The 228,596-nt window shown below is 72.1% G+C and carries 186 protein-coding genes, 4 pseudogenes and 1 riboswitch; of the genes and pseudogenes, 69 read left to right on the top strand and 121 right to left on the bottom strand.

Annotated elements, in window-relative coordinates; all coding sequences use genetic code 11:
• Positions 1 to 36 precede the first annotated feature (36 nt).
• Entirely contained in the window at positions 37 to 435 is a 399-nt protein-coding gene (locus ACIPRD_RS16205; protein ID WP_401563482.1) for a RidA family protein, read from the bottom strand.
• 305 nt (positions 436 to 740) lie between these two features.
• Positions 741 to 1,871, bottom strand: a pseudogene (locus tag ACIPRD_RS16200) (acyl-CoA dehydrogenase family protein); the annotation flags it as partial.
• A 183-nt stretch (positions 1,872 to 2,054) separates the two neighbouring features.
• Here ACIPRD_RS16200 and ACIPRD_RS16195 point away from each other — a divergent pair.
• Together ACIPRD_RS16195 and ACIPRD_RS16190 are read left to right on the top strand one after the other, a co-directional pair.
• Positions 2,055 to 3,647 carry an AMP-binding protein gene (locus ACIPRD_RS16195; RefSeq protein WP_401563480.1) on the top strand — a complete coding sequence of 531 codons (1,593 nt, stop codon included), beginning with the start codon at positions 2,055 to 2,057 and terminating at the stop codon, positions 3,645 to 3,647.
• Between the two features lie 31 nt (positions 3,648 to 3,678).
• Positions 3,679 to 4,491 carry a PaaX family transcriptional regulator C-terminal domain-containing protein gene (locus tag ACIPRD_RS16190; protein ID WP_356405989.1) on the top strand — a complete coding sequence of 271 codons (813 nt, stop codon included), beginning with the start codon at positions 3,679 to 3,681 and terminating at the stop codon, positions 4,489 to 4,491.
• 74 nt (positions 4,492 to 4,565) lie between these two features.
• Here ACIPRD_RS16190 and ACIPRD_RS16185 read toward each other — a convergent pair whose 3' ends face one another.
• The 3 genes from ACIPRD_RS16185 to ACIPRD_RS16175 form a co-directional block, all read right to left on the bottom strand.
• Positions 4,566 to 5,069 (bottom strand): hypothetical protein, encoded by a 504-nt coding sequence (locus tag ACIPRD_RS16185; RefSeq protein ID WP_356405991.1) that lies wholly within the window; start codon positions 5,067 to 5,069, stop codon positions 4,566 to 4,568.
• A gap of 79 nt (positions 5,070 to 5,148) precedes the next feature.
• Positions 5,149 to 7,500 carry a bifunctional salicylyl-CoA 5-hydroxylase/oxidoreductase gene (locus ACIPRD_RS16180; RefSeq protein ID WP_401563478.1) on the bottom strand — a complete coding sequence of 784 codons (2,352 nt, stop codon included), beginning with the start codon at positions 7,498 to 7,500 and terminating at the stop codon, positions 5,149 to 5,151.
• A 194-nt stretch (positions 7,501 to 7,694) separates the two neighbouring features.
• Positions 7,695 to 8,522 (bottom strand): enoyl-CoA hydratase family protein, encoded by an 828-nt coding sequence (locus ACIPRD_RS16175; protein ID WP_356405993.1) that lies wholly within the window; start codon positions 8,520 to 8,522, stop codon positions 7,695 to 7,697.
• A gap of 305 nt (positions 8,523 to 8,827) precedes the next feature.
• On the opposite strand from ACIPRD_RS16175, the gene ACIPRD_RS16170 reads away from it, so the two are divergent.
• Positions 8,828 to 9,280: an ATP-binding protein gene (locus tag ACIPRD_RS16170; protein WP_356405996.1), complete on the top strand. Its 453-nt coding sequence runs from the start codon at positions 8,828 to 8,830 to the stop codon at positions 9,278 to 9,280.
• On the opposite strand, the gene ACIPRD_RS16165 is transcribed toward ACIPRD_RS16170, so the two are convergent.
• The 10 genes from ACIPRD_RS16165 to ACIPRD_RS16120 all read right to left on the bottom strand — a co-directional run bounded on the left by ACIPRD_RS16165 (position 9,240) and on the right by ACIPRD_RS16120 (position 21,987).
• Positions 9,240 to 10,694: an amino acid permease gene (locus ACIPRD_RS16165; RefSeq protein ID WP_401563475.1), complete on the bottom strand. Its 1,455-nt coding sequence runs from the start codon at positions 10,692 to 10,694 to the stop codon at positions 9,240 to 9,242. The genes ACIPRD_RS16170 and ACIPRD_RS16165 overlap by 41 nt on opposite strands.
• Before the next feature lie 134 nt (positions 10,695 to 10,828).
• Positions 10,829 to 11,851 carry an ornithine carbamoyltransferase gene (gene argF / locus ACIPRD_RS16160; RefSeq protein ID WP_356406000.1) on the bottom strand — a complete coding sequence of 341 codons (1,023 nt, stop codon included), beginning with the start codon at positions 11,849 to 11,851 and terminating at the stop codon, positions 10,829 to 10,831.
• A 100-nt stretch (positions 11,852 to 11,951) separates the two neighbouring features.
• The gene (locus ACIPRD_RS16155; protein WP_356406003.1) at positions 11,952 to 13,172 is read right to left on the bottom strand and encodes an arginine deiminase; all 1,221 of its coding nucleotides are present in this window, start codon (positions 13,170 to 13,172) and stop codon (positions 11,952 to 11,954) included.
• A gap of 222 nt (positions 13,173 to 13,394) precedes the next feature.
• Positions 13,395 to 16,043 carry a polynucleotide kinase-phosphatase gene (locus ACIPRD_RS16150; protein WP_401563473.1) on the bottom strand — a complete coding sequence of 883 codons (2,649 nt, stop codon included), beginning with the start codon at positions 16,041 to 16,043 and terminating at the stop codon, positions 13,395 to 13,397.
• Positions 16,040 to 17,764 (bottom strand): 3' terminal RNA ribose 2'-O-methyltransferase Hen1, encoded by a 1,725-nt coding sequence (locus ACIPRD_RS16145; protein ID WP_401563471.1) that lies wholly within the window; start codon positions 17,762 to 17,764, stop codon positions 16,040 to 16,042. The genes ACIPRD_RS16150 and ACIPRD_RS16145 overlap by 4 nt, the downstream gene beginning before the upstream one ends.
• A 96-nt stretch (positions 17,765 to 17,860) precedes the next feature.
• On the bottom strand, positions 17,861 to 18,784 hold the full coding sequence (locus ACIPRD_RS16140) for an LLM class F420-dependent oxidoreductase (protein ID WP_401563470.1): 924 nt from the start codon (positions 18,782 to 18,784) through the stop codon (positions 17,861 to 17,863).
• 262 nt (positions 18,785 to 19,046) lie between these two features.
• On the bottom strand, positions 19,047 to 19,520 hold the full coding sequence (locus ACIPRD_RS16135; protein WP_401563467.1) for a DUF6099 family protein: 474 nt from the start codon (positions 19,518 to 19,520) through the stop codon (positions 19,047 to 19,049).
• A 265-nt stretch (positions 19,521 to 19,785) separates the two neighbouring features.
• Positions 19,786 to 20,136 carry a nucleotide pyrophosphohydrolase gene (locus ACIPRD_RS16130; protein ID WP_356406012.1) on the bottom strand — a complete coding sequence of 117 codons (351 nt, stop codon included), beginning with the start codon at positions 20,134 to 20,136 and terminating at the stop codon, positions 19,786 to 19,788.
• Positions 20,133 to 21,242 (bottom strand): AAA family ATPase, encoded by a 1,110-nt coding sequence (locus ACIPRD_RS16125; protein WP_401564176.1) that lies wholly within the window; start codon positions 21,240 to 21,242, stop codon positions 20,133 to 20,135. Before ACIPRD_RS16125 ends, ACIPRD_RS16130 begins: the two co-directional genes overlap by 4 nt.
• Before the next feature lie 364 nt (positions 21,243 to 21,606).
• A complete protein-coding gene (locus tag ACIPRD_RS16120) occupies positions 21,607 to 21,987 on the bottom strand; it encodes a cell division protein SepF (protein ID WP_356406016.1) in 381 nt (126 codons plus the stop codon).
• A 249-nt stretch (positions 21,988 to 22,236) separates the two neighbouring features.
• On the opposite strand from ACIPRD_RS16120, the gene ACIPRD_RS16115 reads away from it, so the two are divergent.
• From ACIPRD_RS16115 to ACIPRD_RS16090, 6 genes are all read left to right on the top strand, one after another.
• Positions 22,237 to 23,976, top strand: coding sequence for a hypothetical protein (locus ACIPRD_RS16115; RefSeq protein ID WP_401564174.1), 1,740 nt, complete (start codon positions 22,237 to 22,239; stop codon positions 23,974 to 23,976).
• A 158-nt stretch (positions 23,977 to 24,134) separates the two neighbouring features.
• Positions 24,135 to 25,943 (top strand): methylmalonyl-CoA mutase family protein, encoded by a 1,809-nt coding sequence (locus tag ACIPRD_RS16110; RefSeq protein ID WP_356406018.1) that lies wholly within the window; start codon positions 24,135 to 24,137, stop codon positions 25,941 to 25,943.
• The gene (scpA, locus tag ACIPRD_RS16105; RefSeq protein ID WP_401563463.1) at positions 25,943 to 28,117 is read left to right on the top strand and encodes a methylmalonyl-CoA mutase; all 2,175 of its coding nucleotides are present in this window, start codon (positions 25,943 to 25,945) and stop codon (positions 28,115 to 28,117) included. The genes ACIPRD_RS16110 and scpA overlap by 1 nt, the downstream gene beginning before the upstream one ends.
• Positions 28,118 to 28,124: 7 nt before the next feature.
• Positions 28,125 to 29,129 (top strand): methylmalonyl Co-A mutase-associated GTPase MeaB, encoded by a 1,005-nt coding sequence (gene meaB, locus ACIPRD_RS16100; protein ID WP_356406022.1) that lies wholly within the window; start codon positions 28,125 to 28,127, stop codon positions 29,127 to 29,129.
• Between the two features lie 162 nt (positions 29,130 to 29,291).
• Entirely contained in the window at positions 29,292 to 29,792 is a 501-nt protein-coding gene (locus tag ACIPRD_RS16095; RefSeq protein ID WP_401563461.1) for an NUDIX domain-containing protein, read from the top strand.
• A gap of 40 nt (positions 29,793 to 29,832) precedes the next feature.
• On the top strand, positions 29,833 to 30,222 hold the full coding sequence (locus ACIPRD_RS16090; RefSeq protein ID WP_401563458.1) for an ester cyclase: 390 nt from the start codon (positions 29,833 to 29,835) through the stop codon (positions 30,220 to 30,222).
• 9 nt (positions 30,223 to 30,231) lie between these two features.
• Here ACIPRD_RS16090 and ACIPRD_RS16085 read toward each other — a convergent pair whose 3' ends face one another.
• Positions 30,232 to 31,074: a helix-turn-helix transcriptional regulator gene (locus ACIPRD_RS16085; protein ID WP_401563455.1), complete on the bottom strand. Its 843-nt coding sequence runs from the start codon at positions 31,072 to 31,074 to the stop codon at positions 30,232 to 30,234.
• 102 nt (positions 31,075 to 31,176) lie between these two features.
• On the opposite strand from ACIPRD_RS16085, the gene ACIPRD_RS16080 reads away from it, so the two are divergent.
• Both ACIPRD_RS16080 and ACIPRD_RS16075 read left to right on the top strand, forming a co-directional pair.
• Positions 31,177 to 31,884, top strand: a complete 708-nt coding sequence (locus ACIPRD_RS16080) for an SDR family NAD(P)-dependent oxidoreductase (protein ID WP_356406034.1) — start codon at positions 31,177 to 31,179, stop codon at positions 31,882 to 31,884.
• A 386-nt stretch (positions 31,885 to 32,270) separates the two neighbouring features.
• Positions 32,271 to 33,257 (top strand): alpha/beta hydrolase, encoded by a 987-nt coding sequence (locus ACIPRD_RS16075; RefSeq protein ID WP_401563451.1) that lies wholly within the window; start codon positions 32,271 to 32,273, stop codon positions 33,255 to 33,257.
• A 198-nt stretch (positions 33,258 to 33,455) separates the two neighbouring features.
• On the opposite strand, the gene ACIPRD_RS16070 is transcribed toward ACIPRD_RS16075, so the two are convergent.
• From ACIPRD_RS16070 to ACIPRD_RS16050, 5 genes are all read right to left on the bottom strand, one after another.
• Positions 33,456 to 34,124 (bottom strand): potassium-transporting ATPase subunit C, encoded by a 669-nt coding sequence (locus ACIPRD_RS16070; RefSeq protein WP_401563448.1) that lies wholly within the window; start codon positions 34,122 to 34,124, stop codon positions 33,456 to 33,458.
• Positions 34,125 to 34,128: 4 nt separating this feature from the next.
• Positions 34,129 to 36,267: a potassium-transporting ATPase subunit KdpB gene (kdpB, locus tag ACIPRD_RS16065; protein WP_401563446.1), complete on the bottom strand. Its 2,139-nt coding sequence runs from the start codon at positions 36,265 to 36,267 to the stop codon at positions 34,129 to 34,131.
• Positions 36,267 to 37,928 (bottom strand): potassium-transporting ATPase subunit KdpA, encoded by a 1,662-nt coding sequence (kdpA, locus tag ACIPRD_RS16060; protein WP_356411976.1) that lies wholly within the window; start codon positions 37,926 to 37,928, stop codon positions 36,267 to 36,269. Before kdpA ends, kdpB begins: the two co-directional genes overlap by 1 nt.
• A 7-nt stretch (positions 37,929 to 37,935) precedes the next feature.
• Positions 37,936 to 38,025 carry a K(+)-transporting ATPase subunit F gene (kdpF, locus tag ACIPRD_RS16055; protein WP_016434100.1) on the bottom strand — a complete coding sequence of 30 codons (90 nt, stop codon included), beginning with the start codon at positions 38,023 to 38,025 and terminating at the stop codon, positions 37,936 to 37,938.
• Between the two features lie 286 nt (positions 38,026 to 38,311).
• Entirely contained in the window at positions 38,312 to 40,153 is a 1,842-nt protein-coding gene (locus tag ACIPRD_RS16050) for an APC family permease (protein WP_401563444.1), read from the bottom strand.
• Between the two features lie 433 nt (positions 40,154 to 40,586).
• Between ACIPRD_RS16050 and ACIPRD_RS16045 the strand changes: the two genes are divergently transcribed.
• Both ACIPRD_RS16045 and ACIPRD_RS16040 read left to right on the top strand, forming a co-directional pair.
• Positions 40,587 to 42,545, top strand: a complete 1,959-nt coding sequence (locus ACIPRD_RS16045; protein ID WP_401563441.1) for an amino acid transporter — start codon at positions 40,587 to 40,589, stop codon at positions 42,543 to 42,545.
• Between the two features lie 155 nt (positions 42,546 to 42,700).
• The gene (locus ACIPRD_RS16040) at positions 42,701 to 43,645 is read left to right on the top strand and encodes a hypothetical protein (protein WP_401563440.1); all 945 of its coding nucleotides are present in this window, start codon (positions 42,701 to 42,703) and stop codon (positions 43,643 to 43,645) included.
• Positions 43,646 to 43,742: 97 nt separating this feature from the next.
• On the opposite strand, the gene ACIPRD_RS16035 is transcribed toward ACIPRD_RS16040, so the two are convergent.
• From ACIPRD_RS16035 to ACIPRD_RS16020, 4 genes are all read right to left on the bottom strand, one after another.
• Positions 43,743 to 44,099 (bottom strand): helix-turn-helix domain-containing protein, encoded by a 357-nt coding sequence (locus tag ACIPRD_RS16035; RefSeq protein WP_356406515.1) that lies wholly within the window; start codon positions 44,097 to 44,099, stop codon positions 43,743 to 43,745.
• Positions 44,100 to 44,213: 114 nt separating this feature from the next.
• The gene (locus ACIPRD_RS16030) at positions 44,214 to 45,443 is read right to left on the bottom strand and encodes a permease (RefSeq protein ID WP_401563438.1); all 1,230 of its coding nucleotides are present in this window, start codon (positions 45,441 to 45,443) and stop codon (positions 44,214 to 44,216) included.
• Between the two features lie 193 nt (positions 45,444 to 45,636).
• Entirely contained in the window at positions 45,637 to 46,593 is a 957-nt protein-coding gene (locus ACIPRD_RS16025; protein ID WP_401563435.1) for a hypothetical protein, read from the bottom strand.
• 137 nt (positions 46,594 to 46,730) lie between these two features.
• A complete protein-coding gene (locus ACIPRD_RS16020) occupies positions 46,731 to 47,363 on the bottom strand; it encodes a hypothetical protein (RefSeq protein WP_401563433.1) in 633 nt (210 codons plus the stop codon).
• A 324-nt stretch (positions 47,364 to 47,687) separates the two neighbouring features.
• Here ACIPRD_RS16020 and ACIPRD_RS16015 point away from each other — a divergent pair, with 324 nt between their 5' ends.
• The 4 genes from ACIPRD_RS16015 to ACIPRD_RS16000 all read left to right on the top strand — a co-directional run bounded on the left by ACIPRD_RS16015 (position 47,688) and on the right by ACIPRD_RS16000 (position 53,474).
• The gene (locus tag ACIPRD_RS16015) at positions 47,688 to 49,058 is read left to right on the top strand and encodes an NAD(P)-binding domain-containing protein (protein ID WP_401563431.1); all 1,371 of its coding nucleotides are present in this window, start codon (positions 47,688 to 47,690) and stop codon (positions 49,056 to 49,058) included.
• A 504-nt stretch (positions 49,059 to 49,562) separates the two neighbouring features.
• Entirely contained in the window at positions 49,563 to 50,459 is an 897-nt protein-coding gene (locus tag ACIPRD_RS16010; protein ID WP_401563428.1) for a glycoside hydrolase family 19 protein, read from the top strand.
• Positions 50,460 to 50,742: 283 nt separating this feature from the next.
• Positions 50,743 to 52,374: a serine/threonine-protein kinase gene (locus ACIPRD_RS16005; RefSeq protein ID WP_401563425.1), complete on the top strand. Its 1,632-nt coding sequence runs from the start codon at positions 50,743 to 50,745 to the stop codon at positions 52,372 to 52,374.
• 212 nt (positions 52,375 to 52,586) lie between these two features.
• The gene (locus tag ACIPRD_RS16000) at positions 52,587 to 53,474 is read left to right on the top strand and encodes a hypothetical protein (RefSeq protein WP_401563423.1); all 888 of its coding nucleotides are present in this window, start codon (positions 52,587 to 52,589) and stop codon (positions 53,472 to 53,474) included.
• Positions 53,475 to 53,564: 90 nt separating this feature from the next.
• On the opposite strand, the gene ACIPRD_RS15995 is transcribed toward ACIPRD_RS16000, so the two are convergent.
• A complete protein-coding gene (locus ACIPRD_RS15995; protein ID WP_401563420.1) occupies positions 53,565 to 53,957 on the bottom strand; it encodes a hypothetical protein in 393 nt (130 codons plus the stop codon).
• 146 nt (positions 53,958 to 54,103) lie between these two features.
• Positions 54,104 to 54,520: a DUF3592 domain-containing protein gene (locus tag ACIPRD_RS15990; protein ID WP_401563417.1), complete on the bottom strand. Its 417-nt coding sequence runs from the start codon at positions 54,518 to 54,520 to the stop codon at positions 54,104 to 54,106.
• 485 nt (positions 54,521 to 55,005) lie between these two features.
• On the opposite strand from ACIPRD_RS15990, the gene ACIPRD_RS15985 reads away from it, so the two are divergent.
• Positions 55,006 to 57,747 carry a phosphoenolpyruvate synthase gene (locus ACIPRD_RS15985; protein ID WP_401564171.1) on the top strand — a complete coding sequence of 914 codons (2,742 nt, stop codon included), beginning with the start codon at positions 55,006 to 55,008 and terminating at the stop codon, positions 57,745 to 57,747.
• 216 nt (positions 57,748 to 57,963) lie between these two features.
• On the opposite strand, the gene ACIPRD_RS15980 is transcribed toward ACIPRD_RS15985, so the two are convergent.
• Complete coding sequence (locus tag ACIPRD_RS15980) at positions 57,964 to 59,145, bottom strand: CopD family protein (protein ID WP_401563415.1); 1,182 nt, start codon at positions 59,143 to 59,145, stop codon at positions 57,964 to 57,966.
• Between the two features lie 473 nt (positions 59,146 to 59,618).
• Between ACIPRD_RS15980 and ACIPRD_RS15975 the strand changes: the two genes are divergently transcribed.
• Positions 59,619 to 60,365 (top strand): hypothetical protein, encoded by a 747-nt coding sequence (locus ACIPRD_RS15975; protein WP_401563413.1) that lies wholly within the window; start codon positions 59,619 to 59,621, stop codon positions 60,363 to 60,365.
• A gap of 148 nt (positions 60,366 to 60,513) precedes the next feature.
• On the opposite strand, the gene ACIPRD_RS15970 is transcribed toward ACIPRD_RS15975, so the two are convergent.
• The 6 genes from ACIPRD_RS15970 to ACIPRD_RS15945 form a co-directional block, all read right to left on the bottom strand.
• Positions 60,514 to 61,431: an NADP-dependent oxidoreductase gene (locus tag ACIPRD_RS15970; protein WP_401563410.1), complete on the bottom strand. Its 918-nt coding sequence runs from the start codon at positions 61,429 to 61,431 to the stop codon at positions 60,514 to 60,516.
• Between the two features lie 365 nt (positions 61,432 to 61,796).
• Positions 61,797 to 62,957, bottom strand: a complete 1,161-nt coding sequence (locus ACIPRD_RS15965; protein ID WP_401563407.1) for an NAD-dependent formate dehydrogenase — start codon at positions 62,955 to 62,957, stop codon at positions 61,797 to 61,799.
• Positions 62,958 to 63,046: 89 nt separating this feature from the next.
• Positions 63,047 to 64,027 carry an NAD(P)H-quinone oxidoreductase gene (locus ACIPRD_RS15960; protein ID WP_401563405.1) on the bottom strand — a complete coding sequence of 327 codons (981 nt, stop codon included), beginning with the start codon at positions 64,025 to 64,027 and terminating at the stop codon, positions 63,047 to 63,049.
• A gap of 187 nt (positions 64,028 to 64,214) precedes the next feature.
• Positions 64,215 to 64,592, bottom strand: coding sequence for a hypothetical protein (locus ACIPRD_RS15955; RefSeq protein WP_401563403.1), 378 nt, complete (start codon positions 64,590 to 64,592; stop codon positions 64,215 to 64,217).
• Positions 64,589 to 65,014: an alpha/beta hydrolase gene (locus ACIPRD_RS15950; protein WP_401564168.1), complete on the bottom strand. Its 426-nt coding sequence runs from the start codon at positions 65,012 to 65,014 to the stop codon at positions 64,589 to 64,591. Before ACIPRD_RS15950 ends, ACIPRD_RS15955 begins: the two co-directional genes overlap by 4 nt.
• A gap of 194 nt (positions 65,015 to 65,208) precedes the next feature.
• Positions 65,209 to 65,943 (bottom strand): hypothetical protein, encoded by a 735-nt coding sequence (locus ACIPRD_RS15945; protein WP_401563401.1) that lies wholly within the window; start codon positions 65,941 to 65,943, stop codon positions 65,209 to 65,211.
• Positions 65,944 to 66,191: 248 nt separating this feature from the next.
• Between ACIPRD_RS15945 and ACIPRD_RS15940 the strand changes: the two genes are divergently transcribed.
• The gene (locus ACIPRD_RS15940) at positions 66,192 to 66,809 is read left to right on the top strand and encodes a hypothetical protein (RefSeq protein WP_356406567.1); all 618 of its coding nucleotides are present in this window, start codon (positions 66,192 to 66,194) and stop codon (positions 66,807 to 66,809) included.
• An 820-nt stretch (positions 66,810 to 67,629) separates the two neighbouring features.
• Here ACIPRD_RS15940 and ACIPRD_RS15935 read toward each other — a convergent pair.
• Positions 67,630 to 67,992, bottom strand: a complete 363-nt coding sequence (locus ACIPRD_RS15935) for a nuclear transport factor 2 family protein (protein WP_356406573.1) — start codon at positions 67,990 to 67,992, stop codon at positions 67,630 to 67,632.
• A gap of 116 nt (positions 67,993 to 68,108) precedes the next feature.
• Here ACIPRD_RS15935 and ACIPRD_RS15930 point away from each other — a divergent pair, with 116 nt between their 5' ends.
• On the top strand, positions 68,109 to 68,930 hold the full coding sequence (locus ACIPRD_RS15930) for a helix-turn-helix domain-containing protein (protein WP_401563396.1): 822 nt from the start codon (positions 68,109 to 68,111) through the stop codon (positions 68,928 to 68,930).
• Between the two features lie 101 nt (positions 68,931 to 69,031).
• Here ACIPRD_RS15930 and ACIPRD_RS15925 read toward each other — a convergent pair whose 3' ends face one another.
• The 4 genes and pseudogenes from ACIPRD_RS15925 to ACIPRD_RS15910 form a co-directional block, all read right to left on the bottom strand.
• A complete protein-coding gene (locus ACIPRD_RS15925) occupies positions 69,032 to 69,568 on the bottom strand; it encodes an SMI1/KNR4 family protein (protein WP_401563393.1) in 537 nt (178 codons plus the stop codon).
• Between the two features lie 16 nt (positions 69,569 to 69,584).
• Positions 69,585 to 70,804: pseudogene (locus ACIPRD_RS15920) on the bottom strand (RHS repeat-associated core domain-containing protein); the annotation flags it as partial.
• A gap of 12 nt (positions 70,805 to 70,816) precedes the next feature.
• Complete coding sequence (locus ACIPRD_RS15915; RefSeq protein WP_401563392.1) at positions 70,817 to 72,049, bottom strand: low temperature requirement protein A; 1,233 nt, start codon at positions 72,047 to 72,049, stop codon at positions 70,817 to 70,819.
• A gap of 796 nt (positions 72,050 to 72,845) precedes the next feature.
• The gene (locus ACIPRD_RS15910) at positions 72,846 to 73,868 is read right to left on the bottom strand and encodes an alcohol dehydrogenase catalytic domain-containing protein (RefSeq protein WP_356406584.1); all 1,023 of its coding nucleotides are present in this window, start codon (positions 73,866 to 73,868) and stop codon (positions 72,846 to 72,848) included.
• A gap of 374 nt (positions 73,869 to 74,242) precedes the next feature.
• Here ACIPRD_RS15910 and ACIPRD_RS15905 point away from each other — a divergent pair, with 374 nt between their 5' ends.
• Positions 74,243 to 74,872 carry a TetR family transcriptional regulator gene (locus ACIPRD_RS15905; RefSeq protein WP_356406587.1) on the top strand — a complete coding sequence of 210 codons (630 nt, stop codon included), beginning with the start codon at positions 74,243 to 74,245 and terminating at the stop codon, positions 74,870 to 74,872.
• 716 nt (positions 74,873 to 75,588) lie between these two features.
• Here ACIPRD_RS15905 and ACIPRD_RS15900 read toward each other — a convergent pair.
• The 3 genes and pseudogenes from ACIPRD_RS15900 to ACIPRD_RS15890 all read right to left on the bottom strand — a co-directional run.
• Positions 75,589 to 76,106 (bottom strand): annotated as a pseudogene (locus ACIPRD_RS15900) (IS5 family transposase); the annotation flags it as partial.
• Between the two features lie 292 nt (positions 76,107 to 76,398).
• Positions 76,399 to 77,718, bottom strand: coding sequence for a class I SAM-dependent RNA methyltransferase (locus ACIPRD_RS15895; protein WP_401563389.1), 1,320 nt, complete (start codon positions 77,716 to 77,718; stop codon positions 76,399 to 76,401).
• A gap of 338 nt (positions 77,719 to 78,056) precedes the next feature.
• Positions 78,057 to 80,105, bottom strand: a complete 2,049-nt coding sequence (locus ACIPRD_RS15890) for an APC family permease (RefSeq protein WP_356406593.1) — start codon at positions 80,103 to 80,105, stop codon at positions 78,057 to 78,059.
• A 966-nt stretch (positions 80,106 to 81,071) separates the two neighbouring features.
• Here ACIPRD_RS15890 and ACIPRD_RS15885 point away from each other — a divergent pair.
• Together ACIPRD_RS15885 and ACIPRD_RS15880 are read left to right on the top strand one after the other, a co-directional pair.
• Positions 81,072 to 81,743 carry a TrkA family potassium uptake protein gene (locus tag ACIPRD_RS15885; protein WP_356406596.1) on the top strand — a complete coding sequence of 224 codons (672 nt, stop codon included), beginning with the start codon at positions 81,072 to 81,074 and terminating at the stop codon, positions 81,741 to 81,743.
• Complete coding sequence (locus tag ACIPRD_RS15880) at positions 81,743 to 82,414, top strand: TrkA family potassium uptake protein (RefSeq protein ID WP_356406599.1); 672 nt, start codon at positions 81,743 to 81,745, stop codon at positions 82,412 to 82,414. Before ACIPRD_RS15885 ends, ACIPRD_RS15880 begins: the two co-directional genes overlap by 1 nt.
• 159 nt (positions 82,415 to 82,573) lie before the next feature.
• Here ACIPRD_RS15880 and ACIPRD_RS15875 read toward each other — a convergent pair whose 3' ends face one another.
• The 9 genes from ACIPRD_RS15875 to ACIPRD_RS15835 form a co-directional block, all read right to left on the bottom strand.
• The gene (locus ACIPRD_RS15875) at positions 82,574 to 83,359 is read right to left on the bottom strand and encodes a DUF3159 domain-containing protein (RefSeq protein ID WP_356406602.1); all 786 of its coding nucleotides are present in this window, start codon (positions 83,357 to 83,359) and stop codon (positions 82,574 to 82,576) included.
• Between the two features lie 3 nt (positions 83,360 to 83,362).
• Positions 83,363 to 83,761, bottom strand: coding sequence for an OB-fold nucleic acid binding domain-containing protein (locus tag ACIPRD_RS15870; protein ID WP_356406605.1), 399 nt, complete (start codon positions 83,759 to 83,761; stop codon positions 83,363 to 83,365).
• Between the two features lie 98 nt (positions 83,762 to 83,859).
• Complete coding sequence (locus ACIPRD_RS15865) at positions 83,860 to 84,546, bottom strand: response regulator (RefSeq protein WP_401563386.1); 687 nt, start codon at positions 84,544 to 84,546, stop codon at positions 83,860 to 83,862.
• Positions 84,543 to 87,098, bottom strand: a complete 2,556-nt coding sequence (locus ACIPRD_RS15860) for an ATP-binding protein (RefSeq protein ID WP_401563384.1) — start codon at positions 87,096 to 87,098, stop codon at positions 84,543 to 84,545. Before ACIPRD_RS15860 ends, ACIPRD_RS15865 begins: the two co-directional genes overlap by 4 nt.
• A gap of 317 nt (positions 87,099 to 87,415) precedes the next feature.
• A complete protein-coding gene (locus ACIPRD_RS15855; protein WP_356406614.1) occupies positions 87,416 to 88,111 on the bottom strand; it encodes an ABC transporter ATP-binding protein in 696 nt (231 codons plus the stop codon).
• Between the two features lie 225 nt (positions 88,112 to 88,336).
• The gene (locus ACIPRD_RS15850) at positions 88,337 to 89,506 is read right to left on the bottom strand and encodes an alginate lyase family protein (RefSeq protein ID WP_356406617.1); all 1,170 of its coding nucleotides are present in this window, start codon (positions 89,504 to 89,506) and stop codon (positions 88,337 to 88,339) included.
• 210 nt (positions 89,507 to 89,716) lie between these two features.
• A complete protein-coding gene (locus tag ACIPRD_RS15845) occupies positions 89,717 to 90,481 on the bottom strand; it encodes a DUF3710 domain-containing protein (RefSeq protein WP_356406620.1) in 765 nt (254 codons plus the stop codon).
• Position 90,482: 1 nt separating this feature from the next.
• On the bottom strand, positions 90,483 to 91,061 hold the full coding sequence (gene dut / locus ACIPRD_RS15840) for a dUTP diphosphatase (RefSeq protein ID WP_356406623.1): 579 nt from the start codon (positions 91,059 to 91,061) through the stop codon (positions 90,483 to 90,485).
• Positions 91,058 to 91,642: a PaaI family thioesterase gene (locus ACIPRD_RS15835; protein ID WP_401563381.1), complete on the bottom strand. Its 585-nt coding sequence runs from the start codon at positions 91,640 to 91,642 to the stop codon at positions 91,058 to 91,060. The genes dut and ACIPRD_RS15835 overlap by 4 nt, the downstream gene beginning before the upstream one ends.
• 113 nt (positions 91,643 to 91,755) lie before the next feature.
• On the opposite strand from ACIPRD_RS15835, the gene ACIPRD_RS15830 reads away from it, so the two are divergent.
• Positions 91,756 to 92,223: a DUF3093 domain-containing protein gene (locus ACIPRD_RS15830; RefSeq protein ID WP_401563378.1), complete on the top strand. Its 468-nt coding sequence runs from the start codon at positions 91,756 to 91,758 to the stop codon at positions 92,221 to 92,223.
• A gap of 207 nt (positions 92,224 to 92,430) precedes the next feature.
• Here the strand turns inward: ACIPRD_RS15830 and ACIPRD_RS15825 are convergent, their stop codons facing one another.
• The 4 genes from ACIPRD_RS15825 to ACIPRD_RS15810 form a co-directional block, all read right to left on the bottom strand.
• On the bottom strand, positions 92,431 to 93,360 hold the full coding sequence (locus tag ACIPRD_RS15825; RefSeq protein WP_401563375.1) for a hypothetical protein: 930 nt from the start codon (positions 93,358 to 93,360) through the stop codon (positions 92,431 to 92,433).
• 13 nt (positions 93,361 to 93,373) lie between these two features.
• Positions 93,374 to 93,670: a DUF4193 domain-containing protein gene (locus ACIPRD_RS15820; RefSeq protein ID WP_003997302.1), complete on the bottom strand. Its 297-nt coding sequence runs from the start codon at positions 93,668 to 93,670 to the stop codon at positions 93,374 to 93,376.
• Between the two features lie 394 nt (positions 93,671 to 94,064).
• Positions 94,065 to 95,312 (bottom strand): HAMP domain-containing sensor histidine kinase, encoded by a 1,248-nt coding sequence (locus tag ACIPRD_RS15815; protein WP_356406634.1) that lies wholly within the window; start codon positions 95,310 to 95,312, stop codon positions 94,065 to 94,067.
• A gap of 6 nt (positions 95,313 to 95,318) precedes the next feature.
• Positions 95,319 to 95,972, bottom strand: coding sequence for a response regulator transcription factor (locus tag ACIPRD_RS15810; protein WP_356406637.1), 654 nt, complete (start codon positions 95,970 to 95,972; stop codon positions 95,319 to 95,321).
• 419 nt (positions 95,973 to 96,391) lie between these two features.
• On the opposite strand from ACIPRD_RS15810, the gene ACIPRD_RS15805 reads away from it, so the two are divergent.
• Positions 96,392 to 96,565 (top strand): hypothetical protein, encoded by a 174-nt coding sequence (locus ACIPRD_RS15805; RefSeq protein WP_356406640.1) that lies wholly within the window; start codon positions 96,392 to 96,394, stop codon positions 96,563 to 96,565.
• A 129-nt stretch (positions 96,566 to 96,694) separates the two neighbouring features.
• Here the strand turns inward: ACIPRD_RS15805 and ACIPRD_RS15800 are convergent, their stop codons facing one another.
• Complete coding sequence (locus ACIPRD_RS15800; protein WP_356406643.1) at positions 96,695 to 97,510, bottom strand: inositol monophosphatase family protein; 816 nt, start codon at positions 97,508 to 97,510, stop codon at positions 96,695 to 96,697.
• Between the two features lie 72 nt (positions 97,511 to 97,582).
• A complete protein-coding gene (locus tag ACIPRD_RS15795; protein ID WP_356406646.1) occupies positions 97,583 to 98,707 on the bottom strand; it encodes a ferrochelatase in 1,125 nt (374 codons plus the stop codon).
• Between the two features lie 171 nt (positions 98,708 to 98,878).
• Between ACIPRD_RS15795 and ACIPRD_RS15790 the strand changes: the two genes are divergently transcribed.
• The gene (locus ACIPRD_RS15790; RefSeq protein ID WP_356406649.1) at positions 98,879 to 100,123 is read left to right on the top strand and encodes an MFS transporter; all 1,245 of its coding nucleotides are present in this window, start codon (positions 98,879 to 98,881) and stop codon (positions 100,121 to 100,123) included.
• On the top strand, positions 100,083 to 101,402 hold the full coding sequence (locus tag ACIPRD_RS15785; RefSeq protein ID WP_356406652.1) for a D-arabinono-1,4-lactone oxidase: 1,320 nt from the start codon (positions 100,083 to 100,085) through the stop codon (positions 101,400 to 101,402). Before ACIPRD_RS15790 ends, ACIPRD_RS15785 begins: the two co-directional genes overlap by 41 nt.
• Here ACIPRD_RS15785 and ACIPRD_RS15780 read toward each other — a convergent pair.
• The gene (locus ACIPRD_RS15780) at positions 101,326 to 102,117 is read right to left on the bottom strand and encodes a hypothetical protein (protein ID WP_401563371.1); all 792 of its coding nucleotides are present in this window, start codon (positions 102,115 to 102,117) and stop codon (positions 101,326 to 101,328) included. The two genes, ACIPRD_RS15785 and ACIPRD_RS15780, sit on opposite strands and share 77 nt — an antisense overlap.
• 480 nt (positions 102,118 to 102,597) lie before the next feature.
• On the opposite strand from ACIPRD_RS15780, the gene sepH reads away from it, so the two are divergent.
• Complete coding sequence (gene sepH, locus ACIPRD_RS15775) at positions 102,598 to 103,638, top strand: septation protein SepH (protein WP_356406658.1); 1,041 nt, start codon at positions 102,598 to 102,600, stop codon at positions 103,636 to 103,638.
• Positions 103,639 to 103,870: 232 nt separating this feature from the next.
• On the opposite strand, the gene ACIPRD_RS15770 is transcribed toward sepH, so the two are convergent.
• On the bottom strand, positions 103,871 to 104,722 hold the full coding sequence (locus ACIPRD_RS15770) for a sulfurtransferase (protein WP_356406661.1): 852 nt from the start codon (positions 104,720 to 104,722) through the stop codon (positions 103,871 to 103,873).
• 313 nt (positions 104,723 to 105,035) lie between these two features.
• Here ACIPRD_RS15770 and ACIPRD_RS15765 point away from each other — a divergent pair, with 313 nt between their 5' ends.
• Complete coding sequence (locus ACIPRD_RS15765; RefSeq protein ID WP_356406664.1) at positions 105,036 to 105,827, top strand: VOC family protein; 792 nt, start codon at positions 105,036 to 105,038, stop codon at positions 105,825 to 105,827.
• 239 nt (positions 105,828 to 106,066) lie between these two features.
• Here the strand turns inward: ACIPRD_RS15765 and ACIPRD_RS15760 are convergent, their stop codons facing one another.
• The 4 genes from ACIPRD_RS15760 to ACIPRD_RS15745 form a co-directional block, all read right to left on the bottom strand.
• Complete coding sequence (locus ACIPRD_RS15760; protein ID WP_356406667.1) at positions 106,067 to 106,717, bottom strand: thymidine kinase; 651 nt, start codon at positions 106,715 to 106,717, stop codon at positions 106,067 to 106,069.
• A 40-nt stretch (positions 106,718 to 106,757) separates the two neighbouring features.
• A complete protein-coding gene (locus tag ACIPRD_RS15755; RefSeq protein ID WP_356406670.1) occupies positions 106,758 to 107,954 on the bottom strand; it encodes a nucleotide pyrophosphatase/phosphodiesterase family protein in 1,197 nt (398 codons plus the stop codon).
• Entirely contained in the window at positions 107,954 to 108,550 is a 597-nt protein-coding gene (locus ACIPRD_RS15750; RefSeq protein WP_356406673.1) for a DUF5998 family protein, read from the bottom strand. Before ACIPRD_RS15750 ends, ACIPRD_RS15755 begins: the two co-directional genes overlap by 1 nt.
• Positions 108,551 to 108,907: 357 nt before the next feature.
• Positions 108,908 to 112,147 carry a GNAT family N-acetyltransferase gene (locus ACIPRD_RS15745; RefSeq protein ID WP_401563366.1) on the bottom strand — a complete coding sequence of 1,080 codons (3,240 nt, stop codon included), beginning with the start codon at positions 112,145 to 112,147 and terminating at the stop codon, positions 108,908 to 108,910.
• A gap of 185 nt (positions 112,148 to 112,332) precedes the next feature.
• Between ACIPRD_RS15745 and ACIPRD_RS15740 the strand changes: the two genes are divergently transcribed.
• Positions 112,333 to 112,614, top strand: coding sequence for an HPr family phosphocarrier protein (locus ACIPRD_RS15740; protein ID WP_356406679.1), 282 nt, complete (start codon positions 112,333 to 112,335; stop codon positions 112,612 to 112,614).
• Positions 112,615 to 112,868: 254 nt separating this feature from the next.
• On the opposite strand, the gene ACIPRD_RS15735 is transcribed toward ACIPRD_RS15740, so the two are convergent.
• From ACIPRD_RS15735 to ACIPRD_RS15720, 4 genes are all read right to left on the bottom strand, one after another.
• The gene (locus tag ACIPRD_RS15735; protein WP_356406682.1) at positions 112,869 to 113,564 is read right to left on the bottom strand and encodes a GntR family transcriptional regulator; all 696 of its coding nucleotides are present in this window, start codon (positions 113,562 to 113,564) and stop codon (positions 112,869 to 112,871) included.
• A gap of 270 nt (positions 113,565 to 113,834) precedes the next feature.
• Positions 113,835 to 114,566: a M23 family metallopeptidase gene (locus ACIPRD_RS15730; protein ID WP_356406684.1), complete on the bottom strand. Its 732-nt coding sequence runs from the start codon at positions 114,564 to 114,566 to the stop codon at positions 113,835 to 113,837.
• 12 nt (positions 114,567 to 114,578) lie between these two features.
• Positions 114,579 to 114,742, bottom strand: a riboswitch (cyclic di-AMP (ydaO/yuaA leader).
• A 287-nt stretch (positions 114,743 to 115,029) separates the two neighbouring features.
• A complete protein-coding gene (locus tag ACIPRD_RS15725) occupies positions 115,030 to 116,430 on the bottom strand; it encodes a pitrilysin family protein (RefSeq protein ID WP_356406687.1) in 1,401 nt (466 codons plus the stop codon).
• Positions 116,427 to 117,821, bottom strand: coding sequence for a pitrilysin family protein (locus ACIPRD_RS15720; RefSeq protein ID WP_356406690.1), 1,395 nt, complete (start codon positions 117,819 to 117,821; stop codon positions 116,427 to 116,429). The genes ACIPRD_RS15725 and ACIPRD_RS15720 overlap by 4 nt, the downstream gene beginning before the upstream one ends.
• A 314-nt stretch (positions 117,822 to 118,135) precedes the next feature.
• Here ACIPRD_RS15720 and ACIPRD_RS15715 point away from each other — a divergent pair, with 314 nt between their 5' ends.
• Positions 118,136 to 120,595, top strand: a complete 2,460-nt coding sequence (locus ACIPRD_RS15715) for a DNA topoisomerase (ATP-hydrolyzing) subunit A (RefSeq protein ID WP_401563362.1) — start codon at positions 118,136 to 118,138, stop codon at positions 120,593 to 120,595.
• Between the two features lie 79 nt (positions 120,596 to 120,674).
• Here ACIPRD_RS15715 and ACIPRD_RS15710 read toward each other — a convergent pair whose 3' ends face one another.
• Together ACIPRD_RS15710 and ACIPRD_RS15705 are read right to left on the bottom strand one after the other, a co-directional pair.
• On the bottom strand, positions 120,675 to 121,748 hold the full coding sequence (locus tag ACIPRD_RS15710) for a CobW family GTP-binding protein (protein WP_401563359.1): 1,074 nt from the start codon (positions 121,746 to 121,748) through the stop codon (positions 120,675 to 120,677).
• A gap of 335 nt (positions 121,749 to 122,083) precedes the next feature.
• Positions 122,084 to 123,247, bottom strand: coding sequence for a citrate synthase/methylcitrate synthase (locus ACIPRD_RS15705; RefSeq protein ID WP_356406699.1), 1,164 nt, complete (start codon positions 123,245 to 123,247; stop codon positions 122,084 to 122,086).
• Positions 123,248 to 123,359: 112 nt separating this feature from the next.
• Here ACIPRD_RS15705 and ACIPRD_RS15700 point away from each other — a divergent pair, with 112 nt between their 5' ends.
• The 4 genes from ACIPRD_RS15700 to ACIPRD_RS15685 all read left to right on the top strand — a co-directional run bounded on the left by ACIPRD_RS15700 (position 123,360) and on the right by ACIPRD_RS15685 (position 128,127).
• Entirely contained in the window at positions 123,360 to 124,616 is a 1,257-nt protein-coding gene (locus tag ACIPRD_RS15700; protein ID WP_401563356.1) for a citrate synthase, read from the top strand.
• A gap of 134 nt (positions 124,617 to 124,750) precedes the next feature.
• Positions 124,751 to 125,692 carry a sucrase ferredoxin gene (locus ACIPRD_RS15695; protein WP_401563354.1) on the top strand — a complete coding sequence of 314 codons (942 nt, stop codon included), beginning with the start codon at positions 124,751 to 124,753 and terminating at the stop codon, positions 125,690 to 125,692.
• Positions 125,693 to 125,782: 90 nt separating this feature from the next.
• Entirely contained in the window at positions 125,783 to 127,450 is a 1,668-nt protein-coding gene (locus ACIPRD_RS15690; protein WP_401563352.1) for an ATP-binding protein, read from the top strand.
• Positions 127,447 to 128,127 (top strand): response regulator, encoded by a 681-nt coding sequence (locus ACIPRD_RS15685; protein WP_401563350.1) that lies wholly within the window; start codon positions 127,447 to 127,449, stop codon positions 128,125 to 128,127. The genes ACIPRD_RS15690 and ACIPRD_RS15685 overlap by 4 nt, the downstream gene beginning before the upstream one ends.
• A 30-nt stretch (positions 128,128 to 128,157) precedes the next feature.
• Here the strand turns inward: ACIPRD_RS15685 and ACIPRD_RS15680 are convergent, their stop codons facing one another.
• From ACIPRD_RS15680 to ACIPRD_RS15670, 3 genes are all read right to left on the bottom strand, one after another.
• Positions 128,158 to 129,219 carry an ABC transporter substrate-binding protein gene (locus ACIPRD_RS15680; protein WP_401563347.1) on the bottom strand — a complete coding sequence of 354 codons (1,062 nt, stop codon included), beginning with the start codon at positions 129,217 to 129,219 and terminating at the stop codon, positions 128,158 to 128,160.
• Between the two features lie 89 nt (positions 129,220 to 129,308).
• Positions 129,309 to 130,172 carry an ABC transporter permease gene (locus ACIPRD_RS15675; protein ID WP_401563344.1) on the bottom strand — a complete coding sequence of 288 codons (864 nt, stop codon included), beginning with the start codon at positions 130,170 to 130,172 and terminating at the stop codon, positions 129,309 to 129,311.
• Positions 130,162 to 130,977 carry an ABC transporter ATP-binding protein gene (locus ACIPRD_RS15670; RefSeq protein ID WP_356406721.1) on the bottom strand — a complete coding sequence of 272 codons (816 nt, stop codon included), beginning with the start codon at positions 130,975 to 130,977 and terminating at the stop codon, positions 130,162 to 130,164. Before ACIPRD_RS15670 ends, ACIPRD_RS15675 begins: the two co-directional genes overlap by 11 nt.
• Positions 130,978 to 131,136: 159 nt before the next feature.
• On the opposite strand from ACIPRD_RS15670, the gene ACIPRD_RS15665 reads away from it, so the two are divergent.
• Positions 131,137 to 131,829: a response regulator gene (locus ACIPRD_RS15665; RefSeq protein WP_401563341.1), complete on the top strand. Its 693-nt coding sequence runs from the start codon at positions 131,137 to 131,139 to the stop codon at positions 131,827 to 131,829.
• Positions 131,830 to 131,883: 54 nt separating this feature from the next.
• Here ACIPRD_RS15665 and ACIPRD_RS15660 read toward each other — a convergent pair whose 3' ends face one another.
• The 6 genes from ACIPRD_RS15660 to ACIPRD_RS15635 form a co-directional block, all read right to left on the bottom strand.
• Positions 131,884 to 133,476, bottom strand: a complete 1,593-nt coding sequence (locus tag ACIPRD_RS15660) for a cation acetate symporter (RefSeq protein WP_356406726.1) — start codon at positions 133,474 to 133,476, stop codon at positions 131,884 to 131,886.
• Complete coding sequence (locus ACIPRD_RS15655) at positions 133,473 to 134,021, bottom strand: DUF485 domain-containing protein (protein WP_356406728.1); 549 nt, start codon at positions 134,019 to 134,021, stop codon at positions 133,473 to 133,475. The genes ACIPRD_RS15660 and ACIPRD_RS15655 overlap by 4 nt, the downstream gene beginning before the upstream one ends.
• Positions 134,022 to 134,090: 69 nt before the next feature.
• The gene (locus tag ACIPRD_RS15650) at positions 134,091 to 134,777 is read right to left on the bottom strand and encodes a response regulator (RefSeq protein WP_401563338.1); all 687 of its coding nucleotides are present in this window, start codon (positions 134,775 to 134,777) and stop codon (positions 134,091 to 134,093) included.
• Positions 134,774 to 135,925, bottom strand: coding sequence for a sensor histidine kinase (locus ACIPRD_RS15645; RefSeq protein WP_401563335.1), 1,152 nt, complete (start codon positions 135,923 to 135,925; stop codon positions 134,774 to 134,776). Before ACIPRD_RS15645 ends, ACIPRD_RS15650 begins: the two co-directional genes overlap by 4 nt.
• Positions 135,922 to 136,443: a DUF1453 domain-containing protein gene (locus ACIPRD_RS15640; RefSeq protein WP_401563333.1), complete on the bottom strand. Its 522-nt coding sequence runs from the start codon at positions 136,441 to 136,443 to the stop codon at positions 135,922 to 135,924. The genes ACIPRD_RS15645 and ACIPRD_RS15640 overlap by 4 nt, the downstream gene beginning before the upstream one ends.
• Before the next feature lie 255 nt (positions 136,444 to 136,698).
• On the bottom strand, positions 136,699 to 138,822 hold the full coding sequence (locus ACIPRD_RS15635; protein WP_356406739.1) for a DNA topoisomerase IV subunit B: 2,124 nt from the start codon (positions 138,820 to 138,822) through the stop codon (positions 136,699 to 136,701).
• A 441-nt stretch (positions 138,823 to 139,263) separates the two neighbouring features.
• Here ACIPRD_RS15635 and ACIPRD_RS15630 point away from each other — a divergent pair, with 441 nt between their 5' ends.
• Positions 139,264 to 139,494, top strand: coding sequence for a hypothetical protein (locus ACIPRD_RS15630; protein ID WP_356406742.1), 231 nt, complete (start codon positions 139,264 to 139,266; stop codon positions 139,492 to 139,494).
• Positions 139,495 to 139,641: 147 nt separating this feature from the next.
• On the opposite strand, the gene ACIPRD_RS15625 is transcribed toward ACIPRD_RS15630, so the two are convergent.
• The 8 genes from ACIPRD_RS15625 to ACIPRD_RS15590 form a co-directional block, all read right to left on the bottom strand.
• On the bottom strand, positions 139,642 to 140,463 hold the full coding sequence (locus ACIPRD_RS15625; RefSeq protein WP_356406745.1) for a serine protease: 822 nt from the start codon (positions 140,461 to 140,463) through the stop codon (positions 139,642 to 139,644).
• A gap of 132 nt (positions 140,464 to 140,595) precedes the next feature.
• Positions 140,596 to 142,128, bottom strand: coding sequence for an RNA polymerase sigma factor (locus tag ACIPRD_RS15620; protein WP_356406748.1), 1,533 nt, complete (start codon positions 142,126 to 142,128; stop codon positions 140,596 to 140,598).
• A 425-nt stretch (positions 142,129 to 142,553) separates the two neighbouring features.
• Positions 142,554 to 143,441, bottom strand: a complete 888-nt coding sequence (locus tag ACIPRD_RS15615) for a FadR/GntR family transcriptional regulator (RefSeq protein WP_356406751.1) — start codon at positions 143,439 to 143,441, stop codon at positions 142,554 to 142,556.
• Positions 143,442 to 143,603: 162 nt separating this feature from the next.
• A complete protein-coding gene (locus tag ACIPRD_RS15610; protein ID WP_401563330.1) occupies positions 143,604 to 146,264 on the bottom strand; it encodes an ATP-binding cassette domain-containing protein in 2,661 nt (886 codons plus the stop codon).
• Positions 146,265 to 146,525: 261 nt separating this feature from the next.
• Positions 146,526 to 147,284 carry an NUDIX hydrolase gene (locus ACIPRD_RS15605; protein ID WP_356406757.1) on the bottom strand — a complete coding sequence of 253 codons (759 nt, stop codon included), beginning with the start codon at positions 147,282 to 147,284 and terminating at the stop codon, positions 146,526 to 146,528.
• A gap of 219 nt (positions 147,285 to 147,503) precedes the next feature.
• Positions 147,504 to 149,717: a glycogen debranching N-terminal domain-containing protein gene (locus tag ACIPRD_RS15600; RefSeq protein WP_401563328.1), complete on the bottom strand. Its 2,214-nt coding sequence runs from the start codon at positions 149,715 to 149,717 to the stop codon at positions 147,504 to 147,506.
• 414 nt (positions 149,718 to 150,131) lie between these two features.
• A complete protein-coding gene (locus ACIPRD_RS15595; protein ID WP_401563325.1) occupies positions 150,132 to 151,925 on the bottom strand; it encodes a DUF4192 family protein in 1,794 nt (597 codons plus the stop codon).
• A 268-nt stretch (positions 151,926 to 152,193) separates the two neighbouring features.
• Positions 152,194 to 154,353 carry a RecQ family ATP-dependent DNA helicase gene (locus tag ACIPRD_RS15590; protein WP_401563322.1) on the bottom strand — a complete coding sequence of 720 codons (2,160 nt, stop codon included), beginning with the start codon at positions 154,351 to 154,353 and terminating at the stop codon, positions 152,194 to 152,196.
• Positions 154,354 to 154,859: 506 nt separating this feature from the next.
• Between ACIPRD_RS15590 and ACIPRD_RS15585 the strand changes: the two genes are divergently transcribed.
• Positions 154,860 to 155,480, top strand: a complete 621-nt coding sequence (locus tag ACIPRD_RS15585; protein ID WP_356406766.1) for a hypothetical protein — start codon at positions 154,860 to 154,862, stop codon at positions 155,478 to 155,480.
• Positions 155,481 to 155,660: 180 nt separating this feature from the next.
• Here the strand turns inward: ACIPRD_RS15585 and ACIPRD_RS15580 are convergent, their stop codons facing one another.
• The 6 genes from ACIPRD_RS15580 to ACIPRD_RS15555 form a co-directional block, all read right to left on the bottom strand.
• Positions 155,661 to 156,293, bottom strand: a complete 633-nt coding sequence (locus ACIPRD_RS15580; RefSeq protein WP_401563319.1) for a hypothetical protein — start codon at positions 156,291 to 156,293, stop codon at positions 155,661 to 155,663.
• A gap of 70 nt (positions 156,294 to 156,363) precedes the next feature.
• Positions 156,364 to 157,065 carry a ribonuclease HII gene (locus tag ACIPRD_RS15575; protein WP_401563317.1) on the bottom strand — a complete coding sequence of 234 codons (702 nt, stop codon included), beginning with the start codon at positions 157,063 to 157,065 and terminating at the stop codon, positions 156,364 to 156,366.
• A 435-nt stretch (positions 157,066 to 157,500) separates the two neighbouring features.
• Entirely contained in the window at positions 157,501 to 158,091 is a 591-nt protein-coding gene (locus tag ACIPRD_RS15570; RefSeq protein ID WP_401563314.1) for a DUF402 domain-containing protein, read from the bottom strand.
• 119 nt (positions 158,092 to 158,210) lie between these two features.
• Positions 158,211 to 159,116 carry an ADP-ribosylglycohydrolase family protein gene (locus ACIPRD_RS15565; RefSeq protein WP_401563311.1) on the bottom strand — a complete coding sequence of 302 codons (906 nt, stop codon included), beginning with the start codon at positions 159,114 to 159,116 and terminating at the stop codon, positions 158,211 to 158,213.
• A gap of 42 nt (positions 159,117 to 159,158) precedes the next feature.
• Complete coding sequence (locus ACIPRD_RS15560; RefSeq protein ID WP_356406782.1) at positions 159,159 to 159,818, bottom strand: histidine phosphatase family protein; 660 nt, start codon at positions 159,816 to 159,818, stop codon at positions 159,159 to 159,161.
• A gap of 79 nt (positions 159,819 to 159,897) precedes the next feature.
• Positions 159,898 to 160,503 carry a YdbC family protein gene (locus tag ACIPRD_RS15555; protein ID WP_356406785.1) on the bottom strand — a complete coding sequence of 202 codons (606 nt, stop codon included), beginning with the start codon at positions 160,501 to 160,503 and terminating at the stop codon, positions 159,898 to 159,900.
• 83 nt (positions 160,504 to 160,586) lie between these two features.
• Here ACIPRD_RS15555 and ACIPRD_RS15550 point away from each other — a divergent pair, with 83 nt between their 5' ends.
• Complete coding sequence (locus ACIPRD_RS15550; RefSeq protein WP_401563307.1) at positions 160,587 to 161,183, top strand: TerD family protein; 597 nt, start codon at positions 160,587 to 160,589, stop codon at positions 161,181 to 161,183.
• Positions 161,184 to 161,424: 241 nt separating this feature from the next.
• Here ACIPRD_RS15550 and ACIPRD_RS15545 read toward each other — a convergent pair whose 3' ends face one another.
• The gene (locus ACIPRD_RS15545) at positions 161,425 to 164,322 is read right to left on the bottom strand and encodes a vitamin B12-dependent ribonucleotide reductase (protein WP_356406790.1); all 2,898 of its coding nucleotides are present in this window, start codon (positions 164,320 to 164,322) and stop codon (positions 161,425 to 161,427) included.
• A gap of 161 nt (positions 164,323 to 164,483) precedes the next feature.
• Positions 164,484 to 165,035 (bottom strand): transcriptional regulator NrdR, encoded by a 552-nt coding sequence (gene nrdR / locus ACIPRD_RS15540; protein ID WP_356406793.1) that lies wholly within the window; start codon positions 165,033 to 165,035, stop codon positions 164,484 to 164,486.
• A 650-nt stretch (positions 165,036 to 165,685) separates the two neighbouring features.
• Here nrdR and lexA point away from each other — a divergent pair.
• On the top strand, positions 165,686 to 166,465 hold the full coding sequence (gene lexA / locus ACIPRD_RS15535) for a transcriptional repressor LexA (protein WP_356406796.1): 780 nt from the start codon (positions 165,686 to 165,688) through the stop codon (positions 166,463 to 166,465).
• Positions 166,466 to 166,669: 204 nt separating this feature from the next.
• On the opposite strand, the gene ACIPRD_RS15530 is transcribed toward lexA, so the two are convergent.
• The 4 genes from ACIPRD_RS15530 to ACIPRD_RS15515 all read right to left on the bottom strand — a co-directional run bounded on the left by ACIPRD_RS15530 (position 166,670) and on the right by ACIPRD_RS15515 (position 173,785).
• Positions 166,670 to 168,655, bottom strand: a complete 1,986-nt coding sequence (locus tag ACIPRD_RS15530; protein WP_401563303.1) for an ATP-dependent DNA helicase — start codon at positions 168,653 to 168,655, stop codon at positions 166,670 to 166,672.
• A gap of 309 nt (positions 168,656 to 168,964) precedes the next feature.
• The gene (locus ACIPRD_RS15525) at positions 168,965 to 169,726 is read right to left on the bottom strand and encodes a GNAT family N-acetyltransferase (protein WP_401563300.1); all 762 of its coding nucleotides are present in this window, start codon (positions 169,724 to 169,726) and stop codon (positions 168,965 to 168,967) included.
• A 157-nt stretch (positions 169,727 to 169,883) separates the two neighbouring features.
• Entirely contained in the window at positions 169,884 to 171,857 is a 1,974-nt protein-coding gene (locus ACIPRD_RS15520) for an IucA/IucC family protein (RefSeq protein ID WP_401563297.1), read from the bottom strand.
• Between the two features lie 413 nt (positions 171,858 to 172,270).
• A complete protein-coding gene (locus ACIPRD_RS15515) occupies positions 172,271 to 173,785 on the bottom strand; it encodes a diaminobutyrate--2-oxoglutarate transaminase family protein (RefSeq protein ID WP_401563295.1) in 1,515 nt (504 codons plus the stop codon).
• A 354-nt stretch (positions 173,786 to 174,139) separates the two neighbouring features.
• On the opposite strand from ACIPRD_RS15515, the gene ACIPRD_RS15510 reads away from it, so the two are divergent.
• Entirely contained in the window at positions 174,140 to 175,372 is a 1,233-nt protein-coding gene (locus tag ACIPRD_RS15510; protein WP_401563292.1) for a trypsin-like serine peptidase, read from the top strand.
• 93 nt (positions 175,373 to 175,465) lie between these two features.
• On the opposite strand, the gene hflX is transcribed toward ACIPRD_RS15510, so the two are convergent.
• The 6 genes from hflX to miaA form a co-directional block, all read right to left on the bottom strand.
• Positions 175,466 to 176,959 carry a GTPase HflX gene (gene hflX, locus ACIPRD_RS15505; RefSeq protein WP_356406814.1) on the bottom strand — a complete coding sequence of 498 codons (1,494 nt, stop codon included), beginning with the start codon at positions 176,957 to 176,959 and terminating at the stop codon, positions 175,466 to 175,468.
• 378 nt (positions 176,960 to 177,337) lie between these two features.
• Positions 177,338 to 178,963, bottom strand: coding sequence for a M1 family metallopeptidase (locus tag ACIPRD_RS15500; protein ID WP_401563289.1), 1,626 nt, complete (start codon positions 178,961 to 178,963; stop codon positions 177,338 to 177,340).
• Positions 178,964 to 179,196: 233 nt separating this feature from the next.
• On the bottom strand, positions 179,197 to 181,584 hold the full coding sequence (locus ACIPRD_RS15495; protein ID WP_401563287.1) for a RelA/SpoT family protein: 2,388 nt from the start codon (positions 181,582 to 181,584) through the stop codon (positions 179,197 to 179,199).
• 295 nt (positions 181,585 to 181,879) lie between these two features.
• Positions 181,880 to 182,749, bottom strand: a complete 870-nt coding sequence (dapF, locus tag ACIPRD_RS15490; RefSeq protein WP_401563284.1) for a diaminopimelate epimerase — start codon at positions 182,747 to 182,749, stop codon at positions 181,880 to 181,882.
• A gap of 207 nt (positions 182,750 to 182,956) precedes the next feature.
• Positions 182,957 to 183,529: a hypothetical protein gene (locus tag ACIPRD_RS15485; RefSeq protein ID WP_356407007.1), complete on the bottom strand. Its 573-nt coding sequence runs from the start codon at positions 183,527 to 183,529 to the stop codon at positions 182,957 to 182,959.
• Positions 183,530 to 183,636: 107 nt separating this feature from the next.
• On the bottom strand, positions 183,637 to 184,575 hold the full coding sequence (gene miaA / locus ACIPRD_RS15480; protein ID WP_356406825.1) for a tRNA (adenosine(37)-N6)-dimethylallyltransferase MiaA: 939 nt from the start codon (positions 184,573 to 184,575) through the stop codon (positions 183,637 to 183,639).
• A 430-nt stretch (positions 184,576 to 185,005) separates the two neighbouring features.
• Between miaA and ACIPRD_RS15475 the strand changes: the two genes are divergently transcribed.
• Entirely contained in the window at positions 185,006 to 185,383 is a 378-nt protein-coding gene (locus ACIPRD_RS15475) for an antitoxin (protein WP_401563281.1), read from the top strand.
• Positions 185,384 to 185,568: 185 nt separating this feature from the next.
• Here ACIPRD_RS15475 and ACIPRD_RS15470 read toward each other — a convergent pair whose 3' ends face one another.
• The 3 genes from ACIPRD_RS15470 to ACIPRD_RS15460 all read right to left on the bottom strand — a co-directional run bounded on the left by ACIPRD_RS15470 (position 185,569) and on the right by ACIPRD_RS15460 (position 189,566).
• On the bottom strand, positions 185,569 to 186,282 hold the full coding sequence (locus ACIPRD_RS15470; protein WP_401563279.1) for a class III extradiol dioxygenase subunit B-like domain-containing protein: 714 nt from the start codon (positions 186,280 to 186,282) through the stop codon (positions 185,569 to 185,571).
• Positions 186,283 to 186,546: 264 nt separating this feature from the next.
• On the bottom strand, positions 186,547 to 188,079 hold the full coding sequence (miaB, locus tag ACIPRD_RS15465) for a tRNA (N6-isopentenyl adenosine(37)-C2)-methylthiotransferase MiaB (RefSeq protein WP_401563276.1): 1,533 nt from the start codon (positions 188,077 to 188,079) through the stop codon (positions 186,547 to 186,549).
• On the bottom strand, positions 188,076 to 189,566 hold the full coding sequence (locus tag ACIPRD_RS15460) for a PLP-dependent aminotransferase family protein (RefSeq protein WP_401563273.1): 1,491 nt from the start codon (positions 189,564 to 189,566) through the stop codon (positions 188,076 to 188,078). The genes miaB and ACIPRD_RS15460 overlap by 4 nt, the downstream gene beginning before the upstream one ends.
• Before the next feature lie 120 nt (positions 189,567 to 189,686).
• Between ACIPRD_RS15460 and ACIPRD_RS15455 the strand changes: the two genes are divergently transcribed.
• Positions 189,687 to 190,442 (top strand): metallophosphoesterase, encoded by a 756-nt coding sequence (locus tag ACIPRD_RS15455; RefSeq protein ID WP_401563271.1) that lies wholly within the window; start codon positions 189,687 to 189,689, stop codon positions 190,440 to 190,442.
• Positions 190,443 to 190,634: 192 nt separating this feature from the next.
• Complete coding sequence (locus ACIPRD_RS15450; protein WP_401563268.1) at positions 190,635 to 191,558, top strand: CDP-diacylglycerol diphosphatase; 924 nt, start codon at positions 190,635 to 190,637, stop codon at positions 191,556 to 191,558.
• A 164-nt stretch (positions 191,559 to 191,722) separates the two neighbouring features.
• Here the strand turns inward: ACIPRD_RS15450 and ACIPRD_RS15445 are convergent, their stop codons facing one another.
• Together ACIPRD_RS15445 and ACIPRD_RS15440 are read right to left on the bottom strand one after the other, a co-directional pair.
• On the bottom strand, positions 191,723 to 192,556 hold the full coding sequence (locus ACIPRD_RS15445) for an SAM-dependent methyltransferase (RefSeq protein ID WP_356406843.1): 834 nt from the start codon (positions 192,554 to 192,556) through the stop codon (positions 191,723 to 191,725).
• A gap of 264 nt (positions 192,557 to 192,820) precedes the next feature.
• The gene (locus ACIPRD_RS15440; RefSeq protein WP_356406846.1) at positions 192,821 to 193,252 is read right to left on the bottom strand and encodes a MarR family transcriptional regulator; all 432 of its coding nucleotides are present in this window, start codon (positions 193,250 to 193,252) and stop codon (positions 192,821 to 192,823) included.
• Positions 193,253 to 193,381: 129 nt separating this feature from the next.
• On the opposite strand from ACIPRD_RS15440, the gene ACIPRD_RS15435 reads away from it, so the two are divergent.
• On the top strand, positions 193,382 to 194,221 hold the full coding sequence (locus ACIPRD_RS15435; protein WP_401563264.1) for an SDR family oxidoreductase: 840 nt from the start codon (positions 193,382 to 193,384) through the stop codon (positions 194,219 to 194,221).
• Positions 194,222 to 194,448: 227 nt separating this feature from the next.
• Here ACIPRD_RS15435 and ACIPRD_RS15430 read toward each other — a convergent pair whose 3' ends face one another.
• Positions 194,449 to 195,408, bottom strand: coding sequence for a GlxA family transcriptional regulator (locus ACIPRD_RS15430; protein ID WP_401563261.1), 960 nt, complete (start codon positions 195,406 to 195,408; stop codon positions 194,449 to 194,451).
• A gap of 251 nt (positions 195,409 to 195,659) precedes the next feature.
• On the opposite strand from ACIPRD_RS15430, the gene ACIPRD_RS15425 reads away from it, so the two are divergent.
• From ACIPRD_RS15425 to ACIPRD_RS15405, 5 genes are all read left to right on the top strand, one after another.
• Positions 195,660 to 195,959, top strand: coding sequence for a putative quinol monooxygenase (locus ACIPRD_RS15425; protein WP_401563258.1), 300 nt, complete (start codon positions 195,660 to 195,662; stop codon positions 195,957 to 195,959).
• 210 nt (positions 195,960 to 196,169) lie between these two features.
• Entirely contained in the window at positions 196,170 to 196,772 is a 603-nt protein-coding gene (locus ACIPRD_RS15420) for a PaaI family thioesterase (RefSeq protein ID WP_401563255.1), read from the top strand.
• Positions 196,773 to 196,884: 112 nt separating this feature from the next.
• The gene (locus ACIPRD_RS15415; RefSeq protein WP_356406860.1) at positions 196,885 to 197,244 is read left to right on the top strand and encodes a DUF6204 family protein; all 360 of its coding nucleotides are present in this window, start codon (positions 196,885 to 196,887) and stop codon (positions 197,242 to 197,244) included.
• A gap of 24 nt (positions 197,245 to 197,268) precedes the next feature.
• Positions 197,269 to 197,736 (top strand): MarR family winged helix-turn-helix transcriptional regulator, encoded by a 468-nt coding sequence (locus tag ACIPRD_RS15410; RefSeq protein WP_401563252.1) that lies wholly within the window; start codon positions 197,269 to 197,271, stop codon positions 197,734 to 197,736.
• 221 nt (positions 197,737 to 197,957) lie between these two features.
• Positions 197,958 to 199,511, top strand: a complete 1,554-nt coding sequence (locus ACIPRD_RS15405) for a hypothetical protein (RefSeq protein ID WP_401563250.1) — start codon at positions 197,958 to 197,960, stop codon at positions 199,509 to 199,511.
• Between the two features lie 94 nt (positions 199,512 to 199,605).
• Here the strand turns inward: ACIPRD_RS15405 and ACIPRD_RS15400 are convergent, their stop codons facing one another.
• On the bottom strand, positions 199,606 to 200,010 hold the full coding sequence (locus ACIPRD_RS15400) for a MazG nucleotide pyrophosphohydrolase domain-containing protein (protein WP_356406869.1): 405 nt from the start codon (positions 200,008 to 200,010) through the stop codon (positions 199,606 to 199,608).
• A 109-nt stretch (positions 200,011 to 200,119) separates the two neighbouring features.
• On the opposite strand from ACIPRD_RS15400, the gene ACIPRD_RS15395 reads away from it, so the two are divergent.
• Positions 200,120 to 201,118 carry a TAXI family TRAP transporter solute-binding subunit gene (locus ACIPRD_RS15395; protein ID WP_356406872.1) on the top strand — a complete coding sequence of 333 codons (999 nt, stop codon included), beginning with the start codon at positions 200,120 to 200,122 and terminating at the stop codon, positions 201,116 to 201,118.
• A gap of 54 nt (positions 201,119 to 201,172) precedes the next feature.
• Here ACIPRD_RS15395 and ACIPRD_RS15390 read toward each other — a convergent pair whose 3' ends face one another.
• Positions 201,173 to 202,570, bottom strand: coding sequence for a HAMP domain-containing sensor histidine kinase (locus tag ACIPRD_RS15390; protein ID WP_356406875.1), 1,398 nt, complete (start codon positions 202,568 to 202,570; stop codon positions 201,173 to 201,175).
• A 9-nt stretch (positions 202,571 to 202,579) separates the two neighbouring features.
• Positions 202,580 to 203,266, bottom strand: coding sequence for a response regulator transcription factor (locus ACIPRD_RS15385; RefSeq protein ID WP_356406878.1), 687 nt, complete (start codon positions 203,264 to 203,266; stop codon positions 202,580 to 202,582).
• A gap of 295 nt (positions 203,267 to 203,561) precedes the next feature.
• Here ACIPRD_RS15385 and ACIPRD_RS15380 point away from each other — a divergent pair, with 295 nt between their 5' ends.
• From ACIPRD_RS15380 to ACIPRD_RS15345, 8 genes are all read left to right on the top strand, one after another.
• A complete protein-coding gene (locus tag ACIPRD_RS15380) occupies positions 203,562 to 204,338 on the top strand; it encodes an amino acid ABC transporter ATP-binding protein (protein ID WP_356406881.1) in 777 nt (258 codons plus the stop codon).
• A 74-nt stretch (positions 204,339 to 204,412) separates the two neighbouring features.
• Complete coding sequence (locus ACIPRD_RS15375; protein ID WP_356406884.1) at positions 204,413 to 205,246, top strand: glutamate ABC transporter substrate-binding protein; 834 nt, start codon at positions 204,413 to 204,415, stop codon at positions 205,244 to 205,246.
• 75 nt (positions 205,247 to 205,321) lie between these two features.
• On the top strand, positions 205,322 to 205,987 hold the full coding sequence (locus ACIPRD_RS15370; protein WP_356406887.1) for an amino acid ABC transporter permease: 666 nt from the start codon (positions 205,322 to 205,324) through the stop codon (positions 205,985 to 205,987).
• Positions 205,984 to 206,886: an amino acid ABC transporter permease gene (locus ACIPRD_RS15365; protein WP_356406890.1), complete on the top strand. Its 903-nt coding sequence runs from the start codon at positions 205,984 to 205,986 to the stop codon at positions 206,884 to 206,886. The genes ACIPRD_RS15370 and ACIPRD_RS15365 overlap by 4 nt, the downstream gene beginning before the upstream one ends.
• Before the next feature lie 174 nt (positions 206,887 to 207,060).
• Positions 207,061 to 208,662 (top strand): FAD-dependent monooxygenase, encoded by a 1,602-nt coding sequence (locus ACIPRD_RS15360; RefSeq protein WP_356406893.1) that lies wholly within the window; start codon positions 207,061 to 207,063, stop codon positions 208,660 to 208,662.
• Between the two features lie 76 nt (positions 208,663 to 208,738).
• The gene (locus ACIPRD_RS15355) at positions 208,739 to 208,825 is read left to right on the top strand and encodes a putative leader peptide (protein WP_401564166.1); all 87 of its coding nucleotides are present in this window, start codon (positions 208,739 to 208,741) and stop codon (positions 208,823 to 208,825) included.
• Positions 208,826 to 208,895: 70 nt separating this feature from the next.
• Positions 208,896 to 209,456, top strand: coding sequence for a cysteine dioxygenase (locus tag ACIPRD_RS15350; protein ID WP_401563244.1), 561 nt, complete (start codon positions 208,896 to 208,898; stop codon positions 209,454 to 209,456).
• The gene (locus tag ACIPRD_RS15345; protein WP_356406896.1) at positions 209,453 to 209,875 is read left to right on the top strand and encodes a rhodanese-like domain-containing protein; all 423 of its coding nucleotides are present in this window, start codon (positions 209,453 to 209,455) and stop codon (positions 209,873 to 209,875) included. Before ACIPRD_RS15350 ends, ACIPRD_RS15345 begins: the two co-directional genes overlap by 4 nt.
• Positions 209,876 to 210,014: 139 nt before the next feature.
• Here ACIPRD_RS15345 and recX read toward each other — a convergent pair whose 3' ends face one another.
• Together recX and recA are read right to left on the bottom strand one after the other, a co-directional pair.
• On the bottom strand, positions 210,015 to 210,887 hold the full coding sequence (gene recX / locus ACIPRD_RS15340) for a recombination regulator RecX (RefSeq protein WP_401563242.1): 873 nt from the start codon (positions 210,885 to 210,887) through the stop codon (positions 210,015 to 210,017).
• Between the two features lie 3 nt (positions 210,888 to 210,890).
• Positions 210,891 to 212,015: a recombinase RecA gene (recA, locus tag ACIPRD_RS15335; RefSeq protein WP_356406902.1), complete on the bottom strand. Its 1,125-nt coding sequence runs from the start codon at positions 212,013 to 212,015 to the stop codon at positions 210,891 to 210,893.
• 379 nt (positions 212,016 to 212,394) lie between these two features.
• Between recA and ACIPRD_RS15330 the strand changes: the two genes are divergently transcribed.
• From ACIPRD_RS15330 to ACIPRD_RS15315, 4 genes are all read left to right on the top strand, one after another.
• Positions 212,395 to 212,688, top strand: a complete 294-nt coding sequence (locus tag ACIPRD_RS15330) for a polyprenyl synthetase (protein WP_401563240.1) — start codon at positions 212,395 to 212,397, stop codon at positions 212,686 to 212,688.
• Entirely contained in the window at positions 212,678 to 213,733 is a 1,056-nt protein-coding gene (locus tag ACIPRD_RS15325) for a polyprenyl synthetase family protein (RefSeq protein ID WP_401563238.1), read from the top strand. The genes ACIPRD_RS15330 and ACIPRD_RS15325 overlap by 11 nt, the downstream gene beginning before the upstream one ends.
• Before the next feature lie 93 nt (positions 213,734 to 213,826).
• Positions 213,827 to 214,990 carry an oxygenase MpaB family protein gene (locus ACIPRD_RS15320; RefSeq protein WP_356406910.1) on the top strand — a complete coding sequence of 388 codons (1,164 nt, stop codon included), beginning with the start codon at positions 213,827 to 213,829 and terminating at the stop codon, positions 214,988 to 214,990.
• A 125-nt stretch (positions 214,991 to 215,115) separates the two neighbouring features.
• Positions 215,116 to 215,859 (top strand): hypothetical protein, encoded by a 744-nt coding sequence (locus tag ACIPRD_RS15315; RefSeq protein WP_401563236.1) that lies wholly within the window; start codon positions 215,116 to 215,118, stop codon positions 215,857 to 215,859.
• A 19-nt stretch (positions 215,860 to 215,878) separates the two neighbouring features.
• Here ACIPRD_RS15315 and ACIPRD_RS15310 read toward each other — a convergent pair whose 3' ends face one another.
• Both ACIPRD_RS15310 and ACIPRD_RS15305 read right to left on the bottom strand, forming a co-directional pair.
• Positions 215,879 to 217,120 (bottom strand): AI-2E family transporter, encoded by a 1,242-nt coding sequence (locus ACIPRD_RS15310; protein ID WP_356406915.1) that lies wholly within the window; start codon positions 217,118 to 217,120, stop codon positions 215,879 to 215,881.
• Positions 217,121 to 217,180: 60 nt separating this feature from the next.
• Positions 217,181 to 217,375 carry a DUF3046 domain-containing protein gene (locus tag ACIPRD_RS15305; protein ID WP_356406918.1) on the bottom strand — a complete coding sequence of 65 codons (195 nt, stop codon included), beginning with the start codon at positions 217,373 to 217,375 and terminating at the stop codon, positions 217,181 to 217,183.
• A gap of 275 nt (positions 217,376 to 217,650) precedes the next feature.
• On the opposite strand from ACIPRD_RS15305, the gene ACIPRD_RS15300 reads away from it, so the two are divergent.
• Positions 217,651 to 218,592 (top strand): LysR substrate-binding domain-containing protein, encoded by a 942-nt coding sequence (locus ACIPRD_RS15300; RefSeq protein WP_356406921.1) that lies wholly within the window; start codon positions 217,651 to 217,653, stop codon positions 218,590 to 218,592.
• A 153-nt stretch (positions 218,593 to 218,745) separates the two neighbouring features.
• Here ACIPRD_RS15300 and ACIPRD_RS15295 read toward each other — a convergent pair whose 3' ends face one another.
• Positions 218,746 to 220,176 (bottom strand): aldehyde dehydrogenase, encoded by a 1,431-nt coding sequence (locus ACIPRD_RS15295; RefSeq protein ID WP_356406924.1) that lies wholly within the window; start codon positions 220,174 to 220,176, stop codon positions 218,746 to 218,748.
• A gap of 225 nt (positions 220,177 to 220,401) precedes the next feature.
• On the opposite strand from ACIPRD_RS15295, the gene ACIPRD_RS15290 reads away from it, so the two are divergent.
• Both ACIPRD_RS15290 and ACIPRD_RS15285 read left to right on the top strand, forming a co-directional pair.
• The gene (locus tag ACIPRD_RS15290) at positions 220,402 to 221,421 is read left to right on the top strand and encodes a zinc-binding dehydrogenase (RefSeq protein ID WP_401563233.1); all 1,020 of its coding nucleotides are present in this window, start codon (positions 220,402 to 220,404) and stop codon (positions 221,419 to 221,421) included.
• Entirely contained in the window at positions 221,415 to 223,547 is a 2,133-nt protein-coding gene (locus ACIPRD_RS15285; RefSeq protein ID WP_401563231.1) for an FUSC family protein, read from the top strand. Before ACIPRD_RS15290 ends, ACIPRD_RS15285 begins: the two co-directional genes overlap by 7 nt.
• 95 nt (positions 223,548 to 223,642) lie before the next feature.
• Here ACIPRD_RS15285 and ACIPRD_RS15280 read toward each other — a convergent pair whose 3' ends face one another.
• The 3 genes from ACIPRD_RS15280 to ACIPRD_RS15270 all read right to left on the bottom strand — a co-directional run bounded on the left by ACIPRD_RS15280 (position 223,643) and on the right by ACIPRD_RS15270 (position 226,731).
• Entirely contained in the window at positions 223,643 to 224,503 is an 861-nt protein-coding gene (locus ACIPRD_RS15280) for a helix-turn-helix domain-containing protein (RefSeq protein ID WP_401563230.1), read from the bottom strand.
• 106 nt (positions 224,504 to 224,609) lie between these two features.
• Positions 224,610 to 225,509 carry an alpha/beta hydrolase gene (locus tag ACIPRD_RS15275; protein ID WP_356406934.1) on the bottom strand — a complete coding sequence of 300 codons (900 nt, stop codon included), beginning with the start codon at positions 225,507 to 225,509 and terminating at the stop codon, positions 224,610 to 224,612.
• 343 nt (positions 225,510 to 225,852) lie between these two features.
• A complete protein-coding gene (locus ACIPRD_RS15270; protein ID WP_356406937.1) occupies positions 225,853 to 226,731 on the bottom strand; it encodes a helix-turn-helix transcriptional regulator in 879 nt (292 codons plus the stop codon).
• Positions 226,732 to 226,947: 216 nt separating this feature from the next.
• Here ACIPRD_RS15270 and ACIPRD_RS15265 point away from each other — a divergent pair, with 216 nt between their 5' ends.
• On the top strand, positions 226,948 to 227,880 hold the full coding sequence (locus ACIPRD_RS15265) for an alpha/beta hydrolase (RefSeq protein WP_356406940.1): 933 nt from the start codon (positions 226,948 to 226,950) through the stop codon (positions 227,878 to 227,880).
• A 299-nt stretch (positions 227,881 to 228,179) separates the two neighbouring features.
• Positions 228,180 to 228,596: pseudogene (locus ACIPRD_RS15260) on the top strand (hypothetical protein); the annotation flags it as partial.

Genomic DNA, 228,596 nt, shown 5'->3' with positions numbered 1-228,596 from the left:
CGCCGGGCACCCCGGCAAGATCCGGAAAGACAGGCCCTAAGGCAGGACGGCGAAGCCGTCCAGTTCCACCAGTGCCTGTTCGTCCCAGAGGCGTACGACCTCCACGACCGCCATCGCCGGGTAGTCCCGGCCCGCCAGCTCGCGCCAGATGCCGCCCAGCCGGCGGGCGTGTGCGCGGTAGGCGGCGACGTCGGTGGCGTAGACGGTGACCCGGGCGAGGTCGGCCGGGGCCCCGCCGGCCGCGCGCAGGGCGGTGAGCAGGTTGGTGAGCGCCCTCCCGAACTGCTCGGGGAGCGTGGCACCGGTGATCTTGCCGTCGGTGTCGAGGGCGGTCTGCCCGGCCAGGAACACCAGGCGGGACCCGGACGCGACGACGGCGTGCGAGAAGCCGGTGGGCGGGGACAGCTCGGGCGGGTTGACGCGTTCGGCCGTCACCGGGCGCCTCCTTCACGGACGTCCGGTCCGGGGGCCCCTCCCACGCCGAGGACGTCCGCTTCTGGGCCCTCTCCCGCGCCGGAAGCGTCCGGTCCCGGGTTCCCTCCCGCGCCGAGGGCATCCGGCTCTGAGGCCTCTCCCGAGCCGAAAACGTCCGGTCCGGGAAGCCCTCCCGCGCCGAGGGCGTCTTGTTCTGAGGCCCCCGCGCCGGGAGCATCCGGGCCCGGGGCCCCTCCCGTGCCGGAGAACGCCCTCGCGCTCTCCCCTCCGGGCGTCGGCCTCGACGGGTCCGCGCCCTCGGCGTGCTCGGCGTGCTCGGCGTGCTCGGCGTACAACTCCTTCGCGATGATGCCCCGTTGGACCTCGCTCGCGCCCTCGTAGATGCGGGGTGCGCGCACCTCGCGGTAGAGGTGTTCGAGGAGGTGGCCGCGGCGCAGCGCGCGGGCGCCGTGCAACTGGACGGCGGTGTCGACGACGTACTGCGCGTTCTCGGTGGCGAGCAGTTTGGCCATCGCGGCGCGGCGGGGGACGCCGGGGTCGCCCCGGTCGTACGCCGCCGCGGCCGCGTAGACCATCAGCCGGGCCGCCTCGGTGCGCAACGCCATCTCGGCGACCTGATGGGACACCGCCTGGAGGTCGCGCAGGGTGCCGCCGAACGCCTCCCGGACGGCGGTGTGCGCGAGGGTCGCGTCGAGCGCGGCCTGGGCCATGCCGACGGCGAAGGCGCCGACGCTGGGCCGGAAGAGGTTGAGGGTGCTCATGGCGACGGCGAAGCCGCGGCCGGTCTCGCCGAGCACGTCCTCGCGGGTGACGGGCACCTCGTCGAAGGCGAGGGCGCCGATGGGGTGCGGCGAGATCATCTCCAGGGCCTTGCCGGTGAGTCCGGGCCGGTCGGCGGGGACCAGGAAGGCGGTGACCCCGCGGGCGCCGGCGCCGGGCGCGGTGCGGGCGAAGACGGTGTAGAAGTCCGCTTCGGGGGCGTTGGAGATCCAGCGCTTGGCGCCGGTGAGCCGCCAGCCGGAGGCGCCGTCGGGATCGGCGGCCAGGGCGAGGGCCGCCGCGTCCGAACCGGCTCCCGGCTCGCTGAGCGCGAAGGCGGCGACCGCGCTGCCGTCGGCGACCCGGGGCAGCCAGCGCTCGCGCTGGGCGGCGGTGCCGTGGGCGTGCACCGGGCGGGCGCCGAGGCCCTGGAGGGCGAGCGCGGTCTCCGCCTCGGTGCAGCCCTGCGCGAGCGACTCCCGCATCAGGCACAGGTCGAGCGCGCCGGAGGTGAACAGCCGGGCGAGCAGGCCGAGTCGGCCGAGTTCGGCGAGGAGTTCGCGGTTGACGCGGCCCGGTTCGCCCTTGCCGGCGAGCGGGCTCAGCCGGTCGACGGCGTGGGCGCGCAGCTCGGCACACCAGGCGGTCTGTTCCGGTTCGAGTGAGAATGCGGGCACTGCCGGTCCTCCCTCCGGGGCGGGGCACCGTCGTCGCGGCCGTCACCGCGCGGCGCCTCCCCCGACGTTATCGCGCACAGTTGACTGCCGTCACCGACACGATACGCTCGATGCGGGTCCGGGACGCCCGGTCCCACGAGGACGCCCGTCCCGACGCTTGTCACGGCAAGGGGGCGAACCGCCATGCACGACTCGGCCCACGTCGACACCTTCGCGCGCGACCATCTCCCGCCGCCCCGGGAACGGCCCGAACTGTGCTTCGACCTGCCGGAGCTGGCCTACCCCCGGCGGCTGAACTGCGCCGCCGAACTCCTCGGCCGCACCGACCCCGCGCGCCCGGTCTTCCGCACCCCGGAGGGACCGGTGTGGAGCTACGGCGACCTGCGCGCCCGCGTCGACCGCATCGCCCATGTCCTCACCGGCGAGCTGGGGGTGGTCCCGGGCAACCGGGTGCTGCTGCGCGGCCCCACCACACCCTGGCTGGCCGCCTGCTGGCTGGCGGTGCTGAAGGCGGGCGCGGTCGCGGTCACCGTGCTGGCCCAGCAGCGCCCGCACGAGCTGGCGGCCGTCTGCGGGATCGCCCGGGTCGGGCACGCGCTGTGCGACGCACGGTCCGTGGACGACCTGGCGAAGGCGGAGGTCCCGGGTCTGCGCATCACCACGTACGGCGGCGACGGCGCGGACGACCTGCTGCGCCGCCCGGCGCCCGACGCCCCGTTCGAGGCCGTCGACACCGCCGCCGACGACGTGGCCCTGATCGCGTTCACCTCCGGCACCACGGGTCGCCCGAAAGGGTGCATGCACGTCCACCGGGATGTGCTGGCCGTCGCCGACACCTTCTCCAGACATGTGCTGCGCCCCCATGCCGACGACGTCTTCGCCGGGAGTCCGCCGCTCGGGTTCACCTTCGGGCTGGGCGGTCTGGTGATCTTCCCGATGCGGGCCGGAGCGAGCTCCCTGCTGATGGAGCAGGCCGGGCCCCGGCAGCTGCTGCCGGCGATCGCCGGGCACCGGGTGTCGGTGCTGTTCACCGCGCCGACCGCGTACCGCGCGATGCTCGGCGCGCTGGACGGGCATGACGTGTCGTCGCTGCGCCGGTGCGTGTCGGCCGGCGAGAACCTGCCCGCGGCCACCTGGCACGCCTGGCACGAGCGGACCGGGGTGCGGATCATCAACGGCATCGGGGCCACCGAGCTGCTGCACATCTTCATCTCCGCGGCGGACGACCGGATCAGGCCCGGGACCACGGGCGTTCCGGTGCCGGGCTGGCAGGCGCGCGTCCAGGACGAGCACGGCGCGCCCGTGCCCGACGGCGAGCCGGGGCTGCTCGCCGTCCGCGGCCCGGTCGGCTGCCGCTATCTCGCCGACCCCCGTCAGCGGGAGTACGTCCGGGACGGCTGGAACGTCACCGGGGACACCTATGTCCGCGACGGCGACGGCTACTTCAGCTATGTGGCCCGCGCCGACGACATGATCATCTCGGCCGGGTACAACATCGCCGGACCGGAGGTGGAGGAGGCGCTGCTGCGCCATCCGGACGTGCTCGAGACGGCGGTGGTCGGGCGCCCCGACGAGGCGCGCGGCCAGGTGGTGGTGGCGTACGCCGTGCTGCGCGAGGGGGCCCGGCGCGACCCCGGCGCGCTGCGGGCGTTCCTCACCGCCGAACTGGCGCCGTACAAGTGCCCGCGCGAGTTCGTCCTGGTGGACGCGCTGCCGCGCACCGCCACGGGAAAACTCCAGCGTTTCCGTCTGCGCACCGACGGTGACCAGCGCTGATGGTGATCAGCAGTGATGCCGAAGACCTAAAATGATCAACGTGTCCGAGCAGCACGCACCCAGGTCCCTCATCGTCACGCTCTACGGGGCGTACGGCCGTTTCATGCCGGGCCCGGTGCCCGTCGCCGAGCTGATCCGGCTGCTGGCCGCGGTCGGCGTGGACGCCCCCAGCGTGCGTTCCTCGGTGTCCCGGCTCAAACGCCGCGGCCTGCTGCTGCCGGGCCGCAGCGCGCAGGGCACGGCGGGATACGAACTCTCCGCCGAGGCACGCCAGTTGCTGGACGACGGGGATCTGCGCATCTACGCCACCGCGCCTCCCGAGGACGAGGGCTGGGTGCTCGCGGTGTTCTCCGTGCCCGAGTCGGAGCGGCAGAAGCGGCACGTGCTGCGCTCCCGGCTGGCCGGCCTGGGCTTCGGCACGGCGGCGCCGGGGGTGTGGATCGCCCCGGCCCGCCTGTTCGAGGAGACCCGGCACACGCTCAGCCGCCTGGGTCTGGAGGCGTACGTCGACTTCTTCCGCGGCGGCCACCTCGGCTTCGCGCCGACCCCGGAGGCCGTCACCCGCTGGTGGGACCTCGCGGAGATCGCCAAGGAGCACGAGCGCTTCCTGGACGCGCACGCCCCGGTGCTGCTCGCCTGGGAGCGGCGCGAGGACACCCCGCCCGAGGAGGCCTACCGCGACTACCTCCTCGCGCTGGACTCCTGGCGCCACCTGCCCTACACCGACCCCGGTCTGCCCACCCGTCTGCTCCCCGCCGACTGGCCCGGTGTCCGCTCGGCCCGGGTCTTCAAGGGCCTGCACGAGCGGCTGCGGGACGCGGGGGCGGTGTTCGCCGGGGTGTGACCGGGCGCGGCGTCACGGCGGCGGACCACCCGGACCGGGTGCGGCCGCGCCGCCCGCGCGCACACGGACATCGCTCACACGACGCACCGGCAGTACAGACTGGCCCCGGCCGACCGGGCGCGGCGGGCCAGCCCGACGAAGGTGCGGACGCTGCTCTGCGCGTCCAGGAAGTCCGCGAACCTCAGCTCCTCGATGTCGTACCACTGGAGCGCGAGCATGGGCACCGCGTCCTCGACGACACCGGCGAGGGCGTCCCGCCACCCGTCGGGCAGCTGCTGGAGGACCAGCCCGGCGTCCCAGGGGGATCCGGTCCCGGACGGTGCCGGGCGGCCGTACGGCCATTCCTCGGGGTCGGGCCAGACCATCTCGGGCTCGGTGAGACTGCCGAAGGGGATTCCCTCGGCGAAGGCGACGAGCTGGCCCAGGACGACGTTCGGATCCATGCCCTTGGCGTCGAACCAGTCGGCTCCCGCCGCGTCCAGGGACCGTCCGCCCCTGCGGTCCCCGTCGGGGCCGATCGCCCAGTCCACCGCCGTGACCGGGTCGGCCGCGTGGAAGTAGTCGTACAGCACACCCATGAGATCTCCGTCCGCTTCCGCTGCGACCGAAGTACACCAGACGGACCCGTCCGTCCAGCGTGCGAACGGCGGGATGGTCTCAGCGGCCCAGCGACAGGCGGGGCTTGGGAGCGTCGGTGCGGCCGGTACGGGGGCGCCGGCTGCCCGCGCGGTAGGGGGCCGGCCAGACGGCGCCGGGGCCCTCGTAGCCCTGTTCGGCGGCCGCGTGCAGGGTCCAGTTCGGGTTGTGAAGATGGGGGCGGCCCAGCGCGCACAGATCCGTACGGCCCGCCAGGATCAGGGAGTTGAGGTCGTCCCAGGAGGAGATGGCGCCGACCGCGATCACGGGCACGCGCACCTCCTGGCGGATGCGGTCGGCGAACGGCGTCTGGTACGACCGCCCGTACTCGGGCCGCTCCCCGGCCACCACCTGTCCGGTGGACACGTCGATGGCGTCGGCGCCGTGCGCGGCGAAGGCGCGGGCGATCTCCACGGCGTCCTCGGCGGTGTTGCCCCCCTCCGCCCAGTCCGTCGCCGAGATGCGTACGGTCATGGGCCGTTCGGCGGGCCACACCGCGCGCACGGCGTCGAAGACCTCCAGCGGGAACCGCAGCCGCTTCTGCCGCGAGCCGCCGTAGGCGTCGGTGCGGATGTTGGTCAGCGGGGAGAGGAACCCCGACAGCAGGTAGCCGTGGGCGCAGTGCAGTTCGAGCAGATCGAACCCGGCACGGGCGGCCCGCCAGGCGGCGGCCGCGAACTGCTCCCGGATGTCGGTCAGCTGGGCACGGGTGAGCGAGCGCGGGATCTGGCTCGCCGGCCTGTACGGCAGCGAGGAGGCCGCGACGAGCGGCCAGTTGCCCTCGGGCAGCGGCTCGTCCATGCCCTCCCACATCAGCCGGGTCGAACCCTTGCGTCCCGCGTGCCCGAGCTGCACGCCGACGGCCGTGTGGGGCGCACGGGTGTGCACGAAGTCGGTGATCCGCCGCCACGCCTCGCCCTGGCGGCCGGTGTACAGGCCCGTGCATCCGGGGGTGATCCGGCCCTCCTCGCTCACGCACACCATCTCGGTCATCACCAGTCCGGCGCCGCCGAGGGCGCGGGCACCGAGGTGCACGAGGTGGAAGTCGCCGGGGACGCCGTCCTCGGCCGCGTACATGTCCATGGGCGAGACGACGACCCGGTTGCGCAGGGTCAGACCGCGCAGCCGGAACGGGGTGAACATCGGGGGTGTGCCGGGCGGGCAGCCGAACTCGCGCTCCACCGCCTCGGTGAAGTGGGCGTCCCGCAGCCGCAGGTTGTCATGGGTGACGCGGCGGCTGCGGGTGAGCAGGTCGAACGCGAACTGGCGGGAGGGGCGTCCGACCCGCAGGCGGAGGTCCTCGAACCACTCCAGGCTGGCCCGGGCGGCGCGCTGGGTGGAGGCGACGACGGGCCGCCGCTCCTCCTCGTAGGCGGCCAGCGCCCGGGGCACGTCGTCCTGTTCCTCCAGGCACGCGGCGAGCGCCAGCGCGTCCTCGACGGCGAGCTTGGTGCCGGAGCCGATGGAGAAGTGGGCGGTGTGGGCGGCGTCGCCGAGCAGGACGACGTTGCCGTGCGACCAGCGCTCGCAGACCACCGTGCGGAAGGTGGTCCAGGCGGAGGCGTTGCAGCGCAGCGGGCGGCCGCCGAGGGCGTCGGAGAAGATCTTGGCGCAGCGCCCGACCGACTCCTCGACGGGCAGTTCGCCGAACCCGGCGGCCTCCCAGACCTCCTCCCGCATCTCGACGATCACCGTCGAGGCATCGGCCGAGAAGGGGTAGCCGTGCAGCTGCATCACGCCGTGCTCGGTCTCGGCGATCTCGAAGCGGAAGGCGTCGAAGGGGAAGTCGGCGGCGAGCCACACATAGCGGCAGCGGTGTGCGGCCACATGGGGGCGGAACACATGGGCGTAGGTCTCGCGGGTGGTGCTGTGCACACCGTCGGCGGCGATGACGAGGTCGTGGTCCGCCGAGAGCCGGTCGATGCCGGGTGCCCCGGTGCGGAAGCGGAGCCGGACGCCGAGGGCGCGGCAGCGGTCGTGCAGGATCTCCAGGAGGCGGTGGCGGCCCAGCGCGGCGAACCCGTGGCCGCCCGAGCGGTGGGTGGTGCCCCGGTGGACGACGTCGATGTCGTCCCAGCGGACGAACTCCGCCCGGAGGGCCGCGTAGACCTCCGGGTCCGCGTGCTCGATGCCGCCCAGCGTCTCGTCGGAGAGGACCACGCCGAAGCCGAAGGTCTCATCCGGGGCGTTGCGCTCCCAGAGGGTGATCTCGCGGGTGGGGTCGAGGCGTTTGAGCAGCGCCGCGGCGTACAGGCCGCCGGGCCCTCCGCCGACGACCGCGATCCGCCGGGGCCGGCCCGCACCGGCCGCTCCGCGCGCTCCGGCCGCCTCCCCCGCTCCGCGCGCCCCGCGTGCCCCACCGGTCCCGTCCACCCTGCCCGCACCGCGTGCTCCGCGTGCTCCGCCGGTTCCGTCCGCCCTGCCCGCACCGCGTGCTCCGGCCGGCCCGACCGCTCCGCCGGCCTCGCGCCCTCCGGCTGACCCGTCCACCCCGTCGGCCCCGTCCGCACCGGCCGTTCCGTGCGCACCGGCCGTCCCGTCCGCCGGGCCGGGCCCAGCCGTCGCCGTCACCGCCCCCGCCACTTCGGCGGGCGCTTCTCCGTGAAGGCCGCGTGGAACTCGGCGTAGTCCTCGCCGTTCATCAGCAGGGCCTGGGTGGCGGCGTCGAGCTCGACCGCCGCGGCCAGGGGCATGTCCAGCTCGGCCGTGAGCAGGGCCTTGGTCTGGGCGTACGCCAGTGCCGGGCCGTCGGCCAGCCGGCGGGCCAGCGCCTGGGCGGCCGCGTCGGTGCCGCCCTCGTCGGCGAGTTCGCTGATCAGGCCGATGCGTTCGGCCTCCGTCGCCCGGACCGGTTCGCCGAGCATGAGCAGACGGGTGGCGTGGCCGAGGCCGACGATCCTGGGCAGGAGGTAGGCCGCGCCCATGTCGCCGCCGGACAGGCCGACCCGGGTGAAGAGGAAGGCGAACCGGGCGGAGGGGTCGGCGATCCGGAAGTCCGCGGCGAGGGCGAGGACCGCCCCGGCGCCCGCGGCAACCCCGTGCACGGCGGCGACCACGGGGAACGGGCATTCGCGCAGCCCCCGCACGACCTGCCCGGTCATCCGGTTGAAGTCGAGCAGCTGGGCGGTGTCCATGGACAGGGTGGCACCGATGATCTCGTCCACGTCCCCGCCGGAGCAGAACCCGCGCCCCTCGCCGGCCAGGACCAGGGCCCGGACCGAGCGCTCCCGGGACAGCTCGGCGAGCAGGTCGCGCAGGTCGGCGTAGGCGCCGAAGGTGAGGGCGTTGAGTTTGTCGGGACGGGCCAGGGTGACCGTGGCGACCCCGTCGGCGAGCTGGACCCGCAGGTGCTTCCAGTCGCCGGTACGGGCGGCCGAGCCGGTGAAGGGACTCATGACGTGCGGCCTCCTAGAGGGGGCGGTCCTCACGTTGCGCTACCCAAGAAGCTATCACCCGTTTGTGACCGTCGTCACGAGTGCGCGACAGGGCGTGTCGCGAGAGCTCCGGCGGCGTCGCTCGCGTCACGGGTCCGCCACGGCGGCGTAACAGTGGGCGCGGCCGGGGGAGGCGGGGTGTCCGGACGGGTAGGGCACCCCCTGCCGGAGACGGAGCGGTCCCCGGCGCCCCGACGGCGCCCGAAGACGATCTTCATGTCCGGACCCGTACCATTCCTGTAGTCGAAAGCGGGACAGCCTGCTTCATGAACGGACTCGCCTTGCACGAACGCCCCACCGAATCGGCCTCCTGGCGTATCGCGCTGCCGCACACCGCGGCCGCGGTGCCGGTCGCGCGTGCGCTGGTGCGCACGGCGCTCGCCGAGGTGGAGCACTCCCCCGACGGCGACACCGCGGAGCTGCTCACCGCGGAACTGGTGGCCAACGCGGTGGAGCACACCGCCGGGGGCGGCCCGATCGAGCTGGTGGTGGAGCTGCGGCCGACCGGCTGCCAGGTCGAGGTGCACGACCCGGACCCGGAGCCGCCCGGCCACCTCACCCGTCCGGTGCTCGAGGCGCCCGACCCGTGGCAGGAAGGAGGGCGCGGTCTCCTTCTGATCCGCGCCCTCAGCTCGTCCTGTGGTCACCGCCCGACCTCGTCGGGCAAGGCGGTGTGGTTCAGACTGCCTGTCGTTCCCGTTCAGCGCCGGCCGAGGTGACCTCGGCGGTGGCCTCGTCGGCACGGGCCAGCGTGGAGTGCCGGCGCCCGTAGCCGGCGTAGACCAGCAGGCCCACCGCGAGGAACACCGCGAACTGGATCCAGGTCTTCCAGCCCGTCTCGTACATCAGGTAGAGGCAGAAGACGATGCCGAGCACCGGCATGACCGGGTAGAGCGGCACCCGGAAGCTGCGCTTGAGGCCGGGCTCGCGGCGGCGCAGGGCGATCACCACGACGTTGACGACGGCCATGATGGCGAGCGTGCCGATGGTGCACAGGTTGACGACCGAGTCCAGCGGGCAGAAGGCGGCCGGGAGCGCGAAGACGGCCGCGGTGATCACGGTGCCCCGGACCGGCGTGGCGGTGCGCGGGGAGACCTTCTCGAAGGCGCGCGGGACGAGTCCGTCGCGGGCCATCGACATCAGGATGCGGGTCTGGCCGTACATCACGGCGAGGACGACCGAGGCGATGGCGACGACCGCGCCGAGCGCGATGATCCCGCCGCCGACGGCGGACCCGGTGACCTGGTTGACGACGTAGGACAGGGCGGCGGGGCGGCCGGCGACCTGCTTGCCGCCGATGGCGCCGATGGCGGCCACGGCGACGGCGCAGTACAGCAGCGTGACGATGCCCATGCAGACCAGGATCGCCACGGGGATGTCGCGGCGGGGGTTCTTGGCCTCCTCGCCGGCGGTGGTGATCGCGTCGAAGCCGATGTAGGAGAAGAAGGCGGCCGTGGTGCCGGCGCCGATGCCGCCGAGGCCGGCCGGGGAGAACGGCGTGAGGTTGCCGTGCTTGAAGGCGCTGTAGCCGATGGCGCAGAAGGCGATCAGGATGCCGATCTTGACGACGGCCATGGCGGCGGTGGCCCGGGCGCTCTCGCGGATGCCGCGCACCAGCAGGACGGCACCCATGGCGATGACGATCACCGCGGGCAGGTTGATGACCCCGCCGTCGGCGGGACCCGCGGAGATCGCGGCGGGCAGCTGCCAGCCGAAGAGGCTGTGCAGGAGTTCGTTGACGTACTGGCTCCAGCCGACGGCCACCGCCGAGATCGACACGCCGTACTCCAGCAGCAGGCACCAGCCGACCAGGAAGGCGGTGCGCTCGCCGAGACCGGCGTAGGCGAAGGAGTACGAGGAACCGGAGACCGGTATCGCGCCACCCAGCTCGGCGAAGGAGAAGGCGGTGAAGACACAGGTGATCGCGGCCAGGATGAAGGAGATCACCACGGCGGGACCGGCCTGGGCCACGGAGTCGGACAGGCCGACGAAGATGCCGGTGCCGACGATGGCGCCGACACCGAAGCAGATGAGCTGGAAGAGGCCCATCGTGCGCTTCAGACCGTGTCCCTCGCGGTCGGCGCCGGATTCGGCGACGAGCTGCTGGGGGGATTTGATACGGGGAGCGGGCATACGGGTGGTGCTCGTTTCTGGTGGTGCGGGCGCGACCTGTGGGGGCGCGACAGCGGCCCGGGCGGGGGTGGCACCGGGCCGTTTGTCAGGATAAGGGCCGATATGGCCGGTCAGGAAGGGGTTTGTGACGCAGATCAGGCGAGAGCGGGTCGGGCGAGCGTGGCCACCAGCACCGCCTTGATCGTGTGCATCCGGTTCTCCGCCTCGTCGAAGACGACGGAGTGCTCGGACTCGAACACCTCGTCCGTGACCTCCAGCTCGGTCAGCCCGTGCCGCTCGTGGATCTCTCGGCCGACAGTGGTGCCGAGGTCGTGGAAGGCCGGCAGGCAGTGCAGGAACTTCACGTCCGGGTTGCCGGTGGCGCGCAGCGTGTCCATGGTCACGGCGTACGGGCCGAGCAGCGCGATGCGCTCGTCCCAGACCTCCTTGGGCTCCCCCATCGACACCCAGACGTCGGTGGCGAGGAAGTCGCAGCCGCGCACGCCCTCGGCCACCTCGTCGGTGAGGGTGATCCGGGCCCCGGAGACGGCGGCGAGCCGGCGGGCCAGCGCGACGATCGTCCCGTCGGGCCACAGCACCCGGGGCGCGACGATCCGCACGTCCATGCCGAGCAGGGCGCCGGTGACCAGGTAGGAGTTGCCCATGTTGTAGCGGGCGTCGCCGAGGTAGGCGAAGGCGATCCGGTCCAGGGGCTTGTCGCTGTGCTCGGTCATGGTGAGCACGTCGGCGAGCATCTGGGTGGGGTGCCACTCGTCGGTGAGACCGTTGTAGACGGGCACCCCGGCGTGCGCGGCCAGTTCCTCGACCACGCCCTGCCCGTGCCCCCGGTACTCGATGGCGTCGTACATCCGGCCGAGGACGCGGGCGGTGTCCTTCACGGACTCCTTGTGCCCGATCTGCGAGCCGGCCGGGTCGAGGTAGGTGGTGTGGGCGCCCTGGTCGGCGGCGGCGACCTCGAACGCGCAGCGGGTGCGCGTCGAGGTCTTCTCGAAGATCAGGGCGATGTTCCGGCCCCGCAGGTACGGCGTCTCGGTCCCGGCCTTCTTGGCCGCCTTCAGCTCCGCGGCGAGCTCGACCAGGCCGCGGAACTCCTCACCGGTGAAATCCAGCTCCTTGAGGAAGTGGCGGCCGGCGAGGGCGGTCGGGACTGTCGCCATGGGGCGCTCCAGAGGTACGGGTGCAACAAGACTCTGGAATTCTATACGACATATAGCATGGATATTCAGCGTTTATGCAGTGGGTCGGCTCACACCGGGGTCACACCGCCTCACGCTCGACCGGACAGCTCATGCAGCGCGGACCGCCCCGGCCCCGGCCCAGCTCGCTGCCCGGGATCTCGATGACCTCGATGCCCTGCTTGCGCAGATGCGTGTTGGTGGTGGCGTTGCGCTCGTAGGCGACGACCACGCCGGGTTCGACGGCGAGCACGTTGCAGCCGTCGTCCCACTGCTCGCGCTCGGCCGCGTGCACGTCCTGGGTCGCGGTGAGCACCCGGATCTCGCCGAGCCCGAGGGCCGCGGCGATCGCCCGGTGCATGTGCTCCGGCGGATGGTCGGTGACCTTCAGCTCGTCCCCCGCCCCGGGCTCGATGGTGTACGACCGCAGCATGCCGAGCCCGGCGTACTGCGTGAAGGTGTCGCCGTCGACCATGGTCATCACGGTGTCGAGGTGCATGAAGGCGCGCCGCTTCGGCATGTCCAGCGCCACGATCGTGCGCGCCGAGCCGGCCGCGAACAGCTCGTGGGCGAGCATCTCCACGGCCTGCGGGGTGGTGCGCTCGCTCATCCCGATGAGGACCGCGCCGTTGCCGATCACCAGGACGTCGCCGCCCTCGATGGTGGACGGGAAGTCGGACTGCCCGCGGGACCACACGTGGAAGGTCTCGTCGCGGAACAGCGGGTGGTGCCGGTAGATCGCCTCGAAGTGCACGGTCTCCCGCTGCCGGGCCGGCAGGCGCATGGCGTTGATGGAGACCCCGTCGTAGATCCACGCCGAGGTGTCACGGGTGAAGAGGTGGTTGGGAAGCGGGCCGAGCAGGAAGTCGTCCAGCTCCATGACGTGGAAGCGGACGGAGGCGGGCTCGGCGTGGCCCTCCAGGAACTCCCGCTTGGTCATGCCCCCGACCAGCGCCTCGGCCAGTTCGTCCGGGGTCATCCGGTCGAAGGCGGCCCGCAGGTGGTCGGTGGCGAGGGGACCGTACTCCTTCTCGTCGAAGACGCGGTCCAGGACGAGGGACCGGGCGGCCGGGATCGCCAGGGTCTCGGTGAGCAGGTCGCCGAAGAGATGGACGGTGACCCCGCGGTCGCGCAGGACGTCGGCGAAACCGTCGTGCTCGGCGCGTGCCCGGCGCACCCAGAGCACGTCGTCGAAGAGCAGGGCGTCCTTGTTGCTCGGGGTGAGCCTCTTGAGCTCGAGGTCGGGCCGGTGCAGGATCACGCGGCGCAGGCGCCCGGCCTCGGAGTCGACGTGGAATGCCATGTCTCCATCCTGGCCATGGACACCCCGGTTCACGCTCTTCCCGGCGGTTTCCGTCGCCACGGGTTTCCGCGGTGCGTTTCCGCGGGGCGGGCTTTCGCGGGACGGGTTTCCGGCGGGGCGGGCTTTCGCGGGACGGGTTTCCGCGGGACGGGGAGGGGCGCGGAGGTGGCGGCCGGCCGTCGCCTCCCCGCCCCTCCCCGCGTCCCCTCCGTCACCGGCCGCTCACAGGCGCGGGTCGACCGGTTCCGACTCCAGGGCGAGGACGGCGAACACCGCCTCGTGCACCCGCCACAGCGGCTCCCCCTCCGCCAGCCGGTCCAGGGCCTCCAGACCCAGGGCGTACTCGCGGACCGCGAGCGACCGCTTGTGGTTCAGGAACCGCTGCCGCAGCTTGGCGAGGTTCTCCGGGCGGGTGTACTCGGGGCCGTAGACGATCCGCAGGTACTCGCGGCCCCGGCACTTGATCCCGGGCTGCACCAGCCGGCCCTGCCCGTCCCGGACGAGTGCGCCGACCGGCTTGACGACCATGCCCTCGCCGCCGCGTCCGGTCATCTCCAGCCACCAGTCGGTGCCGGCCCGTACCGACTCGGGGTCGGCGGTGTCGACGTACAGCCGCCGGGTGGTCCGCAGCAGTCCGCTGCCGTCGTGCTCCACCAGCCGGTCGAGCAGCGCCAGCTGCTCGTCGTGCGGCAGCGCGGCGAGGCTGCGGCCGCGGACGGCCAGGATCTGGAAGGGTGCGAGGCGCACCCCGTCCAGGCCGTCGGTGGCCCAGCAGTAACGGCGGTAGGCGTCGGTGAACGCGGCCGCGTCGGCGGCGCGCTCCCGCTGGCGGTCCAGCAGCGCTCCCACGTCCGTGCCCCGCGCGGCCGCGGCCTCCAGGGCGGCGAGCGCGCCCGGGAACACCGCGCCGGAGGCGGCGCCCACGGCCGCGTACTGGCTGCGCAGCAGGCCGGAGGCCTTCAGCGACCACGGCATCAGCTCGGCGTCCAGGAGCAGCCAGTCGGTGTCCAGCTCCTCCCACAGGCCGGCGTCCGTGACGGCCGAGCGGAGCCGGCCAAGGATCTCCTCGGTCACCTTCCCGTCGTCGAAGAACGGCCGTCCGGTGCGGGTGTAGAGCGCCCCGGTCGGGCCCGCTCCGGTCCCGCCGTCGCCCTCGCTCCCCCGCTCCGCGAAGGTGCCGCCGGCGCCGAAGCGCTCACGGGCCGCCTCGGCGTCCCGGCACACGAGGGCCACCGCGCGCGAGCCCATGTGCTTCTCCTCGCACACGACGCGCGCGACGCCGTCCCGCGCGTACTGCGCGAAGGCCTCCGCCGGATGTTCCAGGTACCCCTCGACCTGCGAGGTCGGCGTCGGCGCCATGGTCGGCGGCAGGTACGGCAGCAGGCGCGGGTCCACGGCGAAGCGGCTCATCACCTCCAGGGCGGCGGCCGCGTTCTCCTCGCGTACGGCCACCCGCCCGGCGTACCGGGTCTCGACCCCCCTGCGCCCGTGCACGTCCCCGAGGTCCAGCGGGCGCCCGTCGCGTCCGCCCGGTGCCTCGGACCGCAGCGGCCTGGCGGGCTCGTACCAGACCCGCTCCGCCGGTACGTCGACCAGTTCGCGCTCCGGCCAGCGCAGCGCGGTCAGCTTGCCGCCGAAGACGGCACCGGTGTCCAGGCAGATGGTGTTGTTCAGCCAGCTCGCCTCCGGGACCGGGGTGTGGCCGTAGACCACGGCGGCCCGGCCGCGGTAGTCCTCGGCCCACGGGTAGCGCACCGGGAGCCCGAACTCGTCGGTCTCCCCGGTGGTCTCGCCGTACAGGGCGTGCGAGCGCACCCGGCCCGAGGTGCGGCCGTGGTACTTCTCGGGCAGGCCGGCGTGGCAGACGACGAGGCGTCCGCCGTCCAGGACGTAGTGGCTGACCAGCCCGTCGATGAACTCCCTCACCTCCCGCCGGAACTCCTCGCTCTCGCCCTCCATCTGCTCGATGGTCTCGGCGAGTCCGTGCGTGTGCTGGACCTGGCGGCCCTTGAGGTGACGGCCGTACTTGTTCTCGTGGTTGCCGGGCACGCACAGCGCGTTGCCGGACCTCACCATGGCCATCACGCGGCGCAGCACGCCGGGGCTGTCCGGACCGCGGTCGACGAGGTCGCCGACGAACACGGCGGTACGGCCCTCGGGGTGCACCCCGTCCACATAGCCCAGCCTGGCCAGCAGCGCCTCCAGTTCGGCCGCGCAGCCGTGGATGTCGCCGACGATGTCGAAGGGGCCGGTGAGGTGGGTCAGGTCGTTGAAGCGCTTCTCGGTGACGACGGTGGCGCTGTCCACCTCCTGCACGCCACGCAGGACGTGCACCTTGCGGAAGCCCTCGCGCTCCAGGTGGCGCAGGGAGCGCCGGAGTTCGCGGATGTGCCGCTGGATGACGCGGCGCGGCATGCCGGCGCGGTCGACGCGGGCCGCGTTGCGCTCGGCGCACACCTCCTCGGGCACGTCGAGCACGATGGCGATGGGCAGCACGTCGTGCTCCCTGGCCAGCTCGATGAGCTGCCGCCTGCTGTCCTGCTGCACGCTGGTGGCGTCGACGACGGTACGGCGGCCGGCCGCGAGCCGCTTGCCCGCGATGTAGTGCAGGACGTCGAAGGCGTCGCCCGTCGCGCTCTGGTCGTTCTCGTCGTCGCTGACGAGACCGCGGCAGAAGTCCGAGGAGATGACCTCGGTGGGCTTGAAGTGCCTGCGGGCGAACGTCGACTTGCCGGAGCCGGATGCGCCGACGAGCACGACGAGGGAGAGGTCGGTGACGGGCAGGACCCTGCCGCCACCGGTGTCCGTGGTGCCGCTGATGCTGGTGTCGCCGCTGGTGCTGGTGTCGCCGCTGGGGGTGGTCCCGGTCATGCCGCCTTCGCCTCCTTCTCGTTCGCGTCTCTGTGGAACACGGCCATCTGCGTGGGGGGTCCCACCTCGGGGTCGTCCGGTCCGACCGGACGGAACCCGACCTCGTACCCGTGGAGTTCGGCGACGGCCGACGCCCAGGAGCGGAACTCCTCGCGGGTCCACTCGAAGCGGTGGTCGCCGTGCCGGACGTGCCCGGCGGGCAGGGTCTCCCAGCGGACGTTGTACTCGACGTTCGGGGTCGTCACGAGCACCGTGCGGGGGCGCGCCGCGCCGAACACGGCGTACTCCAGGGCGGGCAGCCGGGGCAGGTCCAGGTGTTCGATCACCTCGCTGAGGACGGCCGCGTCGTAGCCCGCCAGCCGCTTGTCCGTGTAGGCGAGCGAGCCCTGGAACAGCTTGACCCGGGCGGCCTGCCGCTCCCCCATGCGGTCCAGCCGGAGCCGGCGCGCGGCGATGCCCAGGGCGCGCATCGACACGTCGACGCCGACGACCTCGGTGAACCGCACGTCCTTCAGCAGCTCCTGCACCAACTGGCCCTGGCCGCAGCCGAGGTCCAGCACGCGGGCGGCCCCGGCCTCGCGCAGAGCGCCGGTGATCGCCTCCCGGCGCAGCACGGCGAGCGGGACCGGCCTGTCCTCGCCGGGAGCGGAGCCCGCACCCGAACCGGGAACACCGTGAGCGTCGCGTCCGGCGCCCGCGTCGGTGCCGGGGGTGCCGCTGATGGCGCCGGTGCCGTCGCCGTCGGCGGTGCCGGGGGCGCCACTGATGCCGTCGGTGCGAGTGCCGGTGACCTCCTCAGCGCCGGGGGCGCGGTCGGGGCCGGTGCCGGCCGGTGCCTGCGTGCCTGCCCCCGCCACCGCCTCCGCTTCGGCGGCCTCGGTCTCGGTGTCGGTGTCGGTGTCGGTGTCGTCCTCGACCGCGTTGTCGAGGGTCTCGACCTCGCTGTCGTCGGCCTCGGCCAGGCGGACCAGCTCCAGCCGCTCCATCGCGTCCCGGGTCAGGGACCAGCGGCGGGACAGGTACCGGCTGGTGATCAGCTTCTGCTCCGGGTGGTCCGGCAGCCAGCCCTCGCCGGCGCGCAGCAGCTTGTCGACCTCGTCGGCGGAGACCCAGTAGTGCTTGCCGTCGTCCAGGACGGGCAGCAGCACGTACAGGTGGCGCAGCGCCTCGGCGAGGGTGAGCCCCTCCGCCTCCAGGACGAGCCGGACGTACCGCGAGTCGCCCCACTGCGGGAACTCGGCGTCCAGAGCGACGGGTTCGGCGGTCACCTGCCAGCCGAGCGGCTCGAAGAGTCCTCGGACGAGTGACGCGCCGCCGCGTGCGGGCAGTGCGGGCACCTCGATGCGCAGCGGCAGCGGGGCGGCGGCCCGCTCGGGGCGCGCCTTGCACACGCCCCGCATGGCGCTGGAGAACACCGCGCTCAGCGCGACCGCGAGCAGCGAGGAGGCGGCGTAGGGACGGTCGTTGACGTACTGCGCGAGCGCCGCGTCGGGCGCTCCTCCGCGGCCCTTGCCCTTGCCCCGCCGGGCCAGCGCGACCGCGTCCACCTCGAGCAGCAGCGCGGCCGTGCAGCGATCCGCGTCCGCCTCGGGATAGAAGACGTGCGCGGTGCCGTGGGACGTGGAGAACGTCTGGGCGTTGTCGGGGTGCTTGTGCAGCAGGAACCCGAGGTCGGTGGCGGGGGCGGCGGCCGTGCCGCGCGTGGAGATCGTCAGGAACACACGTCCGAGTCTCGCGGCTGGGCGGCCGCCTGACCACCTGTTTTCGTCACGCGGCCGATCCGGCGGCCCTCGGCGGGGCCACCGGGCCGGGACGCGTCACGACAGCTGGGGCATGACCTCGGCGGAGATCAGCTCCAGCTGGTCCAGGTCGTGGAGGTCGAGGGCCTGGAGGTAGATCCGCTCGGAGCCGGCCTCCGCGTAGCGGCCGATCTTCTCGACGACCTCGGCCGGGGAGCCCGCCAGGCCGTTGGCCTTCAGTTCGTCGACGTCACGGCCGATCACGGCGGCACGGCGGGCGACTTCCTGCTCGTCGCGGCCGACGCACACCACCAGCGCGTTCGAGTAGGTCAGCGCGTCCGCGGGGCGGCCCGCCTCCTCGGCCGCGGCCCGCACCCGGCCGAACTGGCGCTCGCTGTCCTCGACCGAGGCGAACGGGATGTTGAACTCGTCCGCGTACCGCGCCGCGAGACGCGGGGTACGGGTGGCGCCGTGGCCGCCGATGATCACGGGGATCCGGCTCTGGGCGGGCTTGGGCAGCGCGGGCGAGCCGGCGAGGTCGTAGTACGTGCCGTGGAAGTCGAAGGTCTTGCCGGTCTCGGTCGCCCACAGGCCGGTGACGATCTCCAGCTGCTCCTCCAGGCGCGCGAACTTCTCCTTCGGGAACGGAATGCCGTACGCCGTGTGCTCCTCCTCGAACCATCCGGCGCCCAGACCCAGTTCGATGCGGCCGCCGGACATCTGGTCGACCTGCGCCACCTGGATGGCGAGCACGCCGGGCAGGCGGAAGGTGGCCGCGGTCATGAGCGTGCCGAGGCGGATGCGCGAGGTCTCGCGGGCCAGGCCGGCCAGCGTGATCCAGGCGTCGGTGGGGCCCGGAAGACCGCTCGCACCGCCCATGCGCAGATAGTGATCAGAACGGAAGAAGCCGTCGAATCCAAGGTCTTCGGCGGCCTTCGCCACGGTGAGCAGGGTGTCGTAGGTGGCCCCCTGCTGGGGCTCGGTGAAGATGCGCAGGTCCATGTCTCCATCCTGCACTCCGGCCGCCCCGACCGCGTCACCGGCACTTCGGGCACGGGCGTCCCCGCACTGTGGAATTCGCCACCGCACACGCCCGCGGTCACCGCCCCGCCCGGCGGACCGCCCCATCCGGGGACCGGCCCATCCGGGGACCGGCCCATCCGGCGGACCGCTCCCGCCCGGCTGATCGGTCCATCCCCCGCCAGCCGCCACCCGTCACCCGTCACCCGCCCGCCGTCACACGTCCCCGTCACCCCATCTCGCGTCACCCCATCTCGCGCTCGCGCAGCTCCGCCTCCTCCCGCGCCGCCAGCTTGCGCAGCATCTCCAGGACCCGGTCGCGGGATTCGTCCGCCGCGTCGATCGCCTCCATGCACTGCCAGTACGTCGTCTCGTCGGACGCGGCGCTCGCCATGCCGACCAGCGCGATGCCCACCTCGCCGAGCAGGCCGCCGAGACGGAGGAGAGTCTGGCGGGCGTCGGTCAGCTCGGTGAGCTGGGCGGCGCGCAGATCGCCGGGGTCCAGCTCCGGAGGGTCCAGGACGCCGCAGCCTCTGCCCGCGAGTTCGGTCAGGCCCAGCGCCTCGCCGCGCAGCTCCGGCGGCCCGGACACCGCGAGCCTGCTGCCGATCGCCTGGGCGAGCGCCTGCGCCTGCCACACCTCCGCCATGGTCTCGGCGGCGTCGGCGCCCCCGGTCAGAGCCCGCCTGCTCGCCTCGATGAGTCGGATCGCTTCCATCGGCTGCCCCCGTCCGGTCCGCCGTGCGCCGTCGCACGTGCGCGTGAACTCCCTTGTTCATTACCCAGAGTGAGGGTGCTTGAGGCGAAAAGCCAGAGGAAGACTGAAATCTGTGGACAACAATTCGGATTCGGCAGAGGAATCGACTCCGGAGAGTGATACCGGAACCAGAAAGTCCGACAGTTGGCCGGGACACCGGCCGCGCCCCGCGCGCCGGGGTGCCCTCCGGCGGACGCGCGGCGCTCCGGCGGGCCGGAGTCGCGGGCTAGCGCGCGCCGCCGTCCCCCTGCTCCGGCACCGGGAAGCGGCTCTCGTTGCGGTCGATCTTGGCCGACAGCGCGGCCAGCGGGTCGATGCCGAGGGTGCCGCAGAACTGGAGGAGATAGGCGAGGACGTCGGCGACCTCGTCGCGGACGCGGTGGGCGGTCTCCGGGTCGTCCATCACCCGGGCCGACTCCTCGGGTGTCAGCCACTGGAAGATCTCGGCCAGTTCGGAGGCCTCCACGCCCAGCGCCGACACGAGGTTCTTCGGGGTGTGGTACGGCTGCCAGTTGCGCACGGCGGCGAACTCGGCCAGCCTGCGCTGGAGTCCGGGCAGGTCGGGATGTTCGGTCATGGGGTCAGGTGTACCACCGTGGCGCCCCGTGTCCCCAGCGCCCATGAGGCGTCGTTCACCGCGCCCACGCAGCGGATGTGGCCGCGCTCGCCCATCCGGGCCGCCGCGCCCAGCAGTTCACGGCGCTGTCCGGGGTCGAGACACCGGTCGAGGCCGTCGGCCAGCACCGTGAGGGTACGCAGCGCGTCGGGCACCTCGCCGGGCGCGTCCACCTCCAGGACACCCGGCCCGGTGAGCAGCACGAGGGCCAGCGCGATGTAGCGCAGCTCGCCGTCGCCGAGCCGGGCGAGCTCGGTCCGGTGGCCGTCGCCCCGGTCGAGCAGCGCCCGTACCGTGCCGTCGGGCAGCCGGTCGGCGACCAGGTCGGCCACCGGTCCCGAGCAGCCGGCGCGCAGCACTTCGACCAGCGCGGCGTGCCTGCGCCCGCACTCCGAGCGGGTGCGGGCCAGCACGTCGGCCAGGTTGCCGCAGTCGGACCGCAGGCGCCCCGAGCCCGCCGGGACCGGCAGGCGCATCCGCTCGGGACGCGGATCGCAGACGAAGACCGAGCGCAGCGCGACCACCGTCTGCTCGGCGGCCGCCAGGACGCGCCGCTGCCCGTCCGTCTTGCCCGCCACGCGCAACGGCAGCAGGGCGGTGCCGAGCCGGTCGTCGGGCAGGGGCGCGCGGGTCACCGGTGAGGAGCCCGCGGTGTGCCAGGCGGCCTGCACGGTCCGCCGGGCGGGGTCGCGCAGCGCGGTCTCCAGCAGGACGACCCCGCCCGCGGTCAGCCGCTCGCCCACGATCCGCAGGCAGGGTTCGGCCTGTACGGCGAGGTCGAGCAGGACCGGGCCCGCGGCCCCGTCGGCGGTGCAGCCGATCCGGAAACCGCGTCTCCCCTGCGCGTCGGGCCGCGCGCGCTCCGGCACCCAGGCGAGCGGGTCCGGGAACACCTGCGCCAGTGACGCCCCGCTCCCGAGCCGGGCGAGCGCCTCCAGCGCGCCGAACGCGGTGGACTTCCCCGTCCCGCTCGGGCCCGCGAACACGGTGAGGGCCCCGAGCGGGAACGCGGCCCGCCGGTGCCCGGCGAACGCGGACAGCCGCAGCTCGGTGATCCGGGCGCGCACGTCGACGGCGTCCCCGGGGACGGGTTCGGCGACGCCCGCGTGCCGGGTGAACTGCGGGGGCACGACGGGGGCGGGGTCCGGCGGACCTGAAGCCACCGGGTGCTCGAACGGCTCCAGCCGCTCGAGCACCCCCGGGGGACCCGTGGCGTCCACGGAGGATCCTGGCGTCGCGGAAGCCCCTGGCGAGAACCCGGACGGGACGGGGGACCCGGCGGACGCGGAAGACACGGCCATATGCGGACCGTAGGACTCCGCCGGAGTGCCGAACCGTTCAGCCCTCGGACCTTCCCACGATCGGGGGACGGATCCCCCGGCGGGACGGTCGGGAAGTGGACGCCGGCCGGCCGCCGGGCACCCGCCGCGCTCAGCCCCCGGACGCCTCCATCAGACCGCTGACCTCGGTCCCCGGCGGTGTCAGCAGGAACACGTTCCGGTCCACCCGGTGCATCCCGCTGCCCAGTCCGAAGACGACGCCGGTGCTGAAGTCGAGGACGCGCTTGGCGACCTCCCCCTCGGCGCTGGACAGGTCCAGCAGCACCGGGATCCCGGCCATCAGCGTCTCCGCGACCTCCCTGGCGTCCGCGAACACATTGACCCGCAGGACGACGAAGCGGCGCCGCGCCTCGGTGTCGGAGTCGGGCAGCGTGCGGTGGTTCACCGCGGACGGCCACGCGTCCCGGCCCCGCAGCGGCACGACCTGGGCGAGCCCTTCCCACTGTTCATCGGTGACGTCGTAACGGCTCACCGGCTCCCCCCGACCTGCTTGGCGTTCGTTTCCTGCACCAGCCAATTCTTACGCCAAGTCACCCGTTCGGCCCAACAACGACACACTGTGACACCGTCCGCGCGTTCCCCTCGAGGCCAGATCCTGGGTCAGATGTACGAATAAGACCGTTTCTTACTGCCCTCACACCCGACTCTTCATGTCGCTCCACACACAACCCACCGGTCACCGCTAGCGTCGGGTGCCGTGCACTTGGCAGAAAAGCAGCGGATGACACCCGGCCGGCGGACGTGGCCCATCGTGACCACCTCCCCGGGCGCCCCCTCGGAAGCGCCCGGATCTCCCGCGCAGTGGCACCGCGTGCTGACGCTGCTCGCCGATGTGAGCCTGTTCATCGGCACACGCTCGGTGTGGACGCAGGCCGCCTCGCACAACCTCGTCCTCGCCGGGATCATCTCCGTCTGCTACGCGTCGATCCTGGTGAGCGGCGTCCTCGCCCTCACGGTCCGCCGCACGCGCTCCCTGGTCCGGCTGGACGCCGTGGTGCTGGTCACCGCGATCGTGCTCGCCGCGTGCAACTGGACGCTGAACCACGCCGGCGGCGACGAGGCGGCGCTCACCGCCCAGGCCGCCCGCGAACTGCTCGCCGGACACCAGGTGTACGACCAGCCGTGGCCCTGGCTGTTCCAGGGCAAGGGCGTCGCCGTGACGCCGACGATGGACGGCGGGTACGACTTCACGTACGGCTATCCCCCGCTCGCCCCGCTGCTGACCCTGCCGTTCCTCTGGCTGGGCCACGGCGGCGCACCGGCCACGGCGGCGGCGACGGTCGCCCTCGTCGCCGGCGCGGTGACACTGTGGCGGATGCTGCCCGTGCCGTGGCGCCCGGCGGCGACCATGGCCTGCCTGGGCTTCTCCTTCCTGCCGTCGTACGCCCGCCAGGGCTACCCGGCGATCATCGCCATGGTCCTGCTGATCCCGGTGGTGGTGCGCTGGCCGCACATCGGCGCCGGCGGCAGGCTCGGCAGGGCCGGGATCGCACGGGCCGTCTGCCTGGGCGCCGCCTGCGCGGCCCAGCAACTGCCCTGGTTCGTCATGCCGTTCCTGCTGACCGGGCTCTACGCCGTGCGCCGCGGCGAGCTGGGCGGCCGGGCCGCGGCCCACGTGCTGCTGCGCTTCCTGGGGACGGCCTTCGCGGCGTGGCTGGTGATCGACGCCTACCTTCTGGTGCGGGAGCCGGGACCCTGGCTCGCCGGCATCGCGCTGCCCCTGACCCAGGGCGCCGTGCTGCACGGCCAGGGCCTGGTGGACGTCTCGCTGTACTTCACGCACGGCAGCGACCGGCTCGACTGGTACGGCCACGCCAGCATGCTGCTGGCCGCCGCGCTGCTCGCGCTGTTCACGCTCTTCGTACGACGGCTGGGCCCCGCGGCGACCGTGCTGCCCTGGTGCGCCTTCTACCTGGCGACCCGGTCCCAGGACGGCTACTACCTGATGATGACCCCGCTGTGGCTCGCGGCCGCCGTCACCGCGCCCCTGCCGGAGTTCGCCCGTGCCTGGCAGCCCCGCCCCCGGTGGCTCACCGGCCCGAACCGCCGCCGGACCCTGGCGTGCGCAGCGGCCCTGCTGCTGCTCCCGCCCCTGGTGAGCGCCACCCTCGCGGCGACGGGCGGGCCGCCCCTGCGGATGGACGTGGCGGCGACGCGCGGACCGGCGCCGCGCTCGGTGTCCACCCTGACCCTCCGGGTGCGCAACACCGGCTCCGACCCGCTCACCCCGCACTACATGCTCACGCGGGGCCAGGGCATGAGCCGCTACTGGTCGCTCGCCCGCGGTCCGGCCACGCTCGCGCCGCACACCTCCGCGACCGTCACCCTGCGGGCCCCGGCGGGCACGTTCGCCGTACCGGCCGCGAAGAACACCCGGATCCGTCTGCGCGCGTTCACGGGCGACCCGCAGACGCTCTCCACCCGCGACGTCACCCCGGCCCAGCTGGCTCCCGAGCAGTGACCCCGGGCGTCACCCGTGCCGCCCGGAGAGGGAAAGCGGCGAAACGGGCGGGACGGAGGCTTCGCGGACGGGGAGAGGCGCAGCTCACAGGCGCAACGAGGGAAACGTCACAGGCCTCGTTCCGCTGACACTTGAGCACCCTGCCCTAGCATCCGAGCATGACGGTCCTGCCTGACGACGGGCTCCCCCTGGCCGCCGAGTTCCCTGACGCGACGCACGAGCAGTGGCAACGCCTGGTGGAGGGTGTGCTGCGCAAGTCGGGCAAGGAAGTCTCGGGCGCGGCAGCTGAGGACGCCCTGTCCACGACGCTGGAGGACGGGCTGCGCACCCGGCCCCTGTACACCGCGCGCGACGCCGCGCCCGAGCCCGGACTGCCGGGGTTCGCGCCCTTCGTGCGCGGCGGCCGCCCCGAGGGCGGCACCGCGGGCGGCTGGGACGTACGGCAGCGGCACGCGGCGCTCGACGACGGCGCGGTGCTGGCCGACCTGGAGAACGGCGTCACGTCGCTGTGGCTCGTGCTGGGCGAGGGCGGCATCCCCGTCGCCGACCTGGGCCGCGCCCTGGACGGAGTCCTCCTCGACCTGGCGCCCGTCGCCCTCGACGCCGGCCGGGAGACCCCGCAGGCCGCCCGCGAACTGCTCAGGCTGTGCGAGGAGAAGGGCGTCGACCCGAAGGCCGTACGCGGCACCCTGGGCGCCGACCCGCTCGGGTACGAGGCCCGTACCGGCACCCCGCTGGACTTCGCTCCCGCGGCCGCCCTGGCCGTGCGCTGCGCCGCGGACCACCCGGGCCTGCGGGCGCTGACCGTGGACGCGCTGCCGTACCACGAGGCGGGCGGCTCGGCCGCGCAGGAGCTGGGCGCCTCCCTGGCCACCGGCGTGGCCTACCTGCGGGAACTGACCGAGGCGGGCCTCGGGGCCGAAGAGGCCGCCGCCCAGCTGGAGTTCCGCTACGCGGCAACCGCCGACCAGTTCCTGACCGTCGCCAAGCTGCGCGCGGCACGCCGGCTGTGGGCGCGGGTCGCCGAGGTGTGCGGGGCGCCGGGCGCGGGCGCCCAGACGCAGCACGCGGTGACCTCGCCGGTGATGATGAGCCGCCGCGACCCGTGGGTGAACATGCTGCGCACGACGGTCGCGACGCTCGCGGCCGGGGTGGGCGGCGCCGACTCCGTGACGGTGCTGCCGTTCGACCACGCGATCGGGCTGCCCGACGCGTTCGCCCGCCGCATCGCACGCAACACCTCCACGATCCTGGTCGAGGAGTCGCACCTGGCCCGGGTCATCGACCCGGCGGGCGGCTCCTGGTACGTCGAGCGGCTGACGGACGAACTCGCCGAGGCCGCCTGGGAGTTCTTCCGGTCGGTCGAGCGCGACGGCGGCATGGCCGCCGTACTGCGCTCGGGACGGCTGCGCGAGGACCTGGCGCGGACCTGGGAGGAGCGCGGCGGACGGCTGGCCAGCCGGCGCGAACCCGTCACCGGTGTCAGCGAGTTCCCGCTGCTGGCGGAGAAGCCCGTGGAGCGCGAGCCCGCTCCCGAGGGGCCGTCCGGCGGTCTGCCGCGGGTGCGCCGCGACGAGGCGTTCGAGGCCCTGCGGGCCCGTTCCGACGCCCACCTCGCGGCGACCGGCGCCCGCCCGCGGATCCACCTCGTCGCGCTCGGCTCCGCCGCCGAGTCCACCGCGCGGGCGACGTTCGCCGCGAACCTCTTCCAGGCGGGCGGCATCGAGCCGGTGACCGGCGGCACCTTCGAGGACAGCGGCGCCACCGAGGCCGTCCTGTGCTCCAGCGACGCCGTGTACGAGGCCGAGGCCGCGTCCGCCGCCGAGTCGCTGCGCGCGTCCGGCGCCGGGCACGTGGTCCTCGCGGGCCGCCCCGCCGGGTACCCGGGCGTGGACTCCTACGTCTTCGCCGGCTGCGACGCCGTGGCCGTGCTGTCCGCGACTCTCGACCGTATGGGAGTGTCCTGATGGGAATCCCCGACTTCTCCGGCATCGAGCTGGGCAGCCCGGTCGCCGACGGCACCGCCGAGCAGTGGCGCACGGCCGTCGGACAGGCCGCCGGCGGCGAACCGCCGCTCTGGGAGACCCCGGAGGGCATCGGCGTCAAGCCGCTGTACACCGGCCGTGACCTGGAGGGCCTGGACTTCCTCGGCACCTACCCCGGCATGGCGCCGTACCTGCGCGGCCCGTACCCGACGATGTACGTCAACCAGCCCTGGACGATCCGCCAGTACGCGGGCTTCTCCACCGCCGAGGAGTCCAACGCGTTCTACCGGCGCAACCTGGCCGCCGGCCAGAAGGGCCTGTCGGTCGCCTTCGACCTGCCCACGCACCGGGGTTACGACAGCGACCACCCGCGGGTGACGGGTGACGTCGGCATGGCGGGCGTCGCCATCGACTCCATCTACGACATGCGTCAGCTGTTCGACGGCATCCCGCTGGACAGGATGTCGGTGTCGATGACGATGAACGGCGCCGTGCTGCCGGTGCTCGCGCTGTACATCGTGGCGGCGGAGGAGCAGGGCGTACCGCCGGAGAAGCTGGCCGGAACCATTCAGAACGACATTCTGAAGGAGTTCATGGTCCGCAACACCTACATCTATCCGCCGAAGCCGTCGATGCGGATCATCTCCGACATCTTCGCGTACACCTCGCAGCGGATGCCCCGCTACAACTCCATCTCCATCTCGGGCTACCACATCCAGGAGGCCGGGGCCACGGCCGACCTGGAGCTGGCGTACACGCTCGCGGACGGCGTGGAGTACCTGCGCGCGGGCCGTGAAGCGGGCCTGGACGTCGACGCGTTCGCGCCCCGGCTGTCCTTCTTCTGGGCGATCGGCATGAACTTCTTCATGGAGATCGCCAAGCTGCGTGCGGCCCGCCTGCTGTGGGCCAAGCTCGTCGGACAGTTCGAGCCCCAGAACCCCAAGTCGCTCTCGCTGCGCACCCATTCGCAGACCTCGGGCTGGTCGCTGACCGCGCAGGACGTGTTCAACAACGTCACGCGCACCTGCGTGGAGGCGATGGCCGCGACCCAGGGCCACACCCAGTCGCTGCACACCAACGCGCTCGACGAGGCCCTCGCGCTGCCCACGGACTTCTCGGCGCGCATCGCCCGCAACACCCAGCTGCTGATCCAGCAGGAGTCGGGCACCACCCGGGTCATCGACCCGTGGGGCGGCAGCGCGTACGTCGAGAGGCTGACGTACGACCTGGCGCGCAAGGCCTGGCAGCACATCCAGGAGGTCGAGCAGGCGGGCGGCATGGCGCAGGCCATCGACGCCGGCATCCCGAAGCTGCGCGTGGAGGAGGCGGCGGCCCGCACCCAGGCCCGCATCGACTCCGGACGCCAGCCGGTGATCGGCGTCAACAAGTACCGCGTCGACAGCGACGAGCAGATCGAGGTGCTCAAGGTCGACAACTCCTCCGTGCGCGCCCAGCAGATCGAGAAGCTGCGGCGGCTGCGCGCGGAGCGGGACGAGGGCGCGTGCCGGGCCGCGCTGGACGCGCTGACGCGGGCGGCCGACGGCGACGGCAACCTGCTGGAGCTGGCCGTGCGCGCGGCCCGCGCCAAGGCCACGGTCGGCGAGATCTCCGACGCCCTGGAGAAGGTGTACGGCCGGCACGCGAGCCAGATCCGTACCATCTCCGGTGTGTACCGCAACGAAGCAGGTGAGTCCCCGAACGTGGACCGCACCCGTGCTCTGGTGGACGCCTTCGAGGAGGCCGAGGGGCGCAGGCCGCGCATCCTGGTCGCCAAGATGGGCCAGGACGGACACGACCGCGGCCAGAAGGTGATCGCCACCGCGTTCGCCGACCTCGGCTTCGACGTCGACGTCGGCCCACTGTTCCAGACCCCGCAGGAGGTCGCCCGCCAGGCCGTCGAGGCGGACGTCCACGTGGTCGGCGTCTCCTCGCTGGCGGCCGGCCACCTCACCCTCGTGCCGGCGCTGCGCGAGCAGCTCGCCGAGGAGGGCCGGGAGGACATCATGATCGTGGTCGGCGGCGTCATCCCGCCGCAGGACGTGCCCACGCTGCTGGAGATGGGCGCCACGGCCGTGTTCCCGCCCGGGACGGTGATCCCGGACGCGGCGCACGACCTGGTGAAGCGGCTGTCGGCCGACCTCGGCCACGACCTGTAGCCGGCCGATGGCACCGATCGATCTCGGCACGTACGTGAAGGGCGTGCTCGACGGGAAGCGGGCGCTGGTGGCCCGCGCCATCACGCTCGTCGAGTCCACCCGCCCGCAGCACCGGGCGCTGGCGCAGGAGTTGCTCACCGAGCTGCTCCCGCACAGCGGCCGGGCGCGGCGGATCGGCGTCAGCGGGGTGCCGGGTGTCGGCAAGTCGACGTTCATCGACGCGTTCGGCACGCTGCTGACCTCGCTGGGCCACCGGGTGGCCGTCCTCGCGGTGGACCCGTCCTCGACGCGCACCGGCGGCTCCATCCTGGGCGACAAGACGCGGATGGAGCGGCTGGCGGTGGATCCGTCGGCGTTCGTCCGGCCCTCCCCCAGCGCGGGCACGCTGGGCGGCGTCGCGAAGGCCACCCGGGAGTCCATGGTGGTGATGGAGGCAGCCGGTTACGACGTGATCCTCGTGGAGACCGTGGGTGTCGGCCAGTCGGAGACCGCGGTCGCCGACATGGTCGACTCCTTCCTGCTGCTGACGCTGGCCCGCACCGGCGACCAGCTGCAGGGCATCAAGAAGGGGGTCCTGGAGCTCGCCGACGTCATCGCCGTCAACAAGGCGGACGGCCCGCACGAGCGGGACGCGCGGACCGCGGCCCGTGAACTCGCGGGCGCGCTGCGCCTGATGCACGGCAAGGACGCGCACTGGACACCGCCGGTGCTGCACTGCAGCGCCCGCGAGTCCCGGGGCCTGGACACGGTGTGGGAGCGGCTGGAGCAGCACCGCACCCTGCTCGACGCCACCGGACGCCTCGCCGCCAAGCGGCGGGACCAGCAGGTCGGCTGGACCTGGTCCATGGTCCGCGAGGAACTCCTGGGCCGCCTCCACGCCGACCCCGCCGTACGCGCGGCCGCCCCCCTCCTCGAACAGCAGGTCCGCGACGGCTCGTTGACGGCCACCCTGGCGGCGGAACGCATCCTGCGGGCGTTCGAGGGAGAGACGGACACGGCCCGGGAGGAATGAGGCGCCGCCCCGGAACCCGGCGGTCCCGGGACTCGGCGGTCTTAGGACTCGGCTCCCCAGGGACTGGGCGACCCAGGGCCGGTCCGGCCCCCGAGCGGAACGGCACCGGGGCGCGGCAGGATAAGTCCAGCGGCACCGAACGCGGATGGCTAGCCTGGGGAGATGAGCAGCCGCGCCACCATCGGCCCCACGCACACCGGCGACTCCGGCTCCGGTCACGGCTCCGGGGCGGTCCTCAATGTGATCGGCGTCCATCTGTATCTGGAGCGGGAGGGCAGGATCCTGCTCGGGCTGCGGCATCCCGACTCCCCGTTCGCCCCCGCGCACCATCACTTCCTGGCCGGGCACTGCGAGCAGGAGTCCGCCGTCACCTGCCTGATCCGTGAGGCGGAGGAGGAGGCGGGGCTGGTGATCGCCGCCGAGGACGTCGAGTTCGTCCACGCCGTCCACGTCATCGACCGGCCCGACACGCAACCGCGCCTGCAACTGGTCTTCCGGGCCCGGCGGTGGACCGGCGAGCCGGAGGTCCTGGAGCCGGACAAGTGCGTGAGCTGGGGCTGGTGGCCGCCCGAGGCCCTGCCGGAGCCGACGGTCCCCTACCTGAGAGCGGCCGTCTCCGGCATCCGCGCCGGGCGCCCCTACACGGAACTGGGCTGGGCGTGAGATGCCGGCCGTCCCCCGAACCCCCTTCCAGGAGCCTGAGTTGACGGACGAAGTGACGGACGACGTGAGAGCCGTGGCCGAGCGCATGTACGCGGCGTTCAACACGCGTGACCTCGCCGCGGCGGAGTCGGTCTTCTCCGCGGACTTCGTGAGTCACCCGCTGGGAACCGTGGGGGTCGACGCCGTGGTGAAGGCCTGGAGCGCACTGCACGGCCTGTTCCCCGGCATCCAGGTCGTGGTGGAGGACATGCTGGTGGACGCGGACAGAGCAGCGGTGCGCACCACCCTGCACGGTGTCCCCGCGGGCACTGAGGACCAGCCGCCGCCCTCGATGATGGAGATCTTCCACGTACGGGAAGGCCGCATCACCGAACTGTGGGGCATGTCCACCCTCGCCCGCCCGGCGCTGAAGAGTCCGGACGCGGACTGACCTGCCGCGTCACCGGACCGTCACGTCCTGCGTCCCCAGCACCGTCAGCAGGGCGAGCCGCTCCGCGTCCCGCGTGCCGGGCTCGGCGGTGTAGACCATGACGCGGAGGTCGCTGCCGGCGACGGAGAGGACGTCGCAGTCGAGGGTGAGGGGGCCCACGGCCGGGTGGGTGACGGTCTTGCGGGCCGCCTCGTGGACGCCGACCTCGCCGCTGTCCCAGAGCGCGGCGAACCGGCCGCTCCGCTCACGGAGTTCACCGACGAGAGCGCGCAGGCGCCGGTCGCCGGGGTAACGCTGGGCCGCCGTACGCAGATCTCCGACGAGGGCGGCCTCGAAGGCGGCGAGCGCCTCGGGGGTGTAGGCGACACGGTCCGAGGGCGCGACGAAGTGGCGCCACACACCGTTGAGTTCATGGCCGCGCAGCCCGGAGGAGTCGCCCATGAGGGCCATGTGCGGCGGGTTGGCGACGAGCAGGGTCCAGGTGGCGTCGTAGACGGCGACGGGGGTGCCGGCGAACCGGTCCAGGAGGCGTTGCACGCTGGGCGGGATGAAGACGGGCACGGTCTTCGGGCCGGGGGGCGCGAGACCGGCCAGCCGGTAGAGGTGGTCCCGTTCGGGTGCCGAGAGGCGCAGCGCCCGCGCCAGCGCCTCCACCACCTGCGACGACGGATTGGTGGCGCGGCCCTGTTCCAGCCGGGTCACGTAGTCGACGGAGATCCCGGCCAGGTGTGCCAGCTCTTCGCGGCGCAGCCCCGCGGCGCGTCTGCGCCCGCCCGTGGGAAGGCCGGCGTCACCGGGGGAGAGCCGGTCGCGCCAGCGGTGGATAGCCGCTCCGAGTTCCGCAGTCGCCATGGGCCCCAGTGTGCCCGCGGGCGCGCGGCCTTTCCTGGTACCGCTGGTCCCAGGAAAACGGGTCTGCTGGCCGGCGCCCCGAAGGCGGCGGACGCTGGAGCCATGACGAAGACATTGATCACCGGAGCCAACAAGGGTCTCGGATTCGAGACCGCCCGCCGTCTGCTCGCCGCGGGCCACACCGTCTACCTGGGGGCCCGCGATCCCGGACGGGGCATGCGCGCCGCCGAGCGGCTGGGCGCGCGGTTCGTGCCGCTCGACGTCACCGACGACGCCTCCGTCGCCGCGGCGGTCAAGGCGGTCGAGGCCGACGGCGGCCTGGACGTCCTGGTCAACAACGCGGGCGTCGAGCCGCGCCTGCCCGACGGAGGGTTCGTCCCGGCCGCGGCGACGACCGCCGACGACGTGCGTGCCGTGTTCGAGACGAACGTCTTCGGGATGGTCCGCGTCCTGCACGCCTTCCTGCCCCTGCTGCGCCGTTCGCCGAGCCCGGTCGTGGTCAACGTGAGCAGCGGCCTCGCCCACGCCCCCGCCCTGGCCGACCCGCGGGCGCCCGAGCACTTCTACCCCGGCCTCGCCTACCCCTCCTCCAAGGCGGCGGTGAACATGCTGACCGTGCAGTACGCCAAGGCGTTCGGGGACATCCGGATCAACGCCGCCGACCCCGGCTTCACCGCCACCGACCTCAACCACCACCAGGGCACCCAGACCGTCGAGGAGGGCGCCGAGGTCATCGTCCGCCTGGCGGGCATCGGCGCGGACGGCCCCACCGGCACCTTCCAGAACGCGGCGGGCGTACTGCCCTGGTGACCGTACGCGCTCCCGGAACCAGCCCGCGGCGGCGGGCGGGCCGCGTCCCTCCCCCCGGGGAGCGGGGCGTCACCGGGGCGGCGGGGCGTCACCGGGGCGGCCGGCCGTCACCGGCCCGCCGCAGCCGGTCCCGGCCCCCGCGGGCCCGCGAGGGCCGCGCCCGTGATGCCGGGCGTCCGCACCGGCGGGAGACTGGGAGACGGTGCCGTGTGCTCGGCCTCCGGCCGGGCACCACCCGGCACGCCCGTCGTGCCGCGGCCCCACCGCCCTCGCGGGCGGCGCCGGACGGGTTCCGGGCCGCGTCCGAGGAGGACGCCCCACGCCGCCCGGCGTACCGGCCTCCTGCGCACAGGGCGCGACCGACCGGTCACTTCTGGAGGTTCACCGTGAACGATCTGCCCGCGCATCTGCCCCCGCCTCCCACGCCGACGCTGGAGCCCGCGGCCAAGCAGCTCACCGAGGCCACGGCCCCGCACCCGCGGATCTACGAGCTCCCGCCCGACCGCGGCCGCGAGATCCTCGACGGCCTGCAGTCCGGGGAGGGCGTGCCCATGCCGGACGTCGACGAGGAGTGGGTGGACGTCGACGCCAGTGAGTGGGGCACCGTACGCACCCGGATCATCAGGCCCGCGGGCGCCACCGGGGACCTGCCGGTGATCTTCTTCATCCACGGGGCGGGCTGGGTGTTCGGCGACGAGAAGACCCACGACCGGCTCGTGCGCGAGCTGGCGGTCGGCTCCGGCGCGGCCGCCGTGTTCCCGGTCTACGACCGCGCGCCCGAGGCCCGGTACCCCACCCAGATCGAGCAGAACCACGCCGTCGCCCGCTGGGTCGTGGCCGAGGGCGCCGAGCACGGGCTGGACGCCTCGCGGATGGTCGTCTGCGGTGACTCCGTCGGCGGCAACATGTCCGCGGTGCTCGCGCAGATGGCCAAGGACCGCGGCGACGTCCGCCTGGCCGCGCAGATCCTGCTGTACCCGGTCACCGACGCGGACTTCGACACGCCGTCCTACGTGCAGTTCGCCGACGGCTACTACCTCACCCGGGACGGCATGGTCTGGTTCTGGGACCAGTACACGACCGACGAGGAGCAGCGCAAGGAACGGTACGCGGCCCCGCTGCGCGCCTCCCTGGACGACCTGAGGGGGCTGCCGCCGGCGCTGGTGATCACCGACGAGGCCGATGTGCTGCGCGACGAGGGCGAGGCATACGCGGCGCGGCTGCGCGAGGCGGGCGTCCCCGTCACGGCGGTGCGGGTGCTGGGCATGGTGCACGACTTCCTGATGCTGGACGCCCTGCGCCTGACCCATGGCGCCAACGTGGCCCGCGAGATCGCCATCGCCGTGATCAAGGGCGCCCTGTACGGAGGATGAGCCCCACGCACCGATCCGCGTACGGCAGAGCCACACCCACGGACCCGCATACGGCTGAGCCCCACGCACGGACCCGCATGCGGCTGAGCCTCACGCGCAGACCCGCGTACAGCTGAGCCCCACGCGCGGACCCGCGGGGGCCGGCGGCTCGGGTGCTCCCCCGGTCCGCCGGCCCCCGCGGGTGCGGGACCGGATCCGTCAGCGCTCGGCCACGAGATCCCTGAGCGCGACGTTGAGTTCGAGGACGTCGACGCGGGGCTCCCCGATGAAGCCGAGGGTGCGGCCCGTGGTGTGCTCCTCGACGAGCTTCTCCACCGCGGCGACGGACAGGCCGTTCCGCGCGGCGATCCGGTGGACCTGGAGAGCGGCGTAGGCCGGGGAGATGTCCGGGTCGAGACCGGAGCCGGAGGAGGTGACGGCGTCGGCGGGGACGTCGGACGGCTTCACCGTCCAGCCGGGCACCGAGTTGTCCTCGACGACGGCGGCCTTGGCGTCGTCGACCTGCCCGACCAGGTCCTTGCTGTCGGCCGCGAGGTTCGTCGCGCCCGAGAGCAGCAGCTTGTACCGGGTGTTGACGCTGTTGGCGCCGAGGCCGTTCGCGGGCCGGCCCTGGAACCACTTCAGGTCCGGCTCCGGGGTCTCCTGGCCCTTCTTCGGCGGCAGGTCGTACGACTGCCCGATGAGGGACGAGCCGACCACCCGTCCGCCCGCCCGGAGTTCGGAACCGTTCGCCCTGTCGCCGAACAGTCCCTGGGCGATGCCGGTGACGACGAGGGGGTAGACGACGCCGGTCACCAGGGTCAGCACGAGGAGGGCGCGCAGCCCCGCTCCCAGCAACCGGGCGGTGTTCGTTGCGGAGTTGTTCATGACGTCAGCCGATTCCGGGGATGAGGGAGACGAGCAGGTCGATGATCTTGATGCCGACGAAGGGGGCGATCAGGCCGCCGATGCCGTAGATCCCGAGGTTGCGGCGGAGCATCCGGTCGGCGCTCATCGGCCGGTAGCGCACGCCCTTCAGGGACAGCGGGACCAGCGCGACGATGATCAGCGCGTTGAAGACGACCGCGGACAGGATCGCGGAGTCGGGCGAGGACAGCCGCATGATGTTCAGCCTGTCCAGGCCCGGGTACACCGCCGCGAACAGCGCCGGGATGATGGCGAAGTACTTGGCGACGTCGTTGGCTATGGAGAACGTCGTCAACGCGCCCCGGGTGATGAGGAGTTGCTTGCCGATCTCGACGATCTCGATGAGCTTGGTCGGGTTGGAGTCGAGGTCGACCATGTTGCCGGCCTCCTTGGCGGCCGACGTGCCCGTGTTCATCGCGACGCCGACGTCGGCCTGGGCGAGCGCGGGCGCGTCGTTGGTGCCGTCACCGGTCATCGCGACGAGCTTGCCGCCGGCCTGCTCCCGCTTGATGAGGGCCATCTTGTCCTCGGGGGTGGCCTCGGCGAGGAAGTCGTCGACGCCCGCCTCCTCGGCGATCGCCTTGGCGGTCAGCGGGTTGTCGCCCGTGATCATGACGGTCCTGATGCCCATGCGGCGCAGCTCCTCGAAGCGCTCCCGCATGCCCTGCTTGACGACGTCCTTGAGGTGGACGACACCGAGGATCCGGGCGCCGTCGGTGTCCTCGACGGCGACGAGCAGCGGAGTGCCGCCCGCCTCGGAGATGCGGTCGACCGCGGAACCCGCGTCCCGGGCGACCGCGCCGCCCCGTTCCTCGACCCAGGCGACGACCGACCCCGCGGCACCCTTGCGGATCTTCCGCCCGTCGACGTCCACGCCCGACATGCGGGTCTGGGCGGTGAAGGCGATCCACTCGGCCCCGGCGAGCTCGCCCTGGTGGCGTGCGCGCAGGCCGTACCGCTCCTTGGCGAGGACGACGATGGAGCGGCCCTCGGGGGTCTCGTCGGCGAGCGAGGACAGCTGGGCGGCGTCGGCGACCTCGGCCTCGGTGGTACCGCTCACCGGCACGAACTCCGCGGCCCGGCGGTTGCCGAGGGTGATGGTGCCGGTCTTGTCGAGCAGCAGGGTGGAGACGTCTCCGGCGGCCTCGACGGCACGCCCGGACATCGCCAGCACGTTGCGCTGGACCAGGCGGTCCATGCCCGCGATGCCGATGGCGGAGAGCAGGGCGCCGATGGTGGTCGGGATGAGGCAGACCAGCAGCGCCACCAGCACGGTCATCGTCAGGTGGGTGCCCGCGTGGTCCGCGAAGGGCGGCAGGGTGGCGCAGGCGAGCAGGAAGACGACGGTGAGGGACGCCAGCAGGATGTTCAGGGCGATCTCGTTGGGCGTCTTCTGCCGGGCGGCCCCCTCGACGAGGTTGATCATGCGGTCGATGAAAGTCTCGCCCGGCCTCGTCGTGATCTGGACGACGATCCGGTCGGACAGCACCTTCGTCCCGCCGGTCACGGCGGAGCGGTCGCCGCCGGACTCGCGGATGACGGGCGCCGACTCACCGGTGATCGCGGACTCGTCGACCGAGGCGACGCCCTCGACGACGTCCCCGTCGCCGGGGATGACGTCGCCGGCCTCGCACACCACCCGGTCGCCGATGCGCAGCCCGGTGCCGGGCACCCGTTCCTCCGACGTGCCGTCGGCCAGGAGCCGGCGGGCGACCGTGTCGGTCTTGGCCTTGCGCAGGGTGTCAGCCTGGGCCTTGCCGCGGCCCTCGGCGACCGCCTCGGCGAGGTTGGCGAAGACGACGGTCAGCCACAGCCAGGCGCTGATGGTCCAGCCGAACCAGTCGCCGGGGTCCTTGAAGGAGAACGCCGTGGTCAAGGCGGAGCCGATCCACACCACGAACATGACGGGCGACTTGACCATCACCCGCGGATCGAGCTTGCGGAAGGCGTCCGGCAGCGATCTCACGAGCTGCGCGGGGTCGAACAGGCCCGCGCCGACGCGTCCTTCGCCGGGGCCGTGCCCGGTGGGGACGTCGCTGTGCGGCGCCCGGGTGGGAGTGGCAGTGGACATGGAGTCCTCGTGGTTCTCTGTGCGGGTGGACATCACGCCAGCCCCTCGGCGAGCGGGCCCAGCGCCAGGGCCGGGAAGTACGTCAGACCGGTGACGATCAGGATCGCGCCCACCAACAGACCGGTGAACAGCGGCTTTTCGGTGCGCAGGGTGCCGGCGGTGACCGGCACGGGCCGCTGCCCGGCGAGCGATCCGGCGAGCGCCAGCACGAACACCATGGGCAGGAAGCGGCCGAACAGCATCGCGAGGGCGGTCGTGGTGTTGAACCAGTCGGTGTTCGCGTTCAGACCGGCGAAGGCCGAACCGTTGTTGTTCGCCGCGGAGGTGAAGGCGTACAGGACCTCGGAGAAGCCGTGCGCGCCGGAGTTGAGCATCGAGTGCGGCGGGGTGGGCAGGGCCATGGAGGCCGCCGTGAACACGAGCACCAGCGCCGGGGTGACCAGGATGTAGCAGGCGGCGAGTTTCATCTCCCGCGCGCCGATCTTCTTGCCCAGGTACTCGGGGGTGCGGCCGACCATCAGGCCGGCGATGAACACCGCGATCACCGCCATGATCAGCATGCCGTAGAGCCCGGATCCGGTGCCGCCGGGCGCGATCTCGCCCAGCATCATCCCGAGCATGGTGACTCCGCCGCCGAGGCCGGTGAAGGACGAGTGGAAGGAGTCCACCGCGCCGGTCGAGGTGAGCGTCGTGGAGACCGCGAAGATCGACGAGCCGCCGACCCCGAAGCGGACCTCCTTGCCCTCCATCGCACCGCCCGCCGCCTGGAGCGCCGGACCGTGGTGGGTGAACTCGGTCCACATCATCAGGGCCACGAACCCGAGCCAGATGGCGCCCATCGTGGCGAGGATCGCGTACCCCTGCTTCACGTTCCCGACCATCACGCCGAAGGTGCGGGTCAGCGCGAACGGGATCACCAGGATCAGGAAGATCTCCAGCAGGTTGGTGAACGGCGTGGGGTTCTCGAACGGGTGGGCGCTGTTGGCGTTGAAGTAACCGCCGCCGTTGGTGCCCAGCTCCTTGATGGCCTCCTGGGAGGCGACCGCGCCGCCGTTCCACTGCTGCGAGCCGCCCATGAACTGACCGACCTCGTGGATGCCGGAGAAGTTCTGGATCGCGCCGCACGCGACCAGCACCACCGCGGCGACCGCCGCGCCCGGCACGAGGACACGGACGGTTCCGCGCACCAGGTCGGCCCAGAAGTTGCCCAGTTCACCGGTGCGGGAGCGGGCGAAGCCGCGGACCAGCGCGACGGCGACGGCGATGCCGACGGCCGCGGAGACGAAGTTCTGCACGGCCAGGCCGGCCGTCTGCACGACGTGCCCCATGGTCTGCTCGCCGTAGTACGACTGCCAGTTCGTGTTCGTCACGAAGGAGACGGCCGTGTTGAAGGACTGCGCGGGGTCGACCGACGAGAAGCCGAGCGAGCCGGGCAGGACGCCCTGGAGCCGCTGGAGGAGGTAGAGGAAGAGGACGCCGGCCACGGAGAAGGCCAGGACACCGCGCAGATAGGCGGGCCAGCGCATCTGTGTGTCGGGGTCGGCGCCGATGCCCTTGTAGATCCACCGCTCGACGCGCAGATGCCGGTCGGAGGAGTACACCCGGGCCATGTAGGTGCCCAGGGGGACGTAGGCCAGCGCGAGGGCGCCTATGAGGGCCGTCAGCTGGAGGACGGCGGCAGGTACGGGACCCATGGGTGTCTCAGAACCTCTCCGGGAAGATCAGGGCGAGGACGAGATAGCCCAGCAGGGCGACGGCCACGACCAGGCCGACGATGTTCTCGGCGGTCACAGCTTCGTCACCCCCTTGGCGACGAGAGCCACCAGCGCGAAGGCCGCGAGCACGGTGACGACGAAGGCCAGATCGGCCATCGCGAGCTCCTGGAGTGAGGTTCGGTCGATAGGGACAGTCCGAGGAAAGCGCGCTTCCGACCGGTTCCGGCCACCGTTGACGTCTCCCTTACGGCGCCCCGCGCGGCCTTGACGGGACTCATACGGCCCCTGCCCGGCACCGGGCGACGGCGGGCCGGTGCCCGGCGTGGTCCCCATGCCCGGCGCCCGTGCCCGCCGGAGCCGGTTCAGGACAGCCGGAGGCGCAGCCGGCAGATCACCGCGTCCGTCTCCCTCCGCACGGCGTACGCGACCACGGCACCCCGCTGGTTCTGCAGCAGCCGCTGCCAGAGCCGCTCCGGCTCGGCCTCCGGGATCAGCACGGTGACCCGGGTGCCCGGCTCGCGGGCGGCCGCCTCACGGACGTAGGCGGCGACGGGACGGCCGAGCGAACGCCGTTCGGACAGCAGCCGGACCAGCGGCACTCCGGGGTTCCAGGCGGCCCAGGAGCGCTCCAGGGCGCGCTGCCGGGCGCGGTCCTCGGTGTCCGGGTGGCAGACGGTCACCGCGCGGACCTCGTCGCCGAGGGACACGGCCGCCGTGAGGGCCTCGGAGGTCAGCCGCGACAGCACGGAGACGGGGACGATCACGAGCGAGCGCTCCCGGTGCGGCGGTTCGGGCACAAGGCCGAGTCCGAGCCGCTCCCCGATACGGCCGTAGGCGCGGTGCACGGTCTCGAAGGCGGCCACGAGCAGTGGCAGGGCGATCACGACCAGCCAGGCGCCCTGCGTGAACTTGCTCGCGGTGACGACGACGGCCGCCCCGCCGGTCAGGACCGCGCCGGCGCCGTTGAGCAGCACCTTGCCGCGGCGGCCGCGGTCCCGCCGCCCGGACCAGTGCCGGACCATGCCGACCTGGGCGAGGGTGAAGCCGACGAACACGCCGATCGCGAACATCGGCACCAGGGTGTCGGTGTCACCGCCGGAGAGGACCAGCAGCACGGCCGAGACCAGCGCGAGGGCCAGCACACCGTGCCGGTGCACCTGGCGGTCGGCCTTCAGCGCGAAGACATGCGGCAGGCAGTGGTCGCGGGCGAGCAGCTCCAGCAGGACGGGCAGCCCGCCGAAGGAGGTGTTCGCGGACAGGGCCAGCAGGATCGTCGTCGCGAACTGGACCAGGTAGAAGGCCCAGTTGTGGCCGAAGGAGGCGTCCGCGAGCTGGGCGAGGACCGTGACGCCCTCGACGGGCTGGAGGTGGAAGCGGCCGATCAGCACCGACAGCCCGACGAGCATCAGGCCGAGGACGGCTCCGAGGGCGGCCTCCGCACGCTGGGCACGCCGTACGCGCGGGACGCGGAAGGAGGGCACGGCGTTGGCGATGGCCTCCACACCGGTCAGGGCGGCGCAGCCGGAGGCGAACGCCTTCAGCAGGAGCAGCGCCCCGACGGCGGAGGCGTTGTCCGCGAGGGCCGAGGGGTGTCCGGCGGCGGCCGCCGTGCTCACGGGGTGGGAGCGGAACAGCCCCACGGCGATCAGCACGAGGACCGAACCGACGAAGACGGCGGTCGGCACGATGAACGCCTTCGCGGACTCCACGATCCCGCGCAGGTTGACGCCCGTGACGGCCGCGAGCACCGCCAGGCACAGCCACAGCCGGTCGTCGTACAGGGCCGGGAAGGCCGAGGTCAGCGCGGCCACACCCGCTGTGACGGCGACGGCCACGTTGAGCACGTAGTCCAGCACCAGGGACGCGGCGGCCACCAGGCCGGCGCGGGCCCCGAGGTGCGCCTTCGCCACGGCGTAGGAGCCGCCGCCGTCCGGGAAGGCGGCGATGACCTGCCGGTAGGAGGCCACCAGCACCGCGAGCAGCGCGGCGATGGCGAGCGTGACCGGCAGCGTGAACCCCAGTCCGCGCGCGCCCGCGGCGGCGAGGACGAGCACGATCGCCTCCGGGCCGTACGCGACCGACGCCATGGCGTCCAGCGAGAGCGCGGCCAGGCCGGTGACGGCGGTCAGCCGATGGCGTTCACCGGCGTCCGGCGGTTCCTCTCCGGCGGGTACGGCGTCCGGCTCGGTGGTCATGACGGACATGGGGTGTGCTCCTTCGGTCGGAGCGCCCCCACCAGGGCGAAGTGCGGGCGCGTGCACCCCATCTGTGTCCGTGGCCGGCCGCCGGCCGACCGGTCCTTGCGGCTTCTTCGCGCCCGACGGGCCGCCCTTGACGCGATCTTGTCGCCGGAACACGGCGAACCGCCCTGGGCCCCGCGGCCGAACAGCCACCGGGTCACGCCACCGCCCGGTCCCTGTCGCGCCAGGCCCCTGTCGCCGACCGGTCCGCGTCACCGCCAGGTCGCCGCCAGGTCGCCGGAAGGTCGCCGACCTGCCGTGCTGTGCAGTCTTAACGCAGCCTTGACGCCTGCCGGGCTCTCATCCACGGGCCTGTACATGACGCCTTGCATACGCTGGTGACCGCCGTCCGGGTGATGGCCGACCTCCCGCCGAGCCACGCACCAGGAGCACGCCGATGGCCACGACCGACCAACTGCCCACGCCCACGCGGCTGCGCGCCTGGATGCTGGAGGGGCTGTCCGACATGGGCAAGGGCGGTGGCCAGAACGGCCCGCAGGCCGAGGAGGAGCCCGGGCACAAGGGGCAGCGCTGGTGGCGGGTGATGTGCCTGACCGGTGTCGACTACTTCTCCACCCTCGGCTACCAGCCCGGAATCGCCGCCCTCGCGGCCGGACTTCTCTCCCCGATCGCCACCATCGTCCTGGTGATCGTCACCCTCGCCGGCGCGCTCCCGGTCTACCGGCGCGTGGCCGAGGAGAGCCCGCACGGCGAAGGCTCCATCGCCATGCTGGAGCGGCTGCTGTCCTTCTGGAAGGGCAAGCTGTTCGTCCTCACCCTGCTCGGCTTCGCCGCCACCGACTTCCTCATCACCATCACCCTGTCGGCCGCCGACGCCTCCACCCACCTCGTGGAGAACCCCCACCTCACCAGCACCCTCCACGGCTACCAGATGATCATCACCCTCTTCCTGGTGGCCCTGCTCGGCGCGGTGTTCCTCAAAGGCTTCCTCGAAGCCGTCGGCGTCGCCGTCGCCCTCGTCGGGGTGTATCTCGCCCTGAACGTCGTCGTGGTGGTGGTCGGTCTGTGGCATGTGGCCACCGCGGGGCACGTGGTGACGGACTGGACGGGCGCGCTCACCGCCGAGCACGGCAACGTCTTCGTGATGATCGGCGTCGCCCTGGTCGTCTTCCCGAAGCTCGCCCTGGGCCTGTCCGGCTTCGAGACCGGCGTCGCGGTGATGCCCCACGTCCGGGGCGACGACGGCGAGACGGAGGCGAACCCCCGGGGCCGGATCCGGGACACGAAGAAGCTGCTCACGGCCGCCGCGGTGGTCATGAGCGCCTTCCTGATCACGACCAGTTTCATCACCACGCTGCTGATCCCGGCCCAGGAGTTCAAGCCGGGCGGCCAGGCCAACGGCCGCGCGCTCGCCTTCCTCGCCCACGAGTACCTGGGCAGCACGTTCGGCACGGTGTACGACGTCTCGACGATCGCGATCCTGTGGTTCGCCGGCGCCTCCGCGATGGCCGGCCTGCTGAACCTGATGCCGCGCTACCTGCCGCGTTACGGCATGGCCCCGCACTGGGCGCGCGCCGTCCGCCCGATGGTCATCGTCTTCACCCTGATCGCCTTCCTCGTCACCTGGATCTTCGACGCCGACGTGAACGCCCAGGGCGGCGCGTACGCCACCGGTGTGCTGGTGCTGATCAGTTCCGCCGCGATCGCCGTGACCATCGCCGCCCGCAAGGCGGGGCAGCGCGCCTGGACCGTCGGCTTCGCGGTCATCGCCGCCGTGTTCCTCTACACGACGGTCGTCAACGTCATCGAACGCCCCGACGGCGTCAAGATCGGCGCCTGCTTCATCGTCGGCATCATCCTGGTCTCCCTGCTGTCCCGGCTGGCCCGCGCCTTCGAACTCCGGGTGACGAGCGTGACGCTGGACCCGTCGGCGGAACGGTTCATCCGGGACATGTCCACCCGCAAGATCCGGCTGATCGCCAACGAGCCCGACCGGCGCGACAAGGCGGAGTACCGGGACAAGATCGAGCAGATCCGCGCCGACAACGACATGCCCGAGCGGGACGACTTCGTCTTCGTCGAGGTCACCGTCACCGACCCCTCCGAGTTCGAGTCGGGCGTGGTCGTACGCGGTGAGGCGCTGCACGACCGCTACCGCGTCCTCACCCTGGAGTCCGCCTCCATCCCCAACGCGCTCGCGGCCCTCCTCCTGCACATCCGCGACACGACCGGCTGCATCCCGCACATCTACTTCGAGTGGACCGAGGGCAGCCCCTTCGCCAACTTCCTGCGGTTCTTCCTCTTCGGCCAGGGCGAGGTCGCCCCGGTCACCCGCGAGGTCCTCCGCGAGGCCGAACCCGACCGCGAGCGCCGCCCCCGCGTCCACACGGGCTGACGCGCGCGCCTCACCTCGCACCGGAGTGGAAGGAAGCCTGTTTGGACGTGTTCGTGTGTGCCGGGTGCGGCACGGAGCTCACGGCGCCGGTGTCGCGGGTCGCCCTCCCCGTCCACACCCACCACGGAGGGTGGGAGGAACTCCATCCTCCGCTGATGGAACCGGCGACGTACGCCGTCGAACCCCGGCCCACCGGACCGCCCTGGCGGCGGTGGCAGGAGGTCGGAGCGGACGCGGCCGCCCGGCAGGGCGTGTTCGCGCCGGTGTACTCCGTCTCCTTCGGATCGCGGAACAGGATCGTCATCGCTCCCGGCGACTCCCGGTCCCTGACGCTGATCCCGGACAGGTGCGAGGGCTACTGCCGGGGCGTGGACGGCCGGGCCGGCCCCAACCTGGCGTGCGAGGGGTGCGGACACGCCGTGGCGACCCGCGTGGACGACTGCGGGATGTGGCAGACGGTGTGGCTGGAACCGGACGCGGTCGTGCGCCGCCCCTCGGGGCTCCCGGCCGCTCCGCTCCCCTGCTGGGACGATCTGGAACGCCCGGAGCACCGCGTCCCGCCCGTCGAGCCCGACGGGTCGTGGAGCCGGCGCTGGGAGGCGGCGGTCGGAGCGGTGCTGGCGCACCTGGTGGCGGTCACCGAGGACCGCCCGGTGGACCTGCCCGCCGGTCCCGTCGCCGAGTGGCTGGGCCGCGCCGTGGGGCGCTGCCTCCCGCCCGGACCCGGGGCCCTGTCCGTCGGGCCGGCCGGCCCGGGGCTCCCGCCGCCTCTGCCCCGTCCCGACATCCTCCTGGTCCCCCGCCACCCTCTCACCGGGGCACCCTGGCGCCCGGCCGGCGACGAGGGGGCCGTCGTACCGCTGGACAGCGGGGTCTGGGCGTACCTCGCACACCCGGAGGAGACCTCTCCGCTACCCGCGACCGGAGTCCTTCCGGAGGGTGTCCTGCGCGACGACTACCCGCTGCCGCCGCGTCCCCGGGCCCTGCTGACGCCCCACAAGGAAGCCTTCGACTACACCCTCGTACGTCTGCCCGCCATACTCCTGCCCCGGCTGCAAAGACGCCTCGACGCGTACGGCCGTGCCGTCACGACCGCATGAACTGGCTGGACAGGCCGAACAGGGCGACGACGGGGGTCCGTTCGCAGGGGCACGACGATGCGTCGGCCCGACGACCTTACGATCCGGCCGCGACGGCCTAACCGGCGCTCCGCTCGCGCAGGACCAGGCCGAGCAGGCCGGGGAAGCGGGTGTCGAACTCGGCCCGGCGGAGGCGGTTGAGGCGTTTCGGGCCGGCGTCGCGCTGTTCCAGGATCCCGGCCTCGCGCAGGACCGCGAAGTGGCGGCTGAGGGTCGCTTTGGTGACCGGGACGTCGAAACTGCCGCACGCCCGCTCCCAGTCGGCGGACCCCGCCAGCTCGCGCACCAGTGTCCGGCGTACCGGATCGGCGAGGGCGAGCAGAGCGGTCTCCAGCGCCACGTCGGCCGGGTCGGCGTGGACCGGCGGGGTCCGGTGGCTCACGCCCTCCGGCTGCCGCCGGGTCTGTTCCGCCATCGCGGGTCTCCCTCCCGGCTCCACCTGTTCGTCCACTCACGAACAGCGTACCGGAGCCGGGCGAGGCCACTCCTTTCGCGGAGGGCGGCCCGGGCTCCGGCGTGCGGCGCGCGGTCAGCCGCGGTGACCGCCGGTCCGGACGCCCGCGCCGCCCCCGCGGCCTTCATGGCCTCCGTGATCGCCGCCGTCGTCGTGGCCGGTGTCGGGTGAGCCGCCCATCATGCGGAGCATCGGCAGCCCGCCCGTGCGGAAGAACCGTACGAGGAGCACCGCGGCCGACAGGAGGAACGCGATGTTGAGCCAGGTGGTGTAGTCCCAGGAGACCCCGCCCATCGGGATCCGGGCACGGCCGGGGTCGGGGATGATCCCGAGTGCGCCGAAGACGAACTCGACGACGTACCCGGCGAGGGCCATCGCGACGTAGAAGGTGCCGAGGAGGAAAAGGGCCATCCGCGGGCCGTAGTACTTACGGTAGATGTTGAGGATCGGCAGGATCAGCAGGTCGGCGAAGACGAACGACACGACGCCGCCGAAGCTGATGCCGCCCTTCCAGAGCACCACGGCCAGGGGCACGTTGCCGACGGAGCACACGAACGAGGCGATGGCCACCAGGGGTCCGACGGCGGGGCCCCACAGCTTGGCCGCGAGCGGATGGCCGTCGAAGAAGAAGGCCTGCCAGAAGGAGTCGGGCACCCAGGCGGCGACGGCTCCGGCGACGAGCAGTCCGAGGACGAGGTCGCGCAGGATCGCCGCCCACTCCATGACGAAGACGTGCGCGGTCGCGGTGAACCCCTCCCCCGACAGCAGCCGCCGCAGGAAGGAGCCTTCCGCACGGACCGACATGTCCATCGCCGCATGACCCTCCATCGACCCGGCGAGTCCCCGCTCCGCCTGGGCACGGGCCTGCCGCAGCAGGCCGTCCTTGAGGAAGAGGCGGAACAGGACGGCCAGCAGCACGATCATCACGGGTCCGCCGGCGAACTCGGCGGCGGTGAACTGCCACCCCATCAACAGCGCCAGGATCACGCCCAGTTCGACGACGAGGTTGGTCGAGGCGATCTCGAAGGCCATCGCGGCGGTGAAGTCCGCGCCCTTGCGGAACAGGGAGCGTGCCAGCGCGACCGCCGCGTACGAGCACGAGGAGGAGGCGATGCCGAGCCCGGCCGCGACGGCGAGCGTGCGGGGCCGGTCGTCGCCGAGCAGGGAGACGACCGTGGACCTGCGGACCACGGCCTGGACGACGGCGGACAGCCCGAAACCCAGGATCAGGGCCCAGGTGATCTCCCAGGTCATGGCCCCGGTGATCGACAGAGCGTGCAGTACGGCATGGAGTACGGCGTGCATCTGTGCAGCCTTCCCTCCCCGGCGCGGATCGCGGTCACGGACACGCGCGCCGACGGAGACGTGTCGCCGGACGGGGCATGTGGCGAGGCCGATGTCCGTCGGCGGGGCGGGGGCGTAGCCGGACGACGGGGCGAGGGCGCCGCGGGACGGCGGGGCGGGGGCGCCGCGGGACGACGGCACCCCCGCCCGTACGTCATCCGACGCGCAGGGTCACCGCGGCGGTGTGCAGCCTGCCCGCGGTGCGGAACTGGAGGAAGAGCCGCCAGTCGCCGGACGTGGGCAGTTCGGCGTGGAACGACAGGTCCGGGCCGCCGTGGTCGCCGGTGACCTCGGTGAGGGGGTGGAGGTGGGCGAAGGCGAGGTCGCCCTTGTGGAAGGCCGTCAGATGGGCGTAGGTGCCCAGGTACGGCTGGAGATCCCTGACCGGCTGACCGCCCTCGGACACCGACACGGTCAGCGGGCTCGCGGTGCCCGCCTTGAGCGCTCCCCGGACCCTGACGTCGTAACCGTCGACGCGGACCGAGGCCGCAGGGGCCGGCAGGGGCGCGGTCCCCCTGTCGTCACCGGAGACGAAGACGCCTCGGCTGAGGACGAGGTCCTTGCCCTTCCCGGCCCCGGACGCGGGGACGAAGGAGGCGAACACACGCCAGGAGCCCGGCGCCAGGGAGGCCGGTTCGGCCGTCCAGGTGCCGTCGGCGGCCATCACGGGGTGCAGGTGCTGGAAGCCGGTGAGGTCGGACCGGACGGCGTAGAAGTGCATCCGCCGGGTCTGGTCGAGCGCGAAGCCGGTGACCGGACGGCCGTCCGGACCGGTGACGGTGAACCGGTACGCGGTCCGCCGGCCGGACGGCAGCCGCCGGTCGGCGGAGACGAGACGGTAGCCGTCACGGGTGTCGGACGGGGCGCCGGCACCGGACGCCATGCGTCCCGTCCCCGGCATGTCCCCCATCGGGGTTCCGGACGAGGACGGCCCGGCGGACCCGTGGCCGTGCTCCATGCCAGGCATGGACGAGGTGCCTCCGGAGGAGCCCCCGGAGGAGCCGCAGGCGGCGAGGGTCAGCGCGAGCGCGGTGGCGGTGGCGGCCACCGCGAGAGTACGGCGGCGCGGGAGTCCGGAGCGCCGGAAGGAAGCGAACGAGGAGGTGAACATCGGGCAGAGGTCTTTCCGGGTGGGCGCACGCCACACCGGTGACGCGCGGGAAGGGCAGGACGCGAAGCCGGTCCCGCCGTACGGCGGCGGGACACGGGGCCGGACCGGGCCGTGGGACCGGACCGGCGGCGCGCCCGTCACGTCCGCGCGACGCACACCTGGAGCAGAAGATCCCGTCCGCCGGACGGCGGCCCGCGCCAACCGGCCCGGCCCATGGCCTCTCGCGGCGGGACGCACCCCCGGACGGCCGACGGTCCGCCGGAGGACACCGGGAGCGGGCGCGGGTCCGGGAGGGGGACACGGTCGTGCGCGCGCGTCGAGACGCACAACTCGCCGTGCCCGTGGGCCCCTTCCGTGACCGGGAGAGCGGCGCGCCGCCGAGCGGACGCGTCGGCGTCGTCGACCATGGCGGCGTGGGCGGTCGTGGCGTGAGTCGTGGCGCGGGCCGTCGTAGCGGCGTGAGCCATGGCGGCAGGCAGACCGTGACGCCCGTCGCCCGACGGGGAGACCCTCGCGGCCGTCGAAGGGGTCGCGGGCATCGAGGACGTAGTGGCGGTCGAGGGCGTCGAGGCGGTCGAGGGCGTCGAACGCATCGCGCCCATCGCCGGCATCGCGCTCATCGCCGGCATCGCGGCCGTGCCCCCGTGGCAGCCCTCGGCCGCGGTGGCCGGGGAGCCGTGCATGAGGAAGAGCCCGCACAGGACGGCGCACAGAGCGAGCAGCCGGGCGGAGCCGCCCCGCCCTTTCGCCCGCGCCGGTCCGTCCCGCAAGGTGCGCCCCTTCCTCCGCCACCCCCGCGCCCGGGAGCCGTTCGCCGTGCGGCACCCATCACCGGGCACCGGAGAGGCCGAGGATACCCCGGACGGGTATACGCGGCACGGCAGGGCCCGGCACGGGGAGGGGCGAAGGCCATCGCCGCCCTACGGTTCGGCCATGTTTTGACCAACGTAAGTCGATTTCACCTACCCGATCGCACCCGAGGCGTCACACTGAGCGTGGGAGGGGGACCGGTGTGTGACGACTCACTGTCGGCGCGCCATCCCCGGGTTCGCGCCGCCTCGGGGGGAGACGGCGTCGGGATCAGTGGGGGACGCATGACGCAGTCGCTTCCGGAGCGACACTGTGACATCGGACTGGACTTCACCGGCGGCGGAGCGCCTCCCGTCGCCGTCATCGGCGCGGGGCCGTACGGCCTGTCGGTGGCCGCGCATCTGCGGGCGGCGGGGGTGCGGGTCCGCGTCTTCGGTGATGTGCTGGGCAGTTGGCGTCACGCCATGGCCACCGGCATGTTCCTGAAGTCGACGCCGGACGCCACCGACCTGTCGGCGCCGGAGCCGGGCGGAAGGCTCGCCGACTTCCGCCGGACACACGGCGAACCGGAGTTGACCGAACTGACGCCGATCCCGTGCGACGTGTTCGTGCGCTACGGCATGTGGTTCCAGAAGCGGTACGTCGGCGAGGTGGAGCCGGCCCGCGTCACGGCCGTCGAACGGGCCCCGTCGGGGCGGGGGTTCACCGTGGCTCTCGACGACGGGCAGCGGTTCACGGCGGCGTCGGTCGTCGTGGCCACGGGCCTCAACGGCCTCGCGTACGTCCCGGCCGAACTGGAGGCCCTGGCCCCGCAGGGGCCGGGCGCCGACGCCCTGGTGTCCCACACCAGCCACCACACGGACCTCTCCCCCTACGCCGGCCGCCGCGTCGTCGTGATCGGGGGCGGACAGTCCGCGCTGGAGAGCGCGGCCCTGCTGCACGAGGCCGGGGCCACCGTGCGGGTCCTGGTGCGCGAGTCGCACGTGCTGTGGGGGCAGAAGCCCGTGCTGTCCCGTCCCTGGACGGAACGGCTGTCCAAGCCCGCCTCGCCGCTCGGCACCGGCTGGATACTCGCGGCGGTCTGCGCCGCCCCTGGCGGTGTGCGCCGACTGCCCGCCCGCGCCCGGATGCTGCTGTTCCGCAAGGCCCTCGGCCCGTCGGGGGGCTGGTGGCTGCGCGACCGCGTCGACGACATCGTCCCGATCCGCACGTCCTGCCACGTCACGGCGGCCACGGCGGACGACGCCGGGGTCCACCTCTCCGTCTCCGGCCCCCGGGGACCGGAGACCCTGACCGCCGATCACGTCCTGGCGGCGACCGGCTACCGGCTCGACCTGGACGCCCTGACGTTCCTCTCCCCCGCCCTGCGCGCGTCGCTGACCCGTGTACGGGGTTCACACGCGCCGCACCTGTCCAGGGCGTTCGAGTCCTCGACACCGGGCCTGTACTTCACCGGCTCCCTCGCGGCGCCGATGTTCGGCCCCATGATGCGTTTCGTGGCGGGCACGGAGTACGCCGCCACCCGCATCGCCCGCCACGCGTCCCGCTCCGGAGCCGCCGCAGGTGCCGTTGCCGCCGCCCCCGGCGCCGCCGGTGGAGCCGCTCCCACTGGTGCTGCTGGTGCCGTCGGCGGCGGTGCGGACGGTTCCGGCTGACGCCGTACGACCGGGAGGGCCGTCGGACGGCCCGTCGGGCCCGCCCGAGGAGTCCGGCACGCGCGTTGCCACGAGATCACCGCCGGGAAACCTCTTCCCGGCAACCACTTTCGGCCATCCGGAACACCGGCCGCGCCCCTCGTCCCACCACGGACGACCGGGTGCGGACGGCCGGCGGTGACGACCCTCCCGGGACGCCTCCCGCTCGCCACCGGCGAGGTCACCGGGCCGCACACCCGCACCCACCTCTCCCCCGCCCGCATCACCCCGGCCATCGGAAGATACGGACATCAACTGCCCTACGCCACAACGAGGTTGACCGATCTCCACCCCCGGCCACCCCATCGGCTTGACTGGTACAGACCAACGCAGTTGAGTGTGGCCCTCACACCCCCCACCACGGCCGCCCCCCACGCCACGTGCGGTGTCCACCGGCGCACGCGGGAAGCCGGTCCCCTTCCGCTCCGCCCCGGTAAGGCCGTGGACCGTAAAGGAGTTGATTCTGTGTCGAGACGACACGTCTCCGCCGCGCTGACCGCGCTCGCCCTCGCGACGGCCCCGCTGCTGCTGCCGGCCCCGGCCGCCTCGGCCTCGACGGCCGCCTCCTGTTCCAGCTACCCCGCATGGGTGGCCGGAAAGTCGTACGCCACCGGCGACATCGTCCGCTACACGGACGGCAGGACGTACATCGCCGAGCACGACAACCCGGGCTACGACCCCATCATCAGCACCTGGTACTGGGACCCGTACAGCTGTGACGGCGGTACGACCACCCCGGCCGGCAACTTCGTGGTCAGCGAAGCCCAGTTCAACCAGATGTTCCCGAGCCGGAACTCGTTCTACACGTACAACGGCCTCGTCGCCGCCCTCAGCGCCTTCCCCGGCTTCGCCAACTCCGGCAGCGACACGGTGAAGAAGCAGGAGGCCGCGGCCTTCCTCGCCAACGTCAACCACGAGACCGGCGGTCTGGTCTACGTGGTCGAGCAGAACACCGCCAACTACCCGACCTACTGCGACTGGAGCCAGTCGTACGGCTGCCCGGCCGGCCAGGCGGCGTACTACGGGCGCGGCCCGATCCAGCTCAGCTGGAACTTCAACTACAAGGCGGCCGGTGACGCCCTCGGCATCGACCTGCTGCACAACCCCAACCTGGTGCAGACCGACGCGGCGGTCGCCTGGAAGACCGGCCTCTGGTACTGGAACACCCAGTCCGGCCCCGGCTCCATGACCCCGCACAACGCCATGGTGAACCAGGCCGGGTTCGGCCAGACGATCCGCAGCATCAACGGCTCGCTCGAGTGCGACGGCCGCAACCCGGCCCAGGTGCAGAGCCGCGTCGACGCCTACCAGCGGTTCACGCAGATCCTCGGGGTCTCCCCCGGCGCGAACCTCTACTGCTGAGGCCCCTTCCGGGACAGGCTCAGATGCGCCTGAACTCCCCTGCTTCCAGGTTCCGTTCCTGACATCCGGGACCTGGACCGGGGGAACGCGCAGTGCATCGAGGGCGCCCGCGCCGCACCCCGCCACGACCGCGACACCGACCGTCGCGGTCGTGGCGTCCCCGTCCAGGCCCCTCCGTTCCCCGAGGTGCGACGCCACGCATAGTCTTCTGCCGCTGGTCACACGTCAGTCGGCCGGACGGATCGGCGCGAGGGAGCGCGGGGATGAAGGGGGACGGCAGCCGATGAACGACGCCACCGGGGTGTTCCAGCCGTTGCAGGCGGACGATCCGCCCCTCGTGGCCGGTTACCGTCTCGCCGCACGGCTCGGTGCGGGTGGCATGGGCCGCGTGTACCTCTCCCACACGCAGGGCGGCCGTCCGCTGGCCATCAAGGTGGTGCGGCCCGAACTCGCCGAGGACCCGTCGTTCCGCCGCAGATTCCGCCGCGAGATAGCGGCGGCCCGCCGCGTCCGGGGCGCGTACACCGCCGAGTTGATCGACGCCGACCCGGACGGTACACCGCCGTGGCTGGCCACGCTGTACGTCCCCGGACCCTCCCTGGCGGAGGTCGTCGCCCGGAACGGCCCGCTTCCGGTGCCGGCGGCGCTGTGGCTGATGGCGGGCGTGGCCGAGGCGCTCCAGGGCATCCACGACGCGGGAATCGTGCACCGGGACCTGAAGCCGTCGAACGTGCTGCTGGCCGCCGACGGGCCGCGGGTGATCGACTTCGGCGTCTCGCTGGCCTCCGACGCCACCTCGCGCACGACCACGGGCGCCACGGCCGGCACCCCTTCGTTCATGGCTCCCGAACAGGCGTCCCCGGGCGAGGTCACCGCGGCGGCCGACATCTTCGCGCTCGGCCAGACGGTGGCGTTCGCGGCGCTGGGCCGCTCGCTGTACGGGGACGGCCCCGCGGTCTACGTGCTGTACCAGATCGTGCACTCCGCACCCGACCTGTCGGAACTGCCCGCGCGCCTGCGTCCGTTGATCGCCCGGTGTCTGGCCGCCGAACCGGAGGACCGGGCCACCGCGGCGGAGATCGTCGAGTGGTGCCGGCGGGAGCTGGGCGAGGACGCTGGGGGCGGCGCGGGACCGGAGGTCTGGCAGGAGGTCACGGGACCCGGGGTGACGGTTCCGCCTCCCGTACCGGCGACACCGGCGGTGCCCGGCCCGACCCCCTTCCCCGGGCCCTACGCGCCCTATCCCTCACCGGGCCACGGTCACCCCGGTGTCCCGTTCCCCACGCCCGGGTTCCCGTTCCCCGCACGGTATTCGTCCGTCCCCCCGGGCCCGCGGCCTCCCCGCAAGGGCCGCATCGTGCTGATCGCGACCGCGCTGGGGCTGGCCGGGAGCCTGCTGGTGATGGGAGCGACATGGACCGCCAAGAGCGCGATCGACCGGCTCCGCCACGAGAGCCGGGCGGCGTCGTCCACGTCCGGCGGCGATGAGCCGGCATCGGGAGCGCCGCTGCGCTCCTCCGCCCGGCCGAAGCAACCGCTCCCCCTCCCCTACCCCAACCAGATGCTGATCGAGAAGAACTCGCTGTATCTCAAGGACGGCAGCGAACACAGCGACCGCAAGGGGGACATCCGTCTCTCCTGCGACAAGAACGCATGCGAACTGGAGAGCGAAACCGGCACGATCGAGCTGTCCTCCGCCGACCCGGGAGCCTCTCTCGGCTGGTGCCGCGCCCTTCTCACCGGCTCGCACAACCACCACCTCTCGATGTCCGACACCGCCTACGGCAGCGAGGTCTGCGTCAAGGACCGCGCCGGGGACATCGCCCTGTTCGTCATCCAGACGAAGATGACGGCCAATCCGGAGTACGGCAGCTGCTTCGTCACCGGGGACCTGACGGTGTGGCGGGCGCCCTGACGCGCGCTGCCGCCATGGGAGATCCCACGGAGCCCGCGACCCCGGGGCGTGCCCGTCCAGGGACCGTGCTCCGGCCCAGGGGTTCACTCTGCCCGGGAGGCGCGCGGGCCTAGGGGTCGACCCCGGGGGTGCGCCCTGCCCGACGTCTGCGCTTCATCCGGAGCACCCCTGCCGACCACCTGTAGATCACCGGGCGGCGCGACCTTCCTGACATGGCCATTACTTCTCCGGCGCCGGCGCCGGCACGCCGCCCGTTCGCCGCGTCCGCGCTCGCCCTCGCCGCGTCGCTCACCGTCTCCCTCGCCGTACTCGCGCCCGCGACCCCGGCGTTCGCCGACGCCGACGCCGTACCGACGTACGAGGTGAAGGTGAATCTCACGACGGCGGCGCTGGACTCCTCGCATCTCCCGACGGCCGCGGTGAAGTCGGCCTTCGGCATCACGGGTTCGGCGAAGTCGCGCTCCTACGAGTACTTCGACACCGACGCGCTGGCCCTGAACGCCCAGGGCTGGGACGTCCGGCTCCGCCACAAGTCGGGCTCGGACTTCGAGGAGAGCTACAAGAAGCGCTTCCCCGTGTCCAACGGCGACATCGACGCCGCCCTGGACGAGGCGAACGCGGAGGGCTTCGACAGCAGCGACACCAACTACGACGCCGAGGTGGACTGGGGCTACTCCAAGCAGACCCTGAGCTTCAGCAACGAGAAGAGCCACAGCGCGAGCGGCTACTCGGGCACCTCGATGCCGGCCGCGAGCACCGGCCGGGGCTGGCTGGTCAACGAGATCCCGGGCAAGCTCGACGACTGGTCCGCGAACAACTGGGGCTCAAACACCCTGTCGGCCTCGCGCGTCCACGGCCCGGTGACCTCGCAGACCTGGTCGGGCGCGTGGGAGTCGTCCGACGACGCCTCCATCGAGGTACTGCCCGTGAAGGCCGCGAGCGGGAGCGGCACCGAGTACGTCGTCGAGCTGTCGTTCAAGACCGACGACTACGCCGACGCCGCCCAGCTCCACGCCGACGCCATCGCCACGGCCGACGCGCACGGCTGGCTGTACCACGGGGACGTGCTCAAGACGCAGCTGGTGCTCGACCGCTACTGAGCGGGTGCCGGCCCCCGGCCCGCCGGGCCGGGGGCGTCCGCGAACGGAGGGCCGACCGGGCATCTCGGGCCGCCCCGGCGCCCGGTCCCGTCACGCTTCGCGGCGCCGCGACGAGGTGGCCAGGAAGGCGACGAGGCCGGTCGCGGCCAGGCTCCCCACCAGGACCAGCAGCGCACCGATCACGAAGAGTCCGTCGCCGTCGCCGGACCAGTCGACCAGGGCGGCGACGGTGAGGCCGGCCGGGACGCCGAGCACAGCGGCCGCCGTCCGGCGCCGGTACGCCGCCCAGCACACCGGCACCAGCAGCGTCAGCACCAGCCCGGCCACCTGCCACGCCCCGTAGGGGCCGGTCGTCGAACCGTCGGGGTGCACATCGCGATGCTGGTCCCAGCCCAGCCACGCGGCCCATGCGGCCATCGCGACGGCGGCGGCCACGACGATCGACAGCGGCCGCGCAACAGTCTTGCGTATCTCTTCTCCCATGGAAGAAGCATGTCCGTCCCGGCGGCCGCCGATCAGGCGCGCTCGTACTCACTTCCGCGTGAGTACACCCGGGGAGTGAAGAACCCGGCTCACCTCCGCGTGAGTACGTCCACGGGGCGAAGAGCCCGCGCTCGCGCCGGCGTTCGTCAGAAGAGGTCGACGCAGGCGACGGCGATCCCGCCGACCAGCGCGGCAGCGCCGAAGAAGCAGAAGATGCCGGCCAGGAAGTTGCCGTCGAAGCCGTCGATGAGCATGCGCCGCGGGTTGTCCGGGTCGTAGAAGACCGTCACCTCGCCGCCTCGCCGCAGATCGCCCACCGAGCTGCTCTCGGAGGAGGACGTCACCTCCACCGTCCGGCCGTCAGCGGTCACCCACTGGAGCACCGGGGTGTACATCATCCTGTTGGAATCGACCTGCCTCCGCGTCTGGAAGCCGACGACCGTGGCACGGGCGCTCGCTCCGTCCCTCCTCAGCCGTCGCGCTCCGCGCAGGAGGTTGATGCCGATGACCAGGAACAGCGCCCCGACCAACAGCGGGATGCCCGCACCCAACAATCCGGCCAAGAACCCTGTCCTCCCTCGTCAACGGCCTCCTATTGGATCATGCGCCGACGGGCCGGCCGGTGAGAGTCAGGAGTCCGCAATCGAGGGCCCGGAACGCCCCCGGACACAAAGAAAGCAAGGAGAAACCTCTCCCTGCCCTTCCTAACGTATAGCGCATGGGGGGTCTTGCCGCAAGGCCCCCTTCATGCCGCACAATCGGCGGCCGACGCCCCACGGCGCGGGGATGCCGGGGCGCGTGCCGTCCGTCGGTGCGTCCCGTCCGACAGTGCGTGCCGCCCGACGGTGCGTCCCGTCCGACGGTGCGTGCCGCCGGGCTGGGCGGGGCGGACGGCCGGAGGGACGGCCGGCCGGCTCGCCGAGGGCAGGAATGCAGGGATGGCAGGGATGGGGCTGTGCTCGACAAGAGGTTCGACGGAACGGGAGAACCGGGTGAGGCGATCCGCCGCCGCGGTACGACGGAGTCCGGCCACGACGGAGGTGTCGCGATGACCGAGCGGTACGTGCTGGATCTCGACGAGCTCGGAGAGGCGGACGAGACGCGGCTCGCGGTCGCCGGCGGCAAGGGCGCCCACCTGGGCGCGCTGTCGCGGATCGAGGGCATCCGTGTACCGGACGGCTTCTGCGTGACGACGGACGCCTTCCGCCGGATCACGGCGGAGGCCCCGGCGCTCGACGGCCTCCTGGACCGGCTGTTGCGCCTGGATCCGGACGACCGCGAGGCGATCCGTACGCTCAGCGCGCGGATCCGCCGTACCGTCGAGTCGGTCGCCGTGCCGGAGGACGTCACGGCGTCGGTCACCCGCTCGCTGGCCCGGCTCGGCGAGGGAACCGCCTGCGCCGTGCGGTCGAGCGCGACGGCGGAGGACCTGCCGACGGCCTCGTTCGCCGGCCAGCAGGACACGTATCTGAACGTCGTGGGGCCGGCAGCGGTCCTGGAGCACATCAGCCGCTGCTGGGCCTCGCTGTTCACCGAGCGGGCCGTGATCTACCGCCTGCGCAACGGCATCGACCACCGTACGGTCCGCATGGCCGTCGTCGTGCAGCGGATGGTCTTCCCGGACGCGTCCGGAATCCTGTTCACGGCCGATCCCGTCACGGGCAACCGGAAGGTCGCCACCGTGGACGCCGGTTTCGGTCTCGGCGAGGCCCTGGTCTCCGGCCTGGTGAACCCGGACGTCTTCAAGGTGCGCGACGGCGTGGTGGTCGTCCGTACGATCGCCGCCAAGGAGCGTGCCGTCGAGGCGCTGCCGGGCGGCGGGACGCGGGAGGTGGCGGTCGATCCGGGGCGGCGGGAGCAGCCGTCGCTGACGGACGCGCAGGCCGTACGGCTCGTGGAGCTCGGGCGGCGGATCGAGGGGCACTTCGGCCGCCCGCAGGACATCGAATGGTGCCGGGTGGACGACGACTTCCAGATCGTCCAGAGCCGCCCGGTCACCACGCTGTTCCCGGTCCCGGAGGCGGACGACGGGGAGAACCACGTCTACCTCTCCGTCGGCCACCAGCAGATGATGACCGACGCCATGAAGCCTCTTGGGCTCTCCATGTGGCGGCTGACGGCCATGGTGCCGATGCACGAGGCGGGCGGGAGGCTGTTCGTCGACGTCACCCCGCGCCTGGCCTCGCCCGCGACCCGCGCCGGCCTGCTGGACGTCATCGGGAGGGGCGATCCGCTGACCAGGGACGCCCTGGAGACCGTCCTCGACGCGGACGGCTTCGTCCCGTCGCGGCCGGACCCGGCCGCGGGCGCGACGACTCCCGGCGGCGCGGCTGCTCGCGGCACGGCTGCCGATGGCGCGGCTCCCAGCGGCGCGGCTCCCAGCGGCGCGGCTCCCAGCGGCGCGGCTCCCGGCGGCGCGGCTCCCGGTGGCGCGGCCGGACCGGCCGGTTCCGGCGCAGCCGCGCCCGAACCGATCGCCACCGATCCGGCGGTCGTTGCCGAGCTGATCGCGCGCAGCCGGCGGTCCGTCGCCGCCCTGGAACGCGACATCCGGACGAAGACCGGACCGGCGCTGTTCGACTTCCTGCTGGAGGCCTTCGAGGAACACAGGCGGGCCCTGGGAGATCCGCTGAACATCCAGGCGATCATGGCGGGGATGGAAGCCACCTGGTGGCTGAACGACAACCTGCTGGAGTGGCTCGGCGAGAAGAACGCCGCCGACACGCTGACCCTGTCCGCGCCCGGCAACGTCACGTCGGAGATGGGGCTGGCGCTGCTCGACGTCGCGGACGTGATCCGTCCGCACGCGGAGGTCCTGGAGTTCCTCAGGACGGTCGAGGACGACGACTTCATGGACGAGCTGGCGAAGCTCCCGGGCGGCGCGGCGGCGCGCGACGCCCTGGAGGGCTACCTCGGCCGGTACGGCATGCGCTGCGTCGGCGAGATCGACATCACGCGGCCCCGCTGGAGCGAGCGCCCCGCCACCCTGCTGCCCGTGATCCTGGACAACGTCCGGAACTTCGGGCCGGGCGTCGCCGCGCAGCGCTTCGAACAGGGGCTGCACAGGGCCGGGGAGAAGGAGCGGGACGTGCTGTCCCGGCTGCGGGCCCTTCCGGACGGGGACCGCAAGGCCGACGAGACCAAGCGGATGATCGACCGCGTGCGGACCTTCATCGGGTACCGGGAGTATCCCAAGTACGGCATCGTCAGCCGCTACTTCGTCTACAAGCGGGCCCTGCTGGAAGAGGCGGGGCGCCTCGTGCGGGCCGGCGTGCTCGGCGATGAGGAGGACGTCTTCTACCTGACGTTCCAGGAACTGCACGACGTGGTGCGCACGCGGAAGGCGGACGCCGCGCTGGTCCAGCGGCGCAGGGAGGCGTTCCGGTCGTACCGGACGCTCACCCCGCCCCGGGTGCTCACCTCGGACGGCGAGGCCCTCACCGGGTCGTACCGCCGCGAGGACGTACCGGCCGGCGCGCTGACCGGCCTGCCCGTGTCCACCGGTACCGTCGAGGGAAGGGCCCGCGTGGTCCTCGACATCGCGAAGGCCGACCTCGAAGCGGGCGACATCCTGGTCACCGCCTTCACCGACCCCAGCTGGTCACCCCTGTTCGTCGGCATCGCGGGCCTGGTGACCGAGGTCGGCGGCCTGATGACCCACGGCGCGGTCATCGCCCGCGAGTACGGCCTCCCGGCCGTGGTCGGCGTCGACGCCGCCACCTGCCTGATCCGCGACGGCCAGCGCATCCGGGTCCACGGGACGGAGGGGTACGTGGAGATCCTGTCCTGATCAACGGCGCTGGAAGGGCCCCGCGGAAGTCCCCTGACGACGCGGGGCTCTGACGGCCTCGCAGGGACGAGGGCCGTTCGAGCGCCAGGCTTTCCCCCTCCACGTCCTGCCCTCGTCGAGGACCGCTGTCACGGCCTCGGCGCCGGACTCGAAGCCGTCCTGGACGGCGTACGGAAGGTGGCCGTCGACGTGCCTCCGGCGGGAGCCCACGGTCGGTCAGGCCGGATCAGTGACGGCAACCTGGCGGCGTGCGAGCGCGTCGGATGTCTTGGCTGTGGCGTAGAGGGACACCGCCAGTGCGAGAGCGAGCGTCGCGCCGGCGGCGAAGATGCCCGCTGACGGCTCGGCCTCCGGGCTGCCGGCCTCCGCGCGGGCGGAACCGCTGAGGAAGGGGATCACCAGGAGAACGGCCAGCCCCAGGGCGACCTCACCCCAGACGACCTTCGGGAAGTGCCGCAGCGTCAGGTGGAAGAGCGAGGTGGTCTCGCCCGCGCGGCGCGCCTGGGCCATGCGTGGCATCAGCCAGAGCTGGTTGAAGGCGCCCGCGGTGACCAGCCCCAGGACCAGAACGACCTTCACCAGCAGGGCGACTCCGTAGCCGGTGGTCCACAACTGGCTGATCGTGCCGACGTGTTCCCAGCTCATCCAGAGACCCGAGATGACGACGGCGGCGACGCACATCATCGCGACGAGGCTGAAACGGCGCCACATGTCGGCCCAGAGCAGACCCGCGTCCGGACTCAACCGGCGTCGCGTGGTGGCGAGAAGGCTGAGCAGGGCCAGGCCGCCGAGCCATACCGTGCCGCTGACGATGTGGATCTGGGTGAAGACCAGGTCCAGGAGGTCACTCGTCGCCTGCGGTGCGGTGACCGGTACGGCGGCGATCAGTGTCACCGCCAGTGCGAGAGGCAGAGCGGTGAGGGCGATCGGCCCCAGTCGGCGCCGCGCGCCCCGCGTGAACAGGGTCATGAGGGTGGCCGCGGTCACGAGCAGGACGAGGTTCTGCACGAGGAAGACGGTGCCCTGCGCGGTCCAGGCGCCCTTGTCGGCGGGTGCCCGCAGGAACTGCCATAGGCGCCGCGGGGCGAGAGCGTCGCCGAACGGCATACCCGCGCCTGCCCGGGCCACGCGCGCGGCGAGCTGGAAGTATCCGGTCACCAGCAGCACCACGCCGGACCAGGCGAGGTAGCTCGCCGACCGGTGGCGCAGCACGGCGTTGTCGCCCACGGCCTCCGTGTCCGACGATCCCCTGACGACGGGTCGGACGGTGGCGGCGTAGGTGACGAGGCCGCCTATGGAACCGGTCAGGCCGACGAAGTAACCCGTCTTGGTCAGTGCCCGCCAGGCTGTGGGCAGGGTGTATCCGGCCGCGTCCGCGGCCAGCAACAGTGCGCTCATTAGGTAAGCCTAACCTAAGTGATTGAGCATCGGGGCAGGGCAGACGGACCTCGCGGTCGACGGACCTCACTGCCGACGGACCTCACTGCCGTCGGGTCGACTGTCGCGCTTGCCCGTCGGATCGCTCCTGCCGGCCCGACGGCGATTCGGAGATCGGGGGGCGGGATCAGGCCCGCCGATTCTGCGGCCAAGGGGGCCGTCGATGAGACCGAAGGGAGGCCCGATTCCTCCACCACGGCCCTCGACCGCACGGGTTCCGGCGTCCCGGATGGGCCGCGGCATCAACGCCACCGCCACCATGGGACAGCCGCGCACGACCGCCCGGCGTGATCATGTCACCGGTCTGTGACAGCGTTGTCATGGAACGACGCTGCCGCGCCTTTTCGACCCACAGATGCCTCATGGTTGTCATGCGGCCACCACGAAGCGAAGCGCCTCCGGGCCGCAACCGCTCACGACCACAAGGGGATTCCATGTTCGGCAACCGTCGCAAGACCCTCCTCGCCTCCGCCGTCCTCGTCGGTGGGGCCATGCTGATGACCGCATGTCAGGACGGGCAGGCGGCCACGGGCACGGATGCCTCCAAGGACTCCTCGTCCGCCACCCCCGCCGGCGGGGCGGCCGACTCGGCCGGGACTGCGGGGACGACGGGGACGACGGGGACGGCCGGGACGGCCGGGGCGGCGGGAAAGGGAACCGGCGGCTCGACCTCCGGTTCGAGCTCCAACTCCAACTCCGGCTCCGACTCGGGCTCGGGCTCGGGCTCGGGCTCGGCTTCCGGCTCCGGCGCCGACACCGGTAGCGGGAAGCGGGAGCCGGTCGGGCAGAGCTGCGGCGCCAACGACATCTCCTGGAGCGCCAAGTCCGAGACTCAGGCCGGTGGGTACATCCTGATCACCGCCAAGGCGAAGTCAGGCATCACGTGTTACCTGCCCGCCGCGCTTCCGACCGTGGCGTTCGGTTCCGACGGCACCGAGGCGGGTGCCGCGGAGAAGGCCGCGCCCCAGCAGATCAAGCTGAGCGGAAGCGTCGCCGCCTACGCCGGGGTGAACCCGAAGACCACCAAGGACAACGGCGGCAAGGAGCTGGACTCCATCATCGTCGCCGTCGGCGACAGCGACCCCAACCCGGTCTCGCTGCCTGTCGGCACCATCACCGTCGACGCCCCGGTCGTCACCAACTGGCACACCAGCCCCGCGAACGCCGTTCCGCTCGGCTGACCAGACGCACAGCACCCGATCCGTGCCGGCCGCGGCCGGCACCGGCCCGTATCTGACGCGCCCGGCATTACCAACCCGTCCGACCAGCGTCACAGAACACCTGACGCCCCATCAGAACGAGGTGCATGGGCCGAAGGGTCGTCCGGCGTCAGGAGACCTGTAGGACGATCTTTCCCGTCACGTGCCCCTCCTGACTGAGCCGCCACGCCTCGGCGACGTCTGCCAGGGGCAGTTCCCGCTCCACATGGACCGTCAGCTTCCCGGCGTCCGCGAGGTCACCCAGCTTCGTCAGGCCGGAGTGGTCCGGGCGGGCGAAGACGTAGACGCCGCCCTTTTCCCGGATGGCGGGGTCGGCGATGGACACGACGCGGGACGGCGACTTGGTCACCTCCAGAGATGCGGAGGTCGCCTCGCCTCCGTAGAAGTCGAGGGACGCGTCGACCCCTTCGGGGGCCAGATCCCGCACTCGCTGGACGAGTCCTTCTCCGTACGCCACGTGCTCCGCGCCCAGCGAGCGCAGGAAGTCCGCCTTGGCCTCGCTCGCCGTGCCGATCACGTGGGCCCCCGCGGCCACCGCGATCTGGACGGCGAAGGTACCGACGCCTCCTGCCGCGTTGTTCACCAGCACGATGTCACCCTTGGTGACGTCCGCGGCCTGCAACGACTGCAGGGCGGTCAGTCCGGCCAGTGGCAGTCCGCCGGCCTGGGCCCAGGTGAGCGAAGCGGGCTTGCGGGCGACCGCGCGGACGGGCACCGGCACGAGCTCGGCGTAGGTGCCGTGCTGCACCGTGTCCGTCCGGTCGTAGGCGATCACCTCGTCGCCGGGCGCGTAGTCCGTGACGGCGGCACCCACCCGCTCCACGACCCCAGCCGCGTCCCAGCCGGGAATCAGCGGGAAGTACAGGTACATGACCGGGTCGAGACGGCCTGCGGCGACTTTCCAGTCCACCGGGTTGACCCCGGCGGCCTTGACGCGGACGAGGACGGTGTCCGGACCGACCTTGGGCTCCGGCATGTCGGTGACCCGGGGTGCTTCGCCGGTGGCGTCGACGGTGACTGCCTTCATGATTCCTCCAACGGCTCACGGTCTCTGCGCGACGCGGCAGGGACACCGATCCGGTCGCCGGGGTTGAGCAGGCCGCGGATCCGGCCGTCGAGGCGTCGTCCTCGGCGGCCGGCCGGACGCCACGCAGGACGGTGCCGTCGCCGCCCAGGGCGACGATCAGATCCGGATCCGGATGGTGCGCGGTGTCGACCTCGTCGTGGGCGCTGTGCCGATCACCCTCGTGCCAGACATCGACGGTGGCGCACTCGACGGCGTGCCTCGCACACCACTCGCGCACGGTCGCCGCAGCGGCCACGGCCCGGGGCCGTCCGGTGTGGGCGACCATGCCGGTACGGTTCACCGTCATGCCCGTCGCCTCCGGAGCATCACTTCAACTCGTACGACTGGGCTCCCACGCCGGCGAGGTTCCCACCGTCGACGACGAGATACTCCTCGCAGATGGGACGCTTCTCGAAGTAGCACTGCAGGATGTCGAGCGTTCCGGCGGCGTAGCGGGCCTGCGCGGAAAGCGTCGTTCCGGAAATGTGAGGCGTCATGCCGTTGAACGGCATGGTGCGCCAGGGGTGTTGGGGCGGCGCCGGTTGAGGAAACCACACGTCTCCCGCATAGCCTGCGATGTGACCGGACCCGAGCGCCTCGACGACAGCGTCACGTTCGACCAGTTTCGCACGGCCGCAGTTGATGACGTATGTTCCGCGCTTCATCTTGCTGAACATTTCGGCGTCCAGCAAGTTCTCCGTCGACGGGTACAGCGGAATCTGCAGGCTCACGATGTCGATTTCGGAGATCATCGATTCCAGGTCGGGATGGAAGGTGAGCCCGAGTTCCTTCTCGATCTCGGGGTCGAGAGGATGACGCTGGTGATAGTGGAGCTCCAGGCCGAAGGGCTTCAACCGGCGCAGTACGGCCAGGCCGATGCGGCCGGCTCCCACCGCGCCGAACTTCATGCCCTGGATGTCGTAGCCGCGCTCGACGCAGTCCGAGATGTTCCAGACGCCGTTGACGGAGATCCCGTGCGCCGGGAGGTAGTTGCGGACCTGGGACAGGATCATCATGACGATGTGCTCGGCCACGCTTGTGCTGTTCGAGCCGGTGACTTCGGCGACCGTCACGTGAGCTTGCGCCGCGGCCTCCAGGTCGACGTGATCGGAACCGATCCCCGCCGTGAGGGCGAGTTTCAGTTTCGGCGCCTTGGCGATGCGCTCCTTCGTCAGATAAGCCGGCCAGAACGGCTGGGAGATGACGACCTCGGCATCGGGCAGATACTTCTCGAATTCGGACTGCTCCCCGTCCTTGTCGGTCGTCACGATGAATGTGTGACCGAGCTTCTCCAGGTAGCTTCGCAGTCCGAGCTCACCCGAAACGCACCCGATCAATTCTCCTGGCTTGAACCCGAGCGGACCCTGGGGTTCGGGGGCCGGTCGACCGTTGACATTCCACTCGATCTTCGGGATTTCGTCCCGCGCATAGACCGGAGGGTATCCGGATTGCGGGTCCGGGTAGAGGACGCACAGTACGGTCGACATCGGCAATCCCTTCGCGGTGGCGGTCACTCGGGTGCTGGTGCGAGTCTGACGGTCCGCCTGACCGGATGCGCGTCGAAATTCCTGCCCCGCTATGGCGTGGTGAGCAGTACTTTTCCGATGTGGCTGCCGTCCAGTGCGCGGTGCGCTTCGGCGGCTTCGGACATGGGCAGTTCGCGGTCGATGACGGGGCGGACCTTACCCGCGGCGATCAGGGGCCAGACGTGTTCGCGTACGCCGGCGACGATGGCGGCTTTCTCCTTCAGCGGCCGTGATCGCAGTGAGGTCGCGGTGACGGCCCCCTCCCTCATCAGCAGAGCCGCGATGTCCAGTTCGCCCTTGGTGCCGGCCTGCAGGCCGATGATCGCGAGTCGTCCGTTGGCGGCGAGGGCCGCGACGTTGCGGTCCAGGTAGTCGCCGCCGCCCATGTTGTCGAGGATGACGTCGGCGCCGGCGCCGTCGGTGGCGCGCTCGATCTCGGTGACGAAGTCCTGCTCGTGGTAGTCGATCAGGATGTCCGCGCCCAGCTCGGCGCAGAATTCCAGCTTCTCCTTCGAGCCGGCAGTCACCGCGACGCGGGCACCGATGGCCTTGGCCAGCTGGATCGCCATGGTGCCGATACCTCCGGAGCCGCCCTGCACGAAGAGGAGCTCGCGGGGGCGCAGGTGCGCGATCATGAACACGTTGGACCAGACCGTGCACACCACCTCGGGCAGCGCCGCGGCATCCACAAGGCTGACACCCTTGGGCACGGGCAGCACTTGCCCGGCCGGCACAGCGACCTTCTGGGCGTAACCGCCACCCACGAGGAGCGCGCACACCTCCTCGCCGACCGACCAGCCGGAGACCTCGGGGCCGAGCGCGGCAATCGTGCCGGAGCACTCCAGGCCGAGATAGGGAGAAGCGCCAGGCGGCGGGTCATAGACACCCTGCCGCTGCATGATGTCCGCCCGGTTGACACCGGCGGCCGCCACCTCGACCAGCACCTCGCCCTCACCGGGCGCCGGATCGGGCACCTCGGCCCAGGCCAGCTTCTCGGGCCCCCCAGGTTCGGCAACCGTGACCGCATGCATGACCACGACCGTACCCCTACGGAACGAAAGCCGCCTATCGGTCATACATGCCCACGGATTCCGCCGTATGTCAACCGATCGCCCTTACGCAATGAGGACGGGGCGTGCACGCCCCGATACTGGCCTCAGCAGCGCACGTGACCGCTCTGCCATGCACAACCCGTATGAGCGGCCGATCGGTACGAAGTCAGTACTCCTTGCCGAGGTCCGTACCCTTTGGGGCGCGGAAGCAGCCGGAGACGACGCGAATCTGGAGCATGGGCTGCTGGGTTCCGGACGCGCCCGTGATACGCAAGGAAGCGTTGACCGAGAAGGGTTCTTTCTCTGAATCAGCAGTGAGTTCGAGGTTCTTGTTCGCGCTGGTGTCACGGCCGTACGCGACGACTTTCCAGCCGCTCTCGGACAGGGTCTCCCGCAGACGCTGAAAACCGGCCTCCAGTTTGTCGGGGGCCACTTCACAGATCGACCAAGGGTGGCGCATGCGGTAAAGGTGATCGGGGTCCTCGTCACAGAGGGAGACGCCCGCACCTCCCTCCGTCACTTTACCGTCCTTGATTCCGATCATGTCGAGAATCTGCCTTGGTTCTCCAGTGAAACCGACCCCTCGTCCCAGTACCCACTGTGCCCACTCATGTTGACCTCCATCCGATGCGCCCCGAATGCCTCGTCGGACGGGATGGTCTGGATGACACCGGCACTGTAGGGAACCCCCTCGCAGTACTGCACGCCCCACTTCTGCCCACCCAGGAACGGTCGGCCGATGTAAGGCACCGGGTCGTCGCCGGCGGCCTCGGACCACACGTGGTCGCTGCCCACGCCCAGGTCGCCGGCATCGCCCACCAGCATGCCCGGACTGCCGGCTACCACGATGTCGCTTGCAGCAATGGGGTGCTCCTTTTCTCGCGAAGCCCCAGGGCAGCAGCCTTGCGCACCCAATCGCCTTACGAATGACAGAACTTCAGCCACCAACTGCCCGAGTTGGCACATCAGTCGCTTTTCTGATGTAACGTCAGAAATTCCCTCTGCCACGCTCACGCGCAGTCGCGGGAGATCAAGCCCCACCCCTGTCTGACGGTGACCCTCAACCAATATCGGCGACCTGACCAGGAAGGGCCATGTGCGGACGACGCGGTTTCCGACTGCTGCGGACCCGAATCTTCGCCGGTCCATAGCCGAGCAGGTCAGGGAATCCAGCAGGCAGCCATCCGGTCCGCTACCGAGAAGTCCGTCCGGCAGTCCGGGCAGGCGGCTCGTCCGAACAGGTACGGAATGCCGCGAGCCAGGCTCTCCTGCCCGTCCGCCATAGCTCGCGTGAACAACGTCTGCGGTAGCCCGTCCAGGTCTTGGGTTCGCACCGGTTGGAGGGGCAGCCTCTGCACTTCGCCCAACGCGTAGTCGTCGCTGCAGCAGAAGTAGCCGTCCTGCCCGATCACAATGAAGATGTTGACGCCGCAGTACGGGCAGTCGACCTCGTACTCCCCGGTCTGCAGACCGTCCAAGCAGCGGTCCCAGATCTCGACACCCTCGAAGGAAAGCAGGGCCTGCAGCAGGTTCACGTACTCCTCGGCCTCGACCGCCCGGCTCAGGTGGCGATCGGCGAGGCGGTGCAGAACCCCGATCGGGTACGAGTAGACCGTCAGAGGGCTTTCGGGCTCCGACGGCCCGGACGAACATGAAGCTATCGCTCCGGCTGCCAGCAGCACCGAGGCCAGATCTTCCGGACTGCAGGCGGTCGCGATCTCAGCTAGCCGTGGAAGAGCCGCGTAGCTGGCGGGGAAGGCTGTTTCCAGCTGCGGACAGAGATGGTCCATCACCTCGGACCACACACCACTCGGATCGGCCTCGAACCGGTCCAGGAGACCTGGCACATGTTCCGCGGAACCGCACGCATCGGTGAGCGTCGACCAATCTGTCATGCGTTCATCCAACCAGGCAGCTCCGGACGGATCGCACCAGGTCGACCGACTCCAAGATCCTTCACGGAAGCGGTCAGAACCTTGAAAACGGCCACCTTCTGCTCGGGGTGCCCCCAAGCCCGCTCGATGGATCTCCCCACGTGGAAAGGCCATCGGATGGCGCGAGGCGCACTTCTGAAGTGGGCGTATTTCGTTTGCCGCGCAGCGTAACCGCCCCATAGGGTCACCGCGTCCCAGGAGGTGAGGCCGTGACCACATACGGCACGATCTTGATTCCCGTGCCGCTCGAACAGGCGGCCCCCGTCCTGCGCAAGGTCTGCACGGCCGGCTACGCGACCCCCGCCGGGCCGAGATTCTGCCTCGCCCATCCGGACCGGTGCGTCGACGGCAACGGTGTCTTCGCGCTCGCCGGGCCGATCGGCGCCGAGTTGGGCGTCCCGGTGCTGGCGGCCTTCCAGTACGACGGTGACCGACTGGAGTTGGAGGTCTGGCGGGACGGAGTTCGCGCCCACCGCTACGACTCCTGGCCGTACCGGGACGATGCCGCCGACAACCGGGCACCCATGGGCGCGGATCCCACCGCGTTCCTGGACTTCGCCACCGGGCCCGTGGACAGCCACCGCTTGGCCTCCGCGCTCGCGGACACCCCGATCGACGCGGAGGACATGGACGTCGACGGCGAACCGGGGTACGTCTGGGCCCAGGCCCTGCACTGGGACGTGCTGCACGCGCTCGGTCACCCGGACCAGGTGATCCACCGCGCACAGTGGGACTACTGCCACATGCACGGCGCGCCGCAGGCGCTCGCGCAGGCGCTGGGCAGCACCGAACTCGTTGTTCTGGGCACGGCCGATCGCCCGTTCTGAAGCAACACCCGCGCTCTGGAAAAGTTCTCACGAGGCGCCGGCACATGGCGTCTGCCATAGGTTCCATCTCGCGCACTCACCCAAGCGAGCGGCCCCGGCCGGCAACGCGCCCTGCGCGCACTGGAACTCCCCACTCCATCGAACACCAGATCGAGTGACGCGACGAGCGTACCTGGCCGTTTCCGAAGATCCGTCCGCAACGCGGGCCAACGCTGCCGTATCTGTCGAACGATGGAAGCGCAGGGCAAGCGTTCCGCCGCGAACGCACCGAAGGCCCTCGAAACGATGCGCGCGGCCGGGTTCGAGCTCTTGGAGACGTACCCGGGAAAACCACCGACCAGTTGCGGTGCGGTGCACTCTCGCCACGCTACTCAACGAGCAGGTGCCCCGGCCGCCGCCTAACCAGCTGTGCGCCTGAGGGCTGGGGCATCCATGCGACGGGCAACTCAGCCCTCAAGCTCTGATCCGCAGGCCACCGGATTAGCCCCCGGAGGGTCTGACGCCCATCAGAACGAGCGTCAAGACACCTCGGAGAGCGTCATTTCAGCGTCAAAATATCGCCCGCAACGGGCACATCACTTGAACCCGCAGCTCAGGCGTCCTTCTTCACCGGCTCCAGAGTCGCCACGCACTCCAGGTGATGCGACATCGGAAACATGTCGACCTGGACGCAGGCGGTAAAATAGCAGGTCAGAAGGGCTTTCAAGTCTCGCATGAGGGCCAGCGGGCGCCCGGAGCGTGGTCGGCGTCCAGGACGCGGCGGAGGAGCTCCGGCCACGGCCGGCCCCCTGCCCGGTGGTGGCCGTTGCGGGGCGCGGGCTCACGAGTCGGCGGGCACCTTGTCGAGGAAGCCGCGGACATCGCGGATGCGGCCGTCGGCGTCCAGGACCACGACGTCGAAGCCGATCGCCACGGGCCCGGCGCCCTCCGGACCGAGCCCCCAACGGAACCGCAGCTGGCCGTGGTGGGCGTCCGGCTCTCCGAGGGGCGTGAAGACGCAGCCCGGGAACTGCTGCCGCACCCCGTCGATCAAGGCGGTGAGCCGGGCGTGGCCGGCGATCTCGGCCAGCGGGTCGGTGTAGGTCACGTCGGCGGCCCAGTGCTCGGCGAGGAGCTTGGCCAACTGCTCGCCCTCGGAGTTCCACGTGGCCAGGTATGCCTCGACGACAGCGTGCGCATTCATGTCGAACCTCCGGACGGATCAGGTGCGTTGACGGCTCCACAGTGGACGGACACCGCACGTCGCGCCATGACCTGTGAGGTCATGGCGAGCGCGCCGAACCGATCTACGCTACCGGTATGAGCACCGCTGCCGCGGACACCCGCGAGGTCGGCCCCCGGTTGCGCACCTGGCGGGTACGGCGCCACTTCAGCCAGCAGGACCTGTCCGATCGCTCTTCGGTCTCCACCCGGCATCTGAGCCGTGTGGAGACCGGCAGGGCCCATCCGACGCCGGAGATGATCCTGCACCTGGCGGACTGTCTCGACGTCCCGCTCCGGGAGAGGAACCGGCTCCTGCTGGCGGGCGGGTACGCCCCTCGGTACCAGGACGGCGGCCTGGACGGCGCATCGGTCGCGGTCGTGATGGAGGGACTGCGGCAACTGCTCGACGCACACCTTCCCTACCCGGCCCTGCTGCTGGACGACTACTGGGACGTCATCGACTACAACGCCGGGGTCGACGCCCTGCTGGCGGGGTGCGCGGCGGAGTTGCTGGAACCCCCGGTCAACGTCGTCCGGCTGTGCCTGCACCGCGAGGGGCTGGCGCCGCGGATCGGCAATTTCGACCAGTGGGCGTCACATCTTCTCCATCAGATCACCCACCGCGCCGAGCGCACCCACGACCCGCGCCACCTCGCCCTGGCCGAGGAGGCCAGGGTGCACCTCGCCGGCACCCGCCCGACCGCACCGACCGGCAGCCCGGTCCTCACCCTGGAACTCGCTGCCGCCGACGGTCACCCGCTGCGTTTCTTCAGCACCTCGGCCCAGCTCACCGCCCCCACCGATGCCGCTCTGGAGGGGGTGCGGATGGAGACCTTTCTCCCGGCCGACGCGTCCACCCGGGAGCGGTTCGTCCGACTGTCCCGCACGACGCCCCAGCGCGCCCCCGCCGGAGAGTGACGCCCCGGCACCGGGCCGTCCCCACGCAGACGGGTGCCGGCCTTGGGGAGCCGCCGGTGTCCTGCGTGACCACCCGGAGGCGGCCCGGAGCCGGCCCGTGTCTACAGGTTCCGGGTGGGGCGGAACTCGTGCTCCGGCAGAGGGAACCTGTCCCAGAGAACCTCGGAACGGACTTCCCCGGTGAGGACGGCGGTCAGAAAGCGGGTGACCGTCATGTCGTAGCGCTCCCAGTCCTCCGTCGACGCGCTGTTGATCAGGATGGGGCGGGTGTCCGGGTCGTCGCCGGGACGCACGAGCCAGTACAGGTACTCACCGTTGTCGGTGGTGGCCCAACAGATCAGGCGGTTCCCCGGAGTTTCCATCTCCTCGGGCCTGTCCCCGTACTCCCACAGGGAGTCGTTCGCCTCCTCGCGCTCCGCGGAGATCTTGAGGAGGTCGTAGACGTCGTTGGGGCAGCCCGGCTCGAGCAGCAGGAGGTAGTTGTCCACGGTGCCGGCTCCGTAGGTCTCGATGAGCGCCTTGAAGTCGGCGGGGACAGCGGTGCGCAGCGCGGTCTCGGCGGCGGTCCAGTCAGGGGCGGGAATGTCGCCCCGGGGCGGGGTGAGCACGTCCGTGAGCCGGGTAAGTTCGGGAGTCATGTGAGAGATCCTTTCGTCACCGCTTGCAATTCCAGGTGGTGACGATGTTGGTTCCCTCGCCGTCGCTGCCGTGCGGGCGCATCTGGAATCCGTTGTTGCCGTGAGCCTCGATGGTCACGCCGAGGGGGATCTTCGCATGGTCGTCAGCGTAGATGGCTCTGACGCTGTACTGGATGATCTCGCCGCTCCGTGCGGCGTTGCGCACTTGCAGTTCGACCTGGCGCATGACGGGTGAGTTGGCGTAGCTGTGCATGGTGACGAAGTTGCGGCGGTCCTTGTTGGAACCTCCGATCATGGCTGCCGGCAGGTGAGCACGGTTGTATCCCTTGTCCGGCTCCCAGCCGGCCCGATCTTAGGGGCGGTCTTCCCCCCGAGCATGTCGTCGGTGATGGTGGCGTGCATGGAGGTGGCACGGTCGTGCGGGCCGAGGGGGCCGTACTGCACCCGGCCGCCCCAGCCGACGTCGCTCTCGTCGCAAGGGGTGAGACCCAGCGGGTCGCTGAGCGAGTGCGGGTTGTCCACGTAGGCAAGGGGATTGGGCGACGGCAGCAGTCCGAGCGGGTCCGGGGTGAGGTAGCGGCCGGACTCGGGGTCGTAGTGGCGGAAGTAGTTGTGGTGCAGACCTGTCTCGGGGTCGTAGTACTGGCCCGGGAACCGCAGCGGGGTGTAGGCGGTCGCGTCCTTGTTCCACGTGGTGGCGCCCCAGAGGGTGGCGCGGGTGCGCCGGGCGACCGTGCCCGCCTCGTCGATCAGTTCGGTGGGCGTGCCGATCTGATCGGTGACGATGGCGAAGAAGCGCTGGTCGATGACGTCCTGGGGCGTGGCCGCGTGCGCCTTGGACTCGGTCTGCGAAACCGGTGTGTGACCGTCGTGGTCCCAGGTGAGTGTCACCAGTTCCGGGGAGCCGTGGCTGTGGACGGTCTGCTCGCACAGCGTGGTGCCGTCCCAGGTGAAGGTGGTGCGTTCGAGGACGGTGACCCCGTCGGCGGCCATGCGCAGCTTTGCCGTGCGCCGGCCGAGCGGGTCGTGGGTGTACTGCCAGCGGGTGCCGTCCGGGGTGGTGACGGCGGTCAGCTGGCCGTCGGTGTTCCATGCGTAGCGCCAGGTGTCCGGCTTGCGTGACAGGCGGGTTCGCCGGCGCAGCACGATGCGGCCGAGCGTGTCGTGTTCATAGCGGACGTGGCCGGCGCGGGTGAGGCGCGTTCCGGTGTGGTCGCGGGTGCCGGTGGCGCGCGATGGCGAGTCGGCTCAGCCCGTCCGCTGGCGTCCGGAGTGCAGCTCGTTCAGCATCTGCTGCTGATGGCGGTGGCCGATCGTCTCGTATCCGATCACGGTGACGAAGGGGGCGAGCATGACCACGAGCAGGCACACCGCGACGGAGACCCCCGCGGCCGACAGCAGTGTCGCTGTGGCCAGCACGACGAGGGTAAGAGCGATGAGCAAGAGGTGGAACCGGTCTGTCGCCGACAGGAGCAAGGTGTGAAGCAGGTAGACCATGAGCAGATAGAGACCGGCCGGGAGAGCCAGGGAAAGCACCACGGCGGTTCCACCGAGATGCGCGTGGTGTTCCATGTACAGACCGGCCACGTGCAGCCCCGCTCCGACACCCGCAATGCCGATGAAGACGGGGATGTGCCCGTAGCCGAAGAGGTATCCGCGCTTGCGGCGGTGCACGAGGATGTCGCCGAAGGGGGTGGCGAAGTAGACCCACCACATCCCGAAGGTCAGTCCGACGCCGGCGATGACGACGGCGACGGCGTTGCCGGTCCACTGCATTCCGTTCGCGCCTCCGAGAAGATCACCCGAAGAGGCTGCGGTGCCGACCACGCTCTCTCCCAGCACGATGATCGCGAACAGGCTGTAACGCTCGGCAACATGGTGCGGATGCCAGGGCGTGCTGTCAGCCCCGCCTTGAGTGAGCATCGGCAGCAGCAGCTCCAGGGTTCCGATCACGACGACGGACATGATCACCGCCGGGAGCGGTAGATGTACGAATCCCACCACGGTCCAACCGACTTGGGCGATCAAGGTCCAGAGGATGTTCGCCCTGGCCACCTTGCGAAACGATTGGGACTCCCGGGACACGCGCCACCATTGGAGCACCACTGCGACGCGCATCACGATGTAACCGAGGACCATCGCCCGCAGTTCCAGGTGGTCGCCTTCTTCGACGGAGTGGAACATCGCAGGGATGCCGAGCGCGAAGACGACGACCCCAATCATCTGCACTATCGTCAGTGCCCGGTAGAGCCAGTCGTCTGTGCCGAACGCGGAGGCGAACCAGCTGAAGCTGACCCAGGCGACGCTGATCGCGAACATGGCGAGGAGAAACGCACCGACAGCCTGTGCGGGATGCCCGTCGGCGAGCAGTTCAGCGTACTGGGAGGCCGCAGTGCCGACCGCGACGACGAACGTCAGGTCGAACAATAGCTCCAGCGGTGTGGCGACCCGGTGAGCCTCCTCAGGGTCGCGTCCGGTCATCGGCATAAGCCGGTGCAGGGGTTTACCTCTGCCTGTGCTGCTGGTGCTTCGGGATTCGCTATTGCGCATCATGTTCCCCTGAGGAGACTTCGGACGTCTCGGCCTGCGATCGTGCGGGTAGGGACAGGGCGGCGGCCGCGAGCGGCGGCGGTGGACAGCGTCGACGCGCCGTGCGAGTGACCTCCCGGGGCTATGGCGGGGGCCCGGGGGCGTCACACGGTCTCGACCCAGAGGTCCCTCGCGTACGTCCACAGGTCCTGGGTAGTACCGCCGGATCCTGAAGGACTGCGGCCTCGCTCTAGCCGGCCGGCGCCCGCCGCCGCGTGCGAGGAGTGGCAGAGGGCGGCAGCGCCATCAGGCGACGTCGCCGCCCACAGCACGTCAAGGCCCTGTGACGGATCCCGTGTCGGCCGACGTCCACAGTGGTGGAGGGGGGCCGGGTCAGGTCGCGTTCGGCTGTCCGGCCTGCCGTGTCCTCGGGCAGTCACGCCGACGATGGACTTGGTCTCCAGGTACTCACCGATGCCGAAGTCGGCCCACCCGCGGCCGTTGCCCGGGGGAACACCTCCCGCGCCGCGCGGACCGCCCGGTCGGCGTCCGCGCCGCCTCCCAGGACGATGCGGCCGCTGGGCCGGCCAGTGGCCGGGGCGGTCAGCTCCTGGACCGTGCCGCCTTCCGGCGCGGTCCACTCACCGTTGATGTACAGATGCTGCGCCTCACGCATGGCAGGGGTCCTTGTCCAATGAGGGCTGCGCCCCGGCCCGCACATGTGTGGGCCGGGGCAGACGCACGCCGGTCAGGCGCTGTGCGGCGTGAACACGCCGCGGAAGCGCATCTTGCCCGAGGCGAGACGCTCATATGCCTCGGTGGCGTTGTCCAGCGAGAAGGTCTCGGTGATCGGCTTGACCTTGCCCTTGGCCGCAAGGTCAAGTACCTCGGCCAGGTAGTGCTGGCCACCGTGGGTGGAGCCGATGACCTGCTGGCGCATCATGTGGAACGGGATGCCCTCGGAGGAGATGGAGAACGGCCGGGAGAAGTCCAGACCGCTCAGGACGACACGGCCGTCGGGCCGCAGGCCGGCCATCGCCTCTTCCGCCGCGCCGAAGGCGTTGGTGGTGATGAGCAGGACATCCGCCCCGCCCAGTTCGTGCAGCTCCTTGCCGTTGGCGACGACGTGGTCGGCGCCCAGTTGGATGGCCAGATCGTGCTTGTCTGGAGAGTGCGTGACCGCGATGGTCTCGAAGCCGGACGCCTTGGCCAGCTGCAGGGCTACGTGCCCCAGCCCGCCGATGCCCACAACGGCGATCTTCTCGTGCGGCTGCGGCGAGGCATCCCGCAGGCCGCTCCACGTGGTGTAGCCGGCACACATCATCGGCGCCGCGTCTTCGTAGGCCAGGCCGTCGGGCAGCAGCACCGTGCCCTCAGCCGAAATCGCAATGTACTCCGCGTGGCCGCCCTGCGCCGCGAAGCCGGTAGTCCGCGGCGCGACGCAGTTCATCGCGGTCTGGCCGGTCAGCGGCCGGTTCTCACGGCAGTAGTCGCACCGGCCACACGCCGACTGCACCCAGGTGGTGCCGACCCGGTCACCGACCTGACGGGTGTGCACGCCCGCGCCTACCTCAACGATCTCACCGACGACCTCGTGACCAGGGGTCTGCGGGTAGATGTCCCCGCCGTAGCCCTGCGTGGCCCACACGTCGGTGAAACACATGCCCGACGCGTGGACCTTCACCAGTACCTGACCGGGCTCGGCCACCGGGGTCGGGACCTCCTGGACTTCCCACGGCTGGTTCGCCCCGGTCATCACAACAGCCTTCATGATCTCGCTCCTAGCTTGCAGTTAAACGGCGCGGAAGCGGCCTGTCGCGGGATCCGCGCTCGGATCGGAGGGACTCGGGATCCCTGACCATCAGAGGTAACCATCTGGATAGATACACCGTAACGCAGAACACCACAGCCATCAATAACCAGATAGTTACCTCGATGCTGCGAAGGGACACCGCCCCAGCACGTCACCCGGCGCGCCGTCGGGTGAGGCCGAACGGCGCGCCCCCACCTGGGCGGGCGTGCTGCCCTCTCGACCAGCCAGACCACGCACATGCCCTGCACCGGCCCACCGCCGTCCGCCGTCCGCCGTCCGCCCATGGTGAGCCTCACTATCCGTGTAGTTACCAAACGGACTAGTCTTTACGCATGCCACCGGACGCCACTGCCACCAAAAAGCGCCTACTCAAAGCCGCGCACAACGAGTTTGCCCAGTTCGGGCTGGCGGGCGCCCGCGTAGACCGCATAGCCGAGGCCGCCCAGGCGAACAAGCGCCTGATCTACGTCCACTTCGGCAACAAGAACGACCTTTTCGACCTCGTCGTCGCCAACAGCCTGGCGGACCTCGCCAAGGCCGTCCCCTTCACCGCCGAAGACCTCCCCGGCTACGCAGGCAACCTCTTCGACTACCTCCTGGACCATCCCCAGGTCCTACGCCTCACCGGCTGGGCCCAACTGGAGCGCCCCGACGCTTCGCCAGCACAAGTGGATGCCTACAGACCCAAGATCGAGGCCATCTCCAGCGCCCAACAGCAAGACATCGTCACCAAGACGGTCACCCCCGCCGACGTCCTGGCCCTCCTGCTCGCACTGACTACCGCGTGGGCCTACGCCTCCCCCGCCCTGCGATCACTGGCAGACCAACCACCATGGGATCGGGAACGCCTACAGATCCACCGCGCCGCGATGATCGCCGCGGTGCAAGCACTCACCACGCTGCCTCCGTCCACCAGTCAGAACAAGAACACGGAAGAGGCGCGGCACACTGCTCATCGGTGAGCGTGTCCATGCTGCGGACCCACTGATAGGCCCCCTCTCTTCTCCTTATCAGTTGAGCAGGACATGCCCGGCGAGGAGGCAGCCGCTACAGCCAGAGCGGAAAGACCATTTGGGCCGAACAGTGCCTCACCACAGCCGTCGGGCTTCATACGGAGGATTGAGCCAGTCGTCGTAACAGCTGATCATGGAGGTGTTACCGGGGAAGGCCGGCGGGGTGGATGAAGACGTTGACGGGGCGGCTGACGATGCTTTCGCCGGGACGGCCTTCGAGCGGACGGCGGGGGAGATCGAACGGGAGCTACCCTGCGGCGGCGACGCCCAGGAAGCGTAGCCCGAGCAGCGACGCGGGGGCAGGCGCCGCTGACCGTCGAACTCGGGCAGCGCAGTGGGTAGGCGACGCCGGGGTCGAGGGCATACTCAAGGGCGGTGTCTACAGACGTGCGCAGGCCCCTGGGAATTGCGTCCCGGGGGGGGGCTGCGCAGTCGGTATTCGGTTAGCTGATCACGGCCCCGTCGTCGGGTTCAAGCCGGGTGGTCATGCGTCGGCGTGCGATGAACAGGGTGAGCGCGCCGGCTGTGATGAGGAGGCCCACGCTCGCGGCGATCCACGGTGTGGCGTCGGCTCCGGTGTGGGCGAGGGAACCTCGGGGTGTCTGCGGCGTGTCGTCGCTGGGCGGTGCCGCGGCAGCGGTGGATCCGGCTCCGCTGCCCCGAGGCTCGACTTTGCGCTCGTAGCGGCGGTGCAGTCGCCGGCATCCGGCAAGCCAGGACATCGTGCGCTCCACGGTCCACCGGTGACGGCCCAGACGCTTCGAGGACTCGATACCCCTGCGCGCGATGCGGTGGCCGATGCGGTGGCCGATGCCGCGCTTGCGTAACCAACGCCGCAGGTGGTCGTAGTCGTATCCCTTGTCGGCGTGGAGCTTTGCCGGTCTGCGTCGTCGGGGTCCGCGCCGTGATCGGATCGGCGGTATCCCCTTCACCAGCGGAATAAGCGCCTGACTGTCATGGAGGTCAGCCCCGGAGACTGCGACGGACAGGCGCAGACCGGTCCGCTCGGTGATCAGGTGGATCTTCGAGCCGTACTTGCCTCGATCGACAGGATTCGGACCCGTCAGCTCCCCCTTTTCAGGGCTCGCATGTTCACCGAGTCGATCGCGCAACGGGACCAGTCCAACTCCCCGCGAGAGCCGCGTTCGTCGAGGACCAGGCGGTGGAGTTTGGCCCAGTTCCGCGGCGTCCTGCGAGGTCGCATCGGCCTGGCACGGTTGCCGACGCGGCCGCGCTGGCAGAGCCGCACAGCCACGCCGGACGCGACCTGCTGATGTGACGGACCTTCAGAACGAGCGTCATACGAGCGCCAGAAGCCCAAGGAACGAACGGACACGACCTACACCGCTGCCGCTAGAGCCGCCCGAATCCGCAGGTCAGGCGGCTCTCACCAGCGATCACCACCGTCCACCCGTTGGACGAGCGAAAACAGATCGAGTAGCCGACGACTACAGCAAACCCGCAGGTCACGCGTCCTACTTCACCGGCTCCAGAATCGCCACGCACTCCACATGATGCGTCATCGGGAACAGATCGAACGCCCGCAGCGTCCGCACCCGGTACCCGTTGTCGCCGAAGTACTTGAGGTCGCGGGCCAGCGCGGCGGGGTCGCAGGCGACGTAGGCGATGCGGCGGGCGCCCAGCGTGGTGATGTGTTCGACCGTCTTCTTGCCGGCGCCCGCGCGGGGCGGGTCCAGGACGATGAGGTCGACCTCGGTGATGCCGGTGCGGGGCAGGACGGACTCGACCTTGCCCTGCTCGATGCGGACGCGCGGGAAGCCGGCCAGGTTGTGGCGGGCGTCCTCCACCGCGCGCTTGCCGGACTCGATGCCCAGCACCGCGCCCTTCTCGCCCAGGCGGTCGGCGAGGGCGCCCGCGAAGAGGCCGACGCCGCAGTAGAGGTCGAGGGCCATCTCGCCCTTGCGGGGCAGCAGGCCCTGCATGACGGCCTTGACCAGGGTGTCCGCGGCCTTCGGGTGGACCTGCCAGAAGCCGCCGCTGCCCACCCGGTACGTGTGGTCGTCGGCACGCTCACGCACGAACGCGCGGCCGTGCACACGGTGGATGCCGCCGTCGTTCTCGTCCACGCGCATGACGGAGACCGGCTTGTCGAGCTCGACGAGCGGCAGCCTCGCGCCGGGGCGCGGCTCCAGGATGACCATGCGGTCCTGGGATCCCGTCGCGGCGATCGCCTCCACGGAGGCCATGCCGGCCCAGTCCCGCTCCTCGATGCCGAGCTCGCTGACGCCGGGCGCCGCGATCATGCAGTGGTCGATCGGCTCGACCTCGTGCGAGCGGTGGCGGCGCAGGCCGGCGTTGCCGTCGGCGTCGACCGCGTACTGGACGCGGGTGCGCCACTGCGGGACCTCGCCGGCGGGCAGCTTGTCGCCCTCGGCCGGCATGACGGTGCCGTCCCAGCCGGCCTCCTCGGGGGTGAGGCCCGCCAGGCGCTGGAGCTGCTCGGCGAGCACCTCGCCCTTCAGGCGGCGCTGGGCGCCTGGCTTGGCGTGCTGCCAGTCGCAGCCGCCGCAGCGGCCCGGGCCGGCGAAGGGGCACGGGGCCTCGACGCGGTCCTTGGAGGCGTCCAGGATGCGCACCGCGTCGGCGCGCAGGAAGCGCGAGCCCTCCTCGCCCTCCGTCACACGGGCCACGACCCGCTCGCCCGGCAGCGTGTGCCGGACGAACAGGACCTGCCCCTCGGCGGTGCGGGCGATGCAGTGGCCGCCGTGGGCGACGGGGCCGATCTCGACCTCGTACTCCTCGCCCACCAGAGACTTCGTCGGTTCTGCCTGCATGGTGGGGTGACTCCAGATCGGGGAGAGAGAGCGGGAGGGACGGGAGGGCTGCGGACGTGCGTTCCGTGGCGTCCCGTGCGGTTCCATGACGTCCCGAGACGGTCCGAGACGTTCCGTGGATCGTACGGGCCTCGGAACGAACAGCTCGCAGGCCGTACGGGCCACAGCACCACGACCCATGCGGACCACAGCGCCCCAGCCCAAGCGGACCGCAGCTCCACGTCCCATACGGATCACAGCCCGTACGGACCGCGGAAACGCGGGAGGCCGCAGCCGGTGCGCCGACAACAGCCCACCAGTCTACGGCCTCTTCCGACCGGGTCGGTCCCGCGACCAGATCAGTCCTTGCCGGCCGACGCCTTCGGGCGGACCGTCGCCGGGCCGCGCCGGACGGCGCCCGGTGCGCTCCAGTCCTGCCGCCTGCGGGCCCGGTTGCGGGCCGCTTCCGAGGAGGCGAGCTGGTAGGGCACGGAGGTCACCATGACGCCCGGGGTGAAGAGCAGGCGGCCCTTCAGGCGCAGGGCGCTCTGGTTGTGCAGCAGGTGCTCGTACCAGTGGCCGACCACGTACTCGGGGATGATCACCGAGACGGCGTCGCGCGGGGACTCCTTGCGCAGGCCCTTGACGTACTCGATGATCGGCCGCGTGATCTCGCGGTAGGGCGAGTCCAGGACCTTCAGCGGTACGTCGATGCCGCGCCGCTCCCACTCCTCGCGCAGCACCTTGGTCTCGGCCGGGTCGACGTTGACCGTGAGCGCCTCCAGGGTGTCCGAGCGCATCAGCTTGGCGTAGGCCAGGGCGCGCAGGGTGGGGCGGTGGATCTTGGAGATGAGGACGACGGAGTGGACCCGGGAGGGGCGCACGCTGTCGTCGCTGGGGCCCTCGGGGGCCGCGATCTCCTCGGCCACGCGGTCGTAGTGCTTCCGGATCGCGGTCATCGTCGCGTAGAAGATGCACATGCCCAGCAGGGCGACCCAGGCGCCGTGCGTGAACTTGGTGACCAGGACGACGACCAGGACCAGGCCCGTGAAGAAGGCACCGAAGGCGTTGATCGCGCGCGAGCGGACCATGTGGCGGCGCTTGGCCGGGTCCCGCTCGGTGGCCAGATGGCGGTTCCAGTGCTTGACCATGCCGGTCTGGCTGAGCGTGAAGGACACGAACACGCCGACGATGTAGAGCTGGATCAGGCGGGTGGAGTCGGCCCCGTAGATGATCACGAGCAGCATCGCGGCGCCCGCGAGGAGCACGATGCCGTTGGAGAAGGCCAGGCGGTCGCCTCGGGTGTGCAGCTGGCGCGGCAGGTAGCGGTCCTGGGCCAGGATCGAGCCGAGCAGCGGGAAGCCGTTGTACGCGGTGTTCGCCGCGAGGAAGAGCACCAGGGCGGTGGCCGCCGCGAGCACGATGAACAGGAAGCTGCCCTTACCGAAGACCGCCTCGGCGACCTGGGAGATCACCGGGTTCTGGACGTATCCGGAACCGATCGGGCTGCCGTGGCGGAGCAGGTCGGTGGCCGGGTTCTCGGCCATGCGGACCTTGGTCGTCATGGCGAGGGCGATGATGCCGCAGAACATGGTCACGGCCAGCAGGCCCATCATCGCGAGCGTGGTCGCCGCGTTCTTGGACTTGGGCTTGCGGAAGGCGGGGACGCCGTTGGAGATCGCCTCGACGCCGGTGAGCGCGGCGCAGCCGGAGGAGAAGGCGCGGAGCAGCAGGAAGACGAGGGCGAAGCCGGCGAGGCCCTGGTGTTCCGCCCTGATGTGGAAGTCGGCGGTCGGCGCGCGCATGGTGTCGCCGAGGACCAGGCCGCGGAAGGCGCCCCAGGCGATCATGATGAAGACGCCGGCGACGAAGACGTAGGTCGGGATCGCGAAGAGCGAGCCGGACTCCTTCACGCCGCGCAGGTTCATCAGGGTCAGCAGGACGATCACCGCGACCGCGCAGAGCACCTTGTGCTCGACGACGAACGGGACCGCGGAGCCGAGGTTCTCGATGCCGGAGGCGATGGAGACGGCGACGGTGAGGACGTAGTCGACGAGCAGGGCGCTGGCGACGGTCAGACCGGCCTTGGGCCCCAGGTTGGTGGTGGCCACCTCGTAGTCGCCACCGCCGCTCGGGTAGGCGTGGACGTTCTGCCGGTACGAGGCGACCACCGTGAACATCAGCACGACGACCGCGACGGCGATCCAGGGGCTGAAGTGGTAGGCCGACACACCCGCGATGGACAGGACCAGCAGGACCTCGCCAGGCGCGTATGCGACGGAGGACAGCGGGTCGGAGGCGAAGACGGGTAGGGCGATGCGCTTCGGCAGGAGCGTTTCGCCCAGCCGGTCACTGCGCAGTGCGCGCCCGATCAGGATCCGTTTGGGCACGTCGGTCAGTTTGGACACGACAGAGGATCGTAAGGGTTCGAACAGGCTGCCGCCCACCCTCCCCCGCTCCCGACTTCGCCGGAGGGGGGCGTGCGGGGCCGCGATCTGCCTCACGAGTGAATTCAGGGGCGCGCGGAAGTACGGATTCCGTGGTCCGCGCGCCCTCCGTGCCTAGATGGCAGACCCCGCCTGTCCACGCACTTCGGAGGTTCCATGCCCGCGACCGCAGAGCTGATCGGGGCCGTGGTCGCCCTCGTCGGCCTCGGAATCCTGACCCTGTGCAGCGTGCGCAGCATCACTCGGCGCGCGGCGTGCGAAGTATCACTCGAGGAGGGGAGCCACGGGTGAGGCCGCGGGTGGACGACCACCCCTGGACGAGGCGGGCGGCACGCCCGGACTCGGCGGACGCCAGGCCCGGATACTGCGGACGCCACGCCCGGATGCGGCGGACGGCCACGCCCGGATACGGCGGACGGCCACGCCCCGCAGGCCGCGGACCCGCGCCACACCCGAAGAGCGCGGACCCGCGCCACCCCCGGAGATCGCGGAGGGCCACCGCCCACGGAGGTCCCGCACCGGCGCCGCCCGCACGGCACGCCCCCAGGTCACGGCTGCGCATCGATGACGCGGGCCGTGGGCGGGCGCCGGCACCGGGGTCCACGCACGGGCCCCGGCCGTGCGGCCTCGTGCGAGTGACGGATCCAGCACGGGCGGGACACGCGCCGGCGGTGCGGGGCGCGGGTGAACACCCGCGGCAGGCACCGCGGGTGAGGGTCCCGGGGGAAGCCGGGGGCGGACGGGCCGCGGAGCGCGCGGGGGCGCCCGGAGCGGGCCGCGCTGAGCGCCGGGCGCGCGTCAACCGCTCACGGCCGCGGTAAACCCCTGCCCGGGGGGTGCTCAGCCCGGAGCGGTCGTGTGTAGCTTTGGGCGTCGGTCTGAGACCCTGAGGCCGAGCAGTAACTTTTGGACACCGGAAGGACGGTCGTGCACATCGTCATCATGGGCTGCGGAAGAGTGGGATCCGCTCTTGCCCAGACCCTGGAGCAACAGGGACACACGGTCGCCGTGATCGACCAGGACCCCACCGCCTTCCGGCGCCTGGGCCCGGGATTCGGCGGCCGCCGGGTCACCGGGGTCGGCTTCGACCAGGACACCCTGCGCGAGGCGGGCATCGAGGAGGCCGGCGCCTTCGCCGCCGTCTCCAGTGGCGACAACTCCAACATCATCTCCGCCCGTGTGGCCCGCGAGATGTTCGGTGTGGAGAACGTGGCCGCCCGCATCTACGACCCCCGCCGCGCCGAGGTCTACCAGCGTCTGGGCATCCCCACGGTGGCGACCGTCCGCTGGACCGCGGACCAGATGCTGCGCCGTCTGCTGCCCTCCGGTGCCGAGCCGCTGTGGCGCGACCCCACCGGTGGCGTCCAGCTCGCCGAGGTGCACGCCTCCGCCAAGTGGGTCGGCCACAAGATCAGCAAGCTCCAGGAGGAGACGGGCGTCCGCGTGGCGTTCCTGACCCGTCTGGGCGAGGCCGTGCTGCCCACCTCGCAGACGGTGCTGCAGGAGGGCGACCTCGTGCACGTGATGATGCGCGCGGACGACGTGGAGAAGGTCGAGGCGGCGTTCGCCGGGGGCCCCGAAGAGGAGAGCGGTCACTGATGAGGGTCGCCATTGCCGGAGCCGGCGCCGTCGGCCGCTCGATCGCGGGCGAGCTGCTGGAGAACGGCCACGAGGTCCTGCTGATCGACAAGGCGCCCACCGCCATCTCGGTGGAGCGGGTGCCCCAGGCGGAGTGGCTGCTCGCCGACGCCTGTGAGATCACCTCCCTGGACGAGGCGGCGCTCCAGCGCTGCAACGTCGTCATCGCCGCGACCGGCGACGACAAGGTCAACCTGGTGGTCTCGCTGCTCGCCAAGACGGAGTACGGCGTCCCGCGCGTCGTCGCCCGCGTCAACAACCCCAAGAACGAGTGGCTGTTCAACGAGTCCTGGGGCGTGGACGTGGCCGTCTCCACCCCGCGCCTGATGTCCGCCCTGGTCGAGGAGGCGGTGAGCGTCGGCGACCTGGTCCGGCTGCTCCGCTTCAGCCACGGTGACGCCAACCTCGTCGAGCTGACCCTGCCCGAGGAGTCGGCCCTGGCCGGCACCCAGGTCGGCGACGTGGAGTGGCCGGAGGACACCTCCCTGGTCACCATCATCCGCGGCACCCGGGTCCTCACTCCCACCAAGGAGGACTCCCTGGAGCCTGGCGACGAGCTGCTGTTCGTGGCCGCCCAGGCCCGCGAGGAGCAGTTGGAGGACCTGCTGTCGGTCCGCCGCGAAGGGTCTTGAGGCCGCGAAGGCTCCTGAACCGGCGCACGGGTCCTGGACCCGGCCGACGGTGACGGACCCGGCCGCGGCCGGTACGACGCGAGGGGCGCCCTTGAAGCCAAGGGCGCCCCTCGCGTCGTAGGAGCGAACAAGTCGGGGGCGCGGTGTACGCGCGCGTCCCTAGGCCCCGCGGCGGTGCCGTCCTCCGGTGGCCTCGCCGCTCTCCGCGGCCTTCCTCTCCCGTTCGGCCTTCTCGGCCTTCTCCGCCTTCTCGGCGGCCTCCATCTCCGCGAACACGTCGATGGGCGCGGGCGCCTTCGCCAGGAAGACCCAGGTCAGCCAGACGGCGAGGAGGAAGGGAGGAATCTTGAGGATGACCAGGACCCAGCCGAGCTGGGTGGTGTCCGCCCACCAGTACAGCGGGAAGAGGATGGCGCACTTGGCCAGCAGGATCAGGCCCCAGGCCCAGCTCGCCTTCGTGTAAGCCTTCTTGCGGCCGGGGTTGCGGGTCCGCCAGGAGAGGTTCTCCTTGAAGACCGGGCCGAGGATCAGGCCGATCAGGGGCACTCCGGCGAGGGTGGTGATGATGTACGCCAGCGCCAGACCCAGCGTGTAGAGCATGCCGGGCAGGTAGAAGTCCTTGGCGTTGCCCGTGAACATGGCGAACACGACGCCGAAGGCCACGCCGAAGACACCGCTGAAGGCGTGCTTCATGGTGTCCCGGCGCACCAGCCGGACCACGACCAGGATCAGGGACACGGCCAGCGCGGCGATCGCCGAGATGTGCAGGTCCTTGTTGATCGTGAAGATCGTGACGAAGAGGAGACCGGGCAGCACCGTCTCGACCATGCCACGGACGCCGCCGAAGGCCTCGAACAGCGCGGCCTCGGTGACCGCACGGGCGTCGCGGGTCTCCTCCGGCTCGGTCTGTCCGGTGTCCTGGGTCGGCTTGTCGAGGGACGTCACCGGCTACTCCCGTCCAAGGGGTCGCAGTTCGTATTTCGGGTTGAACAGCACCCGGCGGCCGCGGCTCATCGAGATCCGGCCCGATGCGATCAGCTTGCGCCCCGGTTCTATGCCCACGATGGAACGCCTGCCCAGCCACACCACGTCCAGCGCGGCGGAGCCGTCGAAGAGTTCGGCCTCCAGGGCCGGGACTCCGGCACGCGGGCGCAGGGTGACCGTGCGCAAGGTACCAGTTACGGTGACGATCTGCCGGTCGTGGCAGTCACCGATGCGGGTGCAGCCGGCGGTCGCGGCGTCCTCCCGCAGTTCCTCGGACTCCAGGTCCTCCTGCGAGGTGGACAGCCGGTCGAGCATGCGCCGGAACCGGCCGGCCGGCTTTTCGGAACGAGGAACAGCGCTCATATCTGAAGCGTACCGGGAGGCACCGACGGGGCCGTACCGGCAGCGGTACGCACCCGCCCTGTCCAGCGGTTTCCCCACTCGGGCACCGGCGGGCCGGTTCATCTCTCGAACCGGTATCCCATGCCGGGCTCGGTGATGAAGTGTCTCGGGTGCGAGGGGTCCGTCTCCAGCTTCCGCCGCAGCTGGGCCATATACACCCGCAGGTAGTTGGTCTCGGTGCCGTACGACGGCCCCCACACCTCCTGGAGGAGCTGCTTCTGGCTGACCAGTCGTCCGCTGTTGCGCACCAGCACCTCCAGCAGGTGCCACTCGGTCGGGGTGAGCCGGACGTCCTTGCCGGCCCGGTTGACCTTCTTCGCGGCCAGATCGACGGTGAAGCCCTCGGTCTCCACGCTCCTCACGTCGTCCTCGCCCGCGCCGACGGGCTCGGCCCGGCGCACCGCGGCCCGCAGCCGGGCCAGCAGTTCGTCCATGCCGAACGGCTTGGTCACGTAGTCGTCGGCGCCCGCGTCCAGCGCCTCGACCTTCTCGTCGGAGGAGTGCCGGGCGGACAGCACGAGGATCGGGACCCGGGTCCAGCCGCGCAGGCCCCTGATCACCTCGACGCCGTCCATGTCGGGCAGCCCCAGGTCGAGGACGACGACGTCGGGGTGGCGGGAGGCGGCGAGTTCGAGGGCGGTCCTGCCGTCGGGCGCCGCGTCGACGTCGTACTTGCGCGCCTTGAGGTTGATCACGAGGGCGCGCACGATCTGCGGCTCGTCGTCGACCACGAGCACCCGGGTCATAGGGTCTGCCTTTCTGGTTCTGCGGTGTCCTCCCCCGCGGGGAGGGGCTCGGGACGCGGTGCCGCCGCGCGCAGGCTCAGCACCATGGTGAGCCCGCCGCCGGGTGTGTCCTCGGCGGTCAGACTGCCGCCCATGGCCTCGGCGAAGCCGCGGGCGACGGCGAGGCCGAGGCCGACCCCGGCGCCGCGCGGGGCGTCGCCGTAGCGCTGGAAGGGCTCGAAGATGCGGTCCTTGGCCTCGTCGGGCACCCCGGGCCCGCGGTCGGCGACGCGCACCTCGACGCGGTCCGTCAGGACGCTCGCGGAGACCAGGACGCGCCCCCCGGGCGGGCTGTACTTGACGGCGTTCTCCACCAGGTTGGCCACCGAGCGCTCCAGCAGTCCGGGGTCGACGGCGACCATCGGCAGGGTCTCGGGGACGTCCAGGTCGACGCTGTCCTCGGGGACGCCGACCAGGGCCATCGGGACCACCTCGTCCACGTCGATCTCACGGATCAGCGGGGTGACCGTGCCGGTCTGGAGGCGGGACATGTCGAGGAGGTTGCCCACGAGGTGGTCGAGCCGGTCGGCGCCCTCCTCGATGCCCTCCAGCAGCTCCGCCCGGTCCTCCTCGGACCAGGCCACGTCGTCGGAGCGCAGCGAGGTGACGGCCGCCTTGATGCCGGCGAGCGGGGTGCGCAGGTCGTGGCTGACGGCGGCCAGCAGGGCGGTGCGGATGCGGTTGCCCTCGGCGAGGGTGCGGGCCCGGTCGGCCTCCTCCCGCAGGCGCCGGCGGTCCAGGACGACGGCGGCCTGGGCGGCGAACGCGGCGAGCACCCTGCGGTCCTCGGCGGGCAGCACCCGTCCGGTCAGCGCGAGCGCCATGTGGTCGCCGACGGGCATGTCGACGTCGGCGTCCTCGGGCCGTTCCAGGGGAGGTCCGAACCCGCTGCGGCCGGCGCAGGTCCAGGGGTCGACGTCACCGGCGCGTTCCAGCAGGGCCGCCGACTCCATCGCGAAGGTCTCCCGGACCCGCTCCAGCAGCTCCTCCAGGCTCGTCTCGCCCCGCAGGACGTTGCCGGCGAGGAAGGAGAGGATCTCCGACTCGGCGCGCAGCCGGGCCGCCTGGTGGGTGCGGCGGGCGGCGAGGTCGACCACGGAGGCCACGGACACGGCGACCCCGAAGAAGATCGCGATGGCGACGATGTTCTTGGGATCGGCGATGGTCAGCCGGTGCAGGGGCGGCGTGTAGTAGTAGTTCAGCAGCAGCGAGCCGAGGGCCGCGGAGGCGAGGGCGGGGAGCAGGCCGCCGAGCAGCGCCGCCGCGACCGTGACGGCCAGGAACAGCAGCATGTCGTTGGCGAGGCCGAGGTCGACGGAGTTCAGCAGCACCGCGAGGACGGCCGGGCCGCCCAGTCCGACCAGCCAGCCCCAGACGATGCGGGCCCGGCCGAGCCGTGCGCCCCGGGCGACCGGCAGCCCGCGGCCCTTGGCGACCGCCTCGTGGGTGACGATGTGCACGTCGATGTCGGGGCCGGAGTCGCGGGCGACCGTGGCGCCGACGCCGGGTCCGAAGACGTACTGCCAGGTCTTGCGGCGCGAGGAGCCGAGCACGATCTGGGTGGCGTTCACGCCGCGGGCGAAGTCGAGCAGGGCGGCCGGTATGTCGTCGCCGACGACGTGGTGGAAGGTGCCGCCCAGGTCCTCCACCAGGGTCCGCTGTACGGCGAGTTCCTTCGGGGAGGCCGCGGTCAGGCCGTCGCTGCGGGCTATGTACACGGCGAGCACCTCGCCGCCCGCGCCCTTCTCGGCGAGCCGGGCGGCCCGGCGGATCAGGGTGCGCCCCTCGGGGCCGCCGGTCAGGCCGACCACGATCCGCTCCCGCGAGCCCCAGATCCGGGAGACCTGGTGCTCGCTGCGGTAGGCGTTCAGGTACTCGTCGACCCGGTCGGCCACCCAGAGCAGCGCGAGTTCGCGCAGGGCGGTGAGGTTCCCGGGCCGGAAGTAGTTGGACAGGGCCGCGTCGACCTTGTCCGGCTGGTAGATGTTGCCGTGGGCCATGCGCCGGCGCAGCGCCTGCGGGGACATGTCGACCAGCTCGATCTGGTCCGCGCGCCGTACGACCTCGTCCGGCACCGTCTCCCGCTGGCGCACCCCGGTGATCGACTCCACCACGTCACCCAGTGACTCCAGGTGCTGGATGTTGACGGTGGACACCACGTCGATCCCGGCGGCGAGGAGTTCCTCCACGTCCTGCCAGCGTTTGGCGTTGCGGGAGCCGGGCACGTTGGTGTGGGCCAGCTCGTCCACCAGGGCGATCCGGGGGCGGCGCGCCAGCACCGCGTCCACGTCCATCTCGGCGAAGACGCCGTCCCGGTACTCCAGGCTGCGGCGCGGCACCTGCTCCAGGCCGTGCAGCATCACCTCGGTGCGCGGACGGCCGTGGTGCTCCACGTAGCCCACCACGCAGTCGGTGCCCCGCTCGGTGCGGCGATGGGCCTCGGCCAGCATCGCGTAGGTCTTGCCCACACCCGGTGCCGCGCCGAGGTAGATCCGAAGCTTGCCGCGTGCCATGGCCTCATTGTCTTCCCGTGACTGCTGCGTGCGCAGCGCCGACCTTACGGCCGCCGGGGCGGACAAAGCGGGCAAGGGGCCGGTCAGGGGTGGTCCTTGACGCAACCCTGACGGGCACGGTCGGGGTGGCCGCCGCCGCGCGGCCCGGCACGGACCGGGCCTGCGCCACCGTACGACCGGGCACGCGCCGGACGTGCGCGGCGAGGCGGCCGGGCACGGACCCGGCGTACGCCACCAGGCGGCCGGATGCGGGCCCTGCGTACGCCGCCGAGGCGCCGACGGCGTCATGCGGCCGGGCCCGCGCCGCGCGGCCGCGCTCAGTGCTGGACGATCTCGCCGTCGCGCAGTTCGAGCACCCGGTCGGCGAGGTCGAGCAGGGCGGCGTCGTGGGTGGCGACCAGGGCGGTGGCCGGCTCGCTGCGGACGACGGCGCGCAGCAGTTCCATGACGGCGTGCCCGGTGTCGGCGTCGAGCTGGCCGGTCGGCTCGTCGGCGACGATCAGGGCGGGCCGGTTGGCGAGGGCGCGGGCGATGGCGACCCGCTGCTGCTGGCCGCCGGACAGCTCGCCGGGCCGCTGGGCCGCGTGGTCCGCGAGCCCGACGAGGGACAGGAGCAGTTCCACGCGTTCCTCGCGCTCGCGCGGGTCGGCCCTGCGCAGCCGCAGGGGTACGCCGACGTTCTCGGCGGCGGTGAGGATCGGGATGAGCCCGAAGGACTGGAAGACGAACCCGATCCGGTCGCGGCGCAGCCGCAGCAGTCCTTCCTCGCCGAGGTCCGCGAGGTCGCTCCCGTCGACCTCGACCCGGCCGCGGTCGGGGGTGTCGAGTCCGCCGACGATGTTGAGCAGGGTGGTCTTGCCCGAGCCGGAGCGCCCCTTGAGGGCGACGAGCTCGCCGCGCGGCACCTCGAAGGAGACGCCGCGCAGGGCGTGCACGGCGGCGGCTCCGCGGCCGAAGGACTTGTGGACGTCCTCCACCCGCACCATGGTCTCGGTGATCACTGTGCTGCCCATGCCGTCTCCCCCGCGTCCCCGTGCCCCTGTCCGTCCCCGTGCGCGCCGGTGCCCGCGCCTTCACGCGGTGGGCCGTCTCCCGTGTGCGCGGGGTCCGGACCGGCGGGCCCGGGCCCCGGGGGCCGGGCGCCAGTATGGCCGCGGGCGCCCGGCCGATCAACGGTTCGACCGCTGCGAGGCGGTTCGGTTCGGGTGCAGGACGGTTCGGTTCGGGTGTGAGGCGGTTCAGTTCGGGTTGTCGCCGTGGGTGAGGGTCTCCCAGGCGACGAAGAGGTTGTTGCTGCCGGCGGGCCGGTTGTTCCGGGTCAGCGTCTGGGTGTTGGTCATGGCGATGCCCAGGCGGTTGTGCAGGGCGTTGTAGCCGACCTCGGTGACCGGGCCGAGTCCGAGGGCGAGCGAGCCGCCGCACAGCCAGTCGGGGACGGCGGTGCCGAGCTGGTACTTGGACTGGAAGCCGAGGGCCTGGCGCAGCCGCTCGCCGACGTCGGTGCCGTACAGGTCCTGTCCCTGGATGCGGCTGGTCTCGGCGACGTGGGAGATCGCGGAGATGCCGTACCCGGTGTGGGTGAGGTCCCGGCAGGTCTCCTGGGTGAGTCCGGTGACGAAGGTGGACTGGCCCTGCCAGTAGGAGACGATCTTGTCGCGGGTGTTCAGGTTCTGGCTGGGCACGGTCTTCGGTACGTCGCCGTCGGAGGCGAGGTAGACGTAGGCCGCCGTGCGGGTGCGGAACCTGGCCATCGCGCTGTCGTACGACGCCTTGTCCTCCAGGAAGACGGAGATGCCGACGGCGGCCTCCGTCATGGACAGCTCCCAGTTGCCGTTGGAGTTGGAGCCCTTGATGACGACCGGGAGGTAGACGTCGCGCAGCATGGTCGCGAAGCGGCCGGAGTTCGCCCAGTTCCCGGTGTACGTGTACTTGATGATCTCGGCGGCCTTGGGCCAGGAGGAGCCGGCCCAGCCGGTCTGCAGGGGCGCGTTGCTGTTGGTGTGGCCGGTGATGGTCCCCGACCAGGCGTCCATGATCTGGATGGACTTCTGGGCGTAGCGCGCGTCCCGGGTGATGTACCAGGCGAGGGCGTCGGTGTAGGCCGCGATGGCGTCCTCGCGCTCGTCGGTGCAGCCGTGGTCGGGGTTGGAGTAGGAGCCGCACTCGACGGTGGCCCGCGGCTTGGGCGTGCGGTTCAGGTCGGCGTACCGGCTCGCCAGCATCTGGTCGTACGCGCTCTTCCAGGGCTGGGCTCCGGCCAGCACCTTGTCGCGGGCGAAGTCCAGCTGGCCGCGGGAGACGGTGACTCCGGGGTGGACGAAGGCGGTGGGGGCGGCGTGGGCGGCGGGGGCCGTGAAGGTGCCCAGGAGCAGGGCTGCCACGACTGCGAGCAGTGGGGTACGGCGCATCGCGACTCCGTTCATGTGAGTGAACTCGGAGCGCCTCCATGAACAAGGCGTTGGCCGGAGACGGTAGGTACAGACCATTGGCCCGTCAAGGGGTCACGCATGTGTTCGCGGGGTCAGGCATGCGGAAGGGCCGCACCCGGTGGGGTGCGGCCCTCTCGTGCGTTCCACGTCCCTCGCACCCCGCGGGGCGCGGAGGGCGGGTGTCCGTGTCTAGCGGACCTCGGTGATCTCCGGTCCGCGCTGGAGCTGGCCCATGCCGCCCGAGAAGCGGGAGCCCTCGTCCTGCTGCTGGACGCCCTCGGGAACCATCTGGGCGTCGTTGGGCAGCTTGAGGACGATCGGGTCGCGGGGCGCCATCGGGCCCTCGCCGCGGACCACGACCGTGTCCCGGAAGATCTGCTCCAGCAGGCCGGCGGCCTGCGGCTGCACGGCGCCCTGGCCGGAGATCACACCGCGCAGGAACCAGCGGGGACCGTCCACGCCGACGAACCGGACGACCTGGAAGCCGCTGGTCCCGTCCGGCAGCTGCACCGGCACCTGGGCGCGCAGTTCCCAGCCGAGCGGACCCTCGACCTCGTCGATGATGCCACCCTGCTGGGTGATGCCGCCGCCGATCTCCTCGCGGACCTCGCCCCAGATGCCCTCACGCTTGGGGGCGGCGAAGGCCTGGAGCTGGATGGCGCTGTCCCGCAGCACGACGGTCGCGGCGACGATCGCGTCACCGGCGACCTCGACCCGCAGTTCCATGCCGTCGACGCCCGGTACGAACAGACCGCCCAGGTCCACACGGCCCTCGGCCGGATCACGCACCTCGGTGCTGTCCCACGGCCCCTCGGGCCGGGGTCCGGGCTCCAGCCGGACGCGCTCGCGCTCGGCCTCCACCACGTCCGCCTCGGTGTCGACGCTGTCGACGACCTGCTCGGCCTCGCCGGCCGCGCCCTCGGCGGCACCCTTCTTGTTGCGACGTCCGAACACGTCACTGTCCTTCCCGGTCGGATACGACCGAAGCGTATCGATTCCCACCCGTCGGACCGCCTGTGGCGGCCTGACCGCTTGTGCCGCTCGCATCGCCCACCGCGGCATGGCCACCGGTGGACCCGAAGCCCCCCTCGGCCCGGGCAGAACCGGGAAGCTCCGCGACCTCCTGGAAGCGGACCCTCTCGACCTGCTGGACGACCAGTTGGGCAATCCGGTCGAAGCGCTCGAACCGCACGGACTCGCGCGGGTCGAGATTCACCACGATCACCTTGATCTCCCCACGGTACCCGGCATCCACCGTCCCTGGGGCATTCACCAGGGCCACACCGCAGCGTGCGGCGAGGCCGGAACGGGGATGCACGAAGGCCGCGTACCCCTCGGGGAGGGCGATCGCGACGCCCGTCGGCAGCACGGCCCGTTCACCGGGCGCCAGCTCGCACGCCTCGGTGGTGCGCAGGTCGGCGCCGGCGTCCCCGGGGTGCTCGTAAGCCGGAAGCGGTACGTCGGGGTCGACGCGGCGGATCCGCACGTCCAGGGGATCGCGCGGGGCGGGGCTGCCGGTGTGGTCGGTGGTCACGGGTTCACCTCGAAAGCGCGGGTACGCCGGAGACGGTCCGGGTCGCTCATCGCGGCCTGGATCTCCTCGTCGCGGCCGTGGTCGGTGAAGTGGTCGACCTTGACCTCGACGAAGAGGGCGTCGGCACGGACGGCGACGGGCCCTTCGGGTCCGCCGATGCGCCCTATGGCGGTCGAGTAGATCTTCCGCCCGGCGACGGCGGTGACCTCGGCCTCCAGGTACAGCGTGGTACCGACCGGCACCGGCCGCACGTAGTCGGTCTCCAGCCTGCCGGTGACGGCGATGGTCCGCAGCAGCCAGTTCAGCGAGCCGAGGGTCTCGTCCAGGGCCGTGGCCAGCACTCCGCCGTGCGCGAGACCGGGGGCGCCCTGGTGGGCCGGCTGGACGGTGAACTCGGCGGTCAGCGAGACGCCCTCACCGGCCCGCGCCTCCAGGTGCAGCCCGTACGGCTGTCCGGGGCCGCATCCGAAACAGTGTTCGTAGTGGGCGCCGAGAAGTTCGCCGGGCGCGGGGGCGTCGGGATGCCGTACGGGTTTCACCGCGTCGGCGGGGGGCTGAAGAGCCGCGGAACTACCACTCACAGGCGCAGACCTTACCCGCCCGTCCGCAGCCCGCCATCGCCCCGCCCTGCGGGGCCGCGCCCGGCTCCGCCCCGGCTCCCGGCACACGCGGCTCCCGTGCCAAGCTTGGCTCCATGCAGCTCTCCGCCACCCCGTACGAAGAACGCCTCACCGCTCCCCGCTCGTGGTGGTTCCTCAGCTTCCTGGTGGGCGTCGCGTTCGCCCTGGTCCTGCTCCCGTTCGGCACGCTGCCGCTGCTCGGCGGCCTGGTCGGCGGCACGGCGGCGACCGCGGTCGTGGCCAGCGCGTACGGCTCCCCGCGCATCCGCGTGGTGGGCGACTCGCTGATCGCGGGCGAGGCGAAGATCCCGGTGGCGGCGCTGGGCACGTCCGTGGTGATGGACGCGGAGGAGGCCCGCGCCTGGCGCACCCACAAGGCCGACGTCCGCGCCTTCCTGCTGCTGCGGGCGTACATCCCGACCGCGCTGCGCGTCGAGGTCACCGACCCCGAGGACCCGACGCCCTACCTGTACCTGTCGACCCGGGAGCCCGAGCAGCTGGCCGCGGCGATCGAGGCGGCCAGGGAGCGGACGGCGCACTAGGGCGCCGCCCTGCGGCCACGTCACCCCGGAAGGCACCGGGGGTCACCGGAGTCACCGGGAACAGGGCCTCAGGGGCGCGTGGGAAGCCCGGGACAGGGGTCCCGGAGGTCCGGGGAGGCACTCCCGCGTTCGTGCGGGCAGGGGCGCGGCAGGGCGCTTTCCCGGCACGCTCCTGGGCGCCGGGACCGGGCGGCCCCGGGAGGGGCGTCAGTCTCCGGGTTCTCCGGGGAACCCGTCCATCGGCAGCGGGTTCCGCGGCTCCTCCAGCGGCGGCTGCTCCGGCAGCTCGTCCCAGGGGACCTGGATCTTCCGCAGGTCCTTGCGGACCAGGGAGGCGAGTCTCTTGGTGTCGCGGCGGTTCATGACCGCTCCGACGGCGGCGCCGACCATGAACGGAATGAGGTTGGGCAGGTCTCTGACCAGCCGCTTCATGATCTGCTGGCGCAGTTCGCGTTTCATCCGGCCCCCGAGGGCCACGTCGATCGTCGACGGCTTCATCACGTCGATCCCGCGCTCCCCCGACCAGGAGGACAGATACGCGGCACTGCGGGTGGCGAGGTTGCCCGGCGGCCGTACGCCGTACACCTCGTGCAGTTCGGCGATGAGCTTCAGCTCGATCGCGGCGACCCCGGTGATCTCCGCGGCCAGTTCGGTCGGCATGGCCGGCGGCACGGGCAGCATCGCCGCCGCTCCGATCCCCGCTCCGACCGCCGAGGTACCGGCGGCCGCGCCCGCCACGAGCTTGTCGGCGAGCTGCTCGGGTCCGAGGCCCGGGAACTGTCTGCGCAGGGTCGCGAGGTCACGTACGGGAACGCGCGGGGCGATCTCGATGATCCGGTCCGCGAGGTGGCCGAGCCCCGCGCGGGCGCGGCTGCCGGCCCTGCGGGCGCCTTCCCGGGCCAGATGCCGGGCCTTGCCGCCGATCACCGCGGCCTCGCGCTTGACGACGGCCCGCCTGGTGGCGGGCTCGTGCGCCGGCTCCGGCCGGTCGGACCGGCCGGACGCCGGTTCGAGCGAGGCTCCCGCTCCGGGTGAGCCCCGCTCGTCGTCACGCGCACCGTAGGGGCCGTCGGACGGCCCTTGGTCCGCTCCCCCGAAGGGGAAACGGCGCTTCCGTGGAGGGGTCGAGCCAGTCACGGCCGACCCCGCCTCAGTCGCAGTCGCGGCAGATCGGCTGGCCGTTCTTCTCTCGGGCCAGCTGGCTGCGGTGGTGGACCAGGAAGCAGCTCATGCAGGTGAACTCGTCCTGCTGCTTCGGCAGCACACGGACGGCCAGCTCCTCGTTCGAGAGGTCGGCGCCCGGGAGTTCGAGGCCCTCGGCGGCCTCGAACTCGTCGACGTCCACCGATGAGGTGGACTTGTCGTTCCTGCGGGCCTTCAGCTCTTCAAGGCTGTCCGAGTCGACGTCATCGTCGGTCTTGCGTGGAGTGTCGTAATCGGTTGCCATATCGCTCTCCCCCTCTGGGTGTCTGCGGTGTCTCCAGCGCACGTAACGCGTGAGAGGCCGGACTTGTGCCCGACCTGAGGCGGAGATTTTGCCTCACATCAAGGTCTGTTACTCAATCGACACCCAATCCGACCTCTCAAGAGTGATCGGCTTGGATGGCGGTGAGGACCGTACACGGTTCGAATGCCGCACCTCAAAGGCGCCTCACCGTGTACTTCCCGTGATCAATAGCCCTGAAAACCCGGATTTTACCGGCTTTCCGCCTGGTGTCATGATCACGGAGAGTACATGGCCGGAAATCCGTCCATGTGATCGATCACACAAGAACAACCGTGCTCAGTGGTCGGAAAATTCCGCGCAAAGCGAACATGTTCCGCGAGTGTCGGATTCCGGTTCACGAGGGCAGGGTGACGCGCATCACCAGACCTCCGCCCTCGCGCGGCCTGGCCCCGATGTGACCGCCGTGCGCGCGGGCCACGGAGCGCACGATGGACAGGCCGAGGCCGACCCCCTTGTCGCTGCCCGTGCGCTCCGTGCGGAGCCGCCGGAAGGGCTCGAAGAGGTTGTCGATCTCGTACGCCGGCACCACCGGACCGGTGTTCGACACGGTGAGTACGGCCTGCCCGTGCTCGACGTCGGTGGTGACCTCCACCCAGCCGCCCTCGGGCACGTTGTAGCGCACCGCGTTCTGGACCAGGTTCAGGGCGATCCGCTCCAGCAGGACGCCGTTGCCCCGCACCACGGCGGGCTTCCGCTCGCCCCGGATCTCGACGCCCTTGGCCTCCGCCTCGGCGTGCACCTGGTCGACGGCCTGGGAGGCCACCTCGGCCAGGTCGACGGGCCCGCGCTCGATGATCTGGTTGTCGCTGCGGGCGAGCAGCAGCAGGCCCTCGACAAGCTGCTCGCTGCGCTCGTTGGTGGCCAGCAGCGTCTTGCCGAGCTGCTGCAGCTCCACGGGCGCGCCGGGATCGGAGAGGTGCACCTCGAGAAGCGTGCGGTTGATCGCCAGGGGCGTGCGCAGCTCGTGGGAGGCGTTGCCGACGAAGCGCTGCTGGGCGGTGAAGGCCCGCTGGAGGCGGTCCAGCATGTCGTCGAAGGTGTCCGCCAGCTCCTTCAGCTCGTCGTCCGGGCCGTCCAGCTCGATCCGGCGCGACAGGTCGGACCCGGCCACCTGGCGGGCGGTGCGGGTGATCCGGCCGAGCGGGGACAGCACCCGGCCCGCCATCGCGTAGCCGAACGCGAACGCGATCACGGCGAGGCCGAGCAGGGCGAGCAGGGAACGGCTGAGCAGGTTGTCGAGGGCGGCCTGGCGCTGCTGGTCCACGCAGTGCGCGATCGCCTGGTTGAAGACCGACAGCTGCAGCGAGCTGGAGTTGATCGCCGGGCAGTTGTCGCTGGACACCTTGATCGCCGTACCGCTGACGATCTTGAACAGCGGCTGGTTGCCGGTGCTGATCGCCTGCGCGGCCAGCAGGTAGATGATCGACAGCAGCAGGATGCCGGCGATCAGGAACATGCCGCCGTACAGCAGGGTGAGCCGTATGCGGATGGTCGGGCGCAGCCAGGGGAAGGGCGGCTGGGGCCGGCGGGGGTCCCAGGTCGGCTTCGGGGGCGCCTGGGGCGGCACGGGTGTCGTGGCCACGGCGGATCAGATCCGGTAGCCCGAGCCGGGCACCGTGACGATCACGGGTGGCTCGCCCAGCTTGCGGCGCAGCGTCATGACCGTCACGCGCACCACGTTGGTGAACGGGTCGGTGTTCTCGTCCCAGGCCTTCTCCAGCAGCTGCTCGGCCGAGACGACCGCGCCCTCGCTGCGCATCAGCACCTCCAGGACCGCGAACTCCTTGGGCGCGAGCTGGATCTCCTTGCCGTCGCGGAAGACCTCGCGGCGGTTGGGGTCCAGCTTGATCCCGGCGCGCTCCAGCACGGGCGGCAGCGGCACGCTCGTGCGGCGGCCGAGGGCGCGCACGCGGGCGATCAGCTCGCTGAAGGCGAACGGCTTCGGGAGGTAGTCGTCGGCGCCGATCTCCAGTCCCTCGACGCGGTCGCTGACGTCACCCGACGCGGTGAGCATGAGCACGCGTGTGGCCATGCCCAGTTCCACGATCCGGCGGCAGACGTCGTCCCCGTGCACGAGCGGGAGGTCGCGGTCGAGGACGACCACGTCGTAGTCGTTGACGCCGATGCGCTCCAGGGCGGCGGCGCCGTCGTACACGACGTCGACGGCCATGGCCTCCCGGCGCAGTCCGGTGGCCACCGCATCGGCGAGCAGCTGCTCGTCCTCGACGACGAGTACGCGCACGTCGCTTGTCCTTCCTGATGTCCACTCGCGTAGCGCGCGACAGCGCGTGCGGGCGGAGGGTGTCCGTGGGAGTGTGACGTCCATCCTGCCCTTTTCGGCCATAAGTCGGCTGTAAGACGGGGACCCGGGCCGCGGGAACGGGTGGGGCGGGACGGAACGACGAGAATTTCTCCTCCGGCCAGGTTTCCCCGGAGGGGAGCGCGGGGAGGACGGCTGTACACCCCGCGATCACGCTCTGCATGTGCCGCAGCACCATGCGGTACTCCGCGGTCCGCTTCCGCAGAGCCGGCGGGGGTGTCCAGGCACCGTCGCCGCCCGGCCGGGCAGCGCTGGGCACCCGCGAGAGCCGTGATCGTCTCTTCTCCAACCCGGCACACCCCCGTGCCACCGACCCACGACCCTGGACGAGGGGGCGCAGCATGGACGCATTCACCGCAGGACTTCTGCAGCGCATAAGGGCGACCGAGACCGACCTGTCGCGGGCTCGTGACGAGGGCGACGACTTCCTCGCCGAGGTGGAGCAGGCCGAGCTCGACGACCTGAAACGCCTCGCCGCCGAACACGGTGTGGAGGTCGGCGCGTCACGCGTCTGATCGACCCGGAACACAGCGGGACCCCCGGCGAATCCAGCGCCGGGGGTCCCGTTGCGTTCTCCGCGAGTGCTGTTCTACACCCGTCGCACGGCCGCGGGAGCCGGTTGCGCGACGACCCGCCGGTGGCGGTCAGTCGTGCCAGGCCCCGAAGTCCTCCAGCAGCCGCTGGAGGGGCTCGAAGACCCCGGGCGTACCGGCGACGGTCAGATCCCGTGAGAGCCGCTCTCCGGGCCGTCCACCGGTCAGCGCGCCCGCCTCACGGGCGATGAGGTCCCCCGCGGCCCAGTCCCACGGGTTCAGTCCCCGCTCGTAGTAGCCGTCCAGGCGTCCGCAGGCCAGGTCGCAGAGGTCGACGGCCGCCGACCCGCCGCGCCGGATGTCCCGCAGCAGGGGGACGACGCGTGCGGCGACCTCGGCCTGGTGCGCCCGGACCCCGGCGACGTAGTTGAAGCCGGTGGACACGAGTGCCTGGTCCAGCGGGGGCGCGGGGCGGCAGGACAGGGCACGCTCCCCCTCCCAGGCTCCGGTGGCCCAGGCACCCGCCCCGCGTACCGCGTGGTACGTCTCGCCGCGCATCGGCGCCGCGACGACCCCGACGACCGTCTCGCCGTCCTGCTCGGCCGCGATGGAGACGGCCCAGGTGGGCAGGCCGTAGAGGTAGTTGACGGTGCCGTCGAGCGGGTCGATCACCCAGCGGACGCCGGTCGTGCTCTCGGTGGCGGCGCCCTCCTCCCCGAGGAAGCCGTCGCCGGGGCGGCGGGCGGAGATCAGATCGGTGATCAGCTTCTCGGCCGCGATGTCCATCTCGGTCACCACGTCGATCGGGCTCGACTTGGTCCTGGCCACCGCCAGGTCGGCCGGGCGGCCGTCCCGCAGCAGCTCACCGGCGCTGCGGGCGGCCTCCTGGGCCAGTGCGAGCAGTTCCGTGTGCAGGGCCTCGGTCACGGGTCTCCTCTGCGCGTAGGGGGTGTGTGTTCCGGTGCGGGCCGGCCGGTCCGGCGGGCCCGGCGGGCGGTCCTACGACGGGCTGTCGGCGCCCGCGGCGGCCGGGCGCGGGGCGCGGGCCGGGCAGCAGCCGACCGGGCAGACGTCGTGGCTCGCGCCCAGCGCGCCGAGCGCGCACGGGGTGACCCGCTGCCCGCGCTCGGTGGCGGCCCGCTCCAGGACCAGGTCGCGGACGGCCGCGGCGAAGCGCGGGTCGGCGCCCACGGTGGCCGAGCGGCGCACCGGCAGTCCGAGCTCCGCGGCCTTGGCGGTGGCCTCGGTGTCGAGGTCGTAGAGGACCTCCATGTGGTCGGAGACGAAGCCGATGGGCGCCATGACGACGGCCGGGGCGCCGGCGCCGTGCAGCTCCTCCAGGTGGTCGCAGATGTCGGGCTCCAGCCACGGGATGTGCGGGGCGCCGGAGCGGGACTGGTAGACGAGCTGCCACGGGTGGTCGACGCCGGTGCGCTCGCGCACGGCGTCCGCGATCAGCCGGGCCACCTCCAGGTGCTGCGCGACGTACGCGCCGCCCTCGCCGTGCGCCTCGACGGGGCCGGAGGTGTCGGCCGCGGCGGTCGGGACGGAGTGGGTGGTGAAGGCGATGTGGGCGCCGTCGCGGACGTCCTCGGGGAGGTCGGCGAGGGATCGCAGCACGCCGTCGACCATGGGTTCGACGAAGCCCGGGTGGTTGAAGTAGTGCCGCAGCTTGTCGACCGACGGCGGCCGGAGCCCCTCGGCCTCCAGCGTGGCCAGCGCGTCGGCGAGGTTCTCGCGGTACTGGCGGCAGCCCGAGTAGGAGGCGTAGGCGCTGGTGGCGAGCACCAGGACGCGGCGGCGGCCGTCGGCGGTCATCTCGCGCAGGGTGTCGGTGAGGTACGGCGCCCAGTTGCGGTTGCCCCAGTAGACCGGCAGGTCCAGACCGTGCCCCGCGAAGTCCTTGCGGAGGGCGTCGAGCAGGGCACGGTTCTGGTCGTTGATGGGGCTGACCCCGCCGAACAGGAAGTAGTGCTGCCCGACCTCCTTGAGGCGTTCCTTGGGGATGCCCCGTCCGCGGGTGACGTTCTCCAGGAACGGCACCACGTCGTCGGGTCCTTCGGGTCCGCCGAAGGAGAGCAGGAGGAGGGCGTCGTAGGGGCTGGCATCGAACACGTCTGGCATGTCTCGATCCTGCCACCCGGCACCGACAGCGCGGGAACAGCGGGCGAGGAGTCGCGATGCGGACGGTTTCGTATGATTTTCCCGGCCGTCATTCCTGGTGCGATTAGGGTTACCTAACTCGTAAGCTGTATCAGCCGCATTCGCGCCTTACCGAGTCGCTTCGGAGATCACGTGCCCAGCCCCTACCGCGCCCTGTTCGACGAACCAGGCACGAAGAGCTTCTCCGCCGCGGGCTTCCTCGGCCGGATGCCGCTGTCGATGATGGGCATCGGCGTGGTCACGATGGTCTCTCAGCTGACCGGGCGCTACGGGCTCGCGGGCGCGCTGTCGGCCACCATCGCGCTGGCCGCCGCGGCGATCGGTCCGCAGATATCCCGGCTGGTGGACCGGCACGGGCAGCGCCGGGTGCTGCGCCCGGCCACCCTGGTGGCGCTCGCGTCGGCCGCCGGGCTGCTGATCGCCACGTCGCTGCGCCTGCCGGACTGGGTGCTCTTCGTGTGCGCGGCCGGCATCGGCTCGGTGCCGAGCCTCGGCGCGATGGTCCGGGCCCGCTGGGCGGCCCTGTACCGGGGCACCCCGAAGCTGCACACCGCCTACTCGTTCGAATCGGTCGTCGACGAGACGTGCTTCATCTTCGGGCCGATCATCTCCATCGGCCTGTCCACGGCCTGGTTCCCGGAGGCGGGCCCCCTGCTCGCCGGCTGCTTCCTCGCCGTCGGCGTCTTCTGGCTGACCTCCCAGCGCGCCACCGAACCCGAGCCGCACCCGCGCGAGCGGCACGGCGGCGGGAGCGGCAGCGCGCTGCGCTCCCCCGGGCTCCAGGTGCTGGTGGCGACCTTCGTGGCCACGGGAGCGATCTTCGGCGCGGTCGACGTGGTCACCGTGGCCTTCGCCGACGAACGCGGCCACAAGGCCGCCGCCAGCGTGGTGCTCGCGCTGTACGCCGCCGGTTCCTGCGCGGCCGGCGTGGTCTTCGGGCTGCTGCGCTTCTCCGGGGCGCCGGAACGCCGCTGGCTGCTGGGCGTGAGTGCGATGGCCGTGAGTATGATCCCCCTCCTACTGGTCGGAAACCTGCCGCTTCTGGCCGTGGCGCTGTTCGTTTCGGGGCTGTCCATCGCACCCACGATGATCACGACGATGTCCCTCATCGAAGAGCACGTACCTCGCGCGAACCTCACCGAGGGGATGACCTGGGTGAGCACCGGCCTGGCGGTCGGGGTCGCGCTCGGCTCCTCCGCGGCCGGCTGGGTGATCGACGCGGCCGGGGCGCGGGCCGGGTACGGGGTTCCGGCCGTGTCCGGGGCCGTCGCGATCGCGGTCGGTTTCCTCGGGTACCGCCGGCTGCGCAGGCCGGCGGCGGGGCGGGGAGGCACCGTTGAGCAGCACAGCGAGCGGCAAGAACGGCACCTGGCGTAACTGGGGCGGCAACGTCACCGCCCGCCCCGTCCGGCAGGTCACGCCGGCGTCCGTGGAGGAGCTGGCCGCCGAGGTGCGCCGGGCCGCCGAGGACGGGCTGACGGTGAAGGCGGTCGGCACCGGCCACTCCTTCACGTCCATAGCCGCCACCGACGGTGTGTTGATCCGCCCTCAACTGTTGACCGGCATCCGCACGATCGACCGGACCGCCATGACGGTCACGGTGGAGGCGGGGACCCCGCTCAAGCGGCTCAACACGGCACTGGCGCGCGAGGGTCTGTCGCTCACCAACATGGGCGACATCATGGAGCAGACCGTCTCCGGCGCCACCAGCACCGGCACGCACGGCACGGGACGCGAGTCCGGCTCGATCGCCGCGCAGATCACCGCGCTCGAACTCGTCACCGCGGACGGCTCGGTGCTCACGTGCTCGGCCGGGGAGAACCCCGACGTCTTCGCGGCCGCCCGCGTCGGCCTCGGCGCCCTCGGCGTGGTCACCGCCCTCACCTTCGCCGTGGAGCCGCTGTTCCTGCTCAGCGCGCGCGAGGAACCGATGTCCTTGGACCGGGTGCTGGCCGAGTTCGACCAGCTGTGGGCCGAGAACGAGCACTTCGAGTTCTACTGGTTCCCGCACACGGGCAGCACCAACACCAAGCGCAACAACCGCAGCGCGGGTCCGGAGCGGCCGGTGGGACGGCTGGCCGGGTGGTTCGAGGACGAGTTCCTCTCCAACGGCGTCTTCCAGGCGGCCCAGTGGGCCGGCCGCGCCGCGCCCGCCGCGGTCCCGGCGATCGCGGCGGTCTCCAGCAGGGCGCTGTCCGCGCGGACGTACACCGACATCCCCTACAAGGTGTTCACCTCGCCGCGCCGCGTGCGGTTCGTGGAGATGGAGTACGCCGTTCCGCGCGCCGCCCTGGCCGGAGCGCTGCGCGAACTGAAGGCCGTGGTGGAGCGCTCCGGTCTGCGGGTGAGCTTCCCGGTCGAGGTGCGCACCGCCCCGGCCGACGACATCGCGCTGTCCACGGCGTCCGGCCGGGACAGCGCCTACATCGCCGTCCACATGTTCCGGGGCACGCCCTACCAGGCCTACTTCAGCGCCGCCGAGCGCGTGTTCACCGCGCACGAGGGCCGGCCGCACTGGGGCAAGGTGCACACACGGGACGCGGAGTACCTCGCCGGGGTGTACCCGCGCTTCGGGGAGTTCACGGAGTTGCGGAACCGTCTAGACCCGGAACGGCTGTTCCGGAACGACTACTTGCGGAGGGTTCTGGGACCGTAGGCACCGCCGTGGTCGCGCCGGGCGTGGGCGTGGGCGTGGGCGTCGGGGCGGCCCGGTCCGGGCCGGAGGGGGTGGTGGTGCCGGACCCCTGCCCCGGGGTGCGGTCCGGCTCCGGGGTGGCCTGGCCTGCCGTACCGGTGCGGCCGGTCCCGCCGGGCTCACCCGCCGTGGCGCCGCCGGTCCGCGGGGTGCTGGAGGGGGACGAGGAGGGAGCGCCGTCCCCGGGCTCCGGGGAGTGCGCGCCGCGTCCGCCGCCGACGGCGTCGCTGACCGTCGTGCCTCCGCCGCCGCTGAAGCTGCTGCCGGACACCAGCTCGTACGTCGTGATGCCGGCCATGGTGACGCCGAAGACGAGGGCGGCGGCGAGCACCGGACGCTTCCAGCTCTTCACGCGCGCGCGGTAGACGGTCGCCTCGCCGAATCCGCCCGCGGCGGACGGCTCCTGCCGGTGCGTCTCCTGCTCCCGCGCCCGCCCCTTCGACCGCGGGACGGTCTTGGCCTCGCGCAGCTGCTCGCCCGTCCTGCGGAAGGCCTGCTGGAAGAGGGAACCGCCGCAGGTGGCGATCACACTGACGAGTCCGGCACCGAGGATCGTGCCGTACACCCCGAAGTACGAGGCCAGTTTGGCCGCCACCACCGCCGCGAGCGCACTGCCGGCGACCTGGGGGACGCTCAGGTCGAACCGCTTCCGACCCGCTTCGGGCGTTTCACGCATACCCGGAACCTGCCTGCCTTTCCCGTACTTGATCGACATCGAGCGATCTTCTGCAGGAGAAGGGACGTACGAACGAAAGCAATAGTTCCGTTTATGGACATAGCGTGAGGTTCGCCACGTTCACTCCCATGTGGAACCGTCCGCGCACGGTCAAGTCGCACTCCTTGCCAGAAGTTGGGCGGCGCGCCGATCCACGCGAGTGGTCCGAATGGAGTACTGTTGCGAGCCCTGGGTCCGGTCTCCCACCAGGGTGTCCGCGGCCTCGCAGGACCGCCGGGAGGGGGCTGGTTGCACAGGGTGACGATGTTTGTCACTTAGCGTTGCGAATAGGTAACCGTGCCATAACGGCGTTCCCGGGCCCGTGCCCGACACGCCGGGCAACTCGGCAAGGTTGTGGCAGGCTGCACCCGGGCAGGCCACACTCGACTAGCGGAAGCAGCGACGCACGTGACGTCGGCAGGCACCACCCGGGAGGTTCCCATGCCCGAACTGCGTGTCGTGGCCGTCTCCAATGACGGCACACGGCTGGTGCTCAAGGCTGCCGACGCGACGGAGTACACCCTTCCGATCGACGAGCGGCTGCGTGCCGCCGTACGTGGTGACCGTCCCCGCCTCGGCCAGATCGAGATCGAGGTGGAGAGCCATCTCCGCCCCCGTGACATCCAGGCCCGCATACGCGCCGGTGCCACCGCCGAAGAGGTCGCCCAGCTCGCCGGGATCCCCGTCGACCGCGTGCGCCGCTTCGAGGGGCCCGTGCTGGCCGAACGCGCCTTCATGGCCGAGCGCGCCCGCAAGACCCCGGTCCGCCGCCCCGGGGAGAACTCCGGCCCGCTGCTCGGTGAGACCGTCCAGGAACGGCTGTTGCTGCGCGGTGCCGAGAAGGACAGCGTGCAGTGGGACTCCTGGCGCCGCGACGACGGCACCTGGGAGGTCCTCCTCGTCTACCTGGTCGCCGGCGAACCGCACTCGGCGAGCTGGACGTACGACCCGCCCCGGCGGCTCGTCCAGGCCGTCGACGACGAGGCGCGCTCGCTGATCGGCGAGTCCGACGACCTCTCCGTGGCCGAGCCGAGCTTCCCGTTCGTCCCGCGCATCGCCCGCCTGCCGCGCGAGCGCTCGATGGACCGTGCCCTCGACCGGGGCGACCGCGACCGGCCGAGCCTGCCCGCGCAGGCCTCCGAGCCGGCCGAGGAGAGCACCGGTGAACGCGACTCGCTGACCAGCCTCCTGGAGGCGGTGCCGAGCTTCCGGGGCGACCTGGTGGTGCCGGAGCGGCCTTCGGAGAACCCGGAGGAGCCTCCCGAGGAGCCCGAGGCGGAGGAGCCCCCGGCGCCCGCCGCGTCGGCCGGCTCGGCGTACGCGGACGTCCTGATGCCCCGTTCGGTGACCAGTCACCGCGACCGGCTCATCGGCGCCACCGACCGGCAGGCCGAGGCCGACGGGGTGCGCCCCGGACGCAGAGCCGCGGTGCCGAGCTGGGACGAGATCGTCTTCGGCACCCGGCGCAAGAAGCAGGACTGAACAGGTCGTACGCCCGTCTGTCGCACACCTGTCCGACGTGCGCGCTTCCGTGAGGGAGGCGGGCACGGTGGTGCCGGAGGGTGCGTTCACGGCCGCCGCGCGCACGCATGGACGGACGGCCGTGTACACCGGTGCGCGCACGGCCGTGTGAGAGGTGCGTTCGCGGGCGCGTGAGAAGTGCGCCCGCGGCCGCATGACGGGGGCACGCGCGCGTGCCCCCGCTTCCGTTCGGCTACCGCGGGTCCGCGCCGGTCGCCACCGGGCGGGACGGGTCGGAGGACCACTCCGACCACGAACCCACGTACAGGGCGGCCGGGATGCCCGCCACCGCGAGGGCCAGCACCTCGTGCGCCGCCGAGACGCCCGAACCGCAGTACACGCCGACCGGCACGTCCTCCGACACCCCGAGGGCCTTGAAACGGTCCCGGAGGTCCGCGGCGGGCAGGAACCGGCCGTCCGGACCCACGTTCTCCACCGTCGGCGCCGACACCGCGCCCGGGATGTGCCCGCCGACCGGGTCGATCGGCTCCACCTCGCCCCGGTACCGCTCCCCCGCGCGCGCGTCGAGCAGCACACCCGAACGGGCGAGACCGGCCGCCGCGTCCGCGTCGAGCAACCCGACGGCACCGGGCGCCGGTTCGAAGTCGCCCTCGGCCACGGCGGTCACGTCCGTCGACAGCGGACCCTCCCAGGCCGGCAACCCGCCGTCGAGGACCCGCACGTCCGGGTGACCCGCCCAGCGCAGCAGCCACCACGCGCGCGCGGCCGACCAGCCCTGTCCGCCGTCGTACACGACGACGGGCCGGTCCGCCGACACGCCCGCGCGGCGCATGGCAGCGCCGAACGCGCCGACGTCGGGCAGCGGGTGCCGGCCCTGCGGGCCGGGGGGCGAGGCGAGTTCGCCGTCCAGGTCGACGAAGACCGCGCCCGGTACGTGCCCGGCCGCGTGCGCGGCCCGGCCGTCGAAGGCCGGGGCGCCCGCCGCCTTCGACGCGCTCAACTGCCAGCGGATGTCGAGCAGGACGGGCGGGGTCTGTCCGGCCAGGTCCCGGGCGAGTTCGGATGCGGTGATGATGGCTGTCATGACATCCATCCATACGCCAGGGGTGGCCGCGGCGTCCAGGGACGGCTACTCTGCTCGGCCGGACAGGTTCGGTCACCGGGTGTACCGGTTCGAACACACGCTGTACAGCTGACGGATCCCCGCCGGCCGCCCTCCGGACACGGTGGGAGGCGTCGGAGCGGATGCCCTCCCCCCGCGGTGCCGGGCGGCGGGGCACGTCATGCGGCACGGCGTCGGATGTGGGTACCGGCACGGGTGTGCGCGCCAACGGCACAGCCCCTGCGGGGAGCGGATGCGACACGGCCACCGTGAGGGGCCGGGGAGAGAGTGATCGATGACCGAGGCACGGGAGTCGGCAGGCCCGCACGCGCGACGCGCGCCCGGCACACCCTGCTGGGTGACCCTGATGGTGCACGGGCTCGACGACACCAGGGAGTTCTACGAGGAGTTGTTCGGCTGGGAGTTCGGGCCGGGACCGCGCCAACTCGGCCCCTACGTCAGGGCGCTGCTCGACGGGCGCGAGGTCGCCGGCATCGGCCAGCTGCCGCCGGATCTCCGGCTGCCGGTCGCCTGGACGCCCTACCTGACCTCCGACGACGTCGACCGGACGGCGGAGCAGGTGCGGCTGTGCGGCGGCACGGTCGCCGTCGGCCCGCTGGACGCCGCCGAGGACGGCCGGATGGCCATCGCCGCGGATCCCTCGGGGGCCGTCTTCGGCATCTGGCAGGGCTCCGCGCATCCCGGCACGACGGTCACCGGCGTCCCCGGCGGCCCCGTCTGGAACGAGCTGCACACCTACGAGACCGTGGGCGTCGCCAAGTTCTACGAGACCGTCTTCGGGTACGAGGAGGAGCCGGAGGTGGCCGCCGGCTTCGACTACGTCACCCTGCGCGTCGAGGGGCGCCCGGTGGCCGGCATGCACGGCAGGGGGCACACCCTGCCGCGGGACCGGGGATCGCACTGGCTGACGCACTTCGAGGTCGCCGACGTGGACGAGACGCTGCGCCGGGTCACCGAGCTGGGCGGCCAGGTGGTCGGGGCGCCCGAGGAGACCGCTCACGGCCGTGTCGCCACGGTGGCGGACCGGGAGGGCGCTCTCTTCTCTGTGGTGCAGGGACCCTGCTGACCTCCCGCGCGGGTCCGGCGGCAGCGCCCCGCCGGACCCGCGCGGAGGGCCGGAGTACCGGGAGGGAGGACCGGAGTACCGGAGGGCCGGAGTACCGGGAGGGAGGACCGGGTTACCGGGAGACCGGAGGCGGCACCCGGTGCGGGCAGGACCTGGGGCGGGGAGCCGCCGTGCGGGGAGGACCCGCGGGGCCCACGGGGCGGGGAAGGCCTGCGGGGGCCGCCGGAGCGGAGAGGCGGTCAGCCGGAGGTCACCGGCAGTACGTCCGGGGACAGGGTGGCCGCGCGGGAGGACGCCGCGGTCATCCGGCGCCGGTGATGCCGGCGGCACAGCACCTCGTAGCCGATCTCGCCGCCGGCCCGGTTGACGTCCCCGATGACCACCTGGGCGCCCTCGACGACCATCTCGCCGCCCACGGTGCGGGCGTTGTGCGTGGCACGGGCGCCGCACCAGCACAGGGCCTCGACCTGGAGCACCTCTATGCGGTCGGCCAGCTCCACGAGCCGCTGGGAGCCCGGGAAGAGCTTGGAGCGGAAGTCGGTGGTGATGCCGAAGGCGAAGACGTCGACGCCGAGGTCGTCGACCACGCGCGCGAGCTGGTCGATCTGGTCGGGGGCGAGGAACTGCGCCTCGTCCGCGATCACGTAGTCGGCGCGGCCGCCCTGCGAGAGGTGGTCGACGAGGTAGGCGTACAGGTCCTGGCCGTCCTCGACCTCCACCGCGTCGGTGACCAGGCCGAGCCGGGAGGACAGCTTGCCCTCGCCCGCGCGGTCGTCCCGGGTGAAGATCATGCCCACCAGGCCCCGCGTGGAGCGGTTGTGCTCGATCTGCAGAGCCAGCGTCGACTTCCCGCAGTCCATCGTTCCGGAGAAGAACACCAGCTCGGGCATGAGGAGTTGAGCACCTTTCGGCGAGTAGTCACGGAGGGGGTCAGGAACGTACTTCGAGCAGCGGGACGAGCTGCTCGGCGGGGGTCATCGAACCGTGGTTGCCGACCATCTTCGACTCGTTGGGCTCCCGCTCGGAGGCGATGATCAGCACGTCGTCGTGCGCGGCCGCGACCACGTCCCCGATGCGGGCGTACACGCGCTCGTCGCACACGCCGGGCGGGCCGAACCAGCCCGCCTCGATCGCCTCGTCCCGGGAGGCCACCCAGAACTGCTCGCCGATCACCTCGCGCCACACGGTGAGCACGTCGTCCGCCGCGCCCGGCACCGCGTACACGTGCCGCGCCCGGCCCTCGCCGCCCAGCAGGGCGACCCCGGCGCGCAGCTCCCAGTCCTCGTCGAAGTCGATGCGGTGCTGGTCGTCGAAGGGGATGTCGACCATGCCGTGGTCGGCGGTGACGTAGAGCGCGCTGCGCGGCGGCAGCTGCTCGGCCAGGCGCTGGGCGAGCCGGTCGACGTTCATGAGCTGGCCGCGCCAGGTGTCGGAGGCGACGCCGTAGCGGTGGCCCGCGCCGTCCAGTTCCGCGTAGTACGTGTAGACCAGGGAGCGGTCGCCCGCGGCCAGCTGCTCGGCCGCGAGGTCCATGCGGTCCTCACCGGTCAGCCGGCCCAGGAAGGTGCCGCCGCTGAGCGCGACCTTGGTCAGCGGGGTGTTCGCGAAGGTGGGCGAGGAGACCTGGGCGGCGTGCACCCCGGCCCGCTCGGCGAGCTGGAAGACGGTGGGGTACGGCTGCCAGGCGCGCGGGTCGGTCCACGGCTGCCAGCGGAGCTGGTTCATCAGCTCGCCGGTGGCCGGGTTGCGGACCGTGTAGCCGGGCAGGCCGTGGGCGCCCGGCGGGAGGCCGGTGCCGACGGAGGCGAGCGAGGTCGCGGTGGTCGCCGGGTAGCCGGCGGTGAGCGGACGCCCGGTGCCGCCGCGCGAGGTGCCGAGCAGCGAGTTCAGGAAGGGCGCCTCGTCCGGGTGGGCCCGCAGCTGCTCCCAGCCGAGCCCGTCGATCAGGAAGACACAGGCACGGTCGGTGCCGGTCAGCTCCTCGATCGTGGCGGTCATGCCGGGTACGCCCATGCCCGCGGCGAGCGTCGGCAGCAGGTCGGCGAGCGAGCCGCTGCCGTACTCGGGCAGCGGCGCGCCGTCCAGGGCGAGCGGTTCCGGGTGGTCCCAGGAGGAGGGCAGGGACATCAGCGCGTGAGGTCCGCGGTCGCCTCGGAGACGGCCTGCGCGAAGGCGAGCGCCTGGCGCACCGTCTCCGGACCGTCCCCGGCCTCGCTGACGCGCAGGCTGAGGTCGTCCGCCGTGGAGCTGCCGGTGTAGCCGTGGTCGGCCTCGCAGTTGGGGTCGCCGCAGGCGGCGGGCTCCAGGTCGAGGCGGCTGACCGCGCCCCAGCCGATGGTCAGCACGACCTCGCGGGGCAGCGTGCCCGGCGTGTACTGCTCGGGGTTCGCGACCACGCGGCTGACGACGACCGACGAGATCCGGCCGAGCTTCACGGACTCCGTGGACGTCGTGGCGTACGGCGTCGGGGAGGTGCTGTCGGCGGCCTGCTCGTCGGTGTGGCTGACGATGAAGCGGTTGCCGGTGAGGACCAGGACGGTCACATGGCGACGGACCTCGTTCTGATCGAACGTGGTCTCCTGGTGGACCAGGTACGACCGGATGGGCTCGCCGCCCACCGCGGCCTCCACCGCCTCGGCCACGAGGGCCGGGTAGTAGCCGCTGCGCTCGATCGCGGCGCGCAGCCCCTGGGTCGTCGTACTGGTCTTGGCCATGGCGTCCATCCTAATCCGTGGGCAAGGGGGGTCAGGGCCAGTCGCGCGCGGCCGTGGCGGCCTCCGCGACCGCGCCGGACGCTCGCGCCCGGACGCCCCGTCCCGCGCCCGGCGCCCCCTGCGGGGCGGGTCCGCGGAGGAAACCCGGGCGGCGGACCGCCCGCGCGCGGGGGCGGGTGCGACGAAGGCCACTTTCCGGCCGCCGACGTCCCTGTCCTCCCCCTGATCCCCTCGATACCCCGGACGGCTGCCCGCGAGTCCCCCGGACGCCCGCCCGTGCCTCCGGGACCGCTCCGCGGCCTTCTGCGGCCCGGTGCGGCCCTCCGCGATCCTCCGCCGAGGTGCGGGCGGGCCCGGCGGGCGGGGTCAGTAGGCCGGCAGTATCCGGGGGCCCAGGTCGTCGCGGGCGGGCGGCGGGGCGAGCCGGACCGTCGCGCTGAGGACGCTCACGCCGTGCTGGGCGACGACCACCGGCTCCAGGGTGACGGCGACGACCTCGGGGTTGTCGTCGACCAGCCGGGACACCCGCAGCAGCAGTTCCTCCAGGGCGGGCGTGTCCACGGGCGTGGAGCCGCGCCAGCCGAAGAGCAGCGGTGCCGTGCGGATGGAGCGGACCAGCGAGGTGGCCTCGCGGTCGGTCACCGGGACCAGCCGGTGCCCCATGTCGCCGAGGAGCTGCGAGGCGGCCCCGGCGAGACCGAAGGACAACACGGCCCCGGCCGCCGGATCGATCACGGACCGTACGACGGTGTCGACACCCCGGGGCGCCATGGCCTGCACGACCGGCCGCAGCTCCTCCGGCTTCCCGAAGAGCCCGGTCAACTCGGAGTACGAGCGGCGGAGTTGCTCATCGTCGGCGAGGTCGAGCCGGACGCCGCCGAGGTCGGCCCGGTGCCTGAGGTGCGGCGCGGTGGCCTTGAGGGCCACCGGATAGCCGAGGGCGCGGGCGGCGTCGGCGGCGGCGTCGGGGGTGGGCGCGGGGAGCGCCCGCCGGACATGGATGCCGTACGCGGCGAGCAGCTCGCTGGTCTGCGCGGGACCGATCGTCAGGCCCTGGCCGCGTTCCAGCAGGCCGCCGATCAGCCGGGCGGCGCGCTGCTCGTCGATGTCGTCGTACTCGGGCACCTTGCCGGGATCGGCGGCCTCGCGCCGCCACTGCGCGTACTTCACGGCCTCGGAGAGAGCACTGACGGCACGCTCGGCGGCGGGGTAGGCGGGAATGAGGTTCGGAGCGGGACGCGAAGGCGAGGAGGTGCTGGAGGCACCGGAGAGCCCGGCGGCACTGGAGGACCCGGGGGCGTCGGAGGACCCGGGGGCACTGGAGGGCCCGGCGGTACCAGGGGGCCTGGGGGCCCCGGTGGCGTCGGCAGCACCGCGAGGCCCGGAGGCGCCGGAAGGCGTGGAAGCTCCAAGGGACCGGGGGGCACCGGAAGGCCCGGAGGACCGGGGGGCACCGGAAGGCCCGGAGGACCGGGGGGCACCGGAAGGCCCGGAGGACCGGGGGGCACCGGAAGGCCCGGAGGTCCGGGGGGCGCCGGAAGGCCCGGAGCCATCGGGGAATCCGGAGACCGCGGGTGCGGTCGGGGGTGTCTGCGGGGAGGCGGCGGAGGGGGGCTTCGGCCAGGGGGTGGCCGGTGGACGTGCCGGGGACGCCGCCTCGGTGGGCGGGCGCCGGGCCGGGGGGAACTCCGGGGTGCCGTCTCCGGCGGACGCCGCCTTCCCGGCCGCCTGAGGGGCCGTGCTCGCCGCCGCCGACAGCGCCTCGGCGAGCCCGCCGAGCTCGACGTGCACGACCAGCACCGGCTTGCCCGGGACCGTGGCCGCCGCCGACCTCAGGGCCTGCGCGAGCTCCGCGTCCTCCTGCGAGGACTCCCCTATCGCGGGGATCGCCGTGACGATCACCGCGTCGCACGTCTCGTCCGCCAGGGCACGCGACAGCGCGCGGTGGAAGTCCCGGGCCGTCGCCGCCGTCGTCAGGTCCAGCGGACGGGACGGCCGCAGGCCCTCGGCGAGGCAGCGGTCGTACGTCAGCATGCCCAGCGACTCGGAGTTCCCGAGGATCGCGACGCGCGGCCCCGCCGGAAGCGGCTGCCGGGCGAGGAGCAGTCCGGCGTCGACCAGCTCGGTGATGGTGTCCACCCGGATCACACCGGCCTGCCGGAGCAGCGCGGAGACGGTCTCGTGCGGCAGGCGCGTGGCCTGCACGGTGTGTCCCTGCGGTCCGGATCCGGTGCCCTGCACCACGACGAGCGGCTTCGCGGCCGCGGTGCGCCGGGCGAGGCGGGTGAACTTGCGGGGGCTGCCGAGGGACTCCAGGTACATGAGGACGACGTCGGTGTCCGGGTCGTCGTACCAGTACTGGAGCAGGTCGTTGCCGGAGACGTCGGCCCGGTTGCCGGCGGAGACGAAGGTGGAGACGCCCGTGATGCCGGTGACCCCTCCCCCGCGCCGGTGGAGCCGGGCGAGCAGGGCGATGGCTATGGCGCCGGACTGGGCGAACAGTCCGATCCGGCCCGCACGGGGCGACTCAGGCGCGAGCGAGGCGTTCAGCCGGACGTCCTCGGCGGTGTTGATGACGCCGAAGGCGTTCGGGCCGATGATCCGCATGCCGTACGCGCGCGCCTGCCGGACGAGGGTCCGCTGCCGCTCCCGTCCGTCGGGCCCGCTCTCGGCGTATCCGGCGGAGAGCACGACGAGTCCCTGCACCCCGTGCGCTCCGCACTCGGCGACCACGGCGGGCACGTCCTCGGCCGGTACGGCGACCACCGCGAGGTCCACCGGACCCTCGATGTCCCGCACCGAGCGGTACGCGGGCACGCCGTCGATCTCCGTGACGTCCTCGGGGAAGGACTGGTTCACGGCGTACAGCGGCCCCCGGTAGCCGGCGGCCCCGATGTTCGCGAGGACGCTGCGGCCCACTCCGCCGGACGTGCGTCCGGCGCCGACGACCGCCACCGAGCCGGGCGCGAGCAGCCGCCGGACGGAGCGGGCCTCGGCGCGCTGTTCCCGCGCGCGCTGCACGGCCAGGGAGCGGTCGGTGGGTTCGAGGTCCAGTTCCAGGCGTACGACGCCGTCCTCGAAGCTGCGCTTCTGGGTGTAGCCGGCGTCCGTGAACACCTTGATCATCTTGGTGTTGGCGGGGAGCACCTCGGCGGCGAAGCGGCGGATGCCCCGCTCGCGCGCCACGGCCGCGATGTGCTCCAGGAGGGCGGAGGCGACCCCGCGCCCCTGGTGGGAGTCCTGGACCAGGAAGGCGACTTCGGCCTCGTCGGCCGGCGCGGAGGCGGGCAGTCCACCCGCGCCGATCCGGTCGTAGCGCACGGTGGCGACGAACTCGTCGCCGATGGTGGCCGCGAGGCCCACCCGGTCCACGAAGTCGTGGTGCGTGAAGCGGTGGACGTCCTTGGCGGAAAGGCGTGGGTACGGCGCGAAGAACCGGTAGTACTTCGACTCGTCCGAGACCTGCTCGTAGAAGCTGACCAGCCGGTCGGCGTCGCCGATGGTGATGGGGCGCACGCGCGCGGTGCCGCCGTCGCGCAGCACCACGTCCGCCTCCCAGTGGGCGGGATACTCGTGCCGGTCCCGCCGGTCCGCCGAGGTCTGCATGGGCCCCAGGTTACGGCTCGCCCACGACAACATCACGGAACGCTTCATGAGGGACCATGGAAGACACGCTCGGGCCGAGGCCGCGGTCCGACGACACGCCGGGGCGGGGTGGGTGACCGCCTCCGGCGCGCTGCACGATATGGAAATCTGGTCTAGACAACCCTGTGACTGAAGGGCAGCATCACATGGCTGAGCGCCGCGTCAACGTCGGCTGGGCCGAGGGCCTTCACGCCCGCCCCGCTTCCATCTTCGTCCGGGCCGCCACGGCCTCAGGCGTCCCGGTCACGATCGCCAGGACCGGCGGCACGCCGGTCAACGCGGCCTCCATGCTGGCCGTTCTGGGCCTGGGTGCCCAGGGAGGCGAGGAGATCGTCCTCACCTCCGAGGCCGAGGGCGCGGACGCCGCCCTGGACCGGCTGGCCAAACTGGTCGCCGAGGGCCTGGAGGAACTGCCCGAGACGGTCTGAGCTCCGGGCCGCTCCCGGAGACCGGGGCGTCTCGGTCCCGGGCCTCGCGACGGCCTCGGTTCCAGGCCGATTCCTGGCCGATTCCGGATTTCCGGACGAGGCCGGTTCCGAGTGGCTTCTGGAAGCCGCGTCACCCTTTTCGAGGGGGCGCGGCTTCCGCGTTTCCCGGACCCGTCCGGAGGAATTCACGGCACACGGAATCAGGCGTCGGAAATGCCGCTCCGAACGCCTCCCTTTTGTATACGGCTCGCGTGTTAATTCCGGAGACTCGGCATGTTTACGGGATGTTGCGGGTTCCTCACACGCTCCGCGCGGTCGCCGTTCGCGGGGAAGCGGAGGCGGTGCGCGAGGGTCGCCCGCTCGGTGTGCAGCGCCGTGAGCGCCCGTGCGCGCTCGCTGTCGCCGCGCGCCACCGCGTCCACGATGGCGCCGTGCTCCGTCCAGGACTCCACGGGGCTGAGCGGCGCCTCCACCACGTACATCCAGGCGATCTTGTGCCGCAGCTGAGTGAGCACCGAGGTCAGCGAGTGGCTGCCACAGGCCTGGGCGAGCGTGACGTGGAACCAGCCGCCCAGCGAGCGCAGATCCTCGCTGCTGCCCCGGCGCGCCCGCTCCTGACCCAGCCTGACCAGGCCGCGGAGCACCTTCAGATGGGCCTCGGTGCGCCGCTGGGCGGCCCGGGCGGCACCGAGCGGCTCCAGCAGCAGGCGCATCTCCAGCAGGTCGGCGGCCTCCTGTTCGGTCGGCTCGGCCACACAGGCGCCCGCATGCCGCCGGGTCACCACGAAGCCCTCCGCCTCCAGGGTGCGCAGGGCCTCGCGGACCGGGACGCGGGAGACGCCGTAGCGGCGGGCGATGACCTCCTCGGTCAGCCGGCTGCCGCGCTCGTGGACACCGGAGACGATGTCGTCCCGGATCGCCGTGCACACCGAATGTGCGGGAATTCGCATGCCCGACCTCCGTCTCGATCCCCGGGAAACGTCGACGATGGACGCGTTGTTCCGTGACTCTATGGCAATGAGCCGGAATTTCCGACGGCGGACCGGATTCCAGGGATATTTTTTGGACAGCGGGCGCGGAAGGTGCGGAAGCCGTTCACAGAACGGCGAAAGCCCCGGCCGGACGGGCCGGGGCCTCGGAACGCCGTACGGAAACCGCCGCGGGACCCGCGGGAAGCGGGCGGGGAGGGCGGGGGCCGTACGGGAGTCGCGCGGGCGTCGTCAGACGTCCAGGCCGTGCTCTCGGAGGTAGGCGACGGGGTCCACGTCCGAGCCGTACTCCGGCGTCGTACGGGCCTCGAAGTGCAGGTGCGGGCCGGTGACGTTGCCGGTCGCGCCGGACAGGCCGATCCGCTCGCCCGGGGTGACCCGCTGTCCCGGGGTGACCCCGATGGACGACAGGTGGCCGTACTGGGTGTACATGCCGTCGGCCATCCGGATCACGATCTGGTTGCCGTAGGCGCCGCCCCAGCCGGTGGAGACGACCGTGCCGGCGCCGGCCGCGTGGACGGTCGTGCCGCTCGCGGCGTGGAAGTCGATGCCGGTGTGCGAACCGGAGGACCACAGGGAGCCGCCGGTCTTGTAGCCCGTGGAGACGTACGAGCCGGAGATCGGGAGGACGAAGGCGTTCAGGCGCTTGCGCTCGGCCTCGCGGGCGGCGCGGGCCTCGGCCTCGCGCTCCTTCGCGGCCTTCTCCGCGGCCGCCTTCTTGTCGGCCGCGGCCTTCTGGGCGTCCGCCTGCGCGTCGATCTCCGCGGCGAGGGTGTCGTTGACGGTGATCACCGGGGTGAGGCCGGTCCGCTCGACGGAGTTCTCCGCGGCGAGGGCCGGGGACGCCGCGAGGGTGCCGACGACACCGGTGGTGGTGAGGGCCGCGATGCCGGCCGCGTGAGCGGTGGTGCGCTTGACCCGGCCGGGCTTGCGATGCTTCCCGGTGGCGCACATGAACGCCATGGAGTGGCTGGTCCTTTCCTTCCCTCTCGCCTACCGGGTTAGCTGACGGGTTCGGAGCAGGAAGGTCTCCTACGGGCACCCTCGCTCGCGCGCGGGCATCCGATTCACCCCAGGGACGTGGTTGGGTCCCCGGCTCCCCTGGCTCGCGCCGTACGGGGACTCGGCGATGGCTGTCCGGTGCCGCGGGCGCGGCGTGGTGCCTGACGAACAGCCCGGATGACGCTAAAGGGGGCGGCTCGGGATCCTCAAACGGATCCGGGCTTTTGTAGCGCATCCCACAGGGCAGACGGGCAACACCCGTACCAATCCGGACATCTGGGGGTGAGGGGGAGCCCGAGCCGGCGGGGCCCCGGGAACGGCGTGGGGACCTGACGACCCGTCGGTCCTCAGATCCCCACACTCGCACGTGTGCGCCGTACGGCTGTTCGCCGGCGGCCGGCCGGGCGCGGCCGTTCTCCCGCCTCTACTCGGCGGCCACCACCGTGACTTCGCCGATGCCGAGCGCCTCGACGGGCTCCTTGATCTCGGCCGCGTCGCCGACGAGGACGGTCACCAGGCGGTTCTCCGGGAAGGCGTTGACGACCGCGGCGGTCGCCTCGACCGTGCCGGTGGCGGCGAGCCGACGGTACAGCTCGGCCTGGAAGTCGTCGGGCAGGTGCTGCTCGACCTGGTCCGCGAACGTGCTCGCGACGGCGGCGGCGGTCTCGTACTTCAGCGGCGCGACACCGACGAGGTTCTGCACGGCGACGTCCCTCTCGGCGTCCGTCAGGCCCTCCGCGGCCAGCGTCCGCAGCACCTTCCACAGGTCGTCGAGCGCGGGGCCGGTGTTGGGCGTGTCGACGGAACCGCTGATGGCGAGCATCGCGATGCCGGGAGCGCCGTCGGGGGTGGCGGGCGCGGAGCGCAGGACCTGCCCGAAGGCGCGCACGCCGTAGGTGTAGCCCTTCTCCTCGCGCAGGACGCGGTCCAGGCGGGAGGTGAGGGTGCCGCCGAGGCAGTAGGTGCCGAGCACCTGCGCGGGCCACACGCGGTCGTGCCGGTCGGCGCCGACGCGGCCGATGAGCAGCTGCGTCTGGACGGCTCCGGGCCGGTCGACGATGACGACACGGCCGGTGTCGTCGGCGGTCACCGACGGCACGGGCCGGGGCGTGCCCGGGGTGCCGGTCCAGGCGCCCAGGGTGTCGGCGAGCAGGGCGTCCAGATCGCTGCCGTCGAGGTCACCGACGACGACCACGGTGGCCGTCGAGGGGCGCACGTGGCGGTCGTAGAAGGCGCGTACGGCCGCGGCGTCGATCTTCTCGACGGTGTCCTCGGTGCCCTGGCGGGGGCGGGACATGCGCGAGGTCGCCGGGAACAGCTCCTTGGAGAGCTCCTTGGCGGCCCGGCGGGAGGGGTTCGCCAGCTCGTGCGGGATCTCGTCCAGGCGGTTGCGGACCAGCCGCTCGACCTCGCTCTCGGCGAAGGCGGGCGCGCGCAGGGCGTCGGCGAGCAGGGCCAGGCCCTTGGCCAGGCGGGAGGCCGGGACCTCCAGGCTGAGCCGGACACCGGGGTGGTCGGCGTGCGCGTCGAGCGTGGCGCCGGCCCGTTCCAGTTCGGCGGCGAACTCCTCGGCGGAGTGCTTGTCGGTGCCCTCGGAGAAGGCCCGCGCCATGATCGTGCCGACGCCGTCCAGGCCGGCCGGTTCGGCGTCCAGGGGGGCGTCCAGCAGCACCTCGACGGCCACGACCTGCTGGCCGGGGCGGTGGGAGCGCAGGACGGTCAGGCCGTTGTCCAGGGTGCCGCGCTCGGGAGCGGGGAAGGCCCACGGCTTGGCCTCGCCCGGCTGCGGCTGGGGGTGGAAGTCCATCGTGGCGAGCTCGGTCACTTGCCCGTCTCCTCGTTGTGGTCGGCCGCTTCCACGGTGGCCTCGGCCTCCGGGTCCTCGGGCACGTCGGCGTCCTCGGCGAGTTCCGGGGACTTCGGCTCGTAGACGAGGACCGCGCGGTTGTCGGGGCGCAGGCGGGCCTTGGCGACCTCCCGGACCTCCTCGGGGGTCACCGCCAGCACGCGCTGGACCGCGGTCAGGGCGAGCTGCGGGTCGCCGAACAGGACCGCGTAGCGGCACAGTTCGTCGGCGCGGCCGGCGACCGTGCCGAGCCGGTCCAGCCACTCGCGCTCCAACTGGGCCTGGGCGCGCTCCATCTCCTCGGGCGTGGGGCCCTCCTCGGCGAAGCGGGCCAGCTCCTCGTCGATGGCGGCCTCGATGACGGGTACCTCGACGTCGCCGGAGGTCTTCACGTCGAGCCAGCCGAGCGAGGGCGCGCCGGCCAGGCGCAGCAGGCCGAAGCCGGCCGCGACGGCCGTGCGGTCGCGCCGTACCAGGCGGTTGTACAGACGGGAGGACTCGCCGCCGCCGAGGACGGTGAGGGCCACGTCGGCAGCGTCGCACGCGCGCGTGCCGTCGTGCGGGAGGCGGTAGGCGGCCATCAGGGCACGCGCCGGGACCTCCTCGACGACGACCTCGCGCAGCTCCTCGCCGTGGATCTCGGGCAGCGAGCCGTCGCGGGGCTCGGGCTTGCCGTCGTGGGCGGGGATGGAGCCGAAGTACTTCTCGATCCAGGCGAGCGTCTGCTCGGGGTCGATGTCGCCGACGACCGACAGCACGGCGTTGTTGGGCGCGTAGTAGGTGCGGAAGAACCGGCGCGCGTCCTCCAGGGTGGCCGCGTCCAGGTCCGCCATCGAGCCGATCGGCGTGTGGTGGTACGGGTGGCCCTCGGGGTACGAGTGCGCGGTCAGCTTCTCGAACGCGGTGCCGTAGGGCACGTTGTCGTAGCGCTGGCGGCGCTCGTTCTTGACGACGTCGCGCTGGTTCTCCATGGACTCGTCGTCCAGGGCGGCCAGGAGGGAGCCCATGCGGTCGGCCTCCAGCCAGAGCGCGAGCTCCAGCTGATGGGCCGGCATCGTCTCGAAGTAGTTGGTGCGCTCGAAGCTGGTGGTGCCGTTGAGCGAGCCGCCCGCACCCTGCACCAGTTCGAAGTGGCCGTTGCCCTTCACCTGGCCCGAGCCCTGGAACATCAGGTGCTCGAAGAGGTGAGCCAGGCCGGTGCGGCCCTTGACCTCGTGCCGGGAACCGACGTCGTACCAGAGGCAGACCGCCGCCACCGGGGTCAGGTGGTCCTCGGAGAGCACCACGCGCAGACCGTTGGCCAGCCGGTGCTCGGTCGCTTTCAGGCCCCCGGAGCCTGCCTCGGCCGTGGTCGTGTGACCCATGGGCATGTACGTCCCTTCGCGAGCGGAAGCGGTCGAAAGAAACCGCGGTTTTCCTGCCGTTCCTGCCACTGTATGCAAAGCGTGCGGGGCCCCGGCGAAGTTCCCGCTGGACGTACGCCCACAGCGGATCGCGTAGCCTGCGTCAGGCGTGCCCGCGGGCGCGGCGCCGGATGAGCGCCGCGGTGCCGGACCGGGCTGCCTCCACACCCCGGGGCGGGCCGCAGGGACCGGGTCGCGGCAGGGGTTGTCAGTGCCGCGGTCCACAATGGTCCGCGTCAGATCCGTCGAACGCGAGCAGAAAACAGGAGGAGCCGGCAGCGATGGCCCGCCGCAGCACGAAGACCCCGCCGCCCGACGAGTCGTACGAGGAGAAGATCCTCGACATCGACGTCGTGGACGAGATGCGTGGCTCCTACCTCGAGTACGCGTACTCGGTCATCTACTCGCGCGCCCTGCCGGACGCCCGTGACGGCCTCAAGCCGGTGCACCGCCGCATCGTCTTCCAGATGAACGAGATGGGCCTGCGCCCGGAGCGGGCGTACGTGAAGTGCGCCCGTGTCGTCGGCGAGGTCATGGGCAAGCTGCACCCGCACGGCGACTCGTCGATCTACGACGCGCTGGTGCGCATGGCGCAGCCCTTCTCGATGCGCGTCCCGCTGGTTGACGGCCACGGCAACTTCGGCTCGCTGGGCAACGACGACCCGCCGGCCGCCATGCGGTACACCGAGTGCCGCATGACCGAGGCGACCAGCCTGATGACCGAGTCGATCGACGAGGACACGGTCGACTTCGTCCCGAACTACGACGGCCAGGAGCAGGAGCCGGTGGCACTGCCCGCCGCCTTCCCGAATCTGCTGGTCAACGGCTCCTCCGGCATCGCGGTCGGCATGGCGACGAACATGCCGCCGCACAACCTGCGCGAGGTCGTCGCCGCCGCCCGCCATCTCATCAGGTACCCGAACGCGGACCTGGACGCCCTCATGCGGCACGTCCCGGGTCCGGACCTGCCCACCGGCGGCCGCATCGTCGGCCTCGACGGCGTCCGGGACGCGTACGCGACGGGCCGCGGCACCTTCAAGATGCGCGCGACCGTCTCGATCGAGACGGTGACCGCCCGCCGCAAGGGCCTGGTCGTGACGGAACTGCCGTTCACGGTCGGCCCGGAGAAGGTCATCGCGAAGATCAAGGACCTGGTCAACGCGAAGAAGATCCAGGGCATCGCCGACGTCAAGGACCTCACCGACCGCGAGCACGGCCTGCGCCTGGTCATCGAGATCAAGAACGGTTTCGTGCCCGAGGCGGTCCTGGAGCAGCTGTACAAGCTGACGCCGATGGAGGAGTCCTTCGGTATCAACAACGTGGCCCTGGTCGACGGCCAGCCCCTCACCCTGGGCCTGAAGGAACTGCTGGAGGTCTACCTCGACCACCGCTTCGAGGTCGTCCGGCGCCGCAGCGAGTTCCGCCGCACCAAGCGCCGGGACCGCCTCCACCTGGTGGAGGGCCTGCTCACCGCCCTGGTCGACATCGACGAGGTCATCCGGCTGATCCGCTCCAGCGAGAACTCGGCGCAGGCCAAGCAGCGCCTGATGGAGCGTTTCTCGCTGAGCGAGATCCAGACGCAGTACATCCTCGACACGCCGCTGCGCCGGCTCACCAAGTTCGACCGCATCGAGCTGGAGGCGGAGAAGGACCGGCTCAACACGGAGATCGAGGAGCTGACCCGGATCCTGGAGTCGGACGCGGAGCTGCGCAAGCTGGTGTCGGCCGAACTGGCCGACGTGGCGAAGAAGTTCGGCACCGGCCGGCGCACGGTGCTGCTGGAGTCCGCGGGTGCCCCGGTGGCCACCGTGCCGCTCCAGGTCGCCGACGACCCGTGCCGGGTGCTGCTGTCCTCGACCGGCCTGCTGGCCCGTACGAAGAACGACGAGCCGGTGCCGGAGGACGCCGACGGCGGACGCGTCAAGCACGACGTGATCGTCTCGGCGGTCCCGGCGACGGCACGCGGGGAGATCGGCGCGGTGACCTCGGCGGGCCGGCTGCTGCGTGTCAACGTCGTCGACCTGCCGCAGCTGCCGGACACGGCGACCGCGCCGAACCTCTCCGGAGGGGTGCCGCTGGCCGAGTTCATCTCCCTCGACGAGGACGAGACGGTGGTCTGCCTGATCACGCTGGACGAGTCGTCGCCGGGTCTCGCGCTCGGCACCGAGCAGGGCGTCGTGAAGCGGGTCGTGCCTGACTATCCCTCCAACAAGGAGGAGCTGGAAGTCATCACCCTCAAGGAGGGTGACCGGATCGTCGGCGCGATGGAGCTGCGTACCGGTGAGGAGGATCTGGTCTTCATCACGGACGACGCGCAGCTGCTGCGCTACCAGGCCGCGCAGGTCCGCCCGCAGGGCCGCCCGGCCGGCGGCATGGCGGGCGTCAAGCTCTCCGACGGCGCCAAGGTGATCTCGTTCACGGCGGTCGACCCCGCCGTCGACGCGGTGGTCTTCACGGTGGCGGGCTCGCGCGGCACGCTGGACGACTCGGTGCAGACGACGGCCAAGCTGACCCCGTTCGACCAGTACCCGCGCAAGGGCCGCGCCACCGGTGGTGTGCGCTGCCAGCGGTTCCTGAAGGGCGAGGACTGCCTGGCCCTGGCCTGGGCGGGACCGGTCCCGGCCAGAGCGGCGCAGAAGAACGGCACCCCGGTGGAACTGCCGGAGGTGGATCCGCGCCGGGACGGCTCGGGAATCTCCCTCGCGAAGACCGTCTCGGTGGTCGCCGGACCGGTGTTCTAGGGAGATCCCCTACGGGGTGTCTCTTCGATCGTCGCGGACCCACGAAGATCGGGGAGACGCCCCCTGGGCCGGGTCCGGGCTAGAGGGCCGGTTCCTCCGGGTCCTCGTCCGGGGCCGGTACATAGCGCAGGACGCCCCACATGCCGGCTTCGTCGGCGTGCGGGGCGTCGCTCTCGCACCCCTCCAGTTCCTTGCCGAGCGCGTCGGCGTCGATGCCGGCGCCGATGAGGACGAGCTGGGTGATACGGGGGCCCGGCGTCGGCCAGGGCTCCGGGTGGAAACGCAGGAAGCGGCCGACCGCGTGCACGGCGTACCGGTTGGCGGTGTCGTACGGCCCGAAGCCGACGTACCCCTTGATCCGGTACAGCCCCTCGGGGCGGCTGTCCAGGAAGCGCATCAGGGCACGCGGGTCCATGGGGACGGCGGAGGTGAAGGACAGGCTGTCGTAGCCGGTGTGCAGGTGAGCGGCGTCGCCGTCATCGTCGGCTCCGTGCTCGTGCAGGTCGTCGAAGGACAGCTGGCCGACGCGCTCCTCGCTGGGCCGGCAGTCGAAGAGGAACTCGGGGTCGACGCGTCCGTAGGTGGCCGGGACGACGGCGGCGCGGTCGGTGAGCGAGCGGACCAGGCCGAGGACCCGGTCGGCGTCCGGGGCTCGGTCGAGCTTGTTGACCACGACGAGGTCGGCGAGCGCGAGGTGCCGGTCGATCTCGGGGTGCCGGGCGCGGGTGTCGTCGAACTCGGCCGCGTCGACGACCTCGACGAGGCCGCCGTAGACGATGCCGGGATGCTCGCTGGCGAGCACCATCCGTACGAGTTCCTGCGGCTCCGCCAGGCCGCTGGCCTCGATGACGATCACGTCGATGCCCGCGGCGGGCGCGGCGAGCCGCTCCAGGTACTCGTCGAGTTCGCTCGCGTCGACGGCGCAGCACAGGCAGCCGTTGCCGAGCGAGACGGTGGAGTCGCCGAGGGCCCCGGCGACGGCCATCGCGTCGATCTCGATCGCCCCGAAGTCGTTGACGACGGCCCCGATGCGGCTGCCCCCGCTGCGGTGCAGCAGGTGGTTGAGGAGTGTGGTCTTCCCCGAGCCCAGGAACCCGGCGAGCACGACGACCGGGATCTGCTGCGGGCTGCGGCCGTTCCGGTTGTTCCCCAACGATCGGCACCTCTCATGCGGCACGCGGACGCCCCGCGCCCTGGCCGGGCGCGGCACGCGGACGCGGATGGACTGGCCGTCCAGGATACGAGGGGCCGCGGGTGCCGCCCTCCTGCGGCGCGGCGGCCCGGGCCGCTCCGGGCAGCCCTCCCCCTCCGCGGATCCCGGCCGCTCCGGGCAGCCCTCGCCTCTCCGGGCAGCCCGCACCTCTCCGGGCAGCCCGCACCTCTCCGGACGGCCCGGCCGCTCGGGGACGCCCATCGCTTCGGGACTCCCATGGCTTCGAGCCGTCCGGGGCTTCGGGTGCCGTCCGGGGCTTCGAGCCGTCCGGGGTGTCAGGCCGCCGTCGGCGGATTCCGCAGCGGTGCCGGACCCACGTACCGCGCCGCCGGGCGAATGATCTTCGAGTCGGCCGCCTGCTCCAGGATGTTGGCGCTCCAGCCCACCACGCGGGCCGCGGCGAAGGTGGGGGTGAACATCTCCCTCGGCAGACCGCAGAGTTCCATGACGACGCCGGCGTAGAACTCCACGTTGATGTGCAGTTCGCGGCCGGGCTTGAGCTCGGCGAGGATGCTCTCGACACGCCGCTCGACCTCGACGGCGAAGTCGACCCGGGGACCGCCGAAGCCTTGGGCGATCTCGCGCAGCATGCGTGAACGGGGGTCCTCGGTGCGGTAGACGGGGTGCCCGAAGCCCATGATCCGGTCGCCCGCGAGGACCCGCTCCCGGATCCAGGGGTCGATCCGGTCCGGGGTGCCGATCGCGTCCAGGGTGTCCAGGGCACGGCTCGGCGCGCCGCCGTGCAGCGGTCCGGACAGCGCGCCGACGGCTCCCACGAGGCAGGCGGCGACATCGGCGCCGGTGGACGCGATCACCCGTGCGGTGAAGGTCGACGCATTGAAACCGTGGTCAATGGTGGAGATCAGGTATTGCTCGACCGCGCGGGCCTGCCGGGCATCCGGCTCGTCGCCCGTCAGCATGTACAGGTAGTTGGCGGCGTACGGCAGGTCCTCGCGCGGTTCCACCGGGTCGAGCCCCTGCCCGAGCCGGTACAGCGCGGTGAGCAGGGTGGGTACGGCGGCACAGGCGGCGACGGTGTCGGCGCGGCGCCGGTCCGCGTCGATGTCGTAGACCGGCCGGAACCCCTGGGTGGCGCCGAGCAGCGACAGTGCCGAGCGGAGCCCGGCCAGGGGGCCCGAGGTGCGTCCGGCCGCGGCGACGGCGGGCAGTGCGGCGCGGACCTCCTCGGGCAGCCGGCGCAGTGCCGAGGTCTCGGCGAGGAAGGCGGCTCGGCGCTCGGGGTCCGGGAGCGTGCCGTGGACGAGCAGGTGCCAGACATCCTCGAAGCCGCGTGTGCGCGCGAGTTCGACGGCCGGGTACTGACGGTAGTGGTAGAAGCCCTCGAGTCCGCGGACGTCCCCGATCTCGGTGTCGGTGACGACGACGCCCGCGAGACCGCGCGGTACGTCGACAAGAGGTGCGGTCCTGTTGATCGGCATGGTGTTCCTCCCTGAACTTGATCCGACTGTCCATGCTTGACTCAATGGCTGTCAATATTGATCCGATCAACATCAACGCATCAACGTGTGCACAGACGGCTACGGTGACCCCATGCGCGATCACGGAACCGCCCAGGACCGGCCCGGGCGAAGGCTGTCCACCAAGGAGACCGCCGAGCTGCTCGGCGTGAAACCCGAGACGGTCTACGCCTATGTGAGCCGCGGCCTGCTCAGCAGCAGACGTGAGCCCGGCGGCCGCGCGAGCACCTTCGACACGAAGGAGGTGGAGTCCCTGGCCCGCCGCAACAGGCGGGACGCCGCGGGCACTTCGGGCTCCGCCAACGACCTCTCCGTGCGCACCCGCCTCACGCTGATCGAGCAGGACCGCTACTACTTCCGTGGGGTCGACGCCACGGAACTGGCCGCCCGGCACTCCTACGAGGAGGTCGCGGAGTGGCTCTGGACGGGCCGGCCGGCTCCCGGCGCGGTCTTCACCGCGCCCGCGTCCACCGTCGCGGTCGCGCGCCGTGCCGTGAACGCCCTGTCCGAGCACGCCTCCCCCACCGACCGGCTGCGCGTGGCCGCGATCGCCGCGGCCGCCGAGGACCCCCTGCGCTTCGACCTGTCCGAGCAGGCCGTGCTCGGCACGGGTCGCGTCCTCATCCCCACGCTCGTCGCCGCGCTGCCCCCGGTCCGGCCCGGCCACGAGGACGGCCCCCGCCTGGCCCAGCGCCTGTGGGGCCGGCTGACCGGGCGCACCCCGGACGAGGCCTCGCTGCGGGTCCTGGACACCGCCCTCGCCCTGCTCGCCGACCACGACCTGGCCGCCTCGACCCTCGCCGTCCGGGTCGCCGCCTCGGCCCGCGCGCACGCCTACGCGGCCGTCTCGGCCGGGCTCGGCGTACTGGAGGGCCCGCTGCACGGCGCCGCCAGCGGACTGGCCCACCGGCTGCTGCTCGACGTGCTCGACCAGGGCACCGCCGTCCCCGTGATCGCCGACGTGCTCCGCGCGGGCCGCAGCGTGCCCGGACTCGGGCACCGCCTCTACACCGGCGAGGACCCGCGCGCGCGGGTCCTGTTCGGTCTCCTGGAGCAGGTCCCGCGCGCGGAACCCGCGCTGCTCGCCGCGCGCGACATCGTCACCACGACCGCCCGCCACGCCCCGCTGCACGCCAACGTGGACCTGGCCCTGGCCGTGTTCACCGCCTCCTGCGGCATGCCCGCCACGGCCGGCGAGACGATCTTCGCGGTCGCCCGCACGGCCGGCTGGATCGCCCACGCCCTGGAGGAGTACGGCGAGCGCCCGCTGCGCATGCGCCCCATCGGGCACTACGCCGGACCGCGCCCGCCACAGCCCATGCCCGAGTAGCGGGCGGGACGGAAGCGGCGGGACAGAAGGGGCGGGACGGAGGGGCGGGACGGAGGGGCGAGCGGGGCGGCCCCCGCGGGGACACGGCGGGGCCGGGAAGTCACCCCGCTCGAAGTCAGGTTAGGCTCACCTCTGTGAGTAGGTGCACGACCGTCTCCGAGGGCCTCGACGAGCCCGTTTCCGGTACGGCGGCCACGGCGACGACGTGGCTGCTGCTGGAGCAACCCGGCCCCTGGGGTGCCAAGGCCCTCACGTCGAGCCACCTCGACCCCGCGCTGGGCCGCGCCCTGGAGGCCGCGGCCGCCGGAACGGGCGTCCGCATCGCGCTGATCCGGCGTCCCGGCCGCCACGCGGACCACGGCGCGCCGCCGCTGCGCCACGTGTACGTGGCCCACACCGTCCCCGGGAACATCTGGCTGCACAGCGCCACCACCCGCGATCCGCACCGGCTGCTCGGCCTGGACTTCGCCGCGCTGGGCGCCGGCGACCACCGCTCCTTCGACGCGGCACTCGGCGGCCGGCCGCACGCCGGCGATCCGCTCGCGCTCGTGTGCACCAACGGCAAGCGCGACCGCTGCTGCGCGCTGCTCGGCCGTCCCCTCGCCGCCGAGCTGGCCGCTTCCGGCGTGGAGGGCGTCTGGGAGGTCACCCATCTGGGTGGTCATCGCTTCGCACCCACGGTCCTGGTCCTGCCGTACGGCTACGCGTACGGCCGCGCCGACGCGCGCACCGTCGAGGAGGCCCTGCGCTCCGCGCGCGACGGTCGCGTGCTGACGGACGGCTGCCGCGGCTGCTCGGCGTGGGAACGGCCCGGCCAGGCGGCCGAGCTGGCCGTGCGCGCGATGACGGACGAATACGCGGCGGGTGTGCTGAGCGTCGTGCGCACCCTGGGCTCGGCGCCCCGCTGGGACGTCACGGTCGCCCACGCGGACGGCCGGGGCTGGCGGGTGACCGTGGCTCAGGCCGCCGGTCTGCCGCCGCGCCCGGAGAGCTGCGGCGCCGCGGTGCTGGGCACCCCGGGCCGGCTGGAGGTCGTGGAGGTCCGCACGCTGCGGACGACGGCGCTGGCGAGCTGAACTCCCCCGCGGTCCTCCCGGCGGCTCCCCGCGAGAGCCCTGCCGCACCCCGCCGGGGGCCGGCCGGCGCCGCCGCGTAACGTCGGGGCCATGAGCCCCACCGCACCCGCTCGCCGCCTGCGCCTCGGTCTGCCCCGGCGGGTGTTCTCCCAGGTGCTCCTCATGCAGGTGACGATCGCCGCGGGGGTCGCGGTGCTCGCGACCGGGCTGTTCCTCGCCCCCTTGAGCAGCCAGCTGGACCAGGAGGCGATGCGCCGCGCGCTCGCCATCGCGCAGACCACCGCCCAGGACCCGCGGATCGCCGAGGGCGTCCAGCGGACCGCCCCGGCCGCGGACGGCCTCGTCCAGCGGGAGGCCGAGCGGATCCGGCACGCCACCCGCGCCGAGTACATCGTGGTGATGGACACGCGCGGAGTGCGCTGGTCGCACCCGACGGCCGCGGAGATCGGCCACCGGGTCTCCACCGACCCCAGCCGGGCCCTGGCGGGCGATCAGGTCATGGGGATCGACAAGGGCACCCTGGGCCGCTCCGCGCGCGGCAAGGTGCCGCTGTACGGCGCCGGTCACCGGATCGTCGGGGCGGTCTCCGTCGGCATCGCGTACGACAGCGTGCGCGCCCGGCTGATCGGCGCGATCCCGGGACTCCTCGCCTACGCCGGCGGGGCGCTCGCGGTGGGCGCGCTGGCCGCCTGGCTGGTCTCGCGCAGGGTGCAGCGGCAGACCCGGGACCTCGCGTTCTCCGACATCTCGGCGCTGCTCGCGGAGCGCGAGGCGATGCTGCACGGGATACGGGAGGGCGTGGTGGCCCTGGACCGGCACGGCAGGGTGCGCCTGCTCAACGACGAGGCCCGCCGGCTGCTGGGCATCGGCGACGAGGCCGTCGGACGCTCCCCGGACGAGGCGCTCGGCGGCGGTCGTACGACGGATGTCCTGGCCGGGCGGGTGACCGGCACCGATCTGCTCACCGTGCGCGGCCGGCGCGTGCTGGTCGCCAACCGGATGCCGACCGGTGACGGAGGCGCCGTCGCCACCCTGCGCGACCGCACGGAACTGGAGCAGCTGGGCCGCGAACTCGACTCCACGCGCGGCCTGATCGACGCGTTGCGCGCCCAGGACCACGAGCACGCGAACCGCATGCACACCCTGCTCGGGCTGCTCGAACTGGAGATGTACGACGACGCGGTGGAGTTCGTCGGCGAGGTGGTCGGCGACCACCGGGTCACCGCCGAGCAGGTCACCGAGAAGATCCACGACCCGTTGCTCGCCGCGCTGCTGGTCGGCAAGGCGACCGTGGCCGCCGAGCGCGGGGTGGCGCTGTGGGTGTCGGAACCCACCCGGCTCCCCGACCGGCTGGTCGATCCCAGGGGGATGGTCACGGTCGTGGGCAACCTCGTGGACAACGCGCTCGACGCGGTCGCGGGCCGCCCGCACGCGCGCGTGGAGGTCGAGTTGCGCACCGAGGGCCGTACGGCCGTCCTGCGGGTGCGCGACACCGGGCCCGGGGTGCCGGAGGAGCAGCGCGAGCTGGTCTTCACGGACGGGTGGTCCACCAAGAAGCCGCCGGCGCACGGCAAACGCGGCATAGGGCTGTCGCTGGTACGGCGGTTCGCCGAACGGCAGGGCGGGACCGCGACGGTGGGCACGGCGGGCGGCGGGGGCGCCGAGTTCACCGTCGTGCTGCCCGACGCCCTGGCGGAGACACTGACCGGGGAGGAGACCGCGTCCACGCCGGCCGGTTCCGGGGGGACGGCGGGGTGATCGAGGTCCTGGTGGTGGACGACGACGTCCGCGTCGCCCGGGTCAACGCCGCCTATGTCGGCAAGGTGCCCGGCTTCCGCGTGGCGGGCGAGGCGCACAGCGCGGCCGGGGCGCTGCGCCTGCTGGAGACGCTGCCGCGGCTCGACCTGGTCCTGCTGGACCAGCACCTGCCCGACGGCACCGGGCTGTCGGTCGTCCGGGAGATGCGGCGGCGGGGCCGGCGGACCGACGTGATCATGGTGACGGCCGCACGGGACGTGGCGACCGTCCAGGCGGCCATGCGGCTCGGCGCCCTCCAGTACCTGGTGAAGCCGTTCGCCTTCGCGGGTCTGCGGGCGAAGCTGGAGGCGTACGCCGTGCTGCGTCGCGCCCTGGACGGGGGCGGCGAGGCCGAACAGGCGGAGGTGGACCGCATCTTCGGCGCCCTCTCCGCGCGCTCGCGGCCCGAGCCGCCCAGGGGTCACTCCCCCACGACCACCGAACTGGTCCGCCAGGCCCTCATGAGCGCCGACAGGCCGCTGTCGGCCCGCGAGACCGCCGAGCGGACCGGGGTGAGCCGGCAGACCGCCCAGCGTTGCCTGAAGCTGCTGGAGCGCGCCGGACGCGCCCGGCTGACGCTGAGGTACGGCGACGCGGGCCGCCCCGAACACCTCTACGTGTGGGCGGCCCGCGTCTGAGCCCATGCACAGGCCGGGTTCGGCGAACGCCTACTTCGCGGCCTTCTGGGCGAACTCGGTGGTGTAGGTCGCGGCGAGGTCCACCTTGGCGTTCTTGACGGCGGGGTTGAACGCCTTGAGGACGCGTTCGACGGTCTCGGGGCCGTTCGCCGGCATCACGCCGTCCTTGGTGAACATCGGCAGCGTGCTCTTGATGGCGTCGGCGTAGAGCGTCTTGTCGCCCTGGGAGTAGTCGGCCGGCATCTTGGCGGCGATGTCGGAGGCGCTGTGGGTGGACATCCACCGGAGCGTCTTGACGAATGCATCGACCAACTTCTGGACGGTCTCCTTGTGCCCGTTCACCCAGTCCGTCTGCATGTACAGGCTGGACGACGGGTACGGGCCGCCGAGCGCCTGCTGCGAGCCCTCGGGGGTGCGCATGTCGACGAGCACCTTGCCGGCCTTCTTCGCCAGGATCGTCGCCACGGTCGGGTCCGTCGTCATGCCCGCGTCGATGGACCCCTGCTGGAGTGCCGCGATGAACGTGGGACCGGCTCCCACGGCGACCGGCGTGAACTGGTCGACCCGGACACCGTTCTTGACCGCGAGGTACTTGGTGAGGAAGTCCGTGGAGGAGCCGAGTCCGGTGACGCCGAGCTTCCTGCCCTTGAAGTCCTTCGCCGAGGTGACCTCGCCTTCCGCCTTCCGTGAGACGACCTCGACCTCGCCCGGCGCGTGCGAGAACTGCACGACGGACTCCACGGACTTGCCCTTCACCTGGAGGTCGAGGGTGTGGTCGTAGAAGCCGACCGCGCCCTGCACCTGGCCGGAGACGAGCGCGGTCTCGGCCTGGACACCCGCGGGCTCGCTGAGCAGTTCCACGTCGAGGCCCTCGGCGTCGAAGTAGCCGAGCCGCTGGGTGAGCATCGCCGGCATGTAGATGACCTTGTCCAGGCCGCCCACCATGATCTTGACCTTGGTCCCCTTGCCGTCGCCCTTGACGCCGGAACCGGAGGCCGCGGAGCTTGCCGCGTCGTTGGCGCAGGCGGTGAGCGAGGTGAGGGCGAGCAGGCCGGCGACGGCCAGCGAGGCGTGTCGGGTGGTCTTGCGCATGGCGGTTCACGTCCTTGTGAGAGGGCGGTGCGGGGAGGAGTTGCGGTCGGTGCGCGCGAGGTCCCGCGGCACGGCCGCGGGAGGGCGGGTCAGCTGTCGGAACCGGTCGGCTTCCAGCGGAAGATGCGGCGCTCGGCGAAGGTCAGCAGGCCTTCGGCGACGAGGGCGACGACGGCGAGGACGACCATGGCGGCGTACACACCTGCCGCGTTGAACGTGCCCTGGGACTGCGCGACGAGCAGGCCGATGCCCTTGGTGGCACCGATGTACTCCCCGACGATGGCGCCGATGAGGGCGAAGCCGAAGCTGACATGGAGGCTCGTGAAGATCCACGAGGTGGCCGAGGGGATGACGACCTGGAGGGTCACCTGCCGGTCACCGGCGCCCAGGACACGGGCGTTGGCCACCAGGTTGCGGTCGACCTCCCGGGCGCCCTGGAAGGCGTTGAAGAACACCGGGAAGAAGACGAGCACCACGGCCGACGCGATCTTGGAGGCGGGGCCGAGCCCGAACCAGATCACGAAGATCGGTGCGAGGACGATCCGCGGGATCGAGTTGAGCACCTTGATGTACGGACCGAGGACATCGGCGAGGAACGTGATCCGCCCCAGCATGATGCCGAAGAGGACACCCGCGATCACCCCGATGATCCAGCCGGCCAGCGCCTCGTACAGCGTGAACCAGATCTGTTCGCCCAGGGAGCCGAGCGCGGTGCCGTGCGTCACCCAGGTGTAGATCTGGTTCCAGATCTCGGAGGGCATCGAGAAGTTGAACGGGTCGATGACCTCGGCCCGGGAGAGCGCCTCCCACAGCCCGAGGACGGCCACCAGAAGCAGCACCCGGACGGCCGCGACGGCCGCCTTGCGCCTGCGGGCGCCCTGTGCGCGCGACTCCGCGCGGTCCTGGACCTTGGCCGTGTCGACGGCCGGTGTGCTGATGACGTCAGGCGACACGGGCGGCACCCCTCTCGCGGGTGATGCGGACCTCTTCGCCGAGGGACTCCCAGATCTCGCGGTAGATCTCGATGAACCGCGGCTCCAGGCGCACTTCCTCGACCTTGCGCGGCCGGGGCAGATCGATGTCGAAGACCTGCTTGACGGTCGCGGGGCCCGCGGTCATCACGACGACCCTGTCGGCCAGCGCGATGGACTCCTCCAGGTCGTGGGTGACGAACACGACGGAGGCGCCCGTGCCCTCCCACAGCTCCAGCAGCTCGTCCGACATCAGCGCCCGGGTCTGCACGTCGAGCGCCGAGAACGGCTCGTCCATCAGCAGGATGTCGGGATCGTTGACGAAGGTGGCGGCGAGGGCGACGCGCTTGCGCTGGCCGCCGGAGAGCTGGTGCGGATAGCGGTCCTCGAAGGCGGCGAGGCCGACTCGGGCCAGCCATTCGCGGGCCTTCTCCTTGGCCTCCGCCTTGGGAACGCCCCGGAACCGGGGGCCCGCCATGACATTGGACAGCACGGTCCGCCACGGGAACGTGGCGTCCTGCTGGAAGACGAACCCGACCTTGTCACCGACCCCGCGGACCGGCTCGCCGGCCACCAGCACCTCGCCCTCCGTGGGCTCCTCCAGGCCGCTGACCAGCGTCAGCGTGGTGGACTTGCCACAGCCGGTCGGGCCGACGACGGCCACGAACTCGCCGCGGCGGACGGTGAGGTCCAGCCCGCGCACCGCGGTGTGCAGACCCCCCGACGGGGTCTTGAAGGTCTTGCTCGCGCCCCGTAGCTCGATGGCGGGGCCGGTGTCTGCGCTCATGGCCCGGGACGGTAGGCGGGGTCCCGCTCGCAGCAGCAGTCTTGTGTGCACTGCCTGTTCTTTTGCTCGCAAGAACCTGTTGTGCTCATTTTGCTCGCGTTACAACTGCGGAGCCGAATCGCGGGCCCCCGTGCTCGCCGGCCTTGAAGGAGAGGCCCGATGATTGACGTCCTGGTCGTGGACGACGACTTCCGCGTCGCTGAGATAAACGCCAAGTACGTGGGGAAGGTTCCCGGCTTCCGGGTGACCGGCCGCGCGCACAGCGCCGCCCAGGCGCTGGCCGCGGTCGAACGCGGCCCCGTGGACCTGGTGCTGCTGGACCACTACCTGCCGGACCGCACCGGGCTCGAACTCGTCCACCGCATGCGGGAGCAGGGGCACGGCGCCGACGTCATCATGATCACGGCGGCGAGCGATGTGACGACGGTCCAGAAGGCGATGCGGCTGGGCGCCCTGCACTACCTGGTCAAGCCCTTCACCTTCGCCGCCCTGCGCAGCCGCCTGGACGCGTACGCCGCGCTGCGCCGTACCGTGGACCGGGTGGGCGGCCGCGGACTGACCGGACAGGAGCAGGTCGACCGCATCTTCGGTGCCCTGCGCACAGCTCCCGCGCCGTCCGCGCCGGGCCTGCCCAGCGGGCACTCGGAGCCCACGACCGACCTCATCTGCGATGTCCTGCACGGCTCGGAGCATCCGCTGTCGGCCCACGAGGTCGCCGCCAGGACCGGCCTGAGCCGCTCCACGGCCCAGCGCTATCTGCGCCACCTGGAACAGGCGGGCCGGCTGCGGCTCTCCCTCAAGTACGGCGACACCGGCCGCCCGGAGCACCGCTATGCCTGGGTGGCACCGTAGTGACGCCACGGCCGTGCACCGCTGCACGCACGACGGCCGTGGCGCCACCGCGGGTCACACGGCTCCGGCTCCGGTGAGCGAGCGCACCTCGGTCTCGGCGAACTTGCTCTCGTCCGCGACCTCGTCGGAGGTGATCGTGCCGAGCCAGCCGGCGAGGAAACCGAGCGGGATCGAGACGATGCCCGGGTTCTGCAGCGGGAAGTACTGGAAGTCGACGTCCGGGAACAGCGATCCGGGGCTCCCGGACACCACCGGGGACAGCAGCACCAGCGCCACCGCGGGCAACAGGCCGCCGTAGACGGCCCACACGGCGCCGCGCGTGGTGAAGCCGCGCCAGAACAGCGAGTAGAGCAGCACCGGAAGGTTCGCCGACGCTGCCACGGCGAAGGCGAGACCGACCAGGAAGGCGACGTTCAGATCACGGGCCAGCAGCCCGAGGGCGATCGCGACGATGCCGATCCCGACCGCCGCCACACGCGCCACGGCCACCTCGCTGCGCGGAGTGGTGGACGACCGCCTCAGTGACGCGTACAGGTCGTGTGCCACGGACGCCGAGGAGGCCAGAGTGATACCGGCGACCACCGCGAGGATCGTGGCGAAGGCGACGGCGGCGACGACCGCGAACAGGACGGTGCCGCCGGTGGACGAGGCCCCGCCGCCCAGATCGAGCGCGAGCAGCGGAACGGCCGTGTTGCCCGCGGCGTTCGACTCGCGCAGCGTGTCGGGTCCCACCACCGCGGCCGCCCCGAAGCCCAGGACGATGGTCATCAGGTAGAAGCCGCCGATCAGGCCGATCGACCACACCACGGAACGCCGCGCGGCCCGCGCGGTCGGCACGGTGTAGAAGCGGGACAGGATGTGCGGCAGGCCTGCCGTCCCCATGACCAGCGCCAAGCCCAGGCTGATGAAGTCCAGTCGCTCGGTCCAGTTGCCGCCGTACTTCAGTCCCGGCGCCAGGAACGCGTTCCCGTGCCCGCTGCGCTCGGCGGCGGTGACGAGGAGGCGGTCGAAGTCGCCGTGGAAGCGCACCATGACGAGCACGGTGAGCACGATGGTGCCGCCGAGGAGCAGGACCGCCTTCACGATCTGGATCCAGGTGGTGGCCCGCATCCCTCCGAGCGAGACGTAGATGACCATGAGCGCGCCGACCCCGATGACCGTCCAGGCCTGCGCCGCCCCGCTCGTCCGGCCCAGCAGCAGCGCCACCAGGCTGCCGGCGCCCACCATCTGGGCCACCAGGTACATGACGGACACGGTGACCGAGGAGGTGCCCGTGGCGATCCGCACCGGCCGCTCGCTCATCCGCGCGGCCACCACGTCGGCCAGGGTGAACCGGCCGCAGTTGCGGACCAGTTCCGCCACCAGGAACAGCACGACCAGCCACGCCACGAGGAAGCCCACCGAGTACAGCAGGCCGTCGTAGCCGTACAGGGCCATGAGTCCCGCCACTCCGAGGAAGGAGGCGGCGGACATGTAGTCGCCCGCGATGGCGAAGCCGTTCTCCATCGGGGAGAAGAGGCGCCCGCCGGCGTAGAACTCCTCGGCCGACCCGTGCCGTCGGCGGCTCACCCAGGTGGTGATCCCCAGGGTGACGGCCACGAATCCGATGAACAGCGCCAGAGCGAGTGTCTGGTGATGGCTGGTCACGAAGCGCCTCCCTGCGCGCCACGGGTCATTTCCTGGGTGTCCCACCGCAGGTTCAGCGCGGCCCGGTCCCGGCGCAGCCGCGCGTGCCGGGCGTAGGCCCAGGTGAGCAGGAACGTGCTGAGGAACTGCCCGAGTCCCGCGAGCATCCCCAGGTTCACCGCTCCCATCACCGGCTCGGCCATGAGACCGGGGGCGGCTGTCGCGGCGACCACGTAACCCACGTACCAGAGGAAGAAGGCGGCGACCCCGGGAACCACGAACCTCCGGTACCTGCCGCGCACTTCCCGGAAGGCCTCGCTGCGTTGCACTTCCGCGTACACATCACGGGCGCGAACGTCCGCCGACCCCTTCTCCCTGCGTGCGGACGGTACGGCGGAGGCCGGCATCCCGGTACCGTCCGGCGCGCCCCAGCCGGGGGCCGGCCTGTCGTACCAAGGGTCTTCGTATCGCACGTCCCGGGACGCCACACCGTGGTGTTCCTGGTTCTCTGCCGTGCTCTCGGGACCGTCCCCGGTTCCACGGGAACGATCGTTGCTTGACTGCATGCCCAAGCATGGACAGATCGGGAAGATCCCTGACTCTTCTTCCCCCCGCACTTCACCCCATTAGGTGACTCAATCCACCTGGGGCAGCACGAGTCCCTTCGCATAGGCGTAACGCACCGCCTGCGCGCGGTCCTTGAGCCCCGTCTTGGCGAAGAGATTGTTGATGTGCGTCTTCACCGTGGCGGTGGAGACGTGCAGTCTCCGGGCGATCTCCTGGTTGGTGAGTCCCTCGGCGATCAGCACCAGCACTTCGGCCTCCCGCGCGGTCAGTCCGTCGGGAGGATCCGCCGGCGCCACGGCCCCGCTCCGGGGCTCCGAAAGTCGCTCCAGCAAACGGCGTTGAATGCTCGGCGACAGCCCGGCCTCGCCCGACAGGACGCTCTCCACGGCCCGCACGATCTCCTCACCGCCGGCGTCCTTGGTGAGATAGCCCCGCGCTCCGGCACGCAGCGCGGGGAACAGCGACTCGTCGTCGGCGAACGTGGTCAGCACCACGACCTGGGTGCCCGGATACCGCGTCCGGATCCTGCGGGTGGCCTCCACGCCGTCGCAGCGCGGCATCCGCAGGTCCATCAGCACCACGTCCGGGGCGAGTTCCCCGACCAGCCGTACGGCTTCCTCGCCGTCCCCCGCGGAGCCGACGACCTCCACCCCGGGCAGCAGTCCGAGCAGCATCACGATCCCCTCCCGCACCACGGTCTGGTCGTCGGCGACCACCACCCGCGCGGACTTCTTCTCCCCCTCCGTTCCCGTCATACGGGCACCTTCAGCGTCACCGTGAACCCCTCTTCGTCCGGACCGGCGTCCAGCGAGCCTCCCAGCAGTTCGGCGCGCTCCCGCATACCCAGCAGACCGTACCCGCCGCCGGACCCTGCGAGTTCGCCCGGCCGCCCGCCCGAATCACGCACGCGCAGGGTCACTTCGTGGTCGCTGTAGTCGAGCCGCACCTGCACCTCGGCGCCCGGCGCGTGCTTGCGGACGTTGGTCATGGCCTCCTGCGCCACGCGGCGCACGGCCTGGGAGGCTTCGACGGGAAGCGGTCTGCACTCACCCGTCACGGTGACCTCCGCGCCGTCGGTCCGGCCGACCACTTCGGTCAGGAAGTCCTCCAGCGGACTGAGATCACCGCGCAGCGCGGAGAGCGCCTGCCGGGTCTCGGAGAGGCCGTCACGGGCCATTCCCCGGGCGGCCACCACCCGTTCCAGGACCTGCTGCCGGTCGGCGCCGCGTTCGAGCAGGAGCCGGGCCGCCTCCAGGTGCACCATCTGGGCCGAGAGGCTGTGCGCCAGCACGTCGTGGATCTCCCGGGCGATCCTGGCCCGCTCGGCCAGGGCCGCCGACTCCGCCTCGGCGGCCCGCGCGGCCCGCTCCTGGACGAGCAGCCGCTGCGCGTTGCCCCGCGCCTCGGCGTCCAGACGCATCACGTATCCGGCCAGGGCCATCCCCGCCACGGCGGCGGCCGTGGTCAGCCATACGTCGTTGTTGAACGCGGAGTACGAGGTGAGCGCCACGGACGCCACGGGCAGCGCCGCCGCGAGGGGAAGCCGCTCCAGGGAGGAGACACCGCAGCCGCACCAGATGACCAGCGCGGGCCCCCGGAACCCGGTGGCCTGAGCCGCGACGGCGATGCCCAGGAGCACTCCCATGAGTGCCAGGGAGGGAACCAGCCGGTGCGCGTACGTGGTGCGGAAGAAGCCCCAGGAGACGAGTCCGGCCAGCAGTACGCCTGCCGCTCCCGCCAGCGCGTCCCAGGGTCCGACGTCGCTCCGGCTGAAGGCGCTCCACAGGAGCATGCCGAGGACCAGGAGCCGGATGCTCCAGGTGAGCAGGAGCCGGGGGCCGGTGACGCCGTTGCGGCCGAGTGCCTCGCGCGAGGGCCAGCGTGTCCAGACGTTCTCCGTCATGCGCGCCCCTTCCCGACCGTCGCCAGGCTGTCACCGTTCACCGCGGGGACGGTCTCGGAGGCGACGAGGGCCCGGGCCCGCCAGGTGACGATCCCGGCGCGGACCAGCAGGGTGGCGGCGAGGCCGATCATCAGGGCGGAGGTGTCCTGGTGAACTCCCATGACCCGGCCGAGCGCGAAGAGGCCGACCCGTACGACTATGCCCGTGCCCCAGACGGCGGCACTCGCCTTGCTGCTCCTGGTCCACACGACGCCGTCCGGGGCGCGCCACACCCTGCTGGTCCAGGCCCAGCCCGCTCCCGTGGCCAGCCCTATGAGCACTTCCACGGCGAGCAGGCTCGCGGACGCGGCAGGGCGGTGGGGGTCGAGCACGGCATGTTCGCGCAGCGCCACGACCACGAGGATCACCGGCAGCAGCCACCAGCGCCGGTCCGTGTCGACCGGACGCTCGCGGAACTGCCGGCCGATCACCAGGGCGACGACGGCGACGATCACGAGCGCGTTGATCAGCCCGGACATGACGGCCTCCGTGAGGGAGAAGGGGGTGTCGGGAGCGATCGCCGCCGACACCATCGAATCTACGGAGATCCGGCGGTCGTGAGATCGGAGCGCGGGTGGATCACGGGTGGAAGCCGCACATCCGCTGTCTCCACCCCAGGGTGGAGAACCTGCGCCGGGGCCCCGGCCGGCCGAGGTGCGCGGGCACCTGGCCGGCCGGGGCCCCGGCCGGCTTCACGATTCGGCGCGTAAAGGACTGCGCGCCGGTGCGACGTGCTACGCGTCGATGCGCGAGCGGTCCAGCGTCGCGGCCGAGCTGGAGATGAACTCCTTGCGCGGGGCCACGTCATTGCCCATGAGCAGATCGAAGGTCCCCTCCGCCGCTTCGAGGTCGGCGAGGTTGATCCGGCGCAGGGTGCGGTGACGGGGGTCCATCGTGGTCTCGGCCAGCTGGTCGGCGTCCATCTCGCCCAGTCCCTTGTAGCGCTGGATGGAGTCCTTGTAGCGGACCCCCTTGCGCTGGAACTCCATGAGCGTGTCGCGCAGCTCGCGGTCCGAGTACGTGTAGACGTACTTGTCCTGGCCCTTCTTGGGCTGGACCAGCTCGATGCGGTGCAGCGGGGGCACCGCGGCGAAGACCCGGCCCGCCTCGACCATGGGCCGCATGTAGCGCTGGAAAAGCGTCAGCAGCAGGCAGCGGATGTGGGAGCCGTCCACATCGGCGTCGGTCATCATGATGATCTTGCCGTAGCGGGCAGCGTCGATGTCGAAGGTACGACCCGAGCCCGCTCCTATGACCTGGATGATCGCGCCGCATTCGGCGTTCTTCAGCATGTCGGTCACGGAGGACCGCTGCACGTTGAGGATCTTGCCTCGGATCGGCAGCAGCGCCTGGAACTCGGAGTTGCGGGCCAGTTTGGCCGTACCGAGCGCGGAGTCGCCCTCGACGATGAACAGCTCGCTGCGGTCGACGTCGTCGCTGCGGCAGTCGGCGAGCTTGGCCGGCAGGGAGGAGGACTCCAGAGCCGTCTTGCGGCGCTGCGCGTCCTTGTGCTGGCGGGCCGCGACACGTGTACGCGCGGCGGCGACCACCTTCTCCATGACGACCCGGGCCTGCGCCGCGGCGTCCCGCTTGGTCGAGGTGAGGAACGCCTTGAGTTCGTTGGAGACCACGTTGGCGACGATGCGGCGGGCCGCCGAGGTGCCGAGCACCTCCTTGGTCTGGCCCTCGAACTGCGGCTCGGCCAGGCGCACGGTGACGACCGCGGTCAGGCCCTCCATGGCGTCGTCCTTGGTGACGCCGTCCTCGGCGACGCGCAGCATCTTCTTGGCGCGCAGGACGTCGTTCATCGTCTTGGTGAGCGCCTGCTCGAAGCCGGCCACGTGGGTGCCGCCCTTGGGGGTGGCGATGATGTTGACGAAGGACTTCAGGCCGGTGTCGTAGCCCGTGCCCCAGCGCAGCGCGACGTCCACCCCGAGCTCTCGGGTGACCTCGGTGGGCGTCATCTGGCCGTGCTCGTCGAGGACCGGGACGGTCTCCTTGAAGGTGCCCTGACCCGAGAAGCGGAGGATGTCGCAGACCGGCTTGTCAGCGGCCAGGTACTCACAGAACTCGCTGATGCCGCCGTCGAAGCGGAAGGACTCCTCGCCCTTGCTTCCGCCCTCTCCGAGACCCAGCTCGTCGCGGACGACGATGGTCAGGCCCGGCACGAGGAAGGCGGTCTGGCGGGCCCGCTGGTGCAGGTTCTCCAGGGAGAGCTTCGCGTCCTTGAGGAAGATCTGCCGGTCGGCCCAGTAACGCACCCGGGTGCCGGTGCGGGTCTTGGGGATCCTCTTGGCCTTGCGCAGACCGTTCGCGGCCTCGAACTTCGCTTCCGGGCCGTTCCCGGAGAACGCGCCGGGGACGCCACGCCGGAAGCTGATGCCGTGGGTCTGGCCGCCGCGGTCCACCTCGACGTCGAGCCGGGCGGAGAGGGCGTTCACCACCGAGGCGCCGACGCCGTGCAGGCCGCCGGAGGCGGCGTAGGAGCCGCCGCCGAACTTGCCGCCGGCGTGCAGCTTGGTCATGACGACCTCGACGCCGGACAGGCCGGTCTTGGGCTCCACGTCCACGGGGATGCCGCGGCCGTTGTCCCGTACCTCGACGGATCCGTCGTCGTGGATGATCACCTCGATGTGGTCGCAGTACCCGCCCAGGGCCTCGTCCACGGAGTTGTCGATGATCTCCCACAGGCAGTGCATCAGACCGCGGCTGTCGGTCGAGCCGATGTACATGCCCGGGCGCTTGCGCACGGCCTCGAGGCCCTCGAGGACGAGGAGGTGCCGCGCGGTGTAGTTGGAGCCGTCCCGGTCTGCTCCTGCCAGCAGCGCTGTGGACGGCACGGACGTATCGGCGGTCACGCGGTTCGCTCCTCGCTGAATTTCAGGTGAGCCCCTTTGGGGTAAGGGGCCGGCTTCGGTCGCCGCTCAGAGGGTACCGAGGCCTGGTAGAGCCGGTGAAACGCCACCCTCGTCGGGAAACTCAGACTAGTCCAAGGTCGCATGGGTGTTCGATCACTCGATGGAGTGAAGCACACATCACGTTCCCTTCGAGGCATGAACCATTTAGGCTCCGGGCACGTCCTCATGAACAACCGGCAACCCGGCCGGGAGGACCGAGACTGAAGACTGCGCGAACCCGTAAGCACATAAGACACGCACTACGGCACATTCGCCGCCAACCGGCAGCAGACAGCCACCTCGAAAAGATTTTTTCGAGGAAAAGCCACGAGCGGGAACGTTTTCGGGCTGGTTGGATGTTGACCCTGGTACGACAGCTCGTCGAGCTAGAGAAGAGGCGACGTGACTACTGTTCTGACCCCCGCGAGCCCGCTGACGGCCGCCGATCGCTGCGACCGCTGCGGCGCCCAGGCATACCTGCGCGTGGTCCTGCTCAGCGGCGGAGAACTGCTCTTCTGCGCCCACCACGGTCGCAAGTTCGAGCCGGAACTCAAGAAGATCGCCGCTGAGATACAGGACGAGACGGAGCGGCTGACGTCCGCCCCGGACACCGCCACGACCGAAGAGCGCTGAACCTCGCACCCACGACGAGCCAGTCCCGGCGAAGGCCGGTGAACGGGCGGCCGCTCCTCTCCAAGGAGCGGCCGCCCGCGCTCGTGTACCCCGGAGACGCCCTGGAGGGCGCCTGGGGCCCTTTGCGACCCTTCGTCGGCGCCGGGGCTACCCCAGCAGCCGCACGACGTCGGACACGCGCGTGTAGACACCGGGACGGCCCGGCTCTCCGCACCCGCTCCCCCAGGACACGAGACCGATCAGCCGGCCCTTGGCCACCAGAGGGCCACCGCTGTCTCCCTGGCAGGCGTCCGGGCCGCCCTCGGCCTCCCCGGCGCAGAGCATGGAATCGGCGCGGTAAGCACCGTCCGGGCCTCCCGGGTACGCCTGGGAACAGAGGTCGTCGGCCAGCACATGGACGCGTGCGGCGTGGAGCCGGCGCGGGTAGGCGCCCCCGCCGCTCGTGTCGCCCCATCCCGAGACCAGGGCCTGGGTTCCCGGCGTGTACGCCGCGTCACCGGCGGCCGCCATGGACACCACGGACTTCTGCGGCAGCTCCTTGTCGAGCGTGAGCACGGCGAAGTCGCCGGAGTTCGCGACGGCGTCGTAGCCCGGGTTCACCCGGACGTCCTTCACCGTGATCTCCTTGCCGCCTCGCCCCGTCAGGTCGGTGCGCCCCGCGATGACCTTGAGGTCGGACACGCGGTTCGGCGGCGAGCCGAGGACGTCGTCAGCCAGGCAGTGGGCCGCGGTGAGCACCTTGGTCGGCGCGATCGCCACCCCGCCGCAGAACTGACCCGCCCGCGTACCCCCGAACCGGTCACGGCTGGACAGCGCCACCGTCCACGGGGCCTGGGAGACGTCGATCGGGAACCCTCCGACCACCACACTGTCCGCGACGGACGCGGTCGCCCCGATCAGGGGTATGGCGGTGGCGGCGGCCGCGAGCACGAGCGGCCGGACCAAGGTCCGGACAACGGAACGGCGCATGGATACTCCTCACTCAGGGGTGTGGTGTGAACACCCAGAGTCATGCACCGCATCGCCGCGCGCAGCCCGAAGGCCCGGCTCCCGCACGGGGAGCCGGGCCTTCGGGCCGTTCGGACCTGTACCGGTCGCGATCTAGTCGAGGTAGTCGCGCAGCACCTGGGAGCGCGACGGGTGACGCAGCTTCGACATGGTCTTGGACTCGATCTGACGGATGCGCTCACGCGTCACGCCGTAGACCTTGCCGATCTCGTCGAGGGTCTTCGGCTGACCGTCGGTGAGTCCGAAGCGCATGGAGACGACGCCGGCCTCGCGCTCGGACAGGGTGTCCAGAACGGAGTGCAGCTGCTCCTGCAGGAGCGTGAAGCTGACGGCGTCGGCGGGGACGACGGCCTCGGAGTCCTCGATGAGGTCACCGAACTCGCTGTCACCGTCCTCGCCCAGCGGGGTGTGCAGGGAGATGGGCTCGCGGCCGTACTTCTGGACCTCGATGACCTTCTCCGGGGTCATGTCGAGTTCCTTGGCCAGCTCCTCCGGGGTGGGCTCGCGGCCCAGGTCCTGGAGCATCTGACGCTGGACGCGCGCGAGCTTGTTGATGACCTCGACCATGTGCACCGGGATACGGATGGTGCGGGCCTGGTCGGCCATGGCCCGGGTGATGGCCTGACGGATCCACCAGGTGGCGTACGTGGAGAACTTGTAGCCCTTGGTGTAGTCGAACTTCTCGACCGCGCGGATCAGACCGAGGTTGCCCTCCTGGATGAGGTCCAGGAAGAGCATGCCGCGGCCGGTGTAGCGCTTGGCCAGGGAGACCACCAGACGGAGGTTGGCCTCCAGGAGGTGGTTCTTGGCGCGGCGGCCGTCCTCCGCGATGATCTCCAGCTCGCGCTTGAGCTTCGGGGCGAGCTTGTCGGAGTTCGCCAGCTTGTCCTCGGCGAAAAGACCGGCCTCGATGCGCTTGGCGAGCTCGACCTCCTGCTCGGCGTTGAGCAGGGGGACCTTGCCGATCTGCTTCAGGTAGTCCTTGACCGGGTCGGCGGTGGCACCGGCCGCCGCGACCTGCTGGGCGGGCGCGTCGTCCTCGTCCTCGTCCGAGAGCACGAAGCCCGCGCTCTCGGTGCCTTCCGGCTCGGCCGCGTCCTTGGTCTCCTCGATGACCTCGTCCTCGAGGAGCTCGGCGTCGTCCTTCTTGGCACCGGTCTTCTTCGCGGCCGTCTTCTTGGCGACCGTCTTCTTCGCGGTCGCCTTCTTGGCGACCGTCTTCTTGGCCGCGGCCTTCTTGGCCGGGGCCTCGGCGGAATCATCGGCGGACGGAGCGGCGGCGGACGGGGCCGCCGTGGTCGCGGTGGCCTTCCTGGTGGTGACCGTCTTCGCCGCGACCGTCTTGGTGGCGGTGCGCTTCGCCGGACTCTTCGCTGCGACGCTCTTTCGGGTGCGCTTGGGCTCTGCCGCACTGACCATCAGCGTCACACCCTCTTCCTCAAGGATCTGATTGAGGCTGCGCAGTACGTTCTTCCACTGAGTGGCCGGGATCTGGTCAGCTTCGAAGGCCCGACGCACGTCGTCGCCGGCGATCTGCCCCTCAGCCTTTCCCCGCTCAATGAGCGCCATGACAGAGACGGACTCGGCGATCTCCGGCGGGAGCGTACGGGATGTGCTGGCCGACACGAACAACCTCTCGACACGTTGGAAAACGGCTTCCGGCCCCGTCCACGACGGACAGGAGCCGACCACCGACCTGGGGATGGGTCGACGGCGCGGGCGGGGGCCGGGAAGATACACAGCGCCTGGTGCGGCGTCCGTATTCCTTCCTCGGCTGTCACCTCTTAGGTCATCGCGCTGTCTCCAAGAGCGTTACGCCCAATCTGCGTGGCCCGAGTCACACCCCGTAAGCAGTCAAAAGCAGTCATATGCGAACACAGAGGGATTCTGTCGTCACGTCCGGAACCGCTCCGCCGCCCCGGACGGCCCGGCACGGCGCCGGGCCCGGCCGGACCGCGGAATCCGGTGGGGTCCGGCGGCGGCCGGGTTCCGGACCCGGTGCCGCCCGGGCCCACCCGCGTGCCGCGCACCGGCGACCGCACCGCTTCCGGTCAGTGCTCCCGCGGGGCGGGAACCACGCGCTCCACCTCGGGGTGGATGGTGAGCAGCTGACGCACGGCCGACTCGGCCGCGGTCCCGTCGCCGGTGCCGAGCGCGTCCACGATCCGGGCGTGCTGGGCGACCGACGCCTCGTTCGGCCGGTCGCAGCCCGTGACCGGACCGCCGGAGACCTGGAGGGCGGCCGAGACGATCCCGGAGAGGTGTTCGAGCATGCGGTTGCCCGCGATCTGGATGAGCAGACCATGGAACTCCGCGTCGGCACGGGAGAAGGTCAGCGCGTCACCCTGCGCGAGGGCGTGGCTCATGATCTCGACCATGTCCGAGAGGCGCTGCTGCACCTCCTCACGGCCGTGCCCGGCGGCGAGGCGGGCGGCGAGCGGCTCGATCGTCCAGCGCAGCTCGCTCAGCTCACGGCGCTGATCGTCGCGCTGCGGCCCAAAGGCCCGCCACTCGATGATGTCCGGGTCCAGGAGGTTCCAGTCACTGACGGGCCGCACGCGGGTACCGACGTTCGGGCGGGCGCTGACGAGCCCCTTGGCCTCGAGAACGCGAAGGGACTCGCGGACGACGGTGCGGGAGACCTCGAATCGCTGGCCGATCTCCTCGGGCACCAGGGGGCGGTCCGCGCCCAGGTCCCCGGAGACGATCATCTGGCCCAGCTGCTGGACGAGCTGGCCGTGCAGTCCGCGTCCACGGCTGCCCGCGGTACGGCGGCCCACCCGGCCCAGCTCGGGTTCCACCCCGTCCCAGGCGGGGGGCGTGACGCGGTCGGGCACCGGGCCCTCGGAGTAGGGGTAACGGTCGAGTTCGCCCGGGCCGACCAGACCGGAGTCGGTGGAGCGGGCGGCGGTCATCATGGTGTGCGCAAGGGTACTCACGGAACCTTTGTCGGCGTGGTCTCCAACTCCCTTGAGGGCTTTGGTGAAAAGCACACGAAAGGGTGATCGCTCACCCCGTCGCAATTGACGACTTATCGGAAAGAAATGGGCTTTCCCCGGGGACTTGTGGGCACAGCGGGTCCCGAACCATACGGAGAGCCGTCATCGCGTCCTGGTGCGCAGCGTGGTGAACACATACGCGCAGAGCAGCGCGCACAGAGACAACGTCATTGCCCCGCCCACGGGTTGGGTGACGACACGGGCCGTGGCGAGCAGGTAGCGCTCGCCTCCGAAGGGCCACTGCAGCAGGAGCAGTTCCCGCATCCGCACGGCGAGTCCCCCGGCGACGCTCACGGCCTCGCCGCCGAGCGCCTTGTGCGCGAGCGGTACGACGGCGACGGGCACCGCCAGGACGGCGGCGAGGCCCGCCGTGGTGGACCGGAAGACTCCGGCCGCCAGCACCCCGGCCCAGGCGCACCCGGTCACCAGCCCGAACCAACTCGCGCTCAGTGAGAGCCAGTCCGCGGGAACTTCGGTCAGCTCCCGGCCGTAGACGAGGTAGAGCGCTTCGGCGTCGCACCCCAGGGTGAGGAGGGCGAGCAGCAGGGCGGTGGCTCCGGAGACGAGGAGTTTCGCGGCGAGCAGGCCCAGCCGGCGGGGCACGGTGCCGCGGTCCGCCGCCAGCGCGGGGTGGCGGAACTCGTCCCCGAAGGCCAGCGCGCCGAGCAGTCCCGCGGCGAGCGCCACGGGCGGCAGCGGCAGTTCGCGCGGCCATGCGGCGAACAGGCGTGCCTGCGGGGTGTGGCCGACCCGGGCGAGGAGCACGGCGGTGAGCGCGGACACCACCAGTACGGCTCCGCAGGTGAGGAAGCCGGTGCCGATCCCGGTGGCACGCCGCAGTTCGTAGCGCAGGGGGCGCAGGGGGGTGCGGGCGGAGCGGACGGAGATCGGCGGAGGCAGCTGGGTCGTCGTGCCCGCGCCGGGCGATCCGGCGGGGACCTCGGAGTCGTCGTCCTCGTGGCGCCGGGTGCCGGGGTTCCTCGCCCCGGGCAGGGCCGCTCCGGCGGCGGAGGTGGCACCGGTGCCGGTGGTCCCCGCCGGGGCGGAGGGCTCGGCGCCCGGTCGCGCGTCCGGGGTCTCCGGGAATCGCGAGGCATGTGCTTCGACGGACGGCTCTCTGTCCGTCGCGGCTTCAGCGGGGGCCGGTCGCTCGGTGTCCGGCTGCCCGACGCCGGGACGGGGACCGGCGGCATCGCCGGACGCGGCTGTCCTGTCCGGACCGGCCGCCCTGTCCAGATCAGCCGCCCTGCCTGACCTGTTCCGCGCATCCAGTGCATCCAGTGCGTCCGACGCGCCTGCGGCGGCGGTCGGGTCGGCAGCCGTCTCGCGGGCGGTCGCCCCGGCGACCGATGTCCGGCCGAGGGGCGCCTCGGCGCCGGACACCCCGCGAGCGGACGTCCCGTCGGCAGACATCCGGCCGGGTCCGCCGGCGGTCGCGCCGGATGCCCTCACCTCGGCCCGGTGGGTGGCCGCCGTCGCGCTGTCGGACGTTGCGCCGTCGGTGGCGGCACGTTCCGGCAGAGAGTGCGGCCGGCGCGGTTCCGCGAACGCGGTCAGACCGACGGCGGCCTGCTGCTCGCCGGGGGCCCTGCCGGGCCCGGCCTGCTTCTGTCCGATCAGCGAAACGCCGGAGGCTGCATGCCTGCGCTCTCCGGCAGACGAGGTGGACACCGCGCGTGCCCCGGCCGCGGCCGGCTCGTCGCCCACCGGGACTCCGGCACCGGGCTCAGATTCGGGCTCGGTGGACGAGGTCCCGGAGTGGGTCCGCGCTGTCTCGGCGGACGAAGTCGCGGAGGAAGTCCGCGCCGTCTCGGCCGACGAGGGCCCCGAGACGACATGCGCGGGCTCGGTGGTCATGGTCCCGCCGTCCGGGCCGTCCCCCGCTCCCGGCCCCATGTCTCCGACCTCGTCGGCGAGTTGGTGGACGAGGATGCCGTGCCGGAACGCCATCTCGCCGATGTCGGCCGTCGTACTGCCGTACACGGACAGGCGATTGCCGTCCTCGCGCACGACCTCGACAGAACGCCGTCCGACACGGGCCTCTTTGGTGATGAGCGCCGCCAGGCGGGCGGCGTGGGGGCTGCGGACGGCCACACGGGGGCGCAGGCGGGTGCGGGCGAAGTCCCCGGCCTTCTGGTCGGCGACGAGCCGTCCGCCGTCGAGAGTGACGACGTGGTCCGCCGTGCGCGAGGCCTCCTTGGGGTCGGCGGTCGTGACGAGCACCGTTCCCCCTTGGGAGGCGTGCGCCCGCAGCATGCCGTGCACCCAGCGCGCCTCACCGGCGGAGAGGCCTTCGGTGGGTTCGTCCAGGACGAGGGTGTGCGGGTCGCCGAGCAGGGCGCAGGCGAGGCCGAGCCTGCGGTCCATGCCGCGCGACAGCGTGCCGAGCCGCTCCTCGCGGAGTCCGGCGAGTCCGACCACTTCGAGCACCTCGTCGGCGCGCCGGGCGGGAACTCCGGCCGCGGCGCAGAGCATGCGCAGGTGGCCGCGGACCGAGCGGGCGGGGTGCCCCGGCACGTCGCCGAGGAGCACTCCCACCTCGCGCGCGGGGTGGGCGATCCGGTGCAGGGGGCGCCCTCTGAAGCAGGTGATGCCTCGCCCCTGCTGGAGTTCGAGCGCCAGCCGGAGCACGGTCGTCTTGCCCGCGCCCGTCGCCCCGAGGAGCGAGGTGACGTGGCCGGCACGCGCTTCGAACGAGACGTCGTCGACGTCGGGCGGGTGCGCCTTGCGGGGATTACTGGTCAGTCCGAAGGCCTGGATCACCTGACGCAAGATAGCGCGCGGTGTCCGTTTTTTCGCTCATCGCCTGATTTACGGCTGGGTGGTGTGCCCAGTGGCGCAACCTGGGTGGGCCGTTCGGGGGACCACCGGACAGGGCAGGGACGATCCCTCGTCATGGCGGGCGCCGCCCCTCTCGCGCATCCGGTGCGTCCGGCGGCGTTCGCATACGGAGCCGGCCGGATCCCGTCAGGTTCCGGCGGGCTCCGCCTGCCGCGTGAGGCTCGCGCGCTCCGCAGGGTCCCGTCAGACCTCGGGGCGGAGCATCGGCGGATTGAGCAGGGTGGCGCCGCCGGCCCTGAAGAGCTGGGCCGGCCTGCCGCCCTGGCGGGTGGTCGTGCCACCGGTGGGAACGAGGAACCCGGGCGTTCCCGTGACCTTGCGGTGGAAGTTGCGCGGATCCAGCGCCACACCCCACACCGCCTCGTAGACCCGGCGCAGCTCGCCGACGGTGAACTCGGGCGGGCAGAACGCCGTGGCCAGCGACGAGTACTCGATCTTCGACCGGGCCCGCTCCACCCCGTCGGCGAGGATCTGCGCGTGGTCGAAGGCGAGCGGTGCCACGGGCTCACCGTCCCGGCCGTAGCCGCCCTGCTGGAGGAGTTCCTCGACCGGCGCCCAGCGCGCGTTGCTCGCGTCGCCGCCCGCGCGGGGTGCGGGCAGGTCGGGGGCGAGAGCGAGGTGGGCCACGCTGACCACCCGCATGCGCGGGTCCCGGTCGGGGTCGCCGTAGGTGGCGAGCTGTTCGAGGTGGGCGCCCTTGTCCTGGGCGGGCGCCTCCGGATCGTGGGCGCACAGCCCGGTCTCCTCGGCCAGCTCACGCGCCGCCGCCTGGGAGAGGTCCTCGTCCGCCCGCACGAATCCGCCCGGCAGCGCCCAGCGTCCCTGGAACGGCGGCTCACCCCTGCGCACCGCCAGCGCGCACAGGGCGTCGCGGCGCACGGTCAGGACGACCAGGTCAACGGTGACGGCGAAAGGCGGGAAGGCTGACGGGTCGTAGGGCATGCGGCGATCATAGTCGTCTGCCTGACGATAAGCACGCCCTTCGTCGGTCGCATCGAGGGCGGATCCGCTTCGTTCCGGTATGGGGCGCAGGGTCGGCTCCTGTTCGTCGCGCCGGTCGCGTCGTGCGAGGTCGCACGCACTTGTCGTACCAGGTTCTAACCGGTGGCGTGCACGACGGCCTGCGGGACCTCGCGGGTTCTTCGCCGGCGCCGTACGGGCTCACACTCCCAGTTGCAGGGCATCCGCCGCCTCCTCGACCATGGCGAGTCCGAGTCTGCTGACCCGCACGGCGAAGGGGGCGCCCGCCACCCGCAGTCCGGTCAGGCCCAGCTCGCCGAGGGGAGCGCTGCGGACCGGGCGCAGGGTGACCGTGCCGGCGGGAACGTCGGGGCGGATGCCCGCGAGCGCGCTGAGCACGAGGACCGCGGAGGCGGCCGCGGTGGCCGCCGGACGGCAGGCGGCGGGGTGCGGGAGAGGTGCGCTCCCGGTGGACCTCTGCTCCCCCGCGAACATGTCGGGCAGCCGGTGACCGAAGTGCTCCGCCGCGTCCAGCAGGCCCTTCAGCAGGGCACCGGCCTCCTTCTCGAAGCCGGCGGCGGCCAGTCCCGCGAAGGCGAGCGCGGTCTCCTGGACGCGCAGGGCTCCGGTCCGGTGGCCGAACGGGTTGTGGCCGGCCTCCTTGGCTCCGAGCCCGCGCAGCCCCCAGCCCGTGTCCATCGCGGGGGCGCCGAGGAGCCGGGCGAGCTGCTCGGTGCGCACCTTGTCGAGGAGGCCCTGGGCGAGCCGTCCGCCGCCGAGGAGTCCCGTGTCGAGGAGGTGGACGGCGGACGAGCAGAGCTGGGGAAGCGGCCGTCCGTCGGGGGCGAGTGCCATGGCCGGACGGCCGCCGCCGCGGTCGTCGACCCAGAATTCCCGCTGGAACGCGGACCGCAGGGCTTCGGCCCATTGCCGCAGCTCGTCGGCGCCGGGTCTGCCGTATGCGTCGAGGAGATCGGCGCCGAGGAGGGCGGCGCGGTACGCGTGGGCCTGTGTCTCGCAGCGGACCGGGCCCTTGGGCTGCGGATCGGCGAGGTAGGTGCCGTCACCGGCGGTGGTGCGCAGCCAGGCCAGGCAACGTTCCGCCGCGGGCAGCAGTTCCCGCGTCTCCTGTTCGGGCAGCCCCCACAGGCGGGCCTCGGCGAGCAGCACCGGGAAGAGAAGGGTGGCCTCCGTGCCGGTGCAGGCGGGCGGGAGAAGCGCGCCGGAGTCGCGGAGCGGGCCGGGGATCAGGCCGGCCCGCGCGTCGGGGGCCTTCACCTGGGTGCGGGCCAGGGTGCGCAGCGTGCCCGCGGCGAGCCGGGTGCCCAGGGGCAGCGTCATGCGTGCCGCGGTGAGTGCGTCGGCCGGCGCCATGCCGCAGCGCCAGGGGACGCCCGCCGCGAGGAAGGTGTCGGACGGATGGGCGGGATCACGGACCAGCAGAGCCTGGAGGTCGTCGACCGCGACCTCCAGCCATGCGGCCGCCCGCGGGTCGTCGCCTGCCGCCCGTGCGGGGCCGAAGGGGACGGCCGCCGAACGGCCCGCGGAACGCAGCGGTCCGGCTCCGACCGGCCGTACGCGCAGTTCCAGGCTCGTCGTTCCCCCTGGCGGCAGCGCGACTTCCCAGCGGAGCAGTCCGGCGGAGGCCAGGGCGTCGGCCGGTGGTGGGTCCGCCGTCACGCAGGCACCGGCGCCGTTGCCGGTCCAGCGCAGTCCCGAGTCGTGGACGGTCGCGGGTAGTTCGGGCCCCGCGGTTCCGGCGGCGACGGCTCCGAGGTCCGCGAGGTCGGTGCCGAGGGCGATCTCGACGGGCAGGTGAAGGGGGCGCAGGCCGGTGTTGCGGAGCGTGATGCGTTCGGTCCCGTCGGCATGGCGCATTCGTTCCACGACGACGTCCGGGTCGGGTCCCGTCGCGGGCGAGGCGCGCAGTGTGCCCGTGAACCGGGCCTGACCGGCCGAGATCGTCCTGCCCTGCACCGGAAGAGGTTCCCGTCCGGCGATCCGGACCTGGCATCGCGAGAGCAGCCGCCGGCCGCCCCGGTAGAAACCGTCGAGACCCCGGCCGGTGAGCTGTCCGCGTTCGTCGGAGATGGCAAGGCCGGGCAGTGCCACGCAGATCAGGGCCTCGTGCGTGGGCGGCAGGCCGGAAATGGAGCGGGGACCCGAAGGCTGCGTGCGCGGGACGGCGGCTCCGGCGGGCCGCGGGGCGCGGACCGTGGAGAGGGCGGACGGCTGGGAGCGGCTCTGGACCGATGCGGTCGCCGGTGCGCTGCGTGGAGGGGGCGGCACCTGGGCGACGGCGACAGGTGCTGTCCGCGTGGTGGTGGCGTCCGCCGCCGGCGGGAGTGGCTCGAAGCGGAACCGGGGCGGATGTCTGTCCTCGGCGAGGGAGGGCGGAGTCGGCTGCTCATGCATGGCGTGCCTTCCTCTGCGCACGGTGCGCCTCGGACGTGCCGGACGTGCTGAGGCGCCCGGAGGGACAAGGGTCGTGCGGCGGTGGCGCCCGTTGCGGCGCTCCGCCACTCAGGTGAACGCGGAGGGAGTTGTCCGGGTCACGCGCCCAGGCGGTGAAGCCGACCGAATGGCGGTGTGATGCGCGACACTCGCCCTCGGCGCGCGGGACGTGTCCCCGCCGACGTGGTTCGCCGCGCCGACGGCGGGCCCGTGCCACTGCGGCAGGATCCGCCGCGAGGAAGACGAACGCGGGTCGGTCATGGCGAACGCGAGCCCGTTGGAGCGACCCCGCAGCGATGGACACGGCTGTCGTGTTCAGGACCGGTCCCCGCAGCCGCCATCCCCGGTCGCCGCAGCGCCATCCCCGGTCCGCACTCAGCCGCCGTCGGCCTCGGTCCTGTGGCGGATGGAGTCGGCCTTGGTGCCTCCGCCCGGGGAATCAGCCGCCCCGGTGCGCCTGCTGCCGGGCTCGCGGCCGGCCGGGCGGGAGGGTCCGGCGGTGCGCGACTGCGGGTGCGTGGGAGCCGACCGCCGCTGTCCGCGCGTGGCTCGCTCCGGAGAGGTGCCGGCGTCGCCGGTGTCCAGGGGCCGTACGCGGCGCCGACGGCGAGGAGTGTTCCGTGAGGCCGAGGCGGAGCCGGTGCCGGTGCCGTCCTCGGCACCGGTGGGGCCCTCGGAACCGGCAGCGTCCTCGGAATCGGCAGCAGGGCCCGCCGCCTCCCCTCCGTCGTGGTCGCCGCCGGACGGCCGGCCGTCCGGGTCGCCCGTCTGATCCCCCGCCTGCTCCCCGGACCCGGCTCCAACAGCCGGCTTGCCACCGCCCGGCGTGCCCTCCCGGCGCGACGCCTGATCCACACCGGGCCCCTGCCCAGGAGCGGGGCGGTTCTGCACCTGGCCACGGTTCGTCTCCGCGGATTCCCCCCGACCCTCGTCCAGAGCGTCGTCCGTGCTCCCGGCCGCAGCAGGTCCGGTCCGGTCCGCGCGCAGGCACCGGCGGACCGCCTCGGGGTCGAGCCCCTCGTTGCAGGCCTGGTGCAGGAGGCGGGCGAACAGGTAGTCGGGATCCGCGCCCAGGGCCATCGCCAGGGCCTCGCGGGCTTCCAGTTCGTCGCCGCTCGACCAGGCGACCCAGCCGGCCAGGGTCAGCGGGGCCGCGGCGTGCTCGCCGTACGGTCCGACGCAGCGGCGGGCCAGCGCGCGCCAGAGCCGCAGAGCCGGGGCGGCTTCCTCGCCCTCCATCCAGGCGGCCGCCCGGTCGCGCGTCGTACGGTCCTGGAGTCCGAGGATCAGCGTCGCGGCCTCGTCGTGCGCGAGCAGCGCGTCGTCCCGGGCGTCGGCCGTGTGGGTACCCGTGACCGGGGGTGCCGCCGCGAACCGGCGGATGACGCGATCGGCGAGGCCGAGGGTCTCCACGGCGACCTCCGCGCGCATCGCCTCGTCCAGGATGCGGGGCACCAGCGCCATGCCCGCGGCGTCCAGGGCGACCTCCTGTTCGAGCGCGGCCGAAGTCTCCCAGGGCAGCATCCTGGCCCGCAGTTCGCGCAGGGTGCCACGCACCTGGATGCCGGCGTAGGTGGCGGCCGCGGCGAGCACCGAGGTGCCGGGCAGTCCCATCGGTGTTCCTTCGGCCGGACAGCATCCGACGAGCGGGCAGGAGTACGACCAGAAGCGGCCGTCGGAGATGCACAGGGTCTCGATCACCGGTACGTCGAGACCGCCGCACTCGGTGCGCAGCAGGTGGGCGAGCGGGCCGAGCCGGCGTTTGACGTCCTGGCCGGACTCACCCGGGCGCGGTTCCTGGCAGACGTAGGCGACCATCTGCTCGGGCTTGGCGCCGCGGCGCTCGCTGCCGGTCACCAGCCCCCTGGCCAGTTGCCGCGCGGCCGCCGCCCAGTCGTCCTCGGAGGCCGGGATGCCCAGGCGGGCCCGGCCGCCGAACCTGCCCCGGCCGCCCCGGTCGTGGAGCGCGACCAGGACCATGCTGTCCTCGGGCCGGTAGCCGAGCAGGTACGGCAGGGCGTCGGCCAGTTCGGCGGGGGTGCGCAGGGTGACCTGGGCGTCGTGCGCGGAGCGACCGTCGAGCGGGATTCCCCGCGTGACACCGCGATGCATTCCTCCCGTGATGTCGCCGTTTTCGAAGGATCCGGTGGATTCGCCGTGATTCGTCATGCCCAGACGATCTCGCGGTTCTCGAAATCCCGCTTGAGCCTGTGGATAACTCGCACCAGGGACACGACAAGAATTCATCGCCCGAGACTGGCGGCACGACCGTCGACACGGCCCTCGGCCGAAACCGGCGGCGCCCCCTCGCCGGAGACCGCCGATACGAGCCTCGCCCGGGACCGCCGAACGCGGCCACCTCCCGCCACCCGCCACCCGCGTCCAGTGGACAGCGGACAGCGGACAGCGGACAGCGGACAGCCCGACTCAACCCGACTCAGCCCGCCGCCGCGAGGACCAGCGGCAGAACCTCCTGGCATCCGGCCTGGCGGAGCAGCCGGGCGGCGACGGCGAGAGTCCAGCCGGAGTCCGTCATGTCGTCCACCAGCAGAACGGGGCCGGAAGATTCCGCGAGCGCGCCGGCCAGGTCGGCGGAGACGGCGAAGGCGCCGGACAGCGACCTCAGTCGCTGGGCGGAGTTGCTGCGGCGAGCGGTGTGCGCGCCGCTCGGGTCCGTGGAGGTCAGGGTGCCCAGGAAGGGAAGGCGGCCGATGCCCGCGATGCCCTGCGCGAGGGAACCGACCAGTTGCGGACGGGACAGGGAGGGCACGGCGACGACCCCCACCGGCCGGGCCGCGGCGTCCGGGCCCGGCGAGGCCCAGCCGCCCGGGGAACGCGCCCAGTCGGCGAGGACCGCCACCGCCGCCCGCAGGACGTCGTCGGGAACCGGGCCGTCGGGAGCGCCCTCGGCCAGCAGCGGGCGCAGCCGGTTGCCCCAGCCGATGTCCGAGAGCCGGCCCAGGGCCCGCCCGGTGGAGCACTGTTCCTTCGCCGGGATGCGGCCCTTGAGATCGATGCCCAGGGCCGGCATGCCCGTCGGCCACATCCGGCGCGGCTCGACCTCCACTCCCGGGCGGTCGAGCTCCTTCTCCGCACCCGTGAGCGCGTCGGCCGAGACGGACGAACCGACCCAGTCGCCCGCGCAGTTGTCGCAGCGGCCGCACGGGACGGCCCCCTGGTCGTCCAGCTGGCGGCGCAGGAACTCCATCCGGCACTCGGACGTGCTCACGTAGTCGCGCATGGCCTGTCGCTCGGCCGCACGCTGCCGCGCCACCCACGCGTAGCGCTCGGTGTCGTACGCCCAGGACTGCCCTGTGCTCTCCCAGCCGCCCTTCACGCGGCGCACGGCACCGTCCACGTCGAGGACCTTCAGCATCGTCTCCAGACGGGTGCGCCTGAGGTCCACCGCGGCCTCCAGGGCCGGCACGGACAGCGGCCGTCCCGCGTCGGCGAGGGACGCGAGGGTCTGGCGGACCTGCGCCTCGGGCGGGAAGGCCGTATCGGCGAAGTAGCGCCAGATCGCCTCGTCCTCCTTGCCGGGCAGCATCAGCACGTCGGCGTGCTCCACGCCGCGGCCCGCGCGGCCGACCTGCTGGTAGTAGGCGATCGGCGAGGACGGCGATCCGAGGTGGACCACGAAGCCGAGGTCCGGCTTGTCGAACCCCATCCCGAGCGCCGAGGTCGCCACCAGCGCCTTGACGCGGTTGTCCTTGAGGTCGGACTCCGCCTGGAGGCGGTCCGCGTTCTCCGTGCGGCCCGTGTAGGAGGCGACCTTGAAGCCCCTCTGCCGCAGGAAGGCGGTCGCCTCCTCGGCCGCGGCGACGGTGAGCGTGTAGATGATCCCGGAGCCGGGCAGCTCGTCCAGATGCTCGGCCAGCCAGGCCAGGCGGTGCGCGGCGTCCGGCAGCTCGACCACGCCGAGCCGCAGGCTCTCCCTCTCCAGCGAGCCGCGCAGCACCAGGGCCTCACCGGCGCCGGTGCCCAGCTGCTCGGCGACGTCCGCGGTGACGCGCGCGTTGGCGGTCGCGGTGGTGGCGAGCACCGGGACGCCGGGGGCGAGGTCGGCGAGCATCGCGCGCAGCCTGCGGTAGTCCGGGCGGAAGTCGTGGCCCCAGTCGGAGATGCAGTGCGCCTCGTCCACGACGAGGAGGCCGGTCGTGGCCGCGAGCCGGGGCAGCATCTGCGCCCGGAAGTCCACGGAGTTCAGGCGTTCGGGACTGACGAGGAGAACGTCGGTCTCGCCCCGCTCCACCTCCTCCTGGATGGTGTCCCACTCCTCCGGGTTGGCCGAGTTGATGGTGCGCGCCCGGATACCGGCCCGCTCGGCCGCCTCGACCTGGTTGCGCATGAGCGCGAGCAGCGGCGAGACGATCACGGTCGGGCCGGCGCCGCGCCGGCGGAGCAGGGCGGTGGCGACGAAGTACACCGCCGACTTGCCCCAGCCGGTGCGCTGCACGACGAGCGCACGACGGTGGTCGCGCACCAGCGCCTCGACCGCCTGCCACTGGTCCTCCCGCAGCCGCGCCGTCCCTCCCGGATCGCCCACGAGCTCGGCGAGGACGGCATCGGCTTCGGTACGGAGTTCCACAGGGTCCATACCCCCATGCAACCCGATGGCGACGACGATCGGCCAATCCGCGCGGGCGGCCGCGGTGAGAACCGGGGGCACCCGCTTCGTCACGCCGGACCGGAACGGTCGGGCACGCGGGACCAGGACGCTCCATCGCAGGAGACCGGGACGCTCTGTCACGGGAGGCCGGACGCATCGTCACGGGAGACCGGGACGCATCGTCCGGCGAGGCCGGAACGATTCTTCACGCGCGGCCGGAACGGTTCGTCACGGACGGCCGGAACGGTCTTCGCGCACCTCGACGGGTCGTCCCGGGCGTCGACAGGCACCTCTGTGGGTAGGGATATACATCACACACCACCAGATACCCCTCGGCGACCCCAATTGCTCGTTGCCGCATTCCAGTTCGAGAGGAAGAATTGAATTCCGCTCCCCGCACGGCCGGCCCGTGATCCGGTTGGGCTTCCCTGCGGTGCGCGCTCCCCCGAATCCGACCTCGCCCTCAGTGTGGGCGCGTAGCCGAAGGGAGGAACGTGACCTTCGGATTCGCCTCGTCCTCGGCGGCCTCGTTGTCGACGTCCACAGCCGCCGCCTCCGCCAGTCGCCTGCTCGAGCCCGCCGAGTGGGCCGCCGCAGCGATCCCCCTGCTGAACAACCCACGCGAGGTCGTCAGCGGACTGCACGCCCGCCATCATCCCAAGCCGTCCACGGCGATCGTGGCCGTGCTCGATCCGGACGAACGGCTGCGCGCCAGCGCGTCGTTCACACGTCGTCCCGCCCCGGCCGACGGCTGGATGTTCCGCAACGCGCTGCTCGACCAGCTCCGCCGGGTCATCCCGCACGACCTGCGCCGCCGCACGCCGGTACGCACCGCCGTGCTGCTCTACTGCCGCGAGGGCGACGCACGCTGGACCGAGGAGGACGGCGCCTGGATGTGGGGGCTGCGCGACGCGTGCACCCTGCACGGGCTGCGCTGCGGCGCGTACATCACGCTGACCCAGGAGGGCTGGCAGGTGCTCGGGGAAGGCCGTGGCGGACGCCGCCCGCACGCGCACTCGACGCCGGAACCCGTCGCCCTGTCGGAGGTACCGCCACTGGCACCCCGTACCGGCGGCCCGGTCTCCGAAGTCCTGCGGCGCGTGGCGGCACGCTGAGGAGAGCCGCCGGCCAGCAGGGCCGTACGCGGGTACAAGGCGGTGCACGCACGACGCCCAGGACCGAAGTCCTGGGCGTACGGGTCCGGAACCACCCGGAGGGGGCGAAGGCCTCTGCCGTGCCGGGACCGCGCGAGCGGTCGTCTTCCCGGCCCGCGGCCGCCGGCCGCGGAGCGCGTGTCAGACGCCCGTGCCCAGCAGCGGCTCGACCTGCTGCGGTTCACCGCAGACGATCAGCAGCTCTCCGGCCCGGGTGCGGGCCTGCGGCAGGGCGCCGGCGACGGCGGAGGCGGGGCCTCCGTTGACGGCGACGACGACCACGGGACGGGACGCGGCACGGGACACCGCGGCGGCGTCCGCGTAGAAGACGTCGTCGCCGGTGTCCTGCTGCGCCCAGTAGGCGGAGTCACCGAAGGACAGCTCGTGCTCGGCCCACGGGTGCTGGGCACCGGTGGTGATCACCAGGACCTCGCCGGGGGCGCGGCCCGAGTCGAGCAGCAGGTCCACCGCCTCCTCAGCGGCGTCGAGCGCACCCTCGGCCGAGGCCGGGATCAGCTGGATCTGCGGGGCGGCCGCGGGGGCGGCAGGTGCGGCCGGGCCCGACGGGCCGGGCACGGCCGGAGCCGCCTCGCGCGACGTGCGCTGCACCGGCGGGGCCGGCCGCGGAGGGCCGGGTCGACCGGGGCGGGCCGGAGCCGCGGGGCGGGGGCCGGGTACGGGGCGGGGGGTCTGCGCGGTGCGGCCGGCGGCCGGAGCGACACGGGGACCCTGGGCACTCTCGTGAATCTGAGGCTCCTCGGGAATGAGAGGCATGAGCTGTTGTCTATCAAACGTTGGTGCGGCACGGATGACCGGGGGTGGCACATCAGTGCGAATGGAATCGTCAGAAATCGAAGCCGAGCTGGCCCTCGATCACCGGAACGCCTCCGTCCGCCAAGCTGCGGACCTTCTTGAGGTGCCGCCACTGGGGCAGCGCATCAAGATACGCCCACGACAGGCGGTGGTACGGGGTGGGGCCCCGCTCCTCCAGTGCGGCCTTGTGCACGGGTGACGGATACCCGGCGTTGGCCGCAAAGCCGAAGTCTGCATGGTCGACACCGAGTTCGGCCATCATTTTGTCGCGCTGGACCTTGGCGATCACCGAAGCCGCCGCGACGGCCACGCACGACCGGTCGCCCTTGATCACCGTGCGCACCGCCCACGGGGCGCCGAGATAGTCGTGCTTCCCGTCGAGGATGACGGCGTCGGGGCGGACCGGCAGCGCCTCCAGCGCGCGCACGGCGGCCAGCCGCAGCGCGGCGGTCATCCCCAGGTCGTCGATCTCCTCCGGGGACGCGTGTCCCAGGGCGTAGGCCGTCACCCACGACTGGAGGGTCTCCGCCAGCTCCGTGCGGCGTTTGACCGTCAGCAGCTTGGAGTCGGTCAGGCCTTCCGGCGGTCGGCGCAGTCCGGTGATCGCCGCGCAGACGGTGACGGGTCCGGCCCAGGCCCCCCGCCCCACCTCGTCGACGCCGGCAATGACCTTCGCTCCGGTCGTGGCGCGCAGGGAGCGCTCGACGGTATGAGTAGGTGGTTCGTACGGCATGGCGTCCTCAGAGTACGCCGACCGGTCCGACCCGCGACACCCCGGCCCCTGGCGCGGGCCGGGAGCGAGGACGAGTGGGGGCACCCCGGACCGCCACCGCGGATTCCGCATTTCCGCCAGCGAAGGGGTAAGCGGGCGTCCGGCGAACAGAAGGAAAAGTGGAGCGGGGGCGCTTCGCGCGACCTGCGCCTTGTTTTCCATTCCGTGCGCACCGGCGTCCTCAGATCAGGACGGGAGAGCCCACCCGAAGCACACGAACATCCCTGACCTGCATGTTTGATGTCAGCCCAAGTCACTCCCCATCCCCGACCTCACCCCGCGGGACCAGCGGGAATTCACCCTCTCCGACCCGGGATGCATTCCGGCGAATTCCCCCCCCCGAGCCGGAGATGATTTCTTCCGGCAAACGATCTCTTTGTGTGCCCGCCGGCGCGGTCAGGAGGAGACGGGCGTCCCGGCCGGGAGGTCCCGGTCCCAGTCCTGCGGCGCACTCCAGTGACGCCATTCCTCCCACCAGCACGCGCCGCGCGCGATGAGCTCCTCCACCTGGCCCGCCGCTCTCCTGACGCCGGCGGCCTCACCCGGCAGAAAGCCGCCGGAACGTTCCCGCTCCTCGAACTCCTCGACGTCCTTCCAGGAGTACGGCTTCCCGTCGCCCGGGATCCACAGATCGAGCTCCTGGTCCAGGGTGTCGAACCCGTCGGCCGTACGCCGCATCGGTTCCTGGAAGTTGACGTACCACCCGCTGAACTCACCGCCCTCGCGGCGCATCCACACGGCGTATCCGTCGCCCGGCCGCTGGAGCTGGAGCACGCCGTCCGACAGCCAGTACGGCTCCATGGCCGTCCAGGGGTGCGGGCCCCACCGGAAGTCGCCGGTGCCGAAGGTGAGCGGCGTTCCCCTGGCCAGGTAGGCCGCCAGCACCGGGCCGTCCGACACGACGGTCATGGGGTAGGAGAGCCACACCGCTCCGTCGAGGATCTCCCGGTGGACGATGGTCGTGCCCGCGTCGAAGGTTCCGTACATCGCCTCACCCTACCTTCGCCACCAGAGGGTCACGGCGGGCCAACAGCGCCTGGAACGCGAGAACATGGCACCCCGGAGCAGGCACGATGGCGGGGATCCCCCGCAGCCGCCGCGCTCCGTCAGCGCCCCGGAACCACCCAGTCCGGCAGCGCCTCCGTCCGCTCCGCCCACTCGGCCGGGGGCGCGCCGGCCCCCTGGGACGCCAGGACGCCGCCGACGATCGCACACGTGGTGTCCACGTCTCCGCCCGCCTGGGCAGTCGTCCAGAACGCCCGCTCGAAGTCGGTGAGCGCCCGCGCGGCGGACCACAGGGCGAAGGGAACGGTGTCCTGCGCGCTCGTACGACGGCCGCAGCCCAGGACGGCCGCGGCGTCGGCGGGCTCGTCGTGGCCGAGCAGGTCGCGGGCGCGCCTCAGCCCCTCCCCTACGGCACTCGCCGGCACCAGGGCGATGACGCCGTCGAGGAGCCGCTCGGCGCCGGGCGGGCCGTCGGGCGAAGCCGCCAGCGCGGCCGCCGCGGCCACGGCCATGGCCCCCGCCACGGCTTCCGGATGCCGGTGCGTGGGGTGGGCGGAGAGCTCCGCCTGATGAACCGCCCGTTCCGGATCATCGGCGTACCAGGCGCCCAGGGGCGCGATGCGCATGGCCGCTCCGTTGCCCCAGGACCCCTGCCCCTCGAAGAGGGCGGCAGCCAGTTCGCGCCAGTCACCACCCTCCCGGACGAGGCGCAGCAGGCGGTTGACCGCGGGACCGTAGCCCCGGTCGAAGTCGTGCCGCTCGGCGAAGGAGCGGGCCAGCACGTCCTGGTCCACCCGCTGGTGGGCGGCGAGGACGGCGACCACGGAGCAGGCCATCTCCGTGTCGTCGGTCCACTGCCACGCCCCCGCGGGCAGCTCGCGGCGCCGCAAGAGCGGCAGATTCACGGGTACGAAGAACTGTGAGCCGAGCGCGTCGCCCACCGCCAGTCCGCCCAGACTGCTCAGGGCGCGCTCCAGACGCCCTGCGGGCGTGAGGTCGAAGGTCATCGCGCCGCACTCTAGGCGCTCGGGTGGAGCGCCGTCGTACGGTTATCCGGACATCCAGAAGGGCTCGGGGTCCCGCCAGCGCCCGAAGGGCCGGTCGAGCGTGTACTTGCCGTCCTCTCCGAGAACGAGCATCCGCACCTCCGCGTTCCCCGGGTTCGACAGCGATTCGAACTCCGCCACCGTCCAGTGGAACCAGCGCATGCAGAACAGCCGCATCGCGAGGCCGTGCGTCACCAGGAGCACGTTCGGCGGGTGGTCGGGGTCCTCGAAGCTGCGGAACAGGCTCTCCAGGAAGCCGCCCACGCGGTCGTACACGTCGGCGCCGGACTCGCCCTGCGGGAACCGGAAGAAGAAGTGGCCGTACGCGTCCCGGTAGGCCTTCTGCACGCGTACGTCGTCGCGTTCCTGCCAGTTCCCCCAGTCCTGCTCACGCAGCCGGGGTTCCTCCCGTACCCGTATCAGGCCGGGGTCGAGGTGGAAGGCGCGCAGGGTCTCGTGCGTACGGCGGTACGGGGAGACGTACACGCTCACACGCTCCCGGCCGAAGAGCTCGCGGAGCCCCTTGCCGGTCTCCTGGGCCTGCCGCCGGCCGCGTTCGGTGAGTGCGAGAGCGTGGTCGGGCTCCCGCTCGTACACGGAGTCATCGACGTTGCCGGTCGACTCGCCGTGCCGGACAAGAACGATGCGCCGTGGTCGTGCCATGCCGAAACCCTAGATCGAACCAGGGGTGATCGAGCACCCGTACGGGCCCCATACGGCGTAGGTCACACGGATCACCCCCTCAGACCGTCCACGAGGGCTCCAGTTCCACGATGTCGCCCGAGAGGGCGGCGATGTCGGCCTCCGTCTGCGCCCTGAGCGCCAGACGCTCCACGCGTTCGGTCCGGTACTTTCCGTGCTCGGCCGCCGACCGCCACATGGACAGGACGAGGAACTCCTGCTCGGGTGCCTCACCGAACATGCCGCGGATCATGCCAGGCGATCCGGCCATCGCCGGATTCCAGACTTTTTCCTGCATGAGGGTGAAGTGGTCGACCCGCTCCTCGTGCACCCGGCAGAGTGCCACCCGGATCAGGTCGCTGTCGGTGAACCGGGGTTCGAAGCCGGTCTTCACGTCGAAGCGGTACTCGAACAGCTTGACCTGGGGGTCCTTGAACGTGCCGGACTGCGCCGCGGCCAGCCGGTCGTGGGACCGGGCCATGAAAGAGTCGTAGAAGGCACGGCTCTCCCAGAACGCGAAGATGTGCGCGACACCGGGGCGCCGGCGGCTCCATCCTCCGCCCTGTCCCCGAAACCCCGGCTCCCCCAGAAGCCCCGCCCATTTCCGCTGCCCCCGCTCGAAGCCGCGGCGGTCCACCACGGTGCAGCGAATCCACTTGACCAGCACCGCGCCATCGTACGGCCCGTAGGCGTGGCGCCGGTCACGCTCGGCGGAGATGCCCCGGGCAACATCCGCCCGCGCATGGCACGATGGACAAGAAGTGCCGACTTCAGGGGAGTTGGAGCAAGAAGACGTCAGGGGAGGGAAGCGGGTTGACCGGCTTCAGCAAGGGGATCCGCAAGGTCGAGGTCGCGCTCAAGTGGGACCCGAGTCCGGCGGGGCGGCCACCGACCGATCTCGACATCGTCGCTGCGACGTTCGTGACGGACGACGCCTATGGGGCTCCGGCCTATCTGGTGCACTTCGACAGCCGTTCTCCGGACGGCACGATCTTCCTCAACCGGGACAGCGCGGACGGCCAGGGATTCGGCTGGGACGAGGTCATGACCCTCGAACTCGACCGGCTCGACGCCCGGTACGTGCGCGTGGTGGTGGGCGTCGTCATCCAGCAGCGCTCCGGCCACCGGACGTTCGTGAACGTGCTGAACCCGGCGATGCGCATCCGTGAGGGCCACACCGTCCTGGCCGAGGACGACTTCGGCTCCGCCCTCGCGGCCACGGCGGCGACCGTCGCCGAGTTCGTCCGGGACGAATCCGGCGAGTGGGCCCTCCGCCCCGGCGTCCACGGTTTCGAGGACGACCCGGAGACCTTCACCCGGATCATGGGCAGGCGACGGCCGGCCTGATCCTGAGGCCCGCCGGTCCTCGGCCCGTCCCGGGACGGGCGGAACCCGGCACCGTGTTCGTCTTACAGCGGCTCCGCGCCCCGGCAGCGCAACGGCGTCCCGGGCGCTGCGGCATCGGCGGAGCCCCGGCCGGGCGCACGCGGAAGGGGACCGACCACTGGTCGGTCCCCTTCGTGCGCTGCTGGTCAGCTACCGGCGCGGCCCGCGCCGGACATCACGTCCGGCGCGGTTCCGCCCGGTGTCAGCTGCAGCCGCTGGTCGAGCCGCAGCCCTCGCAGATGTAGCAGGAACCGGCGCGCTGCATCTTCGTGCCGCAGGAGAAGCACAGCGGGGCGTCGGCCTGGATGCCCAGCTGCATCTCCACCAGCTCGGCGCTGGTGTGCGCCTGCTTCGGGGCGGCCTTGGCCACCTCGGGCTCGGCGGCCTTCGGAGCGGCGACGGCCTTCAGCTCGGTCTGGCGCGGAGCCGACTGGGCCAGACCCTCGACGTCGACCTCGTCGTCGGCCGGCTCGTACGAACCGGTCTCCAGGTGACGCTGACGCTCCTCGGCGGAGTGGATGCCGAGCGCGGAACGGGTCTCGAAGGGCAGGAAGTCCAGCGCCAGGCGGCGGAAGATGTAGTCGACGATCGACTGCGCCATCCGCACGTCCGGGTCGTCCGTCATGCCGGCCGGCTCGAAGCGCATGTTGGTGAACTTCGAGACGTACGTCTCGAGCGGAACGCCGTACTGGAGACCGACGGAGACCGCGATGGAGAACGCGTCCATCATGCCGGCGAGCGTCGAACCCTGCTTGGACATCTTCAGGAAGACCTCGCCGAGACCGTCGTCCGGGTAGGAGTTGGCGGTCATGTAACCCTCGGCGCCACCGACCGTGAAGGACGTGGTGATGCCGGGACGGCCCTTGGGCAGACGCTTGCGGACCGGGCGGTACTCGACGACCTTCTCGACGGCCTCGCGGATCGTCGCCTCGGACTTCGCGGTGACCTCGACCTTCTCCTCCTCCTTCTTCTTGGCGGAGAGGGGCTGGCCGACCTTGCAGTTGTCGCGGTAGATCGCGAGCGCCTTGACGCCGAGCTTCCAGGCCTCGTAGTAGATCTCCTCGACCTCCTCGACGGTCGCCGTCTCCGGCATGTTGACCGTCTTGGAGATGGCACCGGAGATCCAGGGCTGGATCGCGGCCATCATGCGGACGTGGCCCATCGGGGAGATGGCGCGCTCGCCCATGGCGCAGTCGAACACCTCGTAGTGCTCGGACTTCAGGCCGGGGGCGTCGATCACATTGCCGTGCTCGGCGATGTGGGCGACGATCGCCTCGATCTGCTCCTCCTGGTAACCCAGGCGGCGCAGGGCCTGCGGGACGGTGCCGTTGACGATCTGCATGGAGCCGCCGCCGACGAGCTTCTTGAACTTCACCAGCGCGAGGTCGGGCTCGACACCGGTGGTGTCGCAGGACATCGCCAGACCGATGGTGCCGGTCGGGGCGAGGACGGACGCCTGGGAGTTACGGAAACCGTTCTGCTCGCCGAGGCGGACGACGTCCTGCCAGGCCTCCGTGGCGGCGGCCCAGACCGGGTTGTCCAGGTCGTCCATGTGGACGGCGACACCGTTGGCGTCGGCGTGCTGCTTCATGACGCGCTTGTGGGCGTCCGCGTTGCGGGCGTAGCCGTCGTAGGTGCCGACGACAGCGGCCAGCTCGGCGGAACGGCGGTAGGCCGTACCCGTCATCAGGGAGGTGATGGCGCCGGCCAGGGCGCGGCCGCCCTTGGAGTCGTACGCGTGGCCCGTCGCCATCAGCAGGGCGCCCAGGTTGGCGTAGCCGATGCCGAGCTGGCGGAACGCGCGCGTGTTCTCGCCGATCTTCTGGGTCGGGAAGTCCGCGAAGCAGATCGAGATGTCCATCGCGGTGATGACCAGCTCGACGACCTTCTGGAAGCGCTCGGTGTCGAACGACTGGTTGCCCTTGCCGTCGTCCTTGAGGAACTTCATCAGGTTCAGCGAGGCGAGGTTGCAGGACGTGTTGTCCAGGTGCATGTACTCGCTGCACGGGTTCGACGCGGTGATCCGGCCGGACTCGGGGCAGGTGTGCCAGTTGTTGATGACGTCGTCGTACTGAATGCCCGGGTCGGCGCAGGCCCAGGCGGCCTCGGCGATCTTGCGGAAGAGAGCCTTGGCGTCGACCTCCTCGATGACCTCACCGGTCATGCGGGCACGCAGGCCGAACTTGCCGCCGTTCTCGACCGCCGTCATGAACTCGTCGTTCACGCGCACCGAGTTGTTGGCGTTCTGGTACTGGACGGACGTGATGTCGTCGCCGCCCAGGTCCATGTCGAAGCCCGCGTCGCGCAGGACGCGGATCTTCTCCTCCTCGCTGACCTTGGTCTGGATGAAGTCCTCGATGTCGGGGTGGTCGACGTCGAGAACGACCATCTTGGCGGCGCGGCGGGTGGCGCCACCGGACTTGATGGTGCCGGCGGAGGCGTCGGCGCCGCGCATGAAGGAGACCGGGCCGGAGGCGTTGCCGCCGGAGGACAGCAGCTCCTTGGAGGAGCGGATGCGGGAGAGGTTCAGGCCGGCGCCGGAGCCGCCCTTGAAGATCATGCCCTCTTCCTTGTACCAGTCGAGGATCGACTCCATGGAGTCGTCGACGGACAGGATGAAGCAGGCGGAGACCTGCTGGGGCTGCGGCGTACCGACGTTGAACCAGACGGGGCTGTTGAAGCTGAAGATCTGGTGCAGGAGGGCGTAGGCCAGCTCGTGCTCGAAGATCTCGGCGTCGGCGGCCGAGGCGAAGTACTTGTGGTCCTCGCCGGCCTGGCGGTACGTCTTCACGATGCGGTCGATCAGCTGCCTGAGGCTGACCTCGCGCTGCGGCGTGCCGACGGCACCGCGGAAGTACTTGCTGGTGACGATGTTGACCGCGTTCACCGACCAGAAGTCGGGGAACTCGACGCCACGCTGCTCGAAGTTGATCGAGCCGTCGCGCCAGTTGGTCATGACGACGTCACGGCTCGCCCACTCGACCTCGTCGTACGGGTGCACGCCGGGGGTCGTGTGGACGCGCTCGATACGCAGGCCCTTGGTGGCCTTGGCACCCTTTGCTCGGGAACCTCGTGCCGGACCGCTCGCCGTCTCTGTCATGCCGCCTCCCTGTACGGGCAAAAACGCCCAGAAGTGCCCCGTTTGTTCCCGTGGCACGGTGTTCTGTCTTGTGTCGCGAGCGCCCTCGAACGCCGCCCACGACAGGTCTTGAGATCGCCGCCTCTCGGCCGGAAGCCGGGTCTCCCCGTTCCGTCCGCTGGTCAGTCGGCGGCGTGCGCGGGCACCGGGACCTGAGTGGTCCGCCCGGGCCCGCGTTGGTCTTCCTGGCTCCCCGCTTGCGCGTCTTCGTCGTCGGCGACGGGGCCTCTTACCGTTTCCCGCAGTTCCGCGATGGCGGCCTCGAAGTCCTCGAGCGAGTCGAACGCCCGGTAGACGGAGGCGAATCGCAGGTAGGCGACGAGGTCGAGCTCCTGCAGCGGACCGAGTATGGCCAGCCCCACGTCGTGGGTCGTCAGCTCGGCGCTGCCGGTGGCCCGCACCGCCTCCTCGACCCGCTGGCCGAGCTGGGCGAGCGCGTCCTCGGTGACAGGCCGTCCCTGGCATGCCTTGCGCACGCCATTGATGACCTTCGTACGACTGAAGGGCTCGGTGACTCCGGACCGCTTCACCACCATGAGCGAGCACGTCTCCACGGTCGTGAAACGACGGGAGCAGTCGGGGCACTGGCGGCGCCTGCGGATCGACGTGCCGTCGTCGGTCGTACGGCTGTCGACCACACGGCTGTCGGGGTGCCTGCAGAAGGGGCAGTGCATGGTCTCCAACCCTCCTCACAGCAGACTCCATGGCCTCGCCGGGCCGCACGGGCCCCTCGAAGCAGCCCTAAGCATAGGCGATCGCGGAGGCCTCGAAGACCCAGGGGCTCGCCCGAAACACAACTTGTGGGTCGCAGTAGCCATACAACCACTAGATGTAGGGATTGAGGCATTCGGGGAGGCGAGCTCGCGTGTCGGCCCGGAACCGGCCGCACATGGGCCCGCAGCGCGGTTGCCGGCGCCCGTCGCGACGCGTCCGCGAAAGGCCAGGTCGGGCACCCTGGCGCCCACGCGGGCGCCCCGCGGAGGCGGGAGCCGGACTCACGGGCGCGCGTGCGGGACGCCGCCGGGCTTGCGGGGATACCGTGGGCGCGGCACGGAGGACACGTGGGACTCCGGCGCACACGGGACCCGGATCCCGGCATACGGGATTCCGGATGGCACACTGGGCATGACCCACGAGGTCGCCCACCTCAGCGGTGAAGAGTACAACAATGGACATTTTTGTCCGCCGTCAGCCGGACAAGCCATACACCTGGAAACATGATCACGTCAGGTGAATCGCACTTTTTCACTCGAACGTGTGTTTGGCGCAACCTTTCGAAACCAACTACCGTTGTGCAGCAGGGAGACCATCGAGAGGGGCTGACGTGACCACCACCGCAGACAGTGCCACCATCACCGCCCAGGACCGCGTCCAGGGCCGAGTCGAGCCGGTACATGCGATGAACGAAGCCACGAATCCCGAGGGGCACAAGCGCTCCCTGCCGGGCCGACCTCCAGGCATCCGGGCGGACAGCTCGGGGCTCACCGACCGGCAGCGCCGGGTGATCGAGGTCATCCGGGACTCCGTGCAGCGGCGCGGCTACCCGCCGTCGATGCGCGAGATCGGCCAGGCCGTCGGCCTCTCCAGCACCTCCTCGGTCGCGCACCAGCTGATGGCGCTGGAGCGCAAGGGCTTCCTGCGCCGCGACCCGCACCGCCCGCGCGCCTACGAGGTCCGCGGCTCCGACCAGGCGATGACCGTGCAGCCCACGGACACGGCCGGCAAGCCCGCCGCGTCGTACGTGCCGCTGGTCGGCCGTATCGCGGCCGGTGGTCCGATCCTGGCCGAGGAGTCGGTCGAGGACGTCTTCCCCCTCCCCCGCCAGCTGGTCGGCGACGGCGAGCTGTTCGTGCTGAAGGTCGTCGGCGACTCCATGATCGAGGCCGCGATCTGCGACGGGGACTGGGTCACCGTCCGCCGCCAGCCCGTGGCCGAGAACGGCGACATCGTGGCGGCCATGCTCGACGGCGAGGCCACCGTCAAGCGCTTCAAGCGCGAGGACGGCCACGTCTGGCTCCTGCCGCACAACGCGGCCTACGAGCCGATCCCCGGCGACGACGCGACCATTCTCGGCAAGGTCGTCGCCGTGCTGCGCCGCGTCTGATCCGCGCGGCGAGCGAGCCCCAGGGCTCCTCCCTGACCGGGCCCCGGAACCTCTGCGCCGGTTCCGGGGCCCTGCACGTGCCTGGGCTCCCTCCAGGGACATCCCTAAGCCTCACGCTGGGCGTCGCTGAGCCGCCCGTCCGACGACGGGCGGCTCAGGCACAAGCCGGGAACGGGGACCTGCTCCGCCCGGCCCCTTCCCCGCCTACTCCTCCGTCTGCTCCTCTGTCTGCTTCGCCGCCGCGTCGATCGCCGCGAGCGATCTGCGGACCTGATTGCGGTCCGTGGTGTACCAGAAGTCGGGCAGCGAGGTCTTCAGATAACCGCCGTACCGCGCGGTGGCGAGCCGCTGGTCCAGTACGGCGACCACACCGCGGTCCCCGGAAGCCCGCACGAGGCGGCCGGCGCCCTGCGCCATGAGCAGTGCGGCATGAGTGGCCGCGACCGCCATGAACCCGTTGCCGCCCGCGTCCTCCACGGCCTTCTGGCGCGCGCTCATCAGCGGGTCGTCGGGACGCGGGAACGGAATCTTGTCCATGACCACCAGCTGACAGCTGGGGCCCGGGACGTCGACGCCCTGCCACAGCGACAGCGTGCCGAAGAGGCAGGTCTTGGGGTCGGCCGCGAAGTTCTTGATCAGCTCGCCGAGTGTCTCCTCGCCCTGGAGGAGGATCGGGAACTCGGGAATCCGGGACCGCAGCTCCTCCGCGGCCAGCTGGGCGGCCCGCATGGAGGAGAACAGCCCGAGCGTGCGGCCGCCGGCGGCCTGGATCAGCTCGGTCAGCTCGTCCAGCATGTCGGTGCGGTCGCCGTCCCGCGCCGGGCGCGCGAGGTGCTTGGCGACGTAGAGGATGCCCTGCCGGGGGTAGTCGAAGGGTGAGCCGACGTCGATGCCCTTCCACTGCGGCAGGTCGTCGCCCTCCACCCCCTCGGGAGCGAGGCCGAGCGACGCGCCGACACCGTTGAAGTCGCCGCCCAGCTTCAGCGTGGCCGAGGCGAGGACGACGCTGCGGTCGGCGAAGAGCTTCTCCCGGAGCAGACCCGAGACCGACATGGGCGCGATGCGCAGCGAGGCCCCGAAGCGGTCGTGCCGCTCGTACCAGACGACGTCGTACTCCGAGCCGTTCAGCACGCGTTCCGCCACGTCGTGCACGGTCTCCACCGAGGCCAGCGCCTGCTTGCGGACGGCGTCCTCGTCCTGGACGGACTTGTCCCGGGTCGAGCCCAGCACCGAGATGACCGTCCGTGCCGCGTCACGCAGCGCCATCAGCGCGTACCCGAGGTCTTCCGGGATCTCCTCCAGGCGGCCGGGCAGGGCCAGCTCCATCAGCCGCTCGAAGCCCTCGGAGGCCGTCTGGAGCTGATCGGCGGCCTTCTCGTCGACGAGCTTCGCCGCCCGGCGCACGGCACGGTTGACCTGGCCGGAGGTGAGTTCGCCGGTGGCGACGCCGGTGACCCGGGAGACCAGTTCGTGCGCCTCGTCCACGATCAGCACCTCGTGCTGCGGCAGCACCGGGGCGCCCTCGATGGCGTCGATGGCCAGCAGCGCGTGGTTGGTGACGACGACCTCGGCGAGCTTGGCCCGCTCACGGGCCATCTCCGCGAAGCACTCCGCGCCGTAGGCGCACTTCGACGCGCCCAGGCACTCCCGGGACGACACCGACACCTGTGCCCAGGCCCGGTCGGAGACGCCCGGGGTGAGGTCGTCGCGGTCGCCGCTCTCCGTCTCGTCGGCCCAGTCGCGCATCCGCAGCAGGTCCTGGCCCAGCTTGCTGGTGGGGGCCGCCGCCTCGAACTGGTCGAAGAGGCCGTCCTCCTCGTCCTGCGGCATCCCCTCGTGCAGCCGGTGGAGGCACAGATAGTTCGACCTGCCCTTGAGCATGGCGAATTCCGGGCGGCGGCGCAGCAGCGGGTGGAGGGCGTCGACCGTGCGCGGGAGATCGCGCTCCACGAGCTGGCGCTGGAGCGCGAGCGTCGCCGTGGCGACGACCACACGCTCCCCCTGCGCGAGCGCGGGCACGAGATAGCCGAGCGACTTTCCGGTGCCGGTACCGGCCTGGACCAGCAGGTGGGACCCGTCGTCGATCGTTTTGGCGACCGCTTCGGCCATCGCCACCTGGCCGGGGCGCTCCGTGCCGCCGACGGCTGCGACGGCGGCATGCAGGAGTTCGGGGAGTGAGGGCTTCGTCATAGCCCGACCACCCTACGGCCCGGCACTGACAATCGGGCGGCGGAGGCGGGGACGAGAGGACGGATCACTGCCGGACTCCTCGACTCGACGGGATGGGGTGGGTGCAGCGGGGCGGGGCGAGGCGGGGAGCCGGGCGCGCAAGGCACCGGGCGGCGACCCAGGCATCGACCGGCGGCCCAGGCATCGGCCGGCGAGCGGGGCATCGGCTGGCGACCGGGCGTCCCGGATGAAAAAAGCGAAAAAGGTCGAATGCGGGGAACTCGACCGGATCGCCGTACGTACAACATGTGAGCAGTCGGTCACGTGACGTCACAACACATCGCGCAGGGACCGGTCACGGAGCATGAGAGCGGCCCGCTTGTCGGGCAGGTCGACCTCCGCGGCGAAACGGAAGCCCGCGTTCAGGAAAGCGGCGACGGAGGGGGTGTTACGGAGGTCGGGCTCCGCCACGACACGTGAGCAGGCGGGGCGCCGGTTCAGGACCAGATCGGACACGGCCCGGATCAGAACGGAACCGAGCCCACGCCCTCGGCCCTCGGCGCCGATGAGGAGGTGGATCCCGGTGTCCTGGAAACGGACCGGACAGTGATGGGCCAGCGGGTCGAGATCGGCACGGTACAGCTCCCAGTAGCTCATGGGGGTGCCGTCCAGCAGACCGAGGCACGGCACGCTGCGGCCGTCGCCGTCGAGTTGGGAAAGCAGGTGGTTCGCCGTCGCGACCGGGGGCCCGGCCAGCTCCCAGAACGCGGCGACGACGGGATCGCTCATCCACCGGTGGATGAGCGACAGGTCACGCTCGACGCACACCGGGAGCAGGCGGAACAGGCCCACGGGTGTGGCGGCCGGTCCCCAGGCCGCGACATCGCCGACGAGCTCGCCGGCCGGGGCGGAACCGGGGCCCGCCGGTGCCGCGGCGTCACCGAGGGCGCCGAAGCCGTCCGGCAGGCGGAGGGCGAGGGTGTCCTCGCTGTCCTCGCTGTCCTCCGGGGATGTGGGGCCGGTTCCGAGTGCGGGGCCAGGTCCGAGTGCGGGATCGAGTCCGGGTCCGGCGCTCGCGTCGGTGGGCGGCACGGTGGGCTCCTCGCTCGGGGTGAGGTCCGGGGACGGATTCGGCGGACGGAGGCAGGTGATGTGTCGGGACGGCGGCTGGTGATCGGTGACTGGCGATTGGAGATCTAGGGGCGGTGACCGGGGAGTGGTGATCGGAGATCGAGGAGCAGTGATCGGTTCAGGAATGGAGGGGGTTGGCGATGGTGACGTAGACGGACTGGGTGTCGACCGGGCCGACGAGTTCGTCCAGGCCGTGCAGGCGGGTCAGTAGATTGGCCTTGCAGCGCAGGACGGGTGAGTCGAGCAGGCGGCCAGGCAGGGTGGTGCGCAGGGCGGCGGGTCCCGTGGCGACGTCGGTGAGGAACCGGCGGAAAGCGGCGAGAAGGAGCCGTTCGTCGGCGAGGCGCTGGGAGCCGAACGCGCCGATCAGGCCGAACACGTTGTTGATGGCGAGGTAGTAGACGAACCGTTCGTCGGTGACCTCGTCGGAGACGAAGGTGTCGCTGTGCTCACCGATACCGGGCAGCCGGGCGTCGAGATCGGCCCGCCGCGACTCGCGGAAGTAGTAGCCCTGGTTGTCGCGGTAACGGCCGCCGACGGGCCAGCCGTCGTGGTCCAGCAGGACGAGCGTGTTCTGCTGGTGGGCCTCCAGGGCGATGCCGGCCTCGCCGTCGAGCCACAGCACGGGACGTACGACCTGTTCCAGGTAACGCAGGAACCACTCCGCGGCGACGGCTCCGACGGGACGCCCGGTGTGTACGGCGAGCCGTGCGACGAGCTGGGCGAGGCGGGAACCGTGGGCCCAGCCTCCCTGCCCGGAAGAGGAGTCGACGCCGGGTACGGCGAGCGGGCGGGGCGATACGAGTCCCGCGACGCAGCCGACGTCATCCGCCGGGGAGAACGGGTTGTGCCTCAGCATCACGTCGAGACCGGGCACGGGCAGTCCGTCCGGGGCGTCGACGGCGAGCCAGGCCGGATCGCGGACGATGTCGAAGCTCTCGTGCACGGCCTGCCACTGCTTGGACAGTCCGGTGCGCAGCAGGCGGTGCACCTCGACTCCGCGGTGGAGTTCCTTGCGCAGGTTCTCCCGGCGGGAGTTGGTGATGCGCAGCCCCAGCGACAGCTTGAGCATCGCGGGGGCGTCGGACCGGTGGACGGTGCGTACGGAGGAGGTGGGATGCCAGGGGGCGCCGAACGGGCCGAGGTCGCGGAGCAGTCCGGAGTCGAGCAGGACGGCGACCTCCGGGCGGTGTCGTACCTCGCGGGCCTGCCAGGGGTGCAGAGGCAGGGCGGCGTACCCCTCGGGCAGGGGCAGCGGGGTGCCGCAGAGCTCGCGGGTGAGGTGGTCGGCGGTGACGGGGCGGCCGCGCTCGGTCCAGGCCGAGTCGGTGGCGAGCAGGGCCGGGGCGGCGGCCATCCAGTGAAGGGGGAAGGAGCCTCGCGACTCCGGTGAGTACAGGCGGGTTTCGGCCTCGGTGAATCCTTCCCGGCTCTTCGGTGCGGGGTGCAGGGGGTGGCCGAGGAGCAGGGCCTGTTCCGCGCCGAGGAAGAGGTCCTGGCCGTCGGCGGGATGCGCCCGCCGGTCCCGGAGGAAGGCCGCGGTACGGCGCGACGAGTCGGCGACCCTGACGACGAGGTCGACCCCGTCGCCGGAGGCGGACTCGGGGTGCGCGGCGCCGACGCCCGCGTCACCGTGCGTCTCCCTGGCGAGCAGCGCGGCCAGGGTGACCGCGTCGACGGGTGCGCTGTCCTCGGGCGCGTCGGCGTGACGTGGAGGTCCGAAGCGGTGCCAGCCCGTGGGCGACCAGTGGCGGACGGGAACGGTCAGGGCCGTGCCGCCGGCCGGGAGGGAGATACGGAGGGTGTGGGTGGCGGGGGCGGCGAGGCCTGTCTCGCGGATCCAGCAGCGGAGCAGGTTGTCCACCGCGGCGGCCTGGGCCGCGCGGTGCGGGTCGGGGTCGGCCAAGGGGTCGGCGTCGGGCTCGGCTCGTCGCTCGGCGGTGGGCTCCCGCCGCGTCTGCGGTGGGACCGAGTCGGCGCGCGGCGAGGGAGTTGCCGAGGCTTCGGGAGCGGCCGGGGCTTCGGGGGCGGTGGGGTCCCCCGTCTCGTCGCCCGTACCGGATCGGCCGTCGGGTGTGGGGGTGGCGGTCAAGACGGCTCCTCGGGTCTGGGGGGCTTGAGTCGGTGGGGTGGTGGGGCGCTCGGCCGTCGGGGTCCGGATCGGCGAAGGGCGGACCGGCCTAGGTCAGATGGGTCGGGGCGCGGACCGTGGCGGGGCGACGGAGCGGGGAGAGATTGGGCGGTCGGAGGGGCTGCTGCGGGGCGGGAAGGGTGCCCGTCCGGGCCGGCGGACGGAAGTGCGGGGCGACGGTGGGGGCGCTGGACGGGAGTGGGGTGGAGATGGAGCGGTGTGACGGAGCCGGGAGAGGGGTGGATGTGAGGGCGAGAGGATCGCGGAGCTACCGCGTTCAGGGCTGCGGATGGTTCCTGGTGCGGCCGGTGCCGGCCAGGCCGCGGCGACGGGTGCGGGGCCGCCGCGGTGGGTGGTGGGCCTCCGGGCGGTTCTTATCCAGCGCGCTCGGAAGGGCCGTCGTACCGGCGGCGGCCGTCACCTTGGTGACCGTTGTCTCGATGGCCGTCGCCCTGGTGTCCGCGGGCCGCCGCCGCCACCGCGTCGCTCAGGCGGTCCAGGACCGCCGCCGCCTGCTCGTCGCTGATGGTCAGGGGCGGAAGGAGGCGGACGACGCTGTTGTGGCGGCCGCCGAGTTCGACGATGAGGCCGCGGTCAAGGCACTCCCGCTGCACGGCGGCGGCCAGGCCGGGCGAGGCGGGAAGCGGTTCGGTGGCCGATTCCGGCGAGGTTCGCGGGGCCGGGCAGGAGTCGTCGGGGGCACCATGGGGCCCCGGGCCGGGGGTGTTCTCGCCGGTGGGGCGGCCGTCCGGGTCGACGAGTTCGAGCCCGATCATCAGCCCGCGTCCTCGCACGTCCCCCACGCAGTCGAACTCCGTCCCCAGGGAGGCGAGGTCGGACAGCATGCGGGCGCCGAGGTCGGCCGCGCGTTCGGCGAGGCCGTGCTCGCGGACATGAGCCAGGGTGGCGGTGCCCGCGGCCATCGCGAGCTGGTTGCCGCGGAAGGTGCCCGCGTGGGCGCCGGGGCGCCAGACGTCGAGGTCTTCGTGGTAGACGACCACGGCCAGCGGGAGGCTGCCGCCGATGGCCTTGGACAGCACCATCACGTCGGGGGTGACCCCGCTGTGCTGGACGGCCCAGAAGGCGCCGGTGCGGCCGACTCCGGTCTGGATCTCGTCGGCGATGAGCGGGATGGACCGGTCCGCCGTGAGGGCGCGCATGCGGCGCATCCAGTTGTCGGGGGCGGGGATCACGCCGCCTTCGCCCTGGACGGGTTCGAGGATCATTCCGGCGGCCAGCGGCACACCCGACTTGGGGTCGTCGAGGAGCGACTCGGTGAAGCGGGCGGCGAGTCCGGCGCCGCGCGGGCCGCCGACGCCGAACGGGCAGCGGTAGTCCTGCGGGTAGGGCAGCCGACCGCCCCGTGGCTCGCCGGCCCCGCCGGAGGCGGCGAGGGCGTCGGCGGTCATGCCGTGGTAGGCGCCGGTGAAGGAGAGGATGCCGGTACGGCCGGTCGCGGCGCGGACGAGCTTGAACGCGGCCTCGACCGCGTCGGTGCCCGCCGGTCCGCAGAACTGGACGCGGGCGCGGTCGGCGAGGCCGGGCGGCAGGGTGCGGAACAGCTCCGTGATGAAGGCGTCCTTGACGGGGGTCGCCAGGTCGAGCACGGAGAGCGGGGCCCCGGAGTCGAGGACTTTGCGGATGGCTTCCAGCACGACGGGGTGGTTGTGGCCGAGGGCGAGGGCCCCGGCGCCGGAGAGGCAGTCCAGATAGCGGCGTCCGTCCGCGCCCTCGATGGTCAGACCGCGTGCGCGCACGGGCACGATGGGCAGCGCCCGCGCGTAGGTGCGTGCCGCGGACTCGCGCGCGGACTGGCGTCCCAGAATTCCCTCGTGCACGGAACGGGCTCCCCCGTACGCGCTTTCAGCCACCGACTCGGTCACGGCCACGGCCCGTTGTCCTCCCCGCCGTCCGGAGACGAGTTGATCGACGGGGCCCGGATACGGACAGCGGGCCCCTCACCGCTACCAACCGCGCACGGGCCTCGGGGTTACGGGTGACCTGAAGATCGTTGCCGCGGCTGGCCGTTGGACCGGGAAGCCTCCGGGGGGTTCCCGTCACGCGGGTGCGGTCGGCGTCGCTCGTAGCGAAAACGTTGCGGTCCCGGTGAGAGTCGCCTGCGGCGAGCGCATAGTGTGGTCCCGTTCCCAGAAGAGCCGTCAGACGGTCCGAACTCCCCTCGTGGGCGGGCCCGGTGGCGGTTCGCGGTGCCGAGTTCCTTCACAGCAGGGGGAGTCAAGACCATGCGATCCATACGGCCGTCGTTCACTGTTCGCCGAGGGAGGGACGCGTCGCGCAGAACTCCCCCCGTGCTGGCGGCGTTCGCCCTCGTGTCGGCGCTCACGCTGACCGCCACGGCGTGCGGTGGCGGCAGCGACGACAAGGCCGACGGCGGGCCGGCCGCCACCGCGACCGCGGCCGGCTCCGGCGACGGAAAGATCACCATCCCGGACGACATCCGCGAGCGGCTCAAGGAGCACGGCGTCGATGTCGACAAGTGGAAGAACGGCGCCTGGAAGAACTGGGACAGGGACCAGTGGCTCCGCGAGGCCAACGATTTCATCAACCCGATCATCAAGGGCCTGTGGAACCCGGACCGTATGCGGGGCGCCGACGACCCCGACAAGGCCGTCGACGACAACGACATCTCCGGTGACCAGGGCGTGACGGACCCGGAGCCGGCGCCGGTGAAGGCGCGCCCGGTCGCGGCGCCGTACCACAACAACGCCGCCACCTCGGGCAAGATCTTCTTCGACGCCCCCAGTGGCACGATGGTCTGTTCGGCGACGGTCGTCGAGGACCCGGCGCACCCGGGCAAGTCCGACCTCATCTGGACGGCGGGGCACTGTGTCCACGCCGGAAAGAAGGGCGGCTGGTACCGCAACCTCGCCTTCGTGCCGTCGTACAACAACCAGGGCATGACGCCCGAGCAGATGAAGAGCGCCTCGCGTGAACAGGTCGCTCCGCTCGGCGTCTGGTGGGCCGACGGGGCGAAGACCTCGCAGCAGTGGATCGACAAGGGCGGCGAGACCGGCGGCGACGGCGCCTCGTACGACTTCGCGGTGATCCATGTGACGCCCGAGCAGGGTGGTACCGGCAAGTCGCTGGAGGAGACGGTCGGCGGCGCGCTGCCGGTGGACTTCGACGCCCCGGCGGTGGCGAAGGTGCAGAGCATCACGGCGAGCGGTTACCCGGCGGCGTCGCCGTTCGACGGCCGGCTGCTGTACCAGTGCCAGGACAAGCCGGGCCGGCTGTCGGTCAGCGCGCCGGATCCGACGATGTACCGCATCGGCTGCACGATGACCGGTGGTTCCTCCGGCGGCGGCTGGGTGGAGACCGGCGCGGACGGCAAGCCCACGCTGGTGTCCAACACCTCGATCGGCCCGGCCTCGTCCGGGTGGCTCGCCGGTCCGCGGCTCGGTGAGGTGGCCAAGGGCGTGTACGACTCGGTCAGCAAGAAGTTCGCCGGCCGGTAGGACCCGCGCAGGACAAGGGGAAGGCCTGCCACCCGGGAACGGGTGGCGGGCCTTCCTTCCGTGCGGGGCCGAACCGCCGGGGCGGTGCGGCCGTCAGGCCGCGGACGCGGGCGCGTACGGCGCCAGGTCGGCGGCGAGCTCCTCGTGCACCCGGACCTTGATCAGGGTGCCTTCGGCGGTGTGCTCCTCGGAGAGGACCTCGCCCTCGGTGTGGGCGCGGGCCACGAGCTTGCCCTGCGTGTAGGGGACGAGCGCCTCGACCTCGACGGAGGGACGGGGCAGCTCGTCGTCCACGAGCGCGAGCAGTTCCGCGATGCCCTGGCCGGTGCGTGCCGAGACCGCGAGGGCGTGCTTCTCGACGCGCAGCAGACGCTGGAGGACCAGCGGGTCGGCCGCGTCCGCCTTGTTGATCACGACGATCTCGGGAACGTCGGTGGCTCCGACCTCCCGGATCACCTCGCGCACGGCGGCGAGCTGCTCCTCAGGGGTGGGGTGCGCGCCGTCCACCACGTGGAGGATCAGGTCGGCGTCGCCGACCTCCTCCATGGTGGAGCGGAACGCCTCGACCAGGTGGTGCGGCAGGTGCCGGACGAAGCCGACGGTGTCGGCCAGGGTGTAGAGGCGGCCGCTCGGGGTCTCCGCGCGGCGGACGGTCGGGTCCAGGGTCGCGAACAGGGCGTTCTCGACCAGGACACCGGCGCCGGTGAGCCGGTTGAGCAGGGAGGACTTGCCGGCGTTGGTGTAGCCCGCGATGGCGACGGACGGCACCTTGTTGCGCCGGCGCTCCTGGCGCTTGACCTCGCGGCCGGTCTTCATCTCCGCGATCTCCCGGCGCATCTTCGCCATCTTCTCGCGGATCCGGCGCCGGTCCGTCTCGATCTTGGTCTCACCGGGGCCACGGGTGGCGAGGCCGCCGCCCTTGCCGCCGCCCATCTGACGGGACAGGGACTGACCCCAGCCGCGGAGCCTCGGCAGCATGTACTGCATCTGCGCGAGCGCGACCTGCGCCTTGCCCTCGCGGGACTTGGCGTGCTGGGCGAAGATGTCGAGGATCAGGGCCGTACGGTCGATGACCTTGACCTTGACGACATCCTCCAGCTGGATCAGCTGGCCGGGGCTGAGCTCACCGTCGCAGATGACGGTGTCGGCGCCGGACTCGACGACGATGTCGCGCAGCTCCAGGGCCTTGCCCGAGCCGATGTAGGTGGCGGCGTCGGGCTTGTCCCGGCGCTGGATGACACCGTCGAGCACGAGCGCGCCCGCGGTCTCCGCGAGGGCGGCCAGCTCGGCGAGGGAGTTGTCGGCGTCCTGCACGGTGCCGGTGGTCCACACGCCGACGAGCACGACCCGCTCCAGGCGGAGCTGGCGGTACTCGACCTCGGTGACGTCCTCCAGCTCCGTGGAGAGACCCGCCACGCGCCGCAGTGCCGCGCGCTCCTTGCGGTCGAACTGATCGCCGTCCCGCTCGCCGTCGATCTCGTGGCTCCAGGCGACGTCCTCTTCCATCAGGGCATCGGCCCGAAGACCTTCGGGGTAGGCGTGCGCGAGGCGCTTGGTGTCCTGGGAAGGGGAAGAAGAGGAGCTCATTGGATCCTTACGCCGATGGTCGATGGGGGTGCCGGCCCGGTGGTGACGGGACCGGCGGTCTTACGGAACAACGCACGAGTACCCCGGGGGATTCCCGTGACGCGCGCCGTGCCGGCCCGGAGACCGGCCTGAAAATGGTCGCACGGTACGCAGTGTCCCGTCACCGCGTTATTTCCCTGTCCCCGGCCCCGCCACTCCCGCCGTCCCGCCCGGGCCCGGTGCGGTTCCGCCCGGCGTCCCGCACGTGCTCGGTACGGCTTCTCCTTGCGTCCCGCCCGGGCCCGGCCCCGCCACTCCCGCCGTCCCGCCCGGGCCCGGTGCGGTTTCACCCGGCGTCCCGCCCGGGCCGGGCGCGGCTTCTCCCGTCCGCCCGGGGGCCTACCTCCTGGTCGTCCCCGCGGATTCCGCGCTCACCTTCGTGGCCGCCGTGCCGCCGGGCCGCGAGGTCTTCGCCGTGCCCGGCGCGGCCGGCTTCCAGTCGGGGTGGCCCGGCATCGGCGGGGTCTTCTCGCCGTAGAGCCAGTCCTGGAAGAAGCCGCCGAGGTCACGACCGGCGACGGACGAGGCGAGACGGACGAAGTCGGCGGTGGTGACGGTGGAGTCCCGGTGTTCCTGCACCCACACCTTCTCCAGGCGCTCGAAGGCCGGGCGGCCGATCTCCTGACGCAGGGCGTAGAGGACGAGTGCGGCCCCGTCGTAGATGTTGGGACGGAAGATGCTGATCTTCTGGCCGGGGGCGGGGGCCTTGGGCCGGGCCGGCGGCCCGCCGGAGGCGCGCCAGCGGTCGGAGGCACCGTAGGCGGCCTTCATCCGGTCCTCCATGGGCCGGTGCGCCTTCTCCTCCGAGTACAGGGACTCGTACCAGGTGGCGTGCCCCTCGTTCAGCCAGACGTCGGACCAGGTGCGGGGGCTGACGCTGTCGCCGAACCACTGGTGGGACAGCTCGTGCACCATGATCGACTCGAGGTACCACTTGGGGTAGCCGGACTCGGTGAACAGATCCTTCTCGAACAGGGAGAGCGTCTGCGTCTCCAGCTCGAAGCCCGTGGAGGCCTGGGCCATGAGCACGCCGTAGGTCTCGAAGGGGAAGGGCCCGATCTTGCTCTCCATCCAGGCGATCTGGTCGGGCGTCTTCGCGAGCCAGGGTTCGAGCGCCTTCCGGTCGGCGCTGGGCACGACGTCGCGGACCGGAAGTCCGTGGGGGCCCTGGCGGTGCGTGACGTCGGACCGGCCGATGGAGACCTGGGCGAGCTCGGTGGCCATGGGGTGCTGGGAGCGGTAGGTCCAGGTGGTGCGGGGGCCGACCCGTTCCACTCCGGTGGGCAGGCCGTTCGCCACGGCGGTGTAGTCGTTCGGGGCGGTGATCCGGATGGTGAACATCGCCTTGTCGGACGGGTGGTCGTTGCACGGGAAGACCAGGTGCGCCGCGTCGGCCTGGTTCGCCATGGCGAGGCCGTCGGTGGTGCGCACCCAGCCGCCGTCCTGGCCCTCGGCGGCGACGGGGTCGCTGGTGTGCCGCACGGTGATCCGGGTCCAGGTGCCCCGTGCCAGGGGGCGGGCCGGGGTGACGACGAGGTCCTCTCCCGCGCCGGTGAACTCGGCGGGCCGACCGTCGACCTCGACGGACTGCACGGTGCCGTGGGCGAAGTCGAGGTTGAGGCGGTCGAGCGAGGCGGTCGTCCAGGCGTCGATCGTGGTGACGGCCTGCAGCGGCTTGTCGTTGGCGCCCGTGTAGGTGAAAGACAGGTCGTACGACGCCACGTCGTACCCCGGGTTCCCCAGGTACGGGAACAGCCGGTCGCCGACGCCCAGGGGCTCGGCGGGGGTGCCGGCGGCGACGAGGCAGACGGCCGCGGCGGAGGCGAGCAGGGCGGCCTTGCGGCGCAGGAGCCACGGGGTCCGGCGGGGGCCGGCGTCCGGACGGGAGCCGGGGCGGTGGAGCGGTCCGGTTTCCCGGCGCGGGCCGGAGTCGGGCGCCTGGCGGGAGCGGGGGGTGAGCAGCATCCCTCACCGCTACCAGCGCGCCCGTGCGGCGCGGCGGCGGCGCGCGCCAAGCCCACCCGAACGGGTCGGCGTCAGAGGGCCTTCCGCCCCACCCCCGCCTGAGGGCCTTCGCCCCACCCCCGCCTGAGGGCCTTCGCTCCGCCCCCGCCTGAGGGCCATCCGCAACGTCCCCGCCTGAAGGCCTTCCGTCCCACCCCGCGTGAGGGCATCGTCCCCCGCTTCGCGGGCCGTGTTCAGCGCGCCGTCGGGGGCTGGGCCCGGCTCACGTCGAACACCCCCGGCACGTCTCTCATGGCGCGCATGAGGGCGGGGAGGTGGGCCGCGTCGGGGAGCTGGAGGGTGTAGGTGTGGCGTACCCGCTGCTGGCTGGGTGGTTCCACGGTGGCGGAGACGATCTCCGCGCCCTCCAGGGCCATCGCCTCGGTGAGGTCGGCCAGCAGATGGGGGCGGCCGAACGATTCGGCGTACAGGGTGACCCGGCACGCGGTGGTGTCTCCCCAGCGCGCCCCGATCTCGGCGCGTCCTCTGGTCTTCATGTGGGCCACCGCCGAGCAGCCGACGCGGTGGACGGTCACCACTCCCCCGCGCACGGCGAAGCCGGTGATCTCGTCGAGCGGTACGGGCGTACAGCATCCGGCGAGGCGTACGACGGCCCCGGGACGGTCCACGAGCACGTCCGCGCCGCGCGGACGGGCGACGGGCGCGGCCGGACGGGGGCGGCCCCCGGACGTGGTCCCGGAGGCGGCGCGGGGCGGGTCCGCCACGGCGGCGGCCGCGTGCGCCCCCGGGACGGTCGTGTGCGCCGCCGGGGTGCGTGGGCCCGCCGAGCCGTCGGACGCGGGCGGTGACACGGCGGGCTCGCCGTCCACGGACGGGTCGGCAGCGGCGGCGTGCGGGTTCCCGGCGGGCGCCGCGGCCGTGTCGCGGGGTGCGGGCTCCGGGAGGCCGGCGTTCTCCGGGGTGCCGCGGCCGGCCGGTGAGTGCGCCTCGGCGGCCGGGCCGCCGGGATGAGTCGCCAGCCAGCGCTGGATGGCGATGCGGGCGGCGGGGGTGTGTGCGTGCTCCAGCCAGGCGCGGGAGGGTTCGGACGCGGGGTCCTGGCCCATGAGGAGCTGGACGCTGTCGCCGTCCCGCAGGACGGTGCTGAGGGTGGCGAGTCGGCCGTTGACACGTGCGCCGATGCAGGCGTGGGCGTCCTCGCCGTACTGCGCGTAGGCGGCATCCACGCAGGTGGCGCCCTCGGGCAGGCCGAGCGTGCCGCCGTCGGGGCGGAAGACGGTGATCTCGCGGTCCTGGGCGAGGTCCTCGCGCAGCGTGGACCAGAAGGTGTCGGGGTCGGGGGCCGCCCGCTGCCAGTCGAGGAGGCGGGAGAGCCAGCCGGGACGGGTGGGGTCGGCGCGTTCGCCGTCGGCGGCCAGGGAGGGGTCCTCCGCGGGCGGCGCGTAGGGGTTGCCGAGCGCGATCACCCCGGCCTCGGCGGCCTTGTGCATCTGGTGGGTGCGGATGAGGACTTCGGCGACCTGTCCGTCCGCGCGGGCGACGGCGGTGTGCAGCGACTGGTACAGGTTGAACTTGGGTACGGCGATGAAGTCCTTGAACTCGGAGACCACCGGCGTCATGCAGGTGTGGAGTTCGCCGAGGACGCCGTAGCAGTCCGCGTCCTCGTTCACGAGGACCAGCAGGCGTCCGAAGTCGGCACCGCGCAGTTGTCCGCGCTTGCGGGCGACGCGATGGACGGAGACGAAGTGCCGCGGCCGGATGAGGACTTCGGCGGGGATGTCGGCCTCGCGCAGCACGCCGCGGACCTGGTCGGCGATCTCCGCGAGGGCGTCGTCGGGGCGGGCGGTGTTCGCCGCGACGAGTTCCCGGGTGTGCTCGTACTCCTCGGGGTGGAGGATGGCGAAGACGAGGTCCTCCAGCTCGGTCTTGAGGGCCTGGACACCGAGCCGTTCGGCGAGCGGGATGAGGACGTCGCGGGTGACCTTGGCGATCCGCGCCTGTTTCTCGGGGCGCATCACGCCGAGGGTGCGCATGTTGTGCAGCCGGTCGGCGAGTTTGATCGACATCACGCGCACGTCGCTGCCGGTGGCGACGAGCATCTTGCGGAAGGTCTCGGGTTCGGCGGCCGCCCCGTAGTCGACCTTCTCCAGTTTCGTGACGCCGTCGACCAGATAGCGCACCTCCTCGCCGAACTGCTCCCGCACCTGATGGAGCGTCACATCGGTGTCCTCGACGGTGTCGTGGAGGAGGGAGGCCGTCAGCGTGGTGGTCTCGGCGCCGAGTTCGGCGAGGATCAGGGTCACGGCGAGCGGGTGGGTGATGTACGGCTCGCCGCTCTTGCGCATCTGGCCGCGGTGCGAGGACTCCGCCAGCACGTAGGCGCGGCGCAGGGGTTCGAGGTCGGCGTCGGGGTGGTGGGCGCGGTGCGCCTCCACGACGTGGCCGATGGCGTCGGGCAGGCGGCCGCGGGCGGCGGGACCGAGCAGCGCGGCCCGGCCGAGCCGGCGCAGATCGATGCGCGGCCGGGACTTCCTGCGGGCCGCCGCGGGCAGACCGGGCGCGACGGGCGCCGCCGGCGTCACCGGGCCAGGGGTCGCAGGATTCGTGGCCTCCGCACTCATGGGCACCTCCGGCTCGTGGACCGGCGGACGGAGCTCCAGGGCATACGCGGCTCAGGGATGGCGACGTTCCCCCGTCCGTGCCGGTGCTTGATGCTACCGAGCCCATCACGCGCGACCGACCGCCTCCCGGAGAGCGTGAAACGGATCACCCATTCGAGCGATGCGGAGGAGGTTTAGGGTTTACGCCACCTGCTCTGCCCTCGGCCGCGGTTTCGAACGCGCCCCGGGGCCGGGGAGATACCCGGCGCCGCAGATCGCGGGGGTCCGCTGCCGCCGTGAGCGTGGCTCCGCCGGATCAGCCGACGGCGTTTTCCAGCCACGCGGCGTCGATCTCGCCCTCGGCGACGATCACGGCGGGACCCGTCATCTCGATCTCCCCGTCGGGCCGCTCGGTGATGACCAGGCGCCCGCCGGGCACGTCCACGGTGTAGGTGACCGGGACCCCGGTGAGGGCGGGATCGGCGCCGTCGCGGCGGGCGGCGGCCACGGCGACCGCGCACGCGCCGGTGCCGCAGGAGCGGGTCTCGCCGGAGCCGCGTTCGTGCACGCGCATGGCGACGTGGCGGGGACCGCGGTCGACGACGAACTCGACGTTCACGCCGTCGGGGTAGGCGCCGGCCGGACTGACGGGCGGCGCGGAGTACAGGTTGCCGGCGTGGGCCAGGTCGTCGACGAACGCGACGGCGTGCGGGTTGCCCATGTTCACGTTCCGCGCGGGCCAGCTGCGCTCGCCGACGCGCACGCCGACCTCGCCCTCGGGCAGGCGCGCGGCGCCCATGCCGACGGTGATGTCGCCGTTCTTCGCGAGGTGGACGGTCTTCACGCCCGCGCGCGTGGCGATCGTGAGGTCGCCCTCGCCGATGTGTCCGGCGTGCTTGAGGTAGCCGGCGAACACGCGCACGCCGTTGCCGCACATCTCCGCGACGGAGCCGTCGCCGTTGCGGTAGTCCATGAACCACTCCGCCTCGGCGGCCATCTCGCGGGCCTCGGGGTGCGCGGCGGCGCGCACGACGTGCAGGACGCCGTCGGCTCCGATGCCGGCCCGGCGGTCGCACAGGGCCGCGACGGCGGCCGGGGTCAGCTCGATGGCGTTCTCGGGGTCCGGGACGATCACGAAGTCGTTCTCGGTGCCGTGCCCCTTGAGGAAGGCGATCCGCGTGCTCATTCCTCGATCGTACGGGGTCGGTACGGCATCGCCTCGGGCGGTGGTCACGACACCCGGGCGGAGCCCCGCGTGGCGGCTGGACCGGAGTCCCGTGGGGGCTGGGGCGGACTCCCCCTGGCCCTGGGGCCGGAATCCCCGGAGTCCGACGCGGAGTCCCCGTGAGGGCGCCGCGGGGCGGCCCGTCCGGGGTGCGGGCCGGGACGGCCCTCAGCGCAGGCGGGCCACCCGCCACACGGCGAGGACGGCGACGACGGCCACCAGCAGCACGTAGGCGAGCACGACCCGCCAGTCGGGGCGGCGGCCCGAGCCGCGCGGGGGCAGGCCGGGGAAGGTGTAGCCCACGCGGCGGGCGGCGGTCATCCCCCAGCCGGCGGCGCACGAGCAGATCAGCAGGCCCAGCATGGCGATGACGGCACCGCTGTCGCCGAAGTCGAAGGCGAGCGGGAAGGCGAACATCAGCGATCCGACCGCGGCGAGGCCCACGATGGGCGCGAGCTGCCAGATGCGCAGCCGCCGCTGCGGGCGCAGCTCGACCTCGACCTCCGGTCCGCTCGCGTACATCTCCTCGGGCGCGGGGCCGTCGGCGGTCACGCCACCCGTGATCTCGTCGAGCGCGTCCTCGGCGAGACGGTCCTCGCCGAGCGGTTCCCCCGCGGGGCCGTCTGCGTCGAGGGCGCTCCGAGCGTCCTGAGCGGGGCGCTCGTCGCCCTGTCCCGGCTCGTCACCGTCGGTGGTGACGTGCTCGGCACCCGGTGCGGTGTCACGAGGGCCGGCCTCCATCGCCACGCGCCCTCCCAACTAGGACTTCCACTGGTCGATCGAGCTCGATGATGGCACGGCGTCAGAGGCCGCGTTGACCGGCGGCGCATCCCGATGCCATGACGTGATCAGGCTGTGACCGGTCGTTCGACCAACGCCAGGGCCAGTCCGGGAAGTTCCGCGCGGTCCGCCACCGCACCACTCAGCCAGTGCACCCGGGGGTCGCGCCTGAACCAGGAATCCTGACGGCGCGCGAAGCGCTTGGTGGCGCGCACGGTCTCCGCGCGCGCCTCCTCCATCGTGCGCTCGCCCGCCAGCGCGTCGAGGACCTGCTGATAGCCGAGCGCGCGCGACGCCGTACGGCCCTCGCGCAGTCCCCGCGTCTCCAGCGCGCGCACCTCGTCCACGAGTCCCGCCTCCCACATACGGTCGACGCGGCGCGCGATGCGCTCGTCGAGCTCGGGGCGCGCCACGTCGACACCGATCTGGACGGTGTCGTAGACGGAGTCGTGGCCGGGGAGGTTCGCCGTGAACGGGCGGCCGGTGATCTCGATCACCTCCAGGGCCCGGACGATGCGGCGGCCGTTGCCGGGCAGGATGGCGCGGGCCGCGTCGGGGTCGGCGGCGGCCAGCCGGGCGTGCAGGGCGCCCGGGCCGCGCAGCGCCAGTTCCTCCTCCAGCCGGGCCCTGACCTCGGGGTCGGTGCCGGGGAACTCCAGGTTGTCGACGGCTCCGCGGACGTAGAGGCCCGAGCCGCCGACCAGGATCGGCCAGCGGCCCTCCGCCAGCAGGGCGTCGATCCGGGCGCGGGCCAGCCTCTGGTACTCGGCGACGGAGGCGGCGACCGTCACGTCCCAGATGTCCATCAGGTGGTGCGGCACACCGCCGCGCTCCTCGGGCGTCAGTTTGGCGGTGCCGATGTCCATGCCCCGGTAGAGCTGCATCGAGTCGGCGTTGACGACCTCGCCGCCGAGCCGCTGGGCCAGGAAGACGCCGAGATCGGACTTTCCGGCCGCGGTGGGGCCGACGACGGCGATGACACGGGGGGCGAGGGGTGCGCTGCTCACCCCACCAGTCTCGCAAACCCCGGGACGGCCCCTCGAACGAGTGGGGTGCCGGGGCCGTTCTCCGGGTAGCCGAAGGGGGAGGGCCGCGGTCTCCCGGTCCCGGGAGCGGTGACCCGGGTGGCGCGCGCGGACGCACCGCGTGACGCGCGATCTGGTCCACACGAGTAACGTAAGGGGTGGGAATGGGTGTTTTTGTACGGCTTCCCGGCGGGCCGGAGGCGGCTCGGGCCAGGAGTCGGCAGCACCCGGCCCCGGAGAGGTGCACGGGCACGACGGCGGGGCCGGGTACCGCGGGTACGGCCTACGACCGTCCGCGGCGGGTGTCCCCGACGGCGACAGCCCGGAGGGCCGCCCCGTACCGGACGGCGAGGACGCCCGCACTCGGCCCGCAGACAATCGTCCCGACTGTCCCGCGAGGGAAGGTGGACCAATGGGTCTCTTGGACAACATGAAGGACAAGATGTCGGACCTCGCGCGCCAGCACGGCGACAAGGTTCAGCACGGCATCGACAAGGCCGCTCAGGCCGTCGACGAACGGACCAAGGGAAAGTACAGCGAGAAGATCCACGCGGGCACGGACAAGGCGAAGGACGCCATGGACCGCCTCGCGCACATGGAGGCGACGCACCCCGGCCAGACCGCGCACACCCCGCACGCCACCCACCCGAGCGAGGCGCACGCCGAGCAGGTGCAGAACGGCGACATGACCACCCGGTCCGCCCACCCGAAGACCGGCGCGGGCGATTTCCAGCGGGACGCCAGCCACCCGGACGTGATCCCTCCGGAGAACCCGCCTCCGGCTTCCTGAACGGTGCGGCCGCGCGCCGGGTGCTCCGTGCGCCGGTGCGCGGCCCTGCCGGTACGCGCGGGCCGTCGGACGGCCGCCGGGCGGAACGGCCCGGCGGCCGTCCGTCGCACGCACGCGGTCACCCGGCCGTGCTCCGACGCCTCGGCCGCCGCCGGCCGCTCGCGACCGTCTCCGGCCCGGGCCTCTTACGACCAGGTCGCGACCATGTATCCCACGCCGTAGGGCGCGTCGTCGTACAGCAGCGCGCCGGTCAGGTCCGCGTCCTCGGCGGCGCCCGCGAGCACCTGCCAGGGGGCGCGGCCGGAGGCCTTGAGCCCGTGGGCCGGCTCGGTGCCGAGTGCCGCGAGTGCCGCCACGTCGGCGGAGCCGAGCGCGCGGGCGACGGCCGCGTCGAAGGGCGCCGCGCGCTCGTCCAGGTAGCCGGGCGCCTTGAGGGTGCGGCACGCGCTGCCGTCGCCCATCACCAGCAGCGCGACCCGCCCGGCCCGTGCGCCGGTCTCCCGGCCCGTCCGGACGCACTGCTCCGGCGCCAGCGTCTCCTCCACCGCGAGTCCCTCGACGGGGGCGTCGGCCCAGCCGGTGCGCTCCAGGAGCCACGCGCCGACGGCCAGCGGGACAGGCAGCTCAGGTCCGGGTACGGCGTCGGCGGCCGCTCCGAGCCGTACGCCGACGTCGACACCGAAGCCGTGGAAGGATCCGGCGGCACCCTGGGGATACCGGCCGGCCTCTCCCGGACCCGCCGCGCCGACGACCACGAGCAGGTCCGGACGGGAGGCGGCGAGCACGCCGAGCGCGTCGGTGCAGGCCGCGCGCGCGGCGTCCATCTCGGGTGCGGCGCCCGCGGCGACCTCGGGCACGAGGAGCGGCGGACAGGGGCAGACGGCGGCGGCGACAAGCATGATCCGCAGATTAACCCCCGCACGACGACCGGACGTCACCCACGCCACGCGACGCCCCCGCACGGGGCTGGACGTCACCCACACCACGACGACGCCCGCACGACCGGCCGACGGGACGAGCCGGTGTCGTGACGGGGCGCTACGACGGCCTGGCGGGGAACCGCGGTGGCGCGGGTCGACGGCGGAGAGCGACCGGGTTCGGCCGCCCTCCACGGACACCCTTTAGGGGGCGTCTCCCCGATCTTCGTGGGTCCGCGACGCCCCCTAGTCGCAGCCGCAGCCGGTGGTGGCGGTGGCGGCCGGCACGGGGGCCGGAGCGCCGATCGACGGCAGGCCGAGCATGACGCCGGCGGGCTTGGCCGCCTCCGCGGTGTTGCGCTTCTCCCAGGCGTCGCCCGCGCGCGTGCGGCGCACGGCGAGGACGTCGCCCTCGGCGAGAAGGTGGTGCGGGGCGGCGTAGGTGATCTCGACCGTGACCACGTCGCCGGGGCGCACCTCCTGCTCCGGCTTGGTGAAGTGGACCAGGCGGTTGTCGGGAGCGCGGCCGGAGAGGCGGTGGGTGGCGCCGTCCTTGCGGCCCTCGCCCTCGGCGACCATCAGGTCCAGGGTGCGGCCGACCTGCTTCTTGTTCTCCTCCCAGGAGATCTCCTCCTGGAGGGCGACAAGACGCTCGTAGCGCGCCTGCACGACCTCCTTGGGGATCTGGTCCTCCATGGTCGCGGCCGGGGTGCCGGGGCGCTTGGAGTACTGGAAGGTGAAGGCCTGGGTGAAGCGGGCCTCGCGCACGACGTGCATCGTCTGCTCGAAGTCCTCCTCGGTCTCGCCGGGGAAGCCCACGATGATGTCCGTGGTGATCGCGGCGTGCGGGATGGCGGCGCGGACCTTCTCGATGATCCCGAGGTAGCGCTCCTGCCGGTAGGAGCGGCGCATCGCCTTCAGGACGGTGTCCGAGCCGGACTGGAGCGGCATGTGCAGCTGCGGCATCACGTTCGGCGTCTCGGCCATGGCGGCGATGACGTCGTCGGTGAAGTCGCGCGGGTGCGGGGAGGTGAAGCGGACGCGCTCCAGGCCCTCGATGTTCCCGCAGGCCCGCAGCAGCTTGCTGAACGCCTCGCGGTCGCCGATGTCGGAGCCGTAGGCGTTGACGTTCTGGCCGAGCAGGGTGATCTCGGAGACGCCTTCGCCGACCAGGGCCTCGATCTCGGCGAGGATGTCGCCGGTGCGGCGGTCCTTCTCCTTGCCGCGCAGCGCCGGGACGATGCAGAAGGTGCAGGTGTTGTTGCAGCCGACGGAGATCGACACCCAGGCCGCGTAGGCGCTCTCGCGCCGGGTGGGCAGCGTGGAGGGGAAGGCCTCCAGGGACTCGGCGATCTCGACCTGCGCCTCCTCCTGGACGCGGGCGCGCTCCAGCAGGACGGGCAGCTTGCCGATGTTGTGCGTGCCGAAGACGACGTCCACCCAGGGCGCCTTCTTCACGATGGTGTCGCGGTCCTTCTGCGCGAGGCAGCCGCCGACCGCGATCTGCATCCCGGGACGGCTCACCTTGCGCGGCGCGAGACGGCCGAGGTTGCCGTACAGGCGGTTGTCCGCGTTCTCCCGGACGGCGCAGGTGTTGAAGACGACGACGTCGGCGTCGCCGTCCGACCCCTCGGGGGCCCGGACGTAACCGGCGTCCTCGAGCAGCCCGGACAATCGCTCGGAGTCGTGGACGTTCATCTGGCACCCGTAGGTACGGACTTCGTAGGTCTTCGGTGCTGGGACGTCCACTGCCGGGCTCCGGTCGCTGCTGATGGTCATGCCTCAAGGGTAGGCGGTAGCCGGAGCGCGCCATCCCTGCCTTCCGTATCGCCCCCTGCCCTGCCTTCCGCCCCACCTCCTCCGTGATCACCGCCCTCGGAGGCCAGCGCGGTGGACAGGGCGTCGAGGGCGGCGGGGAAGGCGCGCTCGGAAGGGGCCGCGAAGCCGATCAGCAGGCCCTGCGGACGGCCGGCGGGGTCGTGGTGGAGTTCCGTGAGGCCCCGCAGGGCGACGCCGTGGCGGGTGCACCGGGCGAGGAGTTCCGCCTCGGCCGGGCCGTCGCCGGGGAGGGTGACGAGGGTGTGGAGGCCGGCGGGAACGCCGTGGGCGGTGAATCCGGGGCGGTCGGTCAGCCGGGCGAGGAGGAGTTCGCGGCGCCGCCGGTAGCGCTGACGGGTCGCGCGGATGTGGCGGTCGTACGCGTGCGTGCCGATCAGGTCGGCGAGGACGAGCTGTCCCAGCGTCTCGTTGTACAGGTCGGCCCGCAGGCGGGCCCGCGTCACCGGTCCGACCAGGTGGGACGGCAGGACCAGCCAGGCCAGCCGGAGGGCGGGACCGAGGGTCTTGGACACGGTGCCGCAGTAGACGACGTGCTCGGGTGCCGTGCCCTGGAGGGTGCCGACGGGCCGGCGGTCGTAGCGGTACTCGCCGTCGTAGTCGTCCTCGACGATCAGGCCGCCGGTGGAACGCGCCCAGGCGCACACGGTCCGGCGGCGGCCCGGATGCAGGGGAACGCCGGTCGGGTACTGGTGTGCGGGGGTGAGGAACACCGCGCCGGTCTCCTGTGTCAACGCCTCGACGCGGGCGCCGCGGTCGTCGACGGGCAGGGCGGTGGTGGCCAGTCCGGAGCGCTGGACGACCGCGCGGAAGACGTTGTGGCCGGGGTCCTCCACGGCCGCGGTGCGCGTGCCGCCGGCGGCCAGTACGCCGCTGAGCAGGCTGAGCCCCTGGTAGTAGCCGGAGGTGATCACGATGCGGTCCGGGCTGGTGATCACGCCGCGTGTGCGGCCCAGGTAGTCGGCGAGGGCCTGCCGCAGTTCGGTCCTGCCCTGCGGGTCTCCGGCGCCGAAGACCTCGGGACGGGCGTGCGTGAGGACGCGGCGGGTGGCGGCGAGCCAGGCCCGGGCGGGGAAGGCGCTGATGTCGGGGAGCCCGGGACGCAGGTCGTGGCGGGGAGCGGACGGGGCGGTCGCGGGAGGCACCGCGGCCCGCGCGCCCCGCGGCACCCCGGCGACCCTGGTGCCGGATCCGGGCCGCGTGGTGAGGTGCCCCTCCTCGACCAGCTGGCCGTAGGCCGCGCTGACGGTGCCCCGGGAGAGCCCGAGTTCCCCGGCCAGGCCGCGGGTGGACGGCAGGAGCGTCCCGGCGGGCAGGCGTCCCTGCCGGATCGCCGTCCGCAGCGCGGACTCCAGACCGGAGCGCCGCCCGGCCGCGGTGTCCAGGGAGATGTGCAGGTCCAGTCGCGAACTGGACCAGGAATTCGGCATGGAACCGGATCTTATTCACCGGCCGGAGGCCGCCTAGGTTCGAGTCGGCGGGTCCGAACGACGTGACCAGGCAGTGAAGTTCGGCCGTGTCCCGCGCATCTCGACGAGAGGACCGAAGCAGTGATCGTGATCGCTCATCTCAGTGACATCCACATCGACGAGGAACCCCGCAGCGCCGCGCGCACCCGGGCTGTCATGGACTACCTGGAGGGCCTCCCCCACGACCTCGACGCGGTCCTGGTCACCGGAGACATCGCCGACCACGCGCTGCCGGCCGAGTACGAGCGGGCCCGGCGGCTGCTGACCTCGCGGCACCCGGTCCTGGTCTGCCCCGGCAACCACGACGGGCGGGCGGCGTTCCGGGAGTTCCTGCTGGGGCAGCCGCCGTCGGCGGAACCCGTCGACCAGGTGCACCGCGCCGACGGCTTCGTCCTCGCCCTGTGCGACTCCTCGGTGCCGGGCAAGAACGAGGGCTTCCTCGCGGACGAGACCCTGGCGTGGCTGGACGACGTCCTCACCCGGACACCGGACGGTGTGCCGGTGCTGGTCGCCTTCCACCACCCGCCGGCCCTCCTGCACATCCCCTTCGTCGACGGCATCCGGCAGTTCGGTGAGGAGCGCCTCGCGGCTCTGGCGGCCCGTCACCCCCGGCTCACGGCCTTCCTGTGCGGACACGCGCACACCCCGGCGGCGACCACCTTCGCCGGGCGGCCGCTGCTGGTGGCGCCCGGCGTGGTCTCCACGGCCCGGCTGCCCTGGGAGCACCGGGCGCATCCCCAGGACCACGTCCACCTCGACCAGCCGCCCGCCCTCGCTTTCCATGTCCTCGACGACGAGGGAAGGCTGACCACCCATTACCGGACCGTCGTCGCCTGAACGCACGCTCCGCCGTCGCGTGAGCCAGTCGGCGGAAACATCTGCCGGTCACCCGTGCGGCCGACGAGCGATCCGTATTCCCCTGCCTACCCTGTGAGCGAATCGGCGAGGGAAGGCGTGGACGGGGCCGCGCCTTCCCTCGCCCATGGCCGGAAACTCCGGGCGGCGGTCATCACCATGGGGAGATCACGCATGAATGACCAGCAGAATTCCACCGAGGTGCCTCGGCGCCAATTCGTCGCGCTGTCGGGTGCCGTCGGCGCGGCGGCGCTCCTGACCGGTGCGGCATCGGCCGGGAGCGCGGCCGCGGACCCCGGGCCGGTCTACGGGGACACCCCGGTCGCCACCTGCCCCACCTCGCCTCCCGGATCGGGCGCGAGCCCCTGCCCGCCCGCCCAGTTCCAGCCCCTGTGCGGCCGGCCCACCGACAACGACCCGCTGTGGAACGACGTGCAGTACTGCACGACCGGAAAAGTGCCGCCGCCGTCCCAGGGAAAGCCCGACTGTCTGAAGACGACGCCGGATTACGTCGTACTGCACGGCAAGCCCGAGAACACGCACAATTACCTGCTGGTGCCCAGCTGCCGGATCACGGGAATCGAGTGTCCTTTCCTGGAGACTTCCGGCGTGGAGAACTACTGGAACGACGCATGGGAGAACGCGCGGAGCGGAGGCAGCGTTCCCGTGCGGTACGCCGACATCGGGCTGGGGATCAATTCCCAGGGCGCCCGGCGTCTGCATCAGTTGCACATCCACATGGCGGGCATCCGGCCGAGCACGCAGCGGCGGCTGCAGGAACTCGAGACCATGGGCCGCATGGCCACCCAGCCGTCGCACTGGAACGACCCCGGCAACCAGGCCCCCATCTCGGGCCCCCAGGGCTCCGGCGATCGCACGTACCGCATTCTCAGACTGCCTGACCTCCAGCAGAACCTCTTCGCGCTGCTGTACCGGTACGTGGTGGTGCCGAGCGGCCTGAACATGGCGGACCAGACCCTGATCGTGGTGCCGAAGATGACGGCCGCCGGGTTCGCCGGCTCCTTCTACGTCCTCAGCAGCGACACCTCGCTCCACGGCGGCACGAGCACCTGCGACTACCTGCTCGTGTACACGTAGGAGACCTCGCCGGGCCGTCCCGTCGCACACGCGCCCTCACCCCGGCGGCCGGCGCCGGCCGCCGGCCCGGCGTGCGGGGTCATCCTCCGGCCCGGCGTGCGGGCTCGCTCCCCGGGCAGGCATGCGGGCTCGCCCTCCGGCTGCCCGGTGATCCGGGTTCCCCCTCAGGCGAGTTCCGCGGCCGCCAGCCAGGCGGCCGGAAGGGGGCCCACGGCGCGGCCGTGGCCGATGCGGGGGTCGTCGCCCGCGTGGACCCTGGCGCGCCAGCCGTGGCCGCCGAGCCACTCCTCGATGTCGTCGCGCGCGGAGAGCCATCGGGCGCCCTGCTCCTCGGTCCGTTCGCGCAGGGGTGTGCCCTCCTCCCCGAGCATGACCTCGTTGAGGTGCTCCAGCATGAACCGGCTGCCCGGTGCGGACAGTTCCGTGAGGTCCGCGAGGAGCGCCTCCCCCTCCGCATCCGTCAGGTACATCAGCAGCCCCTCGACCAGCCAGACCGTCGGCCGCGACGGGTCGAACCCCGCGGCCCGCAGGGGCGACCGCCAGTCCTCGCGCAGATCGGCGGCGACCCCGTGGCGCTCGCACGCCAGGGGCAGTCCGGAGCCGGCGAGGAGGGCGTCCTTGAACCGCGTCATGCCGGGCAGATCCACCTCGAACCAGCGGGTCCCGGCCGGCAGGTCCAGCCGTACGGTGCGACCGTCCACCCCCGCGGCCAGTGTGACGATCTGGCGGATCCCGGCGCCGGTCCCGGCGAGGATCCCGTCGTCCAGGAACCGCGTGCGCACCGAGAAGTACGCGGAGAAGCCGGCCGCACCCTCGTGGGCCCGCTCGATCCCCTCGGTCACGTGGGCCAGCACCGGATCCTCCGACAGCGCCGAGAGCATCGCGGCCGCCAGCGGGTCCCGGAAGAGCGCGTCCGGCCGCTCGCTCTCCACCCGGCGCAGACAGGCCACGAAGAGCGCGGTCCGGTCGACCCCGGCGGATGACGTCCTCGGCTCCACGGCGGCATCCTCCCCAGAACGTTGTCTGCGCGGCGGACGGACGGGATCCGCACGCCGGCTCACCGAGCGGGACCCGCGCGCCGGCTCACCGAGCCGGATCCGCACGCCGGCTCACCGGGCAGGACCCGCGCGTCGGCTCACCGGGCAGGACCCGCGCGTCGGTTCATCGGGCATGAACAGTCACGCACGGTCCGGGCGCGGTCAAGAGGGTCCGCGCACACCGCCGGCGCCCCCGGCCCCCGCCCGGCGGGACAACCGCGGGTCTCAGCCGGCCGGCCGCTGGGAGTCGACCATCAGCTGGAGCAGGTCCCGCAGGCCGCGCCGCTGCTCCTCGTCGAGGGCCACCAGCGGGTCGGCCGCGAAGCGCAGGGCGGCGCGCAGATCCTTGACGACGTCCCGGCCCGCGTCGGTGGCGGCGATCCGCTTGATCCGGCGGTCGTTGGGGTCGGGGACACGTTCGACCAGGCCACGGCCCTGCAGCCGGTCGACCATGCCGGTCAGGTTGGACGGGTCGGCGAACACCCGCTCGGCGAGCCTGCGCATGGGAAGCGGCTCGTCCAGGGCGAACAGCACCTTGACCTGCTGCGGAGTGAGTCCGTGCCGGGAGGAGGCGGTCTCGTACTCGCGCTTGTAGAGGTCGGTGATCTTCGCGAAGAGGGCGATCACCTCGGCGGTGAGCGGGTCCGGGGTGTCCATGGCCGGATTCTAGTCCTTTCAGCTGGATGGCCACCACCATGGTTGACAATAATGGTGGTAGTCCATAACTATTTAGAACCAGCACCGGGGCTCCTGCGGCACCGGGCATCCCATGAAAGGCAGCCAGCCATGCCCTCTCCCGTCGTTCTGATCACCGGCACCTCCTCCGGCATCGGCCTGGCGACCGCCATCGCCGCCGCCCGTGCCGGCTGGACCACGGTCGCCACCCTCCGCGACACCGGCCGGGCCGGTGCCCTGCGCGAGGCCGCGGACCGGGCCGGGGTCACGCTGGACATCCGGCAGCTCGACGTCACCGACCCGGACTCGGTGACGGCCGCCGTCGAGGGTGTCGTCGCCGACCACGGCAGGCTCGACGCGCTCGTCAACAACGCCGGCGCCGGCCATGTCGGCACCATCGAGAACGAGTCCGTCGACGACGTACGGCAGGTGATGGAGGTCAACTTCTTCGGCGTGGTGCAGACCACCAAGGCCGCGCTGCCGCACCTGCGCGCGTCCGGCGGCAGGCTGATCACCGTCAGCTCGGTGGGCGGGGTGATCGGCCAGCCGTTCAACGAGGCCTACTGCGCCGCCAAGTTCGCGGTCGAGGGCTTCATGGAGAGCCTCGCCCCGGTGGCCGCCAAGCTCGGCGTGACCGTGTCCGTCGTCGAACCCGGCGCGGTGGCGACGGAGTTCGTCAACAACATCGGCGTCGACCCGGCCGACGCGATCGCCGCCGCGGGCGCCTACGAGGAGACCCTGAAGAACTACCTCACCCACATCCTGGGCCAGTTCGCGGGCGGCGCGCAGACCCCCGAGGAGGCCGCCGTCACCGTGCTGGAGGCCCTCACCGCCGAACGGCCCGCCTTCCGCCTCCAGACCTCCGACTGGGCGCGCGCCTTCACCGGCACCAAGCTCGCCGACAACGACGGCTCCGCCACCGTCGGGATGACGGGGTCCTGGCTCGGCTGACACGGAGAGCGGCGGCCCGGCCCGGCCGCCGTCCCGCCACCCGCCGTACGGGGGTGGCAGGACGGCGGCCGGGCCGTCGCGCTGCCGGGACACGGCTCCCGGAAAGCCCCGGGACCGGCCGGGAGGCCGGGGGGCCCGGGGGCCGGGAGGCCGGGGGCCGGGGGCCGGGGGCCGGGAAGCCGGGAGGGGCCGGGAGGCCGGAGGCCGCGGGCCGCGAGCCCCGGGGATCACCGTCCCCGCAACGCGCTCGCCGTCTCCCCGGTGCGCTCGCGGAGCAGGACGCGCAGGGTGTTGGCGTGTTCGTAGCCGACCTTGCGGGCGATGACGTCCAGCGGCAGGCCGGTGGTCCGCAGCAGATGCGCGGCGCGCTCGACACGGAGGTCCCGGACGAAGGCGAGGGGCGACTTGCCGAGCGTGCGGCTCACCGCCCGCTGGAGGGTGCGTTCGCTGACCCCGATGGCCCGTGCCCCCTCGGCGATGGAGAGGGGCTCGTCGAGGTGGACGCGGGCCCAGCGCTCGAAGGCCGCGACGGTCGGATCGCTCTGCGCCAGCGCCTCGGCGATGGTGTACGCCGCCTGCGACGGCCGCTCGTCCACGACCAGATAGCGGGCGACCAGGTCGGCCACGGCGGGACTGCCCGTCCGTACGACCGCGAGGGCGAGGTCGACGTGCCCGAACGCCGCGCCGGCGGTGGTCACGCCCTCGGACGTGGTGACCATGCGGCTCTCGTCGACCGTCACCGCCGGGTAGCGCTTCCTGAAGTACGGCGCGAGCCACCAGCTCGTCGTGGCGCGGCGCCCGTCGAGGATCCCCGACTCGGCCAGCAGGAACGTGCCCGTGCAGGCGGAGGCGACGGGAACGCCCGCCGCGCGCGTCGCGGCCACGAGACGCCGTACGGGCAGCGCGTCCGGGCCCGAGACGTGCGCGATCAGCGCGTCCGGGCGCCGCTCGGCCAGGGCGGGCACCACGAGCAGGTCCGCCCCCTCGGCCGCTCCCGCGGGCAGTGTCTGGACCAGGTGCCCGGCACCCGTGCGGATCCGGCGCCGGAACCCGATCGTCGAGACGTCCCAGGCGGGTGGCGGCTGCGGCAGCTCGCCGCGCATGGCATTGGCCCCGGCGAGCACGTCGAGGAGGGCGGCCAGTCCGGAGTCGAAGACACCGTCGTAGGCGAGTACGGCTACACGCATGGCGGAAACGATATCGGATGCGTCGTTTCCGCCACTGGGCGCGATCCGGGGACGCCCATAGATTCGTGGATGTCCGGACGAGACCGGATGGTGCCCGGCACCGGCCGCCGTCGGCCTCACGAGGACGCCGGCCGCCGTAGGTCTCACGAGGACCAGGACGGCCGACGGCGGCCGGAGCGCGGCGGCCCACGTCGCGGCCCGCCGCGTCCCGTCCCTCTCACCACCACGAAGACACGACATCGGAGATCACCATGGCAAAGCTCGGACTGCTCGCCCGTATCGAGGCCAAGCCGGAGTACGCCGACAAGGTCGAGGCCCTGCTGCGGGACGCGCTCGAGCTCGCACGGGCCGAGGAGCACACGGTCACCTGGTTCTCCTTCCGCCAGGGGCCCACCACCTTCGGCGTCTTCGACACCTTCGAGGACGAGGAAGGCCGCCAGGGGCACCTCCGGGGCGCGATCGCCGCCGCCCTGATGGACGCCGCCGGAACCATGCTGGCCGAGGCGCCGGACATCCGGCCCGTCGACCTGCTGGCGGTCAAGCTCCCCTGACCCGGCCCGCCCCAGGGCGGCACGGCCACGCCGAAACACGGCCGCAAGGCCGGCGGACCCGGGCGGCGGCGCGCGTTCCACGCCGCCGCCCGGCTCGCCCGCCCTCCCCCTTCTCCTCGTACACCTTCTCGTCGTACACCTTCTCGTCGTACACCTCACGCGCCCGCCCCACCCCGCCCCCCTGACACCCCGCGAAGGACGCCCCGCACCATGACGCAGTCCGCCACCCAGCACCGCGGCACCACCGGCGACACCGCATCCGGCCCCTCGTCCGGCACGGCCCGCGACGCCTCCCCCGGCGCGGCCGCCCCCGCCGGCACCCGTACGCGCACCCACACCTGGCAGCCCCCGGCGAGCTACGCGACCGCAGCCGGCCGCACCGGGCTGGAACTGGCCCGCATGAGCCTGGACGGGAGCCTGCCGGAGGCCCCCGTCTGCGGCACGCTCGGCTTCCGGCTGGTGGCCGTCGAGGAGGGGCGGGCCGTGTTCGAGGGCGAACCCGGGGAGCACCTCCTCAACCCCATGGGCACCGTGCACGGCGGCTACCTGGCCACCCTCCTGGACTCCGCGCTGGGCACCGCCGTACTGAGCGCCCTGCCGGCCGGCCGCGCCTACACCACCATCCAGCTCGGCGTGAACCTGGTCCGGCCCGTCCTCGCCACCACCCCGGCCCTCCGCTGCGAGGGCGTCACCCTGCACGTCGGCCGCACCACGGCGACCGCGGAGGCCCGTGTCACCGGCGCGGCCGACGGGAAGCTGTACGCCCACGGGACGACCACCTGCGCCGTCTTCGCACTGCCCGGCACCGGCTGACGGCAGAGGGCTCACAGGCTCACAACCGGCAGGCGGCAGCCGGTGCCGGCCGCCGGCCTGAGCGGTCGAAAACCGGTGGAGTGACGCCGCGCGATGCGCCTAGGCTCGTCCGATGAGTACACGGACCTTCCGCATCACCGTGCGCGGCGCCTTCACCGGCCTCACCGACGCACAGCGCGCCGAACTGCTGGCCGAGGCCGCCGAGCACGACATGCTGCACGCCGCCTTCAGGCCCGAGGGGCACCTCAGCTACGACATCGCCGCGCGCCCCGCCTTCACCTTCCGCTTCTCCGCCACCGGAGAGGAAGAGGAGGACATCCTGGAGGCGACGGAGCAGGCCGAGGAGTCCGCGCGGGCGTGGCTGACGGGGCGCGGCTACGACTTCAAGAACCTCCGCTCCACCGCCGAGGACCTCTCCCAGGCCCCCCTGGGCAAGCGCCGGCGGCGCAACGCCCGTATCGTCGGCTCATGAACTTGAGTACTCAAGGAGATGTCAATGACTGACGCCGCCGACGCCCTGGACGCGTCGCTCCGGCTGATCCGGGCTCAGGCCGCCCTGGCCCGGCGGTTCGACGCCCGCCTGAGCGGTCTGCACGGCGTGAGCCTGGCCGACTTCACCCTGCTGCTGCGGCTCGGGCAGGCGCCCGGCGGCCGGATGCGCCGGGTCGACCTGGCCGAGGCGGTGGGACTGACCGCTTCCGGAGTGACCCGCGCGCTGGCACCCCTGGAGCGGATCGGACTGGTGAGCCGCGAACCGGACGCCCGTGACGCGCGCGTGGCCCACGCGGCGCTCACGGACACGGGCCGGAGGCTGCTGGCGGAGATGCGCGGGACGGCGGAGGAGACCGCCGCCGGACTTTTCGCCGCGCCGCAGTGGAACGCGCAGGACATCGGGACCCTGTCCGGGCTCCTGTCCCGGCTCGGCGGCACCGGCCTGCCGGAACACGGCGGCCCGGCCCGCTGACACCCGCCGCGGCCGCCCGTTCCCGGACGCCGCCGGGCGCCGAGTCGCCCCGCTTCGGGCCGACTTGGGAGGTGGCCGGATTGTGGGGGCCCGGTGCCCGAGGTCATGGCATCCTCATGCCCCATCACGTTGTTACTGGCCGGTACGAACCGTCACCGGCACGTCCGTGGTGTGACCTCAGCACCCCCCCACTTCCTCCAGGACCGACCTTGCGCAGACGCATGAGGCACGGGCGCGCCCTGCTGCCCGCCTTCGCCGCCACCACCCTTCTGCTCTCCGCCGGCTGTTCGTCGGCCGCCCCGCACACCGCGGAGCGGCCCGCCGGACACGACCGGGCGATCCGGGTCACCGACGCCTCGGGCGCCGACCCGGACCGCTCGCTCACCGTCGCGGCGGCTCCCGCGGCCCCCGGGGCGACCGCCGCGACCGCCGGTCCGCGGGATTCCGGCCGGCACGCGCACAGGACCACGCTCACCGTCAGCTCCTACGACGCCCGGACCCGCCGCGCCGTCATCTCCGGCGGCGCCGGGAGCCCCGCATCCCCGTCGCCGGCCACCCCCGCACCGCCCTCTCCCGGACCCTCGTCCCCCGCGCCGTCGTCGCCCGCGCCCGCTCCCCCGGCGGCGCCGCACGAGGCCGCCGTGGGCGATGTCATCGCCAGCGCCCCGGCACCCGGCGCGCCGCACGGGCTGCTGGCCCGGGTCACCGAGGTGATCGGCCGCACGGACCGGGGCACCGAGGTGCAGACCGAACCGGCCGCGCTCAACTCGGTGCTGGGCGACGGCACGGCCAAGGGCACGGTCCCGGTCGCCCCGGCCGCCTTCGACGTCCGCAAGCTGCTCCCCGGCGTCAAGGTCTCCTGGTCGAAGCCGGGCGGCGTCCACATCGGCCCCGAGGGCGCGACCGTGCCGCTCGGCAGCCTCCGCGTCGACGTCGGCGCCAAGGTGCCGACGGCCCCGGGCACCCCGGTCCCGGCCACCGCCTCGGTGTCCGGCTTCGTCCAGGTCGCGCCACGGGTCGACTTCACCTACGGCGGCACGGGCACCCACGCGGCACCGGGCTCGGCCTACCTCGGCGTGTCCGGGCGCTGGACCTCCGGCTGGTCGGTCACCGGGCGGGCCGCCGCCGGGGGCGGAACCCCGGTGCGGATCCCGTTCGCCGAACTGCACGCCGACCCGGTGCTCCAGGTCGGCCCGGTGCCCGTGGTCGTCAGCCTCGACCTGACCTGCTACGTCCAGATCGACGGCGACGGCCGTGTGAGCGTCGACATGGCGCAGACGGTCCACGGCGGCTTCAGGGCGGGCGGCACCTTCGGCCCGGCCAAGGGGTGGACGCCGGTCAGCTCCACCGACGTGACGAGTACGCCCGTACGGGCCTCCCTGACCACCGCCGGCCGGCTGCGGACCGCCCTCGGCGCCGAGGCCTCCGTCGGCCTCTACGGCACCGTCGGCGTCACCGCCGACCTCGCGCCGTATCTGCGCGGCGAGGCCTCCGTCACCGTCGGAACCGGAAGCGGCACCGGCACCGGCACGCACAGCGGCACCACCACGCCCGCCCACCAGGACTCCGGCGCCGGCACCGGCAAGCGGGCCGCCCCCTCCCCCGCCGCCCGGGGAGCCAGGGCGCACGGCGTCTGGCAGGTGTACGGGGGCGTCGACCTGTCCGGCACGCTGCGGATCCAGCTGTCGCTCTTCGGCACCCCGGTGCTCCAGCGGAGCGTCCCGCTGGGTTCGCTGCACCACGAACAGAGGCTCGCGGGCGGTTCGCTGACGTGACGTCGGACGCGGCAGGGCGGCACGGACGCGTCACCTGTCCCGGGCCGCCCGGCCGCCGTGCGCACGGCGGGCCGCGCACGGCGCGCGCCCGGCGTCACCCCTCGCCGGGCACCCACCCCTGGCGGCGCAGGACCGCCGCCACGTCGGGGGCCCGGTAGTGCTCCCCCTTGAGGACCTTGCCGTCGGAACGGCGGGCGATCTCACCGCCGGGACCCCGCTTGCTCATGTTGGCGCGGTGGATCTCGGCGATCACCTGGTCGAGATCGATGCCGTGGACCAGCGCCGTGCCGTACGCCACGTACACGACGTCGGCCAGTTCGTGCGCGAGCCGGTCCAGCGGGCCCTCGACCGACACCTCGGCCACCTCGGCGGCCTCCTCGGCCAGCAACTCGCCTCTGTGCGCGGCCAGTCCGGGGGACACCGCGGACGGCGTGACGCGGGCGTCGAGACCGAAGGCGTGGTGGAACTCGTGGACGAGGCGGGCGGGCGAAGTGCTCATGCGTCGACTGTAACGGGCACCCCGGACAGCGCCTCCAGGTTTTCCACAGGGCCCCGCGGCCGCCCCCCGCCCCTGGTCAGCCCCGCACGCGGCTGGCAGGATCGCCCGCATGTCCCAGGTGTTCCCCTCCCCCGGCAGGCGCGGCGTGCTGGGGATCGCGGCCGTCGGTGCCGTGGTCCTCGGGCTGCTGCTGTGGTGGCTGCTGCCGCTGGGCGAGAAGCCGCCGGGCGGCACGATCGTGTTCAGCACGGGCACGCCCCGGGGCGTCTACCAGGAGTACGGCGAGCGGCTGCGCACCGAGCTGGCCAAGGACATGCCCGGGCTCACGGTGAAGCTGCTGAACAGCGCCGGTTCCCAGGAGAACGTCCAGCGGGTGGCGTCCGGCCGGGCCGACTTCACCATCGCGGCGGCCGACGCGGTGGAGACGTACGAGCTGAACCATCCCGGCAGCGGCGCCCGGCTGCGCGGGGTGGCACGGCTCTACGACGACTACGTGCAGCTGATCGTGCCGCCCGGGTCCACGGTCGACAGCGTCGCCGACCTGAGGCACAAGCGGGTGGCCGTGGGACTGCCGAACTCCGGGGTGCGGCTGATCGCGGACCGGGTGCTCAGGGCCGCCGGCATCGATCCGCACAAGGACATCACCCCGGTCGCCGAGGGCATAGACACCGGGCCCGACCGGCTGCGGCAGGGCCGGATCGACGCCTTCTTCTGGTCCGGCGGCCTGCCCACGAAGGGCCTGAGCGAGCTGGCGGACAGGTCCGGGTTCAGGTTCGTGCCCATCGACGGCGACCTGGTCACGCGTCTGCACGCGACCGGGGAGGCCGCGCGCTACTACCGGGCGACCAACATGCCCGAGTCGGCCTATCCGTCCGTGCAGCACGGCTCCTCGGTGCCGACCATCGCGGTGTCCAACCTGCTGATGACCCGGGCGGACATGGATCCCCGGCTCACCGAGTGGCTGACCCGTACGGTGATCAAGAGCCGCGACGGCATCGGCGCGCACGTCCACTCCGCGCAACTGGTGGATCTGCGCACCGCCGTCTACACCGACCCGCTGCCCCTGCACGCGGGCGCCCGGCGCTACTACCGGTCCGTGAAGCCGTAGCGGCACGGGCCCGCGGACGCACCCGGGGCCGCGGCCCCGGCGGCCGCCGCTCGGTCACGGGTGCCGGGGCACCGTCACCGTCACCCGCAGTCCGCACGGCTCGTGGTGCGCGTAGGACAGACGGCCGCCGCCGGCCGCGAGCAGGGCGTGGGTGATGGACAGTCCGAGGCCCGAGCCCTGGACGTTCTGGTGGCGGCCGCTGCGCCAGAACCGGTCGCCCACGCGCGCGAGTTCGTCGTCGGTGAGGCCCGGCCCGGTGTCGGTGACCTGGATCGTCGAGGTGTCACCGGTGGAGTGGACGGCGACCTCCACCGTGCCGCCCTCGGGGGTGAACTTCACGGCGTTGTCGATCACCGCGTCCAGCGCGCTGGACAGGGCGATCGGGTCGGCCCAGGCGGTGGTGGGCGGGCAGTCGCCGGTCAGCCGGACGTCCCTGGCCCGGGCGGCGGGCGCCCAGGCGGCCACCCGCTCCCCGGCCAGCGCGCCGATGTCGGTCAGGCGGAGGTCGGCCTCGGCGTGTTCGGCGAGCGCGAGTCCGAGCAGGTCGTCCAGGACCTGGGCGAGACGCTTGCCCTCGGTACGGACGGAGGCGATCTCCTCGTTGTCCTCGGGCAGTTCGAGAGCGAGGAGTTCGATGCGCAGCAGCAGCGCGGAGAGCGGGTTGCGCAACTGGTGCGAGGCGTCGGCGACGAAGGCGCGCTGCTGCTCCAGCACATCCTCGACGTGGTCGGCCATCTCGTTGAACGACCGCGCCAGACGTCTGAGTTCCGGTGGGCCGCCGGCGACCGCGACACGCGACTTGAGGCGTCCGGTGGCGATGTCGTGCGTGGTGGCGTCCAGTATCCCGACGGGCTTGAGCACCCAGCCGGTCAGCCGCAGCGCGGCTCCGACGGCGAGCAGCATCGCGGCGATCTCACCGGCCCCGATCAGCAGCCAGCCGCGCAGCGTCCGTGAACGCATCTGCCCGGTGGGCGAGTCGGTGACCACGACCGCCACCACGTCACCGTCCCGGATGACCGGGGAGGCCACGACGACGCCCGTCCGCTGCCAGGGCCACACCTGGTGCGGGTCATGGCTGCGCCGGCTGAGCAGCGCCTCGTCGAACGCCTCCCTGACCTCCCCCTTCGGCGGTACGAACCAGTCGTCCGGTGCGTTGGCCATGGCCGAGCCGTTGCGGTAGAAGACACCGGCGCGAATGCCGTACACGTCGTAGTAGCTGTCCAGTTCGCGGCGCAGTGTCTCGCGGCGCTCGTCCGGGGCCGCGGGGCGGGAGCCCATCGGCGCGTCGGTGACGAACTGCGCGAGGGACGCGAAGCGGGCGGTGTCGTCGATCCTGTCGACGACGACCTTCTGCTGCTGGGCGCCGGCGACGCTGACGGCGAGCGGGATGCCGAGCGCGAGGAGGACGGCGGCCATCAGGACGATGAGCAGCGGCAGGAGCCGGGTGCGCACCTGTGCCCGCTACCGGGCCGGGGCGACGAGCCGGTACCCGACGCCGCGCACGGTCTCGATCAGTGCGGGCAGCCGCAGTTTGGCGCGCAGGGAGGCGACGTGCACCTCCAGGGTGCGCCCGGTGCCCTCCCAGCTCGTCTGCCACACCTCGCTGATGATCTGCTCACGCCGGAAGACCACGCCGGGACGCTGCGCGAGCAGGGCGAGCAGGTCGAACTCCTTGCGGGTCAGCTGGACGTCCGCGCCGTCCACGAGCACCTTCCGGGTGGGCAGTTCGATGCGGACCGGGCCGAGCAGCAGGGCGTCCTCACCGGCCGCCGCGGGGTCCTCGTGCACGGTGCGCCGGCTGACGGCGTGGATCCGGGCCAGCAGTTCACCGGTGTCGTAGGGCTTCACCACGTAGTCGTCGGCGCCCAGGTTGAGCCCGTGGATGCGGGAGCGGACGTCGGAACGGGCGGTGACCATGATGACCGGGGTGCTGGTGCGCTTGCGGATCTTGCCGCACACCTCGTAGCCGTCCTGGTCGGGCAGTCCGAGGTCGAGCAGGACCACGCCGAATCCGTCGCCCTCGGGGACGAGGGCCTGGAGGGCCTCCTCGCCGCTGCGCGCGTGGGTGACCTGGAAACCGTGGCGGGCGAGGATCGCCGAGAGCGCCGCGGCGACGTGGTTGTCGTCCTCTACGAGCAGCAGTCTCATGACGTCTCCCTCCGGTTCGGTGGTCGTACGGTTCCGGTTCTCGTCCGGGCGGTGGGCCGCGCACCCGCGCGCGTGCACCATGGCAGTGATGCCGATGGACCAAGACGGCGTCAAGAGGGTTCGGGTTGCCCGGGGGTTCCGTTATCCGGCCGCAACGCGCGGGGAAGGCAAGTGCTACGACACGTGTCCGATTGCTATCGGATCGTGATGCTCAGATTCACCTCAGATGTGATGACGCTGGTCACCGGGGCTCACTACTGTCCACCGAAACCGAGGAGGACGGAGCCCGAGAGCGATGACCGAAGTATCGGTGGCCAAGGAAGACGTGGTCGCGTCGGACGAACTGGTCGTCCTGAAGAGCGTCAACAAGCACTTCGGCGCGTTGCACGTGCTCCAGGACATCGACCTGACGATCGCCCGCGGCGAGGTCGTCGTGGTCATCGGACCCTCCGGGTCCGGGAAGTCGACCCTGTGCCGCACCATCAACCGCCTGGAGACGATGGATTCCGGCACCATCACCATCGACGGCAAGCCGCTGCCCCAGGAGGGCAAGGCGCTGGCCCGGCTGCGGGCGGACGTCGGGATGGTGTTCCAGTCCTTCAACCTCTTCGCGCACAAGACCGTGCTCGAGAACGTGATGCTGGGCCAGCTCAAGGTCCGCGGCACGGAGCGCAAGCAGGCCGAGGAGAAGGCGCGTGCCCTGCTCGACCGGGTCGGGGTGGGCGCGCAGGCCGACAAGTACCCGGCGCAGCTGTCCGGTGGCCAGCAGCAGCGTGTCGCCATCGCCCGCGCGCTGGCCATGGGCCCGAAGGTCATGCTCTTCGACGAGCCGACCTCCGCGCTCGACCCCGAGATGATCAACGAGGTCCTCGAGGTCATGCAGCAGCTGGCCCGTGAGGGCATGACGATGATCGTCGTCACCCACGAGATGGGCTTCGCGCGTTCGGCCGCGAACCGTGTCGTCTTCATGGCGGACGGCCGCATCGTCGAAGAGGCGGCGCCCGAGCAGTTCTTCAGCAATCCGCGCAGCGACCGGGCCAAGGACTTCCTGTCCAAGATCCTGCACCACTGACGGGACGGGGCCCGCGCGCACCGGGCCCCGCTCCCTCACGGACCGCGTTCCTCACCACCCGAAGGATGTTCACGATGAAGCTCCGCAAGGTCACCGCCGCCTCGGCCGTCGTACTCGCCCTCACCCTGTCGGCCACCGCGTGCGGTGGTGACAAGAAGGACGACGGCGCCTCCGGCGGTGGCAAGAAGATCGCCGTCGGCATCAAGTTCGACCAGCCGGGCCTCGGCCAGAAGACCCCGCAGGGCTACGCGGGCTTCGACGTGGACGTGGCCACCTACATCGCCGGCAAGCTCGGCTACAAGCCGGACCAGATCGAGTGGAAGGAGTCGAAGAGCGCCGACCGCGAGACCATGCTGCAGCGCGGTGACGTCGACTTCATCGCCGCCACGTACTCGATCACCCCGGAGCGTCAGCAGAAGGTCGACTTCGCCGGCCCCTACCTGCTGGCCCACCAGGACGTGCTGGTCCGCGCGGACGACAGCTCCGTCAAGACGCCGGCCGACCTGAACAAGAAGAAGCTGTGTTCGGTGACCGGCTCGACGTCGGCGCAGAACGTGCACGACAAGCTGGCCCCCAAGGCCCAGCTGCTGCAGTACCCGACGTACTCGGCCTGCCTGACCGGTCTGCAGAGCAAGGCGATCGACGCCCTGACCACCGACGACTCGATCCTCGCCGGTTACGCCGCCCAGGCCCAGTTCAAGGGCAAGTTCAAGCTCGGCGGCCTGAAGATGACGAACGAGAACTACGGCATCGGCGTCAAGAAGGGCAGCGACCTCAAGGCCAAGATCAACAAGGCTCTCGAGGACATGGTCTCCGACGGCTCCTGGCAGAAGGCCGTGGACAAGAACCTGGGCCCGGCCCAGTACAAGAACGAGCCCGCCCCGAAGATCGGCGAGATCAAGAGCTGAGGCAACGCCCGGCAGGCGCGCCGTCCGTGAGGGCGGCGCGCCCGGGCATCCCTACACGCGGAAGCGCGGGAGATCGTGTTCGACTTTCTTGACAAGTACGACGTGCTGGGCGCCTTCTGGACGACCGTGCAGCTCACGCTGCTGTCCGCCGTCGGCTCCCTGGTCTGGGGCACCTTGCTGGCTGCCATGCGGGTGGGTCCGGTGCCGCTGATGCGCGGTTTCGGCACCGCCTACGTGAACATCGTGCGGAACATCCCGCTCACGGTGATCATCCTGTTCAGCTCGCTCGGCCTGTACCAGACGCTGGGCGTGAGCCTGGGCTCGGACGTGGTCGACACGGTCAACTTCCGGCTGTCCGTGCTCGGGCTGGTCCTCTACACCTCGGCCTTCGTGTGCGAGGCGATCCGCGCCGGCATCAACACGGTGCCGGTCGGACAGGCGGAGGCGGCACGGGCCATCGGCCTGAGCTTCACCCAGGTGCTGGGGCTGGTCGTCCTTCCGCAGGCCTTCCGCGCCGCCGTCGGTCCGCTGACCAACGTACTGATCGCGCTGACGAAGAACACGACGGTGGCCGCCGCGATCGGCGTGGCGGAGGCCTCGTTCCTGATGAAGAAGATGGTGGAGAACGAGGCGGAGCTGCTGCTCATCTCCGCGGTCTTCGCCTTCGGGTTCTGCTGCCTGACGCTGCCGACCGGTCTGATCCTCGGCTGGGTGGGCAAGAAGGTGGCGGTGAAGCGATGAGCTCTGTCCTGTACGACGCCCAGGGTCCCGGCGCCAAGCGGCGCAACATCCTGTACACGGCGGCCTTCCTGGCGGTCCTCGCGGTCGTCGTGTGGTGGGTGTACTCGGCCCTCGACGAGAAGGGCCAGCTGGCCTGGGTGCTCTGGAAGCCGCTGTTCGGCTCCGAGGCCTACACCACGTACGTCTGGCCCGGTCTGCAGAACACCCTCAAGGCCGCGGCGCTGGCCATGGTCATCGCGCTGCCGCTGGGTGCCGCGCTCGGCATCGCCCGCCTCTCGGACCACGCGTGGGTACGCGTCCCGGCCGCGGCCCTCGTCGAGTTCTTCCGCGCGATACCCGTACTGGTCCTGATGATCTTCGGGAACGCGCTGTACGCGATGTACACCGACGTCAGTTCGGACGACCGCCCGCTGTACGCGGTGGTCACCGGCCTGGTGCTGTACAACGCGTCGGTGCTCGCCGAGATCGTCCGCGCGGGCATCCTCACCCTGCCGAAGGGCCAGTCCGAGGCGGCCATGGCGATCGGCCTGCGCAAGGGGCAGGTCATGCGCCTCATCCTGCTGCCGCAGGCCGTGACCGCGATGCTCCCGGCGATCGTCAGCCAGCTCGTCGTGATCGTGAAGGACACCGCACTCGGCGGCGCGGTCCTCACCTTCCCCGAGCTGCTCGCCTCGGCGAGCACGATGAGCGCCTACTACGGCGCCAACACCCTCGCCTCGTTCACCGCGGTCAGTGTCATCTTCGTCCTCATCAACTTCTCCCTGACCTCGTTCGCGAGCCGGCTGGAGCAGTGGCTGCGGCGGAGCAAGAAGTCGACCGGCGCGGTGCTCGGAGCCCAGGACGTGGCGACCGTCGTCGAGAAGGACGCGGCCGCGGCCGACACCGACGTGCGAAACTGACGATCACTCAAATAGCATGACCTCCAGAGGCAGCGGCTTGATCGCCACTGCCTCTGGGCACTTGACGCAAACTCTGCCAATGGGTTGCATACGTTCTGTGATCGTGCACCCCGCTTCACCTTCCTGTTCACCGGCATCCGTCACCGCACCGCTGCGGGCAGGGGGCGCCGCGCCGTGGACCCGGTGATCATCGTCGGAGCGGGGCCTGTCGGGCTCACGCTCGCCCTGGCGCTGGCCCGCCAGGAGGTGCCGTCCGTCGTCCTGGACGAGGGTCCCGGCAAGGACGAGCCGCGCCCGGCGCGCACCGTCGTCCTGCGCGAGGACACGGCCGCCCTGCTGGAACGGCTGACCGGAGCCGCTCCCGGTGAGCACGGACTGCACTGGACCGGATGGCGGTCGCTGCGGCGCAGGCAGGTGATGAGCGAGACCCGTTTCCCGGCGGACGGAACCGCCCCGCTGCACATCGCCCAGCACGTCCTCACCGGCGCCCTGCGCGCCGCCGCCGCGGCCGAGCCGCTCGTCGAGGTGGCCGCCGACAGCAGGCTCGACGCGATCGAGCAGGAGCGTTCCGGCGTCAGCGCGCACACGCGCGGCCCCCAGGGAACGTGGTGGCGCGGCAGCTACCTGGTCGGCTGCGACGGCCCCCGCTCGACCGTGCGCAAGCTCCAGGACATCCGCTTCCCCGGCCGTACGGCGGTGGAGCGGCACGCGGTCGCCGCCCTGCGCGCCGAACTCCCCTGGGAAGGGGAGGCACTGCTCCACCGGCTGCCGCCGTGGCGGTCGTCCGGGCCGACGGCCGGAGAGGTGACCGCCCGTCCGCTGCCCGACAGCGTGTGGCGGCTGGACTGGCTGCTGCCGCCCGGCAAGGACCTCGTCACGCCGGAACTGCTGGTCTCCCGGATCCGCGAGACCCTCGCGGGGTGGACCGAGGGCTCCACACCGGCGTACGACCTCCTCGACACCGGTGTGCACACCGCGCACCACCGCCTCGCCCGCCGCTGGCGCGCCGGCCGGGTCTTCCTCGCCGGCGACGCGGCCCACCTGCTCGGCACCCTCGGCACCCAGGAGCTCGACGAGGGCCTCAGGGACGCCGACAACCTGGCCTGGAAGCTGGCCACGGCCTGGCATCACGGCCCGTGCGAGGCGCTGCTGGACAGCTACCAGACCGAGCGGCGCGCGGTGGTCGCCGCCCGGCTGCGCGCCGCCGACCAGGCGCTGCCCGTCCTGCGCGGCGGAGGCGGACTGCGGCACTACGTGCCCGGCACGGCCCGCAACCACGACCTGCTCCTCACGGACGGCCACCTGGGGCGCGGGCCCCTGGGCGCGCCGGGCACGTACGCCGGCTCGCCGCTCACGCCCCGGGACCTAGAGGCCGAGATCCCGGTCGGCACCGCGCCCGGCGCCCCGGTGACCGATGTCCGGGTCACCGCGGAGGACGGGTCCTTCGTACGGCTGCGCGACCGGCTCGGCCGCGGCGCGCTGCTCGTCGTGCTGATCGCGCCGGGCACGGGCGTGTGGGACCGCAGGCACTGGATGTCGGCCGGGGTCATGCCGCGGCTCGCGGCCGCGGTCACCGCGCTCCCGCACCCGGCCGAACTGCTGGTCGCCGAGACCTACCCGGGCGCGCCGGCGCACAGCGTGCTGCTGGTACGGCCCGACGGCCATCTGGTCACCGCGCTGAGCGGGGTCCGCCCGGCCGATCTGTACGCGGCCGCGGAGGCCGCGCTGGGCGGTGCCGTGAAGGAGGACGCGGAGGCCGGTTCTCCCGTGCGCTGACCGCGCACCCGGCGCGCTCCGTCCACATGGTGACGTTCGATTGACCGGAGTACGGCCGCGTGCTGTACTCCGGATCGTGACCGACACCTGTGTGCGCCTGTGGCGGAGGGTCCATATGGACCTCGTCCGCTATGCGGGCTGCATGTGTCGCCCGTCCCGCTGAATTCGCTTCCCTCCTCTTCTCCGGGCGCCGTCGTGCGCCCGTTCGGCGAACTCTCCTCAGGACGGTGCACGTGTCTGTCTTGCCTCCCTTGTCCCCCGCTGCCGTCGTGCCCGTCGCCGCCGCGCCGGCCACCGGTCCGGCGCCCTCGCAGGCCGACCTCCTCGCCTTCGTACGGCGTGCCGCCACCGACGCCGCGCTGATCGCCTCCCTCCCGCTCGACCCCGAGGGCCGCACCTGGGTGCGGCTGACGGGCCCGGGCGGCAGCGAGGCGTGGCTGATCGGCTGGCCGCCCGGTTCCGGCACGGGCTGGCACGATCACGCCGACTCGGTCGGCGCCTTCGTCACCGCGTCGGGCGAACTCAGGGAGAACGCGCTGGCCGCCCGGCTGCCCACCGACGGCTGGAAGACCCTCGAACTCTCCGACGGCGTGGACCGCACACGCCGTCTGGCCCCGGGCCAGGGACGCGGCTTCGGTCGCCACCATGTGCACGAGGTGCTCAACGAGTCGCCCGCCCGACACGCGGTCTCCGTCCACGCCTACTACCCGCCGCTGCCGCGGATCCGTCGTTACAGTCGCACCGGCCAGGTACTCCGCCTGGAGCAGGTCGAACGCCCGGAGGACTGGAGTTGAGCGGCGGTACGCGGGCAGGAGCGGTCGGCATCGACGAGCTGCTGGAGCGGGTGCGCACCGGCTACCGGCGCGTCGAGGCGCGGCAGGCCCACGAGGAGGCGCGCGCCGGTGAGGCCCTGCTGGTCGACATCCGGTACGCGGCGCTGCGCGAGCGGGACGGGCTGATCCCGGGCGCCGTCGTGATCGAGCGCAACGAGCTGGAGTGGCGTCTCGACCCGCAGGGCAGTCACCGCATCCCCGAGGCCACGGGGCACGACCTGCGTGTCGTGGTCATCTGCAACGAGGGCTACGCCTCCAGCCTGGCGGCGGTCTCCCTGCATCAGCTGGGCCTGCACCGCGCGACGGACCTGGTGGACGGCTTCCAGGCGTGGCGTGCGGCGGGGCTGCCGGTGCGGGAGGCGGGCACGGCAGAGGGCTGACGCGTCACGCACGGGACCTGCTCGTCACGGGGTCGGCGCGTCTTGGGGGCGGCGCGTCTTGGGGGCGGCGCGTCTTGGGGGCGGCGCGTCGCGGAGCCGACGCGTCACCCACCGGGCCGAGGTGCCAGGTGGCCGGCCGTCAGAACCCGTCGCTCTCCAGGAACTCCGTGTCCTCTCCCTCTTCCTCCAGCGCCCGGCGGACGACACGGAGGGCCATGCCCTCGGGATAGCCCTTGCGGGCGAGCATGCCGGCCAGGCGGCGGATCCGCTTGTCGCGATCGAGGCCACGGGTGGCCCGGAGCTTGCGCGCGACCAGGTCCCGGGCCGTCTCCTCCTCCTGTTCGGAGTCGAGCTGGGCGACGGCCTCGTCGATCACGGTCGACTCGACGCCCTTGGTGCGCAGTTCGCGGGCGAGCGCGCGCCGGGCGAGCCCCCGGCCGTGGTGCCGCGACTCCACCCAGGCGTCCGCGAAGGCGCTGTCGTCGATCAGCCCGACCTCCTCGAACCGCGAGAGCACCTCCTCCGCCACCTCCTCGGGGATCTCCCGCTTGCGCAGGGCGTCCGCGAGCTGCTTGCGGGTGCGCGGGGTCCCGGTGAGCAGGCGCAGGCAGATGGCCCGCGCCCGCTCGGCCGGGTCTCCCGAGGACTCCCCCCGCTCGGCCCTCGACGAGGAAGGGGCGTCTTCGTCCTCCCCGGACGGATCGCCGAAGCCGCGCCGGCGGCGGCCACGCCTCCGGCCGCCCCGTGGTCCCTCGGCGTCCAGTGGCTCCTCGCCACCCCGGAGACCCCGGCCCGACGAGCCGCCCCCGTGGGGCTCGTCGTCCTGATGTCCGCCGCCGGCCCCGGGGCCGGCGTACCGCCCGTCCCCGTGTCCGCCGTGTCCCGCGTACCCCGCGTCCTCGTGCCCGTCGTCACCGGCCGCGGCGGAGCGCGGGTCGGCTCCGGTGCCCCTCCCCCGTGAGGCACCGGAGTCGGCGTACTCGTACTCGGCCCAGTCGGTTCGTCGCGTCACGGGTCAGCTCTTGGCTGCGGAGGCCTTGGGCTTGGTGGCCTTGGCCGCGGGAGCGGGGGCGGGCACCGTCTTGGTGTCGTCGGTCGCGGTGGTCGCCGCGTCCGCGCCCGGCTCGGCGGCGGGCTCCTCCGGCCGGACACCCACGCCCAGCTTCTCCTTGATCTTCTTCTCGATCTCGTTCGCCAGGTCGGGGTTGTCCTTGAGGAAGTTGCGCGCGTTCTCCTTGCCCTGGCCGAGCTGGTCGCCCTCGTACGTGTACCAGGCACCGGCCTTGCGCACGAAGCCGTGCTCCACGCCCATGTCGATCAGGCCGCCCTCGCGGCTGATGCCCTGGCCGTAGAGGATGTCGAACTCGGCCTGCTTGAAGGGCGGCGCGACCTTGTTCTTGACGACCTTGCAGCGGGTGCGGTTGCCGACCGCCTCGGTGCCGTCCTTCAGGGTCTCGATGCGGCGGATGTCGATACGCACCGAGGCGTAGAACTTCAGCGCGCGGCCACCGGTCGTGGTCTCCGGGGAGCCGAACATCACGCCGATCTTCTCGCGGAGCTGGTTGATGAAGATCGCGGTGGTCTTGGACTGGTTGAGCGCGCTGGTGATCTTCCGCAGCGCCTGGCTCATCAGACGGGCCTGGAGACCGACGTGGCTGTCACCCATCTCGCCCTCGATCTCCGCGCGCGGGACGAGCGCGGCGACGGAGTCGATGACGATCAGGTCGAGCGCGCCGGAGCGGACGAGCATGTCCACGATCTCCAGCGCCTGCTCACCGTTGTCGGGCTGGGAGAGGATCAGGTTGTCGATGTCGACGCCCAGCTTGCGCGCGTACTCGGGGTCGAGAGCGTGCTCGGCGTCCACGAAGGCGACCTGACCGCCGGCCTTCTGGGCGTTGGCCACGGCGTGCAGGGTCAGGGTCGTCTTACCGGAGGACTCCGGGCCGTAGACCTCGACGACGCGGCCGCGCGGCAGGCCACCGACGCCGAGGGCGACGTCGAGCGCGGTCGAACCGGTCGGGATGACCTCGATGGGCTCCAGCGACCGCTCGCCCATGCGCATGACCGCGCCCTTGCCGAATTGCCGTTCAATCTGTGCGAGTGCGGCGTCGAGCGCCTTCTCGCGGTCGGTTCCTGCCATGGGTTCCACCCGGTTTGCTTGAGTCGATCGCTTCACGTCAAAGACGCTAACGCCTGCCACTGACAATGCGCCCCGACGCCGGCTCTCCCTGTGGACAACTAGGGGACATACCAACGTAAACCGTGCTCAAATTCCCGTCGAGAGCCTCGCCCGAGCCTCCATGAGAATGTATGTTCGATTTTTGTGTCAAGCGCGCCACGCGGCGTCCCGGCGCCCGGCCGTACGCCTGCGCGAGGCGATCACCCACTCGAGCGGTGCGCCCGGCCGACGCACTCACCCGATGGTGAGTTCCCCCCTCCTCGCAGCCACGGTGCCGTGATGCTCGAAGGACGCGGCGGGTGACCGCCGCCATGTCCGTACGTGCCGGTGGGGAGTGGGCATGACACAAGGAGCGGGACACCGAGAAGCGGGACACCGCGGAGGCCTGGACGAGCAGGCGGTGCTCCTGGTGGCAGGGGTGGCCGACCTGGCCGTGAGCACACTGGGTTCGGCCCTGACGGCGGTACGCGGACTGCTGCGGCGCTCGGACACGGCGGAGCTGGCGGCACAGGCCGAACACGAACTGCTGGCGCGCGGCCGCCTGGCACTGGACCGGTACGCCGCCGTGCCCCCGGCCCATCTGGAGGTCCTCGCCCGGCACGCGCTGACCCGGCGGCCGGCCGATGGCGTCTGAGGCGTGGGAGCCGGCCGCGTTCAAGGCGCGCGTCGACCGGGTGCTGCGCCGCTTCGTCGCCGAGGAGGCCGACCGGTTCGCGGCGGTCGACCCGGTCCTGGGCCCGGTGGCCGGGCAGCTGGAGGCGGCCGTCGCGGACGGCAAGCGCCTGCGGGCGGCGTTCTGCTACTGGGGCTGGCGCGCGGCCGGGCAGCCGGACAGCGAGGCGCTGGTGAGGGCCGCCGCCTCCATGGAACTGGTGCACGCCGCCGCCGTGGTCCACGACGACCTCATCGACGACAGCCCCCTGCGGCACGGGCGCCCCACCGCCCACCGGGCCCTGCGCGCGGCCGTGCCCGGACATCCGCGGTCCACCGCCGCCGCGCGATCGCTGGCCATGCTGGTCGGCGATCTGCTCATGGCGCTGGCCGGTCAGCTGTTCGCCGACAGCGGGCTGCCCGCCGCCTATCTCGGCCGGGCCCGCCCGCTGTGGGCGGCGCTGGCCCGGGAGCTGATCGCGGGCGAGTGCCTGGAGATCATGCTCACCGGGACCGCGCCGGACACGTCGGCCTCGCTCAAGGTCGTCCGCTACAAGACGGCCAAGTACACCGTCGAGCAGCCCCTGCTGATCGGCGGCACCCTGGCCGGAGCCGGGCGGCGGCTGCGCGAGGGCTACTCCTCCTACGGGCTTCCGCTCGGTGAGGCGTTCCAGCTGCGGGACGATCTGCTCGGCCTGTTCGGGGACCCGGACCTCACCGGCAAGGCCGAGGCGGACGACGTGCGCGGCCACCGGCCCACCGCCCTGCTGGCGGAGACCTGGCGCGCCTCGGACGAGGACGGGCGGGAGCGGCTGCGGGCGCTGCTGGGCCGCGGCGACCTGGACCAGGACGGCCTGGACGCCGTACGCGGCGCGATGCACCGGCTGGGGGCGCCCGGCCGCGTCGAGAACATGATCACCGCGCGGGTCGAGGAGGCACTCGACGCCCTCCACGAGCTGGACGTGCCCGCGCCCGCCGCCGCTGCCCTGACCTCACTGGCCCATGCGGCGGCGGTCCGTCCGTCCTGACCGCAACCGGGCGGCACGCGCGCGTGCCGCCCCGCGCGGCCTCCCCCTCCCTGCGGCCGGGACCCTCCCGTGCCCGGACAAGGAGTCCCCGTCATGACCCGTACCGAGGCGTCCATGGACGCCCTGCGCCGAACCGGCGACGAACTCGCCGACGCCACCGTCGCCACGCTCTTCGAACGCGGGGAGGTCGGCAAGTTCAACACCCTGATGCGCTACGTCTCCACCGCCGGGGCCCCGCTGCCGGACGGGCTGCCCGAGGTCGCCCGCGAGTACCTCGAGGCCACGAGCGCCCCTCCCGCCTGGGTGGACTGGGGCGAGATGGAGAAGGCGCGGCTGTTCTTCATCGACAACAACGTGCACATCTCGACGGCCCTGTCCTTCGCCTCGATGCCCGCCTGCTATGTCGTGCCGACCGTGGCGAAACTCCTGTCGGCGACCCATTCGCTGAAGTACCCGTCCAAACGGATGGCGGAGACCGGCCAGTTCACGGTCTACCTGATGCAGCCCGGCGCCTTCGAGGCCGGCAGCAGGTTCGTGCCCGCCGCCCAGAAGGTGCGCCTTCTGCACGCCTCGATCCGCCATCACCTGAAGCGTGAGAACGCCTGGGACACCGAGGCCCTCGGGACGCCGATCTGCCAGGAGGACATGATCGGCGGGCAGATGTTCTTCTCCATGCTCGTGCTGGACAGCCTGCACCGCCTCGGCATCCACATGTCGGCGGAGGGCGCGGACGCCTACTACTACGCCTGGCGCGTGGTCGGCGCAATGCTCGGTGTCGACCAGGACGCCGTACCGAAGGACCTGGACGAGGCCCGCCGGTTCCTGGACCTGTACATGATCCGGCACATGGGCCCCTCCGAGGAGGGGGCGCGGCTGACGCGCCAGCTGATCGACCTCTACGAGGAGGTCGTGCCCGGGACCCTCTTCGACCCGGTCGTGTCCGCTCTCATCCGCTATCTCGTCGGCGACACCTGCGCGGACTGGCTGCAGGTCCCCCGCACCCGGTGGGACGGCGTCGTCAAGGCCGTCCCCCACCTTCTCGGGGTCCTGGAGAGCATCGAGGACCGCTCCCCGCTGGGCGCCTGGGCCCTGGACCGTCTCGGCCACCTGACGGCCGTCCTCGAACTGTCCTCCCTCACGCGCGGACGGGTCATGCACTACGCCATTCCCGAACAGCTCAAGAAGGACTACGGCGTCGACGGCGCGGTCCCCCGCACCCACCGCTGGACACCGCCCGCACCCACGGTCCCCTCCTGACCCTCCGCCCGTACCGGCGCGGCACCCGCCCCGGTACGGCGCGGCACCCGCTGCTCCCGACGTCGTACGGGCGCTGTCTCCGGACGGACGACGACGGTCCGGGGCGCTCCCGGGAGCCTTGGCCCATGAAGAATCCGCGGGCCGCCGAACGGCTCTGTCATGCGACCGGTCTGGTCCTGATCCTGTCCGGCCTGGTCCACCTGGTGGTGTTCGCGGCCGACGGCGGCCCGTGGGACGGGCCGGTCTCCTGGCGCAAGCCCGTCACGTTCGGGCTGTCCTTCGGGGTGACGCTGATCTCGCTGACCTGGGTCACGTCGTATCTGCGGGCCGGGGCGCGGACACGCACGGTGCTGCTCCTCGTGCTCGCCGCGGACTGCGTGGCCGAGGTCGGCGGGATCACTCTGCAGGCGTGGCGCGGGGTGCCGTCCCACCTGAACATGGAGACGCCGTTCGACACCGCGGTGTCGATGACGCTGGCGGTGGGCGGCGGTGTCCTGGTGGTGGTGCTCACGGTCTTCGCGGTCGCGGCCTTCAGGTACCGGCCGGAGGGTCCGGCCGGCATGGCGCTCGCGGTGCGCACCGGGTTCGCGTTCCTGCTCGTGGCGCTGGCCTCGGGCGCGGTGATGATCGCGCGCGGGGTCGTCCTCACCCGCACGGGCCACCAGGAGGCCGCCTATCACTCGACGGCCCCCTTCAAGCCCCTGCACGGGGTGAGCCTGCACGCCGTACTGGTGCTGCCGCTGCTGGCCCGGCTGCTGGCGCGCACCTCGTGGCACGAACGGACGCGCCGGCGGATCGTCGCCGCGGCGGCCGGCTGCTACGGGGCGGCCGTCGCCGGGGCGGGGGTGTGGGCGGCCCTGACGTACTGATCAGGCCTCCTCCGGCCGATCAGGCCTCCTCCGGGGCGCCCTGCCGCTCGCGTGCCCGCCGGACACGGGCGAGCAGCCCCGGGCCGCCCGTGCGGCGGGAGCGGTGGCCGAGCACACGGGGGTCGTCCGTGACGGCGTACCGCTTCACGTAGGCCCCCAGGAAGGCCTGGAGCGTGGCGGCCGCCGGGATGGAGATCAGGGCGCCGACCGCGCCGAGCAGCGCGGTGCCGGCGATCACCGAGCCGAAGGCGACGGCCGGGTGGATGTCGACGGTCTTGGACGTCAGCTTGGGCTGCAGCATGTAGTTCTCGAACTGCTGGTAGATCACGACGAACACCAGCACCCACACCGCGTACCAGGGATCGACGGTGAACGCGATCAGCATCGGCAGCGCGCCCGCGAGGTAGGTGCCGAGGGTCGGGATGAACTGCGACACGAGGCCGACCCAGACTCCGAGCACGGGCGCGTACGGCACCCCGAGCGCCTGGAGCAGGATGTAGTGCGCCATCCCGGAGATGAGCGCCATGAGGCCGCGCGAGTAGAGGTAGCCGCCGGTCTTGTCGACGGCGATCTCCCAGGCGCGCAGCGCCTCGGCCTGGCGGTGGGGCGGCAGGACGGAGCACAGGGCGCGGCGCAGCCGGGGGCCGTCGGCGGCGAAGTAGAACGAGAACAGCATCACGGTGAGCAGCTGGAAGAGTCCGCCGAGCACCTGGGCGGACACGTCGAGGACGCCGGCCGCGCTGTTCTGCGCGTACTTGCGCAGCCAGTCGGAGTGGAGCAGGCCCTCCTGGACGTCCACCCGCTTGAGGCGCATGTGGAACGACTGGTTGATCCAGTTGATCAGCGAGTCCAGATACTCGGGGAATCCCTCGATCATCTTGATGATCTGGCCGGCCAGCATCGACCCGAGCAAGGTGATGAACCCCGCGGTGAGGATCGTCAGGCCGAGGAAGACCAGGAAGGTGGCGAGCCCCCTGCGCATGCCGCGGGACGCCATCCAGCTCACGGCGGGCTCTATCGCGAGGGCCAGGAAGAACGCGATCAACACGTTGATCAACAGCCCGGTCAGCTGATGGAAGGCCCAGCTGCCCAGCTGGAACGAGGCGACGAGCGCGAGCGCCAGCACCATGGCGCGCGGCAGCCAGCGCGGCATGCGGTCGGTCCGGGCCGCGCCGTCGGCGGAGGGCTCCACGGACGGCGTCGTACCGGTCGGGGAGTCTGCGTGCCGGTCGGCCGGCTCGATGTCGTCAGTTCGTGCCACGGGCCAAGTCTCGCGCACCGCGCGCGATGCTCGGTGCACGCCGGCCGTCTCCGGTGCCGTTCAGTGCTTCTCGCCCGGCACGTCCATGACCGAGCAGACCACGCGCCAGACCTCCTTGGCCTCCCAGCCCGCGTCCAGCGCCTCGTTCACCGTGCGTCCGCCCAGCTCGGACATCACGTGATCCCGCGCGAAGGATTCGGCATAGCCGCGCCCGAAATGCTCCGCCATCCGCTGCCAGAAGACCGTCAACCGCATGAAGTCTGCTCCATACCCGCTATGACCTGCATATTTCTCACCTCTCACGCCCTCGCGCGAGCGTCAGGGGGACTCCAGGAGGTTCGCCGCTCACGGAATCCCCACCGCACCGAGCATCCACGGCGGCGCGGCCTCGCGTACCCACGTCGGACATGAGGTGCGTGTATACGCAGAGTAGAGCCAGGGCCGGTGCGTCCGAGCCGGCGGGCGCGGGGGACGATCGACTCGCCGGATTCCATCATGAAGAGATCAGCACAAGGATCAGAGGCGGCGGAATGGGAACCTTCAACAGACTTCACCTGATTCGCCAGGTCGATCTGTTCACGCTGCGTCTCTTCCTCTCCGCGATCGAGGAGGAGCAGATCGGCCGGGCGGCCATCCGGGAGAACATCGCCGCCTCGACCGCGACGAAGCGCATCCAGATCCTCGAGGACATCGCGGGCATCCAGCTTCTCGACCGCGGGCCGAAGGGGGTCACCCCGACCCCGGCCGGGGCGGTGCTGGCGCGGTACGTCCGCCAGATCTTCGGCAGCCTCGAAGACATGCGCTCCGAGATCGCCTCCTTCACGGAAGGCGTACGCGGAGAGCTGGCGATCGCCTCCGCGCGCACGATCTTCGTGCCGTTCCTCGCGCGAGAACTCGGTGACTACAGTCGCGAGTACCCCCTTGTCGATCTGGCCGTGCACGACATCGAGAACGCCGACATCCCCCAGCACGTGGCACACGGCGAAGCGGACATCGGCGTTTTCGCGGCACTGGGGGAACTCGACCTCGACGGTGTCGACGTGAAGCCTTATCGGGAGGACCGCCTGGTGGCCCTCGTCCCGCGGGATCACCGGCTGGGCACGCGGTCCGACGTCACCTTCCAGGGCCTGCTCTCCGAGGACCTGATCGCGGTCGCCTCGATCCTGCCCAGCCTGCGCGCGGCGGCCCGCCGGCTGGACCAGGTGTGCGAGCCGAAGTTCACCGTGCGGAGCGCGGGTGTCGCGATGAGCCTCGTGCGCGCCGGGCTGGGGGTGTCGGTGCTGCCCGAGTGCCTGGTCACGCAGGAGGTCCTGGCCACCACGGCCGCGGTGGAACTCGCCGAGCCGTGGGCCGTGCGCCGGATCCACATCGCCACGGCGGCCGGACGCGCCCTGAGCCCGGCCGCCGAGGCGTTCCTCGGGCAACTGCTCGACCGGCCGCGCGACGACGCGCGGCCCATGAGCTTCTTCTGAGCGCCACGACGCCGAGGCGGGCCGGACCTCGGCCCTCGTGAACGGGGCGGCTCCGGAGGCCCGACGGCCACCGGAGCCGCCCCGTCGCGCCCTGCCGGTCGCGGGCAGCGCGCACGCACGCGCTGCCGCGTCGCCGTGCGGACGCCGTGGACCTCAGACGCTGCGGAAGATGGTCTTCTGCTCCAGGTACGGGTCGAGGCTGCCGGGGCCGAGTTCGCGTCCCATGCCGCTGTTCTTGACGCCGCCGAACGGTGCCTCCATGGGGAAGGAGGAGCTGTTGACGCCGATCGTGCCGGTCACGATGCGGCGTGCCACCTCGGTGGCGTGCTCACGGTCCCGCGAGAAGACGCCGCCGCCGAGGCCGTACTCGGAGTCGTTGGCGATGGCGATCGCCTCTTCCTCGTCCTCGTAGGGGATGACCACGAGGACCGGGCCGAAGATCTCCTCACGGGCGATGCGCATGTCGTTGGTGACGTCCCGGAAGACGGTCGGCTCGACGTAGTACCCGCGCGGGTGGGCTGCGGGACGACCGCCGCCGACCACGGCCTCGGCTCCCTCCTGCCGTCCCAGTTCGAGGTAGGACTCCACACGCTCCCGCTGGCGTGCGGACACCAGCGGACCGAAGAGGTTGGCAGGGTCGGCGGGGTCGCCGAGCGGGATCTCGCTCATGGCGGTGGCGACCGCGTCGACCACTTCGTCGTACCGGGAGCGGGGGGCGAGCACCCGGGTCAGGGACCGGCAGATCTGGCCGGTGTTCGGCGAGCACGCCGTGGCCACGAAGGGCTTGAACGCCTCCAGGTCGACGTCCTCCAGCAGGATCGCGGCGGACTTGCCGCCCAGTTCGAGCGTCACGCGCTTGAGGTCCTGGCCGCAGGCGGCGGCGATGGCCTTGCCCGCGACGGTGGAGCCGGTGAAGGCGATCTTGCGTACCAGGGGGTGTGCGACGAGGGCGGCGCCGGTCTCGCGGCCTCCGGTCACCACGTTCACGACACCCGCGGGAATGCCGGCCTCCGCCACGATCTCGGCGAAGAGGAAGGCATCGAGCGACGTCTCCGGCGCCGGCTTGATCACCACGGTGCAGCCCGCCGCGAGCGCGGGGCCGATCTTCCACGCGAGCAGCGGCTGGGGTCCGTTCCAGGGGGTGATCGCGCCCACGACGCCGACGGGCTCGCGCCGTACCAGCGCGTCGCCGACGGACGTCTTCAGCGGCTCCTCCTCCGCCATGCCCTCGGCCAGGGAGGCGAAGTAGCGGTAGTTCGCCGGCACCTGCGACTGCATGGCCCGGGACACGCTGATCGGTGTGCCGTTCTGCCGCGTGACGAGTGCGGAGATCTCCTCGGTGCGCTTCTCGTAGACGTCCGCCAGCCGGCGCAGGTGAGCGGCTCGCCCGGCGAACCCGAGCGCGGCCCACGCACCCCCGGCGGCGGCAGCGGCGCGTACCGCGGCGTCGACGTCGTCCGGGTCGCCGTCGACGATCGATGCGAACGCCTCTTCGGTGGCGGGGTCGACGACGGAGATCCGTGCCGCCGAGCGGGCGGGACGGAAAGCGCCGTCCATGTAGTGGGACTCGTGCTTGATGACCACTTTCGGAAACCTTTCTCGGATCGACCGATCCTTTTCTCTCCATCTCAGCCTCCCGCAGCGTCGGAAGAATGTGCAGGGTAGGGATTCGTACCCCCCGGGCAGGCTCCGATTTCCCTGCGGCGAAGTGCCGGTTCGTAGATTTTCACTTGGATTGCTCTTGAGGCGGTCCTAGCCTGTGACCAGCGACAATGTGGCTGCACGGCAGTCGAGAGAAAAGGAAGAAAAGTGCAAGGAATTACTTTCCCCGGTGACCGTCGTGCGGTTCTTAAGGATTTCCCCGACCCTGAGCCCGGACCGGGAGAGGTCGTCGTTCGTATGCGCGCCTCCGGTATGTGCGGAAGCGATCTGCACTTCTACCGGGGTACGGCCTCTTTCGGCGGCGGCCCTGACATGATCCAGGGGCACGAGCCCTGCGGCAAGGTGCATGCGGTGGGCGCGGGCGTCACGCCGGACATGGCGGCGGTCGGCGACCGGGTCATGATCCATCACTACTGGGCGTGCGAGACGTGCGACCACTGCCGTTCGGGCTGGCCGCAGATGTGCGACGGCGGAGACGTGCACACCCTCTGCATCGACGAACCGGGCGGTCACGCCCCCTACATGGTGGTGCCGGTCCGCACACTGCTGCCGCTCCCGGACGGGCTCAGCTTCAAGGCGGGCGCCGCGGTCGGATGCGGCACCGGAACGGCCTGGGGCGGTCTGAAGCGGCTCGGCGACCTGGGCGGCGCCAACCTGGTCGTCCTCGGACAAGGACCGGTCGGCCTGTCCGGGACCATGCTGGCCTCGGCTCTCGGCGCCCGGGTCATCGGCGTGGACATCAACGACGCGCGGCTGGAACGGGCGCACGGGTTCGGCGCGAGCGATGTCGTCAACTCCGCGACGGCCGACCTCACCGAGGTGATCCAGGACCTCACCGGCGGCCGGGGGGCGGACCTGGTCCTGGAGACCTCCGGCAGGGCCAACGCCGACGCGCTGAAGATCCTCGGCAAGTGGGGACGCGCCTGCTTCATCGGACTTCCCGGGGACGTGAGCTTCCGCACCGAGGACGTCTTCAGGAACCAGTGGACCCTCATGACCTCCTGGACGCTGTCCTCGATCGAGCAGGGCCGCTGCGCCGACTTCATCGCCTCCCGCGAGCTGCCCGTGGACGACCTCTTCACCCGGAGCTGGTCGCTCGACCAGGCCGCCGAGGCATACGCGTGGTTCGACCGGCAGACGGACGGCAAGGGCGTCTTCGAATGGTGACCCACTACGGGCGGGCGGTTCTGCGTGCCGCCCGCCACGGCTTCCGGGTGGGACGCCCGCTGCAGGACCCGCGGGCCCTGCTCCGCGTGGCCGCGGGCATCGTCCTCGGCACCGCCGTCGGCTGTGTCCTGGACCAGCAGATGCTGTGCGTGGGGGCCTGGCTCGCCGGCCTGTGCGCGATGGTCCCCCACCAGCGCCACCGGCTGGGCGTGTCGGCCGCGAGCACGGTGCTTCTGTCCGTCGTCGGTCCGACGATCGGTGTCTTCGCCCACGGCATCCCGTGGCTGGCCTACGTGCTGGCGTTCCTCGGCGTCTTCACCGGCGGCATGCTGATGGCGTTCGGGGTCGGCCTGGGCATGAGGGCCATCATCATGACCGTCCTGACGGTGGCGCTGGCCGACCTCTCACCCGGCGTCTCCACCGGCCTGACCGTGGTGAAGTGGCTCGCCCTCGGCGGCGCCCTCGGCTGGATCTGCCAGCTGCTCCCGCCCTACGACGCCCGCTTCGCCGGCCGGCGCCGGGCCGTGGCCGCGCTCTACGAGGCGCTCGCCGCCGCCGCGCGCGTCCACGCGGAGGGCGGCGCGGCTCATCAGCCCTGGCCCGGTCCACTGCTGGCGGCCCGGCAGTCCCTGACCGGACTGCCTCGCTCCGCCCGCTCCAAGGCCGCTCCGCTGTTCGCTCTGGTGGGCGAGGCCGAACGGATCGCCCGGTACATGCGGGCCGTCGAGCTGTCCACGGATGTGGCGTCCGAGGCCCGCGGAGCTCACTTCGCCTCGGCCGCGCGTGTCCTCGCCTCGGTGGCCTCCGCCGTACGGAGTGGACGGCCGCCCCTCGCGACGGCGGGGGACGGGTCCGAGGGCCCGGTGCCGGCGCACTCCGGCGACCCGCACGCGGACATCCTTCTCCGCCGTCTCACCGCGGCCCTCACCGAAGCCCTCACCGAAGCCCTCACCGAGGCCGAACGGCTGGTGCGCGTGCGGGGCGGCGGTCCGTCCGACGGCGCCTGGCAGCACACCGAACTGTCCCTGCTGCACACCGGTCCCGGTTTCCTCGTCCGCGGACTCCGGCGCCTGCGCGCGGAGTTCACCTGGCGCTCGCCCGTCCTGCGGCACGCGCTGCGCCTCGCCGCCGCGTCCACTGTCGCCGAGGCCGTCGGGCACGCCACCGGCGACTGGGGAGGTCTCGGCGAGCCGAACCACGCCTTCTGGCTCTTCCTGACCACCGCGATCGTCCTTTTCCCCACCTTCGAGCACACCTTCAGCCGGGGCATCAGCCGCAGCGCGGGCGCGATCGCCGGCGGTCTCATCGGCTGGGCCCTGGCCCTGCTCCCCGGCGACCGCGCGCTCCACTACGCCGTCCTGATCGTGCTGCTCTTCCTCTACCTGGCCTTCCGCAGCACCGGTCAGCCGCTGATGATCATGTGGATCACGGCCTGGGTGTCCTGCCTCGGGGCAGGCGGCAGCAGCGCGTGGACCCGGACCGCCGACACGGTGATCGGCGCCGCCATCGCCATGGCCGTCCAACTGCTCACGCCCACCTGGCACAGCGACGCCCTGCCCGGCCTGCTGAGCCGGTGGATCCGCGTGGAGGGCCTGCGCCTGGGCACTCTCGCGCACGCCTGGGCCGACCCCGCCACCACCGATCCGGCCCTGCTGGAGCGGCTCGGCCACGAAGCCCGTACAGCACGCCAGGCGTTCACCGAGGCAGCGGAACACGCGGAGTCCGAGCCGGTCCATCACCTCGCCCGCTGGAGCGGACCGGAACTGCGGCTGCTGTGCGGGGCGGTGCACGAGGTCGCCAAGGGTGCCGCGCTGCTGACCGCCCGCCTGCCCGGACCGGAGATGCCGGGCGTACCGTCCGCCGCACGGTACGCGCGTCGCCTGCACGGGCTGATGGCCGAACTGGCCACGGCGGCGGGGACCGGCGCGCGTCCGCAGGACGGACTCACGGCACGGTTGCACGACGTCTTCGGTGCCGAGGCAGCGGACCCCGGGCCGGCCCGGCACCCCGGCCACGACGTTCCGGAGGTCTTCGCCCGCGTCACCCTTCGCGTGGAGGACCTGTCCTCGGCAGTCGGTGGGCAGAGCGCCCGGGAAAGCCGGACCTCGGTGCGAACGGCCGCCTGAGAGAAACCATTCCACCGCGTACCGGCGGTCCGGCCGAGAGCCGGACCGCCGGTACGCGGTGTGCGGTGTGCGGTGTGCGGTGCGGGCCGCCTCCCTCAACCGGTGGGCGTCCGCCGGGTCCGGGCGGTCCAGGAGGCAAGGATGCGCAGCCCGTCCTGGGAGGGGCTGCCGGGTTCGGCGGTCAGGGTGACGAGCTGCTGATCGGGATCTCCCGGGCAGGTGAGGGTGTCCCAGTGGAGGGTGAGTTCCCCGGCCACGGGATGGCGCAGGACCTTGATCCCCACGCCGTGCGCACTGAGGCGGCCTTCTCCCCACCACTGCCGGAAGTCCTCGTCGTGGACGGACAGTTCACCCACCAGATCGGCCAGCCGTGGGTCCGTGGAATCGCGGACGGCTTCCAGGCGCAGTTGTGCGACGGCGGCGCGGGCGGTCCCCGCCCAGTCGACGTACAACCCGCGCAGGGCGGGGTCGGTGAAGACCAGTCGTACATAATTGCGTTTTCGCACCGGCAGTTCGGCGAAGTCCGTGATCAGGGCGGCGGCCGGCGGGTTCCAGGCGAGGATGTCCATCCTGCGCCCCAGGACGAGCGCGGGGGTGTGCACGAGTTCGCCGAGCAGGCGCCGCAGCTGAGGGTGCGCCCGCTGCGGCGCGGGCCGACGGCGGCGGCCGGGGGCGTCTCCCGCGAGCCGGTGCAGCTGTGCGCGCCGGGTGTCGTCGAGGTGCAGTACCCGGGCGATGTCGTTCAGCACCGACAAGGACGCCTGGACGCGGCCCTGTTCGATGCGGGTGTAGTAGTCGACGCTGATGGCGGCGAGTGAGGCCACTTCCTCGCGTCGCAGGCCCTCGACGCGCCGCCGGCCGCCGCAGTCGGGCAGCCCCACGGCTCGGAGGCTGAGCTCGCGGCGGCGTGCCTTGAGGAACGCCCCCAGCTCCTGGGGGTCCGGCTTGCCGTTCACGAAGGCACGCTTCTCCTTTCCGGTTCGGTGCGCGCGGGGCGATGAGGCGCGGGACCCCGGTGACGAGTGCCGTCACCGGCCGGGGTCCCGCGGCCGTTTCGTGTGATCAGGCGAAGTGCGCGCCGAACCAGGCGAGCATCCGCTCCGGGTTCTCCGGGAAGTAGTTGTAACCGTCGAAGCGGCGGGTGGTTCCCTCGATCCAGAGCAGCTCCTTGTCCTCGGTGGCGAGGTTGTCGAAGATGCCCTGGACGTCGGCCGGCGTGGTCGCGGAGTCCTGGTGGACCTGGGCGACGAGGGTGGGGGTGGTGACGTCCTTGGCGTACTCCAGCGGAGACATCTCGTCGATGTCGAAACCGGTGAGCGTCCTGATCTCCCGCGAGAACCCCTCGATCCCGCCGGGAATCCCGTTCGTCGCCGTCTCGGCGAGCGCGCGCAGCGACACCGGCTGGACGGCCACCAGGGCACGCACGCCCTCGAACTCCTCGGGGTGCCTGGACATCGCGACGATCGTGGCGTCCGCGCCGAGGCAGCGGCTCAGCAGCCCGATACGGGAGTTGTCGACGCCCAGGCGCTCACGGCCGTACCGCAGGGAGGCGACGACGTCGCGGTACTCCAGGAGCCCGATCCCGCAGACGCCGCCGTCCGCCGCGTCGCTCTCGCCGTGGTTGCGCAGGTCGTAGGCGAGGACGTTGTAGCCCGCGTCGTGGAGGTTCTTGTAGTCCGGCAGGAAGTTGATCTCGAAGTCGGCGAAGGGGGTGGCGTACTCCTCCAGGTGCCCGGGGTAGCCGTAGCGGTTGCAGGGCGAAGGGTGGTTGGCGATGACGAGCTTGTCCGAGTCGGCCGGGATGAACCAGCCCTCCAGGGCCGTGCCGTCGGACGCGGTGAACCGCACGTCCTCGTACGTCAGCCCGTACTCGTCGGGGCGTCGCACGACGGGGGTCCGCCGGGCGAACGCGAGCCCGTGTGCCAGCGCGGAGACGAATTCTTCCGGTGTGGCCGTGGTCATGATCAGAAAGCTCCTGGATCCGGGGGTGAGCCGAGGCGCTGCCGGGTCCGCGCGGAAGGCGCGAGCCGGGCAGCGGGGCAACGGGTGCGAGCCGGGGAGGCATGGCCGGGAAGCCGTGGTGGGCGCCGGGCCGACGTGCGGGAAGGCTGACGATCTCGCCGGAATCCCGTAGGTGGCCCCTGGTCTCGCGGTGCCTTTTTCACTGAAACACGGGGTGCTTCCACCGGGCCATAGCGCTGCCAGGTACAGAACTCGGCCCCCCAGGGGCGGATCCCTGCGCGAGACGGCGCCTCAGGAGTTCCCGGTGCTCCCGGTGCTCCTGGATTCCTGCGCGGACGGCGCCTCAGGACCTTCCGGTGCTCCCGGAATCGGGTGCGGCCGGACGCGTGGCGGCCCAGGACGCGAGGAGGCGCAGTCCGTCGTCCGAGGGCGAACCAGGCTCGGCGGTCCATACGGTGAGCTGCTGATCGGAGTCGGCGGCGGAGCCCAGGCTCTCCCAGTCGAGGACGAGGTCACCGGCCACGGGGTGACGGATGGTCTTGGTGCCGAAGGCGCGGTGGGCCACATGGTGACCGGCCCACCACTGCCGGAAGCGCGGGTCCTGGACCGAGAGTTCGCCGACGAGTGCGGTGAGACGCGGGTCGTCGGGATCGCGTGCGGCTTCCATGCGCAGGAAGGCGACGCAGTCCCGCGCGAGGGACTCCCACTCCGCGTACCGGCTCCTCATCACGGGGTCGGTGAAAACCAGCCGTACGTAATTCCGCTGCTCTCGCGGATACCGGGAGAAATCCGTGAGCATGGCGGCGGCGAGGGGGTTCCAGGCGAGGATGTCCATGCGCCGGCCGAGGACGACGGCTGGAATGTCGGAAAGATTGTCGAGCAGCCGCTGTATCGGCGGCCTGACATTCTGCCCCTTTTTCCGCCGGGGAGACGAGTTCGCCTTGCCTGCCAGCTCGAACAGATATTCCTGCTGGTCGTCGTCCAGGCGCAGGATCCGCGCCAGGAGATGCAGGACCGAGGTGGACGCCTGGATGCGCCCCTGTTCGAGGCGGGTGTAGTACTGGGCGCTGATGGAGGCCAGCTGGGCCACCTCCTCGCGGCGCAGGCCGGGCACCCGCCGCGGACCGCCGCTTTCGGGCAGCCCCACGGCCGCGGGGGTCAATTCGGCCCGCCGGGCCCTGAGGAACCGACCCAGCTCGCTCCGGTTCACCTCCGTGGCCATGCCTGCCATATTACTGCCGCGGCCCGGTCCGGGCGGTTCGCCCGAAGGGGTAGAGAACCGTACCCGGCACCCTCCCGATGCCGACCGGGACACCGGGTAAAAGGGGGTACGGATTCATACCCTGGAACACTCCGCTCTCTCGTGCCAGGCTGCAATTGCCACACGGCATCGAGATATCCCTGTCACCCGGATCCGATCCCCAGGAGATGCGTTCACGTGGAAACCGTGACCTTCAAGAACAAGAACATCGACGTCGCCGCCGACATCTACTTCCCGCCCGGCTTCGACCCGGAGCGCAGGTACCCGGCGATCGTCAGCGCCCACCCCATCGGCAGCTGCAAGGAGCAGACCTCCGGCACCGTCTACGGCAAGCGGTTCGCCGAGGCCGGGTACGTCGTCCTCGCCTTCGACGCCTCCTTCCAGGGCTCCAGCGGCGGCGAACCGCGGCACGTCGAGGACGCGACCTGGCGCGTGGAGGACTTCCGCTGCGCCGCCGACCATCTCGTCACGCTCCCGTACGTGGACGAGGACCGTATCGGCGTCTTCGGCATGTGCGGAGGTGGCGGGTACACCTGGACCGCCGCGATGACGGAGCGGCGCTTCAAGGCGGTCGCGACGGTCACCGGGGTGAACATGGGGCGTCTGATGCGCCAGGGCGACATGTCGCCGGACGCGGCCATCAGGACGCTGGAGGCGATCGCCGCGCAGCGCACCGCCGAGGCCCGCGGGGGCGAACGACGCGTGGACGGCTTCCTGCCGCCGTCGCCGGAGAAGGCAGCCGAACTCGGGCTGGTACCGCCGCTGCACATCGACATGGCGGAGGCGACCGAGTACTACAAGACGCCCCGGGGCGCCGCGCCCAACGGAACGAACCTGTCGCTCCTCTCCTCCATGGCGGCCACGGTCGGCTACGACGCGTACCACCTCGCGGAGTACCTCCTGACGCAGCCTCTGATGCTCGTCGTCGGCAACAAGCCGGGCGAGTTCGGCGCGTACCGGGACGCCTACACGGTCTTCGACCGCGCCCGGTCGCAGGACAAGGAGATCGTGGTCATCCCCGATGTCTCCCACTACGACCTGTACGACAAGCCCGAAGCCGTGGAGCCGGCCCTCGCCGCACTGATCCCCTTCTTCGACAAGCACCTCTGATCCCGCGCCCGGTCGGGAACGGAGAACGGGCCCGGTCAGGACCGTAGAACGGGCCCGCGGAGCAGCGGCCACACCCTCGCCGCTGCTCCGCGGGCTTCCGGCCGCCGTCGCACCCGTCGGCGGCCGCCTGCGACCGTCCGGTGGGTTCCAGGGAGTCCGCGGAATTTTTTTCGGAACGCGACAACCCCGGGTGGGGCCGCACGTCTGGTGGGGTGAAGGGCGGTTACCGGGACGGGATTTCCGGTCCCGGGGCCTCCCGACCCTCAGTGTTGTCCCCGAACTCTCTGGAGTCGTTTCCCATGCGGCACAAGCGCGCCACGAAGTCGAACAGTTCCCTGCGCACCTGGGTGCTGGGGTCGGCTGCCGGTCTCGCCCTGGTGGCGGGCGGCGGCATCGCCGCCCAGGCGGCCACCGCCGTCCACGCGCGCCCGGCCACGCCGGGCACGTCGGCACCGGCCGACCCGAAGCCCGTACCTTCCGCCCCGGGCACGCACACCTCGTCCGACACCGACCCGACGCCGGTCCCGGGCGACGAGAACGGCAAGCCCTACCCGCACCCCGTCCCCTCCGCCCCGGGCACGCACACCTCGTCCCACACCCGGCCCAGCCCCGTTCCCGGTGACGAGAACGGCAAGCCCTACCCGCACCCCGTCCCCTCCGCCCCGGGCACGCACACCTCGTCCCACACCCGGCCCAGCCCCGTTCCCGGTGACGAG

The organism is Streptomyces sp. NPDC090108 (assembly GCF_044747185.1).
GTDB lineage: Bacteria > Actinomycetota > Actinomycetes > Streptomycetales > Streptomycetaceae > Streptomyces.
Note: the sequence above shows the minus strand (reverse complement) of the source record. Positions and strands in the feature narration are given on the sequence as shown.

Excerpts from the sequence above, each read along its gene's own strand:
- ACIPRD_RS16195 (WP_401563480.1), top strand. The coding sequence starts at position 2,055 with ATGCACGACTCGGCCCACGTCGACACCTTCGCGCGCGACCATCTCCCG.
- ACIPRD_RS16190 (WP_356405989.1), top strand. The coding sequence starts at position 3,679 with ATGATCAACGTGTCCGAGCAGCACGCACCCAGGTCCCTCATCGTCACG.
- ACIPRD_RS16185 (WP_356405991.1), bottom strand. The coding sequence starts at position 5,069 with ATGGGTGTGCTGTACGACTACTTCCACGCGGCCGACCCGGTCACGGCG.
- ACIPRD_RS16175 (WP_356405993.1), bottom strand. The coding sequence starts at position 8,522 with ATGAGTCCCTTCACCGGCTCGGCCGCCCGTACCGGCGACTGGAAGCAC.
- ACIPRD_RS16170 (WP_356405996.1), top strand. The coding sequence starts at position 8,828 with ATGAACGGACTCGCCTTGCACGAACGCCCCACCGAATCGGCCTCCTGG.
- ACIPRD_RS16165 (WP_401563475.1), bottom strand. The coding sequence starts at position 10,694 with ATGCCCGCTCCCCGTATCAAATCCCCCCAGCAGCTCGTCGCCGAATCC.
- argF (WP_356406000.1), bottom strand. The coding sequence starts at position 11,851 with ATGGCGACAGTCCCGACCGCCCTCGCCGGCCGCCACTTCCTCAAGGAG.
- ACIPRD_RS16155 (WP_356406003.1), bottom strand. The coding sequence starts at position 13,172 with ATGGCATTCCACGTCGACTCCGAGGCCGGGCGCCTGCGCCGCGTGATC.
- ACIPRD_RS16150 (WP_401563473.1), bottom strand. The coding sequence starts at position 16,043 with ATGACCGGGACCACCCCCAGCGGCGACACCAGCACCAGCGGCGACACC.
- ACIPRD_RS16140 (WP_401563470.1), bottom strand. The coding sequence starts at position 18,784 with ATGGACCTGCGCATCTTCACCGAGCCCCAGCAGGGGGCCACCTACGAC.
- ACIPRD_RS16135 (WP_401563467.1), bottom strand. The coding sequence starts at position 19,520 with ATGGAAGCGATCCGACTCATCGAGGCGAGCAGGCGGGCTCTGACCGGG.
- ACIPRD_RS16130 (WP_356406012.1), bottom strand. The coding sequence starts at position 20,136 with ATGACCGAACATCCCGACCTGCCCGGACTCCAGCGCAGGCTGGCCGAG.
- ACIPRD_RS16115 (WP_401564174.1), top strand. The coding sequence starts at position 22,237 with ATGACACCCGGCCGGCGGACGTGGCCCATCGTGACCACCTCCCCGGGC.
- ACIPRD_RS16110 (WP_356406018.1), top strand. The coding sequence starts at position 24,135 with ATGACGGTCCTGCCTGACGACGGGCTCCCCCTGGCCGCCGAGTTCCCT.
- scpA (WP_401563463.1), top strand. The coding sequence starts at position 25,943 with ATGGGAATCCCCGACTTCTCCGGCATCGAGCTGGGCAGCCCGGTCGCC.
- meaB (WP_356406022.1), top strand. The coding sequence starts at position 28,125 with ATGGCACCGATCGATCTCGGCACGTACGTGAAGGGCGTGCTCGACGGG.
- ACIPRD_RS16095 (WP_401563461.1), top strand. The coding sequence starts at position 29,292 with ATGAGCAGCCGCGCCACCATCGGCCCCACGCACACCGGCGACTCCGGC.
- ACIPRD_RS16085 (WP_401563455.1), bottom strand. The coding sequence starts at position 31,074 with ATGGCGACTGCGGAACTCGGAGCGGCTATCCACCGCTGGCGCGACCGG.
- ACIPRD_RS16080 (WP_356406034.1), top strand. The coding sequence starts at position 31,177 with ATGACGAAGACATTGATCACCGGAGCCAACAAGGGTCTCGGATTCGAG.
- ACIPRD_RS16070 (WP_401563448.1), bottom strand. The coding sequence starts at position 34,124 with ATGAACAACTCCGCAACGAACACCGCCCGGTTGCTGGGAGCGGGGCTG.
- kdpB (WP_401563446.1), bottom strand. The coding sequence starts at position 36,267 with ATGTCCACCCGCACAGAGAACCACGAGGACTCCATGTCCACTGCCACT.
- kdpA (WP_356411976.1), bottom strand. The coding sequence starts at position 37,928 with ATGGGTCCCGTACCTGCCGCCGTCCTCCAGCTGACGGCCCTCATAGGC.
- ACIPRD_RS16050 (WP_401563444.1), bottom strand. The coding sequence starts at position 40,153 with ATGTCCGTCATGACCACCGAGCCGGACGCCGTACCCGCCGGAGAGGAA.
- ACIPRD_RS16045 (WP_401563441.1), top strand. The coding sequence starts at position 40,587 with ATGGCCACGACCGACCAACTGCCCACGCCCACGCGGCTGCGCGCCTGG.
- ACIPRD_RS16040 (WP_401563440.1), top strand. The coding sequence starts at position 42,701 with ATGGAACCGGCGACGTACGCCGTCGAACCCCGGCCCACCGGACCGCCC.
- ACIPRD_RS16035 (WP_356406515.1), bottom strand. The coding sequence starts at position 44,099 with ATGGCGGAACAGACCCGGCGGCAGCCGGAGGGCGTGAGCCACCGGACC.
- ACIPRD_RS16030 (WP_401563438.1), bottom strand. The coding sequence starts at position 45,443 with ATGCACGCCGTACTCCATGCCGTACTGCACGCTCTGTCGATCACCGGG.
- ACIPRD_RS16025 (WP_401563435.1), bottom strand. The coding sequence starts at position 46,593 with ATGTTCACCTCCTCGTTCGCTTCCTTCCGGCGCTCCGGACTCCCGCGC.
- ACIPRD_RS16015 (WP_401563431.1), top strand. The coding sequence starts at position 47,688 with ATGACGCAGTCGCTTCCGGAGCGACACTGTGACATCGGACTGGACTTC.
- ACIPRD_RS16005 (WP_401563425.1), top strand. The coding sequence starts at position 50,743 with ATGAACGACGCCACCGGGGTGTTCCAGCCGTTGCAGGCGGACGATCCG.
- ACIPRD_RS16000 (WP_401563423.1), top strand. The coding sequence starts at position 52,587 with ATGGCCATTACTTCTCCGGCGCCGGCGCCGGCACGCCGCCCGTTCGCC.
- ACIPRD_RS15995 (WP_401563420.1), bottom strand. The coding sequence starts at position 53,957 with ATGGGAGAAGAGATACGCAAGACTGTTGCGCGGCCGCTGTCGATCGTC.
- ACIPRD_RS15985 (WP_401564171.1), top strand. The coding sequence starts at position 55,006 with ATGACCGAGCGGTACGTGCTGGATCTCGACGAGCTCGGAGAGGCGGAC.
- ACIPRD_RS15980 (WP_401563415.1), bottom strand. The coding sequence starts at position 59,145 with ATGAGCGCACTGTTGCTGGCCGCGGACGCGGCCGGATACACCCTGCCC.
- ACIPRD_RS15975 (WP_401563413.1), top strand. The coding sequence starts at position 59,619 with ATGTTCGGCAACCGTCGCAAGACCCTCCTCGCCTCCGCCGTCCTCGTC.
- ACIPRD_RS15970 (WP_401563410.1), bottom strand. The coding sequence starts at position 61,431 with ATGAAGGCAGTCACCGTCGACGCCACCGGCGAAGCACCCCGGGTCACC.
- ACIPRD_RS15965 (WP_401563407.1), bottom strand. The coding sequence starts at position 62,957 with ATGTCGACCGTACTGTGCGTCCTCTACCCGGACCCGCAATCCGGATAC.
- ACIPRD_RS15960 (WP_401563405.1), bottom strand. The coding sequence starts at position 64,027 with ATGCATGCGGTCACGGTTGCCGAACCTGGGGGGCCCGAGAAGCTGGCC.
- ACIPRD_RS15955 (WP_401563403.1), bottom strand. The coding sequence starts at position 64,592 with ATGATCGGAATCAAGGACGGTAAAGTGACGGAGGGAGGTGCGGGCGTC.
- ACIPRD_RS15950 (WP_401564168.1), bottom strand. The coding sequence starts at position 65,014 with ATGTGCCAACTCGGGCAGTTGGTGGCTGAAGTTCTGTCATTCGTAAGG.
- ACIPRD_RS15945 (WP_401563401.1), bottom strand. The coding sequence starts at position 65,943 with ATGACAGATTGGTCGACGCTCACCGATGCGTGCGGTTCCGCGGAACAT.
- ACIPRD_RS15935 (WP_356406573.1), bottom strand. The coding sequence starts at position 67,992 with ATGAATGCGCACGCTGTCGTCGAGGCATACCTGGCCACGTGGAACTCC.
- ACIPRD_RS15930 (WP_401563396.1), top strand. The coding sequence starts at position 68,109 with ATGAGCACCGCTGCCGCGGACACCCGCGAGGTCGGCCCCCGGTTGCGC.
- ACIPRD_RS15925 (WP_401563393.1), bottom strand. The coding sequence starts at position 69,568 with ATGACTCCCGAACTTACCCGGCTCACGGACGTGCTCACCCCGCCCCGG.
- ACIPRD_RS15915 (WP_401563392.1), bottom strand. The coding sequence starts at position 72,049 with ATGACCGGACGCGACCCTGAGGAGGCTCACCGGGTCGCCACACCGCTG.
- ACIPRD_RS15910 (WP_356406584.1), bottom strand. The coding sequence starts at position 73,868 with ATGAAGGCTGTTGTGATGACCGGGGCGAACCAGCCGTGGGAAGTCCAG.
- ACIPRD_RS15905 (WP_356406587.1), top strand. The coding sequence starts at position 74,243 with ATGCCACCGGACGCCACTGCCACCAAAAAGCGCCTACTCAAAGCCGCG.
- ACIPRD_RS15895 (WP_401563389.1), bottom strand. The coding sequence starts at position 77,718 with ATGCAGGCAGAACCGACGAAGTCTCTGGTGGGCGAGGAGTACGAGGTC.
- ACIPRD_RS15880 (WP_356406599.1), top strand. The coding sequence starts at position 81,743 with ATGAGGGTCGCCATTGCCGGAGCCGGCGCCGTCGGCCGCTCGATCGCG.
- ACIPRD_RS15870 (WP_356406605.1), bottom strand. The coding sequence starts at position 83,761 with ATGAGCGCTGTTCCTCGTTCCGAAAAGCCGGCCGGCCGGTTCCGGCGC.
- ACIPRD_RS15865 (WP_401563386.1), bottom strand. The coding sequence starts at position 84,546 with ATGACCCGGGTGCTCGTGGTCGACGACGAGCCGCAGATCGTGCGCGCC.
- ACIPRD_RS15860 (WP_401563384.1), bottom strand. The coding sequence starts at position 87,098 with ATGGCACGCGGCAAGCTTCGGATCTACCTCGGCGCGGCACCGGGTGTG.
- ACIPRD_RS15855 (WP_356406614.1), bottom strand. The coding sequence starts at position 88,111 with ATGGGCAGCACAGTGATCACCGAGACCATGGTGCGGGTGGAGGACGTC.
- ACIPRD_RS15850 (WP_356406617.1), bottom strand. The coding sequence starts at position 89,506 with ATGCGCCGTACCCCACTGCTCGCAGTCGTGGCAGCCCTGCTCCTGGGC.
- ACIPRD_RS15830 (WP_401563378.1), top strand. The coding sequence starts at position 91,756 with ATGCAGCTCTCCGCCACCCCGTACGAAGAACGCCTCACCGCTCCCCGC.
- ACIPRD_RS15820 (WP_003997302.1), bottom strand. The coding sequence starts at position 93,670 with ATGGCAACCGATTACGACACTCCACGCAAGACCGACGATGACGTCGAC.
- ACIPRD_RS15805 (WP_356406640.1), top strand. The coding sequence starts at position 96,392 with ATGGACGCATTCACCGCAGGACTTCTGCAGCGCATAAGGGCGACCGAG.
- ACIPRD_RS15795 (WP_356406646.1), bottom strand. The coding sequence starts at position 98,707 with ATGCCAGACGTGTTCGATGCCAGCCCCTACGACGCCCTCCTCCTGCTC.
- ACIPRD_RS15780 (WP_401563371.1), bottom strand. The coding sequence starts at position 102,117 with ATGCGTGAAACGCCCGAAGCGGGTCGGAAGCGGTTCGACCTGAGCGTC.
- sepH (WP_356406658.1), top strand. The coding sequence starts at position 102,598 with ATGCCCGAACTGCGTGTCGTGGCCGTCTCCAATGACGGCACACGGCTG.
- ACIPRD_RS15770 (WP_356406661.1), bottom strand. The coding sequence starts at position 104,722 with ATGACAGCCATCATCACCGCATCCGAACTCGCCCGGGACCTGGCCGGA.
- ACIPRD_RS15765 (WP_356406664.1), top strand. The coding sequence starts at position 105,036 with ATGACCGAGGCACGGGAGTCGGCAGGCCCGCACGCGCGACGCGCGCCC.
- ACIPRD_RS15760 (WP_356406667.1), bottom strand. The coding sequence starts at position 106,717 with ATGCCCGAGCTGGTGTTCTTCTCCGGAACGATGGACTGCGGGAAGTCG.
- ACIPRD_RS15755 (WP_356406670.1), bottom strand. The coding sequence starts at position 107,954 with ATGTCCCTGCCCTCCTCCTGGGACCACCCGGAACCGCTCGCCCTGGAC.
- ACIPRD_RS15750 (WP_356406673.1), bottom strand. The coding sequence starts at position 108,550 with ATGGACGCCATGGCCAAGACCAGTACGACGACCCAGGGGCTGCGCGCC.
- ACIPRD_RS15745 (WP_401563366.1), bottom strand. The coding sequence starts at position 112,147 with ATGCAGACCTCGGCGGACCGGCGGGACCGGCACGAGTATCCCGCCCAC.
- ACIPRD_RS15740 (WP_356406679.1), top strand. The coding sequence starts at position 112,333 with ATGGCTGAGCGCCGCGTCAACGTCGGCTGGGCCGAGGGCCTTCACGCC.
- ACIPRD_RS15735 (WP_356406682.1), bottom strand. The coding sequence starts at position 113,564 with ATGCGAATTCCCGCACATTCGGTGTGCACGGCGATCCGGGACGACATC.
- ACIPRD_RS15730 (WP_356406684.1), bottom strand. The coding sequence starts at position 114,566 with ATGGCGTTCATGTGCGCCACCGGGAAGCATCGCAAGCCCGGCCGGGTC.
- ACIPRD_RS15720 (WP_356406690.1), bottom strand. The coding sequence starts at position 117,821 with ATGCCCATGGGTCACACGACCACGGCCGAGGCAGGCTCCGGGGGCCTG.
- ACIPRD_RS15715 (WP_401563362.1), top strand. The coding sequence starts at position 118,136 with ATGGCCCGCCGCAGCACGAAGACCCCGCCGCCCGACGAGTCGTACGAG.
- ACIPRD_RS15705 (WP_356406699.1), bottom strand. The coding sequence starts at position 123,247 with ATGCCGATCAACAGGACCGCACCTCTTGTCGACGTACCGCGCGGTCTC.
- ACIPRD_RS15700 (WP_401563356.1), top strand. The coding sequence starts at position 123,360 with ATGCGCGATCACGGAACCGCCCAGGACCGGCCCGGGCGAAGGCTGTCC.
- ACIPRD_RS15690 (WP_401563352.1), top strand. The coding sequence starts at position 125,783 with ATGAGCCCCACCGCACCCGCTCGCCGCCTGCGCCTCGGTCTGCCCCGG.
- ACIPRD_RS15680 (WP_401563347.1), bottom strand. The coding sequence starts at position 129,219 with ATGCGCAAGACCACCCGACACGCCTCGCTGGCCGTCGCCGGCCTGCTC.
- ACIPRD_RS15670 (WP_356406721.1), bottom strand. The coding sequence starts at position 130,977 with ATGAGCGCAGACACCGGCCCCGCCATCGAGCTACGGGGCGCGAGCAAG.
- ACIPRD_RS15665 (WP_401563341.1), top strand. The coding sequence starts at position 131,137 with ATGATTGACGTCCTGGTCGTGGACGACGACTTCCGCGTCGCTGAGATA.
- ACIPRD_RS15655 (WP_356406728.1), bottom strand. The coding sequence starts at position 134,021 with ATGCAGTCAAGCAACGATCGTTCCCGTGGAACCGGGGACGGTCCCGAG.
- ACIPRD_RS15650 (WP_401563338.1), bottom strand. The coding sequence starts at position 134,777 with ATGACGGGAACGGAGGGGGAGAAGAAGTCCGCGCGGGTGGTGGTCGCC.
- ACIPRD_RS15645 (WP_401563335.1), bottom strand. The coding sequence starts at position 135,925 with ATGACGGAGAACGTCTGGACACGCTGGCCCTCGCGCGAGGCACTCGGC.
- ACIPRD_RS15640 (WP_401563333.1), bottom strand. The coding sequence starts at position 136,443 with ATGTCCGGGCTGATCAACGCGCTCGTGATCGTCGCCGTCGTCGCCCTG.
- ACIPRD_RS15625 (WP_356406745.1), bottom strand. The coding sequence starts at position 140,463 with ATGCGCCGTTCCGTTGTCCGGACCTTGGTCCGGCCGCTCGTGCTCGCG.
- ACIPRD_RS15605 (WP_356406757.1), bottom strand. The coding sequence starts at position 147,284 with ATGCCCTACGACCCGTCAGCCTTCCCGCCTTTCGCCGTCACCGTTGAC.
- ACIPRD_RS15600 (WP_401563328.1), bottom strand. The coding sequence starts at position 149,717 with ATGCATGAGCAGCCGACTCCGCCCTCCCTCGCCGAGGACAGACATCCG.
- ACIPRD_RS15595 (WP_401563325.1), bottom strand. The coding sequence starts at position 151,925 with ATGACGAATCACGGCGAATCCACCGGATCCTTCGAAAACGGCGACATC.
- ACIPRD_RS15590 (WP_401563322.1), bottom strand. The coding sequence starts at position 154,353 with ATGGACCCTGTGGAACTCCGTACCGAAGCCGATGCCGTCCTCGCCGAG.
- ACIPRD_RS15580 (WP_401563319.1), bottom strand. The coding sequence starts at position 156,293 with ATGCCTCTCATTCCCGAGGAGCCTCAGATTCACGAGAGTGCCCAGGGT.
- ACIPRD_RS15575 (WP_401563317.1), bottom strand. The coding sequence starts at position 157,065 with ATGCCGTACGAACCACCTACTCATACCGTCGAGCGCTCCCTGCGCGCC.
- ACIPRD_RS15570 (WP_401563314.1), bottom strand. The coding sequence starts at position 158,091 with ATGTACGGAACCTTCGACGCGGGCACGACCATCGTCCACCGGGAGATC.
- ACIPRD_RS15565 (WP_401563311.1), bottom strand. The coding sequence starts at position 159,116 with ATGACCTTCGACCTCACGCCCGCAGGGCGTCTGGAGCGCGCCCTGAGC.
- ACIPRD_RS15560 (WP_356406782.1), bottom strand. The coding sequence starts at position 159,818 with ATGGCACGACCACGGCGCATCGTTCTTGTCCGGCACGGCGAGTCGACC.
- ACIPRD_RS15550 (WP_401563307.1), top strand. The coding sequence starts at position 160,587 with ATGGACAAGAAGTGCCGACTTCAGGGGAGTTGGAGCAAGAAGACGTCA.
- ACIPRD_RS15545 (WP_356406790.1), bottom strand. The coding sequence starts at position 164,322 with ATGACAGAGACGGCGAGCGGTCCGGCACGAGGTTCCCGAGCAAAGGGT.
- nrdR (WP_356406793.1), bottom strand. The coding sequence starts at position 165,035 with ATGCACTGCCCCTTCTGCAGGCACCCCGACAGCCGTGTGGTCGACAGC.
- ACIPRD_RS15530 (WP_401563303.1), bottom strand. The coding sequence starts at position 168,655 with ATGACGAAGCCCTCACTCCCCGAACTCCTGCATGCCGCCGTCGCAGCC.
- ACIPRD_RS15510 (WP_401563292.1), top strand. The coding sequence starts at position 174,140 with ATGCGATCCATACGGCCGTCGTTCACTGTTCGCCGAGGGAGGGACGCG.
- hflX (WP_356406814.1), bottom strand. The coding sequence starts at position 176,959 with ATGAGCTCCTCTTCTTCCCCTTCCCAGGACACCAAGCGCCTCGCGCAC.
- ACIPRD_RS15500 (WP_401563289.1), bottom strand. The coding sequence starts at position 178,963 with ATGCTGCTCACCCCCCGCTCCCGCCAGGCGCCCGACTCCGGCCCGCGC.
- ACIPRD_RS15495 (WP_401563287.1), bottom strand. The coding sequence starts at position 181,584 with ATGAGTGCGGAGGCCACGAATCCTGCGACCCCTGGCCCGGTGACGCCG.
- dapF (WP_401563284.1), bottom strand. The coding sequence starts at position 182,749 with ATGAGCACGCGGATCGCCTTCCTCAAGGGGCACGGCACCGAGAACGAC.
- ACIPRD_RS15485 (WP_356407007.1), bottom strand. The coding sequence starts at position 183,529 with ATGGAGGCCGGCCCTCGTGACACCGCACCGGGTGCCGAGCACGTCACC.
- ACIPRD_RS15475 (WP_401563281.1), top strand. The coding sequence starts at position 185,006 with ATGGGTCTCTTGGACAACATGAAGGACAAGATGTCGGACCTCGCGCGC.
- ACIPRD_RS15470 (WP_401563279.1), bottom strand. The coding sequence starts at position 186,282 with ATGCTTGTCGCCGCCGCCGTCTGCCCCTGTCCGCCGCTCCTCGTGCCC.
- miaB (WP_401563276.1), bottom strand. The coding sequence starts at position 188,079 with ATGACCATCAGCAGCGACCGGAGCCCGGCAGTGGACGTCCCAGCACCG.
- ACIPRD_RS15460 (WP_401563273.1), bottom strand. The coding sequence starts at position 189,566 with ATGCCGAATTCCTGGTCCAGTTCGCGACTGGACCTGCACATCTCCCTG.
- ACIPRD_RS15450 (WP_401563268.1), top strand. The coding sequence starts at position 190,635 with ATGAATGACCAGCAGAATTCCACCGAGGTGCCTCGGCGCCAATTCGTC.
- ACIPRD_RS15440 (WP_356406846.1), bottom strand. The coding sequence starts at position 193,252 with ATGGACACCCCGGACCCGCTCACCGCCGAGGTGATCGCCCTCTTCGCG.
- ACIPRD_RS15435 (WP_401563264.1), top strand. The coding sequence starts at position 193,382 with ATGCCCTCTCCCGTCGTTCTGATCACCGGCACCTCCTCCGGCATCGGC.
- ACIPRD_RS15430 (WP_401563261.1), bottom strand. The coding sequence starts at position 195,408 with ATGCGTGTAGCCGTACTCGCCTACGACGGTGTCTTCGACTCCGGACTG.
- ACIPRD_RS15425 (WP_401563258.1), top strand. The coding sequence starts at position 195,660 with ATGGCAAAGCTCGGACTGCTCGCCCGTATCGAGGCCAAGCCGGAGTAC.
- ACIPRD_RS15420 (WP_401563255.1), top strand. The coding sequence starts at position 196,170 with ATGACGCAGTCCGCCACCCAGCACCGCGGCACCACCGGCGACACCGCA.
- ACIPRD_RS15415 (WP_356406860.1), top strand. The coding sequence starts at position 196,885 with ATGAGTACACGGACCTTCCGCATCACCGTGCGCGGCGCCTTCACCGGC.
- ACIPRD_RS15410 (WP_401563252.1), top strand. The coding sequence starts at position 197,269 with ATGACTGACGCCGCCGACGCCCTGGACGCGTCGCTCCGGCTGATCCGG.
- ACIPRD_RS15405 (WP_401563250.1), top strand. The coding sequence starts at position 197,958 with ATGAGGCACGGGCGCGCCCTGCTGCCCGCCTTCGCCGCCACCACCCTT.
- ACIPRD_RS15400 (WP_356406869.1), bottom strand. The coding sequence starts at position 200,010 with ATGAGCACTTCGCCCGCCCGCCTCGTCCACGAGTTCCACCACGCCTTC.
- ACIPRD_RS15395 (WP_356406872.1), top strand. The coding sequence starts at position 200,120 with ATGTCCCAGGTGTTCCCCTCCCCCGGCAGGCGCGGCGTGCTGGGGATC.
- ACIPRD_RS15385 (WP_356406878.1), bottom strand. The coding sequence starts at position 203,266 with ATGAGACTGCTGCTCGTAGAGGACGACAACCACGTCGCCGCGGCGCTC.
- ACIPRD_RS15380 (WP_356406881.1), top strand. The coding sequence starts at position 203,562 with ATGACCGAAGTATCGGTGGCCAAGGAAGACGTGGTCGCGTCGGACGAA.
- ACIPRD_RS15375 (WP_356406884.1), top strand. The coding sequence starts at position 204,413 with ATGAAGCTCCGCAAGGTCACCGCCGCCTCGGCCGTCGTACTCGCCCTC.
- ACIPRD_RS15365 (WP_356406890.1), top strand. The coding sequence starts at position 205,984 with ATGAGCTCTGTCCTGTACGACGCCCAGGGTCCCGGCGCCAAGCGGCGC.
- recA (WP_356406902.1), bottom strand. The coding sequence starts at position 212,015 with ATGGCAGGAACCGACCGCGAGAAGGCGCTCGACGCCGCACTCGCACAG.
- ACIPRD_RS15330 (WP_401563240.1), top strand. The coding sequence starts at position 212,395 with ATGACACAAGGAGCGGGACACCGAGAAGCGGGACACCGCGGAGGCCTG.
- ACIPRD_RS15325 (WP_401563238.1), top strand. The coding sequence starts at position 212,678 with ATGGCGTCTGAGGCGTGGGAGCCGGCCGCGTTCAAGGCGCGCGTCGAC.
- ACIPRD_RS15320 (WP_356406910.1), top strand. The coding sequence starts at position 213,827 with ATGACCCGTACCGAGGCGTCCATGGACGCCCTGCGCCGAACCGGCGAC.
- ACIPRD_RS15315 (WP_401563236.1), top strand. The coding sequence starts at position 215,116 with ATGAAGAATCCGCGGGCCGCCGAACGGCTCTGTCATGCGACCGGTCTG.
- ACIPRD_RS15305 (WP_356406918.1), bottom strand. The coding sequence starts at position 217,375 with ATGCGGTTGACGGTCTTCTGGCAGCGGATGGCGGAGCATTTCGGGCGC.
- ACIPRD_RS15300 (WP_356406921.1), top strand. The coding sequence starts at position 217,651 with ATGGGAACCTTCAACAGACTTCACCTGATTCGCCAGGTCGATCTGTTC.
- ACIPRD_RS15285 (WP_401563231.1), top strand. The coding sequence starts at position 221,415 with ATGGTGACCCACTACGGGCGGGCGGTTCTGCGTGCCGCCCGCCACGGC.
- ACIPRD_RS15275 (WP_356406934.1), bottom strand. The coding sequence starts at position 225,509 with ATGACCACGGCCACACCGGAAGAATTCGTCTCCGCGCTGGCACACGGG.
- ACIPRD_RS15270 (WP_356406937.1), bottom strand. The coding sequence starts at position 226,731 with ATGGCCACGGAGGTGAACCGGAGCGAGCTGGGTCGGTTCCTCAGGGCC.